The organism is Yersinia sp. 2540 StPb PI, assembly GCF_052217165.1.
In the GTDB taxonomy this organism is placed as follows: Bacteria; Pseudomonadota; Gammaproteobacteria; order Enterobacterales; family Enterobacteriaceae; genus Yersinia; species Yersinia enterocolitica_E.
Genome location: NZ_JAZGQC010000001.1, coordinates 2882941 through 3113626 on the forward strand (window position 1 = coordinate 2882941; position 230686 = coordinate 3113626).

Consider the following 230686-nt stretch of genomic DNA (forward strand, 5'->3'; position numbering starts at 1 on the left):
AAGTTGTCGACTCACCTTTCTTGGAATATGTGAAGAAAACCCCAGGCATTGTGGTACTTAGGGCATTGCCGGTCGGAGATAGTGATTTAGAACCAATGGGTTGAGTTCAGTATGGTGGTATCCGTTATTCCCCCGATTCAACGGGGAATAACGGGTATATTACTGATGGTTTACGGCCTGAATTGCGGATTAATCAGCAAGAATATTGCCGCTAATTGTTCACGATTCTGCAAGTTTATTTCGCTGCTGGCAGAATAACCCTGGTTGTGAATAATCATTTCACCTAAGCCAACCAGCCAATCATAAATATAAAATGCAGTATTATTGGTCGGGGTCAATGCCAATTTGGTTAATCGCTGTGATGCGCCCAACGGCGATACTGATTTAGGTGGTTGGGCAAAAATCTTATGTCCCCGATTAATACGGCTATCAGGGCGCTGGTTTTCCTCTATTTGTAAGAAACCAAGCCAGGCAACAAAATCGCCCAATACCGTCAACGCACGCGATACCTGACGATCGGCTTTGGTTTCACGGTGCAGACCAACTTGCTCACTGTCTGCCAGTATCGTGATTAACTGCCCGGCGATATCCAGTCGGATACTGGCGGTAATCAGTTCTGCAACCAGCAATTCAATCGTGGGTTTGGCAATACCGAGCAGTTCAATCAATGGGCCGTTATCGGGCAGTTGTCGCAGGTGATTTATCCAATAACGCTGCACACTTGCGGCATAGGCTGTTTCATAATCATGGCTTATCGCAGGTGTTACCGTGGTTTGAAATGCCGCGGATACAGGCCTATCACTGAATAAGTCGATATCGATACCGATACTAAAAGGTTCGCTATGGGTCGCTGGGGTGATCAATTCAGCCGCACGGTTTTGCTGTTGTAGATATAAGCCGCGTAACTCATCACGAGAGGGCAGCAGTCGCTCTAATAACTCGCCGTGTAAGCCGGTTCGCGTTTGTAAGGCTTTGAGTAAGGTTTCAGCAATACGTTGTTTCTGTTGCAATTCGCTGTTTGCTGGCTGATACCAGCCTGCAAGCAGGTTATCGGTCAATTCTCGTTGTAACTCATGAAGTTGTTCGGTTATCCGTTCTGTTTTGATATCACGACGGATCTCTTGGGTCAGATAAGTGACCATCCGTTCAACACCACGAGTGTCCAATGCCAGCATGGAGCCCCAGCTATCACCAGGATTACCCACATGACGTTGTACCGCTTCGTCATAATTTTTCGCACCAGCCAACTGTGGGTCTGCGGTAACCCGTTGATCAAAGGGTGTTAATGCCCAGATTAACCCAGGATTGCGACGGGAACGCACCTGCACATTTTCCCCCTGAGTTTGCTTAACCCAATAATCCAGTGCCTTACCGACAGTTTTGACTTCTGAGCGTTTACCCGCCGCATTGCAGACTAATAGCAGGTTTATCTGTTGTTTATCCGTGTAGCGGTCAAGTAAATAGGCATTTTTAGCTTGAGATAGCAAAACGGCCTGTGGATAAGGAGGATGTTCAAGGTATTCTGGTGTATCGAATGGCTCAGTAAAATCAGGGAAATCTAGCAAGTCAATGGATTCAAATACATTTTTACGGGTAGAGGTGGTCAGCGGGATATGTAACTCGGCAGCTAAAAAAGTTAGCTCAGCAAGTGACAACGTCACTAAATCAGTCGTATTGTCATCAACTAAGGGCATAACTTGAATGTGGCTATCCGCGGGTGTGTTCAGAGAATAGAGTGTCGCAACATTCATAACGCCATTGGCGGGCAATAGGGTATCGTCCACTAATACGCTTAGTGGTGACAGTACTTGAGTCGCGCCGCCCAGATGTTGCAAAGTATAGGCGAAATGGCGGTAAGCATCGGTCAATGGATGTAATTCTGTCCACAGTAATGAGAACAAAAGGGCACGATCATCAATGCTCAGATAAGGAGCCAGTTCAATGGCCACCGGCCAGAAATGAGTTTCCAGTTTTCTCTGGCGCGGGGCGTCATGACGAACCAGATAATCCCACAGCCCAATGACATCATCACTGCTGATACCTGCATTGGCGATCGGTTGTCTACGCATAACGAGCTGTTGCAGATGGTCAGTAATATGCTGTTCATCCAGCGAATGCTCTCGTCCATCCTGATGACGGGGGTCTTGAGGGTTATCCAGTAGATAAGCACCCACAACTATTTTAGCAATATCCACTTCACTGAGAAGAGAAAGCCGTACCGGATGGCTTTCGTAATGACTAACGGCTTGCTGGCTAAAACGTGTTGCCAGCCCACAGGCCTGATAGCCCGGTTTTATTTGTTGCCAAAAGTCGAGGGTTTTCCCGCCAAGGGTGGTTTCCAAGCGGCCATTTTCATCCGCCGCCAGCGCTGAAATAAGGTGCTGTTTCCCGGCAGATGACTGACCAAAAAAGCCAATGCTCATGCCGGTTAAGGATGTTTCCGTTAGCTGACGTGCTTTATTGCGATGGCGACGCAGTTTGATGGTGAGAAGATCGGCTTCAATATCCAATCGAATGGCGTGTTGGCGCACATTGTCAATCCAATCAATTGTTTGATCAATACCTTGTGTGACCTGCTCAAGCTGGCTATTGAGCTGTTGGGTGATTAATGATTTCATTTTCTAAATACACTCCCACTATCAATCCAATAATGGGTTGATCCTGAACCGTTGCTGGCTAATGTGTTGAGCTTGAGGCGCAGATGATGGGATGGCACACGGCTCCCATCTTGCAATACGGCATCCGCTATCTCAAAGCGCTCCTGACCATCGTCATTCTGCTTGTCACCCTTTGCTAATCTCAGTCTGACATGCAATATGCTGTCACCCGCGACTTTGCGCGCCAGTTCCTGATCAACAATGGATAAGGTATAAAGCGGCGAGGCAGGCCAACGGTCATTATCGAGCTGGCGAAAGCCAAGGCACAACGACCCTCTAACCTGAAAATGAGCGTCGGATGGCAAGGCAAAATTGCTGCTATCCAGATCGATATCGCGATAGTAGACATTCTCTTCTGTCAGTGCGTCGCTGCTGTCTAACATCCCGAGGTAGCGTATGGTCGAATAAGGTTGGAAATCACCGGCTTTAAAGTAAAAACCGGCCAGCCGTAAGTCCAGTGCCAGTAAACATAGCATTGCCCCCACTGCGGCAGTCGATTTTGGGTTATCGATGCGACCATGCTTGTTAAACGGATACCAATCGCTGGTGTGATATCCATCCAGCGAGAGAATACGATTGTTGGGCAGCGGTTGCAGATGGCGAAATAGTGCCTGAATGCCGGGGAAGCGTGAAGGGCGGCCAGTCAATAACAGCACATCACAAGAATAGAGTGATACCACTTCAGACAGTGAACGCAGGTTTTGCGTAATACTCATTCGGTTAGATAAAAACTCACCGTGCAACTTGCTTAGCTTTAATACTAACGGAACCTGCAAAATATCAAACCCGCCAGCATCTGTTGGCAGTTCACGCTGAACTTCGCTGTTAATGTAATCAAGGACTTTCTGTGTCGGTAATTGGGGTAATAGCTCGCCAAAATTAGCGTCTATTTCTGCACTGGCATCCAGGGGATCAAAGTTTTCGTAGGCTTCCAGAATAGCCCGGCCTGCGGGCATAAATATCTGCAATGTGGCTTGCTGACGCAGGGCTGATTGCCCATCCATGCGGCCATCATTGCCGAATAATTTATCCAGCAAGGCATCAGTATTGGTGACGCCAGCTTTCTTAAGGCGAGCCTGGAGGGCAGGTAGAAGATAGAGCTGAATAACATCCAGCAAAATATCATCACCGGCCACTTTAAACCCTTCACGGAATAACAGGCGCGGGCTGATTTTGACATTATTGCCAATACCATCATCCAGCCAATATTGCGTAATTGCCAGGTCGGTGGTGCCACCGCCAATATCGATAGAGGCGATACGTAAGGTTTTCCCGACAACATCCCCAGCTTCCGGCTGTTTATCGGGTCGTGCCATACTGGCAAAAAAGGCTGCGGTACGGCCACCGAAATTAACTTGAGTTTCGTTATACAGATAAACCATCTGACCGCAGGTCGCTTCATCCCATTCCATCTGTACATCGGGTACTGGAACCTGGCTTTTGGCGCGGCCTTGCGTGGATGCAAAGTTATCATCTGCCGGATGCCAACCCATAGATTTCCAAACTAAGGCAATGGCTTCATTCATCCGGCGGCGGAATATCTCGCGCTCCGGTTTTGGCATGGCGGAAGGCAGCGTTAAGATAATGGCGCGTAATTGCCGTGGCGCATTGGCATGGGTCATTTTCAAACGTTGTGCCGCGCTGTTGATTTGCATCAGCGCTTGCGCCAATAGTTCCGACAACATAAATGTCATCAATGAACTACGGCTATAATGTGGTGAAAATACCGGGAGCCGTTCATCTACTGGCACCGTATAGAGCGGTTGGCCGTCATCATTGACCAGATTGGTCAGCGGCAACGCCGTCGCCAGCGGTTCATGTATCAGTGTGGTTTGGGTCTCGTTGAAGCGCCAGCCCGCAGTATAGGTCTCTTCATCCCACAGATAGCGGCGGGGGCTGGAAATGCCGGTAGACCCGTCGGTGCCCAAACGGTGCTGTGCCATACGGCTGGCTTCACGACCAACACGGGTAATCGCAGGCCAGATAAAGGCATCGTCACGACCACTTTCCACCGAAAAATTCTGTTTGCCGAACTTCGCTTGCGCAAATTCAATCCGGCTTTCAAACAGTTCGTTATACAGATAGTGTGGCTCGCTTAAATCACGAATTTGTAATTCGTAAGTCTGTTTCAGGCCATTACTTTCATCGGCATGGTCTTCCACCAAAATGCCGCAGGTATGCGAGTTGCCGACATCGAGGATCAAATCAACATTAACGGTAGGTTCTTGTAGGGTGCTGGTGTTGATTTTGATTTCTGGCACACCAATCTGGCTGCCAAGTAACTCCAGCAAATTAAGATAGTGCGCCTGATATTCGAATTCGCGCAGCGATACACTGATATGCCTTTCGGTGCGTTCTTCCTGTTCTGATGCCTGTTGAACAAAAACTTCCCGCAACCAACCGTCAACCCAGGTTAAATCAAGGAATTCTGCCAATTCTTCATTGTGGTAGGCCAGGGCGAAACTTAATCCAGTTTTGACATCATTTTCATTAGGTGCCAAATACTCATTAGCATCACCTTCAGGATAGACTTTGGTATCAAATGCCATGGTGACACGTAAAGTATTGCCATCTTGATCTGGCGAATCTAGCACTAAAATCTGTACTCTGGCCCAGTTATCAGGCCCATTAACGAAGGTGCGCGGCGGATTAAAACGCAAGAAGGGCAGCGGCAACCAAATCTTGTTCAGCAGTTTTAGCGATTGTTCCAATGGAATACTAAATTCAGGTTTAACAATCTCTGGGGCTGAGCCGGGTACCATTAGCGAATATTTACCATTATGTGGATGGTAATTCAGGCGTAATAGTGGGCCATTAGCACTTTTGCGGACGAATTTATTTGGCAGCTCAGTATCTAATTGGGGCTTTAAAGCGAAGTCCAGAAACTGAATGCCACTGTCCTGAATAAGCGTAATTTTCTGTTTTAAATCCGTGATCGTTGCCAGCATAATATTATTTAGTCTCACGCTTCATCGTCATTGGAAGGGTCGTATTGGCATCGTAACGGCCTTTGCAATCTGCAATCCCGCTCACGCCTTGTTTGCAGACGATCTCAGGCATTTGATATTTTGAACCATCACTGCACTGCGCCCTATAGCGGCTATTGATTACCAAATTGCCTGACTTCATTACACCAGCAGTGATATTTGCGCGGCAAGTCACGTTATCCCCGTGGGTGATTTTCACCGTACCTTTACCGTTTTTAATTTGATACTTCAGGCTGGGTGCTTTACCGGTTTGGGCGGCTTTAATATCCGGGCTGACACGCCAGTTGCCATTAAGGAATGTAGTCGATCCCACTTTGACGGCATCCGAAGGGAGTATCAGCGCACTTTTGCTCTCAACGGTGGTCGGCAATGCGACGGCGGTCGGTTCCACGATAGCTGACGCAGGCACGACGGTGGCATTATTCAACGGCAGTTGTGATGCAATTGTGGGCTGGATAATTTGAGCAACAGGTGCAGTGGCTACCGGTGCTGACAGGGTTCTATCTTCAGTGGCTGATTTATCTTCAAGGACAGTGGGCTTAACATCCGGGGCGGCAGCGGCATTTTCCGGCATTCCACCACTGAATTGCACTATCAAGGCGATAATTAGCGCCAACACCGGTAACATCCAGCTAAATCGTAGCCAACGTGTTGGTTTTTTTACTGCTTTTGATGGCGGGGTGACCTCTGCGACAGGTTCTGGCAGGGGGGGCAGCAACGTAGTTTCGGCCTGAGGCGCTAACTCAATGACAGCAGCGGCAGGCGGCGTGGGCATTGGGGCCGCAATGGTAGCGATAATAGGTTCAATCGGCTCGTAAGCTTCGCTGGTCTGGCGCAGACAATCGAGTGGGTCAGTGCGTGTTTTTTTATCCGGGCTGACAAATCCCCAAAAGGTCAGTACTGGCTTGCCTGCCACTAAATAAACGTGATTTTGATCGGGGAATTGCATTGTTTTGGCCAACAGTACGCCAAATAACCGCTGTGCGGCGTTATCAGATTTTTGCGCCCGCTGACACAAGTCATTGGCACTTGCCAGACAGGCTGACAACTGCTTAACCGCTGCCTTGCGCTCAACACTGCTGGCTGCCAGCCATGAGGTCACTTTGCCTTCAATGGGGGCATACCAATCTATGCGGTCGCCGCGTTCATTAAGTTGAGGTATGGCCAGACAGTCAGCAATATGTTGCTGTTTTTTAAGGCGTAATGCCTCTCTTATCTGCCGTGCAGAGGCATAAACCGGTTGCCCGTTTTCGCCTAACGCCAGAATGTCGTCCAAACTACCACTGCGTAAAAATGATTTTGCCACGCAAAAGAGACCTTTATAGTGTTGCCCAAGGCAGAAAATAATGTGTTATCTGCGACAACCTATACTTTAGTGTTGGTGAAGGGGAATCAAACGACGGAATAAGTGGCAAAATGTCCTCTTGTTTTCAATGAATGGAGGTTTTTGGTGTAACGCGTGTTTGGATATTTGCTCTGTAACGGCAAAATGTTCATTACAGGGCACATTACGTCGATGGACAGTAAAACCGTGTTTTTTACTATGTTTCTGCGTCGGTTAATTGAGTAAGCTAAGCCCCGCCTTTACGCGTATTGAAAGGAGATATCTTGAATCAATCACAAAATACCATTCACCTATCAGCCAACGAAGCGATTGATAGGCTTGAGACGCTATACGAGTCAGCACTTGCGGCATTGCGTGATGCTATTAGCGCTTTTATTCGCGATGGCGCTCTGCCGGATGTTGGTGAAAGGGCTAAGGGCTTGTTCTCATATCCACAGCTCAGTGTCAGTTGGGACGGAAGATTCCGCGACCACCAGCGTACCCGTGCTTATGGGCGTTTCTCCCGGACCGGGCAATACAGTACCACTGTTACTCGGCCGACATTATTTCGGGACTATCTGACAGAGCAACTCACCTTGCTTGAAAGTGAGTATGGCGCGGTGTTTGAAGTGACACCGTCACAACAAGAAATGCCATATCCTTTTGTGATCGACGGTTCTGACCTCATTCTCGACCGGTCGATGACGGCGGGCCTTGCTCAGCACTTCCCAACCACGGATTTGGCAAAAATCGGTGATGGCATTACTGATGGTATTGATACTGCCACCGCTGATTTTCCCTTATCGCATTTCGATGCCTTGCGGACTGATTTTTCACTGGCGCGGCTAAAACATTACACGGGCACCCCCGCAGAACATATTCAGCCTTATATCCTGTTCACTAACTACAGCCGCTATGTTGATGAGTTTGTCAGTTGGGCTTGTGAGCAGATTCTCGACCCCGCCAGCCCTTATAAAGCCTTATCCTGTGCCGGTGGCAGCTACATAACGGCTGAAAATGCTGATCCTGAAAAGACCACCTCTGATCTGGCATGGAAAAAACATCAGATGCCGGCCTATCACTTAATTGCAGAAGGGGGTCATGGCATTACTTTGGTGAATATTGGCGTCGGCCCATCCAATGCCAAAACTATTTGTGATCATCTGGCGGTACTGCGGCCTCATGCATGGTTGATGATTGGGCACTGTGGTGGATTGCGTGAAAGCCAGGCCATCGGCGATTATGTGCTGGCTCATGCCTATCTGCGTGATGATCATGTGTTGGATGCGGTGTTGCCGCCAGATATCCCGATCCCAAGTATTGCTGAGGTACAGCGGGCATTGTATGACGCAACCAAAGCGGTGAGTGGCATGCCAGGTGTTGAAGTCAAACAGCGATTGCGCACCGGGACGGTAGTCACTTCTGATGATCGTAACTGGGAGCTGCGTTTTTCTGCGTCAGCACTGCGTTTTAGCTTAAGCCGCGCAGTTGCCGTCGATATGGAAAGTGCCACCATTGCAGCTCAAGGTTATCGCTTCCGGGTGCCTTATGGCACATTGCTCTGTGTTTCAGATAAACCGTTACATGGCGAAATCAAGTTGCCGGGGCAGGCGAACCATTTCTATGAAGGTGCTATTTCAGAGCATTTGCAGATTGGTATTCGGGCAATAGATTTATTGCGCGCGGAGGGTGATCAACTGCATTCACGCAAACTGCGTACCTTTAACGAGCCGCCGTTCCGCTAATCTGATCACGCCATAAACCGGCAAAGTATCAATCGATGTTTTGCCGGTTATGCTCGATGACCATCTTAATAAAATTGTCCCGCACCAAATCAGGAATAGCACTATTCCAGGCAATACCCACTTGCCAACTGAGGGTGTCACCGCTGAGCGCAATAATATTCATCGTCGGGGGCGCGATATGCACCACACTCTGCGGCAGTAATGCCACGCCGAGACCGGCAATCACCAGTGCGAGTATGGTCTGGATATCCTCAACTTCTTGCATCGCTGGCGCGTAGAGTTGATTTGACTGTAAGAACAGGTCAATTTGTGCATTTAGCCCGCGCCCACGCTCGCTATATAAACGCAGTAACGGCAGATGTTTTAACCATTCGTCGAGTGTTAGTGCCTTATCTTGCGGGGTTACCAGCACCAGACGATCGTCAAATAAGGGATAATAATGTAACGGTGCCTTGGGCGGCACTCGAACAAATCCTATTTGCAGTTCACCGTGGGTTAATAATGCATATTGCTGTGCCGAGGGGATATCCTCCAACGTAATGGCAACGCCAGGGAACTGCTCTCTGAATTTGGCGACACAGTGCGGAGCAGTATAGAAAGTCGACAATCCAAAACCTATCGATATAAACCCTTCAATGCCCTTGGCCACTCTGGTGGCATGTTGTAGAAAAAAATCAGACTGATTAATCACTTTCTCCGCCTCTGCCAGCAACTGTTGGCCGCCAGGGGTCAGTAGCGCACCATGACGCCCGCGTGAGAACAGATGAAGATTTAGCATCGATTCCAATAAGTTAATCTGCTTGGACAGGGCCGGTTGCGTGATACAAAGCGCCTGTGCAGCTTCATTGTAATTGCCTTTCTGTGCCAGCATAACAAAGGCTTTTAGCAACTTAATATTCACTATTTCATTCCAATTGGTAATCGATAAAGGAAAATCATTCATTATAAAGTTATCAATACGGCTGCTGTAATGCCAATGATAAAAATCAGCGGTAGATGCCCTAGGAGGATAATGTGACTGAATCACCATTGATAACAGCAGCAACCGTGCAGTTCCAGCATCAGGCCAATAACAAACAATATAATCTGTTGGTTATTGAGAAGTTTATCGAGCAGGCAGCCCTGCAAAACATCAAAATATTAGCGTTTCCAGAGATGTGTATCACTGGATACTGGCATGTCCCTAAGTTGACTGCGGTGCAAGTCAATGCATTGGCGGAATCGATAGAAAACAGCCCATCAATCGCCTTGGTTCGTGCGTTAGCAGTTAAATATCAAATGCTTATTGGTGTGGGCCTGATTGAGCGGGCAGATGACGGGCGACTCTATAACGCCTATGTTGCTTGCATGCCTGATGGTACCTTGCACACTCATCGAAAATTGCATGCTTTTGAGCATCCAACCATTAGCAGCGGCGATTCTTACACCGTGTTTGACACCCCTTGGGGGGTCAAAGTGGGCATCCTTATCTGCTGGGATAACAATTTGGTGGAGAATGTTCGCGCTACCACCTTACTGGGCGCGGATATATTATTGGCACCACATCAAACCGGTGGAACTCACTCCCGTAGCCCTTATGGCATGAAGCCCATTCCACTCGAACTGTGGCAACAACGTGTTGAACGAAAAGAAGAAATAACCGCGGCAATTCGTGGCACCAATGGCCGGGAATGGCTGATGCGCTGGTTACCAGCCCGGGCACATGATAATGGTTTATTTATTCTGTTCAGTAATGGTATTGGGGCCGATGATGATGAAGTGCGCACCGGTAATGCGATGATACTGGACCCGTATGGCCGCATCATCAATGAAACCTGGGAGGCCGCCGACATGATGGTGTGCGCTGAGCTGGATCTCTCCTTGATCCCACTCAGTACTGGACGGCGCTGGATCTATGGTCGTCGCCCAGAGTTATATACCATTTTGACTGAGCGGCAAGGTTATGAACGGGATGCTATTTCAGCACGTTTTTCCGCTGATGCTCCAGTCCTGAAAAACAGATAGCTGACCGCCAATTTTACAGTCAATATCGGTGAGGCAGGGACTGAAAACACCTGCCTGTATTACCGGCGAATGCCGGTGCCAATGCTGATACTCGATACTCCGCCCGAACCCCCACTCACGCCGACATGACCGGTATTTGCACAGGCAATCAGCAATAGTGTAATCATCACCATGATTAACTTTTTCATTCGGTTTCCTTAGGTTCGCTAGCACGCTACGCGCGCAGAGACAGGAAGGGTAGCTTGCCTGTCTCGGATACTGCCCGATAAGTTATATCAAATAGTATATAGCTAAAGCGGGTTGTCTATGGTTTTCATCTGACAACTGAATAGGTCGCAGAGAGAGTCATATACAGCGTAAATGTATGGCAGTGATAGCTGATTCAACCTGATTGGTAACAGTATCTGTTTAATAATCAGATCAACACTTTTGCAACACTCAATCAAGAGACTCGCCTATGCACTTTACTCAAGCCATTGCCAGACTGCCGGCGGCTACCTGTGGTAGCGGCCAGACCACGTCCCAATTGGGCACCCCAGATATTGCTGTGACGGGTCACCAATTTTTGGCCTACGTGGATACCTTGCTCCGTCTTGGCCTGAAAGTGACTATTTTACCGGCAGCACCGGCATTCCCTGATGCGCACTTTGTTGAGGATACTGCCGTCGTCATGCCGGAACTGGCGGTGATAACCCACCCTGGGGCACCCAGCCGCCAAGGCGAAGTGGCGACTATCGAGCCGCTATTTACCGACCGCCCGGTTGTTCGAATGAGTGAGCAAGGCCATCTTGATGGGGGTGATGTGCTGTTGGTGGATAAACAATTTTTTATCGGCCTGACTTCACGCACTGATGAAGTAGGGATCAGCGAATTTACCGCCGCGGTCGCGCGCTATGGCTATCGGGTAACGCCAATAGCAGTGAGTGCGGGGTTACACCTGAAGTCGATTGTTAACTATGTCGGGCGTAACACCTTGTTGCTGACCGAGGATTATCAGCACCATCCTGCGTTTTCTCGGTTTAATACCCTTGTTATTCCTGAAGATGAGTCTTACGCCGGTAATACTTTGTGGATCAATGATACGTTGATTACCCCGCAAGGGTATCCTTATACGTTGGCGCAAATTGAAAAGCTGGGAATGCCAATTATTCAACTTGATACCAGTGAATTTAAAAAAATGGATGGCGGCTTGACCTGCCTCTCGCTTCGTTTCTAATCCTTGCGGTTTCTATTACTTGCCAACATTGGGATCTTAACCATGAAAAAGACATTAGCTGCAATATTGACCGGCCTGATACTTTCCGCGCCCGTGGCGGCTCAGACCATTGACACTATTAGCTTTGGTGTCGACGGGGGTTATCCACCTTTTGATGTTCTTTCTCCCAGTGGCGAGATCACCGGCTTTGATATCGATATCGCGAATGCCTTGTGTGAAAACCTGCATGCGAAGTGTGTATTCGTTAAACAACCGTTTGAAAGTATGATCGCGGCACTTAATGCCCGTAAGTTCGATGCAATTATTGCGTCGCTGACCATTACTGAAGAGCGCAAAAAAGAAGTGGATTTCACTGATCGCTACTATCGCAGTGCCGCACAATTGGTGGCACGCAAAGGCAGCCCGCTGTTACCGGATACCGCCAGTCTGAAAGGCAAAACCGTGGGGGTGCAAACCGGCTCAATCCATGAGACCTATGCGAAAAAGCATTGGGGTGGGCAAGGGGTGAAAATCGTCTCTTATGCCAATCAGGACAATGTCTATCTGGATCTGCTGTCCGGGCGCATCAACGCCTCGCTACAAGATAACATTCAGGCTGCCAGTAGCTTTATTGATACCCCGCGTGGGCAGAAGTTTGCTTTTGCCGGGCCGGTTATCCAAGACGAAACTATCTCATCTGATGTGGGGATCGCCGTCGGTAAAGATAATCCAGCGTTACGCGATGCATTGAATGGGGCAATTAAGGCGATCCGTGCTGATGGTACTTATGACGCCATTCAGAAAAAATATTTCAGCTTCGATATTTACGGCAACTGAGTGCGCCACCATTTTTTGTGATGTAAACCCGCCGGGCCGATAACTGACGCGCCGGCACCGGTTTTTCAGCGACAGGGGCCAATAATGGTAGCCGAATATTTGCCTTTACTGGCACAGGGGGCGGGGTTGTCACTGTGCGTGATGCTGCTGTCACTCGCGGTGGCACTGGTACTTGGGTTGATCAATGCCGTTATCAAACTGTTTGGCCCGCGCTGGTTGCGCTGGATATCAACCGGATACACCACGCTGGTGCGAGGGATTCCTGAACTGGTGATTATGTTGCTGTTATTTTTCGGTGGCGAAATGCTGGTGAATGGGTTCCTCAGTTTATTGGGCGTGGGGCCCGTTCGCTTCAACACGTTTATCTCTGGCGTGTTGGCCATTGGTATTGTGTTCGGCGCTTACTACACTGAAACGTTCCGGGGCGCATTTCAAACCGTTGATCGTGGTCAGTTGGAGGCCGCAATAGCTTACGGTATGAGTCCTGCTCAGGTATTCCGGCGCATTATGTTGCCACAGATGCTCAGTTTTGCTATTCCGGGGATCAATAACAACTGGCTTGGTTTAATGAAAGCGTCAGCGTTGATATCCATTCTGGGGTTGGAAGATATGGTGTGGCTGGCTGAACAGGCAGGGCGTGCGACACAAAAACCGTTCTTGTTTTACTTCCTGGTGGCGATGATTTACATGGTCATCACCGCGCTTTCTAGTTGGGGATTCAGTCGGCTTTCACGGCGCTATGCGCTGTCAACCTCTAGTGCAGCGAGGCAAGGATGAATCTGCAAACCATGCTGGAGGCTGCACCGACATTTTTGTATAGCGACGGGTCGGATGTTACCGGGTTGGCCATGACCGCTAAGCTGTTTTTACTGTCCGTGGTGCCGGGTTTATTGTTGGCACTACTGATGGCAGTTGGGCAAGCTTTTGGCCCACGGCCGCTCTCTTGGTTCATCCGCAGCGTAACTTATTTTTTCCGTAGCACGCCGCTCTATCTGCAATTAATGCTGATCTACTACGGTTTGTCACAGTTTGACATCGTGCAGTTGGGTTGGCAGGACGACCAACCATTCTGGCTGCTGTTCCGCGATGCTACTTTTTGTGCCACGCTCGCGCTGGTGCTGAATACCAGTGCTTATGTGGCAGAATTATTGGCGGGAATGATGGTGACGTTTCCACGTCAGGAGTGGGTGGCTGGCGAAGCTTTTGGCATGAGTCAGTGGCAGATTATTCGCCGGTTGGTTCTGCCCGCAACATTGCGGCGCGGTATCCCAGCGCTGAATAACGAGATGGTATTCCTGCTACACGCCACCTCACTTGCCAGTACCGTAACGCTATTGGATATTACCGGCGTGGCGCGCTCGTTCTATGCGGCAACCTATTCACCGTTTATCCCGTTCCTGATGGCGGCGGCGCTCTATCTGTTATGCACTTTTATGCTGATTTACCTATTTTCACGTGCAGAACGGCGCTGGCTGGCTTTTGCCCGTCACGATTAAGTATCCGGTGCGGGCACTGCAGATTTAAGTGCGTTTGATGGTTTGTAATTCCGTCAGGGTGACAATTTTATCGACCCGGAATTTTTTACTGGTCAGCCAACTATCAGCCAGTAACCGGTAGTGTTCCATGTTACGACAGCCAATGCGCACCAGGAAGTCGAAGCTGCCACCGACCAACCAACAGTCCAGCACCTCCGGCGTTTTGCCTACTTCCTGTTCAAATGCCGCCTGCGAGTGCCCATGGTCGGCCAGTGCAATTTGTGCTTGTATAACAAAAGCATGCGCAGGTTCCGGTAACTCAATAATAGCGCTGTAACCGCGGATAATACCGGCGCGTTCCAGTAGCCGCACGCGCTCCAGACAAGGGCGAGCGGTTAGGTTTACCTGTTCAGAGAGCTTTTGATAAGAGATGCGACCATCCTGGCTCAGTATTTCAAGGATTTTTTTGTCAATTCGGTCAAGCCGGGCTTTCTTTTCCACAGATAGGACGTCCAATGAAAATCAATAATCATAAGTTACCTGAACATGCCCTGGGTGGGCAGCGTCAATTAACCAGTTTCCATTTCGGCCAGCAAGGTTTTGGTGAGAAAATCTATCTACAAGCTGGCCTGCATGCTGATGAGCTGCCTGGCATGCTGGTATTACATTATCTTAAAAGATTACTGAGTCAGGCGGAACGGCGCGGTGAAATTCAGAGTGAAATAATTATTGTACCGCTTGCCAACCCGGTAGGTATTGCGCAAGTGCTCCTTAATAGTGGTATCGGTCGTTTTGACCTGGGCAGTGGCCGCAATTTCAACCGTGATTTTCCTGATCTGGCGCAAGGGGTACAAACGCGGCTAGCATCGCGGCCGCTCACTGATAGTGTTGGTATACAGCAACAAGTGCGAGTTGCCATGGTTGAGGCATTGCAGGATTTGCCTGCCAGCAGTGAAGTTGCAGCGCTGCGCCAACATTTGTTGCGACTGGCCTGTGATGCTGACCTGGTGCTGGATCTGCATTGTGATGATCACGCTATTTTGCATATGTATGCAGATCCTGCCTGGCGCGAACCGGCAGAGACACTGGCACGTTTTTTAGATATTGGTACCGTATTACTGTCACAAGACAGTGGTGGTGGATCCTTTGATGAGGCTTGCGGCTTGCCATGGCATCGGTTGGCGGCACATTATCCGGCGTTAAAGCTTGAACCGGGTTGCATGGCGGTGACGCTAGAATTACGGGGTCAACAGGATGTTAGCCACGCGTTGGCCAGTGCTGATGCCGAGCGTCTTTATCACTATTTGCAGTACCGTGGCGCAGTCAAAGGGCAACCTTTGGCTATTCCGCAGCGGGAAGTCACCCTGTTGCCGTTTACGGCAGGTGAGATAGTGACGGCACCTGCCAGTGGTATTTTGCTGTTATTACGCCAGCCGGGTGAATGGGTTGGGAAAGATGAAGTGGTGGCTGAAATTATTGATCCGCTCACCGATACGGTAAAAGCGGTTCGTGCTCAGACCGGCGGCATTATCTACGCCAGCCGGCGGGCACCTTTTGTCACCTTGGGGGCTGAAGTGATGAAAATTGCAGGCAAAACCCCCTACGCAGGTGGCGGGGGGTTAGCGTTGTGATGTTATAGCGCAGCACGATTAATGCTACACACTCAGTTCACGTAACAGGGGGAAAGCCTGTTGGGTCTGTTGTTCGCTGACGACGAACGCGCGTAATTGCTGTGAGTTATCAGTACCACGCGCCACTATCCCCTGCGCTGTCAGGCATATTTCCCAGTGGAGATCCTCGCGGTTGGTTTCGCCAGCGAAATAGAGCGGTAGATCAGGTGTTTTGACTTTAACTAACATCGGCGGCAGGGTGAGACACGCGGCTCCCCCTAGAATATTTTTTGCCAGTGTCATGGCTCCCACTAATATGGGCTGCAAAAATGGCAGTACTTTCCCCTCGACCTCGGCACAATCACCCACGGCAAAGATATCTGGATCAACCGTTTGCAACTGATTATTGACCTTAATACCACGCCCAATATCGAGACCTGCGGCAGCGGCGAGGGCAGTTTCCGGCTTTAAACCAATCGCGGCAATAACAGCATCAACGGTATACGTTTGACCCGCGCGAAGTTCTACTCGCAACCCGTTGGTGACTTTTGTCACACTGAGCAATTCATTATTAAATACCAAAGTAACACCACTCTGGCTGAGGCGTTGTTGTAAGCGGCTACTGATCTCCACCGGTATCACAGCGGCCAGCAAACTGTGTGCCTTATCCACCAACATCACCTGTTTACCGGAACGCTGTAGGTCCATCGCCAATTCCGTCCCGATTAATCCGCCGCCCAACACTAAAACACGCTGTGCCTTTTGCAACCTATCTTGGTGTTGCCGATATTCATTTTGGCTATTGAAGGTAACGATCATCTCGCTACCGGGCACGGCAGGGACTAGCGCTGCCGCCCCGGTAGCCAGCACCAATTTATGATAATTAAATGCCCGATCACCACAAAAAACGCGTTTAGTGTGTCGCTCAATGGCAGTGACCAACATCGCTGTATGTAAAGTAACATTATTTTCTGCTGCAAACTGCTCGGCCGACAGCCGTGTTAGATCGTCAGCGCTCTGCTGACGACTAAATACATGACTTAAATCAGGTTTATTATAGTCCACACCACTGTCAGCAGCGATCATGTGGATTGGCACTTGCGGGTCAAGTTTGCGGATATTTTTAACCACCTGGCGGGCGGCAAAACCTGAACCCACAATAATAATGTTATCTGTCATAACATGCTCCATTACAGTGGATCGAAAACAGATTTGCCCAAGCCACACTCTGGGCAGAGGAAGAAGTCGGGGACATTTTCCCAACAGGTTCCCGGCTTAACCTCTTGAAGAGGTTCACCCAGCGCCGGGTCATATATCCACTGGCAAACACTGCATTGCATTGAAATACCAAGAGAAGGTTGTGAGGGGCTATTCTCACTGTGAGCCTTTTCTTGGGTGAGGGCGATGGCGTCAACCTCAGATGAGCGCAGGGTATCCAATGGGTGAAGTGCCCATTCACGGGCAATTTTACGCCCATGCTCACGACACTCTTCTAAAGCATCAGTATCAGGTCGCCATTTCATTTTTAAGGAGAGCGAGATATCAAACCCGGCATCCATCAGGCGAGTTTGAATGCGGTCAACCGCACCGCCAGTCCAGCCAAAGCTGCCAAATGCCGCAGCTTTTTTGTTACGGAAACGTAATCCAGCCAACTCTTCGAGCATCCCCGCGATTTTTGGCATCATGACGTTATTCATGGTGGAAGAACCCACCAAAACGCCTTTAGAACGGAAGACCTGGGTGAGGATTTCATTTTTGTCATGGCGGGCAATGTTGTAGATCTTCACCGCCACACCGGGGTCGGTATCGTGAATACCCTGAGCAATAGCATCGGCCATCATTCGGGTATTATTTGACATGGTGTCATAGAAAATGGTTATCCGGTCTTCCTGATAATCTGCCGCCCAAGCCAGATATTGCGTGACAATTTGGGTTGGATTATCGCGCCATACCACGCCATGGGAGGTGGCAATCATTGATACTGGCAGATTGAAACCAAGAATTTCATTGATTTTTGGTGTTACCAAGCGGCTGAATGGGGTCAAAATGTTGGCATAATAGCGAGCGCATTGTTCATAAAGCTCGGTCTGATCGACCTCGTCATTAAACAGATGCTCATCACAGTAGTGCTGACCGAAAGCATCATTACTGAACAACACGGCATCACCCGTGATGTAAGTCATCATGCTGTCAGGCCAGTGCAGCATCGGCGTTTCAACAAAGATCAATTGCTTACCGTTGCCGATATCTAAGGTATCGCCGGTTTTAACGGTAATGAAATTCCATTCAGGATGATGATGATGTCCGTTAATTGAGTCGATAGCATTGGCGGTGCAATAAATCGGGGTGTTGGGGATACGCGCCATTAACTCGGTCAATGCACCGGCATGGTCTTCTTCTGCATGGTTGATAACAATATAGTCGAGCGTATTTAAGTCGATCTCTTGTGCTAAATTGGCAACAAAATCTCGATCAAATTTCTGATCAACAGTATCGATCAGAATGTTTTTTTCTTCGCAGATTAAATAGCTGTTGTAACTGGTCCCTTTCAGGGTTTTGTACTCAGTACCATGGAAATCACGCACTTCCCAATCACGTTGCCCAACCCATTTGATATTATTCTTAACTTGAATCGCCATGAACCGTTCCTCAACGAAAATAAATGATTTACCTCACCTTAGAAAGCAAATGGCGTGCCATGATTTATGGTATTGATTTTAATCAGATAAAATTAAAGTTAGTCATTATGACATTGATGTGTCATTGTCATAATGACTAACACTATGTCGGAATGACAAAATATGAGTTTATCCATTCAGTCACTGGCCAAAATTGCCATTGAGCTACAGGGCGGCTTATCAGGGCAAGATCGTTTTCAGACGTTAGTTAGTAGCTTGCGGCAATTACTGCAATGCGATGCCTCGGCACTTTTACGTTATGAACATCAATTGTTCCGACCCTTGGCCATTGATGGTTTATCACCGGATGTGTTGGGGCGGCGTTTTTCGTTGTCATCCCATCCGCGATTAGAGGCTATTGCCCGGGCAGGGAATGTGGTCCGTTTCCCGACTGACAGCCATCTGCCTGATCCCTATGACGGCCTGATCCCGGGCCATGATGAGCTAAAAGTCCATGCCTGTATTGGTCTGCCCTTGTTTGCTGATCAAACACTTATTGGTGCATTAACTTTCGACAGTATGAACCCGCTGCAATTTGATGGGTTCAGTGATGAAGAGCTTAAACTGATTGGCGTATTAGCGGCCTCGGCGCTGAATAATGCACTTTTAGTCGATGTGTTGGAGAAGCAAGCGCTCCCTACGGTTAGTTCATTAAGCATCCAAAAACAAGCCACACCAAGCTCGGAAGACGAGATGATTGGCCTGTCACCGTTGATACTGCAACTAAAACATGAGATAGGGGTGGTAGCAGGTTCAGAACTGAATGTGCTAATCACCGGAGAGACGGGGGTCGGTAAAGAGTTGGTTGCTCAGGCAATTCATCATTTATCACCCAGAGCTGCGAAGGCATTAATCTATTTAAACTGTGCCGCCTTGCCCGAGAATGTGGCGGAGAGCGAATTATTTGGCCATGTGAAGGGGGCTTTCACCGGTGCAATACATGACCGAACCGGTAAGTTCGAAATTGCCGACAATGGCACACTATTTCTTGATGAGATAGGCGAACTTTCATTGGTACTTCAGGCCAAATTACTCCGTGTTATTCAGTACGGCGACTTACAGCGCGTCGGTGACGACAGTACCAAGCGGGTGAATGTGCGTATTATTGCTGCTACCAATTGTGATCTTAAACAAGCAGTTATCGAAGGACACTTTCGCGTTGATCTGTTTCACCGTTTGAGTGTATTCCCGTTACATGTTCCACCGTTACGGGAACGGAAAGGGGACATTGTTCTGTTAGCGGGATTTTTTGTGGAGCGGATAAGAAAGAAACTGGGGCTTCAGCAGTTGGGCATCCCGGCCGCCACACTTACTCTGCTAGAGAATTACAGTTGGCCCGGAAACGTGCGTGAATTGGAACATGCTATTTATCGTGCTGCGGTATTAGCGCGCGCCTCACAACCGGCGACAGAATCTGCGCAACTGCATGCTGACTTATTTAATATTACAGTCACCACTATACCGGGTATTTCACCGATATCAGTCAGTGAGGATCAAGGTACCGCGCCTGTAGACCTGCAAGCGGCGACCCGTGATTTTCAGCGGCAGGTTATCATGCAGGTTCTTCAGGAGCATGGGATGAATTGGTCGGCATCTGCTCGCGCGCTAAACCTTGACGCAGGCAACCTCCATCGTCTTGCCAAACGGCTCGGCATAAAACGATAGGAGGCCGCCGTCACCAACAGTCCATTTTATCCAACGGTTGGTGACGTGCCTGGGTAAATGAGCATTAACCGGATAAGGAATCAGGATTTTCGGCAATGAAACGTTCGGCATCCTCAACCATCGAATAGGTGCCGACAAAGAAGGGGACTCGTTGATGTAATTGCTCTGGTGGAATATCCAGAATACGATTTAAACCATCACTGGCTTTCCCCCCGGCTTGTTCTGCCAGCACAGCCATTGGATTGCATTCATACAATAAATGGAGTTTGCCGCTCGGATAACTGGCCGTGCTTGGGTAAAGGTATATACCACCTTTCAGCAGGTTACGATGAAAATCCGCCACGAGTGAACCGATGTAACGGGAAACATAAGGGCGGTGGGTTGCCGCATCCTGCTCCTGACAATATTTAATGTATTTCTTCACCCCGGTTGGAAATTTAATGTAATTCCCCTGGTTGATGGAATACATGCTGCCAATTTCTGGATAACGCACTTTTTCATGTGATAAGCAAAAAACGCCGAGGGATGGGTCATAGGTAAATGCATGAACGCCATAACCGGTGGTATAAACCAACATTGTTGATGAGCCGTAAACGACATAACCCGCAGCCACCTGCTGGCTGCCAGATTGCAGAAAGTCCGCCTCGATAGCCGGTTGACCGACCGGGCTAAGCCGCCGGTAAATAGAGAAAATAGTACCAACGGAAACATTAACATCAATATTTGATGCACCATCAAGCGGAGCGATTAAAACGACATATTTCCCCTTTTGTGATTGTGCATCTTCAAATATGACAATTCCCTCTTCCTCAGAAGCGATACCTGCCACTTCCCCACGTGCTTTCAAGGCGGCTTTAAGCTTTTCATTGGCGAATAAGTCCAGTTTCATCTGCACTTCGCTTTCAATGGCGGGCATCCCTGCGGTACCCAGAATATCAAGAAGACCGGCTTTATTGATATCTCGGTGAATAATCTTGGCACCCAATTTAATTGAAGAAAGTAATGCAGTGAGTTCGCCGGTAGCGTGCGAGAATTCTTGCTGCTTTTCGACAATAAATTCGTCTAACGTTTTCATGATACGGTCCCTGAATCTACAGTAGCCATCAGTCCTCTGATGTCAGTTCGGTCAATTTTTCTGTCGGTTTCTTTTGACCAAGCGGGTTATTACCCCAACATTGTTCATATTTCCAACCCGTCAGTTCTTCAATCGTTGCGCGGGGGCCAGTAGCAATGTCAGCTATCGCACCACCGGCCTTAATCCGGGCAATTTCTGCCAACAGAACCATATGACTCTTTCTGTCGAGTTTCATCTGTGTGGTATAAAAAATTGCCACTAATGCCAGCGCGGTTACACCGATGGCAAAGACGCCAACAATCGCCTGAACCGCGGTTTCTGGCTGCACCGACTGACCGGAGACAAAGCCAAATCTGCTGAGTGTCCAGCCCATCGCAAACACAATAACCGAACGAACCATCTTGCCAGCAAATGTCATTGCACCCGCATATAGACCCTCACGCCGACGCCCTGTGAGCACTTCATCTACATCAGCGAGGAAGGTATAAACGGTCCAGGGAATATAGTAAATACCGCCGGTACTCAGACCAAAAACCACGGTGATCGCGAATAATACAATGACAGTGGTCGTGTCAGACCAACCGGTAAAATAGAGCGCGGCATAGGCAAAAACACTGACAATCACCACCTGTAATGCAATACGGAAAGGACGGGCAAAGCCCATTTTCACACAGATACCGATAAAGAATGCGGTCGAGATCAGTTGCATAATCGAACTGAAGCTATTGAGTTGCGACACCAGAACAGCACTTTGGCGTAAACCGAAAATGATAAAGTAGGTGAATGAGGAAGCGAATAACCACTCGGCACCAAATCCAAATAGATACATCCCTAAATGTTTACGGAAAATACGGAGCCGAAATGTTGACGCCATATCAATACACATTTTTTTCAGCGCCTGAAACAAACTACTGGTGGTCTCTTTAACCACTTCACTGGCCGGGCGCTCCCAAGAAGAAACGTACAGGAAGATCATGGCACAACACATGATAGCCCCATATGCGATGCCGGTATAAAGGAAGGGGGCCGGAGAATCCTTGCCATAGAGCGCAATAAATTGCCCTGGAATAAAGGCCGCCATAAAGTTGGCAACTTTTCCGAATATCGCTTTTGATCCCGTCAACTTGGAGCGCTTAGCAAAATCGGTCGTCATCTCTGTGGCTAGCGTTTCGTATGGCACCATGATCGAGGTGTAGATCAATTCAAACATGGCATAGGTTATCAAGTAGTACCAAAAGCCAAAACCACTCACCCAAAGTAGGGGATAGAACAAGACCAGCGGAATACCGATGAGGATAAAGAAGCGACGACGACCAAACATGCGGCCAAGGCGGGTGTTATAAAAGTTATCGGTGATGTAGCCCATGATAGGGTTACTGATGGCATCAAGAATGCTGGCCAGAGAGAATATGGCGGCAGCCTCAACGACAGAAAGCCCACAAAACGTGGTATAGAAATACATAAGCCACGCGCCACTGATCGCCAATGCACCACTGCCCAACAGGTTTGCACTGCCGTATGCAACCGTGTGCCTGACAGTTATTTTCTTTTCCATTTGCATCCCTTCATTTAAATGAAACAATGTTTCATATTTATCGATCTTGCGTTTCTTTATAATCCTCTTGCTGTGTTTAAAATGAGATCACGATCACGATCTGGTGGGTTGTATGAAAAAAAACGCATTTTTTATGAATAAATATCTATATCTGAATCTCGCTAGAAGAGTTTCTGTGGCTGGCGGGCGGGGAAGGTGTCGCTCAATAATCATGAGCATTATGCAGAGTTACTATTTTTGTGACTCATATCACAAAAATATTGAAATGCTGTTTTAAAAAAGTAAGCTTTATTTAGTGATGCAGATCACACAAATAAATCTCAACGCTCTCAGAGGAACAGCCAATGAAACACTTAAATAACATCAGTAAATTGTTTGAAAAACTGGGCGATGCTTACGATGATTTCTGCCAGCGTATTGGCTCTATTGTTTCTCCATTTTGATGGGGTGCAGTAGCTGCAGTCACTCGAGTTAGAAAAAGGCGTAAACCGAGTTTATCGCCTTTTTCTAGTCGAATTGACTTTATCGCTTATGAGCTATAAGTGATCGAAATCTGATGCGTCGTGGCGCTCAGGCAACTGCTCATTTGGTTCTCCCCAGGTCCGATTGACGATACGCCCACGTTGCACGGCTGGTCGTTTCGCAATATTCTCCGTCCAACGTATTAAGTGGGTATAGGATTTCACATCCAGGAACTCCCCGGCTTCATATTGCAAACCTAAAACCAAATTGCCATACCACGGCCAGATGGCGATATCGGCAATCGAATATTCATCCCCTGCGATATACTCATGTGTTTTGAGCTGAGTATTGAGCAAATCAAGCTGGCGTTTAGCTTCCATGGTAAAACGGTCAATCGCGTATTCGATTTTTACCGGTGCGTAATGATAAAAATGACCAAAACCCCCGCCTAAATAAGGTGCCGCGCCCTGTAGCCAGAATAACCAGTTCAGTGCTTCCGTTCTCTGTGCGTGATCTTTTGGCAGGAAATGGCCGAACTTATCCGCCAGATAAAGCAAAATAGCACCGGACTCAAAAACTCTCACCGGAGTCGGCGTTGAGTGATCCATCAGCGCGGGGATTTTTGAATTAGGATTCACTGCGACAAAACCACTTGAGAACTGGTCGCCTTCACTTATTCGAATCAAGTGGGCATCGTACTCTGCGCCTTTCTCGCCCAGCGCCAATAACTCCTCCAGCAGAATAGTGACCTTCTGACCGTTGGGTGTCGCCATGGAGTAAAGCTGTAACGGATGTTTGCCAACAGGCAGGGCCGCTTCATGACGTGCGCCTGCTGTTGGGCGGTTGATTTTGGACCATACACCGCCACTCTCGTTATTTTCCGTCCAGACCTTTGGCGGCTGGTATTCGTTATCTTTCATCATTGATTACCTTATTTCAGAATGAATACGAACTTAATAATACGCATAGTGATTATGCATCAATAATAAAAGATAACAGGGATAATATTTGTTGTTAAGCGCAGGCATGGACCGGGCACCGTTGGCAGTAGGCCAAAAGAGCATCACCAGTCAAATTTCATACAGTACCTTTGATGCTTCTTCAACTTGCCGCTCCAGCAGTTTGAGCGTTTTGGATAATACGTTTTCTTGTTCTTTGAACCAGTTATCTTTATCGGACAAAGAGGTGACAAGCTGCCAAGAGTCTTCATCCTCTAATGCTTCCAGTTCACGCAACATCACGTCAATTTGATCTCTGACCTGCTTAATTTTTCTGCGTAGCCGTTCAAGATCGTCAATACAGTCACTTGCCATTAGCGGTTCAAACCCACGTTTTAAACTCTCGAGTAACGCGTTAATTGCGGGGAAATCTCCCCGTTGCCGGGCTTGATTGAGCTGGACCATCAGTTGATGTGCTTTCTCTTTAAACTCATCGGCGACTAAATCTGGATGGCAGAGTCGACTGGCTTGCCGCCACAGGCGTTTTAGTTCTTGGCGCTGATCAGCTGACAGTTTTTGCTCATTACTATGCCGCTGTTCGGCATCTTTTTGCTGCTCCTGATAGCTCTCGTACTTCTCTTTCGCTTCTTCCCGAGCTTTACGGGTTGACTCAGTATTGCGGGTACAAAAACCCTTTTCCAGCTCTTTAATTTCCGCCAGCAGTGCGGCGATTAAATCCGTTTGTTGCTGAATCTGTTGTCGTATCTCAATGGTTTCACTCGACATAGCAGAGAGCGCTAACCAGCGCTGTTTTAACGCGGCAAGTTCATCAATGGCTTGAGATATATACTGCTGGCAGTTGCGATAATCGCGTTCCCTGCGCCGGGCTTCGGCCTCCGCTTTACGCAGAGTACATTCCGCCAACTGTTTACGTAACTGGAGGATTTTATTCATCAATGGGCCAAGGCGCACCAGATAGAGATCATTAAAGTCATCCAGCAACTGAACCCGCTCGTTACGTTTATCGATTAACTCGCGTAACTGTTCTTCCAGTGCTTTTAGCTCCATTTTACAGGCGGCCAATTCAAGGTCTTGCCACTGGGTGACAGCTTGTTTACTCGCCAGCCAGGCTGCAATTGCGTCTAGCGCATGCGTAAATTTCCCTTGTTCAATTTCCATGGCAATAAAAGCCAGCACCGCGTCCTGGGATTCGCTTTTAAGATAAGGCAGTTGTTGTCGGATAATATCCTCATCTTCAAGCTCAATAGCACTTTTAATGATCTCCAGCCGTTTAATGAGTTTTTTCATAAATATTGGATTTGCTGATAGCGTAGACAGGATAGCGACATACTAAACAACAGGTGCAAATTGTTCCAGATTAATAAGAATTTTCTCATTAGAATGGCCCGTTTCATGCCACAAAAGTGACTTTCTTATCATCCAGACCCAATGAGCGGCCAGGGGACATGACTGTCAACACAGAAATTGTAATCGGTGACGATGAAAACAGATATGGTAAATCGAATATATAATTGACTTTAACGCCAAGACTTCTAAGATAATCTCAGTATTCAGTCTTGGAGATTCCATGATTACACTCACGCCATTGCAGCTTTTCAAAAATCTGTCCGACGAAACACGTCTGAATATCATCCTGCTGTTGCGAGAGTCGGGCGAGCTATGTGTTTGCGAGCTTTGTGACACATTGGATGAGTCTCAACCCAAGATCTCCAGACACTTAGCAATGCTGAGAGAATCTGGACTTTTACTCGATCGCCGTGCAGGGAAGTGGATTCACTATCGCCTGTCACCACATATCCCAGCTTGGGCGGCCACGGTGATTGAGCAGGCCTATCTTAGCCAACGAGATAAAATCGTGTTGCTGGCGAGCGGTAATGTAGCCTCGGGCGGTAAGGTAATTTGCCGCTAATACAGTAAAAATTTGCCTAATCATATGTGAATTTTCATATTTGATTGGAAGAGAAAGCAGATAGTAGGAAGGATGGTCTGGCTCATCTGGCCGCTGATGTTTAATCCATTAAAATTTACCGGGCAGGAGAGAACTCTTGCCTTTCGGGGGCGGTATGTTGTTGGCAGGTGCTATTTTTGTCCTGACTATTGTGCTGGTTATCTGGCAACCCAGAGGGTTGGGAATTGGCTGGAGTGCGATGCTCGGTGCGGGACTGGCGTTACTGACCGGTGTGGTTCACATGGGTGATATTCCTGTGGTGTGGCAGATTGTCTGGAATGCGACCGCGACTTTTATTGCCGTGATCATCATCAGTCTGCTGTTGGATGAATCCGGTTTCTTTGAATGGGCCGCACTGCATGTGGCTCGCTGGGGCAATGGCCGTGGCCGTTTGCTGTTTACTTACATCATCTTATTAGGTGCAGCAGTGGCGGCACTGTTCGCTAACGATGGTGCCGCGTTGATCCTGACACCGATTGTGATTGCGATGCTATTGGCGCTGGGCTTCAGCCGTGGTGCTACGTTGGCTTTTGTGATGGCAGCCGGATTCATTGCCGATACAGCCAGCTTGCCACTTATTGTCTCGAATCTGGTCAATATTGTCTCGGCTGATTTCTTTAATCTTGGATTCACTGAATACGCGGCAGTGATGGTGCCGGTTAACCTGGCCGCCATTGCGGCGACGCTGGTCATGCTGCATCTGTTTTTCCGCCAAGATATTCCTGCCGTTTACGACCTGTCGCTGTTGAAGGCACCAAAAGAGGCCATCCGCGATATCAACACCTTTAAAACCGGGTGGTTGGTGCTGGTGCTGCTGTTGGTGGGTTTCTTTGGCCTGGAGCCACTTGGTGTGCCTGTCAGTTTGGTCGCCGCCGTGGGGGCGCTGATATTGTTTGCCGTAGCGAAGAAAGGACATGCCATCAACACCGGCAAGGTGCTACGTGGTGCGCCATGGCAAATCGTTATCTTCTCACTGGGTATGTACCTGGTAGTCTATGGCCTGCGCAATGCGGGACTGACTGATTACCTGTCCGCCTTGTTGAATCAACTAGGGGAGCAGGGATTATGGGTGGCTACGCTCGGTACCGGGTTCCTGACGGCGTTCCTGTCTTCCATCATGAATAATATGCCGACCGTGTTAGTGGGGGCGCTATCGATTGATGGCAGCTCTGCCACCGGCGTAATCAAGGAAGCGATGATTTATGCCAACGTCATCGGCAGTGATCTGGGGCCGAAAATCACCCCGATAGGTAGTCTGGCGACCTTATTGTGGCTGCATGTACTGTCACAAAAGAATATGACCATTACCTGGGGCTATTATTTCCGAGTCGGCATTGTCATGACGATCCCGGTGCTGTTGGTTACGCTGGCAGCATTGGCGCTGCGATTATCAATGATGCAATAACTATTGTTTACCCCCCAGAAGGCAATGCCGGCTGGGGTTTCAATGAGAGATTACCCAAATGAGCAATGTGACTATTTACCATAATCCGGCCTGCGGCACATCGCGTAACACGCTGGAGTTAATTCGTAACAGTGGCACTGAGCCCACGGTTATTCTGTATCTGGAAACACCGCCAAGTCGTGAGGTGTTGGTAAAATTGATCGCGGATATGGGGATCACGGTTCGGGCGTTATTACGTAAAAACGTCGAGCCTTATGAGCAATTAGGTCTGGCAGAAAAGACCTTCAGCGATGACCAACTGGTTGATTTTATGTTGCAGCATCCCATCCTGATCAACCGCCCGATTGTGGTCACGCCACTGGGTACCCGGTTGTGTCGACCTTCTGAGGTGGTGTTGGAGATTTTGCCTGATGCGCAACGTGGTTCATTCACCAAGGAAGATGGTGAACGGGTGGTCGATGAACAGGGCAGACGTGTAGATAAATAATCAGACATTCAGCGGGCATTCTCTATTAAATGACGCTGGGTTTCTCAGCAATCGCGTTAATTGCGTCTGAACTGTCAATTTGCTCGATTACGTATGCCAATATAATCGAGCAAATTAGCCTGCTACTTCACATATTCAATAAGCTGTTTATCTTGGGATTCTGTGCAACAAACAGAGCTTCTAAATAGCTTATATAGAATATTCCGATTGTTTTGCAATATCTAATATTGATCGAAGTAATGTCCTGAATCCTGGTTTGTCTGTCCAATTTGGCGCTCCAGAACGCATGTATTCGATAGAGATAATATCGGTAACACTAACGCCGGAGAGCTGTTTTAATGAGTGGTAACCCATACTCTCTAACTTCGCGAGAATGAAATCACTCCCTCCGCTAATCCCGTGTAATCTCTTACGTAACTTAATACTTTCTTCTTTAGAAAACATGATTTTCTTTACGCTATAAGTAAACAATAAGGATCTTCAGATGAAGAAGTAAACGACAAAATATCACGGAACTTTAAATGATAATGCCACTACGATATTTAACATTTTAAATATAAATGAAAGTTAAACGGTTGGTATATTTATTAATTTGAGGATTTACTGCGCCTGAAAGTACCGTTTAGAAAAGTGTTTATAGGTCACTGCTGATTAGAAAGAAAAGCATCGACGATTAACCTGCTCGATGCTTTAAATTCCGCCTGACTATCTGTTATTGCATCAATTATATAAGGTTGAAATGTTCAGCATTCGCTATTTAAACGGGCATTCTATATTCAATGACGCCGGGTTTCTCAGCAATCCAGTTATACAGTTTTTGAGCTGTCAAATTACTCTCCTGAGTATGCCAGTATAATCGAGCACATTGGCGCTCCTGTGCCTGTTGGTTTACATATTCAATGAGCTGTTTACCAACATGTTTACCTCGGGATTCTGGGGTAACAAACAGGTCTTCTAAGTAACAGAAATCATTGATGGCCCAGCTTGAACCGTGAAAAACATAATGAACGAAGCCAAGAATTTTTTGGCCTTCTCGCGCTACTGCACAATACATCGGGATCTCTGCTGCAAAGAACCGTTTCCATGTTACTAGCGTTGCCTGTTCCGATAACTGAACGTTATAAAATTTCTGGTAGTCCAGCCAATAGGGCAGCCATTTAGCGTAATCATCTACTTGTACTGGGCTCACTGAAATAGTATTGGTATTATCAATCATATCAACCTCTTGCATTCATAAATAGAAATATAAACCTTTAGAGATTGAATCATAGTTTTTATAGTGGTCTTACATAAGGTACACTTTCTTCATTTTTCATGGATCCACTTTACAATGAAAAAGAACGATGCCAACTTCCCCAGTTTATTGCTTAAGAAAGGCGTAATTAAAGAGCAGTTTCATCATGCGCTAAAAGAATTGATCCTCAATGGGCAATTAAGGTCGGGAACTAAACTACCTTCCAGCAGAACGCTTTCTGAAATGATGTCAATTTCCAGGAATTCGGTTATTTCGGGTTTCGAACGCTTGATTGATGAAGGCTATCTAATTACCAAGAAGGGCGCGGGTACTTATGTTTCATCCATTATTCCTGATGAAATGATTCATATACAAGCTACTTCCCAATACCAATGTGCTGATGATAAAAATATCGAACTCAATATTAATCCGCAGATGAAAGTAATGTCTTCAATTTGGGATAAATCCTCACCTTATACCGGACAAAATCGAATATTTAGTATTGGAATAGGGTGTACAGATTTATTTCCTCATGAACTTTGGGGGCGGTTATTAGGGCGAGCGTGGCGGCAGTTTCGCCAGCAGATTGGGCAATTAAATGAACCTTTAGGATTTCAGCCATTAAGGATGGCAATATCTGATTATGTTCGAACCACACGTGGTTTAAATTGTAATGAAGACCAAATACTCATTGTTAATGGGACTCAACAGGCAATGAATTTGGCGGCACAAGTTCTGTTGCAAAGGGGCGATGAAGTTTGGCTGGATGAACCAGGATATGATGGTGCTTTAGGTGCATTTACTTCTATGGGTGCCAAAATTTGCCCTGTAATCAGTGATAAAGACGGTATGGATATTTCCTATGGCATCAGGCGCTGGCCAAATGCCAAAATGATTTTCACTTCTCCTTCACATCAATTTCCCCTGGGCGGAACATTGAGTTTATCGAGGAGGATGGCTTTACTTGACTGGGCGGCTGAAAATAAAACGTGGATTTTTGAAGATGACTATAATAGTGAATTCCGCTATACCGCTCCGCCGATACAAGCTCTTCAGGGGTTAGATAAACAACAACGAGTAATATATGCCGGAACCTTTTCAAAAATGATGTTCCCCGAATTTCGCTTAGGTTTCCTGGTGATACCGAATAATCTTATTGAGTCATTTAAGCTCGCTAAATACTATGCAGATACGCGTACATCTTATTTAGAACAAGCCACACTGGCCACTTTTATTTCTGATGGTCATTACGCCCGCCACGTGAGACGGGTCAGAAAAGCCTGCTACGAACGTAAAAAAGCAATAATAGACGCCATACAACGATATCTGCCAAATAGTTTTAAGATTGAACCTGCTGATTCAGGTATTCATATTGTCTGCTGGTTATTAGACAATATGAAAGAGCAATATATTATCGATAAATGTCGTAAAATTGGGCTAGGGGCACAACCACTTTCTCGTTATTGCCAAACAAATTCGCCAGAACAGGCTATATTATTAGGTTTTGCCGCTCATTCACCTGCGGAAATCGTAGCAGGGATACAGCGGCTGGGCCAAATAATTGCCTAAATAGTTTAGTTAACCACCCCAGCGGCTTAGAAGGTAACTGACTGCTTCTTGGGTCTGTGGTTGGTTGAGGTTATTCTCTCTAAACAGAATCGTTCCGGTGATTTGTGGTACTGACTCGTTCCAATCGAGCTGCTTTTTCAGCTCTGGCACGCCCCCATTATTCGACCATTCAGGCTCATTTTTTGAAGGTTCGCCCACTTTGTACAGAGCAATACCAATATAGAGCCGTGTTTTTGTGGGTTTCACCACGCTAACCCACCATTTGGCTAGCACATCATAACGGGCCACTTGGCGTGAGAAGGGCCAATAAAGCTGCGGAGCAATGTAATCCAGTAATCCCAGTTGTACCCAGAGGCGGGTATCTGCATAAGCTTCATCATATGCTGCCGCTCCTCGCGTGTCGGAACCTGCTGGGTCGTGTGAACGGTTACGCCAGACACCAGAAGGGCTGACGCCGAATTCAACGTTGGGTTTCAATTGCTTGATAGTGCGTGAAACTTGTTGAATAAGTTGCAAAGTGTTGTGCCGTCTCCAGTCCGCTTTTGATTCAAATAATTGACCATACTCTTTGAATGTCTGGCTGTCGTTCAGGGCTGAATCTGCTGACTCGGCATAAAAATAATCATCAAATTGCACACCGTCAATAGGATACTGTGCAACGACTTCGGCCACGATACTGGTGATCCAGTCCCGTACCTCAGGGATACCCGGGTCGAGGACAAAGCGCTCGTTTGCGGTGCGGACCCAGTCGCGATGTAGCACAAATACGCTGGCCGGATGTAGCGACAATGTACGGTTCAGTTCTGTCACAGTAGCCGGCTTGGTATTGACAGATACCCGATAGGGATTGAACCAGGCATGGACTTTCATGCCACGTTTGTGCGCTTCATCCAGCATAAACTGCAGGGGATCGTATCCAGGATCCTCACCAATATTGCCCGTCAGCATATCTGACCATGGCAAAATTTTTGATGCCCACAGTGCAGTTCCATCAGGCTTAATCTGGAAGAACACGGTGTTGATACCGAGAGTTTTTAGCTTATCTAACTTATCGGTCAGTGCTTGCTGCTGCTGGCTGATGCGGATAGCAGAACTGCTGGCATTGACTGACGCTACCGGTGGCCAGTCGAGGCGGGAAACAGTCGCCAGCCAGACACCGCGCACCGGCTCCTGACTCTGCTGAACTTTAGTCACCGAAGGTAGCGGGGTGACTAGCGACCTCGGCGGTTCGGAGGAGCAACTGGCAAGTAAAAGAGTACAAGCGAGAAGTGCACCCCGCGGTGTAACTTTAGTTACAGAGTGAAAGCGATGAGAACAGGCGATAATACTCTCCAGTTTTTGGTAATTGCCTGGCAAAGAAACCGACTATCCTCTGCTAAAGTGCAAGCAGCGGCTATGGTCATCAGTGGCAAAAATAGACAATACGGACATTTTGTCCTCTAGTTTGTTTAATTTTTCAATTGTTTTATTTAATTCTTCTATTGATAACTTCTTCTTTATCTTACTGTTAATGGTGTTAAAAGGCATAAACCGGAGCTAAACAGGCCAGTTGAGCCTTAACTAACGCCAGCAGGGATTGTACTTAATATCTGAGTCAGTATTCAATGGTGCCTTATTTATTATTCCTTCGAGCAGAATTATATTCAAATCATCCGATTCTTGTATCCAAATACATGAAATTTGATTTTACTCATTGCTGTGGATACTCGCACATCCTTCCCATAGTCACGTAGACTTGCGCGGATCTTCAGCTAACGAATAGAGGAATTATTTTATATGACGGAAAATATATTTACTAACTTCCCAGACGCCGCGAGACAGGCGGCATCAGAAACTTTCGAAGAGTTGATATCTCAACCAAATGTCCGTATTGAACGCATAATATCAACCGGGCAATCGAGTTCGCCAGATTTCTGGTATTGTCAGCCGCAAAGTGAGTGGGTGATGGTTGTACAGGGATCAGCATGTTTGCATTTTGCAGATGAACCGGGCGTTCGTGAACTACACGCCGGGGATTTTGTTAATATTCCAGCCCAGTGCCGGCATCGGGTAGCATGGACCGATCCGAATGGTCCGACTATCTGGTTAGCGGTGCATTATGGCGAGTTAGTTGATAAATAATAATCTTGGGATAATGGCATAAATAATTTTAGGTTCGCAAACTTCTGCGCTATTTGCCATACATAAGGAAGTGAAATGAAGTATTCATGGTTATCAGCCTTTTTTCTCTGCCATTGCGTTTTTGCATATTGCCCTGATGAGGATTTGCAGGTTACTTTCCAGGGGAAGTTGATTGAATATATCTATCCTGGCCCGCCAAACTGGGAAAGCATTAAAGATGGTGATGAGGCGGTAAAGAATGATTTCCTGCAACTTGAGTTTCCTTTTGGGTGCGACATAGTGACCGATGGGGAAAATATTTCGAACGTACAGCTTATCTTTCTCCGTGAGTCCAAAACCTCATCGAAAGAAGCCAAACACTGGCTGAACAAAAACGTAATAGTAACAGGAAAAACAATGTACGCGCAGACGGGCTGGCATTATACGACAGTTCTGCTGTTGGTCGACGAAGTGAAGGAAATTCTGACGACGTTAACCCCAGTGCAGAAAAAAGATATGTTGGTTCAGTTTTTACAATTCCAGCAGGCGTTGCAAGAGAAGAAGGGGACCGAACTGAAGCCTTATTTTATATTTCCTTTAACAGGTGATACATGGGGGCTATTACCAGATGTTGAGCCGGAACAGCCGGAAACACTCACCGACACGGTATTTGAGCGGTATGCGGTAAAAATCATCGAGAACCTCCAACCGCTGAGTAAGATAATAGTCAATCCGGATGACATGACAATAAACCAATACAGGGTTAATGCATTATCTGCAAAAGAACAAAAGCGCCACTATTTCTCTGATGATAGAGATGGCGTTTTTTATTACAAAGAGAACGGCCAGCGTTATTGGGTTGAAGGTGCTTGCGATACTGTTGCGGGTGGTGAATTCGATGATGACAGTTTAACGTTTTATCAGGGAACTGAGGCTAACAAACAAATACCGGGATTTTCAGAAAACTGTGATGGCGCATCATCATTTACATTTAAGTTAATTGACGGGAAATTGCGTCTGGTGAGTTCATTTACCGCAGGTTAACAGATTAGATTAATACGTGTTGGCGACAGTGCCTAACGATAATGTCGACAGAGGCTGGGGAGTGAATATATGAGAAATCACTCCTGACAACATAACGAACATTCATCAAAATCTGCAATGAACAACAATGAAGATCACAACAAAATAGCGAGGGGCATCATCAAAGGTAACTGACGGATTTGTGATGGTGGCACAGATAACCATGAAGTTATGGGTCGCGCCAATCAATTTAACATAATATACATTATGCGCACCAAGGTGCTGTTAGGTAGAATCTGAGGGTTTAGGCTTTATCATGTATGTGGTTGTTCATTATTTAAATCCCTTCGTTGGTACGCCAGTTCAGGGGAAACTTGCCTGCCCAGGTTGTATATTCAAGCTTCAATCCAGTGTGCTTGCCAAGCTCCTGGCAGTTGTTCCGTACTCACGAACATCTTGTACCATTGCGCTGGCGTAGTTCACGCTTCATATTTTACGGTCCGTCATTAATTACTCAACTATCTTTGGCTGGGCCTTTTGAGTTATCTACGTTCTACTAAAAACAGCACTGGAATCGTCTTCCAGTGCTGTGGTTGGATCATTGTTCAAATACGATATTAAGGCACTTCACTTTGCTAACGCGACTTCCAATGCAGAAATATCATCAGAGCTGAGTATGGGAATTAACCGGGCTAATTCGTCTTCAGATTTGTCGTAAATACTTAAATTTAGAATGCGTGTTACGACATCTTGTGTAAAACGAAATTTAATAACGCGTGCCGGATTGCCACCAACAACAGCGTATGGCGGAATGTCTTTTGTAACAACACTCCCAGCTGCGATAACGGCACCCTCACCGACCGTAATTCCAGGCATAATCATGCAACGCATACCGAGCCAACAACCATCGTTCAGCACGGTGTCCCCCCGGGGCTGATATGAGTTTTTTATCATACTCATAAATGGATAAAGGCTAATAAAATCAGTACAATGATTGTTATTGCCCCCCATCAAGATAACTGTTTCAGCTGCAATACAGACATAATCTCCGATGATAAGCCGATCTGTATGCCCAAGCGGCTCCCATTCCTGACTGATGGTATCCCCATGCAGGTATCGAACGACTGATCTTTCAAATCCCTGATCCCAGCTATCGCTGTAGTAGCTATGTTGGCCTTTGATTTCAATATTTGGATTTTTAACAGTGAGATGGAGATATTCCACTCTCGACCAATGTTTCTCTTTCATGACTTTTCCCTTTCAAAAAGAAAGCCACGGAACATTTTAATTTCGTGGCAGTGACTACATGCTCAAATAATCACTGCATTCAGTTATTCGGGGATGGAACAACAGTGGACAGAGGTAAAAATTCATATTCATCACGATCTCCTTTTTATCTATTTTAAGCAAATTATCTTATATGTTCAATCTGGTGATAATCCTCGCCCGAATGTGCAAAAATCCTAAAAGCAGCTGATCCACTGGATAAAACCCGCAATGAGAACAATACTTACCTTTCCACTGGAATAAGGCTTCACATAACCGTAAATATTATTGATGAGAGGATACTATGAAATTATTTAAAGCAATGACAACATTAGTTCTTTTAGGGGCATTCTCTTCCGGTGCCATCGCCGCCGAATTGTTAACTAAAGACGAACTGAGTAAAAGCCCAGGTCAATACGAAAAAATCGGCAATATTGTTACTGCTGGCGAGTTAGCGCCAAGTGATGCTAAGGAAGAATTGTCTAAAAAGGCTGATGAGCTTGGTGGGGATTACTTTGTTGTAACATCAGCAAATACCAACACAAAAATTCATGCTACTGCTGATGTTTATAAGAAAAAATAACCATGATAGTTTGCTCGGTAATATCAGAATGGGCTGTGAAGTGACAGCCCATTTTATTAGAGGGCAAATCTTCCTGATTGCCTGTTTTTTTGTTACACCGTCACCAATACCCCCCCTTTTTAATCCTATCTAGGTCCGGTATGCTCGAAATATGTCAGAAAATCTTGTGGATCTGAAACGTGATTCCAGTAGTCAACTTAAATTATCTATTTCAATATAAATCAGTAAATTACCACAACTCATACTGGTGCGAATAATGAGCCAATCGATAGTGCGCAATTCCGCTCTGCCATTATTGGTTGCTGGCGCTTTCTTTATGGAAAATCTCGATGGGACAGTTATTGTCACCGCCATGCCGCAGATGGCGACGGCATTTGCAGTACATCCCATTGATATGAATATTGGTATTTCTGCTTACATTCTGACACTGACGGTTTTTATTCCTGCCAGTGGTTGGATTGCCAATCGCTGTGGCGCTCGTAATATCTTTGCCGCCGCAATGATTATTTTCACATTAGCATCAGTGCTGTGTGCATTAAGCACTGATCTGATGACATTTACTGCCGCAAGAATTTTGCAGGGTTTTGGCGGTGCGATGATGGTCCCGGTCGGTAGGCTAATTGTATTACGTAATACGGCCAAACCTGATCTGATCAAAGCCATCGCCACCATTACCTGGCCCGGATTGGTGGCCCCGATACTCGGGCCTCCTGTCGGGGGCTTTATTACTACCTATGCTTCTTGGCACTGGATATTTATATTAAATGTTCCATTGGGGATCATTGGGTTATGGCTTGCATGGCGGTTAATACCGCAGGAGTCGCCACAGAAAGAAACGCCTTTTGATACCCTTGGTTTTCTGTTAACCGGCGCTGCTTGTTTTAGCCTGATGTTTGGTCTGGAATTATTTAATCATCAAAACTTGTCACGTTTAATCCCACTATTCTGTATTGCAGGCAGCCTGATACTAGGTTCACTGGCGGTGTATCATGCAAAACATCAGGTATTCCCATTGGTTGATTTGTGGGCTTTGCAAATAAAAAGTTACAGTGTCACTATCTGGGGTGGAGGTTTATTCCGAATGGCTATTGGTGCCGTTCCCTTCTTGCTGCCGTTGCTATTTCAGATAGGTTTTGGCCTGAGCGCTTTTAATGCCGGTTTGTTAGTGTTGGCGGTGTTTGCTGGTAACCTGGTAATGAAACCTTTTACCTCTGCTATCCTCTATCGCTTTCATTTCCGCCCTACACTATTGGTTAATGGTTTACTCAATGCCGCGACTATCTTTGCCTGTGCGTTTATCACGCCAGAAACACCAACAACGCTGATTATTGTGTTGCTGTTTATCAGCGGATTGACCCGTTCAATGCAGTTTACTGCGTTCAATACGCTGGCTTTTTCTGAAGTACCTGGTCCGAAAATGGCCGGTGCCAATACGCTATCTAATATGGCGCAACAGATGGCAATTGGCCTCGGCATTGCCATCGGAGCCTTAGCGCTGCGGATAGCTGAGTGGTTTCACCCCCATCGCGCAGGCGTGATCCCATTGGAGAATTTCCAGATAGCATTTGTGGTTATCGCGCTGGTCGCATTACTATCGTTAGTAGATACATTAACCCTTAGCGGTGATGCGGGCGATGAAGTACGTAAGAAGCCATCACGACGCTAAAATGTGTAGTGGACTATGCCGGAATAGCTTCCTTCTGTAGTTAAGAGTATGTTAATCATATCAATTATATTATTAGCAACGAAAAATAAGGAATGTGTATGATCGTTTTCGTCACTGGTGCAACCTCAGGGTTTGGTGAGGCAATCGCTCGAAAGTTTATTAGCCACGGTCATCAGGTTATCGCGACAGGTCGTCGTCAGGAGCGTTTGGAAGAATTGAAGGACGAATTGGGTGAGCAGTTACATATCGTACGTTTAGATGTACGGAATCGAGCGGCTATTCAGCAAGTTATCGATGAGCTACCTACCGAACTAAAAGATATCGATCTGTTAGTTAACAATGCCGGTTTGGCATTGGGGTTGGAACCTGCACATAAAGCCAATGTTGAAGACTGGGATACGATGATTGACACCAACACCAAAGGTTTGGTGAATATGACTCGTGCATTATTGCCCGCAATGGTGGCACGTAATGTGGGTCACGTGATTAACATCGGCTCTACTGCCGCCAACTGGCCGTATGCCGGTGGTAATGTTTACGGAGCCACGAAAGCGTTTGTGAAACAATTTAGTCTGGGTCTGCGTGCTGACTTGCACGGTACACATATTCGTGTGACGGATATTGAGCCTGGTATGGTCGGTGGCACTGAATTCTCCGCAGTTCGTTTCAAAGGCGATGGCGACAAAGTCAATAAAACCTACGATGGTGCTAATCCACTGATACCTGAGGATATCGCTGAAGCCGTCTATTGGGTTGCTACGCTGCCAGCACGGGTCAATATTAACTCACTGGAGATGATGCCAGTCAGTCAATCTTTTGCTGGGTTGAGTATTCATCGCGAAGGTTAATATCAGGCGTTATCGGGTAAAATTGGGCTGGGGCTATCACCGCCCCACCCTTAATTTATCCGCCAGTCGCAACAATAATCAGCATGCTTGGCGTCGGGTGTTTTTAATATAAAATTAACTTTGATTTTGAACATTGGGTCTTACAAACTTAGGGGGGATATATAAATCAAAACCTAAGCTCCCACAATACTCTCTAAACATATTTATAGAACCAACGCCGCATTTTTCGTACATTATAGCTAATCTATTTTCTATTGTTCTGTGTGATAAAGAAAGCCTTTTCGCTACCATTTTAGTAGTCATAGGTTGTAATATGAAAAAGATTATCTCAAGTTCTTTTTCGCTAAACAGATCTGTTGGCGGGGTAAGTGTTAATACTGAAGGTGTACGGCGGTCTATATATTGAGAAAGAGAAATAAAATTTAATTTGCTGGCATTTGTTAATGTTCCAATACATTCACCGATTTTATTGTAAATAGGAAACCTGGGTAAATAGTAGGGTTCTAGTATTCTATCTCGGCCATAAAAATTGGTTGAAATAATAGCCACGCGTTTTCCACTCTTTTCCGCTTTTCTATCATTTGCTTGATATTGTTCAGCAAATTCCGCCCAATCAGCCGGACATTCGTTATCTAACCGTCCCTCGATATCAAAACCAGCAGGTAAATTTAAAAAATCCAGACCGGCTTGATTTACGTACACGTAACGCGATTGGCAATCTCTTACAACCCACGGTTCATGGCTGTGTTCCATAATGGAAATCAGCGGAAGTGAATTCAAGGATTTTACGACTAAATTTTTTGAATCCGATGGCTTATTTTTTTCATCCATGATTAGCTCAGCCTCTCAAGTTATTTTTAATAAAAAAAGAATGTGACCATTGAGTGCAACCCTTTAAAGTATACTCAACAGAATCTGCGATATCAAGATGGTCTCGAAGGCGCTTTAGTTATCTATTATTTATTAATCTTAAGTTAATTACCCTCCCTGCCTTAACATTATTTTGGAAAATAATCATAAACAAACCCATTATAATAAATTTAAATATTCATTACTGCATGAAGCTTAATGGATGCTATCATATTGAAGTGGTGGTTTTAACAAAATTATTGTAATAAAAATTTTTGTGTTTAGGCATTTTATCCATATGCATACCAAAAGACAAATCAACTAAAAATATAGTCGAAACTTTATTATATATAATATCAATGACTGCGTATTAGTTTTAATTAATATCATCATAATCACATTGAGTACAATAAAGAAAACGAGGGGGCCATCACTGCCCCGCCCTTAATTTACTCGCCAGCCCGCGACAATAATCAGCATCCCAGTCAGAGCGACCCCCGCACCGACCCAATCGAACAGTGAAAGTTTCACGCCATCCACTACCCGTAACCAAATTAGCGCTGTCGCGACATAAACCCCACCGTATGCCGCATAAACACGCCCACTGGCAGCGGGATGCAGTGTCAATAACCAGACAAACATTGCCAGACTGGCCGCCGCGGGCAGTAATAACCAGAGAGGGCCTCCTTTACGTAACCACAAATAGGGCAAGAAACAGCCAATTATCTCAGCCAGTGCGGTAACAAAAAACAGTAACGACGTCTTTAACATGTTCAGATCTCTTGATATTGCCAGCAAGGCAAATGTTTAAAATTAACATTAGGTTACTCTACATATTCCCGACAAACCTGTCGCTGACTGGTTTATATACCGAAAGCAATGATATAATTTTTTATCCGCTGATAGCGTGCCAGTAAACCACATGATGATTTAACATCACCGACTAATAAAGGACTTAAGACGATGAAAATAACTAGCCTGCCACGCCTGACTCGTGCGTTTCTACCGCTAGCTTTGGTTATGCTTGCCTGGCAAACACCGGCCTTGGCACAGGCGACCAATTGCACCCAAGGCAGCACTTGTGTTTCTGTTGGTGGTAGTAATGATTCGATGTCCAAAGAACAGGCTCGCCAAAGCCAACAGCAATGGGATGATACTCATCGCCTGCGCAATAAAGTTAACACCCGGGTTGAAAAGAACTTTGATAAGTTTGATCGGGCTGAAGATGCGAAAGACAACTGCGACCGCAGTGAAAATTTGAACGCTTATTGGGAGCCTAACACGCAGCGCTGCCTGGATCGGCTATCAGGTCGCCAGATTAATCCGTAATGGGTGGCTATGGCTTGAGGTTATGAGAATCTGGACTATCCTTTAGGCACGGCTTAAGAATCAATATGTTAGGCAAGCTATTCATCCACATAAGGATTTTATGATGAAAAAAACGCTTATTATCAGTACATTGTTGTTATCGCTGGCCCCTTTGGCTGCTCTGGCATCTTGTGAAAGTGTGAAAGCAGATATCACGCAGAAGATTATCAATAATGGGGTGCCTGAATCCGGCTTTAAACTGGATATCGTTCCTAATGATCAAGCTCAGCAAACTGGCGGTCAGGTGGTTGGACATTGCGAAAATGACAGCCAGAAAATTGTTTATACCCGCATAACCGACAGCGAGTAATTTCGCCGTCACCGGTCTGGGTGTGCCTTTCGGTGCACCCTTTTGTTTTATCGATAATTTATTTCTGCATTTCTCAATTTTTACTGGTCATTCATTTGATGGCAAGTAACAATCGATGACAAGTAACACACTCTCCGTCAACTTACCTATCAATCACCAAAGTATGGGGTTTACCTCACTATGTCAGTCAGTAGCGTTGCATGAAACGGCCTGCCCACCTGTATTACTATCGCGCCATGCTGCGTCGACTACTGATTTCGATCATGCTGGGTATGATGGCAGCCTTGATTGTTTGGTTATTCCATCAAGCAATGTTGGGCTTGGAGTGGCTGTTATTTGCCCGAACTGATGGCAGTCTGGTAGCCGCTGCCTCTTCTATTACTGGCTGGCGACGCGCATTAACCCCCGCATTAGGTGGTTTGGCCGCCGGTGCTCTTTTATGGGGATACCAGCGTTACCAAAAACAAAAGCCCAGTGCGCCAACTGATTATATGGAGGCCATCGAGATTGGTGATGGCCGGTTAGATGTTTCCGCCAGTCTGGTTAAGTCCCTCGCTTCATTACTCGTGGTTTCCAGTGGCAGTGCGATTGGTCGCGAAGGGGCAATGGTGCTGTTGGCCGCTTTGTTTGCGTCCGTTTTTGCTCAGCGCTATGCCAAACCTAACGAATGGAAGCTTTGGGTTGCCTGTGGTGCCGCCGCCGGGATGGCCAGCGCCTATCATGCGCCGCTGGCGGGCAGTCTATTTATTGCAGAAATTCTGTTTGGTACGTTGATGCTGGCCTCACTTGGGCCAGTAGTGATCGCAGCCGTCAGTGCATTGCTCACTACCAACCTGCTGCACGGTGGCCAGGAAACCCTTTATCAAGTGCAAGCGCTACCATCACCGTGGCCAATACAATATTTACTGATGGCACTATTAGGCTTGCTGGCTGGCTTCTGTGGCCCCTTGTTTTTAAAAGGTATGGCCGCCAGTGGAGATGCTTTCCGCTCGCTGAATCTTTCTCCCCCATTACAGCTTGCGCTGGGGGGGATAATTGTCGGGCTATTATCGCTGATTTTCCCTGAGGTCTGGGGCAATGGCTACAGTGTGGTGCAGTCACTGTTGACAGCTCCGCCAGGGGTTTTATTGATTGCCGGTATATTGATATGCAAATTGTTGGCCGTATTAGCCAGTAGCGGTTCAGGTGCTCCGGGCGGGGTATTCACCCCGACCCTGTTTGTTGGGGCCGCGTTGGGCATGTTGTGTGGGCAGATGTTTGCCTGGTGGCCAGCTCTTGGTGACAATATTGCGTTGTTGATGGCACTAACCGGTATGGCGACGCTATTGGCTGCGACCACTCATGCCCCTATCATGGCGGCATTAATGGTTTGCGAAATGACGGGCGAATACACCCTACTCCCAGGATTACTATTATCCTGTGTTATTTCAACAACAATAGCCCGATGGTTGCGTCCGATTTCGGTATATCATTCACGCTAAAATAGGCAACTAATGCAATAGCGGATAGCCACTATTAATTTAATCAGCCCAAAGGGATAAATAGATGATCAGCCGATCGCCGTCAAATCTAAATATTTCGCCAGCGGCTTCTCTTCTGGATGAGGAAGATAAGGTAATTGCCCTAATTGTGGCGCAGGTAACCGTTCGCGTAGCATAGCAATTGTTTCGGCGTAATGAGCTAATCCGGGATTAATTCGATTTGCGACCCATCCCAATAAGGGTAATCCATCGTTGATAATGGCTTGTGCTGTTAATAATGCATGATTGATGCAACCTAATTTAATTCCGACGACTAAAATAACCGGCAATTGTTCCTGTATCACCCAATCAGAATAGAAACGCTGGTCATTCATCATAACTTTCCAGCCACCACAACCTTCGACCACAACCGTATCGGCTTTGGCGGATAAACGTTGTAATCCTTCGGTCATTGCACCGTAATTAATCAGCGTATCCGTGCAGGCATGGATAACATCCCCTTGCAGCGGGAATGGATTAACTTCCTGATAATCCAGCTTTATAGAGGATGAAGCCTGCAAAATAAGTGCATCCTGATTACGCAACCCTTCAGGTGTCTCTTTACTTTCTGTCGCTACCGGCTTATAGCCTACCGCTGTTCTGCCATTTTGGCTTAAGGCCTGAAGTAAGGCCCGTGACACCACGGTTTTACCGACAGCAGTGTCGGTACCCGTCACAAATACACGCGTTAACATAACAATACTCCGCAATCTGGCCACTTAGACTCAAGTCTTTCCGCCTAACATTAGCGAAATTGGCAACATGGATAAAAGTCTAGGCGATGCCGACAACAGACAGCTTGCGTTAGCGCAAGGTTTTGCCGAACTGAGAGAGGTTTTTAACGGATAACGCCAAATAATAGGAGGAATACATCGTACATACCCACTAATAATTAACCCATAATTATTAGTGTTAATACCTTACCCTTGCAGCAACTTCACCAATAATGAACCGTTATATAACGCTTCTTTTACTAATGCAGCTCCTGGCATTGTGCCCTGATTAAAAAATGCTGTTGGTTCAACCAGAATATTCTCACTGTAAGCAGGTAGTGCTTGTTGACGAATACATGACGCAATTGCCGGATGTAGAATAGATGCGGCTTTATTTAATGGGGAACCGACCAGAATTTTTTCCGGGTTAAATAAATTGACCATAATGGCAATAATTCGGCCAACACTGTGGCCAACGCCCAGAATAATATCTTTAGCTAACTGATCGCCCGCCAGCGCCGCATCACATAAAGATTCAACATTCAGTGGAGAACTGTGTAATAGCGAACTCATTGAACCATTTAATCGTTGCTGGGCAATTTCCAGCATATTCTCGATACTGGCAACTGTCTCAAGGCAGCCATGATTACCGCAATAACAGCGCTTGCCGTAGGGATCCACCTGAGTATGACCAATCTCCACTACGCTACGACTACCTGCGTGCAATACCCTTCCGGCAGTGATAACACCAGCACCGACGTTATGATCAATCACCACCTGGATGACATTCTGACAGCCACGTGAAGCACCATACAGTGCTTCGGCCATCGTCCAGGCGCAAATATCGTGTTGTAGATAGACAGGTAATCCCGTGCGCTGTTCCAGTGCTGGGCCAAGCAGCATCTCATCAACATCATAAAACGGCATTTTATGCACAATACCCGCCGGGGCATCAATGATGCCAGGCATAGTAATCGCAATCGCAGTTAACCGCTCAAGCTTGTCTTGATGCCGAATAAAGAATTGATCAACTTCATTGAGAATACGATAAAGTAGTGGTTCAGGATGACTATCCGGTAACGGAATTTGATCCTCAACTACCAGTTTACTGCTGAGGTCACGCAAGGCGAGAGTAATAGAACCGCGACTGATACGCCCAGAGACATAATGCCAAGCTTCGGTATCAAGAACTAAACCAATAGCAGGGCGTCCACGGCTGCCAATATCTTGATATTCGGTCTCTTTTACCAGATGAGCCTCAACCAGTTCCCGCACAATCTTCGTGATACTGGCCGGGGCCAGTTGCGCCCGTTTAGACAGCTCAATACGGGATATTGGGCCGAACAAATCAATCAGCCGATAAACGGCTCCTGCATTGGTCTGCTTGATTTGATCAATGTGCCCAGGCTGTCCATCCGTTATCACTGAACCGGCTCCTTCTCTGCCAACCGAGTATTTTTCGCGCTTCTAAATAAAGATTATCGGCTATGTTGGGGCTTTTAGTATATGGCGTCAACTATTTGATTAGTTATGTGATTTACTGCACATAATCACCGGTTTTCTACGGGTTACTGCTGGTTATTTATACCGAGTCAGTTGGCGGGCGTCGCTTGAGTATCCTTAACCATCAAGCGAATCAACGCTTCTGCTGGGGCGGTTACTGGCCGATGTTTATGATTAACCAACCACACTTCGGTGGTGGCATCAGGTTCAGCCAAAGGTAAATATTTCACCCCATCCACTTTTACTCGGGTAAATGAGGCAGGCAGTATCGACACGCCCAAACCAGAGGACACCAAACCGACGATGGTCATCGCCTCTCCTACTTCTTGCGTAATATAAGGCGTGATACCCGCGCGGGTTAATAGTGCGAGGATTTCATCATACAGGGCGGTACCCACTTCACGCGAAAAGAAAACAAAGGGTTGTTCTGCCAGTGAGCTAAATTTAACACTCCCCGCAGGTAAAGCCGCTAAGGGGCTTTTTTCGTGGACAACGGCAACCAAAGGTTCACGTAACAACAGACGATATTGCAGTGCCTCCGGCAATCGTGTATTGCGCATTACGCCAAGATCAAGCCGCCCATCCAGTAAAGGTTCAATTTGCTGTCTACTGTTAACTTCCCGCATTTTGATATGCACTTGAGGATGCAGTTGCCGGAATGCCTGTAAACTTTTAGATACCGTGCTAATAAAAGGTGCCGATGAAGTAAAACCGATAGTCAGTTCGCCGGATTCTCCGCGATGTAAACGCCCCGCTTTTTCCGCTGCCGAATGCACTTGGGCTAAAATTTGGTAAGACTCCTTTAAAAACAAGGTGCCGGCTTGGGTCAGGCTGACATTACGGTTGTTACGTGCCAAGAGTCGGGCACCAATTTGCTCTTCCAAACTTTGAATTTGCTGGCTGAGTGGTGGCTGAGAAATGCGCAAGCGCTCTGCCGCCCTACCAAAGTGCAATTCTTCTGCTACGGCAATGAAATAACGTAAATGTCTGAGTTCAATACTCATTGCGCCCCATTGATATGTTTAAAGTCTCATTTCTAATAATTAATATATTAGACAAAAAACTCAGCTATTTCTATGCTCTTCTCATTAAGTGGCTAAATCGAAACAGACAGTCTTTAATTGGGTTATTGATAAGGAAATACCGTGACCACCTCTTTGCGCACTACGACCACCGTAGCGCCGACATCCGCAGCACATGATGATGCAACTTCGTTAGTTCCGCTTCCCGAGGTTACACGTTTAACTAAACGACCATATATTCAACGTGGTACACCAGAATTTATCCGTGTGACACTGGCTTTCTTTTCAGCAGGATTAGCTACATTCGCCCTGCTCTATTGTGTACAACCCATCCTGCCACTGTTATCTCAAGACTTTAATATCTCACCTGCGGGCAGCAGCTTATCGCTTTCAGCTGCCACCGGCATGTTAGCGTTTGGCCTGATGTTTACCGGCCCACTTTCCGATGCCATTGGACGTAAGTCGGTCATGGTCGTTGCGCTAATGCTGGCGGCTATCTGTACTTTAATTTGTGCCTTTATGACCAGCTGGCAAGGGATTTTGTTGATGCGGGCATTGATTGGTCTGTCCTTAAGCGGCGTTGCTGCTGTGGCCATGACCTACCTCAGTGAGGAGATTCATCCAAGTTTTGTCGCACTCTCCATGGGCTTGTATATCAGCGGCAACTCCATCGGAGGGATGAGTGGCCGCCTGGTGACCGGGGTGTTGAGTGACTTCTTTTCCTGGCGTATTGCACTGGCGGTTATTGGGTTGTTTGCTTTAGCCGCCGCTTGCATGTTTTGGCGAATTCTCCCGCCGTCTAAACATTTCCGCCCAACGTCGTTACGCCCTAGAACATTGGTTATCAATTTCAAGCTGCACTGGCGTGACCCAGGCTTACCACTGCTGTTTGCCGAAGGTTTTTTGATCATGGGCAGCTTTGTCACCTTATTTAATTACATTGGATACCGCTTATTGGCTCAGCCTTATTATATGAGTCAAGCCGTGGTGGGATTATTATCGATAGTGTATCTGACGGGTTCTTATAGTTCACCGAAAGCAGGTTCGCTCACCAGCCGATATGGTCGTGGGCCGGTATTATTAGCCGCAATAGGTATGATGCTGGCCGGTGTTATTATTACCAGTTTCCCCCCTGTGATTACGATTCTTTTCGGCATGATGATATTTACAGCCGGTTTCTTTGCTGCTCACTCGGTTGCCAGTAGTTGGATTGGGCGCCGCGCTCGTCGTGCTAAAGCTCAAGCCTCATCACTCTACTTATTTTGCTATTATGCCGGTTCTAGCGTAGCGGGAACATTGGGGGGCATCTTCTGGCTTAATTTAGGCTGGACTGGGGTGGTGGGGTTTATTGCGACGCTGCTACTGCTAGCACTGTATGTCGGGCAGCGATTACGTAAATTGCCAGAAGCCGCACGAATTTAATCTTTAATTATCGAGATAAGATCTATTGGACGCCAAACTATAATTTGACGTCCTGTCGCCTATGTATCTATTATTAATATGAAACTTAATACAAGATTACTGCTAGTTAGCGTGTAAATTAAGTATCTAACGTATTTAGGGATTTTACGAAAAATATTTCCTTAATTTATTTTTTCAGGAGAACATATGGCAAGTCACTTTCTTACGCTTTGGGACATACTGGTAACAACGTTTTCAATTTTCTTCTTTATTGCTTACTTACTGATTCTATTTCAAGTCATTTCTGACCTCTTCCGTGATCATGAGTTAGGCGGTTTTTATAAAGCAATCTGGATTGTATTTCTGCTTTTCATCCCGCTCCTCACGTCTCTTTTGTATCTCATTACCCGAGGGAAAGGCATGGCGCAGCGTTATCGCGCTACGGTACAGAAATCGGTATCTGATACCAATGATTATATCCGCCAGGTTGCGGGGAAATCACCAGCAGAACAGATTTCTGATGCCAAGAAATTATTGGATGAAGGCACGATAACTGAAAGCGAATACCAGCAATTGAAAGCTAAAGCATTGGCTTAATATTTGAGCTACCTGCACCCAACAAGGCTATATGTCACTTTGAACGACATTTAGCCTTGTTTATTGCGACCTGCGGCATTGTTTAAATTTGTTCCCTTCCCCTATTTGATATAACTTACTGTAAACTGCCTGATGAAAATTCTTAACAATTGCCTATCTGCGCCATGTGTTTAGAGGCAAATTTTTCTTCCCACTTGCGAGATTCAGGAATGAAACATTCACCGTTGCGGCGTTCGCTATTATTAGCCGGTCTCACCGTGCCATTGCTCAATTTTACACTACCATCCTGGGCGGCTGGGGCGAAAATGTCATTAGATAATCAACTCGCTGAACTTGAAAAATCGTCAAATGGCCGTTTAGGGCTGGCGTTAATCAATACCGACAAAGGCACCAAAGTTCACTATCGTGGCGGCCAGCGCTTTCCATTCTGTAGTACCTTCAAATTAATGTTGGCCGCCGCAGTGTTGGGTCATAGTCAATCTCAGCCAAATCTACTCAGTAAACACATTATTTATCGTGAAAGTGACTTACTCGATTATGCACCGATTACGCGCAAACATTTAGCACAAGGTATGACAGTTGCAGACCTGTGTGCAGCGGCCATTCAGTATAGTGATAACACCGCAGCCAATTTGTTAATCAAACAGCTGGGTGGACTCGAGGCGGTTAACCAGTTTGCCCGTAGTATTGGTGATCAGACATTCAGGCTGGATCGTTGGGAACCTGAGTTAAATACTGCCTTGCCAAATGATCCTCGAGATACCACAACACCTGCGGCTATGGCAGCCAGTGTAAACAAACTGGTATTAGGTGATGCGCTTGCAACCCCACAGCGGGAACAACTCACACAATGGCTTAAGGGCAATACTACCGGTGGGGCCAGTATTCGTGCGGGCGTCCCTACCGATTGGATTGTCGGGGACAAAACCGGCAGTGGTGATTATGGTACGACAAATGACGTCGCGGTGTTATGGCCCGCGAAAGGTGCGCCACTGGTATTAGTGGTTTACTTTACGCAGCTTAAGAAAGATGCCGAATCACGGCGGGATGTATTAGCATCGGCCACTAAAATTGTCTTGGCGCACCTAACCTGACTATCGGTGTGGGGTATTATATTAATGCCCCACTCTCTAGCTAAGATCTGATATTGATTTTTTAAAAAACACCACGCGTTCCGTTTCTTGGAAACCTAAAGACTGATGCATTTTCTGTGAAGCAATATTATCAATAGCAGTATCGGACGCTAATTCGCAGCAACCGTTTACTCGGCCCCAAGTTTGTACAGCAGTAACTAATTGTGCAGCAATTCCCTTTCTTCGATATGTCTCAGTAACGAATATTCCTTCAAGAAAAACTACCGGTGTATTATCGCAGCCATTAACATAATCATGCCGCAGTGAAGCATCGGCAAATCCGACTATATGCCCGGAATCAGCGATAGCAACAAATGAAATTAGCTTATCGGAACAAAAAATTATGTTTTCACCATCGCGATGGTGCGCGTCACTACCATGATTGGGCCAGAGCTGGGTACGCAGTTTTATCCACCCGGATAGTGTGGTCTGATCTATCTTTTTAATTAACATGATCATCTGCTTTAAAGTGGCGTAAAATTGACACTCAAGATAATAGGTATTAACCCAGCAGTAAATCCACCCTGAAAAATCGCGCTATTGAATCTTTTACCATTACGTATAGATACCCCCTTTATTAATGTTAACAACAGACTTTCATGGTGTTGTTTTTACTGATATAAAATAATGTATGTTGTAACTAAAACTGGCTTAATTGGAAAAGATAATGGCCAAGTATGATTTGATTGAACGAATGAATGGCAGTTTTGCTGCACTGGAAATTGCATTAGATTATCTCCACCAGCAACTTAATGCGCTTCCCCTACTCGCAGCCCGTGTATTTTCGCTGCCTGAAATTGAAAAAGGTACCGAACATCAACCTATTGAGAAAATCAGCGTTACCGCAAAAGTCGGTAATGAAGCAAAAGAACTGGGGTTACAACATTACCAGCGGTTGTTTATTCATCATCAGGGGCAAAATGCGAGCAGTAAAGCTGCCCTGCGCTTACCCGGGGTACTGTGTTTCACCGTGAGTGATAAGCAACTGGGGGAATGTGAAAATACTATTGCTCAGATTAATCAGTTGAAAAGTGAGTTGGAACATATCATTACCGTCGAATCTGGCTTACCGAGTGAGCAACGTTTCGAATTTGTACATACCCATTTGCATGGTCTGATTACCTTAAATACTTACCGCACCATTACTCCACTTATCAATCCTAGTTCTGTGCGTTTCGGCTGGGCCAACAAACATATAATTAAGAATGTCACCCGTGAAGAGATCTTGGTTCAACTGAATAAAAGCCTTAATGCCGGGCGCGCGGTGCCGCCTTTTAGCCGCGAACAGTGGATGGAATTAATTAGCTTGGAAATTAATGATGTAAAACGGTTACCTGAAAATACCCGTCTGAAGATTAAGCGGCCAGTAAAAGTGCAGCCTATCGCGCGAGTTTGGTATCAGGAACAACAAAAGCAAGTGCAACACCCCTGCCCTATGCCGTTAATTGCTTTTTGCCAGGCACAATCAGCGGCGGAATTGCCTAAGTTAGGTGAGTTAATAGACTACGATATCAACCAAATTAAGCATAAATATAAGCCGGATGCCAAACCTCTGCGGTTACTGGTGCCAAGGTTGCATCTGTATATCGACGTTGAATAAATAATGCGTTGCCAAGAACAATTCCGGTGCGGGCAATAACCATAACGAATTCATATACATTATTTAAGATAGATATCTGGACGGTTTATCTGCCATACAAAGTCGTGACGATTGATCGCCTGAAAACCAGTCTTTTTATAAAGGAAAGCGGCAGTGTCCGTAACGAGCATAATCCGTCTAAGGCTGGTTGTAACCGGATGAGCCTTACTGCATTCGACCAGCCACTTTGCTAGACCTAATCCCTGGTACTCTTCAAGCACATACACATCACATAAATAGCCAAAAAAACGGAGAGCTGAGTTTGACGGTTGATAACACCGGGTTTTTATCCGTAAAAAACGCCAGTCATAAGGACCGGCGTTAATTGTTTGCTTGGCCGGTGGTTACTTCATACTACCAACCATATCCTCCGGTTTGACCCATTCATCAAACTGCTCCCCGGTCAGATAGCCTAATTTCAAGGCGGCAGCTTTGAGTGTAAGCCCTTCTTTATGGGCCTTTTTCGCAATCTCGGCAGCTTTGTCATAACCAATATGGGTATTCAACGCGGTAACTAACATCAAAGACTCATTCAGTAACTGCGTTATACGGTCACGATTTGGCTCAATACCCACCGCGCAATGTTCATTAAAACCGCGCATACCATCGGCCAGCAAACGAATTGATTGCAGGAAGTTATGAATCACCAACGGGCGGAAGACGTTCAATTCAAAATTACCGGATGCTCCACCAATATTGATGGCCACGTCGTTACCCATAACCTGTGCGCATAACATCGTCATGGCTTCACACTGTGTCGGATTCACTTTGCCAGGCATGATTGAACTGCCCGGTTCATTCTCAGGAATCGCGATTTCACCAATGCCGCAGCGAGGGCCGGAGGACAACCAGCGCACATCGTTGGCAATTTTCATCAATGAAGCCGCAAGTCCTTTTAAAGCCCCATGACCATGAACTAATGCATCACAAGCCGCTAATGACTCAAACTTATTAGGCGCAGTGATAAATGGTTGATGGGTAAGCGCCGCAATCTCTTTGGCTACTCGCACGGCATATTCTGGATGCGTATTCAGCCCGGTTCCTACCGCCGTCCCCCCTAACGCCAACTCACACAGATGAGGAATGGTCGCTTCAATATGCTGCACGCTGTGAGATAGCATCGCCACCCAGCCCGAGATCTCCTGCCCTAAGGTCAATGGCGTAGCATCTTGCAAATGCGTCCTGCCAATCTTCACAATATCGCGAAAGGCGTACGCTTTGTGTGCCAGTGTCTCCTGCAATGTTTTGAGTTCCGGTAACAGATGTTGCCGCAACCCGATAACCGCAGCAACATGCATCGCCGTTGGGAAGACATCATTTGAACTTTGGCTTTTATTCACATCATCATTAGGATGCACTAACCGATTGTTTCCGCGCTCGCCGCCTAACAGCTCACTGGCACGGTTCGCCAAAACCTCATTCATATTCATGTTGGTCTGGGTACCAGACCCGGTTTGCCAGATAGACAGTGGAAACTCACTCGGATGACACTCTTCCAGAACTTCATCTGCGGCACGCATGATGGCCTTTGCCCGTTCGGCTGGTAGTAGCCCTAAATCCATGTTGACCTGCGCCGCTGCCCGTTTGGTCAGTGCCAGAGCATGGATCAGTGCCGTCGGCATTTTTTCTTGCGAGATACGGAAATGTTCCAGTGAACGCTGGGTTTGTGCGCCCCATAATTGATTTGCTGGTACATCGATAGGCCCCATAGAGTCTTTTTCACTGCGGGTGGTCGCCATCACGGTCTCCTTAGCATGTAGAACTGAACGGTTGAGGTATGTCATACCAGTCTCACTGGCGACATGACACTATCATGGCACATTTGCTGTTACCTTTATGCGATTGATTCGCATTTATATCATTTTGTGATCAATATTCTCATAACGAGCCTGCGGCTAAAACACACTGCTAATTAGCGCACTCATCCTTGTGACCACTCAGTTCAACCATCAAATCTCGGATCCAACCATGGCCAGCATGACTATGACTGCGCTCATGCCAAACTAAGCTGACATCAAATTGCTCCGCAAGCCAGCCAACCTCAACCATCGTGAATCGATCCGATTGCCCCTGCACTTGCCACAATCGTCGTGGAATTAAAGCCACAAGGTCGCTAGTGGCGACTATCTCAGGAACAAAAAGGAATGACGCTGCCGACATAACAACATTACGTTGAAATCCGAATGCCGCCAGAGCATCGTCTATTGGTGTGGTGAAGCTGCCCCCGGAAGGTGAAACAATGACATGCTCTAGTTGGGTAAAATCTTCCATTGTTAACTTGTCTCTAAGCCCCGGGTGGTCTTTCCGCCCGATGAGTACATAAGTTTCATCGAACAAATGGCGTGCTCTTAGACGCGCATGATAGGCACCTTGTGTAATAACCGCTATATCAACTTCGCCACTGGCCAACTGTTGTTCCAACTGGCTCGGATTATAGTGACGAACGGCAATACGGACCCCCGGTGATCTTTGCCGTAAGGCCAAAACCAGCGGCATGACGACCGCAGCCTGTATGTAGTCAGTACCCGCAATGGTGACCGTCAGTTGAGCCCGCTCGGGATAAAAATCCTTGTGCGATTGCAGCGTGCGGCGCAGTTGGTCTAAAGACGCACGCAGCGGAGTAAGTAACTCCAGCGCTTTTGCAGTCGGCGTCATCCCCCGTCGCGCAGGAACCAGCAAAGGGTCGTCAAATACCTCTCTCAAGCGATTCAGTTGCGCACTAACTGCGGGCTGGCTGAGATTAAGTCGCGCTGCGGCCTTGGTTACATTCTGTTCAGCAAGCAAAGCTTCCAGGGTGACCAACAGGTTTAGATCTATCCGTGTGGTATCCATTTGGTGGATTCCTTAATATAAAACAATCGATTTCTCTTATCCCTCAGCCGTCATCATAATGCAAGTTCATGTTGTAGGGATTATCAGGAGACAGTTGATGTTATCGAATAGCAAACCACTCATCACAGTTGTGGGAGCATTGAGTAAACAAGGGCGTAGTGTGGTGCGCACGCTACTAGAGAGTCAGCGCTACCGAGTACGCGCGCTAACGCGGCGGGTAGATTCCCCAGAAGCGCAAGAGCTGGCGCTTCAGGGGGCAGAACTCATGGCAGTACCGCTAGAATTGGGCCATAAAGAGACGTTTGTTCAAGCATTTAAAGGGGCATATGGCGCGTTTCTAATGACGCCCGCTATCACGCCGCAGGCGAGCCACGCGGAAACACACGAAACAGCGTTAGGTAAACAAATAGCAGATGCCGCCGTCGAAGCGGGGGTAAAACATATTGTATTCTCTAGTCTGGAAAACGTAGAAAAGATTACCGAAGGGAAAAAGTGGGTGCCACACTTTACTGATAAGAGCCGGGTTGAGAGCTACATTCGTACACTGCCCGTCACCAGTTCATTTATCTACATGGCGTTTTTTTACACTAATCTGCTTGAGTTCTATCAGCCACGAATGGAAGGAGATACTTTAGTCTTTCCTCTCTATCTACCTGAAGATTTTTGCGCACCTTTTGTCGACCCATTGACAGCGACCGGCCCAGCGGTGTTAGCGATTTTTGATGATAAGGACCTGTACGCGGGCCAATCTTTGCCTGTTATCGGGGAGATCATTTCACCCAAAGAGATGGTTGAAACATTTAGCCGTGTGACGGGGAAAAAAGCCCGCTACAGCTCGGCGTTTACACGTGAGGAGCTGTGTCAACACTTCCCCACATTTTCCAGCATTGGGGGATTAGTGGATGAAGTAATCGGTATGGCTGAGTATACGGTAGAGTACGGTTACTTCCGTAAAGAGCGAGATCTGCTTTGGAGCCGACAAGTAAATCCGGCCAGTTTAACCTGGGAACAATTCCTGCGTACCACTGGATGGCAAGGGCAAGCGCTATCTTTTGCCCGGTGATTTTCGCCGTATTTACCTTATCGGTTTTCTCACTTTCCTAAATAAGGGCGTCGATGTTACGCCCTCTTCGCGACATTAAACGGCGGTAGTGCCCGTTTTCGCTCAATTGGCCCCCCACCCTCCGATTACTACTTGCAACCCCCGTAGCGCCATTGTTTACTAAGGGACAATTTTATTGGGCGGCAGGGTCAGGCGCGATTAGTCATATAAAATAGCTGATTTGTGTGTAACCCTTAATTTGGCCCTTAACAAACGGCAGAACGTAAACATGCAAAAGATGAAGAATGCAGTGCAAAACTACGCTTGGGGCAGTACCGACGCCCTCACTCAGCTTTATGGCATAGCAAATCCACAGGGGAAACCAATGGCTGAACTGTGGATGGGCGCGCATCCGAAGAGCAGCTCACAGGTGGCAGATGCTAACGGCCAGTGGCATTCATTGCGTGATGTGATCGAACAAGATCCCGATGCTAATCTGGGCCATGATGTTTTCAACCGTTTTGGTGAGCTACCATTCCTGTTCAAAGTACTTTGTGCGGCACAACCGTTATCGATTCAGGTTCATCCCAGTAAAACCGCCGCCGAAATTGGTTTTGCCAAAGAGAATCAGGCGGGTATCCCACTGGATGCTGCCGAAAGAAATTATAAAGATGCCAACCATAAGCCGGAACTGGTCTATGCGCTAACACCCTTTCAGGCTATGAATGGTTTCCGTACACTGGAAGATATTCAGGCATTACTCCACCCCTTAGCGGCAGCGCATCCCGATATCGCCGCATTCCTGCGCGAACCGGATACTGAACACTTAGCGGCCCTGTTTGCCAGTTTACTGAGTTTGGCTGGCGACCCAAAAACGCTCGCGCTGGGAATTTTGAAAGCAGCCTTAAATAACCAGTTAGGTGAACCTTGGGATACCATCCGCAGTATCTCGCGTTTTTACCCTGATGACAGCGGCTTGTTCTCCCCCTTATTGCTAAATGTCGTGACCCTGCAACCGGGTGAAGCCATGTTCCTGTATGCTGAAACACCGCACGCCTACCTCAACGGCGTGGCACTAGAGGTGATGGCAAACTCCGATAACGTATTACGCGCGGGCCTGACGCCTAAGTTTATCGATATTCCCGAACTGATGGCCAATCTGCAATTTATCCCCAAACCGGCTGATACTCTGCTGACCACGCCAAAACAGCAAGGCAACGAACTGGCCTTCCCTATCCCAGTTGAGGATTTTGCTTTTTCACTGCATACAGTAACGGCCGAGACTCAAGTGTTGGCACAACCTAGCGCGGCAATTGTGTTTTGTATTCAGGGTCAGGCTATATTGAAAAAACAGCAGCAGGAAATCACCCTACAACCAGGCGAATCCTGTTTTATCCCGGCGAATGAATCACCGGTTACAGTGCAAGGAATTGGCTCTATTGCGCGTGTTTACAACGCAGACTGAACGAAGTCACTCATTTTGTTGTCAATAACTGGCTTTTTGCTGTCGTGATAGATAGATTCCATAGTCGCAATGGCGGAGTTTTGTTATTACACAGAACTCACGCTTGCCGTTTCAGGATAGTTATCGTCGCAATAATATTTGTGTCCGGTTAATCTATGCCTATATTAATTTGGTGAATACTGTTTTTCAGGCATTCTCTTGGGTGGTTTTTCACCAGCAACTCATTACCGCGTTCAACATAGTGAATTTGGTGTATTAGAAAAGGATGAACAGAACAATGAAAAAATCGTTAGTGGCTGTCAGCGTCATTGTCGTACTTGGCGCAGCATGGACTGGAGCCTCATGGTATACCGGCAAACTGATTGAACAACGGATGGGTGAACTGGTTAACACCGCAAACGGGCAGATCAGAACATTGCTGCCTAAAGCTGGTGTCAAACTCGCCTATACAGATTACCAACGTGGTTTGTTCCGTAGCCAGGTTCGCTATGTGCTGCAAGCAGATAGCAGTGTCGTGGGTGAAAAAGCGTTAAAAGACGGTGATGAAATCGCTTTTATCGAAACTATCGATCACGGCCCATTCCCGTTCGCGCAGTTGAAGAAATTCAATTTGATCCCGAGCATGGCATCGGTACATACCGAACTTGCCAATACCCCTGCATTGAAAAAGCTATTTGATGTTACCAAAGGCCAATCACCGTTTACTGCGGATTCACGCATTTCATACAGCGGTGATACCTCTTCCGCCATTACCTTTATTCCTATCGATTATCAGCAAAATACCACCAGCATGAAATTCTCTGGTGCTACCATTGATGCCGATGTTTCGCGCGATATGCGTAATGTGAAGATGAGCGGTAGCAGCGAGAATATCGTCTTCACCAGCAAAAATCAGTGGGACCAACTGGAACAATTCAGCGTGCAGGGCCTGACGCTGAAAAGTGACAGCAAAATGGGTAAATTTGATCTCAGCATTGGTGATCAGCAAGTCGCTATCAAGCAAATTGGTTTCAGTCTTGATGGCAAAGAGATGGCAACACTGGTTGGCTTTAACCTTAATACCCAATTGGGTGAAACGGATAAAGACCTGAACGGCAAACTGAGCTACACCCTCGATGCATTAAAAACTCAGGGTAATGATTTCGGTTCCGGTAAATTAGCCTTTGCCTTTGACAAGCTTGATGGCCAAAACCTGAAGCAGTTCACCAGCGCGTATAATCAACAAGTGCTGAAAGCCGTTCAGGCGGGTGAAAACCTCGATCCTGTTGCCTATCAAGAGCAAATGACTGAGATGTTAATTGCCAATCTTCCAGGGCTGTTAAAAGGCAATCCAACCGTGAGCATTGCGCCACTGAGCTGGAAAAACGCTAAAGGGGAAAGTACCTTTACCCTGAATGTCGACTTGGTTGATCCGGCGCAGACTAAAGCAAGTGCTGAACCCCTGTTAGCGCAGTCAGTGAAGAAAGTTGACGCAACCCTGACTATCCCGATGGCAATGGCAACTGAGTTGACGACCCAGGCCGCACGCCTGCAAGGCTACAGCCCGGAAGAAGCTCAGAAGCTGGCACAACAACAGGTTCAAGGCATTGCCGCTATGGGCCAGATGTTTAAACTGACCACCACCAAAGATGATGTTATCAGCAGCAGCTTCCATTTTGCTGATAATCAGGTCAATTTGAATGGTCAGAAAATGTCACTGCAAGAGTTTGTTGGCCTGTTTGGTATGTTTGGCGGGGCACCTGCTGAAGAAGACACCGACAGCGCACCAGAAGATATGCCAGCAACCCCAGCAGAACCTGCGGTTCCGGCACAATAGTTGGTGCAATAAGTCGCAGTAATAACACATAGAACGGAGCCTGATGGCTCCGTTTTTTTATCTCTGGGTCCACGCAGTACGCAGGAAGTTGCAATGACAGATAAACTTATGACCGGCCCCAACCCCGACTGCAAGCACCCCATGGTAGGCTTTGCGCAGGTTTGCTTTATCAAAAATACAACGAACAACCCGAATATTATTATCGGGGATTATACCTATTACGACGATCCACAAGATTCGGAAAACTTCGAGCGCAACGTGCTCTATCACTACCCGTTTATTGGTGACAAACTGATTATTGGCAAATTCTGCGCGCTGGCACGCGGGGTTCAATTCATCATGAATGGCGCCAATCATAAAATTTCAGGTATTTCGACTTATCCTTTCAATATTTTTGGCAATGGTTGGGAGCGCGTCACGCCATCAATGGATGAACTGCCCTATAAAGGCGATACCTGCGTTGGAAATGATGTTTGGATTGGTTATGACGTACTTATCATGCCAGGTGTGACCATCGGCAATGGTGCCATCATTTCATCACGAGCGGTAGTGACGCGTGATGTACCGGCTTATAGCATTGTGGGTGGCAACCCGGCAACCGTGATTAAGAGCCGCTTCCCACCAGCAACGATAGCTAAACTCGAGGCTATTGCTTGGTGGGACTGGCCGATAGAAGATATCAGCCGCAACCTGCATCTGATTACCGCGGGCGATGTCGATGCTTTGGCGTTAATGAATAACCCCCAAGATCAGGCATGATCAAGCAGACCCTCGGCGGATCAATATCGGCGGTAATATGACATTTTGCAGTTGCAGGTCAACACCGGCAATTCGCTGGAGTAACCGCTGCCCGGCACTGTAACCAATTTCTCTGGCGGAACTGGTGATAAAGGTGAGTGGTGGTTCGGTTAATTCGGCTGCCGGCACGTCACCAAAACCAATCAGTGCCACTTGTTGATCCAGATAGGTGTCTACACCAGCACTACCAATAGTCCGACCGGTGCGTAAGATACCAAAGTAAGCCCCCAATGCCACTGATGCCTGATGACAAATGATGGCACTGACATTGGGATGATAACGTAGCAGCTCTTCTGCCGCATCTGCCGCCGCCTGCTGTTGCCCGTCACATTCAACCACCCATTCAGAACGGAATGGCAGGCCATATTGAACCAACGTGGCGCAGAAGCCTCCCAAGCGCTCTGCCCGCGTCAATGAATGCGAGTGCCCGCCAAGGTAGGCAATTTGCCGGTGACCACGGCCAATCAAAAACTCAGTGGCCATTTTAGCCGCCTGCATATTATCAGGGCGCACGACATCCACACCTTCCAACACATTCGACCGTGCCGCGCAAATCAATGGGATATCATGCTCTGCCGCCTTCTCCTGCAATCCCATCTCACGTTTGGCTCCCCCGCCGAGGACCAAGCCGTCAACACCCTGAGCGATAAGTGTATCGAAGCAACGCAATAGACCTTTGCCCTCCCGACCACTTTGCGTCAGAAACAGCAATTTGCCCTCTGCCTCAATCGCCTCACTCAAACCCGCCGTCATTGCGGCATAAAATGGATCGCCGATATCGCGCACAATCAAGCCAATCACCCCGGACTCGCCACCGCGTAATTGTGCCGCCTGGCGGTTTCGCACATAACCTAACTGTTCGATTGCCTGATTGACCCGGTCAGCGGTTGCCCCAGAGATACGCCCTTTGCCACTTATAGCTAATGAAACTGTCGCCACTGAGACGCCGGCAAACTTAGCCACATCGGTAATTGTGATTTTTTTAATGGTCATACCCGCTGATAAACAAGCCAAGTTAAACGTTTAATCTGATGATTTACTCTAATACAGAAGTAGCATCAGTAATTGTGACATATCACTCATATTATCTGGGTTAAACGTTTTATCTTGTTTAACCTCCAGACAGGGAGGCGAAATAGTCGCCATTTAGCGATAAACACACCGTATTAAGAACCGCGGTGGTTAGAGCAGACATTTTTAACATCAGGCGTTTTGAAAAACAGGAGTCACTATGTCAGCGGTAAAAAAACAAAAAATTACGCTGTGGGAGTTTTTCCAGAGTTTAGGGAAAACCTTCATGCTGCCGGTCGCCTTGCTCTCCTTCTGTGGGATCATGCTGGGTATCGGCAGTTCACTCAGCAGTAAAGATGTCATCACCCTATTACCGGTAATTGGTCATCCTGCCTTCCAGCTACTATTTACCTGGATGAGCAAGGTGGGTTCATTTGCCTTTAGTTTCCTGCCCGTAATGTTTGCCATTGCTATCCCGCTGGGTATGGCGCGCGAAAATAAGGGCGTAGCCGCCTTCTCTGGTTTCGTCGGCTTTGCCGTGCTGAATCTGGCGACCAACTTTTACCTCACCACCAGCGGTGTGTTGCCAACCACCGATCCATTAGTCCTGAAAACCCATAACATTCAAAATATTCTAGGTATTCAGTCGATCGACACCGGGATTCTGGGGGCGGTAATTGTCGGGGTCATTGTTTATTTACTGCATGAACGCTTCAACACCATTCGTTTACCTGATGCATTAGCCTTCTTTGGCGGTACTCGCTTTGTGCCGATAGTGACGACGGTAGTGCTCGGGCTGGTGGGGTTGTTGATCCCGCTGATCTGGCCATTTTTCGCCGCCGGTATCACCGGTCTGGGTCGCCTGATTAACGGTGCTGGCATGTTCGGGCCGATGATTTTCGGCAGTGGCGAACGTCTATTGCTGCCGTTCGGCCTGCACCATATTTTGGTGGCATTGATCCGCTTTACTGAAGCGGGCGGAACCATGGATGTTTGTGGTCACAGCGTGAGTGGTGCACTGACAATATTCCAGGCTCAGTTATCTTGTCCAACCACCACCGGCTTCTCAGAAAGTGCGACTCGCTTCCTGTCTCAAGGCAAAATGCCCGCCTTCCTCGGTGGCCTGCCGGGTGCGGCGCTAGCCATGTATCACTGTGCCAAGCCTGAAAACCGACATAAAATTAAAGGGTTGTTGATTTCCGGTGTTGTGGCTTGTGTGATTGGCGGTACCACCGAACCGATTGAGTTCCTGTTCCTGTTTGTAGCACCGTTCCTGTATTTGATCCATGCGATCCTGACCGGTTTGGGCTTTACTGTGATGGCGTTGCTGGGTGTAACCATTGGTAATACCGACGGTAATATCATTGATTTCGTGGTATTTGGTATTCTGCATGGCACTGCGACTAAATGGTATTGGGTGCCAGTGGTTGCCGGGATCTGGTTCGTGGCGTACTACATGATTTTCCGTTTTGCTATTCAGTACTTCAATATCAAAACACCCGGCCGTGAAAGCGAAACCACCGCTAGCAGCAATGCAGAAAAAGCCACTTATGGCGCTGCAACCGGTAAATCCGGTTATAACTCCCCTGCTATTCTTCATGCGCTGGGTGGTGCAGATAACATTGTCTCGTTGGATAACTGTATTACTCGCTTGCGGATGTCGGTTAAAGATATGAATTTGGTGGATAAAGAGGCGTTAAAAGCCAACCGCGCCATTGGCGTTATTCAACTGAATGACCATAATCTGCAAGTTGTTATTGGTCCACAAGTGCAATCGGTGAAAGATGAATTAGACTCACTGATAAGCAGTACTCAGTTTGCGACGCCTTAGGACGGTAATTCGCTAAGCGCCGTTACCTAAATACCAGTTACATGAAAAATTATACCCAAGGTTATTGGCGTTGCAGGTAGGCCACAGCACATGAAAAATCGGTCGGGAATCGATTTGAGCGTGATTTGCAGCGGCCTCGCCTGAGGCCCAGGGATGGGCCGAGTAACAGGTGCCGAAACTCGCCGCAACTTCAAGGACCAAGGGTATATTTGATAAGCGAGATGCTGATGTTTGATTTCTCCACGCCTGTCGATCGTCACGGCACTTGGTGTACCCAATGGGATTATATTGCAGACCGTTTTGGTGCTGCTGACCTGTTGCCTTTTACCATTTCTGATATGGACTTCCCTACCGCACCGGTGATTCTGCAAGCGCTGAATCAGCGGATAGCCCACGGTGTGTTGGGCTATAGCCGCTGGCAGCATGAAGATTTCCTTGGTGCAATTCGTCATTGGTATCTGCAACGGTTTCATTGTCATATCGATACCTCAATGGCGGTCTACGGCCCGTCAGTTATCTATATGGTCGCTCAGCTAATCCGCTGTTGGTCTGCTCCCGGTGATTTCGTCGTTACCCACACCCCTGCCTATGACGCCTTCTATAAAGTCATTCTCGCTAATCAGCGCCAGCTACTTAGCTGCCCGCTGCACAAAGTAGATAACCAGTGGCAATGTGATATGGCACATCTGGAGGCACTGTTGGCGCGGCCACAGACGAAAGTGCTGCTGTTGTGTAGTCCGCATAATCCAACAGGGAAAGTCTGGACACCACAAGAGCTGGCGCAAATGGCCGAACTGTGTGAACGCCATCAGGTCCGCGTTATCAGCGATGAGATCCATATGGATATGACCTGGGGCAATCAGGTACATACCCCTTGGAGTGAGGTAGGTCAGACCCCATGGGCGCTGCTGACCTCGGGTTCCAAAACATTCAATATCCCCGCCTTAACGGGTGCATACGGTTTTATCAGTGACAGTGAAACCCGTGATATCTACACTCAAATGTTGAAAGGCCGTGATGGACTATCCTCTCCGGCGGTACTGGCCATTGTGGCGCACATTGCGGCTTACCAGCAGGCGCAACCATGGTTGGATGAGCTACGCAGTTATTTGCAAGCCAATCTGGTTTATGTGGCACAGCGCCTTAATGTGGCGTTCCCGGCATTAAACTGGCAGCCACCGCAAGCAACCTATCTGGCATGGATAGACCTACGCCCCTTGAACATTGATGACCATCAGTTGCAAGAGGTGCTAATTGAGAAAGAGAAAGTCGCCATTATGCCCGGTTTTACCTATGGCGAAGAGGGTCGTGGCTTTTTACGTCTGAATGTAGGCTGTTCCCGCAGCAAGGTCGAAGCCGGTATGGATAAGCTGATTAACGGTATTCGTTTTTTGCAGGACAATAGCGACAGTTAAGTAAAACAGTATCGTGTATTACGCCACTTGATGCCTTGAGTGGCGTTTCTCCCCCTCCCCATCTCATCTTTCCCGCTGCCGATAACGTCAATAATCGATATACTACTATCACGCGGCTAGGTTTATCTGTGCTGGACAACCAAATGAAAAAGAAAGAATTTATTGCTCAGGACTTGCTGAGTAAAATGTATCAGTCTGGCGAGAAATTACCTGAGAAATTGCCGCCGGAACGCCAGTTAGCAGAGGAATATGGCGTGTCACGTTTTACCATACGTAAAGCGTTAGAGAAGCTGGCAGCCATTGGTGCCGTGCATATGGTGCAAGGTGCCGGGATCTTCATTAATCCCGGCGTGGGTAATAATCCGCTGGTATACAATTCAATTACCGAAAAGAAATTTAACCAAATCAGTTTTCGTTTAATTAATCTGCATAAACGCCGCCCTGATAATGAAGAACAACAGATCTTCAACCTTAGCGCGGATGATTTTATCTGGGCATTCTCACGTTTGCGTTACATTGATAATCGTAAGGTTCAAATCGAAAATTCGCGCATGCCAGTCGCCGCTTTCCCTGATTTGAACCAAAAAGTCATTGAAAGCTCGATACAGCAATATATTCTCAGCAAAGGCTATCGCCTGTCCCATGCATTAACCCATTATCAGGCGATTAATATCAATAAAGAACAAGCTGAACTGCTTGGATGCAAAAAAGGCATTGCCGCCATGCATATCCTGAACCGAGGCATTTTGCAGGATGGCCGCGTATACACATTCAGTGATATCGTGGATATCGACTATTCCTGCACCTATATTATTCCGTTTAATCAGGATAACCTAAAGTTCCGCCAGAGCTGAATCCGCTCAGACCCACTATGGTGTATGAATTGTTCCGTTCGGCAAACGGCTTTGTGTCCATTCATGAGGCCGATAAACAACCGGGAATTCATCGGCTAAACGAGCATCAAAATCAACACCTATCCCCGCCTGTTCAATTGGGTACAAATAGCCTTCTGTCGGCTGAACGGCGCCCGGAAATACACTCAGGGTATTGGCCGGATAGGCCACGAACTCCTGAATTGCTGCATTGTGCAAATAGATATTTAAATGGGTGTTAACCGCAGCACCAATCGGTGTCATATCTGGCGGGCAATGCCATGCCAGGCGAACCCCAAAACTCTGGCAGAAGCTCCCAAGTTTTAATGCCGGGGTAATTCCGCCAATCTGTGATACATGACAACGCAGGAAGTCAATCCGGCGATTGATTATCAAGTCTTTCCACTCTGCCGGATTGTTAAATAATTCACCCGTAGCAAGTGGTACCGCCGTTTGATTACGGATCTGTTCCAGCCATTCGTTCTGATTCGGCGGCAAAATATCTTCAATATAATAAGGGCGATAAGCTTCTAACTGCCTGGCAAATTGAACCGCTTGTTGTGGGAATAAGCGCTCATGCACATCATGTAAAATATGGAATTGATTGCCGTATTTTTCGCGTAGCGCTTTAAACATCACCAACGTGTTATCCATATATTGGTCTTGATCGTAGTATGCGCCGATTGTTGGCTGTCGGGTCGCGTGCAGATCCTGAGCATTCCCCCCATAGAACCCCAACTGGCAGCGGATATGCCGATAACCTTGCGCCAGCAAGTTATCCACCTCAACATACAACCCATCCAGTGAGTCACTGGCGGCATGACTATAGGTGGCAATAGCATCTTTAGATTTGCCACCAAACAGTTGGTAGAGCGGCATATCCGCCAGCTTGCCTTTAATATCCCATAATGCCATATCAATCCCGGCAATCGCGTTATTGATCACCGGCCCATTTCGCCAATAGGCATTGACCATCATCATCTGCCACAAGTCTTCAATATTATTCGCGTCACGCCCCAGTAATAGTGGCCGGAGATATTCATCCACCATCACTTTAACGGCAAGGGGACGCTGCTGAAATGTGGCACAACCCAGGCCAACAATCCCTTTATTAGTTTCAATCTTAACCACAACTAAATTATGGCGATCAGGCCGGGTTATCTGACATTCAATGCCAGTTATCAACGTGGGTTGCATGCAATGCTCCTTTACAACACTCAGATTGCGACTCTTCAACGTGGCAACCAATGATGCATGAATTAATAAATTCGTATGACGTATTCGCTAATTTCACCTTATTTACACTGACCTTGTAAACCTAAAATTTAAATGTTTTTTTTGGTTCGTGAATCACGAAAATTACCGCAAAAAACCATACCAATTAATAGAAAAAGCACCGAAGAACACCCTAACCATCGAATAATGTGATGTAACCCATGCTTTATTGGTTTGTTTTTAACTTTCAGTAAACTTATTATCATTCACAGTGAATAAAAATAATGGCTCAGGTGCGAGGGTTTTATGGGAAGGACTGAGGTATGTCAGTTAATAATTAAACTGGTCGGTGGTCAGGATAATATAAATAAAGTCTGGCATTGTATGACACGGCTGCGTTTTGATTTAATTGATGATAGTAAAGTCGAATGGCAGAAAATCAAACAATTGCCAGGTGTATTAGGTGCGCAAAATCAAAGTGATCAAGTACAGATCATTATCGGCCCACAGGTAAATGCCTGGTATCAAGATATTGTTGATAATATGTCACCTGATGAGAATGTTCCCTCAAGCGCGACTACGGCAATAGCACCTAAAGCACGGAAAAGTCTGGTTTCACTGTTTATGGATACCGTTTCTGGGGTATTCGGCCCTATCGTTCCGGCGATTGCCGGGGCGGGGATGATTAAAGGCTTACTGGCAGGGTTGATCGCCTTAAAAATCATCTCAGCCCAAAGCGACACCGTGATGATTATCGATTTAATTGCCAGCGGGGTATTCTATTTCCTGCCGTTCTTCCTTGCTGTTTCTGCGGCTAAGATATTTAAAACTAATGAATATCTGGCGGCAGCGGTGGCAGCCTGCCTGATGTATCCCACACTCATTGATGCCGCCAAAGCGCTGGCCACTCATACCCCGGGCGCGGTGAGTGTCATCTATTTTATGGATATCGTGCCGGTATCGGTATTTAACTATTCTGCCAGTGTTATTCCCGTTATTTTCTCAATTCTGGCGCTGAGTTATATTCACCGTTGGGTCGATAAAATTATGCCCGATGTGCTGAAAACAGTATTTACCCCAACGCTAACCCTTTTTATCACCGCATTGGTTTCATTGACGTTTATCGGCCCAGCCGGCATTTATTTAGGCAAACTACTGGCATTCGGTATTCAGGGATTATTTGATATCTCATCGGTATTTGCTGGTTTTATCGTCGGTGCCATTCGCCCGATTGCTATTCTTACCGGAATGCATCACGCCATGACCCCCATTGCATTGCAAAACTTTACCGACAAAGGTTTTGATATGTTAATGCCAATGATGTTTATGGCAAACATGGCCATTGCGGGTTCAACATTTGCTATCTATTTCCATGTCAAAACCCGGCAAGAAAAAACCGTGGTGCTGTCTGCCGCCGTTTCTGGCTTATTGGGCATTACAGAGCCCGCACTGTTTGGTGTGTTAACTAAATACAAAAAAGCCTTTATTGCCACGACGATAAGCAGCTCGATTGCCTCTGCATTTATCGCCTTTTTCGGCGTAAGGCTGTACGGCTATATTTTATCAAGCATATTCAGCCTACCGGCCTATATTGGCCCTTACTTTATCTACATCCTATTGGGTGTCACCTTGTCACTCGGCCTGTCATTTATCCTCACTTATCTGCTGGTAGTACGAACTGAAAAAAGATTGGTCGCAGTTGAATCGCAATAAATAGTTGAAATTAAAGCCGGCATCATGGGCGGGCGATATTGTCCGCCCATATCAATTCGTGATTTATGTCACTTTTTTATGCAACGCAGTGGATATTTTCATTCATTTGTTTTTATAATGTTCTGCACTTTACCTACAAGAATCTACTTCTGATAAAAAGTGAGTGCACAGCATGATTGATCCCCGCCTCCCCCTGACCGACATTCACCGCCACCTTGATGGCAATATCCGTGCGCAAACTATTTTGGACCTGGGTCGCCAATTTAATCTGGCCCTACCGGCTGATGAGCTAGCCGAACTGCGCCCGCATGTGCAAATCACTAAAACTGAGCCAGATCTAGTCAGCTTCCTGCAAAAGCTGGATTGGGGGGTTGCGGTTTTGGCCTCACTTGATGCTTGCCGCCGTGTGGCCTACGAAAATGTCGAAGATGCCGCTAATGCCGGTTTGCATTATGCCGAACTGCGCTTTTCACCCTTCTATATGGCAATGAAACACCAATTGCCGGTTGCCGGTGTGGTCGAGGCCGTCATTGATGGGGTGCAGTCCGGTTGTCGTGATTTTGATATTGATATCCGCCTGATAGGGATCCTCAGCCGCACTTTTGGTGAACAAGCTTGTTTGCAAGAACTTGATGGTTTACTGGCACATCGCGAGGGGATTACTGCGTTGGATCTGGCCGGTGACGAACTGGGCTTCCCTGGCGGTTTGTTCCGCAGTCACTTTAATCGCGCGCGCGATGCGGGCCTGCGTATTACCGTCCATGCCGGTGAAGCCGCTGGCCCGGAAAGTATCTGGCAAGCTATCCGCGAGTTAGGTGCTGAACGTATTGGTCATGGTGTGAAAGCCATTGAAGATATCAAATTGATGGATTATTTGGCTGAACACAACATTGGGATCGAATCCTGTCTGACCTCTAATATTCAGACCAGCACCGTCTCTTCGTTAGCCACTCACCCGCTGGCAACCTTCCTGCGCCATGGCGTGATGGCATCGATCAATACCGATGACCCAGCGGTACAGGGGATTGAAATTGCTAATGAATATCACAATGCCGCACCTGCTGCTGGCCTAACAGCACAAGAAATCCGCCAGGCACAACAAAATGGCCTGACGATGGCATTTATCACCGAACAGGAAAAACAGGCACTGCGCGATAAAATCCGTGGCTAAATCGGTCAGGAATTAGCTAAAAACGCCGGTATTTCATAGAAGTACCGGCGTTTTTTATTGCAGATCGCAACCGGCTACTTGGTTTCTGCCCGCGCCGCCGACGCCAAAGATTCAGTCGCCTCGGCATGCTCTCTGGCGACGCGTTTCGCGTAACGCTGTGCCAGGACGGCACATACCATCAATTGAACCTGATGGAATATCATCAAGGGTAATACCATCACACCGACTACTGAGGCGGGAAACAACACGTTAGCCATCGGGATACCATTGGCGAGGCTCTTCTTCGATCCGCAGAACACAATGGTGATTTCATCGGCAGTATTGAAGCCCAGCCAGCGGGCTGCCATGGTGTTAATGACTAATACCAGTGTCAATAGCACCATCGAACAGACCAGAATTGCCAGCAGTGACCAACCATCGATTTGATGCCAAATCCCCTGAACCACGGCTTCACTGAACGCGACATACACCACTAATAGAATGGATGACCGGTCAGTGATATTAACCCGTTTTTTATGGCGCTCAACCCATTTAGCTATCAGTGGGCGCGATAAATGCCCAACAATGAATGGCACCATCAGTTGCATGATAATAGAACCTATCGCATGCAACGTGTCGGTATCACCCCCTTGGGTGTGCATCAACATGCCCACCAGCAGCGGTGACAGGAAAACCCCCAAAATACTGGATGCCGAGGCGCTACAAATTGCCGCCGCCACGTTACCTCCCGCCACAGAGGTATAGGCAATAGCTGACTGAACCGTGGCAGGTAACGCGCACAAATAGAGGAAACCCAGATACAGCGTTGGTGTTAACACGCCGGGTACCAACACATTCATTCCCAATCCTAACAGCGGGAATAAGGCAAACGTGCTGAGAAACACCACCAGATGCAGTTTCCAATGCCCCATGCCTGAAACTATGGCGGCGCGGGATAACTTGGCACCGTGCATAAAGAATAATAATGCAATGGCCGCAGTCGTCAGATGTTCGAACCACACCTTAACTTCCCCTTCACAGGGGAAAATAGAAGCAATAATAACGACCAGAATCAGCACTAATAAAAATTTATCTATCCGTAAGCGTTGTAACCATGACATGCCACTGTATTCCTTCAATATAACCTTGGTTCTTGACGTTGCAGAGGGGGTAGCTGTTTGCGTTGTGCCGCCCATCCTTAGGCCTTGCCTCGGTGAGGCCGCTGCCAGCAGTGTTCAAATCTGCTGGCAGCCTACCTGCAACGCCAGTGACTTTGGCTATCGTTTCTATCAAATAAGCGTATTTAGCAGCAAAATCAGCTTGCTGGCGATACCGGCAGCGTTTTTTTCTGTTGATCAGAGGCAATGCCCAGTTCAATCAATTCCATTACTTTTATCGCTTCCGAGACGGGTACTGGGTTGGCAGCAGTACCTAAAATGGCATCACGGATCCCCGCATAATAAGCAGGATAATTACCCGGCAACGTCAGTAGTGGTTTTTCAGCGAGGATGCCATCATGTGACAGTGTCACTACTCCATCGCGCATATCGTAGCCCCAATCTGCCTGTGGCAAACGTTCACCCGCTTTCAGCCTGTCCTCTTGTGGGTCCAGACCAAATTTGATGTAACTCCCCTGCATGCCGTGCACGATATAACGCGCAGTTTCTGCTGCGGCTAACACCGTACCGTGTAACACCACTCGTTGCCCCGGATAGCTAAGAACCGCGTGGAAATAATCAACAGATTGCGCACCAGGGCGCAGCATCCCTAAATCAACATTTAGCGTCTGTGGCAAACCAAACAGTTGTAGCGCCTGATCCAACAGATGTGGACCTAAATCGTACCAAATGCCACTGCCCGCACCGGCTTGTTCACGCCAACGCTGGCGGATCTCCGGGCGATAGCGGTCAAAATGAGATTCAAAATAGACAACATTCCCCAGTGAGCCTTCAGCCAGCAGTGTTTTCAGCGTCAGGAAATCACTGTCCCAACGGCGATTATGGAATACTGAAAGCAATAAGTGGGCCTCATCTGCTTGTTTCTTCAATTCATTTGCTTGTGACAGTGTCACGGTAAACGGTTTATCCACCACCACATGTTTACCGGCAGCCAGTGCTTGCTGAGCCAGCGGGAAGTGAGTGTCATTCGGGGTTGGAATCACGATAAGATCGATTGAAGGATCATCAAATAACGTTTTGGGGTCAGAAACCACCGCCATTGTCGGCCAGTCAGCATGTACTTTACTGGCATCACTACTGGAAACCCCTGCCAGCTCTAGCCCCGGAGTGCCCATAATCAGCGGCGCATGGAACGTTTTGCTGGCATAACCATAGCCCAGTAAACCCACTTTGATTTTTTCAGCCATTATATTTCCTCTCGCGCAGCCTATTTGCCAATTGATATCAGTCGATCAATCGATTTGACACCATGATGATTCCCGCGACAAGAGGTAATTTTTGGCTGAATGTCAGTGGCGAGATTAAATTCGCACAATGGCCTCAGCATTATCTCGCCATTCTGGCTGTCGGAGGCTGCGTTGCGGGTAGTTGGTTTCAATGCTACGACGCCTGAAATCACTGGGGCTAACACCAACACGCTTACGAAAAACGCGGGAGAAATAGAGTTGATCGTCGTAACCCACCACGCGACCAATAGTGGCAATCGGCTCTTGCGTGGTTTGCAGTAATAACTTAGCCCGAATAACCCGCTGGTCTTCACGCCAACGCAATATATTGATACCAACTTGCTCACGAAACAGATGTGCCAAACGTGACGGAGACAGGCAAACATGACGTGCAACTTCGTCAATGCGCAGCTCACCGGCTAAATTGCCGGTAATAAACTGGCACGCTTCAATCACTCGAGGGTCCATAATGCGTTGTGGACTAAGAGGATCTTCTTCCATTGCGCGCAGCAGTAAGCGCTCAAGTAGATTCATACCCAACTCTTCGCCAAAACGCCGTCCTGATTTTTGCGTCTGTTCAATATTGGCAAACAGGCGATCAAATTCCAGTAATAAGTTGTTGTTAGGCAAAGATAACCGCCCAACTTCATGCGTTTTGCTATGCCACTCCAACCAGTCCGCCCAGTATGCCCGTGGCCGGAAATAGACCCAACGGTGATACCAACAATCACTGTTCGGTGAGCGACCATAATAGTGCGATGCCTTAGGGGGAAAGAGCAGCAAATCACCTGGATTGCTGTAAAAGGTATTCTCACCATCAAAAATCTTACCTTGTCCCTTAATGGTCAGATTCAGGATATAGCCCTTCATGCCGCCTGGCCTATCGATAAAAAAATCGAGTGGTCCATCGGCCAGAATCGGGGTTAATCCTGCTACCAGATAGGCATTAAAGGTATAGCCGGGTAACAAGGGATTGGGTTGCGGTTCCTGAACCATTCGATGGTACATTTAGCCTCCTTGGAGTCCTGATCTGATTGGCGTGCAAACGCATGTGCTTATTTCAGTTTATCGGGCAGAATTCACGCTGCCCGATAGTGATTACAGAACTGTGAGCCAGATAGGCTTTTTATGGACTTTTCTGTCACCGTGCAACTTATAGCGTCCGTTTAGCCAACTGTTTGTAACGGTCGAAGATAACCGCTGCCAGCAGGATCAAACCACGGACCACATATTGGGAGAACGGAGAAATATTGAGTAGGTTCATGGCATTTTCCACTGTCCCCAGAATCAAGATACCGGCGATAACATAGGAAATCTTACCAATCCCACCTTTCAGTGACACGCCCCCCAGCACACAGGCCGAGATAACAATCAGCTCATAACCAATCGAAGTCATTGGCTGACCACTGGTCATCCGTGATGCCAAAATGATCCCAGCCGCCGCCGATACCAAACCCGATAAGACAAAAATGATGATTTTAGTGCGAACTACCGGCACCCCCGCCAGGCGCGCCGCATCTTCGTTGCCCCCGATAGCCAGGGTATTGCGGCCAAAGGTAGTTTTGTTTAACAAGAAGCCAAACAAGGCCAGACAGGCAATGGTAATCCAGATAGGGGCTGGTAAACCGAGCCAATTGGTGTAACCCAATGCGAAGAAACGCTCATCCTCGATACCCACCGCTTTACCATCAGAGATGATATAGGCCAGGCCGCGAACAATCTGCATCGTCGCCAGCGTGGTGATCAAGGCGTTAATTTTCAATCTGGCAATCACAAAACCATTGATCAGCCCGCATAGCGCGCCCAGTAACAAACCGGCGCCCACCCCCAGCCACATATTTTCGGTCATATTGATAACAACTGCCGTCGTTACCCCCGCACAGGCAATGACTGAAGCGACGGATAAGTCAAAATCGCCGGATGCCAAACAAAACAACATGCCACAGGCCACCATCCCCGACATCGAGATAGCCAACCCCAACCCTTTCATATTGATAAAGGAGCCAAAGTTAGGCACGAATATCACACAACCAATAAATACCACCGCGAAAACTACCAACATCCCATAGCTATCCCAAATACGGGATAGTCCTAGTCCACTTTTAGCGGGTGTATCTTGTGGTGGTTGCGACTGACTATTGTGTGCTCCACCTTTTAACTCGGTTGATGCCGGGTTCTTCTTATCAGAACTCAAAGTAACGCTGGACATGGATAACTCCTTCACAATCAAGCAACCGCAGACGCGGCATCAGTAGCAATATTCGGGGTGCGTAGCATCGCCAGACTTAACGCCTGTTCTTCAGTGGCAGAACCGTGGTCTAACTCACCAGAGATTGCCCCTTCCCGCATCACCACGATTCGGTCAGCCAGCCCAAGAACTTCTGGCAAATCACTGGACGCAAACAGCACCGCAATACCCTGTTTCGCCAGTTGATAAATCACGTTATAGATTTCATGTTTAGCCCCAACGTCGATACCTCGAGTTGGCTCATCCAACAGGATCACTTTCATATCTTCGGATAACCAACGGCCCAAAATGGCTTTCTGCTGGTTGCCGCCGGACAAATTCATAATCAGTTGTTGAGGGCTGGGTGTTTTGATATTCAAAGACTGAATACGCAGTGCCGCATTCTCCTGCTCCCAGCGGTTGTTGATCAAACAACCAGCCGTCAGTGTTTTGCGCCGTGCACTGATATTGATATTGTCCTGTACCGAATGAACCGGAATAATGCCATCGGCTTTACGGTCTTCCGGGCATAACATGATCCCGGCGGTGATGGCATCGATGGGTGAACGAATCGTCAGTGGCTTGCCATCCAGCAAAACCTGACCACTGCTAAGCCTGGTGCCACCAAACAACCCTTTCAGTAATTCACTGCGCCCCGCCCCCACCAAACCAAACAGGCCAACAATCTCCCCTTGATGGACGGTCAGGCTGATTGGCGATTTCACCCCAATCGCCTTCACCTCTTGCAATGTCAGGCGCTCTGGCCCTATTTCACGCGGCTGATAGCCATAAATATCACCCAAATTGCGCCCAACCATGGCTTGTACCAGCGAGTCGTTATTCACCTGGGTCATATCGTCAAACGTGCGCACATACCGGCCATCTTTAAACACCGTAATGGCATCACTCAGTGCAAAGATTTCTTCCATCCGGTGTGATACATACAAAATGACCCGCCCTTCGGCGCGTAATTCTCGGATCACCCGGAACAGTTGTTCTATCTCTCTGGCAGAGAGCGAACTGGTCGGCTCATCAAAAGCAATAATTTTGGCATTACGGGCCAGCGCTTTGGCAATTTCCACCATCTGCCATTGGCCGATGGAGAGATATTTCAGTGGGGTATCGGGGGAGATGTCCAGCCCCAAATGTGAGAGCTGCAAACTGGATTCATAGCGCAATAATTTGCGATCAACCATGCCCATCTTGGTAGGCAATTGGCCCAGATAGATATTTTCTGCCACTGTCATTTCCGGCACCAAATGCAGTTCCTGATAAATGATAGCGACACCGGCATCAAGCGCATCGGTGGTATTGGCAAAATTAGCTACTTTGCCCTTAATGTGAATTTCACCCTGAGTCGGTGAGTAGTTACCGCTGAGAATTTTCAACAAGGTTGATTTCCCCGCGCCATTCTCTCCCATCAGGGCATGGATTTGGCCGGCCTGACAGGTAAAACTGATATCATCCAGCGCTTGAACACCGGGGAAACTTTTTCCAATGCCACAAAAAGCCAGATAAGGTGACTGTTCGGCTTCCAGCTCGGCTTGTAACGCAGAATGGAGTGCTGACATGATGGCTTCCTTATAAAGTTTGGGTCGCACGGTACCACCTGTCTGTGTGGTCCATTGGGGCAAGCCGTAGCCTGCCCCCGTGCGCCATAGCGTGTATACCCTTCGAATTTGACGCGGCCAGAGGGTTAGCCGCCACGCCCATGACGTTGGGTATAGCGGAATTACATCAAGCCTTTCTTCTCTAACTCGACTTTGAAGTTATCCCGGGTGATCAGCACCACATCAGTCACTTCAGTAAATTTCGGAGGTTCAACACCTTTGGTCACCCAGTCATTCAGCATCTGGATACTTTTATAACCATGAATATCCGGGCTTGGTAACAGAGAACCATAGAAACCGGTAGCCTGGCCTTTGGACAGTTCACTGACTGCATCAACGCCATTGATACCAATGCCAATCACATTGGGTGCTTTAAAGCCCTGACCTTCTGTCGCCCGGACACCACCCAACACGGTGTTGTCATTCATGCCGACAATCAGCCAGTTTTTCACTTCAGGATGCTGGACTAACATGGAGTTGGCGGCATCAAATGCCCCAGGGATATCATTGGATTTGGTCGGTACTTTATAGATTTGCTTTTCTGGGAAGCCTGCGGCTTTCAGCGCGTCCATTGACCCACTGGTACGCCGGCGAGCCGTGTCCAGTTCATCAGAGGTGATCGCCATTACCGCCGTTTCACCCGGTTGCCAGCCGCGTTTACTCATCTCTTTCCACAGTTCCTGTCCTTGACGCTCACCAATTTTGGTCGCCGCCATCATGACTAATGGAACACTTTCCATCGGTTTGCCTTTGGCATTCACAAATTGGTCGTCTACTGCGATCACTTTCAGGTTATAACTGCGCGCCTTCGCCTCGATGGCCGGCCCCAGTTTCGGGTCTGGTGTACAGATAACAAAGCCTTTCGCACCACTGGCGGCAAGGCTATCGATAGCATTCAAGGTTTTCTCACCATCGGGCACTGCAATTTTTATCACTTCAAAACCTAAATCTTTCCCTGCTTTATCTGCAAACTTCCATTCGGTCTGGAACCAAGGCTCTTCAGGCTGCTTTACCAGAAAACCCAACTTCATGCTTTCGGCAATAGCTGAATGTGACATAACTGCCGCTAACCCAACCACTGCCAGCGCCTTAGTTAATTTATGCATAGTGTTCTCCGAACTATTTTTGTAGGAAGAGATGATTTTTGTTTATTTAATCGTCAACCACCCAAATCATCTGATTTTTAGTGGAAACGTTATCAATGTTATTTTTCAGTTTTAGTGCGGTTGAATGCTTTATTAAAAGCCACTTAACCTCACCACACCCGGTAAGACGCTGACAGTTTTAACGTTAATTATGCTTTAGAATGTAGAGCGCTATCACATCCAGGGATTACAGTTTATTTATCCATATATTCAGCAAATTTAACCTCTCTCTAACTTTTGACTGACATCACAAAAACACTGTAGGAAGCAGAAAAGTACATACTTCCAGCCATCGGCTCCTCACATCTTGCTGCCACTCACTCCTATGGTTATTGGCAATGAATTCCTGTTTTCTGCAAATGTTAGGAGCAACCACTATGACAACCAGCGTTGTATCGGCGGACCGTCCTTTATCAACCAATAAAGCTATAGCGCTCGGATTAGATTTTGGCAGCGATTCCGTCCGGGTATTGGCGGTAGATTGTCAACATGGCACCGAGATCGATACCGAAGTTGTCTACTACCCTCGCTGGCAGCAGGGCCTTTATTGTCAGGCCGCACAAAACCAGTTTCGCCATCATCCGCTGGACTATATAGAAGCCATGGAACAGGCGATCCGTCAGGTCGTCAGCCGCCTGTCAGAAGAGCAGCGCCTGCAAATCGTCGGGATTGGTGTTGACTCCACGGGCTCAACACCCGCGCCGATTGATGAGCAAGGACAGGTATTGGCACTGCGCCCTGAATTTGCAGATAATCCCAATGCGATGTTTGTGCTGTGGAAAGACCATACGGCTATAGAAGAAGCGGAAGAGATTAATCGCTTATGTCGCAGTGGCGAATTTGCCGACTATTCCCGCTATATTGGCGGTGTCTACTCTTCTGAATGGTTCTGGGCAAAAATCCTGCACGTGACACGCGCCGATGCCGCCGTGCGTGATGCTGCGGTGTCGTGGATTGAGTTGTGTGATTGGGTACCGGCACTGTTATCCGGCACCACCGCCCCACAGGATATTCAACGGGGGCGATGCAGCGCGGGTCATAAAAGCTTATGGCACCCATCATGGGGAGGATTGCCACCGCGTGAATTCCTGGCGGCACTGGATACCCGTCTGGTAGACGACCTTAAATACCCTATGTTTACTGATACCTACACGGCAGAACGGCCGGTGGGTTTAATTACTGCCGCATGGGCTGAGCGTTTGGGGCTACCGACCGGTGTAGTGCTCTCTGGTGGCGCGTTTGATTGCCATATGGGTGCCGTGGGCGCAGGTGCTCTACCTTATACCTTGGTCAAAGTTATTGGTACATCCACCTGCGATATTCTGATTGCCGATGACAAGTTGGTGGGTGAGCGCGCCATTGCCGGTATTTGCGGTCAGGTTGAAGGCAGTGTGGTACCCGGTTGGATTGGTATGGAGGCAGGTCAGTCAGCTTTTGGTGACATGTATGCCTGGTTCAGTCGTTTACTGAGTTGGCCATTACGTCAGGCCGCCTTGGCACAACCCGAATTGCAACCCCAGTTAAAGCAGATTGAATCTACCCTCCTCGCGTCACTCACCGCTGAATGGGCAAAGAACCCTTCACTGGATCACTTGCCAGTGGTATTGGATTGGTTTAATGGCCGCCGTACGCCGAATGCTAATCAACGTTTAAAAGGGGTTATTACCGATCTGAATTTGGGAACCGATGCCCCTACTCTATTTGGTGGTTTTATCGCAGCAACCGCTTTTGGTGCGCGCGCTATCATGGAGTGTTTTGAACAGCAGGATATTCCGGTTGAGAACGTGTTGGCATTGGGCGGTATCGCGCGTAAATCACCGGTTATCATGCAAGTTTGTGCCGATGTGATGAATCGACCGCTGCAAATTGTTGCCTCTGATCAATGTTGCGCGCTGGGAGCGGCAATTTTTGCCGCCGTGGCCGCAGGAATATATCACGATGTCCCTGCTGCGCAGCGTCAGATGGCCTGTAAGATTGAGCGCACTCTGACACCAGACGCCAGCCAGGTTGCTCGCTATCAGCAACTTTATCAGCGCTATCAACAGTGGTGTCTGTCAGCAGAACCACACTATATGCCAGTAACCGATACACCTGCGCCAATGACCGAGACGACACACTGATCTTGGCGATCAAACTGATTTATAAATATATTTTTTATAACAATTTATTAAACGGAGTATCAGATGGACGTATTCAAGCAATCAGAAGTGTGGTTTGTCATTGGTAGCCAGAACCTGTATGGCCCGAAAACCCTGCAACAAGTTATGGATAATGCCCATCAGGTGGTTAACAGCCTGAATAGTGAAGCGGGCTTGCCAATAAAACTGGTACTAAAACCGTTGGTGACCACACCGGATGAGATAACTGCACTGTGCCGTGAGGCGAACTATGATACCGCCTGTATCGGGGTAATGACGTGGTTACACACCTTCTCTCCCGCCAAAATGTGGATTGGCGGTTTGAGTATTCTGAATAAACCTTTATTGCAATTCCACACTCAGTTTAATGCTCAGATCCCGTGGGAAACCATGGATATGGACTTTATGAACCTGAACCAAACCGCCCATGGTGGCCGCGAGTTTGGCTTTATCGGCGCGCGGATGCGCCAACAACACAGCGTGATAACCGGTCATTGGCAGGATAAAGCAGCGCATCAACGTATTGGTCAATGGATGCGAGTAGCGGCAGCCAAACAAGAAAGCCAACAGCTTAAAGTGGCACGTTTTGGCGACAACATGCGTGAAGTGGCAGTAACCGACGGTGATAAAGTGGCTGCTCAAATCCAGTTTGGTTACTCAGTTAATGCCTATGGGATCGGTGATTTAGTCACGGTGGTGGATGCCGTTAGCAAAGGTGATATTGATACCTTGGTTGAAGAGTATGAAGCCACTTACCGCTTCACTGATGCGGTAAAACTGAACGGCAATAAACGTGAAAATTTGCTGGATGCGGCCCGTATTGAATTAGGCATGAAGCGTTTTCTAGAACAAGGCGGTTTTAAAGCCTTTACCACTAACTTTGAAAATCTGTATGGCCTGAAGCAGTTACCGGGGCTGGCAGTGCAACGACTGATGCAACAAGGTTACGGTTTTGGCGGTGAAGGTGACTGGAAGACCGCCGCGTTGCTGCGCATTCTGAAAGTAATGGGCACTGGCCTGAAAGGTGGTACCTCGTTTATGGAGGATTACACCTATAACTTCCAACCAGGCAATGATTTAGTGGTTGGCTCTCATATGCTGGAAGTGTGTCCCTCTATCGCCAAAGAAGATAAACCGTTGCTGGATGTACAACACTTAGGTATCGGTGGTAAAGCCGATCCAGCGCGCTTGATCTTCTCTACACCGGCAGGCCCGGCACTGAATGCCAGTTTAATTGACATGGGGAACCGTTTCCGCTTATTGGTCAACGTCGTCGATACTGTCGAACAGCCACACCCATTACCTAAACTGCCGGTAGCCCGTGCTATCTGGCAAGCTCAGCCATCGCTGGCAACGGCTGCTGAAGCTTGGATTATCGCCGGTGGCGCGCACCACACGGTATTCTCTCAAGCCGTCGGGGTGGATGAATTGCGCCTGTATGCCGAGATGCACGGAATTGAATTCCTGTTGATCGACAATGATACGACGCTTCCTGCATTTAAAAATGAAATCCGCTGGAACGAAGTGTATTACCATCTAAATCGCTAAGTTAAGCCGAATACTATTATTTAATCTGTTGATTTAAATAGACCGGGTAATTTAAATAGATCTGATAATTAAATATAACAATTGATTTAAACACCATACTCAGGGGCTTCGGCCCCTGAATTTTATGACGAAATGCCCGCAATGGTAAAAACAAGCAGATCGTAACAACACCGTCTTCCCTGCGCCAAAATAAGCAGCCATGTAAGCTTGGACCGTGCCATCCCTGCCACGAATGCTATATCTTGTGCCAGCCCTCCCACCCGAGCCGACATCGTCGCGGTTTGTTAGCAGTCTGAGGAGCTTAACGCTCTTTTTATGTTTTCAACATCGCAGTCACTGCCGCTAACGTGCTGCCCATAACCAATGAGGTGTGGCCTCTTGTTGTATAGTTGTCTCACTTAACTGTTTATCCAACAAGATATGGCGACAGTGGGTTTCCTGCTGTAGCGCCGCCACCAGCTCAGCGGCATGGGACACCACAATCACCTGGGTATGTTGTGCCGCCTGCCCAATCAACCGCGCTAATGGCTGTAACAGATCAACATGCAGGCTGATTTCGGGTTCGTTCAGGATCATCATTTCGGGAGGACGTGGCGATAGCAATGCCGCCACCAGCAATAAATAACGTAAGGTACCGTCTGATAGCTCTGCGACCTTGAGTGGCCTTAACAAACCTTGCTGTGACAACAGCAACTCAAAATTGGGTTCAATAGCCAACGTAGTACCGGGAAAAGCATCTGTAATGGTATGCGTGAGTGCATCGGTATCCCCGATCTCTCTGATCGTTTGTAACGCTGCGGCCAAGTCCGCACCATCACTGGCCAGTACCGGTGTATAAGTTCCCACTTGAAGCTGGCGAGCTGGCGCATGACGGTCGGTACGCAGATTGTCATAAAAACGCCAGGCCCGCATCCGTTCGCGCATAAGCAGAATCTCTGGGGCATCACGGGGGTCTGTGCTGTGGGTCATCATACTGTCATAGGCCGCTAACCCGTGATATGCCTCGCGCCAAATTCCGCGCTCATCACGGATGCGGACCCGCGGGCCTCGCCGCTCAGCAAAAAGCGCATTATTGTTCAGGGTATCGCCACACCACAGGCTTTCAATCTTGATTTCAGGATCCAACGCAAAAAATGACCTGCGCGGTGTGGGGAGACCCAGATCGATAGCATAACCATAGTCCGCGCCAGCAAAGCCCAATTTGAGGCTCACGGGATGATGGCGAGTGGTACCTTCAATCGGTTGTTCTCCTGATTTCATCGACTTGGAAAACGACGCGGGTCCCGCCCAGAGGGTTGATTGTAACCCGCCCTCCGCCGCCAATGATTGGATAACCTGCCCCTGACCAATATCTGATAGCAACCGGAGCGCTCGATAAAGACTGGACTTGCCACTGCCATTTACGCCGGTAATGACATTCAATTGCCCCAATTCAAGTACCACATCGCGTAACGAACGGTAGCCAGAGATAGCAAGCCGAGTGATCATCATTCTTCCTTCTTCAACAAAAAATCTTAATTTGCGAAACACTGATTATATACACAGTGGTATTGAATGACCCATCTTGTCTTTACCTCGTTTAGGCACTGTTTACGGTTTTGTGATCGGTGTCTTGCATATCGCTGCCGTTTTATTGCCGTTCAATCACTCAATTTAGTGCCACAGAAACCGGTTACAGAAACCGGTTGCATAAATAACGTTTTCCCTAATACACTGAGGATAGAGATTTTATCAAACACCCTTTTTATCCATTACATGAGAGTGATTTTATGTCTGCTTTCCCGAAAAATTTCCTGTGGGGTGCCGCCAGCGCCGCTTATCAAGTTGAAGGTGCCTATGATACTGATGGTAAAGGCCCTTCTATCTGGGACACCTTTGCACATCTGCCCGGTACCACCTATCAGGGAACCAATGGTGATGTTGCTGTCGACCACTATCATCGTTTCCGCGAAGATGTGGCACTGATGGCGGAGATGGGCATGAAAAGTTATCGTTTTTCAATTTCATGGCCGCGTTTGTTGCCAACAGGCCGTGGGGAGGTGAATGCCGCGGGAGTTAAATTCTACAGTGAATTGATCGATGCATTGCTGGAACACAACATCGAGCCGATGATTACGCTCTATCACTGGGATTTGCCGCAAGCCTTGCAAGATGAAGGGGGTTGGGAAACCCGCAGCACCACCGATGCTTTTGAAGAATATGCACGTTTGTGTTATCAGCACTATGGTGATCGAGTCAAGCTCTGGTCAACGTTCAACGAGACCATCTGTTTTATTGGTTTTGGCTATATTACTGGCGGTCATCCGCCGGGCGTCCAGAACCCTGCCCGTGCTATCCAAGCCTGCCATCACGTTTTTGTCGCTCACGCCAAAGCGGTTGCAGCATTTCGTGCCAGCGGTATCGACGGGACAATAGGTTTTGTGAATGTCCTGCAAACCAACACGCCACTGAGTGATTCCGCCGAAGATATCGCCGCATTTCGCTTAGCTGAAGGGATCTTTACCCATTGGTTATATGATCCAGTGTTAAAAGGCGAGTATCCTGCTGAATTGCTGGCACAGACCCAGGCCATTTGGGGTGTTCCACAATTCGCCCCCGATGATGATGCCCTGTTACGTAACAATATCTGTGACTTTATTGGGTTGAACTACTATAAGCGTGAAACTATTGCTGCCAATAACCAAGAAACGCATCTGACCATGAATACCTCAGGTGAAAAAGGTTCCGGTCATCAACAAGGGAGTGAGTTCGGCTTCAAAGATTTGTTTAAATTTGTCCGCAATCCTAACGGGATTTATACCGACTGGGATTGGGAGATTTACCCACAGGGCCTTACCGAAAGCATCATGAATATCAAGGCGCGCTATGGTGACATCCCTATCTATATCACTGAAAATGGCTTGGGTGCTAAAGACCCAATCATTGAGGGTGAAGTGGTTGATGATGACCGGATTGATTACCTGCGTCAGCATATTGTGGCAATTGAAGATGCCATCAAGCAAGGTGCAGATGTCCGTGGTTACTATCCGTGGTCATTTATCGATCTACTCAGTTGGTTGAATGGCTTCCAGAAGCAATATGGTTTTGTTTATGTTGACCATCAGAAACAACTGGCGCGTCAGCGTAAAAAAAGCTTCTTCTGGTATCAAGGGGTGATTAAAACCAACGGTGACAAGTTGTAATCACGCACTGTATGGCTGGTGATAGCTGGGTGAGAGATTCTCACCCAGCGTTATTTTAAGCGAGATTAATAACCCACAGTCGCGATGCATTACTCAGTTTGTAACCGCCACAACCGTGCATAGGCTCCTTCCTGAGCAAGTAGCGCCTGATGACTGCCTTGTTCCAATACTTGCCCGTTTCCTAATACCAAAATACGATGACATTGGCGCAATGTATTCAATCGATGAGCAATGCAGATGACGGTGCGATTACGGATAATTTCTGGTAACTGGCGCATAATTGCCGCCTCAGATTCATAATCCAGAGCACTGGTGGCTTCATCAAGAATCAGTATTTTAGGATCTGCCATTAGCGCCCTCGCCAGAGCAACTCGCTGCCGCTGCCCGCCAGACAGCATACTCCCTTTTTCCCCCACCTGGGTTTGATAGCCCTGCGGTAGAGCCATAATAAAATCATGCGCCCCCGCCTGCCGGGCAATCGACTCAACCAGGGTATCATCAGCATTAGGCCGGCACTGGCAGATGTTGTCCCGCAGGCTACCAGAGAACAAGATGCTATCTTGCAGTACCACACTCATTTGGCGGCGTAATGCCGTGGCATCGGTAATCGCCAAGTCCTGCCCATCTATCAGAATCTGCCCATGTTGAGGAATATATAACCGCTGTAGTAACTTCGTTAGCGTTGATTTGCCACAGCCGGATGGCCCGGTAATGCCAATAAACTCGCCACCGGCAATATCTAAATTGAGATTTTGTAAAACTTCTGTGGTATCTGATCGATAGCGAAAACGCACCTGTTTAAATGTCAACCGCCCGGAGCACCCATGACTTGATGATAATCCGGTGCAGCCCGGCTCGGTTGGATAATCCAAAATGGTACCAATCCGTTTCAGGGCGACTTGCGTATGGTGGAAATCTTGCCATATCTGAGCCAAACGTAAAATGGGTTGAGTTACGTAACCCGAAAACATTGAAAAAGCAATGAATTGACCTGGGCTTAACCCCCCTGCCAGTACCAATTTAACGCCAAACCACAACACTATAGCTGAGGTGACTTTATTGATAAGTGTAATACCTTGCTCAGCAATATTTGCCATCCTCATGCCAGCAAATGATGCCCGCACATAGCGGGCTAATGATTGCTGCCAGCTACGATTAAACTGGCTTTCGGTGGCAGTGGTTTTTATCGTTTCCAACCCGCTAATCGCTTCAGTTAAAAACGACGTATTATCTGCACTGGCTTCATATTGACGCTCAACCCGCTGACGTAAAACACCGCCAATGGCCCACCAAAACAGGAGGTAACAGATCAGAGAGAACAGAACTATCCATGTCAGTTGGCTGCTATAACAAAACATCACAATTATAAATGTACCAACAAAGATCAGGTCCAATAACATGGTTAATGCAGACCCGGTCAGAAAACTGCGAATCTGCTCCATTTCTTGTACTTTGGCGATAGTTTGCCCTGTCTGCTGTGCGCCAAAATAAGCCAGGGGCAACCCCAGTAAATGACGATAAAGGCGGGTGTTAAGTTCGGCCCCAACTCGGCTGGAGAGATGTGAGAACAGCCAGCCACGCAAGAAGGTGTAACAGGGTTCGGCAATTGCCAATGCTATCATGGCGCAGCCCAATACCATTAAGCTCCCGACGCCGCGGCTCACTAAGACTTTGTCGATCACCGTTTCAAATAGCATTGGCGTCACCAGCAAAATAGCCTGTAATAACAGTGACACTAAAACGATATTACGTAATTGATGGCGATATTTAGTAATAACCGGAATAAACCAACCAAAGCCAAAAGCGGCTTTTTTCGGTCCCTGTAACTCTGCTTTCGCCAATAAAATAGCCTCACCACGCCACAAGCAGGCCAGTGCCTGCTGGCTTATTTGCTGCTGCTGTCCAGTGGCGGCAAAATAAACCACCGCACCCTGTTCATTCAGCGCCAGTAGTACATACCACTGATTCTCATCACTGAATAAAATAGGCAGCGCCAGATGTTTCAAACGGTCATATGACTGACTGACTTTTCTGGCCCGCAAGCCAATCCAACCGGCACCACGACACAGCGCAATGTAATCTATTTTTTCCGGCGCTAATCCGAGTTGGTGCGCCAACTGCGCAGGCTCAACCGCCAGATCAAAACATGCAGCAGCTCGAGCCAGTGCTGCCAATGGCTGGATGACCTGCGTTGATGTTGAATTATTCATCTCAACGCTCCCTCATGGCTTCGGATTGGTATTCTTGTAATGGGCTGAGTAAGTAATCGATAACCCGCCGCCGGCCGGTTTTAATCTCTACACTGACCGCCATACCTGCGGATAAACGCACCGACTTCCCTTCAACGCTCAGCCTGTCGCTGTCCAGACGGATCCGGGCCGGAAACACTAAGCCTTGTTGTTGGTCCTCCATCGCATCACGAGAAATATGCTTTACTTCACCCGACAACGTGCCAAATCGGGTATAAGGGAAGCTATCAACTTTCACCTCCACCGCCTGCCCTGGCAGCACAAAACCCACATCCTTATTGAGGATCATGACATCGAGTTCTAACTGATGACTTTCAGGCACCAATACCATTAACGGTTGAGCCGTGGTGACCACGCCGCCCAGAGTATGAATCGCCAATTGTTGAATCACGCCGGTAACCGGTGCGCGTAAGGTCTGTTGGCGCTGCTTTTCCAGCAATTTGATCTGCTCTTGTCGCAATTGGTTGATAACTTCATGAGCTTGATTTAATCGTTCCTGATAGCTCCGCTTCTTTTCAGCTAAATAGTGCAGTCGGGTTTGTGACAGGTGGTGTGCTTTCGCCTGCAAGATAGCCAGTTCATTGTCCAAACGGCTACTTTCAGCCATGGCATTTAGCCATTCCCGCTCTTGTAGCAATAACTCCACATCGGCAATTGACTTGGATTTAGCGAGTGTTCGTAACGCCTGCAACCGTTGATGAATGTTTTTCATTAACGCTTTCTGGTGCGCAATATTAGTCATACCCGCTTGAATATGGGCCTGGTTAACCGCCTGTTCACTCTCCTGGCGCGATAACTCTGCATTGACCTCGTTTACTTCTTTGCGCAAAAGTGCCCTGGCGGTGATGTTCAAATCATCAGGGCTACTTTCAGGGGGAGTAAACATCGCGGTGGGGTTCACTGTCAGCAGCGCCGCCACACGGGCAGCTTCCAGTAAGCGATGCATTAATTGCTGATTGATATTACCCAACTCGGCATCAATACCGATTGGATTTAACTCAATCAACACCTGACCGGCTTCAACTTTGTCGCCATCGCGCACATTAATTGCGGCCACCACCCCTGGTTCTAGCGGTTGGATCACTTTCGAATGTTCAGAAACAATCACTTTGCCCTTAGCTGATGCGTGAATATCAAGCCTTCCAACAATCGACCATACCAATGCCAGCAGCAGTGTCAGCGCCAGAAACCATGCGGTGCGCCGTGCCAGTGGTGCCACTGGCCGTTCCACAATATCCAGATAGGCAGGCAGGAAATCATATTCATCACGGGTGCGCTGAGGCGAGAAATGGCGTTGCCAACGGTTCTTTATGGCATTGAACCATGCTGTTCTATACCAATATTGCATCAACTTCATTTTGATTCCTCATGGCTGAAGTCAGCCTGTTGCTGCCACAATCGGGCATAAACGCCATTTAGCGCCAGTAGTTGATCATGGTTAGCCAGCTCAGTAATGCGGCCTTGTGTCATGACACCGATGCGATGGCAATGTCGCACCGTCGAGAGGCGATGGGCAATAGTGATGACAGTACGATTGGCAATAATGCGGGCCATATTTTTCTGTACTTCCGCCTGCGACTCGTCATCTAACGCACTGGTTGCTTCATCAAAAATCAAAATACGGGGATTAGCCAGCAATGTGCGGGCAATGGCAATACGCTGACGCTGACCACCAGAAAGCGAGGCTCCGCCCTCTGACAGCACGGTGTCATAACCTAGTGGCAAGGCGAGTATAAAAGCGTTGGCTCCCGCCAGACATGCAGCCTCGACCACCTCATCCAATGATGCCGTGGGCCGTGAATGGGCGATGTTCTCCCGTACCGTACGGTTAAACAGATAACTCTCCTGCATCACAACCCCTATCTGACGCCGCAACACGTCGAGGGAGAAATGTCCAATTGGGATGCCATCAATATTGATTACACCCTGCTCAGCGATATAGAGGCGTTGTAATAGTCGGGCAACGGTACTTTTACCCGAGCCTGATGGCCCCACCAGCCCGATATGTTCGCCAGCACGCAGAGATAAGGAAAAATCCTGTAGTACCGGGTTTAAATCGGCGCGATAACGGAAAATCACCTGTTGCAACGTGATATCTCCTCGAATCGGGTGGTCAAGTGGCACCGCCCTCACCGACTGCTCCGCAGGTAAGCTCAAAATGTCAGAGACAAGCATTAGCCCCACTTGGGCCCGGATGCTCTGTTGCCACAAATCAACCAACTTACTCATTGGCATCAATGCCTGCACCGCCAACATGTTAAAGGCGATCAGTTGCCCGATACTGAGCTGCACCGACATCACTTGATAAGCGCCCACCACAATCACCACTGCACCAGCCAGTTTTTGCAATAACTGAGCCGCCTGACTACTGAGATTTTGCAGGTTTTGTACCTGAAAATTCGCTTCAGCATAATCACGTGTTTGGGTTTCCCAGCGTTGATGCATTTGGGGTTCCAGCGCCAGACTTTTTACCGTCTCCACGCCAGAGACAGTTTCAGTTAAAAATGCCCCATTTTGTGCGGCACAACCGCACAGGACTTCAACTTTCTGTTGTAATGGCCGGGTGGTCAGCGCCGCTAATAACAGATATAACGGCAATGTGCCTAAAATGATGAGCGTCAGTAGTGGTGAAATGCACCACATGACAATAAACAACACCAGGGTAAAAACCACATCGACACATAGCGTCAGTGCGGATCCCGTAATAAATTCTCTAATATTGTCCAGCTCCTTCACTCGAGCGACAATATTGCCCACATGGCGTTGCTTAAAATAACTTAGTGGTAATTTGATTAGGTGGTTAAATAGCTTGCCGCCCAATAAAATATCAACCCGAGTGGTCGTGTGAGTGAAAATATATTCTCGCAGTAATTTTAATACGACTTCATATATTCCTACCACTAATAGCACAATAATTAACACATCAAGTGTTGTGAGTGCATTATGGACCAGCACTTTATCCATAATAACCTGAAAGAAAAGCGGAGAAATCAAGGCCAGAAACTGTAATAACATTGATAATACTAATACCTGAACCAATGATTTACGGTGGCGCAGTAATACGGGAACAAACCAGCGAATATTGAAACGCGAATGACTACAACAAATGATGACACCACTCCAAATCGACGCAAGCTCTTGATAAGTTATTATTTCTGGCTTCCCGCTATCTGCATGTTGCAGTAGCACCTGCTTTTCATTAATACGTGCCAATAAGATAAATTTGCCTTGCATATCGCGAAAAGCAAGTGGCAATTGTTCTGGTTTAATATTATTTAATGACTGTTTTATGATTTTGAAGCGGGCTGCTGTGGTACGTGAAAATTGCGCTAAATAGCGCCGCAATGATGCACGTGTTGCCATGGTCCAACAACCGATGGCATTTTTGTGGCTAAAATCCTCAACAGTGTCTGAATTCAACCCCGCCAGACGGAGTAATCGAGCAGCGCAGACCAATGAGGAATGAACGTGGTTTTCCATAGAGTAGATTACCCAAATTATTAGGAACATATAACGCCGGTATCATAGAATGGTTTTTATATATCGTTCATATAGCGTAAGGATTTATAACTTTTGATAACTCAAAACACCTTAGTTTCGTTTTATTTGTGAATTTTAATTCACAGTGGGGCGATATAAATTAGACATGTTAGGCAGCCAATATTAAGAATATCTACAGTAGGACACTTAACCTCGGTCACTTCACATTTATTGATTTGTATCGTCAATTACTCATCGCTTTATGTGATAATTTTGCGGTGATTTATAGCCATAGTGGTTGGCTGCCGCCGTTTTATCACTGATAACAGGACTTTTTCTCGCCATGACACCGACTATGCCTTCGACTGCCGATGACCTCCCCCCTCATTCAGATTTTATTCGTCACCCAGCAATGTTGCCGATCATGCATATTGCTCAGCAATTAGGTGTTAGCACAGATGATGTCATCCCTTATGGGCATCATATGGCAAAAGTTGATATCCGTGCGATCCAGCCTGGTCGTGCGCAAGGCAAACTGATTTTAGTTTCCAGTATCACCCCAACGCCGTTAGGCGAAGGGAAAACCGTGACAACGATTGGCTTAAGTCAGGGGATCAACCGATTAGGTCACCGTGGTGTCGCCTGTATCCGTCAACCCAGTCTTGGCCCGGTCTTTGGTGTGAAAGGGGGCGCTGCGGGTGGCGGTGCTTCACAGGTGCAACCGATGGAGAAACTGAACCTGCATCTCACAGGTGATATCCATGCCATCAGTGCTGCACATAATCTGGCCGCCGCCGCTTTGGATGCGCGATTGTACCATGAGCAACGCTTGGGGCTGGCGTTTAGTCAACAAACCGGATTACCGTTACTGAATATTGACCCGCAGCGGATCCTCTGGCCACGCGTGGTTGATCACAACGACCGGGCGCTACGCCATATTCGTGTGGGGATCGGCGAGAGTACCCACGGTGTGGAGCGGGCAGACCATGTAGAAATAGCCGCGGCATCTGAATTGATGGCTATCTTGGCCTTATCAGAAAACCTGCAAGATATGCGACAACGCATTGGCCGGATTATTTTGGCTCACTCCACCCACGGCGAAGCGATAACCACAACAGATTTGGGCGTCGCCGGTGCCATGACCGTGCTAATGAAAGAGACTATTCATCCAACATTAATGCAAACCAGTGAACACACCCCGGTACTGATCCATGCAGGCCCTTTTGCCAATATCGCCCACGGCAACTCATCGGTTCTGGCAGACCGGTTGGGCTTACAATTAGCGGATTATGTGGTAACCGAGGCGGGTTTTGGTTCCGATATGGGGATGGAAAAATTCTTTAATATTAAGTATCGCCAATCCGGTATTGCCCCCGCTTGTGTGGTTTTGGTGGCGACACTGCGTAGCCTGAAAGCCAATAGCGGCACGTATGATATTAAACCGGGTCAGCCACTGCCTGCCGAGATCCTCAATACCAATATTCCCTTGCTCAATCAAGGTTGCGCCAATCTGAAATGGCACATCAATAACGCGAAAAGTTACGGTTTGCCGGTGGTGGTTGCGGTTAATCGCTTCCCCGGCGACAGCCCCGAAGAATTGAGATTTTTAGCCGACTATGCTTTATCTGCCGGCGCACTTGCTTGTGAAATCAGTGACGCTTTTGCCCTGGGCGGTGCCGGGACCGCCGCACTGGCTCAACAAGTGATAACTGCCTGCGCTCAGGGCGCTGAGCCGACGTTACCCTACCCAGACAGCGCCACACTGGAGAACAAGTTACAGGTTATGGCACAGCGTTATGGCGCCCACGATGTGACATTTACGCCTCAAGCGCGCCAACAAATTGATGAGATAACCGCAGCAGGTTTCGGCCATTTGCCGCTGTGCATCGCCAAAACCCCCCTGTCTATCAGTGCCGATGCCAGCCTGAAGAACGTCCCACATGATTTTGTGTTGCCTGTAACGGCCTGCGCCGTGTCGGCAGGTGCCGGATTTGTTCGTATCTACACTGGAAATATCATGACCATGCCGGGGTTGGGTACCCAACCGGCGTATTACCATATTGATATAGATGACGAAGGACACATTTGCGGGTTAAGCTAGCATCATACAAAGAAGTGATAGCGACAGAGGGTTATCACTCCTTATTAATAGATTACTAAGGTTCACTATGTCTCAACCGCAGGAATATCAGCGCATTGGCGGCTGGTTATTGGCCCCACTGGCCTATTTGATCGTCACACTGCTCAGCGCCAGCCTGATGCTAGTACTGTATGCCATGGCCATCTTCACCCCAGAGTCACGAGAGTATCTGGTGACCAACTCACAGGCATTTACCCTACAATGGTATTTCTCGGTGATAACAACCTTAGTGATGTGGGCCTATACATTATGGGTCATCTGGTTGTTTTGCAGCCGCTCACGTCGCCTACCGAAATGGTTTATTCTTTGGTTGTTGTTAACCGTGCTACTGGCACTAAAGGCCTTTGCTTTCTCGCCGATCAGTGATGATATTGCCTTACGCACTCTGGGATGGCCCTTGCTGGCCGCCGCTGTTTTTGTGCCTTACATCAAACGTTCTCAACGCGTGAAGCATACTTTTACCGAACTTTAATGGGATTGCGCACCTTTTCCCCCTAAAATAGCCAGTAAATCGTAATAACCCTGCACTTCATCTGTTGTCGTCAGGCCGCCAATTTTGGATAATAGGCGGCTTTTATTTTTTTAGGCTTCGTAATGACTGAATACCTGCTCCTGTTTGTCGGTACTGTATTGGTAAACAACTTTGTGCTGGTCAAATTTCTTGGCCTGTGCCCGTTTATGGGTGTCTCCAAAAAACTGGAGACCGCTATTGGTATGGGGCTGGCAACTACCTTTGTACTAACATTGGCCTCTGTTTGCGCCTGGATGGTAAACAGCTTTATCTTGCTGCCGCTTGGTTTGGTGTATTTACGCACATTGGCTTTTATTTTAGTCATCGCCGTCGTGGTGCAATTTACCGAATTGGTGGTACGCAAAACCAGCCCGGCACTTTATCGTTTGCTGGGGATATTTCTGCCACTGATCACCACTAACTGTGCTGTGTTGGGTGTCGCGTTGCTTAACGTCAATCAATCTCATAATTTTATGCAATCGGCGGTTTATGGCTTCAGTGCCGCAGCCGGTTTCTCTCTGGTAATGGTGTTATTCGCTGCTATTCGCGAGCGGTTGGCGGTGGCTGACGTTCCTGCGCCATTCCGCGGGTCTTCTATCGCCCTGATTACAGCGGGGTTGATGTCATTGGCCTTTATGGGCTTTACCGGGTTGGTGAAGTTCTAATGATGTCGTTATGGATTGCCGTAGGTGCATTAAGTACATTGGCGCTGATATCAGGCGTGGTGCTTGGTTTTGCTGCCCGCCGTTTTCAGGTTGATCAAGACCCCGTGGTTGAGCAAGTAGAAGCAATCTTGCCGCAAAGCCAGTGCGGTCAATGTGGCTACCCTGGCTGTCGGCCCTATGCAGAAGCCGTATCCTCTCAGGGGGAGAAAATCAATAAGTGCGCGCCGGGTGGCGAACAAGTGATGCTTAAGCTGGCTGAACTGCTGGCGGTTGAACCACAACCTCTAGAGGGTGACGAAGCGGCGGCTCATCCACAGCGTAAAGTGGCCTTTATTGATGAAGCCAATTGTATTGGGTGCACAAAATGTATTCAGGCCTGCCCTGTCGATGCCATTGTGGGTGCCACCCGAGCCATGCATACCGTATTGCCAGACCTGTGTACCGGCTGCGACCTTTGTGTTGCCCCTTGCCCGACAGACTGTATTGAAATGATTCCGGTTGCCACCACCACCGCTAACTGGAAGTGGGATCTGAGCACTATTCCGGTCAAAAATCTTCCCAGCCAGTTAGTGGCCTCACAGATGATTCCAGTGAAAATGATAGATGTGGAGCAACATGTTTAAGCTGTTTACTGCCCGCCAACACGACAATATCTGGGATTTTGACGGGGGTATCCATCCACCGGAAATGAAGTTGCAATCCAGCACGGTGCCAATGCGCATCGCATCCTTGCCTGAGCAAATGATCATTCCGTTGCAACAACATCTGGGACCAGAAGGTGAACTGCGCGTCAGAGCCGGTGAACAAGTATTAAAGGGCCAGCCACTGACCGTGGGCCGTGGCCGCACAGTTCCAGTACATGCCCCCACTTCTGGCACTATTACGGCTATTGCCCCGCATACCACTGCACATCCCTCCGGGTTGGCTGAGTTGTGTGTGCATATTACCCCGGATGGTGCAGACCGTTGGCGTGAGCAACAGCCGTGGGCCGACTATTTACAGCGAGATACCGCGGCGTTACTGGATCGTATTCATCAAGCGGGTATCGCCGGTTTGGGCGGCGCAGGCTTTCCGACCGCCAGTAAATTACAAGGTGGCGTGAACAGTGTTACCACCCTGATTATCAATGCGGCTGAATGCGAGCCTTATATCACCGCCGATGATCGGTTAATGCAGGAGCACGCGCAAGAGCTGGTCGCCGGTATTGATATTCTAAGACACTTGCTGCAACCACAGCAGGTGTTGATTGGCATTGAAGATAATAAGCCCGCCGCCATTGCGGCTTTACAACATGCATTACAGGGCCATGACGAGATCCAGTTGCGGGTTGTACCGACTAAATATCCGTCTGGGGGTGCCAAGCAGCTCACCAAAATCCTGACCGGTAAAGAGGTGCCTTTCGGCAAGCACTCCTCATCAATTGGGGTATTGATGCAAAACGTGGGTACAGTGGTCGCCATTAAGCGAGCGATTATCGACGATGAGCCATTAATTGAACGAGTCGTGACACTCACCGGTGATGCATTAGCAAAACCAGGCAATTTCTGGGCCAGAATTGGGACGCCGGTATTACACTTGTTGAAACTGGCCGGATTTCAGCCTCAGCACCAACCGATGGTGATCATGGGTGGCCCGCTGATGGGCTTTACCTTGCCAAGTTTGGATGTACCGATCGTTAAGATCAGTAACTGTATTTTAGCGCCGACCGAAGCCGAAATGGGGCTATCAGAACCGGAACAAGCTTGTATTCGCTGTGGCTTATGTGTTGATGCCTGTCCAGCAGGTTTATTGCCCCAACAGCTCTATTGGTTCAGTCGAGGTGAAGAACACGAGAAAGCGCGCAATCATAACTTATTCGATTGTATTGAATGTGGTGCTTGCGCCTATGTATGCCCGAGCAATATCCCATTAGTACAGTATTACCGTCAGGAAAAAGCAGAAATCCGCGCCCTCGATCAGGAAAATGCCCGAGCAGCGGAAGCCAAAGCACGTTTTGAGGCCAAACAAGCGCGGCTGGAACGAGAAAAGCGTGCGCGTGAACTGCGCCATAAACAAGCCGCGGTCAAGCTGACTGATGCTGACCAGCAAAAGGTTGAAGCCGCAGTCAGTCGATTAGCTCGCCAGGATAAGAATGCCGACGCGGTTATCAGCGTGACCGCAGGGCAAACACCGGATAACAGTGCCGTCATTGCCGCTCGAGAAGCACGTAAAGCACAGGCCAGAGCACGTCAGGCAGAAAAACAGCTGGCTGTCGCCTCCGATGAGTCAACACCGTCGTCGGTTGATCCGCGCCAAGCCGCTGTAGCTGCCGCCATTGCCCGGGTCAAAGCCAAGAAAGCCGCACAAGCACAGCTTGAATCCGCGGTTGCGACGCATAAAAATGAAGAGTCAGAAGAAGATCCACGCCAAGCCGCTGTAGCTGCTGCCATTGCCCGGGTCAAAGCTAAGAAAGCCGCACAAGCACAGCTTGAATCCGCGGTTGCGACGCATAAAAATGAAGAGTCAGAAGAAGATCCGCGCCAAGCCGCTGTAGCTGCCGCCATTGCCCGGGTCAAAGCCAAGAAAGCGGCACAAACTGCTAACCCAGATTAAGACGTAACACACTGAACTGACGCACTGCCACTGCGGCAGTACATCAGTTCGTCAACATCTGATAGTTATAAACCACCGAGATATCACGCATTTTTGATTCGGCGTGACAACTGTCTATCTCAATAACTTCCATTTCGATACCACCACCAAACTCTTCACGCAATTTTGGCAGCACTTCATTAAACAAATAAATTGAGAATTTCACACACTCTTTGGCACTACCTTGGTGGGATATGGAGAGAAACTCCCCCGCCGGAATAGAGATATGATCAACCTCACGCAGCCCCTGGATTTCATGCCGCTTGTCTTTATCAATCGCAGTCGAATAATTCACACTGTTTTGCCCTTGCTGACACTCTTTGGCAGAAAACAGCGAGTACACCCGTTGGCATGAGAAATTAACTTCCTTAAAGAAATCGAGCAAAATTTCATCTTTCATCGCCATACAGGAGGAGTGTTGACCACTACAATGGTTGTGTTCGTCAAAATCCAGCCGCCGTGTAAAGCCCACCAGTTCTCGCGGTGGTAAAGATATCCGTTTGATTTCTGGGGTGTAATTTTCACAAAAACCGAAGCGGGGAATCATCCCTTGCACATCCCAGTGCTCCATTTGACGAAAACTATTTGGGGTAACACCAAAACGCTTCTTAAATGTACGGGTAAAGGTTTGCTGCGAATCGAAACCCAACTCATCAGAGATTTCAATGATAGGACGGCGTGAAATGCGCAATGCAACCGCTGCGCGAGTCAGTACCCGGCCACGTATATAGGAGGCTAATTGTACCCCCACAATACTTTTAAATTTCCGTTGTAGATGCCATTTTGAATATCCAGAAATCTTCGCCACATCGTCCAGTGTGGGCCTCTTTTCTAAATTGATTTCAATCCACTCAATTAATTCTTCTATAAACAATATGTCTTCGTTTATCATCTTATTGTTCTTTAAATATATAATTACAGTGCATACTACATTAATCTATCATTATGCCAACGCTTTTCTCAAATCTAATTTCACAAGTTAATAAATCGTTAACTTACAGTTGATTAGCTACAGATAAAACAAAAACAAACCCATTAAAACAAAGAGTTAAATCTATTTATCTGAGACCAAAGCCTAATACCCTCAAGCCGCGCAAAAACCCGTTCTTGCTATATGTTTGTTACCATCGCGATATAAATTGCAAGTTAAATTTTTAGATTAGCCTGGTTTATTAAATGCTACAGCTTACTTAATATTTCAACGCATTATGGATAATAACCCTATGATTAAGGCGTATTACACTTTGTCTGAATAGGGTAGAATGCGGCACAAATATTATCCCCCTGACGGCTGAGTGTATCGATGCCCGCAAGTATTGACTTGCCAGCGCGATAACTGCGTTTAAGAACTCTGTTAAGCATTCGACATATGGTTGTAATTTCATGAAATTCAGGCCAGCAGCATCGACCCAGAACCAAGGGTTGCAAATAGCCAGTTCCCCTTTTACGCACAATCAACGTAGTACCCGTAGCATCATGCTGCTGGTGATTCTGGCCTGCATTCCGGGCATTATTGCTCAGACCTACTTCTTTGGTTATGGCAACCTGATTCAGGTAGCACTGGCAATGGTTACCGCCATGCTAGCCGAAGGGGCCGTTTTGCAGTTACGCAAACAGCCCGTATTGATGCGGTTACAAGATAACTCCGCCCTGCTCACCGGCCTGCTTCTGGGGATAAGCCTGCCCCCATTGGCCCCTTGGTGGATGATTGTGTTGGGTACGCTGTTTGCTATCGTCATTGCTAAACAACTGTATGGTGGCTTGGGACAAAATCCGTTCAACCCGGCCATGGTGGGTTATGTTGTTCTGCTTATTTCATTCCCGGTACAAATGACCAGTTGGTTACCACCGCTGCCATTACAAGCTACACCGGTGGGGTTTTATGACTCTCTTTTAACTATCTTTACCGGATATACCCACAGTGGCGCTGATATTCATCAACTCCAGATGAGTTATGACGGTGTCAGTCAGGCCACACCGCTTGATAGCTTTAAAACCGCCCTACGCTCACAACCAGTGGCAAAAATTCTGCAACAGCCCATTTTTGCCGCAACGCTGGCGGGGGTCGGCTGGCAATGGATCAATCTCGGTTTTCTGGCGGGCGGCTTATTGCTGCTGTGGCGTAAAGCGATTCATTGGCACATTCCGGTCAGTTTCTTGTTGGCGCTGGCTGGCTGTGCCGCAATCAGTTGGATAGTTGCCCCGCAAAGTTTTGCCCCGCCGATGTTGCACCTGTTTTCCGGTGCCACCATGTTGGGGGCGTTCTTTATTGCCACCGATCCGGTCAGTGCCTCCACCACGCCCCGTGGCCGCCTGATTTTCGGTGCATTAATCGGTATTCTGGTGTGGTTAATTCGGGTGTATGGTGGCTATCCTGACGGGGTTGCCTTTGCCGTACTGCTGGCCAATATTACTGTTCCACTGATTGACCACTATACCCAGCCTCGGGTTTATGGTCACAACCGTGCCGGTAAATAAGGAGCCGTTATGCTAAAAACCATGAAGCGTCACGGCATTACTTTGGCGCTGTTTGCCGCCGGTGCTACCGGATTGACGGCGGTGGTTAACTCACTGACAGAGTCAACCATCGCCCATCAGGCCGCTTTGCAACAAAAAGCGTTGCTGGATCAGGTTGTTCCGGCTGAAAATTATGACAACGATATGCAAGCTGAATGTTACGTTGTCACTGATGCCGCGTTGGGTAACCTGTCACCTCATCGCTTGTATCTGGCCCGGTTGGCGAATAAACCCGTGGCTGCCGCGATTGAAACCACCGCTCCCGATGGTTATTCCGGTGCCATCCAACTGTTAGTCGGTGCAGATTTCCACGGTAATGTGCTGGGCAGTCGGGTGATAGAACATCACGAAACCCCCGGTCTCGGTGATAAAATTGATATTAGAATCTCTGACTGGATTAGCTATTTCAGTGGCCAACATGTAGCAAGTGAACAAGACAAACGCTGGGCCGTAAAAAAAGATGGCGGTACCTTTGATCAATTTACCGGCGCCACCATTACCCCAAGAGCGGTGGTGCGGGCGGTGAAAAGCACCACGCTGTATTTGGAAACCTTGCCAGCAAGGCTTGATAGCCTGCCAGTCTGTGGAGAACGGCAATGAGTGAAGCAAAAAATCTGTTAGCGCAGGGGTTATGGAAGAATAACTCAGCGCTAGTGCAGCTACTGGGGCTATGTCCGTTGTTGGCGGTCTCCTCTACCGCCACCAATGCCCTCGGTTTGGGATTAGCTACCACGCTGGTATTGGTATGTACCAATACCGCGGTATCGGCTTTGCGCCGCTGGGTGCCAAATGAAATTCGTATTCCAATCTATGTGATGATCATTGCTTCCGTGGTCAGTACCGTGCAAATGCTGATTAACGCTTATGCCTTTGGGTTATATCAATCCCTCGGGATATTTATTCCATTGATTGTGACTAACTGCATTGTGATTGGCCGGGCGGAAGCTTACGCGGCCAAGAATCCGGTGGGGTTATCGGCACTCGATGGCCTGGCTATGGGGCTAGGGGCAACCAGCGCGTTATTTGTTCTGGGATCACTGCGTGAAATCCTGGGTAACGGTACGTTGTTTGATGGCGCAGATATGCTGTTAGGCAACTGGGCAAAAGTGCTGCGTATCGAAATTCTGCATCTGGATAGCCCTTTCCTGCTGGCAATGCTGCCACCAGGTGCCTTTATTGGTTTGGGATTACTGCTGGCCGGTAAATATGTCATTGACGAAAAAATAAAAGCGCGCAAAGCACAAGTAGTAGCAACTGCGCCGCAACTTCAGGATGGAGATGCCGGGAAAGCCTTATGAATAAAGAAAAACGTGTCGCGATTCTGACCCGTCTGCGGGACAACAATCCACATCCAACCACTGAACTGGTCTACACCTCACCTTTTGAACTGCTTATTTCGGTGTTGCTCTCGGCACAAGCCACCGATGTCAGCGTCAATAAAGCCACTGCCAAACTTTATCCGGTGGCTAATACCCCGCAAGCCCTGCTTGACCTGGGTGTGGATGGCCTGAAGGCATACATCAAGACCATCGGCCTGTTTAATACCAAAGCTGAAAATGTGATTAAAACCTGCCGTATTTTGCTGGAAAAACATAATGGCGAGGTGCCTGAAGACAGAGCAGCACTCGAAGCGCTGCCCGGTGTGGGGCGTAAAACGGCCAATGTGGTGTTGAACACCGCCTTTGGTTGGCCCACCATCGCGGTAGATACCCATATATTCCGTGTCTGTAATCGCACTGGCTTTGCTCCCGGTAGCAATGTAGATCAGGTTGAAGCCAAGCTACTCAAGGTGGTTCCGGCTGAATTTAAGCTTGATTGCCACCACTGGTTGATCCTGCATGGTCGCTATACCTGTATTGCCCGTAAACCGCGCTGTGGTTCGTGCATTATTGAAGACTTGTGTGAGTTTAAAGAGAAGGTCTACCCCGAGCATTAATCCACTGACCACGCTCAGTAAATACCTGTGGCGGTGAGCACCGGCCGACGATAAGAATGCTGGTACATCGCGCGGCCACTCTATGCAGTGAGCGCGATACACTTCTGGCGCGTCTCACCGCATGTTATCAACCACGATAAATCCCCTCTATGCCGCGATTGCGGTATTCGATTAGACGCCATACCGCCGCGCCACTAAACTTGTGACAAAACAGACTCAAACAGTTAATGATTTTGTTACCTGCTTGAAACAAAAAAGACACCTGCGGCGTATCATTATGAAATTTAAATCAGCAATAAAACCCTATACCGGCGCGGCTGGCGGCTGGGGTTCTCTCGAAGCAACCACCCGCTTTGTCCTGGACAGCAAGCAAGCGTTGAAAAATATTCGCAATTTGTTGCGGGTCAATCAGGTAAAAGGTTTTGACTGCCCCGGTTGTGCCTGGGGCGACGATAATCACAGCACCTTCAGTTTTTGCGAAAATGGCGCTAAAGCGGTCAGTTGGGAAGCGACCCGCAAAGCGGTGGAACCCCAATTCTTTGCCGAACACAGTCTGACCACATTGCGCCAGCAGAGTGACTACTTCCTTGAGTACCAGGGGCGGCTCACCCATCCGATGCGTTATAACCCACAAACTGACCGCTACCAACCCATCAGTTGGGAAGATGCTTTGGCGTTGATCGCTCAGCATATTAATGGATTGGATAACCCCGATCAGTTGGAGCTATATACCTCCGGGCGTGCCAGCAATGAAGCCTCTTACCTTTATCAATTATTTGGCCGCATGTTGGGGACCAATAACTTCCCGGACTGCTCAAACATGTGCCATGAAGCCAGTGGTACCGGATTAAAGCAGAGTATCGGCGTTGGTAAAGGTACCATTCAGATGCAGGACTTCGAACTGGCCGATGCTATTTTTGTTTTCGGACAAAACCCGGGGACTAACCACCCCCGCATGCTACACAGCCTCCGTCATGCCAAAGATCGCGGTGCACGTATTGTTAGCTTCAATACCTTGCGTGAACGCGGTTTGGAGCGTTTCGCCGATCCGCAAAATCCTCTTGAAATGCTGACACCAAAATCCTCCCCTATTAGTTCTGCTTATTTTCAACCTAATTTAGGTGGTGATATGGCGGCGGTGCGCGGCATGGTAAAAGCCTTATTGGAAACCCATCGCCATCAATTGGCGCAAGGGGAATCAGGTTTGTTTGATCAAGCCTTTATTGCGGTACATACACAAGGTATAGCCGCGTATCTGGCGGCCGTTGATAACACCTGTTGGGCGCAGATCACCCAACAGTCGGGCCTGAGTGAAGAGCAAATTCGCTATGCCGCTGATATTTATCAACATGCCGAGCGCGTTATCATCACCTGGGCGATGGGGATCACTCAGCATAAACATTCAGTGATAACGGTGCGGGAACTGGCTAATCTCCAACTGTTGTTTGGTCAGTTAGGCAAGCCCGGCGCGGGGTTATGTCCGGTACGTGGTCACAGTAACGTGCAAGGTAATCGCACGATGGGCATTGATGAAAAACCCGCAAAAGCCATGCTGGATCGTTTGGCCGACCATTTTGGTTTCACCCCACCACAAAGTGCGGGTCATAACACCGTGGAAGCTCTCGAAGCGATGTTGCGCGGTGAAGTAAAAGTGCTGATTGCCCTTGGCGGGAATTTGGCGGCGGCGGCACCGGATACTGAGCGCACCGCACAAGCATTACGCAGTTGCGAGTTGACCGTTCATATCAGTACCAAGCTAAATCGTAGTCACCTGATTACCGGCACTGATGCCTTGATTTTGCCGACACTGGGCCGCACCGAGCGCGATATGCAAGCCAGTGGTTCACAATTCATTACGGTAGAAGATTCTTTCAGTATGGTGCACGCATCTGAAGGGGTCGGGAAGCCGCTGGCGGATACCCAGCACGCCGAAACCGCCATTGTTTGTGGCATCGCCAATGCGGTTTTCGCTAACAAAAAGGTTAATGGTGCAAAGTTGGACTGGCTGGCATTAGCCGCTGACTACAATCTGATCCGTGACCATATTGCCGCCACCGTACAGGGCTTTGATAATTTCAACACGCGTTGTGATCAACCCGGTGGTTTCTATCTGGGTAGCGCCGCCGCTGAAATGCGTTTTGCTACCCCAAGTGGTAAAGCTGAATTTTGCGCCGCACCCCTACCAGAGAGTCTATTCCCGCCGATTGCAGGGGCGGCGGCCCCGTTTGTGTTACAAACATTGCGCTCTCATGATCAATATAACACCACCATTTATGGTCTCGACGATCGCTACCGGGGTGTCTATGGTCAGCGAGAAGTTTTGTTCATTAATCCACAAGATTTGGCCGCGTTGGCTTTAGAAGATGGCGTGCTAGTGGAAATAGAAACCTTATGGAATGATGGGATTACTCGTAAAGTCAGTGGATTCAAGTTAGTGAGCTATGATATCCCGCGCGGTAATCTCGCCGCATACTATCCTGAAACCAACCCACTGGTGCCCTTATCCAGCTTTGGTGATCAAACCCACACCCCAACGTCAAAATCAGTGCCAGTGACCATTCGACGCTGGCAACCACCATTGTCACAGCGCATTGCCTGAGTTTGTTAGCTAAAGCCGGCCCTCTGGCTGTTGCCAGGGCTGGCAATCATGGGCAACGGATATGCCCATACCATTAACAAGGAATTCCCCTCCAACGTGATATGCCGCTTGCCCGATGGGGCTGATTCGCGTAAAACTGTCAGCCGGATTAAACCCACTCACTACACCATTCACTGGACGATATGTTTCAAGATAACCCGCTGCTGGCGCAGCTAAAACAGCAACTTCACACTCAGACCCCGCGCGTTGAAGGCGTGGTTAAAGGTACTGAGAAAGGCTTTGGCTTTCTTGAGGTAGATGGGCAGAAAAGTTATTTTATTCCGCCGCCACAGATGAAGAAAGTCATGCACGGCGATCGGATTATTGCCACCTTGCACACGGATAAAGATCGTGAAATTGCTGAGCCAGAAACATTGGTCGAGCCATTTTTATCCCGCTTTGTCGGTCGCGTCCAACGAAAAGATGATCGTCTGTCTATCGTGCCTGACCACCCGCTGCTGCGTGATGCCATCCAATGTCGTCCAGCCCGTGAGTTAACCCACGACTTCCAGAACGGTGATTGGGCGGTGGCTGAAATGCGCCGTCACCCATTAAAAGGCGATCGTGCTTTTAATGCTGATTTGACGGCATTTATTACTAATGGTGAAGATCATTTCGTGCCTTGGTGGGTAACATTAGCTCGCCATAATCTGGAGCGTGAAGCCCCGGTTATGGTTGAATCTGCCTTGCATGATAGCACCTTAGTACGCGAAGACCTGACGGCGCTCCATTTTGTTACTATCGACAGCAACAGCACCGAAGATATGGATGATGCGCTGTATGTGGAAGACAACGGTGACGGTTCCCTGTTGTTGACCATTGCCATTGCTGATCCAACCGCCTATGTCGATGAAAACAGTGAGTTGGATTTAATCGCCCGTAAACGTGCATTTACTAACTATCTGCCTGGCTTCAACATTCCGATGCTGCCACGCCACTTGTCTGACAACCTCTGCTCATTGCGGCCAAATGAGCGCCGCCCGGTATTGGTGTGCCGTGTGACTATCGCCGCTGATGGCGCGCTGAGTGATGATATTTGTTTCTCTGCCGCCTGGGTCGAGTCCAAAGCCAAACTGGTTTATGACGAGGTTTCTGACTGGCTGGACGGCAACACCGGTTGGCAGCCACCGGATGCGGATATTGCCGAGCAAATCCTATTGCTGAAACGGGTGTGCGAGGCGCGTAGCAACTGGCGTCAAGAACATGCCCTGGTGTTTAAAGACCGTCCAGATTACCGCTTCCTATTGGGTGAAAAAGGCGAGGTGCTGGATATCATTGTTGAGCACCGCCGTATTGCTAACCGTATTGTTGAAGAGTGCATGATTGCCGCCAACGTCTGTGCTGCTATTGCTTTGCGCGATAATTTGGGCTTTGGCATTTATAACGTACATACCGGTTTTGATCCGGCATTGGTTGAACAGGCAGCGACCGTGTTGCAGGCCAATGGTGTCGCGGCTGACCCACAGGCTCTACTGACCCTACCAGGCTTCTGTGAGTTGCGCCGTCATCTTGATGCGTTGCCAACCCAGTTCCTCGACAGCCGTATCCGCCGCTTCCAGACCTTTGCTGAAATCAGTACCGTTCCTGGCCCACACTTTGGTTTGGGGTTAGAGGCCTATGCCACCTGGACTTCACCTATTCGTAAATACGGTGATATGGTCAATCATCGCCTGCTCAAAGCCATTATTACCGGCCAGCAAGCGGAGAAACCACAAGACGAGATAACGATTCAATTGGCTGAGCGCCGTCGTCTGAATCGCATGGCCGAACGCGATGTCGGTGACTGGTTGTATGCCCGTTATCTACAGCCTCAAGCTGGTACTGATACCCGTTTCGCTGCGGAAATTATTGATGTTACCCGTGGTGGTCTGCGTGTTCGTTTGCTGGATAATGGCGCCGTGGCCTTTATCCCTGCACCGTTTATTCATGCAGTACGTGATGAGATGGTATGCAGTCAGGAAACAGGTACCGTGCAAATTAAAGGTGAAACGGTTTATAGCCAAAGCGATAAAATCGAAGTGCGCATTGCCGAGGTTCGCATGGAAACTCGCAATGTGGTGGCCCGCCCGGTGGTTTGATATTTAGAAAAAACACATTAAGCCGTGGTGATACTCCACATCCCACGGCTTTTTCAATTGCCCCCCTTCAATCCCACTTGATGTTCCCTCCAGTTTAGCGCTGTCAGCGTCACAAAATGTAAGCAAATACTACTGAACGTTACGTTAAAATAATTTATTGATCACACTTTTCACTTTCGCACCTTTTCTTTCACATTAAAGCTCCTATGTTAACTAACGGTTTGTATCTTTTTTCCAAAACCGGTGCTGATAACTGTTAAATTTTCCTCATAACAAGGAGTCGTTACCCATGAAGAACGTCAAGACTGTCGTCATATGGCTGACCGTGGCGTTAATTGGTGCATTTGCCTTTGCTATGCTGGCACTCAGCCGCGGTGAGCATGTCAATGCCATCTGGTTGGTGATCGCCTCAGTGGCGTGTTACAGCATCGCTTACCGCTTTTACAGCCTATTTATTGCCAAGAATGTGTTTGAGTTGGATGACCGTCGCCTGACACCTGCTGAGCGGCGCAATGACGGCCTGGATTATGTCCCGACCAATAAATGGGTACTATTCGGTCACCACTTTGCGGCGATTGCCGGTGCCGGGCCATTGGTTGGGCCAATTCTGGCCGCACAGATGGGCTTCTTGCCGGGGACTATCTGGATTTTGGTCGGGGTAATGATGGCCGGTGCGGTACAGGACTTCTTGATCCTGTTTATCTCTACCCGTCGCGATGGTCGCTCTCTGGGGGAGATGGCAAAACAAGAGTTGGGCGCTTTTGCCGGGGTTATCACTATGCTGGGCGCGCTGGGGGTGATGATTATCATCTTGTCCGCGCTAGCATTAGTGGTGGTTAAAGCCTTGGCTGACAGCCCATGGGGCCTGTTCACCATTGCAGCGACTATCCCGATAGCACTGTTTATGGGCGTTTATATGCGCTTTATCCGCCCGGGGAAAATCGCGGAAGTATCCTTAATTGGTTTCGTACTGATGATGTCCGCAATTATTTACGGCGGCAATATCGCGGCTCACCCTTATTGGGGACCATTCTTTACTTTACACGGCACCACCCTGACCTGGGTGCTGGTTATCTATGGTTTTATCGCCTCAGTGCTACCGGTGTGGTTGTTGTTGGCACCACGGGACTATCTGTCGACCTTCCTGAAGATTGGCGTCATTATTGGTTTGGCCGTCGGTATTGTCTTTGCCATGCCTGAAATGAAAATGCCTGCCGTCACACGTTTTATTGATGGCAGCGGCCCGGTATTCTCCGGTAGCCTGTTCCCGTTCCTGTTTATTACCATCGCTTGCGGGGCTATTTCGGGCTTCCACGCCTTGGTTGCCAGTGGCACTACACCAAAACTGATTGAGCGTGAAAGTCACACCCGCTTTATCGGCTATGGCGCGATGCTGATGGAATCCTTTGTCGCCATCATGGCGCTAATTTGTGCCTCGGTTATCGATCCCGGTGTCTATTTCGCCATGAACTCTCCGGCAGCGTTGATTGGCACCACAGTAGAAAGCGCCTCTTTGGCCATTAGCAGTTGGGGATTTGTAGTCACACCTGACACCCTGGCCATGATTGCCAAAGATGTTGGCGAGAACTCCATTTTATCCCGTGCAGGTGGTGCCCCCACTTTCGCCGTTGGGATGGCGCATATTATCAGTGAGATATTTAACAGCCGCAATATGATGGCCTTCTGGTATCACTTTGCCATTCTATTTGAAGCCATGTTTATTCTGACCGCCGTGGATGCTGGTACCCGTGCCTGTCGCTTTATGGTGCAGGATTTGGTGGGTGTCGTAGTGCCGAGCCTGGCAAATAACCGCTCATGGTTGGGTAACTTGTCCGGCACCACAGTGGCGGTCGCCTGCTGGGGCTTCTTTGTTTATCAAGGTGTGGTTGACCCATTAGGGGGGATCAATACCTTGTGGCCACTGTTCGGTATCGGTAACCAGATGCTGGCATCGATGGCGCTGATTTTAGGGACTGTCGTCCTGTTTAAAATGAAGAAGCAACGCTATGCTTGGGTAACCATCCTGCCAACAATTTGGCTGTTTATTACCTCAATGACCGCAGGCTGGCAGAAGATTTTCCATGAAAAACCGAGTATTGGTTTCCTGGCTCAAGCGAAGAAATTCTCTGCCGGTGTTGAGCAAGGCGTTCTGATTGCTCCCGCCAAGAGCATTAAAGACATGGAAACTATTGTGTTCAATAACCAGATCAATGCCGCCTTATGTGCCTTCTTTATGCTGGTGGCAGTGACCATGCTGATTTCATCTTTCTTTGTGGTCCGTCGTGCGCTGAAATCCAGCAAACCGACCACCCATGAGACTGAAATTGTCTTCCGTGAGGAGGTTGCTCGTGGCTAATGCAGGCATACCGTTTCGTACCCGAACAGGGTTAGTAACCACGCCGCGCCAGATTACGCGTTGTATACCGTTGGTTTCTGTGGCGGTCCGCCCGACTCATCTGCGGGCTTGGTTGCGCCTTATCGCACACCGCGTGGCACAAAGCTTTCGACTGATGGTGGGAGTACAGGATTACGGCAATTATGTTAATCATATGCGCCGACATCATCCTGACACCACACCGATGACCGAACGGGAATTCCACCGTTACTGTCTGGATGCCCGCTTCCCCAGTGAGGCCGGTAAACTGGGGAAATGCCCTTGTTAAGCTAGCAAGCTGAATCAAAAAGTGACATTGTCACGCCCTGTTGATGTTTCACAGGGCGTTTTTATTTTCCGTTTGAACAGCAGGCACCACCAACTAGCTCAAGATTGGCGAGCCAAATGCGCCCTGCCAATCTTGTTCAAATTGTTCTACTGCCGCTTTTACCGCAGGCGCGCTGATAAGTTGTTCTGCCACATCCACCGGAATGGTGACTGACTGACAGCCCGCCAACAGGCAATCTACTACCTGACGTGGCGTACGGAAACTGGCCGCCAATACTTTCGCGCCCGGTGCATGTAAGGTTAACAACTGCTGTAACTCACGGACCATCGCAATGCCATCGCCGCCTTGTGCATCCAGTCGGTTAACATAGGGTGCGACATATTCAGCCCCCGCCAATGCAGACAGCAGCCCTTGCCCGGCACCATATACGGCGGTACCTAATGTCGGAATCGACATCCCTTTTAATTGTTTGATAGCCGCCAATCCTTCAGCGGTGGCGGGGATCTTGATAACCAAACCGGGGACGCGCTTTGATAGCATGATTGCCTCTGACACCATCAGTTCACTGTCACTGGCCAGCACTTGTGCGAAAAGTTTACCGGTACCGCCCAGAGCATCGCGCAGCGCAGGTAACACCTCCCAGATAGGCTTGCCCGCTTTTGCCAAAATAGTCGGGTTGGTAGTGACACCTTGTAATGGCAGTACGCGCGCCAGGCGTTTTACTGCAGCTACATCTGCGGTATCAAGATAAAGCTCCATAAGAACCTCCGGTTTGGATTATGTAAGCAGCCAGACTGGTTAAACAAATAAGCCAGTTAAGCAAATGGATTTACCAACAATCATCAGCCGCAATCATAGACCAATCATGAATCGATAACGTGATCTTGATCAAAATACCTTCATTCGAAAGTAAATTAAACTTCAATCAAAAGCAATGTGTTTTACATACTGCAAAAAATGCGATGATAGCGTTGTAAGACAGAGTTGTGGCTTGCCTCACTTTTCCCTTAGTAACACAGGGTGTTATCCACACTATTTAAGGTATTATTTATCATTATGCTGTTGTTGTGAACCGGCGAACTTTTACCACCCGCGTTGGCAGGTTCAATTTTCAGCACACTTTATTATCGGGAATGCCATGAACCCAAGACAGCAAATAATTTTACAGTTGGTAAACGACCGGCAACGTGTCAGTGTCAGTGAATTGGCGCAGGAAACGCAGGTCTCTGAGGTGACAATCCGTCAGGATCTCAATCAGCTAGAGACGAGAGGTTTGCTCAAACGAGTGCATGGTTCAGCCGTCGCTCTTGAGAGTGACGATGTCGATGTTCGCATGATGACTCACTTTGCCATGAAGCAAAAATTGGCCAATCATGCTGCTTCACTGGTCAATGAAGGTGAGACGGTATTTATCGAAAGCGGCAGTAGCAACGCCCTGTTGGCGCATCATTTGGCCCAACGCCCTGGTATCACCTTGGTGACGGTGAGTGGTTATATCGCCAGACAATTGAAAGAGTCTTCCTGTGAAGTGATTCTTCTGGGCGGAATTTATCAGAAAAAAAGTGACAGTATGGTTGGCCCATTGACGCAACTTTGTTTGCGCCATGTGCATTTCAGCAAGGCGTTTATCGGTATCGACGGTTATCAGGCCGATACCGGCTTTACCGGGCGCGATATGTTACGCGCCGATGTGATTAATAGTGTGTTAGCCAAAGGCGCTGAAAATATCATTCTGGCCGATGCATCAAAATTTGGTCAGGTGCATCAGAACTCACTGATGCCATTATCGTCCATCAACCGGGTCATTACCGATAACCGCCTGCCCGCAGGTTATCAGCAGCAATTAATGGCACAAGGCATTCAAGTTGATATCCTCAGCGAATAAGAGCAATAACATTCATAACGGAGTAACAGCAATAATGGCGGACATCACCTTCACGCGTGAACAGACTCAGCGCATGGCACGTAAAATTCAGGATTATCTGGAGCAGAACCTCAGTATCGAGCTGGAAGATTTTGATGCGGAATTTTTACTGGAATTCATCAGTCGTGAGCTGGGCGCGCATTATTACAATCAAGGTATCAATGATGCCATTGCACAGGTCGAAGCAAAAATGCTCGATATCACTGACTCCGTGCTATGGCTGGAGAAACCCGTGCAAGACTGAACACGGGCCATATTGTCGGCTTCTCAACAGGAGGCCCCAACAGCGATTATTGCCCGTAATAGGCATTTTTACCGTGTTTGCGTAAATAGTGTTTATCCAATAATTGCGGTTGCATAGCATCGAGTTGCGGGTTCAATTGGCGTGAGAAAATCCCCATATAAGCCAACTCCTCTAACACAACCGCGTTGTGTACGGCATTATCCGCACTGGTCCCCCAGGCAAACGGCCCGTGTGAATTGACTAAAACGGCAGGCACATCTTCGGGTTTAATGCCCCGTTGATGGAATGTCTCAACGATGACATTGCCGGTTTCCCATTCATAGCGGCCAGCAATCTCTTCTTGCGTCATCAACCGGGTACAGGGAATGGTGCCGTAGAAGTAATCTGCGTGAGTGGTACCCCACGCAGGCAAATCTAGCCCAGCCTGGGCCCAAATGGTTGCATGGCGTGAATGGGTATGAACGATGCCGCCAATTTGCGGGAAATTAAGATAAAGCACCCGGTGAGTATCAGTATCCGATGAGGGCTTCTTACTGCCCTCCACCACTTTGCCGGTTTCCAACTCTACCACCACCATATCGTCCAGTGTCATCACGTCATATTCCACACCGGAAGGCTTAATCACCAGTAAACCATGTTGTCTATCGACAGCACTGACATTGCCCCAAGTGAATGTGACCAAATTGTGGCGAGGTAACGCCAGATTGGCGGCCAGTACCTGTTGCTTCAGTTCGTTGAGCATCGTCGTATCCTGAATGACTGAATTTCTCTCATTTTCAGCGCCACAGGTAAGAACCGGTATGGGATAAATGGCTATAAACTGCGTGCAGATCGGCTGGAAAGTACAGTCTGCGAGGTACACATAGCAGAACGTCATATTTTATTTAGCACTGACAATGGGTTAATCGTGCCTTTAGTCTCAGACAATCCCTCATTCCCCGTCTTATCAGATCAAATTAGGACTATTTACCTATTAAATGATTCACGGATATTTATACTGGTTTCTATTGGTGACAAAACGAGTTTTTAGCATTAATTCTGAATTTAAATCTAAACGACGATTTTTATTCTAAACACTAACAAAATGAGACTTCGGCTAAAATTGCTACAACGCCTATACTTAGTTAGGTAAGTTCAATTTTGCACGGATACATCAGGATAGATAGATTCAAACTATATGACCTGATCTATCCGTACTTAGCCAACGTCAGGAGAATTATGATGATGATAATCAATAAACGATTTGCCACTGCCGCCTTGGCGCTAACGCTGGCCTTGTCCCTGTCTGCTTGTTCTAATATGTCCAAACGTGACCGCAATACCGCAATCGGTGCCGGTGCTGGTGCTGTAGGTGGTGCGGTGTTGACCGGCAGTACGCTGGGGACATTAGGTGGCGCGGCGGTTGGTGGGGTTATCGGGCACCAAGTCAGCAAATAATGTTATCGGTATGACTTGACGTTGCAGGGTGTTAGCTACGCTCACTGACCCGAATCACTTACCTGTGTAAGCTCATCGGGATTCGTTTGCTGGCGGACTACCTGCAACGTCAATTAATTAGGGGAAACTGATAAATGAAACTATAAATTATTCTCAGCCACCTGCCAGTTTGACTTTCATCCCTTTGGCTTCGAGCAGTTGCTTAAGAAGATCGCGTTTATCTCCTTGAATTTCAATAATGCCGTCTTTAATCGAGCCACCGCAACCGCACTTCTTCTTCAATTCTGCTGCCAGTTTATCCAGCACCTCATCACTGCCATCAACACCGGTAATCAGGCACACGCCCTTTCCTTTACGACCACTGGTTTGGCGCTGAATACGAACAATACCATCCCCTTTTGGCCGCGCAGGTTTTAGCTCAGGCTCACTGATACGCCCCGAGTCAGTTGAATACACCAAACGGCTATTATCATTCGTCATTATGCCACCTTGCTCAATGATGCCAGAATCTCACTCAGTGTTTTTTCTGGGTCAGGAGATTGGGTGATCGGACGCCCGATAACCATATAATCCACCCCAGCAGAGACGGCTTGCTCAGGAGTCATGATACGGCGCTGATCACCGGCCTCACTGCCCTGCGGGCGAATACCTGGGGTAACCAGTTTAAAATCAGCACCACAAACCTGCTTGAGGCGCACAGCTTCATGGGCAGAGCACACCACCCCATCTAAACCGCAATCCCATGTCAGTTTCGCTAACCGTTCGGCATGTTCTGCCGGGCTAATGTTAATACCAATATCACGTAAATCTTCGCCATCCATGCTGGTAAGTACCGTAACAGCAATCAATAGGGGTGCCTGGTGCTCATAAGGCAATAAGGCTTCTTTGGCGGCAGTCATCATGCGTGCACCACCACTAGCGTGGACATTGACCATCCACACCCCAAGCTCAGCTGCCGCGCTCACCGCCTTAGCGGTGGTGTTGGGAATGTCATGAAATTTCAGATCAAGGAAAACCTCAAAACCACGCGCATGCAGATCACGGACCAACTGAGGGCCATATAAGGTAAACATCTCCTTGCCCACTTTTAACCGGCAATCTTGCGGATTAACCCGATCAGCAAAGGCTAACGCAGCGTTTCTATTGGCATAATCCAGCGCGACAATGATCGGAGAAGATATCGGGCCACTGTTATTAGTTTTAGTTGCAGACGTCATTTTTAAGCCCTTTTCAGTCAATAAGTAATGATAACGCACATATTCTACAGGCTGCTCTACTGAAATTACAGCTATCGGGCGACACCAATGCTTGCTGTTTATGGGTCGTGATTGCCGCAAAGGGTCAATTTACGTCAAGCAGTGAGATTGTGCTTACCTGCCATTAAGTAAATCAGCTTCAAGAAACGTAAATTCTCAATCAAATATTTTGATTTAGATGCTCAGTTGTTTGTGATTCTCATTCAATATTAATGCTGTATCATTCACTCCATCGCCAGACAGTAATTGTCTACTGAATAAGTAAAAAATATTAATTATTCAATATAATAAACTAGAAACTGGAGTTTCACATGAAAAGCATTAAATTCATCGTCCCGGCATTAATTCTGTCTCTCGCATCATTTGCTAGCGTCGCCGCCACTCAAATACAGACTAATCAATCAGCAAGATTGAATGAAATTGGCGTGATTTCTGCCAGTAATGCAACTACCTTGACCGAGTTAGAAAATGCATTGGCGCAGCAAGCCAAGGCTGCCGGTGCAAAATCTTTCCTGATAACTTCTGCGACCGGCAATAACAAAATGCACGGTACCGCCATTATCTATCGTTAATACCCGTCTCTCCGGTTAACGCTTTATCTCCTTCTAAGAGCGCATTGGCGCTCTTTTTGCAGTGGCCAATGTGAATTTTTTGTGACAGTTGTGTTATCCCCTAGACAGTTTCGCTTCCCTCGCTTAGCTTGGTATTTCCTCCTAAGTTAAAGGTTATATGATGAGCGAAATATCTACCTTAACCATTAAAATCCCTCTGGAATTAAAAGAGAAAATCAAGGCTGCGGCCTTAGAAAAACAGTTTTCCCTGAGTACCGAGGTGTGCGAAAGATTAGAAAAGAGCTTTGAGGTTGATGTTAAAAGTAGTAAAGCCAGCCGCAAAGATGCCAAGTTGCATCAAGGTGAGATTGATAGCCAAGGTGTAGAAGAGATTTCAGAGCAGCCGTTAAGCCAAAAAGAGTTGAAGAAACTGCGACAATTATTGAAAGACGGTGTGAAAGCGCCTCAGAAGAAAAAATAAAGATAACACCACAATACTTCATCAAAAACTATCGGGTGGCTCAGGTCACCCGATGACTGTCGCGCTACCTCTGACAATAGAAACGTTTACTGCCCATCCAATCCCCGGATCGGCTTAACCGAGGCCCAGGCTCGGCATGATGGACAGTGCCAGTACAGAGAGTGCGCGGTAAAACCACATTTATGACAGCGATAACGGGGTTTGGTCCGAATCTGTTCTCCTACCATGTCTCGCAGCAACAGCAAGCTCTCTTTCGCTCGCCCTTCTTCTGCATCTGCCAGGTGATAATCCATTAATCGATAGAAAACACGCATGGTGGGATGGCGTTGTAACTGGCGGTTGATATAGGTTTGTGCCACATCACGGCCTTCATGCTGTTCCAGTATTTCTGCCAGCATCAGTTCAGCCGTAGCACCCGTATTATCTTCAACGCAGCGTTTGAGGAAATTCGCCCACGCCTCGGGCTGTTGTAGATGTTGGTAGCAATCGCTCAACATAGGTAATGCCTCGCTGACCACTTCCTTATCCTGCTCCAGCACACGCTCCAGCGCCTCTACGCCCTTGGCATATTCACCCTTGGCAATATGCACCCGACCTTGCATGATGGAGACACGGGCGCACTGCTTATCCGCAATAGCCGCTTTCTTCAGCAACCCCATTGCTTTCTCTAAATCATCACTCCCCATGGCTTGCAGCGCCAGTTCGCAATAGAAATGCGCTATCTCCAGTCGCTGATTATCTTTGCCCATCTTGACCAGTTTTTCCGCCACTTCAATCGCGTTGTTCCAATCACTGGTGGCCTGATGAATAACCAATAACTGCTGTAGAGCCCCGAGCCGAAAATCTTGCTCTTCAACCAATTGATTGAACATATCCTCTGCCCGATCGTATAACCCCGCGGCCATATAATCACGACCAAGTTGCTGAATTGCCAGCAATCGTTGTTCAAAGGTCAGAGAAGCACTTTCCATCAACGCCTGATGAATGCGGATAGCGCGGTCAACTTCACCACGAGAACGGAACAGATTCCCTAATGTCAGATGCGCTTCAACGGTCGAACTGTCTTCTTTCAACATCTCAAGAAACAGATCAACCGCTTTGTCCTGCTGATTAGAGAGAAGGAAGTTAACCCCTGCCACATATTCACGAGACAGACGGTTAGCATCCTGTTGCTTATCCTGCTGAGCGCTTCTACGCCCCATATACCAGCCATAGGCGGCAGCGACGGGCAACAGCAGAAACAGCATTTCTAACATAGAAAATTATTCCTTGCTGACAGCAGGTGTGGAAACAGCCGCACTGGATTCAATAGGCTGCTCTTGCTGTGACTCAAGACGTTTAATTTTCCGCTCTGCGCGCCCCAGTAAAATTCGAACTCGCAGATAAAAAAGCCCACAAATAACCCACCCAAGTACTAAGCCCGCCGCAAAAAGCGTTGCCAATAACGTAGATACCCGATATTCGCCCTGAGCCAATAAATAGTTAAAGGTAACGACTTGATCGTTATTTGCCCCTAACGTGACTGAAATCACGAAAATCACCAGTACTAACAAAAAAATCAGCAAATATTTCACGTTTTTTCCTAAAGGCCGAATCAACCTGATGAATTATGCCAAAAATGTGGCGCCCTTACTTGATAAATTAGCACTTCCTTACCCAGCAAAGAAACCCTGCACCAAGATAAAGCGCCGATTGGGCACCTAATTGATATTATTTTAAGCGACTGGGCTGAGAATAATAACTAATCACTCAATTTTCCTCATGCTCACGTTTTTCTATCTCGCGCTGTTCCTGTGGCAAAATGGCTAACGAGCCGAACCAACGTTGTACTAAGCTACACACAATGGCGACCAATAACCCGCTGATAAGTGCTGCGGCTACCAGATCCCGTGGCCAATGCATGCCTAATACCAACCGGCTCATCATGACACCTTGCGCCCATATCATTAGCAAAATGACGGTTTTATAATGTCGCCGTGGCCACAATATGCCTACCGCCAACAATGCCCAACTGGCAGCAAAAACCGTGTGACCTGAGGGGAAAGCGAAGCCAGTTTCAAACTGCCAATGACTGCTCAACCACGGCGGAATAATGGTTTGGCTCTGTAGTTGCTGTTTGACCAACTCACTGCGTTCAGCACGGGGAAGCGAATAGAAAAAGCGATTATCAATATGATGTTCTGCCTCAAGCCAGACGACAAATGGACGAGGTTCTTGTACCTGCTCTTTAATCAGTGATTTTATACCCTGACCGACAAGAATTACGCCGCCCATCAGGACCAACAAACCCATCGCGGGTTTAATCCGAAACCGTAGGCACCATAAAAACCAGCAACTGAGCAACGCACTGGTCAAGATTCCCCATGGCGCAGTGACCGTTTCAGTCACCCAGAACACACCTTTCAACCAAACATTATTACTGCCGGGTTGCCACTGCCAACCAGAAAGCCAGATAACAAGGGTGGGTAAGAGTAAGATAAGTGTTCCGACAGTGATTCGTTTCGCTATATTCCACATCTGGGGCCCTTGGTTACACATAATGTCTATATCGTCTTTTCCATGGTGATAGCACAAATTGTACAGCAGCTATAACCACACAGTATAAGTCCCATTAATCATTGATAACATAAACAAAATTATGTTATTACCCCAATATGTTCTCGTCAGACATTTTCTCTTTCCTTTTCGCTGCTTTGTTGAACAGCAGTGAGCCAAAAGTTATGGCAATATAGCTAATAATGATCGCAGAGAAATTTTTTATTTAACCCTATGCCCTAAGATGAAGGGATATAACGGGTTAAAGCGGGTATCCACATCAGGATGCGCGATAACATCCTTAAGGTCTGAAGTTATAATATGAACAGTAAGATGCAGCTTAAACGTGTAGCAGAAGCCAAGTTACCGACGCCTTGGGGTGATTTTTTGATGGTCGGTTTTGAAGAGTTAGCCTCTGGCCATGATCATCTGGCCTTAATATTTGGTGATATCAGTGGTGATAAACCAGTGCTCTCCCGTGTTCATTCTGAGTGCCTGACAGGTGATGCTTTGTTTAGCCTGCGTTGTGACTGTGGTTTTCAGTTAGAAGCCGCATTGGCGCACATTGCCGAAGAGGGGCGCGGTGTGCTGATTTATCATCGTCAGGAAGGCCGTAATATTGGTTTGCTGAATAAGATTCGCGCTTACGCATTACAGGATAAGGGCTTTGATACGGTGGAAGCTAACCATCAACTCGGATTTGCCGCCGATGAACGTGACTTCACCTTATGCTCAGATATATATAAATTACTGGGCGTCAAAGCCGTGCGCTTGCTAACCAATAACCCGAAGAAGGTTGAGATTCTCTCCGAGGCGGGGATCAATATCGTTGAGCGGGTGCCATTGATTGTCGGGCAAAATCCCAAGAATGAACAGTATATGGCCACCAAAGCGGCCAAAATGGGCCATCTGCTGACCAAATAATTAGCCGCGTTCAAGAACAATAAAGGGTGGTTTCTCAACCACCCTTTTTATCGAACCAGTATCGTAGTGACACTGTCACTAATGGTTATACCATGCTAATAACGACAGCATTCTAATAACTACAGCATTTTGCGGATAACGTAATGCAAAATGCCGCCATTTTCGAAATAAACCAATTCATTACCTGTATCTATACGGCAGTGGGTATCTACTATTTGTTGCCGCCCGTCAGCATAGGTTATCGTCACCGCCACCTTTTGCCCTGGGGACAGTTTTTGTAACCCACTGACGCTAATGGATTCATCACCCGTCAGCCCCAAAGTTTTGCGATTAACCCCTGCTGGGAACTCGAGGGGCAAAATACCCATCCCAATCAGATTGGAGCGATGAATACGTTCAAATGACTCAGCAATCACTACCCGCACACCCAGTAGCCTTGGCCCTTTAGCTGCCCAGTCACGACTCGAACCGGATCCATACTCCTTACCGGCAATCACCGCCAATGGCACATTCTCCTGCTGATAGCGCATAGCAGCATCATAGATAGCCATCTCATTTTGTGACGGAATATGACGAGTGACACCCCCTTCAACCCCCGGGACCATCTCATTACGGATACGGATATTGGCAAACGTCCCACGCATCATCACTTCATGATTACCACGACGGGAACCGTAGGAGTTAAACTCTTTAATCTCGACCCCACGATCACGTAAATAGCGGCCCGCAGGGCTATCAAGCTTAATATTACCGGCGGGAGAAATATGGTCGGTGGTGACAGAATCGGCCAAAATCGCCAAAATACGTGCATGGTGAATATCCTCAACCGGATCAGGCAACGCTTTCATATCACTAAAGAAGGGAGGCAAACGGATGTAGGTGGAATCGCTCTGCCAGTCATAGGTTGGTGTGCTATTAACCTGAATCGACTGCCACTCCTCATCGCCATCAAATACGGCGGCATATTCCTTACGGAACATCTCAGTTTTAACCTCTTCGACAGCTTTAGCGATTTCAAATCCGCTAGGCCAGATATCCTTTAGATAAACCGGCTTGCCGTCAGGGTCGTTACCGAGCGCCTCTTGTGCCAAGTTGACATTCAAATTACCGGCCAGAGCATAAGCCACCACCAGCGGCGGCGAAGCCAGCCAGTTGGTTTTGACTAAAGGATGAATGCGCCCTTCAAAGTTTCGGTTACCGGACAGCACCGCACCGACGGTCAAATCCCCGACTTTGATGGCATTTTCTATTGGATCAGGCAATGGGCCAGAGTTACCAATACAGGTGGTACAACCATAACCCACCAGATTGAAGCCCAAATTATCCAGATAAGCGGTTAATCCGGCGGCATTGAGATACTCAGTCACCACTTTAGAGCCTGGTGCCAGCGAGGTTTTCACCCACGGTTTGGTTTTTAGCCCCTTCTCTGCCGCTTTTTTAGCTAACAGACCGGCTGCCATCAGTACACTAGGATTCGAGGTGTTGGTGCAGGAGGTTATCGCGGCAATTACCACCGCGCCGGGCGCCAACTCGTGCGTTTTTCCCTCCAGCGTGAAGCTAACATGGTCAACTTTATCTTTTTTGCTATTGATTTCCAGTTCTTCAAACGCTTTAAAAGCTAAAGGCACTTTGGGTAAAGCGACCCGGTCTTGTGGCCGCTTTGGTCCAGCCATACTGGCTTCCACCGTGCTCAAATCCAATGAGAGCTGGCTGGTGAATATTGGCTCGTCACCAGGATGACGCCACAGCCCCTGTGCTTTACTGTAGCCCTCAACCAAGGCTATCTGTTCATCACTGCGGCCACTTAAGCGCATATACCCCAGCGTTACGTCATCCACCGGGAAGAAACCACAGGTCGCACCAAACTCCGGCGACATATTGGCTATAGTCGCGCGATCTGCCAGTGGCAAATCAGCCAGGCCATCACCATAAAACTCAACGAATTTGCCTACTACCCCGTGTTTTCGCAGCATTTGCGTTACGGTAAGCACCAAGTCCGTGGCAGTGATCCCTTCACGCATCTTACCGGTCATTTTGAAGCCAACTACATCGGGAATCAGCATCGAGACCGGTTGGCCCAGCATCGCGGCTTCCGCTTCAATCCCACCAACCCCCCAACCGAGTATTCCTAAGCCATTGATCATGGTGGTGTGGGAATCGGTCCCCACTAGCGTATCAGGGTAAGCGACCTCCCGCCCCTGCTGCTGTTCATGCCATACCGTCTGCCCCAAATACTCAAGGTTAACCTGATGGCAGATCCCGGTACCCGGCGGCACCACACGGAAACGGCTAAAGGCTTTCTGCCCCCAACGCAAGAAGATATAACGCTCGTGGTTACGTTCCATTTCGAGCCGGACATTCTCGCCAAAGGCGGCTTTATCGCCAAACTCGTCAACAGTGACGGAATGGTCGATAACCAAATCTACCGGTGACAATGGGTTAACCTGTGCCACATCGCCCCCCAGCCGTTTGACTGCTTCACGCATCGCAGCCAAGTCCACTACCGCCGGTACCCCGGTGAAATCCTGCATTAATACCCGCGCGGGCCGATAAGCAATCTCCCGGCTGGCATGCCCGGTGAGCTGCCAATCGACAATGGCTTTTAAATCCTCCTCTTGAACCTGTTCGCCATCCAGATGACGCAGTAGATTCTCCAGCAACACTTTCAGTGATTTCGGCAGTCGGTCAATATCCCCCAGCACTGCCGCCAGTTGCGGCAGGCTGTAGTAGTGATATTCGTGATTAAGAGCGACCAACTTGGCCATACTCGTTTTTCGCAGATCCAACGACATAGCGCCTCCATTGTTTCTTATAAGTGTTCTAAAACAGCATTCATCTCAACAAGGCTATTCCCTTGAAATTATGAGGTCTGAATTAAATATAACACAAAGAAACATTAACATTTTGGCAACAATGGCGATTACTGGTAGCGATAGGTGTAAACGATGGTGATGGCCAATGTGTGTCAATTACTCAAATAACAAATCGCGATAATAATGGTCCCATTCAAGATCATTGTTTGCCGATTGCTCAGATCCATCATTTATTGCTTCAAGACGTTGAGTGAATTTAACCATATTACTTTCTATTTCCGTAAGATTTGCAGCGGACTTTTCTGTATCAATTTCTATTTGTTCACGATCTTTCTTATCTATATCTGTCTTAATAACGTTAGAAAATTTTTCTAGCATTTGTTCAAGTTCGTCATCACTACGCTCACCTAATTCATTGTTTATATATTTAGTTACTACATCAAGCTCTTGAATAATGGATTGCAATAATGGTTTAATATCATCTGCTTGTTCTGCTTGTTCTGCTTGTTCTGCTTGTTCTTCATTCACTCTATTTTCTATTATGCCATCAGCAATGCCAACCTGATTTTTATTTAAAAAACTCACCTCGACATATTCTGTTATATCTACCTCATATTGAGTATTTGCCAACGCAGAACCATTCAAATGGAATAAATTCCTTAACCAATCTAAAAGTGCCTGCATTACCGTTCTGGAGTCCAGAGTCTCTTCTAACGCCTTAGAGCATTGAGGGAAATATTCAATAGAAATTAAAGGGTTTTCATCACGTAATTGACAGTTTTTATCAAACAAAAACTCACCCGTCAATTTAAAATGATTACAGTTATTTTCACTGTGGATCACCTCATAATGCATGTTCACACCAGATTGACCATTCCCCTCAAAGCAGAAAGTTGGGTGATAATCAGCAGGCAGATCACATTTTAGTGCATTGTTGAAACCTATCATCCTTTCTGCCAATGACGTTTCAGCCAAAGAACTCAGTAACTTGTGCAGGTTTGTGTCTTGATAATTGTCCGATGAATTAACCCAGTCATTTTTACATAAATAATCTAATGCCTGATTAATTCCATCATTTTTTCCTAAAGAAAACTGTCCCTCACCAATTTTCATATTAAAATTTTTATTTTCGCCATGGGTATAATCACAACTTAGAACAATATTATCAACCGTTTTATTTTGTAACTGACAAGATGTATAACTCATATACTCCCCTAAAAGTATTTACTGAAAAACACCATTATTTTCATAAATAAATTAACAGGAGAGGTGACTATTGGCTTTTGAATTTTTACTTATTAGTACTATTATGGAAAAGCCATCGCTAAAAAGAGATGGCTTTTATTTCTTTATAAATCACTTCGTCGGCAGTTTTATATCTTTAAACATCGCTTCAATATCTTCATTAGAACGCAAGGCAACCGCTTTATCCACCACATCACGGGTCAGATGTGGGGCGAAACGCAGAATAAAGTCATACATATAACTGCGCAAGAAAGTGCTGCGGCGGAAACCAATTTTCGTGGTGCTGTAGGTAAAGATATCACGGGCATCAACTATCACCAGATCAGGATCTTGGATCGGATCAACTGCCATACTGGCGATAACCCCCACACCCAGCCCTAATCGCACATAGGTTTTAATCACATCGGCATCTGTCGCGGTAAACACAATGCGCGGTGTCAGGCCAGCACGATTAAATGCAGTATCCAGCTCAGAACGACCAGTAAAACCAAAGGTATAAGTCACAATCGGGTATGCTGCCAGCTCTTCAATGCTGACGTGGGTTTTACCTGCTAAAGGATGATCAGGCTTCACTACCACAGCACGGTTCCAGTGATAGCACGGCAACATAATCAGGTCGTCATATAAATGCAGCGCCTCAGTGGCAATAGCGAAATCAGCGCTCCCTTTAGAAACCGCTTCGGCTATTTGGGTCGGCGAGCCTTGATGCATATGAAGCGACACACGCGGGTAGCGCTCGATAAAACCTTTAATCACATTCGGCAATGCATAACGCGCCTGAGTATGGGTAGTGGCTACATACAGCGAACCTTTATCAGGATAGGTATGTTCACCGGCAACGGCTTTGATAGCATCTACTTTGGACAAGACTTCACGGGCAATACGGATGATTTCCAGCCCTGCGGGGGTCACCTGCGTGAGATGTTTGCCACTGCGGGCAAAAATTTGGATACCCAGCTCATCTTCCAGCATGCGGACCTGCTTACTGATCCCCGGCTGCGAGGTATACAGTCCTTCTGCGGTGGACGATACGTTAAGGTTGTGATTGACCACCTCAACAATATAACGGAGCTGCTGCAATTTCATATCGATACCATCCTAGGTTGAACACTGTGGGAACGCCACAGTTTGGTATATCGGTATCACCCGGTATGCCGAGAAGTTATTAACTAAAACCCGTAAACTGCATGGTGCGAAGCTGGTCAGTATTGACCTTATAATAACATTAGGTGATAAGAAAATATTTTATATAACTACTATATCATTTCATCGCTAACTGTATATACCCTTCGGACCTGGTATTACAGTATATCAGCCTAAAAATAATAGTATTTTTTTGATAAATGCAGACAGTAGCCAAAGTGTAATAACTTTAGCGGATTAACTAAGACTATAAAGCACTTGAGTGGATTAGCCCAATAAAAAAACCAGCCATTGAGGCTGGTTTTTTTTGTGCTACCGGAGCACCGCACTATAGGCTTAAGTGTACTCTAGGCTTAAGTGTACTCCGATCGATTTAACCACTTATTTTTTCGCTTCAACCCATTTTCCATCGATATAGAAAGCAGACCAACCCGTGGCTTTGCCATCTTTCTCGGATGAAACATACTGCTGTTTGGTTTTACGGCTAAAACGTACCATGGTTTTATTACCTTCTTTATCCGCCACGGGCGCATCAGCCAGATAACGTAATTTTTCAGGTAAACGATCTTTGAAGCGAACTAACTCTTCGACTAACGGCGCACGGGTTTCGCGCGACTTAGGGAAGGTATTCGCAGCCAGGAACACGCCTGCAGCACCGTCTCGCAACACGAAATAGGCATCTGACTTCTCACAAGGCAGTTCTGGCAACGGTACCGGATCTTCTTTAGGTGGCGCGACTTCACCACTGCGCAAGATTTTACGGGTATTCTTACACTCGTCATTGGTGCAGCCCATGTACTTGCCAAAACGCCCCATTTTCAGATGCATTTCAGAACCACATTTCTCGCACTCAACAATCGGGCCTTCATACCCTTTGATACGGAACTCGCCCTCTTCTATCTCATAACCATCACACGCAGGGTTATTACCGCAAACATGCAATTTACGTTGGTTATCGATGAGATAGCTATCCATTGCCGTACCACATTTCTGGCAACGGCGGCGGGCGCGTAATGCGTTAGTTTCCGCATCATCACCCTCAAGGATATTGAGAATTTCAGCTTCGGGTACCAGATTGATCGTGGTTTTGCAGCGCTCTTTAGGTGGCAATGCATAACCAGAACACCCAAGGAACACACCGGTACTGGCGGTGCGAATCCCCATCTGACGGCCACAGGTTGGGCAGTCGATGCTGGTCATCACCATCTGATTCGGGCGCATACCGCCCTCTTCAGGATCTTTCTCTGCTTTTTCAAGCTGCTCGCTGAATTCGGCAAAGAAACCATCCAGTACAGCTTTCCACTCGGCCTGATCGTTGGCAACCTGATCCAGGCCACTTTCCATGCGCGCGGTAAAATCGTAATTCATCAATTCGCGGAAGTTTTCTTCTAACCGGTCAGTAACGATTTCACCCATTTTCTCAGCATAGAAACGGCGGTTTTCTACCCGCACATAACCACGATCCTGAATGGTCGAAATGATTGATGCATATGTGGATGGACGGCCAATACCCCGTTTTTCCAACTCTTTTACCAGTGATGCTTCGCTGTAACGTGCTGGCGGCTTGGTGAAGTGTTGGCTTGGGATAAGTTTTTGCAAATCCAAATCACTGCCCACTTCAATTACCGGTAAAGTGCGGTCTTCATCACCTTTACGTAGCGCAGGCATCACCTTAGTCCAACCATCAAAGCGCAGAGTACGCCCTTTCGCCCGCAGTTGGAAATCGCCAGCCTGCACGGTCAACGTGGTGGAGTCATACTTAGCTGGTGTCATCTGGCAAGCCACAAACTGACGCCAAATCAGTTGGTACAGCTTCTGGGCGTCGGCTTCCATATCTTTTAACTGCTCAGCAATCACACTCACATCTGAAGGGCGAATAGCTTCATGCGCTTCTTGCGAATTTTCTTTGCTGCTGTACTGATTAGGCGCTGATGGCAGATACTTATCACCGAAATTGTCGCCAATATAATCACGCACCATGGTCAGCGCATCCTGACTTAAATTGGTGGAGTCAGTACGCATATAGGTGATATGACCTGCTTCATACAAGCGCTGCGCCATCATCATGGTTTTTTTCACACCAAAACTCAGACGGGTACTGGCAGCCTGCTGCAAGGTGGAGGTAATAAACGGCGCGCCGGGCTTGCTACTGGTCGGTTTATCTTCACGATCCAGCACCTTATAGCGCGCATTTTCCAGTAATTTCAGTGCAGCATGCGTCTGCTCGCGATTTACCGGTTTAAACGGCTTGTCATGGGCATGGGTGACTTCCATTTGAATCGGAACTTCACCTTTCGCCAGCAAGTCAGCATGCAGCTCCCAGTACTCTTCGGGAACGAATGCTTTGATATCCCGTTCACGCTCAACAACTAAGCGCACTGCCACTGATTGCACTCGACCGGCAGACAGGCCACGAGCAATTTTTTTCCAGAGCAGCGGGGAGACCATATAACCCACAACCCGGTCCATAAAGCGACGAGCTTGCTGGGCATTAACCCGGTTGATATTCAATTCACCCGGTTGATTAAACGCCTGCTGGATGGCGTTTTTGGTGATTTCGTTGAAAACCACACGGCTAAAGCGCTTATCATCACCACCAATCACTTCCCGCAAATGCCAGGCAATTGCCTCTCCTTCGCGGTCAAGGTCGGTTGCGAGATAGATGTGGTCAGCGTTTTCGGCTAATGCTTTCAGCTCGGCAACCACTTTTTCTTTGCCGGGCAAAATTTCGTACTGCGCTTTCCAGCCATGATAAGGATCGACGCCCATACGGTTCACTAACGCAACCTTTTCGTCTTTCTTTACTTTAGTCTTGGGCTTGTCGGTTTTCTTGGCTTTATCTTCAGTTGAGTTAGCGCTCTTCTTACTGGCTGATCCACTGGTCGGCAAATCACGAATGTGACCGACACTGGACTTAACCACGTAGTTATTCCCTAAGTATTTATTAATAGTTTTGGCTTTTGCCGGGGACTCAACTATTACGAGGGCTTTACCCATAATGACCTTTACCTAAATTATTTCTTCTAAAAGAAGGTTTTTATCTTGCCGTACCGCGGCATTCTGAATCTCTTTTTTATATTGCGGTACTTTCTCAGGAGATCAACCTGTTTTTTTTGATCGGAGCCATAAATGCGCCTGCCGAGTCTTACCTGACGACCCCTCGATCCCTCAAAATTTTTGCCTACACCCAGCACTACAGCAGCGAATTCTGCCTCATGGCGTCAACAAAACCTTCCACCTAATAGTATAAAATCCCACACTGTACCTGATAAAAAGCGCTACGCAACCTAATTAGCGAGGAATATGAATTTATCCAATCACGGCGACAAAACAGCCAGAGGCTCGAATAAACCTTAGCCGGTTTGCGAACAAATGCTAACCCGCAGTACAATAGTGAGAGAAATTACATTGTAGTAAGGAGATATAATGCACGGAAACACAGCACCGATTGAGCGTAATAAATTATTGGCAGAGGCTAATGAGATTATTCGCCAGCACGAAGATTATATGCATGGGATGCAGGCAACTGAGGTTGAACAAAAAGGGCCAGTATTGGTATTTCGCGGCGAGTTTTTCCTGGATGCAGACGGTTTACCGACAGCGAAAACAACCGCAGTATTTAATATGTTTAAACATTTGGCTCATGTTTTGTCAGCTAAATACCATTTAATCGATTAATTGCCGGTGACTCCTCCCATTATTACATGGCTAGTTTAGCCATTGAGTCACAAATAACAGGGGGCTAAGCCCCCTGCCTTCCTTCACTAAAAACCCTATGCTCTCAGATTATAAAAGGGGTTTTTCGCCGCGCTGCCACCAGCGTAATAATAGACGGTCAGCACTTTCTGCCGCGCTGCCGGTAAAACGATCCATCAGACGTTTGCGTCGTGAATAACGCACACCAATAACTTCATGATTATCCATTTCGGCAATCAATAAATCATCACTGGTACCAATGGCATCAACCAACCCTTTCTCTTTGGCTTGGGTACCAAACCAGTGTTCACCGGTCGCAACCGCATCGATGTCCAGAGAGGGCCGCTGTTGCTGTACGAACTGTTTGAATAACAGGTGCGTTTCATTCAGATCTTCACGGAATTTCTCGCGCCCTTGTTCAGTATTCTCACCAAATAATGTCAGTGTGCGTTTAAACTCACCAGCAGTATGCAGTTCTACATCAATATCATTCTTTTTTAGCAAGCGGTGGAAGTTCGGGATTTGGGCCACAACACCGATAGAACCAATAATGGCGAATGGTGCACTAATAATACGATCAGCCACACAGGCCATCATATATCCCCCACTGGCAGCTACTTTATCGACCGCCACCGTCAGGCGAATCCCTTTATGGCGCAAGCGCTCCAATTGCGAGGCGGCTAAACCATAACCATGTACTACGCCACCAGGGCTTTCGAGTCGCAGCAGCACTTCATCTTGCGCGCTAGCAACCGCCAGAACCGCAGAAATCTCTTCACGCAACGACGTCACTTCATGTGCATCAATGCTACCTTTAAAATCAATTACATATAGGCAGGGTTTTACCGCTGCCACCGCACCGGCTTTGGCGCGCTGTTTCTTCAGCTTTTGATCCGCTTTTTGCTGCTTCTTAAACTCTTTGCTCCAGTTTTTTTGTTCTGCATGACTCATGCGCGCCAGCCGCATTTCCCGCTGAATTTCCTTATATTGCTCACCCAGATCAACCAGATTCAATTCACCCCGTTGCCCTTGTTTTCTCATCCCTTGGCTGACAACCAGTAACACTACCGCACCAATGGCGACCACAATCGTCACTACTTTGGCTAGAAACAGTCCGTACAGAGAAATTAACTCCACAAATACCGCCTTTATTCATCTGCTATTAGAGAGATACCTGCATTCTAGCGAACCCGTAAGCTGCCGTCTTGCGCAAATGAAAAATTGCATTGGTTTCGCTTAAATATAAGAATGTAAGAGATATCGCGGCATGCCTGAATAAAATATTCGCCGCCAGTAAGAGGAATAATTATGCATTATCAACCTAAAGACGATCTGCTCAATAACCGCACTATACTGGTGACGGGAGCAGGCGATGGTATTGGTCGCGAAGCGGCACTGACCTATGCCCGTTTTGGTGCTCGCCTGGTGTTAGTTGGCCGGACTGAAAGTAAATTAATAGCGGTACAGCAACAGATAGCTGAGGCTCAAGGGTTGCCCGCTTTAACACTGCCACTTGACCTATTACATGCAACGCAACAAGATTGCCAGCAGCTAGCAGATACCCTAAGTCAGCATGTTTCTCATCTGGATGGTGTGTTGCATAATGCCGGTTTATTAGGTGATATCGTTCCGATGGCAGAGCAAAATATAGCCGTCTGGCAGGATGTGATGCAAGTGAATGTAAATGCGACATTTATGCTTACCCAGGCACTTTTACCGCTACTATTGAAATCCCACAGCGCCTCGCTGGTATTCACCAGTTCTAGTGTGGGTCGCCAGGGTCGTTCCGGCTGGGGCGCTTATGCCGTATCCAAATTCGCCACCGAAGGCATGATGCAAGTGCTTGCAGAAGAATATAAACACAGCAATTTGCGGGTGAATTGTATTAACCCGGGCGGCACCCGAACTCAGATGCGGGCATCCGCCTTCCCTGACGAAGATACAACTAAATTAAAAACACCTGCTGATATTATGCCGCTATATCTTTATCTCATGAGCGATGATAGCCGCAGAAAAACCGGCATCAGTTTCGATGCACAACCCGGCCGTAAAGCCGGCCCCGCAGAATAAAGGAACATGTTATGTCTGAAGAACGCCACCAGCAGCGCCAACAAAAAATAAAAGAAAAGGTTGAATCACGGGTTGCGGCAGCACAAGAAACACGCGGTATCATGATTGTTTTTACCGGTAACGGTAAAGGCAAGACCACCGCAGCATTTGGCACTGTGACCCGTGCGGTCGGGCATGGTCTGAAAGCAGGGGTGATTCAGTTTATTAAAGGTGAATGGCCTAACGGTGAGAAAAACCTGCTGCAACAGCATGGGGTCGAATTTCAGGTTATGGCGACTGGTTTTACCTGGAATACTCAGAATAGAGAAACTGACACTGCCGCCTGCCAAGGTGTTTGGCAGCACGGTTTGCGCATGTTGGCAGACCCAAGCCTGGATTTAGTGGTGCTGGATGAACTGACTTATATGGTCGCCTATGACTATCTGCCACTTGATGAGGTTATCACCGCCCTCAAACAGCGCCCTGCCCATCAAACCGTGATTATTACTGGCCGTGGCTGCCACCGCGACTTGCTGGAAATGGCCGATACCGTCAGTGAATTACGCCCGGTCAAACATGCTTTTGATGCCGGAATTAAAGCACAACAAGGTATTGACTGGTAATTCGCAGTATTCATGCAAACCAAAGAAATGCCGCAGAGGCAATATCTGCGGCATTTTTCGCTATATATAATGAGATCTAAACTTACGGTCCCTATTGGCAAACTCAGTTTTCCAAATTACTTCTCTAGAGGGATCATGGGTATTTTTTACGGGATCAATGTCCCAATGGCGGGAGTTAGTGTTGCCATCCCAGGGACCACTTGGCTTGACGACTGCGCTTTGTGTTGTGTGCTGCCAAAATAGCAGATTGTTTTCAATGGTTCAGGGAGCGAGCCACAGGTGTTTTCGCAATTGTCGCCATAGTGAGAGTGAGGCCCAGCACAAGCATAAGTTACAGATGAAAATCCGGTGCCGACGACAAATAAAATAGCCGCGCTGGTAGTTAACAGAGACTTTTTCATATTAATGCTCCTGAGATTTTAAATCCGAGGGGTATTCCCCAAGAGCAATATAGTCACGCCGAATATTTAGCGACTAGCGGTATCTCATCCTGGTTGATGATATGTATATGCTGTAAAACCATTTATTATAGAAATATAATACTACCCAATAGATGGGTGATGATTTTTTATACTTTAGGAAGCAACTCAATAGCAGAGGAAGGGATGTGAATGCTTAACATCAATGATGGGGAGAAAATGATCCCTCCCCATTAGACAAATTACCCGCGCTTGTTAGATCCGCGTCGAGCCGTCGTTGCTGCTGGCGCTGCATTACCCGTATTTTGACGAGTAGAACTTTTACGAGCAGAACCTTGACGACCCGCGACCTGACGGCCAGCAACTTCAGTATGGCGTTTAACCGCACGACGGATTTGATTGGCTTTAACCCGGCGTCGGTCTTTCTCAACCGGCAGTTTACTGACAGTTTCAGAATCCAATTCGACCAACTCACGCAAGTAGTTGGTTGCCTTCAGATCCAATTCGGTCCAGCCACCCCGTGGCAGGCCCTTCGGCAAATTAATATCACCATAACGCACACGAATCAGACGGCTAACCTGCACGCCAACAGCTTCCCACAAGCGGCGAACTTCACGGTTGCGCCCTTCGGTCAACGTAACGTTATACCACTGGTTAATCCCCTCTCCGCCTTGGAAGCTAATGGTGCGGAAAGCCGCTGGACCATCTTCCAACTGCACGCCACGGCTAAGTTGTTTGATTTTTTCGTCATCGATTTGACCAAACACCCGCACGGCATATTCGCGTTCAACTTCACGGCTTGGGTGCATCAGACGGTTGGCAAGTTCACCGTCAGTAGTGAACAATAATAAACCTGACGTATTAACGTCCAGACGGCCTACCGCCACCCAGCGCGAACCGCGCAGTTTAGGTAAACGATCGAATACTGTTGGGCGACCTTCGGGATCATTACGGGTACAGAGTTCACCTTCCGGCTTGTAATACGCCAGAACACGGCAAACAGCCTCTTCAGATTCTTTAATAGAAAGAAGATGACCATCGAGGCGAATTTTGGTGGCCTGAGTGACTTCAACACGATCACCCAGCGTTGATATTTTACCATCAACGCTGACACGGCCTTGTTGGATAATGGTTTCGATTTCCCGACGCGAGCCATGACCGGCGCGTGCCAAGATTTTCTGTAATTTTTCACCCACAATTTTATCGCCCTGCGGTTTAGGGCTTTGTGGCTTTGAGTTTGGTAATTTTTGGTTTTCTGACTTCTCGCTCATTGAGCAACCTCTAATGTCGCCTTCACAGGCGTCGAGTTATATATTGTAATCAATAAGTTAAGCTCACAATCAAGCAAAACTCACTGATTGTAATACATTTTAGAACACAGCATGGCGCACTAAAAAGGGTGCAGGCGGACTCACACGCTGGTTCGTGACCCGACATATTACACTAATTTCACACTCAAGGATTCAAAAAGTGTCTGCCCTCCCTTTTACTTGCTCAGAGATCTACAGTGCCATGGCCAAAATGGATAAAAATCGTGCAACACAAGAATAATCCTACACCGATCGGATGCTTGTCTGATTATTTTGTGATCTAAATCAATTTAAACTGTACTCCATCAACTGCCATCTGCAGTGTTAATTCCAACTCGATAAGGCGAGTTTAAACCCGATTAAAAACCAAGCCTTTCTTTTCTCAATTTCTCGTCTCTTATTTCTATTTCGTTTTCTTATTTCGATTTTATCTTTCTTGTAATCATTATTATCACCAGGATGTATTCATCTATATGAAACCTATTACAATCCAAAAATTAAATATTATTACCCGCTGCCTGATGGCAACGTTAATGACCGGTGCGGCCTCTAGTGCTTATGCTATTGAGTGTAACGACCCCGCCAGAACATCGACTGATAGTGCCTGTACGGTCACTACAGCCTCAAGTACTGATATTATTGGCGCATTGGCGGAGGGTTCAGAGAGTACCGATGCCTCCGGGTATACTGTTACTGTCGATACGCCCGCATCCGCCACATTGCAATCTATTCTTGGCGGGTCTGCTGATGCTGTCGCATCAACGTCTAACGTAAGTAATACTAACGCGGTTATAAGCCGTGCTGATGCTAATGGGGCAAGTAATAATAATACCGTTATCGTTAATAATGGTTTATTTAATGGCGATATTTATGGCGGTTATGCCAGTGCCGATGCCAATAGCGATGCCATGGTAAGCGCTATGGCGATAAATCGCATTGCCGAAAGTGATGTCTATGCAAACGCCAGCAGTAATATGAATACGATTATTATTAACAATGGTGTGTTCAAGAGTGATATTTACGGCGGTTATTCTGTTACCAATGGCAATGCTTTTGCAAACGCCTACGGTACTGACAGTATCGCCAGAAGTTTGGTTGATGCACGCGCAACCAGTGATACCAACAACATTACAATTAATGGCGGTTCGTTTAATGGCCCTGTCCATGGTGGATATGCCTATACCAATGTGTTTGCTTTTGCCTATGGCACTAACAGCGTAGATAAAACTCAGGCAAACGCCAGCGCCTCAAGCAGTGGCAATACCATTGTTATTAATGATGGTTCATTTATCGGTTCCATTTATGGTGGCTACGCAGAAGCCATCACCATGATTGACCAAATAACCCCAGGGGAAAGTAGCAGTATCAGGGTAAAAAGTAATACCAACACTCTTACGCTGAATGGCGGTGTATTCAGTGGCCTTATTTATGGCGGCTATGCATCAAGCTTTGGTGGCGCGCCAACACCTGAGAATGCCACGGCAATCAATAACACCATTACGCTGTCAGGCACTCCGGTGTTTAACGCCAATAGCAGTGAAATATGGGGGGGGTATGCGGATATGTTCGACGGTATCGCAACCTCATATGGTGATGCTTTCAGCGGCAATACCTTTAACTTTGCTGCTAACCCTATCACTCTGAATAAGATGGGTAATTTTGCCTTTTATAATTTTTATCTCAACAACAATATTAAAAATAATGATGTTTTGATTGCGTTGACTAACGCGGCCAATATCGACAATGCGGCTATTGCAGTGACCGGTATCAGTAAGGACAGCGGCCTGGTCAAGGGTGATGCTATTACGCTTATCTCAAATGCCACTGGGGGTGAAGCGACGTTAAATAACACGCAAAAAGTCACGATGGGTACGGCAAAACTGGCTGATATCAGAGTGTATCGGGAAAATGATGCAGTAAAAGCGTCGTTAGATGGCGTAACCCAATTAAGCCGGGAAAGCAGCCCGACTACCGGTTTTGACGTAAATCCACAGACTAAAGCCTATTTGGAAGGCCGCCTGCCAGGCATGCTGTTGATCAACCAAGGCAGCGACCTGCTTGCCGGGTTAGATACCGCACAGCTCAAGCGTGATGACAATGAGGTGGCGCTATTTGGTCTGACCTCCGGCAGCAAGAGCCGTTACAACACCGGTTCCCACATTGATATGGATAGCTTTGCTTTGACCACCGGCATCACTAAGAATCTGGGGCAACTCACCCTCGGTGGCCTGTTTGAAGCCGGCTGGGGTAGCTATGACGCCTATAATGATTTTAGCGGATTGGCCAGTGTAAAAAGTAACGGAAATGTCGACTATAAAGGTGCTGGTATTATTGCCAACTATGCATTCACTAACGCTATTTACCTCAACAGTTCTCTGCGTGCAGGCCGCGTATCCAGCGATTTCTCTTCTGCTGATTTCGGTGTGAATGGCGGGGTTGCGAGCCATTATGACAGCGCGTCACCTTATGTCAGCGGGCAGCTGAAAACCGGCTATCGCTATGCCATGACACCGGCGGTGAAACTAGACACCCATGCCAGTATTCTGTCGACTCGAGTAGGTAGTGACAGCGTCACTAATTCCCAGGGTGAGAAGCTGACGTTTTCGGCGTTGAACTCACAGCGTGTTAATACCGGCGTTACTGTCACCTATCATGCCACACCGAAACTGGATGTTATCAGCGGGGTTGCCTATGAATATGAATTTGATGGTAAAGCCAAGGGGACTATCGATGGGGACAATATCGATTCTGCTGGCGTTAAAGGGAGCACGGGCATTGCTGAAGTGGGCATTCGCATTACGCCGACTAAAGAAAAGAATCTGTCTATGGACCTGAAACTGTCAGGTTACAGCGGAAAACGCGAAGGTGTAGCTGGCGGGCTTAGTGTGAAATATGCCTTCTAACACCCGTGATTGAGCATGTCATCTGGGTTGGATAGCGGTACCTTTCGGTTATGCCGTATCCAACACCCCAGATATAAAGATATTTAGCGGAACGGTGTGGCGTCCCCCGCGCCTTCACGAATAACTTCAGGAGAGGAATCAGTCAGGTCAATAACTGTAGTGGGTTGCTGCCCTAATGAACCGCCATGGATGATTAAATCCACTTGCTTACCGAGATGGTCTTTGATCTCTTCCGGGTCGGATTCAGCAAAGTCATTACCCGGTAGCATCAATGTCGTCGACATCAAAGGCTCGCCTAATACATCCAGCAACGCCAGCGCAATAGGGTTAGAAGGCACACGTAAACCAATAGTTTTACGTTTGTCATTCATCAAACGCCGAGGGACTTCTTTCGTCGCCTTCAATATAAAGGTGTAATTACCCGGGGTATTATTTTTGATCAGTCGAAACGCTGAATTATCAACATATGCATAAGTCGATAACTCCGACAAATCACGGCACACCAGTGTGAAGTTATGATTACCATCTAATTGGCGGATTCGGCAAATACGTTCCATTGCCGCTTTATCTTCTAAACGGCAGCCAAGGGCATAACCAGAATCTGTCGGGTAAACCACCACCCCGCCCTTGCGTAACACATCAACACTTTGGTTGATCAGTCGCGGCTGAGGGTTTTCCGGGTGTATATAAAAAAATTGACTCATGACACTACCTCATCATTCAACGTTCGCGTTAGCTGGCTCTACAGGCCAATCACGCCATACTGGTTCCACCCCTGCGGGCAGCCACAATTTGCGGCCCAATTCAATCCAGGCGCAAGGCTGATGGAAATCAGATCCCTGGGATGCCAGTAAATTATAGTCGCGCGCATACTGTGCAAGCTGCGCTCGTTCATGGGGGGCTTGTTGGCACTGGGCAACTTCCATGGCATCACCGCCATGTTCGGCAAAATGGGCTAATAAACGTTTCAACCATTTGGCGGTTAAATCGTAACGACCCGGATGCGCCAGTACCGCTTGCCCACCAGATTGCTTAATTGCTTCAATAGCTTGTTCTATTGTACACCATTGTGCGGGGACATAACCGGTCTTGCCTTTGGCTAAATACTTTTTAAAAACCTGCCCAACGTTACTCGCTAACCCCAATTCCACCAGATAGCGGGCAAAATGCCCACGGGTTACCTGTCCGCCCCCCGCCAAGCGGTTAGCTCCGTCCCAGGCACCGGGAATCCGCGCTTTTTCCAGTCGCGCGCTTATTTCCTGCGCCCGAATATAGCGATAGTTGGACTGCTCACTCAATAATTTGCCAATACTGGCATGCTGGGTATCAATACCTAATCCCACAATATGGATCTCGTGATTTTCCCATAATGTAGAAATTTCCACCCCAGGGATAAGCCGTAGTGCCAATTGTTGCTGGGCAATGGTGGCGGCGGCTTCAGCCAACCCTGCGGTGGTATCGTGATCGGTAATAGCCAAAACACCTACCCGCATCTGTGCTGCTCTTATTACCAGTGCCGAAGGGGTTAACAAGCCGTCCGACGCAGTGGTATGGCTATGCAAATCATAAAGTGTAAAGGCCGTTGATGTGGCGGCATCGGCCCTATCAGATAAGGTGGTGTTATCAGTCAAAACAGGTTTATTTATCAAAATGGTCTTATTAACCAAAACAAAAATCCGAAAAAGCGTGGCGGGCTATCATACCTGTTAATAACACACTAACGTTAATCAAACTTAGTCGTGCTCTGCCACCGTAGCGAAATTAAAGTGAAATAGATAACCGCACAGACTTTGTTAGAAAACAATCAATCAAGGGTTGACATTTACCTCGTGAACCAGTTAACTAGTACACAAGTTCACGGAGTACTTAACCGTATGAGTTAACAGCAAGTGAATGTAGCTAACCCCCTGCGGCTTCAAGGGCAAGGGGAATAAACTGAATGCAATCATAGAGAGTAGTGACTGATAATGAAAACTTCCCTGATTTCCTTACTGCGTTGGTGGCACATCTCCCTCTCTCGGGCGATGTAATCACGCATATCAGTCACCAGACAATGCAGATTGCTTCAGCCCGCTAATAGCGGGCTTTTTTATGGTCAGATTTCGGCGTAATCACTTTTCAGGAAAGATAAATGATGCAAACTTCGCGCCCCACATTACAGTTACTGAGCACCCCGGCGTGTTACCGCGATGACCCAACCGCGCTGTTTCACCAGCTCTGCGGCGCACGACCAGCCACTCTGCTGCTTGAATCCGCAGAAGTGACCAGTAAACAGAACTTAAAAAGCCTGCTGATTATTGATAGTGCTTTACGTATTACCGCCCTTGAGCAGAAAGTCACGATTGAAGCACTCAGTCGCAATGGCGCGTCGTTATTACCGCTGTTAGATGCTGCGTTACCGCCACAAGTAGAGATTCAAGTGCGCCCGAATGGCCGTGAATTAACCTTCCCTATCATTAACGAAGTGCAAGATGAAGACTCTCGTTTACAGTCATTGTCGGTTTTTGATGCGCTACGTTTGCTACTAAAACTGGTCGATGCACCCATAGCTGAGCGGGAAGCCGTATTCATTGGTGGTCTATTCGCTTACGATTTGGTGGCGGGTTTTGAAAATTTACCCCCGCTGCGCCAGGACCAACGTTGCCCGGATTTCTGCTTCTATTTAGCCGAAACCTTGTTGATATTGGATCATCAGCATCGCTCGACGCAGTTGCAAGCCAGTCTGTTTACCGCCGACGCTAGCGAGCATTTGCGTCTGACCCAGCGGTTAGAACAAGTTAGCCACCAGCTACAGCAAGCACCACAACCGATCCCGGCCCAGTCAGTGCCTGAGATGGCGTTACAGTGTAACCAATCAGACGCCGAGTACGGTGCAGTGGTGGCCCAATTACAGATAGCAATCCGAGAAGGCGAAATTTTCCAGGTTGTTCCTTCACGCCGTTTCTCACTGCCTTGCCCCTCACCACTGGCGGCATACCAAACATTGAAAGACCATAATCCCAGCCCGTATATGTTCTTTATGCAGGATAACGAATTCTCCCTGTTTGGTGCTTCACCGGAAAGTGCGCTGAAATATGACGCCACCAACCGCCAGATTGAGATTTACCCGATTGCCGGTACCCGCCCGCGTGGCCGCCGTGCCAATGGTGAATTGGATCGCGATTTAGACAGCCGTATTGAGCTGGAGATGCGCACTGACCATAAAGAATTGGCTGAACATCTGATGCTGGTGGATTTAGCCCGTAATGATTTAGCCCGCATCTGCGAGCCGGGTAGCCGCTATGTGGCCGATTTAACTAAAGTTGACCGCTATTCCTTTGTGATGCATTTGGTCTCGCGCGTAGTGGGCACGCTGCGTCAGGATCTGGATGTACTGCATGCTTATCAAGCCTGTATGAATATGGGCACCCTGAGCGGCGCACCGAAAGTTCGCGCTATGCAATTGATTGCTGGCAGTGAGGGCGCACGTCGGGGCAGTTACGGTGGCGCGGTGGGTTACTTTACCGCACACGGCGATTTGGATACCTGCATTGTTATCCGCTCAGCTTATGTCGAAGACGGTATCGCCACGGTCCAAGCGGGGGCCGGTGTGGTGATTGACTCCATTCCACAGGCCGAAGCCGATGAAACTCGCAATAAAGCACGTGCGGTTCTGCGGGCAATTGCTAGCGCACACCATGCCAGGGAGATCTTCTAATGGCTGATATCTTGCTGCTCGATAATATTGACTCCTTTACTTACAACCTGGTGGACCAATTACGTTCCAGTGGCCATCGGGTGGTGATTTACCGTAACCAAATCGCCGCCGATACCATTATCGCCCGCTTGCAACAACTCGAACAACCGGTGTTGATGCTCTCGCCCGGTCCTGGCACACCGGCACAGGCGGGGTGTATGCCCGAATTATTGCAACGTTTACGCGGCCAGTTGCCAATTATCGGTATTTGCCTTGGCCATCAGGCCATTGTCGAAGCTTATGGCGGCCATGTAGGACAGGCCGGAGAGATACTGCACGGCAAAGCCTCGGCCATTGAACACGATGGACAAGCTATGTTTGCAGGCATGCCGAATCCGCTGCCAGTAGCCCGCTACCACTCATTAGTGGGCAGCAATATCCCAACAGAATTAACTGTTAACGCCCGTTTTGGTGAGATGGTTATGGCGGTGCGCCATGACGCACATCGGGTGTGTGGCTACCAATTTCACCCGGAATCTATTTTAACCACCCATGGTGCCCGTTTGCTTGAGCAGACGCTGGACTGGGCATTATGTCCTCCACACATGAAGCTGTAGCGGTGTTAGCTACATTCGTTACTCGCATGCTGTCACCTGTAACACCATGTTCTTTGGGTAGGGTGTAATTAAGGACTATAAGATGCAAAACTTATTATTATCAAAAGAATTATTATTGGAAAAACTGTTTCAGGCTAAATCCCTGACCCAAGCGGAAAGCCAAATCCTGTTTAGCTCTATCGTGCGAGGTGAACTGGAAGCGAGCCAATTGGCGGCGGCGTTAATCAGTATGAAAGTACGCGGTGAAACACCTGCCGAAATAGCGGGTGCCGCGCAAGCCTTATTGGCGGATGCACAGCCCTTCCCGCGCCCGGATTACCTGTTCGCCGATATCGTTGGTACCGGGGGTGACGGCACTAACAGTATCAATATCTCTACTGCCAGCGCCTTTGTTGCCGCCAGTTGCGGCGTAAAAGTGGCCAAGCATGGCAATCGCAGTGTTTCCAGCCGTTCCGGTTCATCAGACTTGCTGGCCGCATTTGGTATTCGCCTGGACATGAGCGCGGAACAATCCAGATTAGCCTTGGATGAGTTAGGAGTTTGTTTCCTGTTTGCCCCGCAGTATCACACTGGCTTTCGCCACGCGATGCCGGTTCGCCAGCAGTTGAAGACCCGCACCCTGTTTAATGTGTTGGGGCCATTAATCAATCCGGCTCGCCCGCCGTTGGCGCTGATTGGTGTTTACAGCCCTGATTTGGTATTACCCATCGCGCAAACCCTACAAGTGTTGGGTTACCAGCGTGCTGCGGTGGTACATGGTGGGGGAATGGATGAAGTGGCGATTCATGCACCGACTCAGGTGGCAGAGCTGAATAACGGCAACATCGAAAGCTATGAGTTAGCACCGGAAGATTTTGGTCTGAACCGTTATTCACTGGGCGCATTACAAGGCGGCGCACCGGAAGAAAACCGTGACATTTTAGCACGGTTGTTACAAGGTAAAGGTGAACCGGCACACGCCGCAGCCGTTGCGGCTAACGTGGCGTTATTGCTGAAGTTGCACGGTCAGGAAAACCTGCGCCATAACGCACAGCAGGCATTGGAAATGATTCACAGCGGTCAGGCTTTTGACTGTGTTACCGCTCTGGCGGCGAGAGGATAAATCATGCAGGAAACTGGGCTTAATAAAACCGTGCTCCACCACATTGTGCACGATAAGGAAATCTGGGTTGCCGCTCGGAAATTGCAACAGCCTCTGGCTAGTTTTCAAAACGATATTACCCTGAGCCAGCGCGACTTTTATCACGCGCTGCAAGGCAGTAAGACCGTTTTTATTCTGGAATGTAAGAAGGCATCCCCGTCCAAGGGGGTTATCCGCGAAAACTTTAATCCGGCAGACATTGCAGCAGTTTATAAAAATTATGCATCGGCCATCTCGGTATTAACCGATGAAAAGTACTTCCAAGGCAACTTTGATTTCTTACCACTCGTCAGTGCTGCCGTCACTCAGCCGGTGCTGTGTAAAGACTTTATTATCGACGCCTATCAGATTCAATTGGCGCGTTTTTATCAGGCTGACGCCATTTTACTGATGCTATCGGTGCTCGATGATGACAGCTATCGCCAACTGGCCGCCGTAGCACACAGCCTGAATATGGGGGTGTTGACCGAGGCCAGTAATGCTGAAGAACTGGATCGGGCGATTGCATTAGGTGCCAAAGTGGTCGGTATTAATAACCGGGATCTGCGTGACTTGTCGATAAGCCTTGATCGCACCCGCGAACTGGCCCCACGGCTGCCAAAAGGTGTCACGGTTATTAGCGAATCAGGTATTAATAATTACCAACAGGTGCGCGAACTGAGTCACTTTGCCAACGGGTTCCTGATTGGCAGCGCGTTGATGTCTGAACCCGATCTCAATGCTGCGGTGCGCCGTGTGTTACTCGGTGAAAATAAAGTCTGCGGCCTGACCCGCGCTCAAGATGCCGCCGCAGCTTATCAAGCAGGTGCCGTCTATGGTGGTTTAATCTTTGTTGGTAGTTCGCCGCGTTATGTGGATATCGCCAAAGCACGGACTGTGATTAGCGGCGCACCATTGAAGTATGTTGGCGTCTTCCGTGATGCCAAAATTGGAACTGTGCAGCAAACAGCCGAGCGCCTGTCGCTGGTGGCAGTGCAGTTGCACGGGCAAGAAGATCAGAGCTATATCAATCAACTGCGCGCGATACTGCCTGGCAGTTGCCAAATTTGGCAGGCGTTGCGTGTTGACGATAGTGTACCGCAACGCAACTCACAACATGTCGAGCGTTATGTTCTGGACCACGGCAACGGTGGCACCGGTCAACGCTTTGACTGGTCATTACTGGCCGGTCAACCGCTGGATAATGTGCTGCTGGCGGGTGGGCTAAGCGCTGATAACTGTTGTGCAGCAGCCCAACTGGGTTGTGCCGGTCTTGATTTCAATTCCGGTGTAGAAAGTGCCCCCGGCATCAAAGACTCACAACTGATCGCCGCTGTTTTCCAGACGTTACGCGCTTACTGATGGATAATTTTTGGCTAACTTTATTCATGATTCATGGACACACTTTAGTCACCCCATAGGACAGAAAAATGACCACACTTAATCCTTATTTTGGCGAGTTCGGTGGCATGTATGTGCCGCAGATTTTGATGCCAGCATTGAAGCAACTGGAAGAGGCTTTTGTCAGTGCTCAACAGGACCCTGAGTTCCAGGCAGCATTTCAGGATCTGTTAAAGAACTATGCTGGTCGCCCGACCGCGCTAACCCTGTGTCAGAATTTGACCGCCGGGACAAAAACCAAGTTATACCTGAAACGTGAAGACCTGCTGCACGGCGGCGCGCACAAAACCAATCAGGTTTTGGGTCAGGCCTTATTGGCCAAACGCATGGGTAAAACCGAAATCATTGCGGAAACCGGCGCAGGTCAACATGGGGTAGCGTCAGCACTGGCTTGCGCCCTGCTCGGCTTGAAATGCCGTATTTACATGGGTGCCAAAGATATTGAGCGCCAGTCACCCAACGTGTTCCGTATGCGCCTGATGGGGGCTGAAGTGATCCCAGTGCACAGCGGTTCTTCCACCTTGAAAGATGCCTGTAATGAAGCACTGCGCGATTGGTCTGGCAGTTACGAAACCGCCCACTATATGTTGGGAACCGCAGCAGGCCCACACCCTTACCCGACTATCGTGCGTGAATTCCAACGGATGATTGGCGAAGAAACCAAAGCGCAGATGTTAGCCCGGGAAGGCCGTCTGCCGGATGTGGTGCTGGCATGCGTCGGTGGCGGCTCGAATGCGATTGGTATGTTTGCTGATTTTATCGATGAGCCAGGTGTTGCTCTGATTGGTGTTGAGCCAGCAGGGTTGGGTATTGAAACCGGCCAGCACGGTGCACCACTCAAACACGGTAAAGTAGGCATCTATTTCGGCATGAAATCGCCGATGATGCAGACCAGTGACGGCCAAATCGAAGAATCTTACTCAATTTCTGCGGGATTAGACTTCCCATCCGTAGGGCCACAGCATGCTTATTTAAATAGCATTGGTCGTGCTGATTATGTTTCCGTTACCGATGACGAAGCACTGGATGCCTTTAAAGCGCTGTCATGCAAAGAGGGGATTATTCCAGCACTGGAATCCTCCCATGCCTTGGCCCATGCCTTAAAAATGATTAAAGCGTCGCCGGAAAAAGAACAGATATTGGTAGTGAATCTGTCCGGGCGCGGTGATAAAGACATTTTCACCGTTCACGATATTCTGAAAGCACGGGGAGAGATTTAATGGAGCGTTATCAGCAACTTTTCAATCAGTTGGCAGCCAAAAAAGAAGGTGCATTTGTTCCTTTCGTACAGCTAGGGGATCCAACACCGGCTCTATCTTTAGAGATTATTGATACATTAATTGCGGCAGGTGCCGATGCGTTGGAGCTGGGTATACCATTCTCTGATCCACTTGCAGATGGCCCAACCATTCAAAATGCAGCATTGCGTGCTTTTGCCGCTGGCGTGACACCCGGTATCTGCTTTGAAATGCTGGCGGAAATCCGTAAAAAACACCCCGCTATTCCCATCGGCCTGCTGATGTATGCAAATCTGGTATTCCACAATGGAATTGATAGTTTCTACCAGCGTTGTGCTGCTGTCGGTGTCGATTCAGTGCTCATTGCGGACGTACCTTTTGAAGAGTCAGCCCTGTTCCGCGCAGCGGCACTGCGCCATGGGATTGCGCCTATCTTTATCTGCCCACCCAATGCGGACGATGATTTACTGCGCGAGATAGCTTCTCATGGCCGTGGTTACACCTATCTATTGTCACGTGCGGGTGTCACCGGTGCTGAGAATCACGGTCAGCTTGCGCTAAATCATCTGATTGATAAACTGCGTGAATATAATGCCGCCCCAGCACTACAAGGTTTTGGTATTTCACAGCCAGCACAAGTGAAGACCAGTCTGGCAGCCGGTGCGGCCGGCGCGATTTCAGGCTCCGCGATTGTAAAAATCATTGAAAATAATGTCTCACAGCCCGTGGAGATGTTAGCCCAGTTGTCGCGTTTTGTGACTGAAATGAAAGCGGCAACTCGCGGCTAATCTCACCACCAGCGCCTGATTGTCGGTTCAGATCAGGCGCTATATTCGCTCGAACTTCTCGCCTGCCACGCTATATATCTGCTGCAAATTTGAATTAACACTATTCATAACCAATAATTATGTAACGCCCTAAGCATTTCTTTACATTTTGGATGCGATGAGTGATCAGTAGCACGACGTCAATATGTGTTTATAACGCTTTCAACAAGTTATTTTTTTCGTAATGTCCTGTTAAATTTTTGGCAAACATGGAGAGTAATTTATGAAGCTTTTTAAGACCCTTTCAGCTTTATGTATTGTAGTAATCATGGCAATGGCAGTAGCAGCCTGTGCACCAACACCTAAATCTGAAGGCACAGGTGGATACCTGGATGATACTGTGGTGACCACCAAGGTAAAATCGGCGTTACTGGGTGAGAAGAATCTTAAATCTACTGAAATCAGTGTTGAGACCTTTAAAGGACGGGTCCAGTTAAGCGGCTTTGTTAGTTCGCGTCAGGATGCAAACCGTGCAGTACAGATCACCCGTACCGTACCTGGGGTGAAATCTGTTAGTGATAGAATGCAAATCAAATAATCCCCTGTTCGGAGGCGCCCTTCGCGCCTCCTTTGTCACCGATGAGTGAACTCAGCCCCTCTGTAGCGGCAAGGACGAAGGGTATTGCCCAAAGTTATTGCCGTTGCAGGTAGGCAGCCAGCAAACGCATCCCGATGAGCTGACTCAGGTCAGTGATTCGGGTAAGTGAGTGCAGCCAACACCCCTGCAACGTCAAGAACAAAGGGTAATTAGAAACGATAGCCCGCGCCAAACATAAACACCCATGGATCAAGACGGGTATGAATACTTTGCTCTTCACCCCCGGCTTTGAATTTCACGTCAGTTTCGATATTCATCCACCAGACCGACATATTCAGCATCCAGTTTTCACTGACCATGTAGTCCATACCCGCTTGCCCAGCAATACCCCACGAATCTTTAACACTTAAATCCGTCAAACCGGCACCTTGCCCTGTGTTATTAAATTTCTCATCAAAGAAGGTGGTGTAGTTCAGGCCGATACCCAGATACGGGCGCAGTTTGTCTTGCTTATCGCGGAAATAGTATTGCGCCATTAAGGTTGGCGGCAATTGCTTAACTTCAGCAATGGTACCGGTTGCCTCCAGCCCAATTTTATGGCGGAACGGCGTGGCAGCCAGCAATTCTACACCGATGTTATCAGTAATCAGATAGCTGAAGGTCAGCCCTAACTGAGTATTGTTATCCGCTTTGAAGGAACCGTAACCTAATACATCATCAGACCCGGCATTTGGTCTGACAGTTGCTGTCCCTGCCCGGAAAATATAATCGCCTGCTTGATGCGCGCTTGCCGCAGTGGGAGCCAGAGCGGCTACAGCTAACAATGCCAAAGTGACTTTTTTCATTATCCATTCCATTTGTAGGTATATTCGCGAGCAAAATATACCCATAAATGAGTATTCATGATCCAATCGAGATCACATCTTTGGTAACAAATTAAATAAATCCTATTTTATGTAAGGTTATTTAATTCCTTAATAATATTGAAATTGATCTGGATCATAAAAACCATTTAGCCGCAAATTGTGCTAACAGCCATTGATGAAAAATGGAACCGTTGTCATGCTGCTATGCTTGGATGTTGTATGTGTGAAATCGCGATCGGTTGGCTGTTTACTTTGTAAGGAGCAGTAGATTCAAGATGAACGCTGAAATTAATCCGTGTCAAAACTGTGGTGCGTGTTGCGCCTATTTTAGAGTGTCGTTCTATTGGGCTGAAGCCAAAGAGGGAGGCGGTACAGTGCCCAACGCCATGACCGAGCAAGTCACACCTTTTATAAGCTGTATGTCCGGTACTAACTGTAAATCCCCCCGTTGCAGTGCACTTCAAGGTGAAGTCGGTCACGCTGTTTCCTGTACAATTTATGGCGACCGCCCACCGCCCTGTTATGAATTTGAACGCTCAGGGGATGCCGGAATTCATAATCCGCACTGTGACCGCGCCCGTGCGCACTATGGGTTACCACCGTTAGCTATTGATAACGTCGAGGTAATCAGATTAGAAGAAATCACTGCTAGATTAATGACAGGATCCCACAGCGCCTCATAACAAGGTATAATCATCGGCTAGCGCTATTTTTTCGATCCCAAGGAGCTTTCATGCCTATCACGGCTAACAGTTTATACCGTGACAGTTTTAACTTTTTACGTAATCAACTGCCGGCAATCCTGCTGCTGGCTTTACTGACTGCGTTCATTACCGTCATGCTGAATCAGGCATTTATCCCTGATGCTGAACAACTGGGTATTTTAAGTGCTGCGGACGGTGATATTGCGTCATCAGCAAGTGTCAGTATCAGTGAGATAGTATCGCAGATGACACCGGAGCAGCAGATGGTGCTGCTTAAAGTCTCTGCGGCGGCGACCTTTTCTGCCTTAGTCGGTAACGTGTTATTAGTCGGTGGAATGCTAACCCTGATTTCTATGGTATCGATGGGCCGTCGGGTCAGTGCATTGCAAGCTATTGGTATTTCAGTACCGATCTTGCCTCGCTTGCTGCTGCTGATGTTTATCGGTACTTTGTTGATTCAGTTAGGATTAACAATATTTATCGTGCCTGGTGTGGTCATTGCTGTCGCGTTATCACTCTCACCGATTATCGTGACCACAGAGAAAATGGGGGTTTTCTCGGCCATAAGAGTCAGTATTAAATTGGCATTTGCCAATGTGCGGTTAATCATCCCTGCGATGATGCTGTGGATAGCGGCCAAATTGATTCTGTTGTATCTGGTAAGCCACCTGACTATTTTGCCAACACCGATTGCGACTATTATTTTAAGTGCGCTTAGCAATCTGGTTTCTGCATTATTGCTGGTGTATTTGTTCCGTTTATATATGTTGTTGCGCCCTGCCACTCCAGCGGAGTAAGTACCCCGCCAAGTAAAAGCAAAAAGGGCCATTACGGCCCTTTTTGTTCATCAATGATTGATACCTATGCACTAACTTCAGGCTCGGCACCTATCTCTGGTTCTTGTTTCTCTGCCACCCGCTGCTTACTTTGAATCAGTTTTAGTGCCAGATAGAGATCCGGTACCAGAATTAGGTCATTATCCTGACTTTTCAATTGATTAACTCTAAACCAGCGTGTTAGTTCGGTACGTCTTCCCGCCAGTATCAACTTAATATTGCGTTGCTTCAGGTCACGTTTAAGCTCATCAATCGCCGATAGAACACTGATATCGGCATAGGTAAAACTGGCGACCGCATCAATAACCACCCAATCTGCCTGATGGGGTGTGCTGTCAACCAAATTCAAAATCCGCCGCTTAAAGTACGCCACGTTAAAATAGGTCAGAGGTGAATTAAAACGATAAATCATCACGCCGGGTACAGGTTTGATCCCATTGCCGCTACGCATTGAATGGATCATACCATCAGCATTAACCCCTAATAACTGTTCTGTTGGGCGGAATACCGTGCGCAGGAACTGCAATAGCCCCAACAGTACCGCCAATCCGATACCACTAATCACGCCGACCAATACTACGCTGACAAAAGTAAATATCGCTAAATAGAAAGCCTGAGTATTACGTTTACGTAATTGCCATAAACTCCTGAATCCCAGTAGTGACCAGGCAGCATAAATCAGCACCACGCCCAGCGCTGCGATTGGGATAAATTGCAACGGCCGGGTTAAAAACAGCAACACCATCGCAATCATCAACGCAGCAATAATAGAAACCAACTGGCTTTTGCCATTATTGGCGTCATTTACGGCTGTACGGGTACTGGCCCCACTGATAGCAAAACCTTGTGATAGCGCTGAAACAATGTTGGTAATACCCAAGGCGCGCAGTTCTACATCGGCATCCACCTCATAACCATTTTTGGCGGCAAAACTACGCGCGGTCAGCATCATGCTAACAAAACTGACCACGGCCAGGTTAAGTGCCGGGATAACCATATCGCGCAGCAGGCCGGGTTGGAAATCAGGCCAATGCACCATTGGCAAGCCACCATCGAACCCGCCGACCACCGCCACGCCAAATTGCTGCATATTGGCAGCCCAGGAAACAAAGGTCGCCATGACGATCGCCAACAGCGGTGCAGGCCAGTTTGGCCGTAACCACTTAACACCATACAGCACCACAAAAGTCAGTAGTGAAATGGCGACAGTGGGCAAATGGCTATTAATCAAATTATGGGGTAATGCCAGTACCCGCTCAATCAGTTGTGGGGGGCGGGTCATAAAACCAAAAACCTTACCGAGCTGATCGACAATAATGGTAATTGCCACCCCATTAAGTAACCCGGTCAATATTGGCCGTGATAATAGATCAGCCAAAGCCCCCAGCTTGAAACGACTGGCCACCAGACACCATGTGCCCATCATCAATGTCATCATGATGGTAAGCTGCCAATGCACCTCACTGCTCCCCGCAGCCAGCGGCGCGACCACCGCGGCAATCACCGCACAAGTTGCCGCATCAGGTCCGACGATTAATTGTCGCGATGAACCAAAGAAAGCGTAGGCAATCATCGGCAAAATACATGAGTACAAACCAACAGCGGCACTAACCCCCGTCAATTCAGCATAAGCAATAGCAATAGGTAATGCGACTGCGGCCACGGATAGACCCGCCCTGACATCGGGTTTGAGCCATTCACGTTCATACGCCATCAATTGGGTCAAACCCGGCATCCAGTACCGAAGTGATCTTCTCTGCATATTTACTCCACAACACCTAACCCAATAATTATTACTCATCATGCTGGGTTAACGCACTACTGGCAATATGCTGACAAAATCTGTTACTTGTTTATCGTAAGTTTCTGCAAATTCCACTGGCAGAGCGCGCATTCCGACGGATAATTAAGGATAATAGTATTTTACCGCTGGTACCCTCACACCACTGAATCCGGTATAGTCGGGCTGTGTACAAATGATGGATTGATTCATGAAGCAACTTTTAGATTTTCTCCCACTGGTCGTATTTTTCGTTTTCTACAAGATGTATGACATTTTTGTCGCCTCAGGGGCGCTGATTGTCGCGACACTACTCGCGTTAGCCTTTACCTGGGTTAAGTACCGTAAAGTAGAAAAGATGACATTAGTTACCGCTGTTATGGTGCTGGTATTCGGGACCTTGACGCTCACATTCCACAGCGACTTATTCATTAAATGGAAAGTGACGGTGTTATATGCACTGTTCGCTGTTGCTTTGTTAATAAGCCAATGGGTTATGAAAAAACCATTGATTCAGCGCATGCTGGGTAAAGAGCTAACGCTACCAGATGCGGTATGGTCAACACTGAATATGTCATGGGCGCTGTTCTTCCTGGCTTGTGGCCTGCTGAACATTTATGTCGCATTCTGGTTACCGCAAGATATTTGGGTAAACTTTAAAGTCTTTGGTTTAACCGCACTCACCCTGATATTCACATTGATCAGTGGCGTTTATATTTACCGACATATGCCGGAAGAACAGAAAAAGTCATAATCTTAAATAATAGCTCCCAACGTCATTGAGACTGCAAACAGGCATCGCCCTGCGGCCTCAATGACGTTGGTATATTTGCGCTTATTGAAATTTCAGTGAGCCATTCCAGGTGAATAGATTTACTTTTAGAAGTAGGCAGAGATGACTCAGGAACAATTATCACCTCGCGGTGAGCAATCATTACCTAATGGTGAATTGGTACTTCGTACCCTTGCAATGCCCGCAGACACTAATGCTAATGGTGATATATTTGGCGGTTGGTTAATGTCACAAATGGATATTGGCGGAGCCATTCAGGCCAAAGAGATAGCTCAAGGGCGAGTTGTCACTGTTCGGGTGGATGGGATGACCTTCCTCAAGCCAGTCGCTGTGGGCGATGTGGTTTGTTGCTATGCCCGCTGTATTAAAACCGGCCGTAGCTCAATTACCATCAATATTGAAGTGTGGGTGAAAAAGGTCTCTTCTGAGCCAATCGGGCAGCGCTATCGTGCCACTGAAGCGGTATTTACCTATGTAGCGGTGGATGATGCCGGTAAAGCCCGTGCGCTACCTAACGGCAGAGGGAATTTCGAGGTTGGCGCAACGCAATAATCGTTGGCCGAGCTTGTCCTGACGCAAAAAAAAGGGTCGCCCTGTATAACAGCGACCCTTTTCTTATTATGATATTTGCTGATTACTCAATAGCAGACTGAGTAACACCATAATAACCTTAGTTCATTTCCATATTGCCGCCGATCTTGAACACAATGGTGGTGACATAATCTTTAGCCGCAACCGCTTCAAATCGCCATTTACGCATCACTTGCTTCACCTCACGCTCAAAGGTATTACGCGGCGTCGCTTCCAAAACGCGCACATTAGTGACACGACCATTTTCGTCAATATCGTATTGGACCTTAACCTGCCCTTCGACCCCCAAAGCCAGTGCCCTTGCCGGATAAGTTGGCTTCGCCTTACTCAAGGCTCTTGGCCCAGCAGTGGTTGATGCCCCCGGAACTGACGCTTTCGGCGCGGCTTTTACCGGCGCATTATTGGCAACCAGTGCTGGCTCATCAGATTTGAACGGCTTGTCATCCGGTGGTGCTTCGGTCTTTTTCACTACCGGCTTTTTAACTTCTTTTTTCACCGGTTTAGGCTTGGGCTTTGGTTTCGGCTTCACCGGTTCAGGAATCGGTACAGGAACAGGTTCTGGCAACACCTCAGGCTCTGGCGGTGTTTCTTCAACGGGTTCCGGTTCGGCCTGTGGCTCCGCCGCCGCTGGTTGTGGTGCGGCAAAGGTGGCTATATTGACCATCGTAACGGCCAGCGGTGCATCCTCTATTTCAGGTTGTACCTTCATTTGCTCGACAGAAACGTACAGTAATGCCGCAACTACGCTGCCATGTAAACCAACTGAAAATACGATTGGCCATGTAAGCCGTCGACCCAGGAAAAATTTATTTAGCTGCATAATAATTCAATGTCCTCTAATGCAGCTAAGTGTAAATGCAAATAGCAATCATATTCAATAAGCAAGCGCAAACAATCTTCCTCAACAGCCTTAAATGATGCTTTAAACGGCAATATCAACCAAATAATACTTTCTCATTACGCTTAGTTATCATTTTATTTCATTATTAACTACCGGTGTATTCATCTGAGAATTTTAGATGTCGCCCTTTCTGCACCTTATTGAATTTATGGATAGAACATGGTGTTATGGCGCAACGAATACAAATCATCATATTGAGGTATATACCCTACATAATTCGAGTTGCAGGAAGGCTGCCAACGCAGATGCAGCTTGCAGTATGAGGGGTATGATAATTTTAAAGGTGAAACATGCTTTATATAATCTTTGCAACGGATGTTCCTGATTCACTTGATAAACGCTTATCCGTTCGCCCTGCACATCTGGCCCGCCTGCAAGTATTGCAGGATCAAGGCCGCCTACTGACAGCAGGCCCGAACCCAGCCATTGATAGCGCAGACCCTGGTGCTGCCGGATTTACTGGATCGACTGTTATCGCCGAATTTGCCTCGCAACAAGAGGCTGAACACTGGGCGGAACAAGACCCTTATAGCGCGGCTGGTGTGTATCAGTCGGTTATTGTAAAACCCTATAAACGGGTATTCTGAATCACTACAGATGTCTGACATCTATCCAACCATAGACAAAATCGGTTGCATGTAGCCATCTCGTCCGGCGATTACATGTATTTAATTATCTTTACTTATAATTACTGAGAATCATTGTCTAATCAGATATCGATTTTTCTATCGTGACGTTGAGTCATTTTGTTAAATGCGGAGATGAAGACTATGCAGTGTCCAGTATGCAAAGATACCCAACTGGTGATGTCTGAACGTAAGAGCATTGAGATCGATTATTGCCCTAACTGCCGTGGTGTATGGCTGGATCGCGGAGAACTGGATAAAATCATTGAAAAATCGGCTGAAAGCACACCGACATCAACATCAGCGCCATACTCTGACACCAGAGAACGTGAACGCGATAATCACGGATATGCAAAACCTAAACACTACAAAAAGAAAAGTTTCCTCTCAGAGTTATTTGATTAACCACGCAGATTGTTTTGCGCTGTGGTGGTAAACAATAGTCAACTTAATCATACGCCTGAATACAGGCGTATTTGATTTTATACTACCAGCCAGAACAAAGACGTTAACGCCGCCTTAAGCTTTGTAGTGCTTCAGCCAATGCTCTTCGCATGCCTCAACGGCTTTATCCAGCATATGCGCCGGTGCTTTTAAAATCATATGGTCTTTTCTTACCCAAACCGGATAAGTGTGTTTGCCAGCAGCAATGACTTGCTCAGAATAAATAGCAGCATGGTATACCAGCTCAGATTCTTCACAATAAATCTCGTACTTATAAAGTGCGGTGCTAACTTTTAAATCCCCGAAGAATACTGTTTTAGCTAATTTATATTGAGACATGAACTATAGCCTTTACCGAAATAGGGACTCTATCATCCACTCATCAGCCAGATATAACTGTGATATCCACTACAAAAAGTACCCTAAGTTGATGTCCTATCGGAAAAATTTAGCTTTATTCTAGCGACAACTTCTCCACCTCAATCAACGGAAATGAACTAAATAGATAACCTTGCATGGCATCCACCCCGAGGTCAGATAACTGAGTAAGCTGTTGATGAGTTTCTACCCCCTCAACTATCACGCACTGGCAGTGCTCACGAAGTCGTGTCAGCAGGTTATCGAACGTGGCACTTCCCCCCCATTGCCAGTAAAAGTGCTTATCAATTTTGACACATTCAAAGAACCCACTGGCAACGGCCGCCAGGTGAGCATTACCGCTACCAAAATCGTCCAACCATAATGAATATCGTTCAGCCAGCTTACTTAATAGTGTGTTCTTCGGCCCATCACTGAGATTGGGAAAACTCTCCATTATTTCTAGCCGGATAAAGGGCATCATAGCTAATAATGATATGACGTCTTCGTCATACAGCACCGTTTGAGCCATATCAAAATCTATATTAATTGAGAGTATTATTTGTTGGTCAATAAACCATTTCTGCTGTGATTTTACCGCACATAATTGGTCAAACAGCAGCTTAGCCTTCATTTGAGCATTAAGTTGATGAAGGAAGCGCTCAGTATAAATAGGCGATTTAAAAGAAGCCGTTGTGAACCGACTCAATAACTCCACAGCAAATAACTTACCATTCTGCCAGTAAACTGGTTCACAGATAAAAGTGCAATCAACTGCAATGTTTAGCCTGCTATCCACAGTAAAACCCTTTTATTTGATTAGAACAGCAGTATTGATCAATTGATAAAATTGATCAATTTTTTATTATTGATCACTAAAAACGATATAAGAGATTGCCAAAAGTAGCAACCACTCTGATCAACCCATTGATAGATAAGAAAGTATTATTTAATCGTGATGATTATCAATGTTATTATTTCATAATCATTTATTTCATAGGAGAATGGTCGCTTCGAACAACCAAACAGTAACACCCCTGAAACTGAATGATTAGAACGAAGCGACCTAATATATAGGGTAGCGCGATGTCATTCTGATGTGAAATAAACTTATAAATGACTATTCTGCACCTTTTATTATTAGTAGTAACATCAGAATTATCGCATTTTGATAATTTAGGATAGGAGTGATTTTTCTGCGAAGAAAAACACTATTTAAAGTAGAAAATATCATTCCAGAATTTAACGCCAGCAACAAATTATTGACAAATTCATCTGCAACAGCCCAGTTCCGGCCAGTATAATATGAGATATTTTGTGGTGAGAAGTTAATAAAAGCTCAGTGTTTACTATGATTAAAACAAAAACAGCCTCATAAAGAGACTGTTTTTATTACTACCACAGCGGACTACCATTCATAAGCCACAGTGAACAATAGCGCCCGACGATGCTGATGCTCGTGGAGCTGCCTGACACAATAGATATGGCGATAGCGCCGTGATTGACCTTCAAGCCAGCGATTTCTTCGGCGCTGATTTTGCCGCAGCATACGCCAACGGCCCACTTCATTCTTACTCCGTCTCATGAAACAATTCTTCCAAAGCTGAGAACTGGGCTATTATAAACCTTTCATCTTGTGAGCCAAGCCGCTGCACGGCGAAATCGCGGGTTTAGTCCAAATAGCTTATTTAGCTCAGCGTGGAAAAATCAAAAAAATCCCGTTAAATATTTAATTACCCGTTGCAAGTCCTTTAGCTTAAAAGATTTTATCCAGTAATATATCTGATTAAAGGTTTCGCCTTTGCAATACTGTGCGTACACTCTTTAGTGACCGTTTGTGAACAGGACTTCCGCCCTTATGACAACATTTTATACCGTAATCAGTTGGCTCTCGGTTTTTGGCTATTGGTTGCTTATTGCCGGGGTAACATTGCGTATTCTGATGAAACGCAGAGCCGTTCCTTCGGCGATGGCATGGCTGCTGGTTATTTATATTCTGCCGTTAGTTGGGATAATTGCGTATCTCTCATTTGGTGAACTTCATCTCGGCAAACGCCGTGCTGAGCGAGCAAAAGCGATGTGGCCATCCACTGCTCGCTGGTTAAGTGAACTGAAAGACTGCCAACACATTTTTGCCACTTCAAATAGCGAAGTCGCTACCCCATTATTCCAGTTATGTGAACGCCGCCAAGGCATCAGCGGCGTTAAAGGTAATCAATTACAGTTATTGACCACCACCGATGACACATTAAAAGCACTGGTACGTGACATTGAACTGGCCCGTCACAATATCGAGATGGTGTTCTATATCTGGCAGCCTGGTGGCTTGGTTGATCAAGTTGCCGAATCGTTAATGGCGGCAGCGCGCCGAGGTGTTCATTGCCGATTAATGCTGGACTCCGCCGGTAGCCAACAATTCTTTCGCACCCCCTATCCGGCGATGATGCGCAATGCTGGGATTGAGGTGGTCGAAGCACTCAAAGTCAATGTGTTCCGGGTCTTTCTGCGCCGAATGGATTTGCGTCAACACCGTAAAATTGTGTTGATTGATAATTATGTTGCTTATACCGGTAGCATGAATATGGTTGATCCTCGGTTTTTCAAGCAAGATGCTGGCGTAGGTCAATGGATCGATATGATGGCACGGATGGAAGGCCCGGTGGCCACCACCATAGGTATCGTATATGCCTGCGACTGGGAGATTGAAACCGGCAAACGTATTCTGCCCCCGCCGCCTGATACTAATATCATGCCATTTGAAGAAGAGAGCGGTCATACCATTCAGGTTATCGCCTCTGGCCCTGGATTCCCTGAGGAGATGATTCATCAGGCATTATTAATGGCGGTGTATGCAGCCCGTGAGCAGTTAATCATGACGACGCCGTATTTCGTGCCTAGCGATGACCTGCTGCATGCCATCTGTACCGCAGCACAACGTGGTGTTGATGTCAGCATTATTGTTCCTCGAGACAACGACTCGATGATGGTCCGTTGGGCTAGCCGGGCATTCTTCTCTGAATTGTTGGAAGCGGGCGTTAAAGTTTATCAGTTTGAAGGTGGCCTATTGCACAGCAAAAGTGTGCTGGTCGACGGTCAACTAAGTTTGGTTGGCACGGTCAATCTGGATATGCGCAGCTTATGGTTGAACTTTGAAATCACGCTGGTCATTGATGATGATGGTTTTGGTGCAGATTTGGCGCAAGTTCAGGACGACTACATTGCCCGCTCGGTACTGTTAGATGGTGAATTGTGGAATAAACGCCCTCTCTGGCATCGCGTTACTGAACGATTATTCTACTTTTTCAGCCCGTTACTGTAATAACTGAGGCGGCTGGTGGTAAACCTATTGTAGATTCTCTGAGTTATTGACTTCAGATAGCATAATAATTGTAAAAGCGGCATAGAGAATGTTTTAATGAGCGCAATCTGCAAATAACAAATGGGAATCGGCAAATGGACCAGAATAGACAAGAGCCAAGCTTAATGGATCTCAATAACCGCCTGACTGAAGATGAAACACTGGAGCAGGCTTACGATATCTTTCTGGAGCTGGCGGGGGACAATCTCGATCCGGCAGATATTTTATTGTTTAACCTTCAGTTTGAAGAGCGTGGCGGTGCGGAGTTATTTGATCCAGCCGAAGATTGGCAAGAACATGTCGATTTTGATTTAAACCCTGATTTTTTCGCCGAAGTTGTTATTGGCCTTGCTGATAGTGATGGTGAAGAGATTAATGATGTATTTGCGCGAGTTCTTCTGTGCCGCGAAAAAGACCATAAACTTTGCCATATTTTGTGGAAAGAGTGATCGTTACACGTCCCTTCCCCCATGGCTGCTAATACCGTAATCATAACAACCCCCGTCATTTCTCTGACGGGGGTTTTGCTTTTGGACAATCACTATCAGAATGTTATAGCGGATCGACTTTCAGACAAGATACCGCGTGGCGGAAGCTGCCCTCTAACAGTGGGCGGGTTTTCGCACACTCCGGCCCGGCAATCGGACAACGAGTGCGAAATACACAGCCTGATGGCGGATTAATCGGTGAGGGCAGTTCCCCCTCCAGTAGCTGAATTACTTTCGCCCTTTCTTTGTCAGGATCAGGGATAGGTACCGCCGACATGAGCGCCTTGGTATAGGGATGTTGTGGATTATGATAAACCTCATCGTAGGTCCCAAGCTCCACTGCGTGGCCTAAATACATCACCAGCACCCGATCAGAAATATGCTTCACCACAGCTAAATCATGGGCGATGAATATTAGTGACAAGCCCATTTCGCGCTGTAATTGCTGCAACAGGTTCACCACTTGCGCCTGAATTGACACATCAAGAGCAGAGACCGGTTCATCACAGATAACCAGCTTCGGTTCAAGAATCAATGCACGAGCAATACCAATACGTTGACACTGCCCCCCCGAAAATTCATGGGGATATCGGTTGATTAAGTTAGGCAACAAGCCGACCTTAAGCATCATTGCTTTAACTTTATCTTTGATTTCTTGACGCGACATTTTGGGATGATAAGTTCGCAGCGGCTCAGCGATGATTTCACCGATGGTCATACGCGGGTTTAATGAAGCCAGTGGATCCTGGAATATCATCTGAATATCACTACGGGTCGCGCGCCATTGTGCATCACTCAGGCTCAGCAAATCTTTACCTAACCATGAAACACTGCCACTGGTCGCTTTCACCAAACCAATAATGGCACGGGCGAATGTTGATTTGCCACAGCCAGATTCGCCAACCACACCTAAGGTTTCGCCTTCATACAAGCGCAATGTTACGCCATCAACGGCTTTTAGTGTTTTTGATGGCTGCCAGAACCATTGTTTGCCATCCTGAATATCAAAATGGACTTTTAGATCAGCCACTTCTAGCAATACTTTCTTCTCAGTCATGGCATTCATACTAGTTCCCCTACTGGCTTATAACAGGCACGTAAACGGCCATCACCAAAATGCTCCAATGGCGGGGCCACGCCACAGCGATCCATGGCATATTGGCAACGCGGTTGGAATGGGCAACCTTTCGGCAAGCGCAATAAATTCGGCGGATTACCCGGTATCGTCATGAGAGATTCGCCTTCAGCATCAAGACGAGGAACCGCATTCAGTAGACCAATAGAATAAGGGTGACTTGGGTGATAAAACACATCGCGGGCCTGACCATACTCCATCGTCCGCCCTGCATACATCACCAGAACTTTATTGCAGATTCCGGCAACGACGCCAAGGTCATGGGTGATCATGATAATCGCGGTATTGAATTCATGCTTTAGCTCATTCAGCAACGTCATGATTTGTGCTTGAACGGTGACATCAAGTGCCGTTGTTGGCTCATCGGCAATCAACAATTTAGGGCGGCACAACAGCGCCATTGCAATCATTACCCGCTGACGCATACCACCAGAGAACTCATGGGGATACATGCGCATGCGCTTACGTGCTTCTGGCATTTTTACCGCATCAAGCATGCGAATTGACTCTTCAAATGCTTCGCTTTTACTCATCTTTTTATGCAGTTGCAGCACTTCCATTAGCTGCTCACCAACACGCATATAAGGATTCAACGAGGTCATTGGGTCTTGGAATATCATCGAGATTTCCTCAGCCCGCAAACGGTTTAACTGTTTTTCCGGCAGATTTAAGATTTCGCGGCCATTAAACTTTGCTGACCCCCCTATCCGGCCATTACTGGCCAGCAACCCCATCAAAGCAAAAGCTGTTTGCGATTTCCCTGAGCCAGACTCACCTACAATGCCTAATGTTTCACCCGCACGCAGATCAAAATTAAGGGCGTTAACTGCCGTTACATCACCATCTGGCGTACCAAAAGTCACGGTTAAATCTTTTACATCCAGCAGGATATTTTGTTCCAACTGTCTATTTTGTTCCAACAATCTATTTTTTTCCAACAATGCCGATTGCTGAACAGCAGACCGATTATCAATAGTCGTCATAGTGCTACTCCTCAGCGATCTTTCGGATCGAGGGCATCACGCAAGCCATCGCCGATAAAGTTGAAACAGAACAAGGTCACTACCAGAAAACCGGCAGGGAACATCAGCAACCATGGCGACACTTCCATGGAGTTGGCGCCATCACTTAGCAATGCGCCCCAACTACTCAAGGGTTCTTGAGTGCCTAAGCCAAGGAAACTCAGGAAAGATTCAAACAAAATCATACTGGGAACCAGTAAAGAAGCGTACACCACCACCACACCCAACACGTTCGGAACGATATGGCGCAATACGATATTACGTGTGGAAACACCGCCCACCAATGCGGCCTCAATAAACTCTTTCCGTTTCAAACTTAATGTTTGTCCACGGACAATACGCGCCATATCCAGCCAGGACACCATGCCAATCGCCACAAATATCAATAGAATATTCTGGCCAAAGAAGGTCACTAACAGAATAACGAAGAACATGAAGGGGAATGAGTTAAGAATCTCCAACAGGCGCATCATCAGTGAATCGACTTTCCCGCCGAGATAGCCCGATAAAGAGCCATACAAGGTGCCGACAACCACAGCAACCAACGCCGCAGCCACCCCCACCATCAATGAGATCCGACCACCAATAGCAACACGAACCAACAGATCCCGACCAGAAGAGTCAGTACCAAAGTAGTGCCCGGACTCAATATTCGGGGCGGCTGACATCATGCCCCAGTCCGTGTCCGAATAAGTAAACTGCGCTAACATCGGCGCCAAAATAACAAATAGGGTAATTAACATTAGGATCACCAAACTGGTGATCGCCGCGCGGTTATGAACAAAACGACGGCGGGCATCCTGCCAAAGGCTGCGCCCTTCAACTTCCAGTTTTTCACTGAAAACTTCCAGAGCTTCGCTATTTTTATTGCTCAACATAATTGGCGTGCTCCAGTGCTAGTAACGGATTTTAGGATCGATAACGGCATACAGCACGTCAACAATCGCATTGAATAAAATAGTCAAAGCGCCGACTAAAATGGTCAAACTCAGCACCAAAGAGTAATCGCGGTTTAACGCTCCGTTGACAAACAACTGACCAATGCCCGGCAAACCAAAGATGGTTTCAATAACCATCGAACCGGTGATAATCCCTACAAACGCAGGCCCCATATAGGATAAAACAGGCAACAACGCCGGTTTTAATGCATGGCGTAATACGATGGTCCGCAGTGGTAATCCCTTCGCCCGCGCCGTACGGATAAAGTTAGAGTGAAGAACCTCAATCATTGAGCCTCGGGTAATACGCGCAATGCTGGCGATATAAGCCAACGACAGCGCGACCATCGGCAAAATGATAAACTTCGGCGCTCCGCCATTCCAACCACCACCCGGTAACCATTTCAATATAATGGCAAAAACCAACACCAATAAGGGGGCGACCACAAAACTCGGGATGACCACCCCAGTCATGGCAAAGCCCATTACCGTATAATCCCATTTGGTATTTTGATTAAGTGCCGCAATGACCCCAGCACTAACCCCTAATACTACTGCGAGTAAAAATGCTGCAAAACCAAGCTTCGCAGAGACGGGAAACGATGCAGACACCAGATCGTTCACAGTGTAATCTTTATATTTAAACGAAGGCCCAAGATCGCCATGTGCAAGTTGACCCAAATAGTTGAAATACTGTTTATAAACTGGGTCGTTGAGGTGATATTTTGCCTCAATATTGGCCATGACTTCAGGAGGAAGATTACGCTCGCCAGTAAACGGACTCCCCGGGGCGAGACGCATCATAAAAAATGAAATGGTTATCAAAATAAAAAGTGTCGGAATCGCTTCCAGACAGCGGCGTAGAATAAATTTTAACATTGCCTGTACCTTTAGCCTCTTACTGCGACTTTATATTATCAACGCAATAAGGGCAGCACGCTAATTCAGCGGCTGCCCTTAATATATTAGTGCTTGATAATATAAAGATCTTTAACGTGCATATTATCCAGTGGGTCTTTACCGGTATATCCACCGACATAAGGTTTCACTAAGCGGGCATTCACATAGTAGAACAACGGCACAATAGCAGAATCTTTATCCAGCAATACCTCAGCTTGTTGATACAAACCGGCACGCTCTTTTTCAGATTTTACTTTCAGCGTATCTTGGATCAACTTATCAAAGGCTGGGCTCTTATAATGCACCGTGTTATTGCTGCTGTCAGATAGCATCATGTTCAGGAATGACGACGGTTCGTTATAGTCAGCACACCAACCAGCACGCGCGACATCGAAAGTGCCTTGATGGCGGGTATCAAGGAAGGTTTTCCATTCCTGATTTTCCAGCTTAACGTCAACCCCCAGATTTTTCTTCCAAATAGATGCTGCCGCAATAGCCAATTTCTTGTGTAGATCAGAGGTGTTATACAACAGGTTAAATTTCAGTGGTTTATCTTGTGTGTAGCCAGCTTCAGCCAGCAACTTCTTAGCCACTTCATTACGTTTTTCCTGGGTCCAGCCAAACCATTCTGGTGGGGTCAATTCTGCACCGCTGGTGTACGGAGGCGTAAAGCCATAGGCAGGTAAATCACCTTGGTTTTTCACTTTGTTCACGATGATATCGCGATCCATACCCAGTTTCAGTGCTTCACGAACGCGTGCATCGGTGAATGGCGCTTTTTGGTTATTGATTTCGTAATAATAGGTACACAGATACGGGTCAACATGAACTTCTTGTGGGATCTCTTTTTTCAGTTTCTGGAATAATTCAATCGGCATGTTGTTATAGGTCATGTCGATCTCGCCGCTGCGGTAGCGGTTAACATCAGTCACTTCAGAAGAGATTGGCAGGTAAGTAACCTGATTGATAACTGTTTTCGCATTATCCCAATAGGTTGGGCTGCGTTCTAACACAATACGTTCGTTAACGGTCCAATCTTTTAACTTATAGGCACCATTACCGACAAAATTCTGTGGCTGAGTCCACTTCTCACCAAACTTCTCAACCACAGTTTTATTAACTGGGGACATGGATGGATGAGCTAACAGTTTATCTAAATAAGGAACAGGTTCGGTCAACGTGACTTCCAAAGTATGGTCATCTAACGCTTTTACACCCAAGGTATCAGGTGATTTTTTGCCGGTAATAATATCGTCGATATTCGCGATATGGGCATATTGTACATAACTCGCATACGGAGAAACTGTTTTAGGGTCCGCCAGACGTTGCCAGCTATAAACGAAATCATGTGCTGTTACAGGGTCACCATTTGACCATTTAGCATCTTTACGCAGATGGAAAGTCCAAACTTTAAAGTCTTTGTTATCCCAACTTTCAGCGACACCAGGCAGAATCTTGCCGTTTGGATCGTTAATAACCAACCCTTCCAATAAATCGCGCGAAATATTGGATTCAGGCACACCTTCAATTTTATGCGGATCCAGTGACTGAGGTTCGGAACCATTATTGCGAACTAAAACCTGTTTCTCGGCCAGTTGTACACCTGCCGGCACATTGGCGGCAAAGGCAGTTCCCACAGCCATCATACCCATAGCAGCAGCGATACCTGCGGCCAGGAAAGTTTTCTTTGTGATGTTGGTCATGCTGATATCTACTCCAGATTTTATTATTGCGTCGCTCAGAGACTGAGCAAGCTTCACCTTTAAAAGGTATCTTTAAATCACATTGCGCGGGGAACGAACCCGGCCATGTAATGCCCTATATGTATTAGCATCAGACTAAAATCGGTACTGTGCTATACATCCCTATTACCTTGTCTGTCTCTTATTTGCTGTCATGCCACCACGATTTTCGCTTGTGAACAATTGACATATAAGTCTGTTTTGCTGCGATAAACTTTTATTACTTAATTTTTACTACAACTTACGCATATAAAGATTTTTTAAATCGACTAAATCTTGTGGGTCTTTACCGGTAAATCCGCCGACAGTCGGCCGAATAAGTCGAACACTGACTCGATAATAGACCGGCACCATTGCAGAATCTTTATCCAATAAGTTCTCTGCCTGTTGATATAAAGCAGCGCGCGCCTCGACACTCGAGGTCGTTAGCGTTTTAGCCAACAGCGCATCGAATGCTGGATTTTTATAGAAGAAAGTATTATTGCTGCTATCCGATAGCAGCATATTCAGAAAAGCGGTCGGCTCATTGTAGTCACCACACCATGTCGCCCTGGCAACATCAAATTGCCCTTGATGGCGACTTTCTAGAGAGGTTTTCCATTCTTGATTCTGCAAGGTAACGGTGGCACCCAGGTTTTTCTGCCACATAGAGGCAGCGGCAATCGCCTGCTGCTTATTTTGATCTGAGGTGTTATAAAGCAACGTAAACTTTAATGGATTTTGGGCATTGAAACCGGCCTCGGCAAGCACTCTTTTCGCCTCTGCATTGCGTTGTTCTTGAGTCCAGTTGGCCCATTCTGGCAATGCGAAATTCCCCCCCGCCGTAAATGTCGGGGTAAAGCCATAGGCAGGGATCTGCCCTTGCCCCATAATTTTAGTCGCAATAATGTCGCGATCCAGCGTTAATTTAATTGCCGTTCTCACTCTGACGTCAGTGAATGGTGCTTTTTTATTATTAATTTCGTAATAGAAAGTACAGAGGTATGGGCTGATATGAACCTGCGATGGCAGATCCTTTTTCATTTTGGCAAATAAATTTGGGGGAATGGCACTGTTAGTCATATCGATTTCACCGCTGCGATAGCGATTAATATCACTGACTTCTGACGTTATCGGTAAAAAAGTGGCCTTATTGATGACCGTTTCGTTGTTATTCCAGTAAGTCGGGCTACGCGCCAGCACAATCCGCTCATTAACCACCCATTCTTTTAACTGAAAAGCGCCATTACCGATAAAATTTTGTGGTAGAGTCCATTTATCACCATACTTTTCAACAGCCTCACGCTTAACCGGCTTCATCGAGGTGTGAGATAACATGCTGATAAAATAAGGAACCGGCTCCGTTAGCGTCACTTGCAAGGTTTTGCTATCTAATGCCTTAACACCTAATTCATCCGGTTTTTTGGTCCCTTTCAATACCTCGTCAACATTCTCAATTTGGGCATACTGCAAATAACTGGCATAAGGTGAACCCACTTTAGGGCTAGCCAAACGCTGCCAACTATAGACAAAATCCTGAGCAGTGACCGGAGTTCCATCACTCCACACCGCGTTATCTCGCAAATGGAAGGTCCAGACTTTATAACCGTCATTATCCCAGCGCGTGGCAACTGCCGGAATTATATGCCCATTAGCATCATTGCTCACCAGACCTTCTAATAAATTCAGAATAATATTGGTTTCAGGAATGCCTTCAACCTTATGTGGATCTAATGAGGCAACCTCGGAACCATTATTAATGGTAATACTCTGATCTATCGCTAATGCCACACTGGCCGGAACTACCGCCGCCATTGATACCGCCGAAAATGACAAACCCAGAATAGCGCCAATTATTGCCAGTGGTGGTTGCTTAAACTTTATTTGCATTTCAAACCGCCCTTTTACGAGATTGTGTGATGTTTTTCTCAAGGTTTACGTCAATCTGCTGCCCACAACGACTAGCAATAACTATTCCAAAAATCAAAATTCGGTTTAGTTTCATTAAAAAACAAGAAATCTCTTGTCGGGAAGTTGTCCGAAAACTAACAGAACCCGAAATCTGACGCCAATAAATTTTACAGAAATGTTAAGCAATTCTCTTTTCTATAGAGTAACTAACGATATTACCTATCTTAATTAGCCGCCTAATAAATTATCATCTCTATGATTTAACTCAAAAAAAATCATTTAAAATTTAAATTCACGGCAAAAAAATGTCAAAAAAGCCGTTCTAGAAACATAAAGTTAACATTAGCACTAATGCCAGAATAAACACCTACTGATTACAGCGTAATCACTAATAACACCTAGATAAATTCCGCACAAGCCCTACAGAATGATGTGAGCATTTTAACAACAAATAGCGTATTTAGTTTACTCTGAGGGTCACTGAATGATTTATTAAAGATGAGTAAATAAGCCTTAAGCCAAATTATCTTTATAGAGATAGCATTATTGCAGCATTTAAGTGCAATAGATTAAATTACATACATATTCTGCACTAAATTAATGCTTAGATATTTAAATATCAGGCTGAAAAACAGCAAAGGTCACCCGTAATAATACCGGTGACCTACATACCGTGGGATATGGGGATAGATTAAAGTAATCCGGGGAAAATCGCTTTGATACCAGTGACAATAAACTCGATGCCTAATGCCATCAGCAATAACCCCATAATACGCGTTATAACGTTTATACCGGTTTGCCCTAACAGCCGAACCAGCAGCGGAGCCGCCCGGAATAGCAACCAGCAACAGAACGCAAACAAGGCCACAGCCACCGTCAAGCCTAACAAATTCTGCCAGCTGTGATAGCGGGAACTCCAAACAATGGTTGAACTGATGGCACCTGGCCCTGCCATCAGTGGCAATGCGAGTGGCACAACACCGATACTTTCACGGACCGCCGTTTCGGTTTTTTCCTGCTTGTTCTGCTTATCCTCACCGAGTTTGCCGCTGATCATCGACATCGCAATGCTAACGACCAGAATCCCACCGGCAATACGGAATGAGTCGATGGAAATACCAAAAATTTTCAGAATGGCATCCCCCAAGAACAAGGATATCCACAAGATAATCGCCACTGACAGGTTAGCTGTCAGGTTAGTTTTATCCCGCCCAGCCGCTGCCTGATAGCTGGTCATACTGATAAATACCGGCAATATACCTACCGGGTTTACCAGTGCAAATAAGCCAACAAAAAACTTGATGTAACCTGAAAGGTCCAACAATGATTGACTCACACATCACTCCGCGCAATAGCTGATAAAAACGTCACAGATAACAGGCCATTATAATTTAATGCCCCAAGACAACACACCTTATGGCCCGTGCCTGGAAAATTCGCGACAAAAATAATGTCGCTACCATGCAGAATGGCACCTGCATTATTCAAGCCTCTGACCACAGTTCTTTTCACTAAAAATCACCCTTAGGGCGCTCTTCTACAGATGTGCGCGCTAATGTAATGGAATTAGTCATAGGAATCTATGTAATAAAACAGCATTTATACAAGGTAAATTTTTACCGTCTAAAATGATAACTCTTGTTAATGCCCTGTGGTGTTAATGAAGCTTTAACGTCATGAATTATCAATTTATTCATGTTAATGATAATTACTCTCAACAAATAATTGCTGAATGGTGTCAGCTTGCCGATTTTGTGATTTAAATCACGAAAAACATACCTAAGAATAGTTAAGCTCTGAGCAGTGGTAGAGAGTAAGTTCACTAAGAAACAGAGTATAAAGGTTGAAAATGATATTTTCCCCCTCATCTTATTCTTAGTGGAACAAAAGCTCTTTCAGTAAATCAGCGGTAAAAAATGGCAAAGTAAGCTATAAAACTAGCTCTATTTGACCTTACGGCATACTAGAGCCTGACTATACTAGTTGCTTCAACAGCTCATTTACTAAAAGAGTTTAACATTATCAGGAGAGCATTATGGCTGTAACGAATGTCGCTGAACTTAACGAGCTAGTAGCACGCGTCAAGAAAGCCCAGCGCGAGTATGCCAACTTTACTCAAGAGCAGGTTGATAAAATCTTCCGTGCCGCAGCTCTGGCTGCAGCGGATGCCCGTATTCCCCTGGCCAAACTGGCGGTAGAGGAATCAGGTATGGGTATTGTTGAAGATAAAGTGATCAAGAATCACTTTGCTTCTGAATACATCTACAATGCCTACAAAGATGAAAAAACTTGTGGCATTTTAGAAGAAGATAAAACCTTCGGTACAATTACTATCGCTGAACCTATTGGTTTAATCTGCGGTATCGTACCAACAACTAACCCGACTTCTACCGCTATCTTCAAGGCATTAATTAGCCTTAAAACGCGTAACGGTATCGTATTCTCTCCACATCCACGTGCTAAAGACGCAACCAATAAAGCTGCAGATATCGTGCTTCAAGCCGCTATTGCCGCAGGTGCGCCAGCAGATATTATTGGCTGGATTGATGCGCCGACAGTTGAGCTGTCTAACCAACTGATGCACCACCCTGACATTAACCTGATTCTGGCAACCGGTGGCCCAGGCATGGTTAAAGCAGCTTACAGCTCAGGTAAACCGGCTATCGGTGTTGGTGCGGGTAACACTCCTGTTGTGGTTGACGAAACCGCTGATATTAAACGTGTTGTTGCATCTATCTTGATGTCAAAAACCTTTGATAATGGTGTGATTTGTGCCTCTGAACAATCTATCATCGTGGTTGATTCAGCTTACGACGCAGTTCGCGAGCGCTTCTATTCCCATGGTGGCTACCTGTTACAAGGTAAAGAGCTGAAAGCAGTTCAGGATATCATCCTGAAAAATGGCGGTTTGAACGCCGCTATCGTTGGTCAGCCAGCAACTAAAATTGCTGAAATGGCTGGCATTAAAGTTCCTAGCAACACCAAAATTCTTATCGGTGAAGTTAAGGTTGTTGACGAGTCAGAACCATTTGCTCACGAAAAACTGTCGCCTACTTTAGCGATGTATCGTGCGAAGAGTTTTGAAGACGCAGTTGATAAAGCGGAAAAACTGGTAGAAATGGGGGGTATCGGCCATACATCTTGCCTGTATACCGACCAGGATAACCAACCTGCACGCGTTAAGTATTTCGGCGATAAAATGAAAACCGCCCGAATTCTAATCAACACCCCTGCCTCTCATGGTGGTATCGGTGACCTGTACAACTTCAAAGTGGCGCCATCTCTGACGCTAGGTTGTGGTTCATGGGGTGGTAACTCCATCTCTGAAAACGTTGGGCCGAAACACTTGATCAACAAGAAAACTGTGGCTAAGCGAGCAGAAAACATGTTGTGGCATAAACTACCGAAATCTATTTACTTCCGTCGTGGCTCTCTGCCTATCGCGCTGGAAGAAGTGGCAACTGACGGTGCAAAACGTGCCTTCATCGTGACTGACCGCTATCTGTTCAACAACGGTTATGCCGATCAAATCACCAGCGTGCTGAAATCTCACGGTATCGAGACTGAAGTCTTCTTCGAAGTAGAAGCGGACCCTACCCTGAGCATCGTGCGCAAAGGTGCCGAGCAGATGAACTCCTTCAAACCAGACGTGATCATTGCGCTGGGTGGTGGTTCACCGATGGATGCTGCCAAAATTATGTGGGTCATGTACGAGCACCCTGAAACCCACTTCGAAGAATTGGCATTACGCTTTATGGATATCCGTAAACGTATTTACAAGTTCCCGAAAATGGGTGTGAAAGCGAAAATGATCGCGGTAACCACCACATCAGGTACCGGTTCAGAAGTGACGCCATTTGCGGTAGTTACCGACGATGCCACAGGCCAGAAATATCCATTGGCTGACTACGCATTGACTCCAGACATGGCAATCGTTGATGCCAACCTGGTTATGAATATGCCTAAGTCTTTATGTGCCTTCGGTGGTCTGGACGCAGTAACTCATGCTCTGGAAGCTTATGTTTCTGTATTGGCGAATGAATATTCTGACGGCCAGGCTCTGCAAGCGCTGAAACTGCTGAAAGAATTCCTGCCAGCCAGCTACAATGAAGGTGCTAAAAACCCAGTGGCTCGTGAGCGTGTGCATAATGCCGCAACCATCGCGGGTATCGCTTTTGCTAACGCCTTCTTGGGTGTCTGCCACTCAATGGCCCATAAACTGGGTTCTGAGTTCCATATCCCGCATGGCTTAGCCAACGCCATGTTGATTTCTAACGTTATTCGCTATAACGCGAATGACAACCCAACTAAGCAGACTGCTTTCAGCCAATATGACCGCCCACAAGCGCGCCGTCGTTATGCTGAAGTTGCAGATCATCTGGGTCTGAGTGCTCCGGGCGACCGTACTGCACAGAAAATTCAGAAACTGCTGACTTGGTTAGATGAAATCAAAGCAGAGTTGGGTATCCCAGCATCAATTCGTGAAGCTGGCGTTCAAGAAGCTGATTTCTTAGCTAAAGTAGACAAACTGTCTGAAGATGCATTTGATGACCAGTGTACCGGTGCTAACCCACGTTACCCGCTGATCTCTGAGTTGAAACAGATTTTGATGGATACTTATTACGGCCGCGAATTTAGCGAAGAACTTGACCGTGAAGAAGTTGCTGTTACAGCAGCTCCGGCACCAAAAGCTGAAAAGAAAGCCAAGAAATAATAGTAATCTTAATGTGTAACCCCCATTTATAGCTGGGGGTTACACAACAGAAGATATAGCCCCCAATTGCCATTGCTGTTGGGGGTTTCTTTTTATAAGCACACTTAAAAACATTTGGTATATAACCGCTCAAATCGCCATAGTCCGTTCCTACGGACCACGCATCTAATCCCCTGACTAATCTCAATACGGCTTGCCACATCGCCACCAACCCCTGCTATACCCAAGCTAATGCGTTATAACGTCATCCCCCGAATCGACTATGGATTAAGGAGACATTAGGATCAACATCGTGTCTTTTATTAATTTTGTAAGATTGTAGAAAATGTGGCGATAAAACTAAAATAATGACCCAGTCCAGGATATAGCGTTAAACCAAGGCTTTTCACCCCGCATAAATACGATGGATAAAGCTGTATGGCTTCATATGACGTAAACTCAGCAAAAGGTTAGTTACCCCACAGCTTCAATAAGAAATCCCGTGAGGCATCCTTGGTGGACAATGAGTATCTAGGAAGGATTTTGGAGAGAAGCCGCTTTAATCGCCTCTTTATAATGGCGGCGACAAACAGAAACGTAGCTTTCGTTGCCACCAATAACGACTTGTTCGCCGTCATGCACAGCTCTGCCCTGTTCGTCTAACCGCAGCACCATGTTTGCTTTGCGGCCACAATGACAAATTGTTTTCAGTTCAACCAATTTGTCAGCCCACGACAACAAGTATTTGCTACCGGGAAATAGTTCACCGAGAAAATCGGTACGCAAACCGTAACACAATACCGGGATATGCAGTTCATCCACCACCTGACACAATTGCTGAACTTGCTCTTTGGTCAAAAATTGGCATTCATCTAGCAAAATACAATGAACGGGCTTTTCCTGATGCTCAGTGGCAATAATGGATAATAGTGAAGTTCCACTATTATAAAGCAGTGCCTGCGAGGACAGGCCAATACGCGAACTGACAGTCCCGACACCAAAGCGATTATCTATCTCTGCTGTAAACACCAAGGTACGCATGCCCCGCTCTTGGTAGTTATAAGAAGACTGCAACAGCGCGGTGGATTTCCCTGCATTCATCGCAGAGTAATAAAAATAAAGTTGAGCCATGGGCCCGTAACTCCAGTGGTATAATAAATGGTCACAATGACAACGAGTACCAAGTTTATCATAAATTCAGACTTTACGAGGAGCAGACTACTTCTCTATATTACTGTTTTCTATATTAAGTAATGGTAGCGTTAATGTAGCTGCCGACACTTTCATTTGAAGCACCTTGCTATTATTAGGTACATTACATGACCAATCTCACAATATTGATACAGCGAACGTATACTGCTTGAACATTAACCAGATTAGGTGCGTGGGATAGCAATAGGGTTGGATAGGATGTACCGCGATTGGTTCATTAATGATACAAGTAATGTATTACCATGGTTAATTGGTAAAATAGTGATAACAAATATTGTGAGAACCTGATAAATCCAATACAGCATGCTTTTTTTACCTTACTCAACCTTTCATCGCAGCTATATCAATATCGCACTTTTTGCATGATCAGTTATTGCACACGCTAGCACGATAAGTCGTCTATTTTTGCTTTATTGATATAAAGCAAACTTATAACTTAGTGAGAAAATCATGTTTTCGCGTAGGGTCATTAGCGAGCAAAATGAACTTTTACGTTAAAAACACTACGGAGAATAACAAACCGCCATCGCTTATTAGTAGCAAGCAGCAACTTTTCGCTAATAAAATACGTAAATTCGAGGATGCTAATCAAATTGGCTATTGCAGAAATTAAAATAGCACTCTATTATTATCCAGACGCCCCCCCACCAATTATAATTTGAGACCAGGACAATGAGCGAAGCGTTAAAGATTCTTAACAACATCCGTACTCTGCGTGCACAAGCGCGTGAATGCACTCTTGAAACTTTAGAAGAAATGCTGGAGAAGCTTGAAGTGGTCGTTAACGAACGCCGCGAAGAAGATTCTCAAGTACAAGCTGAAATTGAAGAACGCACACGTAAATTGAGCCAATACCGTGAAATGCTTATTGCAGACGGTATTGATCCAAATGAACTGCTGCAAACTATGAGTGCAACTAAAGCTACAACTAAAGCTAAGCGTGCTGCACGCCCAGCTAAATATAAGTATGTAGACGAGAATGGCGAAACTAAAACCTGGACAGGCCAAGGCCGTACTCCAGCAGTGATTAAGAAAGCCATTGAAGACGAAGGTAAATCACTGGATGATTTCCTGCTGTAATAGTATTAGTTAATTTACTATTATGATAAAAGTACCCTCCTATTATACGGGGGGTATTTTTTTACCTCCTCCTTGCCCTGCAATCATAGTTGAAATCCTTATCAATGCGACTGTTGAATTAACATACAATTGCCGAGAAGCACCTAACCTAAACATATCGCATTCGATAAATACCCCTTAGTTATCACTGTGCTTGTAAAGCTATAAGAATGCTCTGCTAATTTATAACAATACAATAATCGATATAACTGACTAAATTTCCCATCATATTGTGATATATGAGAATCTTGGAGTGAGAGAGTTGTGTCACCCCCGCCCTACGGCATGAAGATTGAGCACAAAACAGAAACTAATTAAGTTTTGTACCCAACACATAAAATCATCTTTAGTACTTATTACGCTCGATTAATCGATGTACCCCGACCAATCCCATAATAGGTAAAACCTCGACTATTTAACCGTTCTGGATCGTACAAATTACGCCCATCAAAGATAACCGGCTGTTTTAATCGGAGCTTGATCATATCAAAATCAGGTGCTCTAAAATTCTGCCACTCAGTACAAATAATCAGAGCATCCGCCCCTTGTAGCGCTGATTCTTTTGTCCCCATTAACTTTAGGTCATCCCTTGCACCATAAATGCGCTGAGCTTCATCCATTGCCTCTGGATCATAAGCTTGAATAATAGCGCCAGCACGCCATAAAGCCTCCATCAAAATCCGACTGGGGGCCTCTCGCATATCATCTGTATTGGGTTTGAATGCTAATCCCCAGAGTGCAAATGTTTTCCCTGCAAGCTGCGAATCAAAATGGTATTGAATAAATTCAGTTAACTTACACTTTTGTTCGTTATTGATTCTCTCCACTGCACGCAACAGTTGAGGCTGATAGCCACAATTTTCTGCGGTACGAATTAATGCCTGGATATCTTTGGGAAAACAGGAACCACCATAACCACAACCAGAATAAATAAAATGGTAGCCAATGCGTGAATCTGAGCCAATACCTTGGCGTACTTTTTCGATATCTGCACCGAGCCGCTCTGCAATATTAGCGATTTCATTCATGAAACTGATTTTTGTCGCCAACATACCGTTTGCTGCATATTTGGTCAGTTCTGCACTGCGGACATCCATAATTAACATGCGGTCATGATTTCTGTTGAATGGCTCGTATAGTTCGCTAATTAAATCAATCACACCATTATCATCAGTATCAATTCCGATAACGATACGCTCAGGCCGCTTACAGTCAGCAACAGCAGCGCCTTCTTTTAAGAATTCAGGGTTCGATACCACATTGAAAGCTATATCTTGTCCGCGTTGCTGTAAAATCGCTTTAATCCTTTGCTGCACTTGATCCGCGGTACCCACTGGCACAGTTGATTTATCGATAATAACTTTAGGCGCATCCATATATTTCGCAATAGTGCTGGCAACGTCTAACACATATTTAAGGTCAGCCGCACCATCCTCATCAGGAGGAGTACCAACCGCAATAAACTGAATCGTACTATGAGCAACACCGGCTTCGGCATCTGTTGAAAATCGAAGCCGGCCCTCGTCATAGTTTTCTTTTACCAATGGCGCTAATCCTGGTTCAAAAATAGCGACACGGCCTTTTTGCAGGTCGGAAACTTTGTTTGCATCGATATCGATACACAGGACATCATGACCAACTTCGGCAAGTACTGCTGCCTGAACCAGTCCTACATAACCGATACCAAAAACCGTCACTTTCATTCAATCAATCCTCAAGTTGGAATTCGATAAGAGACACACTGCCGACCATTATCAGGACCTAACCTTAATTTAGCCTGAGGTAGCCAACCTTATTGCCAGCGAATAATAAAAGTTGACTGAAAATTTTCAGCCACAAGTAAGGAGGAAAGTATATCAACCGATATTTCTTACATCTCGGGCATACTCATTGATTGAAACAAATGAGGTTTATTTCGTAGATTCGTTATAGAACCATTGAGACTTGGCGGGCCATAGCAGTGAATAAGTGAGCAAGATACATAAATTACGTGAACTATTTATTGAGTAATACTTTCAAAATATAAACTATTCATCGGCTGAAAGCATCAACCTCAATCGACTCCCTCCTCCCCATACCTGGCATTGCCATGCTTCACAACGCTGACTAATTTGATTTAAATGTGCTGTTTTTAACGTACCTAAAGGCACACCATTACTAAGTTGAATCTGATTTTTACCCGCACTAACATTCGCGTGAAGACCTGCCGAAACCAGAATTAAATTTTTATATTCCACATGATAATAACCAACGAGCAAAGGAAACTGCCCATCCAAATGAGTACGTCTTAGTAGCTGGTTAACTTGTTTAAGTAACGTTGACATCTGCGGCAAACGCTGTTGTTGGTGTGCCAAATGTTCTTGAAGAATCCCGTTAAATAACACGCGTAATAATAGTGCGGCTAAAATTCCGTTATCCCCGGCGCGGGTGACATCCAGACAATAAAATGCCAGGTCCTTATCTGACAATGCAGCGATATCAAGGACTAATCCCGGTTTCTCAACCATCGTTAACTGCCGGTAATTTACCCGACAGTGTGCAATGGTTTGCTGTGCCGGTGGTTGCAATTGCTTAAGTAACTGCGCTGCATCATGAGGATTCTTACGTAATGCATCCCAATCCTGGATAAGTTCTGTCTCTTCAATTGCATGAGAGGTAAACAGTATGGGATAAAGGCATGCCAGCACCGCTTCACGTAGCCGATTTAAATCCACGATCGGTTTCAACAGTACGTCTTTCACGCCCATACGCATGACTTTAGCAATGTCAGCCATCTTATCAGTAGCCGATATAACTAAAATAGGGATCTTTACTCCTTGTATGAGTAAACGCTCAACAAACTCGATCCCTCCCATCTTAGGCATAGCGAGATCGCAGAGTATCAGGTCAGGTGATTGGACCTTAATCTGCTCTAACGCCTCCAGGCCATTTTCTGCCTGCTGGACTGCCGCGCCGAGTGCCCTTAGAAACTCAGTGATTACCGTACGGAAGACCGTTTCGTCCTCGACGACTAAAATATTTTTACCTGCTAATGGTTTTTCCATGCACTGCTTCTCTTGCTAACCTTAAACGTAATAGTGGCCCAAAATGACTGTTTGTGCTTGTCTGAAATTGTTACGTACTGCTTTACTCACACACATTTGTTACTCATCAGCCCCTTACCAAAGGACGTAACTGCTCTATATTTTTCTCCACAGCCAATTGTCCAGCGGCAATCGCTTCATCCGCCCGATGGAAATCCAGCATTGATATTTGTGGGCAGTAGGGCTGGATCAACACATCGGGAGGATCTCCTGCCATACGATTACGTTTTAATCTGTTCTCCAATACCTGTATTGAGGTAGACATTATTTCCATGGCGCTGGGAACGGCCATCGTTGGATTACCTGACATATTGGTTATTCGTGCTTTTAAGCGCAGATGCCAACTTGCTGGCATCTGCGGGGGGTTACCTTCAGGAGATGATTGTGAGGAAAATAGATCTTGCCGAATCAGATGTGCATCATGTTGCAAATCAACGGCAATCACGATGTCAGCGCCCATTGCTCTTGCCAAAGAAATAGGAACAGGATTGACTACTGCACCATCAACCAACCAATAGCTAACGAAGCGGACAGGAGAAAGCAATCCAGGCATGCTGCATGAAGCCCTAATTGCCTGTTTAATATCCCCCTCAGTAAGCCATAACTCACGGCCCGTCGTTAAGTTGGTTACAACAGACCCAAAGGGCAATTTACATTCAGCAATGTCCTGCACTTCAATTATTTGGTTTACAGCATTAAAAACCCGCTCACCCCGCAGTAATCCGCCACGACGCCAGGAGAAATCCATCAGTCGAATAACATCCCAATATTTAAACGAGCGAACCCAGCGCTCCATCACATTCATGTGATCACTGGCATACGCTGCACCAACCAAGGCACCAACCGAACAACCGGCAACAATATCAACTTTGACGCCCATTCTCTCTAGCGCATTAATGACCCCGATATGTGCCCATCCCTTCGCGGCACCCGCGCCAAGTGCCAGTCCAATCTTAATTTTTCTCATTTTTATTTCGTCCATTTTCGATCAATTTGGCACTTTACCGCTCAACTAAATAAATCAGACTCTGGTTTTTGTTATCGACACTGCCGCTTGACTCTTAACGCTAGCAGGCTACAACTTAGCGTTCACTCAGAGGAAAAATCCATATTTACTCGCCAGTGCTATAACCCTACTGATTGAACTATAGTTAACATTTATCCTTCTGGTAAATTGATACAAATAGTTTACATTTCATTACTAAGATATAGGCTATAAGTTGAAGGATATACTGTGAATATTGAAATATGCCAAACCGATCTATTTAATCCAGATCTTATTGCATTAATTGCTCAATTAGATGCGTATCAAGAAGCACTCTATCCGGCTGAAAGCAATCATACAGAGTCGATTGCGAGTATGGCTCAGAAAAAAACATTCGTTTATATTGCAACACGACAAGGTCGCGCTGTGGGATGCGCCATTCTTTTCCAACCTGAAAGTACCTATCCTGAGATTAAGCGCGTTTTTGTCATCCCTGACTGCCGAGGTCATGGCATTGCGTCAATGCTAGTTACAGCACTGCTCGAAAAATCTATCTCTTTGAATTTAAAATATGTTTATTTGGAGACAGGGATTCATCAACCTGAAGCAGTAAAACTGTACCAGCGATTAGGCTTTGAATTTACGTCTGAATTTGGTTGTTATCAATACGACCCACTTAGCTTCTATATGGTAAAAACAGTGGCTAGTTGTCACTCAGTAAAAGATAAAACAGAGAGGTAGCATTCAGTTCATTCAGGAACCGTTGCTATTTTGACTTTATTGCTTTGACACTCGACATAACACAGCAAAATAGCCACTATAGTAGTGGCTATTCAGAGTAAATATTCGGAGTTAAGACAAATTAAAAGATTTAATATTATCTAGTAATATAAGATTCACTAAATAGATAATCGCATTACATGCTGTCATTTCACCGTTAGCTCTCGTGGGCTTTAGTGTTATTAACTATAACTCGACCTTTCTCAGAATATTATGAATTCTTACGGATTATTTAGGAAATAATTAACCGTTAATAGTACCAAATGAGACACTCATTTTTTCGAACATAGCGATAACTTTATTGATCAGTTTCATGGGTTGCTCCTGTAAACATCATTATTTTTATGTGATACACATCACAGTTATTAAGTTACTCCATAATGAAACGCCGGTCAACTATTTTTGTGAGCAACATCACAAAACTTAAGTTCGCCCCCTATCCTGCGCAAAATTATCAACTTTGAACCTCATCACGTGATTAGGTAAGATAAGGCCCTATTTGCCCCTATTTGATTGCCCGCCCTCTTCTGTTGCTGACCATTCATTCGCAGATAAGATGGCATTATTGGTTTTTCGGAGAAATTTTGTCAGAACAGTGCCCATGTGGCAGCAGCTTTGAATATCAACGATGCTGTGCGCCTTATATCCTTAACACGCAAGTTGCGGCCAAACCTGTAATACTGATGCGCTCACGCTACAGCGCCTATGTAAAAAAGGATGCGGACTATCTGATTAAAACCTGGCATCCAGACTGCAAGGCACAAGAATGGCGAGATGGAATAATTCAAAGCTTCACCAATACTGTATGGCACGGATTAACAGTTATTGCAGAAACTACTGGCAGTCATGATGACGAAGCCTTTGTTGAGTTCATTGCCCGCTTTACTGATCCAAATAATATGCAGATAAGCACAATGCATGAACGTTCCCGCTTCCTTCGAATAAAAGAACACTGGTACTATATCGACGGAGTCCGGCCGTCGGTGGGTAGAAATGATATCTGTCCTTGCGGTTCAGGGAAAAAATATAAGAAATGTTGCGGGCATTAACAGTAAAATCGTTTCATTACTGACCGTAGCATCAAACATTTACATAACATCAAGTACTGTTAAGACAGGATTTACCACCTTATGCCACACCAGAATGTACAAAAGAAAGTGTTACGCACTATATGCCCTGACGCTAAAGGCTTAATCGCAAAAATTACCAATATTTGTTACAAGCACCAGTTGAATATCGTGCAGAATAATGAATTTGTTGATCATCTGACTGGCCGCTTTTTCATGCGTACAGAGCTTGAAGGTATTTTTAACGATACTACCCTGCTGGCAGACTTAGATGATGCTTTACCCGAAGGCACCAATCGCGAATTACATACCGCAGGGCGTCGCCGTATTGTTATTATGGTCACCAAAGAAGCACATTGCCTCGGCGACTTATTAATGAAGAGTGCCTATGGTGGTTTGGATGTTGAAATTGCGGCGGTGATTGGCAATCATGATGCACTACAGAATCTGGTGGAGCGCTTTGATATCCCTTTCCATCTTATCAGCCACGAAGGTTTGACTCGTGATCAACATGATCAACGTCTGATTGAGCAAATTGAACAATACCAACCAGACTACGTGGTTCTGGCCAAATATATGCGCGTGCTAACACCAGCCTTTGTTCAACGCTTCCCTTACCAGATTATTAATATCCACCACTCATTCTTGCCTGCATTTATCGGTGCTCGCCCCTATCACCAGGCTTATGAGCGGGGGGTGAAAATTATTGGTGCCACGGCTCACTATGTAAACGATAGCCTGGATGAAGGCCCAATCATCATGCAAGATGTTATTCACGTCGATCATTCGTACACGGCAGAAGATATGATGCGAGCCGGGCGAGATGTGGAAAAAAACGTTCTGAGCCGTGCTCTGTATCGTGTTTTAGCACAACGTGTTTTTGTTTACGGTAACCGCACCGTTATCCTGTAAGCGCGCAATAAACAGATGTTTTTTGCCCAGATAAACATCGTCAAGAACAAAAAAGCACCGAACAACTTATTTTTTTCATTTCAAGTCTTTACAGGGGCGCTTCATTTGATATGATGCGCCCCGCTTACCAAGACAGTATTGATAAGCAGTTAGGCCAGTGGTGGGGTTCCCGAGCGGCCAAAGGGAGCAGACTGTAAATCTGCCGTCATCGACTTCGAAGGTTCGAATCCTTCCCCCACCACCATTTTTACCCTGAACTTTAAACTTATTTGCAGATTAATAAATCGAGATAAGCACTAAGGGGAAGGTAAGAACCTTCGACAAGGTTCGCGCCGAGCGTAGCGAGACAACGACGCACAGCGGCGGCCCGAAGGGTGAGGAACGAAGTGACGAATAATCCTTCCCCCACCACCATTTTTACCCTGAACTTTAAACTTATTCGCCGATTAATAAATCGAGATAAGCACTAAGGGGAAGGTAAGAACCTTCGACAAGGTTGCATCACAGATACGGCCAAGTATCTTAGTAATAAAAACCACAAATTCAGTGGTGGGGTTCCCGAGCGGCCAAAGGGAGCAGACTGTAAATCTGCCGTCATCGACTTCGAAGGTTCGAATCCTTCCCCCACCACCATCTCCTAGAGTTATTCCAACCCAATAAAAACAATAAAAATCAAAGATATTGCCATCGGGGAAGGTAAGAACCTTCGACAAGGTTCGCGCCGAGCGTAGCGAGACAACGACGCGCAGCGGCGGCCCGAAGGGTGAGGAACGCAGTGACGAATAATCCTTCCCCCACCACCATCTCCTAGAGTTATTCCAACCCAATAAAAACAATAAAAATCAAAGATATTGCCATCGGGGAAGGTAAGAACCTTCAACAAGGTTCGCGCCGAGCGTAGCGAGACAACGACGCGCAGCGGCGGCCCGAAGGGTGAGGAACGCAGTGACGAATAATCCTTCCCCCACCACCATCTCCTAGAGTTATTCCAATTCAATAAAAACAATAAAAATCAAAGATATTGCCATCGGGGAAGGTAAGAACCTTCGACAAGGTTCGCGCCGAGCATAGCGAGACAACGACGCGCAGCGGCGGCCCGAAGGGTGAGGAACGCAGTGACGAATAATCCTTCCCCCACCACCATCTCCTGGAGTTATTCCAACCCAATAAAAACAATAAAAATCAGAGATATTGCCATCGGGAAGGTAAGAACCTTCGACAAGGTTCGCGCCGAGCGTAGCGAGACAACCGGCTAATAGTCTAGATAGTTTTATACCATCGTATGAATGTACTCAATAAGTCTATTTAATACACTTGAATGTGAGCGTGATTTATAAAAATATAATTTATTCTCACTTTAAAAATTGGCTAAATTTATAAAATCCAGTTTAGAATCACCATTAAAATCATCCATTATTGAATCTGTAATACATATATAGCGACCAGAGTAAATAAAGTTTAGGCAACAAGCCAGATTATCCACCTGCCTAACACTAACCTTATCATGTTGTTTTTTAACTGATTCTTCGAGATTCTTAACAAAGTCACTTCTATATAGTGTCGGGTTGCACAACCAAACATTTTTGTGGAGAATATTTATAATATCTTGACTTTCATTTATTATATCTTTGCGTCCATAGATACCGAAACCACTGTCTGGCACTTCATTTAACAACGTAAATCTTTCGCTAGAGATTTTTTCTGATGACAGGATAAGTGAATTTCCATCATAGTCTCCAATTTCATCAATATTTTCATAGTAAAATTTAATTATATTAGCTTGAATGTTATTCTTCTCTGCCTCCCGATAGAGTTTCGTCAAGTTCTCACTTTTCCCCCAGTCGTAGTAAATATTGATGACATTCGATACGTGTCCAGTAAGGTGTTTTTTTGTGATTTCTTTTTCTTGCTGATATAAATCTTTTAGATCATTATATAAAATCTCACCATCCCTTGTTAAACTCATACCAAATTTCTCTCTTTTAAAAAGCTTTTTCCCTATTATATTTTCAAAGTCTTTGATCGACTTTGCTACCGGAGGTGTAGTCCTGTTCATCACCCTTGCGGCCTTACTCAGCGAGCCATTTTCGACTACGGCCATAAAAGCCTCTAGCTTTCGAGATAGAAACATAATTCACTAATCCTTTGCGTAAAAATTTATCAGAAAAAATGACAGGCATGTCAACATGCACAAGGCTAGCTGTAGATAACATTCAACATTAAATAAGTTTATTATATAAATTGCATTTAAAATAATTGAAAGGTAAATTATAAAAATTTATTACTGCGTAGAAATTAATACTTTGATGTCGTTTTTTTACGAAAAAACTGTAAGACTCTGTCTATTAGCACCTCAACATTACACATATTTCTAACAGACAACCATTCGTAGTTCTATGATATTTAATAACTATTTTTATCCACCCCGTTACAAAATCAGTTAACATACGTAGCTGGAATGGGATGGCTCTGGTAGCTAAAATTAATAACTCCATTACAAAGAATAAAAAAACGATATTTTCACCCTTTAACTTTCAAGGTGGTTACCCCCTAATAACCCTGCGCTACATTCACAAAAAATATATAATTTGAATTTATAATTGATATTTATAAATACAAAAACACCGTTCGCGTTATATTTTAATAGTGGCCACCTCCAGATGATTAATTTAAAGAATAAATAGACATCTGAATGGCGACTTAAATTTTAATAACTATAAATGGCAAATAGAATTACTAGCCAAATTCATTGGTATTATTTTATTTCACTTTCGTTATCAACCGATATTATCTAATTTCTTTATTCTTTACCCGTGCGTTACATTTTTATTCAGTATCTGCTAATATCTGAAATCATTTTTATCGAATAAACGGTGCTAACCATGAAGTTTGTCTCTTTTAATATCAATGGCCTACGTGCTCGACCACATCAACTAGCGGCGATAATCGAGCAACATCAACCAGAGGTTATCGGCCTTCAGGAAACGAAAGTACATGATGATATGTTTCCCCTTGAGGAGGTCAGTCAGCATGGTTACCACGTTTTTTATCATGGGCAAAAAGGTCATTATGGTGTGGCGCTGTTAACCAAAAATGAACCATTGGCTGTTCGTCGTGGCTTCCCTACTGATGAAGAAGATGCTCAACGTCGTATTATAATGGCTGATATTGCAACGCCAAATGGTCCTCTCACTGTTATTAATGGCTATTTCCCCCAAGGGGAAAGCCGTGATCACCCCATAAAATTCCCAGCAAAAGAGCGTTTTTACGCTGACTTACAACAATATCTGGAACAACAACTTTCAGCAGATGCTCAGGTACTGATTATGGGGGATTTAAATATTAGTCCAACTGACCTGGATATTGGTATTGGCGAAGAGAGCCGTAAACGTTGGCTGCGCACAGGTAAGTGTTCATTTCTGCCTGAAGAGCGTGCCTGGCTGGAGCGTTTACAAAACTGGGGGCTGGTTGATACATTCCGTGCAGCTAATCCTGAGTGTAACAATCAATTTTCGTGGTTTGATTATCGCTCCCGTGGTTTTGATGAGAATAGAGGCCTACGTATAGATTTATTGTTGGCAAGTCAGCCACTGGCTGCCCGCTGCGTTGCGACAGGAATTGATTATGCGATTCGCGGCATGGAAAAGCCCTCAGACCACGCACCAGTATGGTCTGAATTCGAACTCTGATAACGTCAGTGGTAGTCCTGGCAACACAGGCCTACCACTGGCAAATACGCGACCAAAGCTGGATAAACAAAAAATGATTGATGTTGTCGCCGCCATTATTGAACAAAATGGTAAGATTCTGCTGGCTCAGCGGGACTCATGCCGTGATCAGGCCGGTTTGTGGGAGTTTCCTGGAGGGAAAGTCGAGGCGGGAGAGAACCAACCTCAGGCGCTGATACGTGAACTGACCGAAGAGTTGAATATTGAGGCATCAGTGACCCGATATATCGCCACCAATCAATGGGATTCAGATAAACAGACCATCAGATTGCATGCCTGGCTCGTTGAGAGTTTCAGCGGCAAGCTAGCATTGCATTGTCATTCCGCAGTGGTCTGGCTAGCACCAGAGGAGGCTTACCGTTACCCCCTGGCACCCGCCGATGTTCCGCTTTTAGATGCGTTTATTGCCCAGAAACGTTAGCCTGTTACCTGGTCAACCGCTTCCAAATCAATGGATTGGTACCGATCACACTGCTATCACGCACACACTGCAAGACCTCACCTTCAACGCGCAATACAGCACCTTCAGAATAATTCTGATTTTGATAGACACAACAGCGAGTGCACGGATTATTATTCGTGTTGCGATTTGATGAGTTATTCCATATTTCAGGTGGCAAAGGAACAACAACATCGACATTGTTACGATTAGCCATCGCCGCAGTAGAAATAAGCGAGGCAAAACCAATACAACCTAGCAATAACAATATTCTCATGACTTATTATCCTTGGTTTTGGACGGTGCTTTTTTACGTTTCTTTATCGCCCCAGACGGTGCGGCTGGCAACCCACGAAATACCTGAGGTGAGCGATTTTGTTTTGCCTGACTGATTAAATCTTGCAATGTTGCCACCAGTGGCTGCATGAAGTCCTGATAGCGGCAATTTTTCTCACTGATTTGTGTCAGTGTCGATTCCCAATGGGCCGTCATATCGGGCCGTGCAGCAATATCAGGCAGCGCATGAATCAATGCTCTTCCCGCAGGGCTTGCATGAATATAACGCCCTTTTTTGAATAAAAAAGTACGTTTGAAAAGTAGCTCAATAATCCCAGCTCGTGTTGCCTCAGTACCCAACCCATCCGTTGCGCGTAACACTTTTTTCAGCTCTTTATCCTGCACAAACCGCGCGATTCCGGTCATCGCTGATAATAAACTGGCATCGGTAAATGGTCGTGGCGGCTGAGTTTGCCGTTCAACAACCTCACCCCGTTCACACAATAATTCAGCACCTTTCTCCACCACCGGCAACGGCGAGCCTTCATTTTCTTCATCACGCTCTTTGCTACCAAGCAAGGTACGCCAACCCGCCTCCGCCAGAAAACGGGCCTTAGCGACAAACTTGCCGCCAGCAATATCGAGCTCAATGACACATTTACGAAATTGTGCATCTGGGCAAAATTGCATCAGATACTGCTGTGCTACCAATCGGTAAACTTTGCCTTCATCAGTGGTTAGATTCACCTTACTGGCCCGTGCTGTTGGGATAATGGCGTGGTGGGCATCGACTTTTTTGTCATCCCAGCAGCGATTACGCCGATCACTGTCCATTACCTCTAACGGCAATAAGTCAGCCTGATGAATGCTGATGGCATTCAATACCGAATGACGCCCAGCGAAATGCTCTTCTGGTAGGTATCGGCAATCTGAACGCGGATACGTAATCAATTTGTGCGTTTCATATAAACGCTGACAAATATCCAGAACTTGCTGAGCGCTCAAACCGAAGCGTTTAGCGGCTTCAATCTGCAATGTCGAAAGGGAAAAGGGTAACGGTGCGGTTTCTGATTCCCGTTTATCATTATAGGAGGTTACAAATGCAGGCTGACCCGTGATGCGATTAACCACATGTTCAGCCAGTGGCCGATGCAACAAGCGCCCTTCTTCATCCTGATATGACTCGCAAGAATCACTCGGCTGCCATAGGGCAATAAAACGCTCATCCGCAGGCGTGACAATATGGGCTTTAACTTCGAAAAAGTCTTTGGGAATAAAATCTTCAATTTCTTCGTCACGGCGGACAACCAAGCCTAATACCGGCGTTTGTACCCGCCCTACTGACAAAACACCATCATAACCTGCATTGCGCCCAAGAATAGTATAGGCACGGGTCATATTGATGCCATATAGCCAATCGGCTCTGGCGCGGGCCAATGCCGAAACACATAACGGGATAAACTCGCGGTTATAACGCAAACGCTCCACCGCACGCTCCACTGCCTGCGGGTTGAGATCGTTAATCAGGCAACGGCGGACATTTTGCCGCTTCTCTGCCACCAAATCGAGGTAATCCAATACTTCATCAACCAACAGTTGCCCTTCGCGGTCCGGGTCACCGGCATGCACCACTTCGTCGGCCTGTTGCAAAAGTTGTTTGATAACATTCAATTGCTTACTGACCGAGGGCCGAGGCTGTAGTTGCCATTTTTCAGGAATAATAGGTAAATCAGCTAACGACCAACGTGCATAGCGGCTGTCATAAGCATCAGGTTGGGCCTGTTCCAGCAAGTGACCCACACACCAGGTCACCATTTGATCACTGCCACAGGCAATAAATCCATCGCCTCGACGATGCGGCTTTGGCAAAATATCGGCAATCGCCCGCGCCAAACTGGGTTTTTCAGCAATAAAAAGTCGCATCATTCACCGCAAAAATGCATCAAAGAAAAGGTCATTCTGTAATCTCAATCAACGCCCGGCGGTTATCCACAGCGCTCAACTCGCCAATAGAACTGAGCGTCATACCGTGCTGAGCCGCAATAGCCTGCACCTGAGCCTCCGCTTCAGGCAATACGGCTAACAACAAACCACCGGAAGTCTGTGGGTCACACAATAACGTTTTCTGTAACTCGGTCATCTCGCCGATCAGGTGGCCATAACTGTCAAAATTACGCCCAGTTCCCCCCGGCACACAACCCGCAGCAATATACTCTTCAACCGCCGGTAAGCGCGGTATAGCCGAGAAATGTAATTTGGCCTGAACACCAGATCCTTGACAAATTTCGCTTAAATGCCCTAACAGGCCGAACCCGGTAACATCGGTCATGGCAGTGACACCGGCAATACTGGCAAAGTCCGCCCCTGATTTATTCAACTGACACATGGTTTCTGTTGCTACCCCTTGATGTTCAGGTCGCAACTTACTTTTCTTTTCTGCCGTCGTCAGAATACCAATACCCAGCGGTTTGGTCAGAAACAGCTTACAACCAGCCTGCGCGGCACTGTTTTTCTTAACCTGCTCAGTGCTGACGATTCCGGTGACCGCCAGACCGAAAATCGGCTCAGGTGCATCAATGGAATGCCCCCCTGCCAGAGAAATACCGGCCTGCTGGCAAACATAGCGCCCGCCCTCGATAACCTGTTGGGCAACTTCAGGTGCCAGTTTATCTATCGGCCAGCCCAGGATGGCAATCGCCATAATGGGTTTACCGCCCATCGCATAGATATCACTGATAGCATTGGTGGCTGCAATTCGGCCAAAATCAAAGGGATCGTCAACGATCGGCATAAAAAAGTCGGTCGTGCTGATGATGCCAACACCGCCGCCAATATCATAAACTGCTGCATCATCACGCGTTTCATTCCCCACCAACAGCCGAGGGTCAAGAAGCTTCTGCTGATCGGTATGCAATATCTTATCCAAAACTTTGGGCGAAATTTTGCAACCGCAGCCCGCTCCGTGGCTGTATTGGGTAAGACGTATCGCTGGCGGTGTCATAACACTCTCCCGTGTGATGGTCAGTAATAAGCAGTTTATTGAGGAATTATGCTCGTAGGACTAGTATCCAGACTGCCTATGGTAGCGCCTATGGCGTGGCTTGGTAAGTAGAGGCCGCTGTCGGGCAGATAGGTTGGTCACAAAGCAGACGAAAACACAGCTTAGTTCCTATAAAAGTGCATAAGCTGTGATGTTCAAGACGGCCCCAAGCGATTTGCTTCTTCGCTGCCGCCTTGAAACCTATCGATTATAGACCATATAACTATCAGAAATAGCTCACAAAAGTGGTGTGATCCAGTGGAGTCACTTTCGTCGCTGACTTCAGTTGTGGTGTGCCGAGATAAAGGAAGCCGACGATTTCATCTTGTTCACGGCAGGCAAACCCCTGACGAACCACGGGATGATGGGTCCAGGAACCGGTACGCCAGATACCATTAAAACCTTGAGCCAGCGCAGCCATTTGCATTGCTTGTACCGCGCAACCGGCGGAAACCACTTGTTCCCAATTGGGCACTTTGGGGTTTTCAGTGACATGGGCAATAACGGTAATAATTAGCGGCGCACGAAACGGTGCTTGTTTCGCTTTTTCCAATACCGCGTCATCAGCCCCATCATGTTGTACTGCCTGTTGTAACAATTGACTAAAACGTTCCAGCCCCTCATTTTCAATCAAAATAAAGCGCCATGGCTGCAATGTGCCATGGTCAGGTGCCCGCATGCCCGCATGGATAATATGATCCAATGCCTCACCCGTTGGCGCTGGGGTGGTCAAACGGGACGCCGAACGGCGGTTAAGTAACAGTTCTAACGCATCCATCATTCTCTCCTGATAACGATTTTCATTTTCAGCACGGTAGCATAAGTTGTCGTTTTGTTGCCAGTGTTGACCTTTCGGCTAGGCTTAACAGTGATTTAAAGCTGACATTTGTTCGTCAGGTCATTAGGATAACCGTACTTGCCCGGTTTTGTTGGAGATAACATGCGCACTTTGTGGCGAATTATTGCTGGCTTTTTCAAGTGGACCTGGCGTCTGCTTAATTTCGTCAGGGAATTTATTCTTAATCTGTTCTTAATACTGTTAATTTTAGTCGGTGTGGGTATTTACCTTCAGTTCCAAAGTAAACCAGCAGAACCGGTTAAAGGCGCGCTGCTGGTAAATTTAAGTGGCGTGGTGGTTGATCAGCCCGCAGTAAACAATAAATTACGTCAACTGGGGCGTGAGTTCTTAGGGGCATCCAGTAATCGCCTACAGGAAAACTCGCTGTTTGATATTGTCGAAACTATTCGTCTGGCAAAAACCGATAACAATATTACCGGTTTGGTGCTGTCACTGAGTGATTTTACCGGTGCCGACCAACCTTCATTGCAATATATAGGTAAAGCGCTGCGGGAATTCCGTGACAGCGGTAAGCCAATTTATGCAATTGGCGATAGCTATAATCAAACCCAATACTATTTAGCCAGCTTTGCTAATAAAATCTATCTATCGCCACAAGGGGCGGTCGATCTGCATGGTTTCGCCAGTAATAACCTCTATTACAAATCGTTGCTGGAAAAACTTAAAGTCACCACGAATATCTTCCGGGTTGGCACCTATAAGTCCGCGGTTGAACCGATGATTCGTGATGATATGTCACCGGCTGCACGTGAAGCAGACAGCCGCTGGATTGGTGGATTATGGCAAAATTATCTTACTGCGGTTGCTGCCAACCGGCAGTTAACGCCAGAGCAGCTGTTCCCAGGTGCCGCGGGTGTTATCAGTGGGTTGCAAGCCGCTGGCGGTTCTCCGGCAAAATATGCGCTGGACAATAAACTGGTGGATACATTAGCGTCACGCCCTGAGGTAGAAACCGAGTTGGTTAAAACCTTTGGTTGGGATAAAAAGAATAACGACTTTAATTACGTCAGTATTTATGACTATCAACCGGTACCTACACCACAGCAGGGCGAGCAGATAGCGGTTATTTTTGCTAACGGCGCCATCATTGATGGTCCGCAAACTCCGGGCAACGTGGGTGGCGACTCGCTGGCAGCACAGATTCGCCAGGCGCGTTTAGATCCAAAAATTAAAGCCGTAATTCTGCGAGTAAATAGCCCTGGGGGCAGTGTCAGCGCCTCTGAGTTGATTCGTTCAGAATTAGCGGCGTTACGCGCAGCCAATAAACCCTTGGTGGTATCGATGGGGGGAATGGCGGCATCGGGTGGATATTGGATCTCCACACCCGCTAACTATATCGTTGCCAGCCCGAGCACCCTTACCGGCTCGATTGGTATTTTCGGCGTGATTAATACCTTCCAAAATTCACTGGAAAGTATTGGTGTTCATACTGACGGCGTAGCCACGTCGCCATTAGCCGATATTTCGATTACTAAAAACTTGCCGCCTGAGTTTTCGCAGATGATGCAAATCAATATCGAAAATGGCTACAAGACCTTTATTGACCTGGTCGCAACTTCACGCCATAAAACCCCTGAACAAGTGGATCAAATCGCACAGGGCCATGTGTGGCTTGGGATTGATGCTAAAAGTAACGGTCTGGTGGATCAGTTAGGTGACTTTGATGACGCGGTGAAGAAGGTCGCGGAGCTGGCGCAACTGAAAACCTGGCAGTTGAATTGGTTTGTTGATGAGCCGAGTCTTAGTGACTTGATTTTCGGCCAAATGAGCGCATCGGTACAAGCTATGTTACCAGCCGCCATTCAGGCTTGGATACCTGCCCCGCTATCTGCCATGGCGCAAGCCGTGCAAGAGCAGCCAAGTTTACTCAGTACATTGAATGACCCGCAGAATCGCTATGCGTTATGCCTAACCTGTGGTGATGTCCGCTAGAAAATTAATCAAAATACTCCGCCCGGCACCCGCCGGGCTTTTTTTCCTCGTCAGTCTCCCTATAATTCACCCATCTTATTCAGTACTACTTTTCAGGCCCTCATGCTCATGCAGAAGAAATCTATTTATGTTGCCTATACTGGCGGTACCATCGGTATGCAGCGCTCGGAACATGGATACATCCCCGTATCCGGCCATCTGCAACGCCAACTTGCGCTGATGCCTGAGTTCCATCGCCCCGAAATGCCTGATTTCACTATCCATGAATATGCGCCATTAATTGACTCCTCAGATATGACACCCGAGGACTGGCAGCATATTGCCAACGATATTGAGCAAAACTACGGCTTATACGACGGCTTTGTTATTTTACATGGCACAGACACCATGGCATTTACAGCCTCGGCCCTGTCATTCATGTTAGAAAATCTGGCCAAGCCGGTGATTGTTACCGGCTCTCAGATCCCGTTGGCAGAGTTGCGCTCTGATGGGCAAACCAACTTGCTTAACGCCCTCTATCTGGCCGCGAACCACCCAGTGAATGAAGTCAGTCTGTTCTTTAACAACAAATTATTCCGTGGCAATCGCACCACTAAAGCCCATGCTGATGGTTTTGATGCTTTTGCCTCGCCGAATCTGTCGGTACTGCTTGAGGCAGGTATTCATATTCGGCGTATGGCGTCGGTCGAGTCACCAGCCAATAATGGGCCATTGATTGTTCATAACATCACCCCTCAACCGATTGGTGTGGTGACTATTTATCCTGGGATATCAGGCGCGGTGGTGCGCAACTTCCTGTTGCAGCCCGTTAAAGCCCTGATTTTACGTTCTTATGGTGTGGGAAACGCACCACAAAAAGCCGAGTTACTGGATGAGTTAAAAAATGCCAGCGAGCGAGGTATTGTGGTAGTGAATTTGACACAATGTATTTCCGGTAGAGTCAATATGGAAGGCTATGCAACCGGTAATGCACTGGCCCACGCCGGTGTTATCAGTGGCTTTGATATGACGGTCGAGGCCGCACTGACAAAACTACATTATTTATTGAGTCAATCTTTAACCCCTGAAGACATTCGCCGGTTAATGCAACAAAACCTGCGTGGTGAACTCACTGACACTAACTGATCCGGTGGAATATCAATGAATGCGGCACTGCTTTTAATTGATTTACAAAATGACTTTTGTCCGGGAGGGGCGCTGGCTGTTGCTGAGGGTGACCAGGTTATTGCCATTGCCAATCAAGCTATTGATGCCTGCCTTAGCAAAAAGATACCTATTATTGCCAGCCAGGATTGGCACCCTGCCGGACACCGCAGCTTTGCCATCAATTCAAATGCGGAATCGGGTACCGTAGGTGAGCTGGATGGGTTACCACAAGTTTGGTGGCCAGTGCATTGTGTGCAAAATGAGCCCGGGGCCGCCTTACATCCGCAATTGAAACAACACGCAATTGATGCCACGTTCCGTAAAGGCCAAGATCCTGATATCGATAGCTACAGCGCTTTTTTTGACAATGGTCAGCGAGCCAAAACCCCTTTGGATGAGTGGTTACGGCAGCAAGGGATCGATCGTTTGTTCATTATGGGGCTGGCAACTGATTATTGTGTGAAATATAGCGTCTTGGATGCATTAGCTCTGGGTTATCAAACAACGGTCATCAGTGACGGTTGTCGCGGGGTCAACCTACAACCGCATGACAGTCAACACGCCCTAAATACGATGCATAAAGCAGGGGCAAGCTTACAAACACTGGCACAGTGGCTGGCTGAAATGGATTCAGCAAGCAAATAACCGGCAATAAAAATAGCACCAACGGAGCCTCACTCGGCTCCGTTGATTTTGATAAATCTTGTGGGTAACAGCCCTATTCTGGCTTCAGTTTTACCAATGTTGGCTGGCTGAATTGCTGTTTCAATTCTTGCTTGGTTTTCATCACAATTTGGCCATCAGTGCCAATGCTCATATGCTGAGCATCCTCATTGTGACGGGCTTGCCATAGCATTACCATTTGCAGACTATTTTCTTTCTGCTCAGGTGTCAGTGCCACACCATCCGGCCATTTACCCAGCTCAACCGCTTGCATCAAACGTTGGTAAATTTCAGGTGTCATCACTGAAATCAGGTCTTCAAGCTCCATCAAAGTATCCTTAACAAAACGAATAATAAGCTGAATCGATTTTTCAACATGCATAATCGTTGAGTATCAACCGGCAATCTGCTCGCCATTCTGGTCATCAACAAAATTCAATGACGCCGAGTTCACGCAATAGCGCTCGCCCGTAGGCTGCGGCCCATCGGGGAAAACATGGCCTAAGTGAGCATCACAATTACCACAACGAATTTCAACTCGAACCATATTATGTGAATTATCATCAATATAGCGAATAGAGTCATCTTTGATAGGTTGGTAAAAACTCGGCCAACCACAGCCTGAGTCAAATTTCGACTCTGAGATAAACAAAGGTTGATGACAACACAGGCACTCATAGATGCCATCGCGTTTGTTATGTAGCAATTTGCCACTAAACGGGGCTTCTGTCCCGCGCTGTTGGGTGACATGACGCTGAATATCGGACAGTTTTTCAATATCTGGTGTAGAGTTCAGTTCTTTAGCCATTTGTGCGGTTCTCTGGCAGGGAATAAAGTCAACGAAAACAATGCCTAATAATAACAAAAAATTAACAACAAAGCAGTTAAAATTGTCCTAAACTGTATGCCATCAAAGTGACAACCGCATATACCCTTTATACTTGACGCTGCAGGGTTGTTAGCTACACTCATTCACCCGAATCACTTACTCATGTAAGCTCATCGGGATTCGTTCGCTAGCTGCCTACCTGCAACGCCAATCATTTTGGGTATAAATGTGATAAAAATCGTAAATATTACCGATTCTCACTTTAAACTGAATAATTCGCCCCAATATAAAAATGAGGCTAATCGTATCTGGAAACGCGTGATTAATGTTCGATCTAACGTCGTTGGTTTGATTTGTAGCAATAATTGACACGATTCCGCTTGACGCTCGGCAAGGTTTTTGTAATTTTACAACCAACCTTTTATTCACTAACAAATAGCTGGTGGAATATATGACTATCAAAGTAGGTATCAACGGTTTTGGCCGTATCGGTCGCATTGTTTTCCGTGCTGCTCAGGAACGTTCTGACATCGAAATCGTTGCAATCAACGACCTGTTGGACGCTGAATACATGGCGTACATGCTGAAATACGACTCTACCCACGGTCGTTTCGACGGTACTGTAGAAGTAAAAGACGGCCACCTGGTTGTTAACGGTAAAACCATCCGTGTTACCGCAGAGAGAGATCCGGCTAACCTGAAGTGGAACGAAGTTAACGTTGACGTTGTTGCTGAAGCAACTGGCCTGTTCCTGACCGACGAAACAGCACGTAAGCACATCGCTGCTGGTGCTAAGAAAGTGGTTCTGACTGGTCCTTCTAAAGATGACACCCCTATGTTTGTTATGGGCGTCAACCACAAAGAATACGCGGGTCAGGAAATCGTTTCTAACGCTTCTTGCACCACTAACTGCCTGGCTCCACTGGCTAAAGTTATCAACGACAAGTTCGGTATCGTTGAAGCGTTGATGACCACTGTGCATGCAACTACTGCAACGCAGAAAACTGTTGATGGCCCGTCTCATAAAGACTGGCGCGGCGGTCGTGGCGCATCCCAGAACATCATCCCTTCTTCTACTGGTGCCGCTAAAGCAGTTGGTAAAGTTATCCCAGCACTGAACGGCAAACTGACAGGTATGGCGTTCCGCGTTCCTACTCCTAACGTTTCAGTTGTTGACCTGACTGCACGTCTGGAAAAACCAGCTTCTTACAAAGAAATCTGTGCTGCTATCAAAGCGGCTTCAGAAGGCGAGCTGAAAGGCGTTCTGGGCTACACCGAAGACGACGTTGTTTCTACCGATTTCAACGGCGAAAAACTGACTTCAGTATTCGATGCTAAAGCCGGTATCGCGCTGAACGACAACTTTGTGAAACTGGTTTCTTGGTACGATAACGAAACTGGCTACTCAAACAAAGTTCTGGACCTGATCTCTCACATCTCCAAGTAATAATGGATTGATGTAGATTTCTGCCAAAAGCCACCTTCGGGTGGCTTTTTTATTTGTAGCTATAATAAATTGCGCAATATCAATGATTCACCACTACGGTGTCGTCCATTTGCTACAAGATTTACAGCCTGTGATATTATCGAGAGTCTGAAGTTCAAAGGATCCCTGCTCCCTTTCCCATAAGGCCAAACGAATGAACGAGAAAGTATTCACCCTACCTGTTGTTGAACAAATTTCGCCTTACATCAGCCAACGCCAACTGGATGAATTGCCGGTAGTGGTGGTTTCTCATCCGAAGGTGCGTGCCGCAGTAAGCCTACAAGGCGCTCATTTGCTGGCCTATCAACCTAGCGGTGAGCAACCTATCATTTGGCTGAGCAATAACACGCCGTTTAAAGATGGCGTCGCTATTCGTGGTGGCGTGCCAATTTGTTGGCCTTGGTTTGGTCCATCAGCACAACCTTCTCATGGTTTTGCCCGTCTACTGCCATGGACTCTCAGTGCCCATGATGAAAACGAGAATGGGGTTATCCTAACCTTCACACTGGAAGACAGTGATGAATCCCGTAAATACTGGCCGCATGCCTTCACATTGATTGCCCGCTTCAAGCTGGGTGATGAGTGCGAAATGGAGCTGGAATCACACGGTGATTACCAGGTAGTAGCCGCGCTACATACTTACTTCCAGATTGGCGACATCGACCAGATTAAAGTCAGTGGCCTGGGTGAGAAATACTTCGATAAAGTGCTAAAAATTGCCGATGCCACACAACAAGGCGATTTAGTGTTTAACGGCCAGACTGACCGTATCTACACACAACCCGAAGCCTATAGCTTGATCAAAGATGCGGCGCTCAAACGCACCATTGAAGTACATCATCATCACCAAAGTGATGTAGTGGCATGGAATCCAGGTGCAGAGTTGTCTAGTAGCATGGTTGATATGCCAAATGAGGGTTATAAAACCATGGTTTGCGTGGAAACAGCGCGAGTGAATAAGCCGTTGGTGGCAACACTTGACGCCCCGGCGCGTCTTGCCATGACCATCCGTAGCCGTAAAAATAGCTAACGTTCCAGATGTCGTTAGGCACAAAAATGGGGCGCGATGCCCCATTTTTTATGGCTCAACATTACCGCGTCATTAATTAGCGGAAAGTATAGGTCACGCCAGTCCACAACACGCCGCTGTATGATGCATCAACCATTGGGCTATTTTTCACTTCACTGGCCAGGCGCACATAGCGGCCGGTAAAGAACGCATTCCAATTCGGATTGATGTTGTAGTTCACCGACAACTCAAGATATGGCGACCAGCTATCACTTGGGTTGTATTGCGCCAAACCACTACGGGCAGATTCAGCACCGCTCACGCCATAGTAATAACTGTTTTGATCACCACTGTTCCAGTTAAAACCTACCCCCGGCGTCAGCGTCCAGCTATCGACGTTAAAGCGGTACAGGTAAGCCAAATCGCCGATAAAACCACCGCTATTATCCAGCACATCGCCAGAGAACATAGCGCGCAACGTCCCCCAATCCTCAATATGAGAATATGACATCCCCGCCATCATGGTACTGCGGCGTTTATCCAACTGCTTCATCTGCTGATCATCACTGTCACCTGGCGTAAAGTGCAGCGGTAAGTAATAAGCATCGATTGATAAGCGATTATTGTCATCTTTCCACAAGTAATAACCCGCAGCTAAGGTACGGAAGTAGAAATTATCGCTTTCATAAGAAATGATAGGTACCGGATAGACACGGTCGTTCTTACCCCGGTAAGGGTCTGGGCTGACTAACGCAGAAGCCCCCAAAGACCAGGTTCCTGCCATTGCCGTCGGCATGCAAACGGCCGTAGCGACGGCTAAGGCAGCCAGTGTTTTTATTTGCTTGGCTTTTAAAGAATGTTTTTTCACGGATTAAATCCCATTGGTAACAAAATAATTAGTTAACTTAGTGTAAATCAATTGGTTGCCCGTGGCGAAATCTTTACACATGTCAGCCAGATATCGATATTGCTTGTATAACTTATCGCCGATAACGAAGAGGCTGACAACCTAAAAATTTACGTAGATTTGATTACAATAAAATATCGAGATATTCAAATAGATAAGCTCCAGTAATCATATATAAAACACTACTAATCGAATAATAAATAGATTTAATTACCAAATAATGGTTATTTATTGTTTGAGGGGTGGCAAATCTGTGGTCTGGCTTAACTTGACCTTTGGAGGAGACACGGCCATAACAATAAGGTAGTAGTTTCAAAATTTTAACCCAATAAAGCGCTACTACTATTTTATGTTCCCAACCATTCAAACAGGACGGGCATCGCTATGAACATATTTGATCACTATCGCCAGCGCTATGAGGCGGCCAAGGACGAAGAGTTCACACTCCAGGAGTTCCTCACAATCTGCCAGCAAGATCGCAGCGCGTATGCTAATGCGGCTGAGCGTCTGCTGATGGCTATTGGTGAGCCAGTCATGGTCGATACCGCGCTTGAGTCCCGCATGTCTCGACTGTTCTCTAATCGGGTTATCGCTCGCTACCCTGCTTTTGAAGAGTTTTATGGCATGGAGGAAGCCATAGAGCAGATCGTTTCCTATCTCAAACACGCCGCCCAAGGGCTGGAAGAGAAGAAACAGATCCTGTATTTGCTGGGTCCCGTGGGTGGTGGTAAGTCATCATTGGCTGAACGACTGAAAGCCCTGATGCAACGGGTGCCTATCTATATTTTAAGTGCTAACGGTGAACGTAGCCCGGTCAATGACCACCCGTTATGTCTGTTCAATCCGCAGGAAGATGCGGCGATTCTGGCCAAAGAATACAGTATCCCAAGCCGCTATCTCGGTACGATTATGTCGCCATGGGCGGCAAAACGCCTGCACGATTTTGGCGGTGATATTACCAAGTTCAAAGTTATCAAGGTCTGGCCTTCTATCCTTGAACAAATTGCGATAGCGAAAACCGAACCCGGTGATGAAAACAACCAGGATATCTCGGCACTGGTCGGTAAAGTTGATATCCGTAAACTTGAAAATCACGCCCAAAACGATCCAGATGCTTATGGTTATTCCGGTGCTTTATGCCGTGCTAACCAGGGGATCATGGAATTCGTCGAGATGTTCAAAGCCCCAATTAAGGTGCTGCACCCACTACTGACCGCAACACAAGAAGGGAACTATAACGGGACCGAGGGGATATCCGCCCTGCCATTCAGCGGTATAATTCTCGCGCACTCTAACGAATCCGAGTGGGTAACATTCCGTAATAACAAGAATAATGAGGCATTCCTTGACCGTGTTTATATTGTCAAAGTGCCTTATTGCCTGCGGGTATCAGAAGAGATCAAGATTTACGACAAACTGTTAAATCACAGTGAGTTGACCCATGCGCCTTGTGCACCTGGCACGCTGGAAACGCTGGCACGCTTCTCGATTCTCTCAAGGATGAAAGAGCCAGAAAACTCCAGTATTTACTCCAAGATGCGGGTGTATGACGGTGAGAGCCTGAAAGATACCGATCCTAAAGCCAAGTCTTATCAGGAATATCGCGACTACGCTGGAGTTGATGAAGGTATGAACGGCCTTTCTACCCGTTTTGCCTTTAAAATCCTCTCCAGAGTATTTAACTTCGACCACGCTGAGGTGGCTGCTAACCCGGTGCACCTGTTCTACGTACTGGAACAGCAGATCGAACGCGAACAATTCCAACAAGATGTTGCGGAGAAATATCTCGAACACCTGAAAGGCTATTTAATCCCGAAATATGCTGAATTTATTGGTAAAGAGATTCAAACCGCCTATCTGGAGTCTTACTCTGAGTATGGTCAGAATATTTTTGACCGTTATGTTATCTACGCCGATTTCTGGATTCAGGATCAAGAGTATCGTGATCCTGATACCGGGCAACTGTTTGACCGTGAATCACTGAATGCTGAACTGGAGAAAATTGAAAAGCCAGCGGGTATCAGCAACCCGAAAGATTTCCGTAATGAAATCGTCAATTTTGTGTTGCGCGCCAGAGCCAATAACAATGGCCGTAATCCAAACTGGACCAGTTACGAGAAGCTGCGCACGGTTATCGAGAAGAAAATGTTCTCTAACACCGAAGAGTTACTGCCGGTTATCTCCTTTAATGCCAAGACCTCAACGGATGAGCAGAAAAAACATGATGACTTTGTCGATCGGATGATGGAGAAAGGCTATACCCGTAAGCAAGTTCGTTTGCTGTGTGAATGGTATCTGCGGGTGAGAAAATCGTCATAAGCCATTTACCGATTCACTACGGCATCGTAGGTATAGACCCAATAGATTTCGCGTTGTAGCAAGGCGGCAACTGAACGAAGCCCCAGGAGCTTAGTCCACTAAGTGACTGGGGTAAGTGATGGCAGCCAACACAGCTACAGCGTGAAAGATGCAGGGAGAGTGACAAAGTCGTTTGGGGGATATATGGGCTACTTTATTGACAGACGACTTAACGGCAAGAATAAGAGCATGGTCAATCGCCAGCGCTTTTTGCGCCGCTATAAGTCGCAAATTAAACAGTCGATTGCCGATGCCATCAATAAAAGATCAGTTACTGATATTGATAGCGGCGAGTCAGTTTCGATACCTATTGATGATATCAATGAGCCGATGTTCCATCAGGGCCGTGGTGGGTTACGTCACCGGGTACATCCTGGCAATGACCATTTTGTCACCAATGATCGGGTGGAGCGCCCTCAAGGTGGCGGTGGAGGCGGCGGCAGTGGTCAGGGTAATGCCGGTCAGGACGGTGAAGGCGAGGATGAGTTTGTCTTTCAGATTTCCAAAGATGAATACCTCGACTTACTGTTTGAAGACCTGGCGCTGCCTAATCTGAAGAAAAATCAGTATAAGCAGTTGACCGAATTCAAAACCCATCGTGCGGGTTATACCTCGAATGGCGTGCCCGCCAATATCAGCGTGGTGCGCTCACTGCAAAACTCACTGGCGCGTCGTACCGCCATGACAGCCAGTAAGCGCCGTGAGTTACGCGAATTGGAAGAAACGCTGAACGTACTGGAAAACACGGAACCAGCACAATTGCTGGAAGAAGAACGTGTACGTAAAGCCATTGCTGAATTAAAGCAAAAAATCGCGCGGGTTCCGTTTATCGATACCTTCGATTTACGTTATAAGAACTATGAACGGCGTCCTGAGCCATCCAGCCAGGCGGTGATGTTCTGCCTGATGGATGTGTCAGGTTCGATGGATCAGGCCACCAAGGACATGGCAAAGCGCTTCTACATCCTGCTTTATCTGTTCCTGAGCCGTACCTATAAAAACGTTGATGTCGTGTATATCCGCCACCATACTCAAGCGAAAGAAGTCGATGAGCAAGAATTCTTCTATTCGCAGGAAACCGGCGGAACAATTGTCTCCAGTGCCCTGAAATTGATGGAAGAAGTGGTTCAGGAACGTTACGACCCAACGCAGTGGAATATCTATGCAGCCCAAGCCTCAGACGGCGATAACTGGGCCGATGATTCACCACTGTGTCATGAGTTACTGGCCCAAAAGCTCCTGCCAATGGTGCGTTACTATAGCTACATCGAGATAACCCGGCGCGCACACCAGACTCTGTGGCGGGAATATGAAGACTTACAGGCAAAATTTGACAACTTTGCCATGCAACATATCCGAGAACCTGAAGATATCTACCCGGTATTCCGTGAGTTGTTCCACAAACAAACCGTTGATAATTAATACTAAAATTAGCCGGTCAACTTTTTCCATGACAGGAATGGTTTCCCGGCTTTTTCATGGGCTAAAATTGCCACTACGACCTTATTTTCAGAGTTGAATCGATGAAATGGCATGATGGATTACGACAGCCCGGTGTATTAGCCGCATTAAGTGCTGCGGTGCTGTTTGGTGCCGGAACCCCGCTGGCAAAACAGTTACTCAATACAGTCAGTCCATGGCTACTGGCGGGCCTGCTCTATTTTGGCTCAGGTGCCGGCCTGGCGCTCTACCGTCTGCTCACCCGAGCAACAGCCGTGAGCCTGCCTCGCAACGAACGGCGGTGGTTTATTGGTGCCATTACGGCTGGGGGGATTGTTGCCCCGGTTCTGCTGATGATAGGGTTAACGGGTATGCCTGCATCTGGCGCATCATTATTGCTTAATGCCGAAGGGGTATTTACCGCCCTACTGGCCTGGTTCGCGTTCAAAGAGAATTTTGACCGTCGCATCGCCCTTGGCATGATAGTGATTGTGGCCGGTGCAGCTATTTTAAGTTGGCCGGGTGAAGCGCGTTTTGCCGGATGGTGGCCAACACTGGCAATTCTGGGTGCTTGCTTTGCCTGGGGGATTGATAACAATCTGACCCGTAAGGTTTCATTGACGGATGCCACCTGGATTGCGTCAGTCAAAGGACTGGTTGCCGGTATCGTCAATCTCGGGCTGGCTTTTGTCCTCGGCGCAACATTGCCACCACTGACAAATCTGGCAGCGGCCCTTTTGGTGGGATTTTTTGCCTATGGCGTGAGTTTGGCACTCTTTGTTATCGGCCTGCGCCATCTTGGTACTGCTCGCACTGGTGCTTATTTCTCTATTGCCCCATTTTTAGGGGCTGTATTGGCCGTTATTATGGGTGACACTGTCACTATACCACTCATCGTCGCGGGTCTCCTGATGGCTGTAGGGATCGCATTGCATCTCACTGAACAGCATGCCCATCAGCATATCCATGATGAATTGCTGCATGAACATGAACATCACCATGACGCACATCATCAACATACACATGATTTTCCTGTGACAGTCGGTGTGGCGCATAAGCATCGCCATCAACATCAGCCACTGGCACACTCCCACCCGCATTACCCGGATTCACATCACCGCCACAAGCATTGAGTCGGTACAACTTGCCGCGTTACCCGCGGCTCAGCTATGCAAAGGCCTGGCTATTGGTCTTCAAGTTGGCTAAACCGCAACGCCAAATGATCAAGCACACTGCGAACAGACGGCAGTAATCCCCGCCGTGATGGATATACCGCATGAATAATCTCATGGCGTAATACCCAATCCGGTAATAAGCGAATCAGCGTTCCGGCCATCAGTTGATCTGCCACCATCATAACCGGGAGCTGTACTGCCCCGACACCACTCAGTGCTGCGCTACGAAGCGTTGTCATGTCGGCCGTCACCAATCTGGGCTGGTGATAAATCGCAGCATGCGCGCCCTCTGGCCCGGCTAAATGCCAGATAAATTCTTGGGGCGCGCGGCCCAAGCCCAGACTTGGCCAGCCAGTCAGATCTGCCGGAACATTGACGATACCTTGTCGTGCCACCAAATCCGGGCTGGCCACCAGACACTGACAACGGTTACCCAACACCTTCAACACCAAATCACTGTCTTGCAACGGCGGTGGCCGAACCCGAATGGCAATATCAATGGCTTCAGCAATCGGGTCCACTTGTCGATTGGTCGATTCAAGATAAATCGTCACCAAAGGACAACTGACCATGAAATCCGCCAGCATGGTGCTAACCGTGGCCTGTAATAGCGCCACTGGGCAGGTGATGCGCACCACACCACGGGGTTCTGCCCGTGTTAAGTCAATTGATTCCTGAGCGGCGTTGGCCTCTTCCAGCATCGCTTTACAGTGCTCGTAGTAGGTACGCCCCACGTCGGTAACCGCAAAACGGCGGGTTGAACGCTGAATTAAACGCACGCCCAATCGCTCTTCCAACAATGCCAGCCGTCGGCTCAGTTTTGATTTTGGCAAACCCAATACCCGCGCGGCAGCACTGAATCCACCGTGTTCCACCACTTCTGCGTAATAGTAGAGATCATTAAGATCTTGCATAACCTGCCTCTGTATTACTTGCCAGAGATAACTTCATCATTGTTCTGATAATAGAACAGTGATAACTAATTTTGCTATCTACTGCTTAAATTATCCTAATTATATACTTTATCCAACATGAAGCCCGGCCAGAGGTTGTGCCGGGCTGCAAGACCTCATTGATGATGTTTGTAAGGAGTTTACGATGAAAAAAGTTCAAGGTATTTATCGCGCACCGCGCCAGCATTGGGTGGGAGATGGTTTCCCGGTTCGCTCACTGTTTTCATATCAAAGCCATGGTAAACAGCTCAGCCCGTTCCTGCTGCTGGACTATGCCGGGCCGATGGATTTTACCCCGACCAAACATCGCCGGGGTGTCGGGCAACACCCGCATCGTGGTTTTGAAACTGTCACCATCGTTTATCACGGCGAAGTTGAACATCGTGACTCCACCGGCAAAGGCGGCGTTATTGGCCCTGGTGACGTGCAGTGGATGACGGCAGGTGGCGGGATTCTGCATGAAGAGTTTCATTCAGATATGTTCGCACAACGTGGCGGTGCCTTTGAAATGGTGCAATTGTGGGTCAATCTGCCCGCAAAAAATAAAATGGCAGATCCTGGTTATCAGGCCATTCGCAGTGAAACTATTCCTCAGGTAGTGCTAGCTGAAGATGCTGGCAGCCTGCGGGTAATAGCGGGTGAGTATGCGGGTAAAAATGGCCCTGCTCAGACATTCTCACCACTAAACGTCTGGGATATACGGCTGAATCAGGGTAAAAGTACGGAGTTTTCACTGCCCATTGGCTGGAACACGGCATTAATTGTGTTGCGTGGTACCGTATTGGTCAATGGCGATGCCGTTGCCCGCGATGCCGAAATGGTATTACTGGATGCGGCTGGCAGCAATGTAACTATTGAGGCCAATAATGATGCGGTGCTGTTGCTACTGAGTGGTGAGCCGATTGATGAACCTATTATCGGTCACGGGCCATTTGTGATGAACACTCAGCAGCAGATAATCGAGGCCATCGCTGATTTTAACGGCGGTCGTTTTGGCTCAATGGATACCCACTCATAACCCTTTATCTATCCGCCATTGCCTGACGAGGTTTTTGTCAGGTAATGGCCGGTTACCTTCCAGCAAAGCATCCCACCGTTTTAAAATAGACCTTAGTCGGAAATAGATTGATTGCTGTCACGTGCCAGCAATTAATCCCACATTTAGCTATCTGGATATCGACTAAACTTAATATTACTTATTCCTCCATTTAGCACTGGCTGATTAACACAATGATGTTCATGGTGTGGACACAGAGCGATGTATTGAAATACCACCAGCGTAAATAAGACGGCCGTATTTTTTTAATCTTGATGCTATTAATACGTATTGGAATATTTGTCATTTATCCTATTTTATTTATTTAAGAATAGTGCTATTTCAATGGTTAGAGCGGTAATTCATTTACGTAACACGACTGCCAAGCGCTTCTTTTACATAGGAATTTATCATGAAGCCCAAAAAAACAGCAGCATCGCAGGATGCCACGCAGTCTGAATACGACGAAAGTAGTGCGTTATTAAGTGCATTGGACCGCTCATTAGCCATCATTGAGTTTGATCTCAACAGTCGCATAATTGCGGTTAATCAAAACTACCTTGATTATTTTGGCTATCAACGTGATGAAGTCATTGGTCAACATCATCTTATGTTTTGCCATCCACAATATGCCAGTAGCGACGAGTATCAGACACTGAAGAAATCTTTACTGGCGGGGAAATCCGTTGAGGGCCGTTTTGAGCGATTGCACAAAGACGGATCCACGGTCTGGCTGGCCGCCATCTATCAACCGGTACCAGGCCCAGAAGGTAGCGTTACCCGGATGGTGAAAATCGCTAAGGATATTACTTTTTTAATTGAGCAACAAAAAGCCACTCAAGAGTGGGTAGAACTTTTAACCCAATTAACTGATCGCAGCGACAGCGCAATGTTTATTGCCGCTAATAGTGATCACGGGCAACAAGCAGTTTATATTAATCAAGGATTTACTAAGTTATTCGGTTATACACCCGAACAGGCTCTGGGCCAGAGCATGGTCGATTTACTCCAGAGTGCACATCCTGAACAACTGGGGTTAATTGATTCCACTTCGCCAAATTCACATCAGCAATTACTGCCCAAAGAGTTGTTCTACAGTAAAGACAAACAACCGCATTGGTGTTCCGCCATTATCAACTCGCTGGTTGATGAGCAGGGTAAACCGAGTTATAGCATTGGCGTGTTGACTGATATCACGCTGACCAAAATGTATGAAGTGTTGCAATATAAGGTACTGGAAGCACTGGTTAAAGAGCGGCCACTGGAAGAAGTGATGTCTTTGCTGTGCCACGAGGTTGAGCGGATTGCCCCCGAGGTGACCGCCAGTATTTTGCAAGCCAGCGGGCCCCACTACCTCAGCCATCTCGCGGCGCCCAACCTCCCCCTGATTTATACTGCGGCGCTGGCCTGTGTGCCTATTGGCCCGGGATCTGGCTCATGTGGCACCGCCGCATTTCGTAAAGAACCGGTTGAAGTCCATGATGTTGCCACTGACCCATTATGGGAGAACTATCGGCACCTAATTCTACCCCATGGTTTGTTAGCTTGTTGGTCGACGCCTATTCTGTCGAGCCAGGGGGATGTTCTGGGCACATTTGCCTTTTACTACAAAGAAGCGCGAGGCCCCAGCGAGTTCCACCATCAGTTGGTCAAATTAATCGCAAATTTGTGCTCGTTGGCGATGGAACGGGAGCAATCACGTCAGCAAATTCAGCATTTGGCTTTTTATGATTCCCTGACTGGCTTGCCTAACCGCACTCAGTTTCTGGTTTATGCCAAACAAGCTATCGCCCTTGCCGCTGAAATGGATTACACGCTGGCAGTATTAATCATTAATCTGGATCGTTTTAAACAAGTTAATGATTCACTCGGCCTGGCCGCCGGTGATGAATTACTTGCCTTGATTGCCCAACGGTTGCGCAACGACATGCCCAAAAGTGACATTATCGGCCGCTTATCGGGCGACGAGTTTATTATCATTTTAGCCCCCTGCACCATGCAGCAGGCTACCGTGAAGGTTGAGAAAATGCTCAGTCTGCTGTCTCAGCCCTGTCAGATAGCCAACGTCAATATTATTCCTTCGGCCAGTGTCGGGATCAGTTTGTATCCTGAAAATGGTTTAGAAATGGATGCGCTGATGAATCACGCCGACATTGCCATGCATAAAGCCAAGAATATGGGACATGGTCATTTCAATTTCTTCAGTGCAGAGATGAATAATCTCAATCAACAGCGCCAGGATATGGAAGATGCTCTGCGTCATGCATTTCATATCGGGTCTCTTGAGTTATTTTATCAACCACAAGTGATGTTAAAAGATGGGCACCTATATGGTGTGGAAGCCCTTAGTCGCTGGGTTCACCCCATACTGGGGAACATTCCCCCACAGCGTTTTATTCCTATTGCTGAAGAGTGCGGGCTGATCAACGAACTGGCTCTGTGGGCGATTGAGACGGCTTGTCAACAGTTGGCGGACTGGCGTTTACGGGGTATTGATGTGCCCTCGGTTTCAGTGAACTTATCGCCAACCAATTTCCATAATCCAGGCTTGCCGGACATGATTTTGCATATCTTGCAGCATTACCACTTGCCGCCGCAGGATCTCACGCTGGAAATCACCGAAGACATATTAATTGCAAATAATCCGGCGATTTTTGCCACGATAGAAAAAATTCATCGACTGGGTGTGCGTTTATCAATGGATGACTTTGGTACCGGCTATTCCAGTCTGAGTTATCTGCGCCATTTGGATCTTGATGAAATCAAACTGGATAAAAGTTTTGTCCATGATCTTGAGCATGACGAAACCAGCCGAACATTAAGTGAGGCGGTGATCCGTATTGGTGAAAGTTTGCAACTATCAGTGATTGTCGAAGGGGTAGAAAACGAGGCACAACGTACATTATTGAGCCGCCAAGGTTATCAAATAGGCCAAGGTTTTCTTTTTTCCGAGGCATTACCTGCCGTGAAACTAGAACAGTGGTTAGAGCATCGCACTACCAGTAGCTAATCAATAACAAGAGATTAATTATTAGTTGTAGTACCCTATTAGTCGATTTAGAACACCAATAGGTGACATTGTCACTATCGTTTGGTTGGCGATGGCTAACCTTTTCATTCGTCGATAAATTCTTTATTCTTGTCGCCTTTGCAATCTGGATGTTGTTTTTTTGTTATGCAAAAATTTCTTTTTCTGCTGTTAAGCCTGATTCTGCTCGGCCCATTGGGCATCGACCTCTACTTACCCACGATTCCCGCGATAGCCAAGGGGCTAAACAGTAGCGAGTCGCTGATTCAATCCACTATTGCCTTGTTTATTCTGGTGCTGGGTATTGGTCAGCTGATTGCTGGGCCATTAGTCGATAAGTATGGGCGTAAACCCATAGCCATCATCGGTATTATTCTCTACATGCTGGGGGCCGCGATGGCTGCACTGGCAGTCAGCCCGCTGATGTTTGTCAGTTCTCGCCTGTTACAAGGTGTCGCTGTTTGCTGTACTGCGGTAGTGGCATTCAGTGGGGTGCGTGACCGCCTCAACGGTAATGAGGCCGCGCGCGCTTTTGGTTTCCTTAATGGGACGTTAAATATCGTACCCGCATTGGCTCCCTTGCTCGGTGGTTTGTTGGCGGAAGCCTTTGGCTGGCGCGCCCCATTCTGGTTCCTGGCGTTATATGGCTTGCTGGTATTAATTCTGATAATTATCTTCCTGCCAGAAACACGGCCAGCGGGTACCCAAGCCGTTAAGGGCTTGCCGATAAAGAACTATCTGCGCATCTTACGTGATGACCGTTTTCTGATTTTCGCACTGGTGAACGCGGGCGCTATGGGCATGGCCTTAACCTATGTCTCGCTGGCACCCAACGTATTGATGGTGGGCGCAGGACTCAGCCCATTACAGTTCTCACTGGTGTTCGGCGCCAATGGTTTTTGGATCATGGCGGTCAGTTTCATTGCTAACCGTATTATCCAAAAAATCGGCCGCCCTACCTGCCTGATGACTGGCAGCCTGTTGATGGCGCTGGGGTGTCTGGGGTTATTATTTGGTCTGACGCAACTGTCGGCAGAAATACAGCAACACTGGCTGGTGTATATGTTACCCGTTGCCAGTGCCTGTGCCGGTTTAGCCTTTATGATGGGGCCAGCCACCAGTTATGCATTAGAGCCGTATGCCAATGAAGCCGGTGTCGCCTCCGCGCTGGTGGGTTTTGTGCAAATGGCCGGGGGAGCTGGATTAGGCTTGCTGGCAATGTCCTTACCAATCGAGCCTAAATTATCACTCGCCATCGTAATGCTGGCAGGGTGTCTACTGGCTTGGCAGGCACGCCGTGCCAGTAAGCATGTCCGTGGTAACTTGCAGAAAATAAACTAGAAACAACCTAAGTGCGCTCGGTGATGACGCTAACGCGACTCGCCAGTGCACACATCAACTCATACCCCACGGTGCCTGCCGCCGCCGCCACATCATCGATTGGCAGATTATTCCCCCAGATCTCAACTTTACTCCCCATTTGCGCCTGCGGACAGGGTGTCAAATCTACGGTTAGCATATCCATTGAAATCGACCCCACCGTATGAGTCAGTATGCCATCCACCCTGATGGGCGTGCCGCTGGGAGCGAGCCGTGGGTAACCATCGGCATAACCGCAAGCGACGACACCGATGCGCTGTGTGCCTGTGGCACTGTAGCGGCTGCCATAGCCAACACTGTGCCCTGCTGAGAGCGTCTGTATGGCGATAATTTCGCTGTGCAGCTCCATTACCGGGCGCAATCCAATGCCAGCGATATCGTTTACATCGCCACTGGGTGACGCGCCATAGAGGATAATACCAGGCCGCACCCAATCAAAGTGGGTTTCAGGATTGCGCAATATTGCCGCCGAGTTGGCAAAGCTGCGCGCAGCCACCAGATGCCCACTGGCCTGCTGAATCAGCGTGAATTGCTCGCTGGCACCAATAGGGTTATCTGCATTGGCAAAGTGGCTCATTAGCGTCACCTTGCCGATGTTATTTATACTGTTAGCCCATTGCCAGATAGCCTCTGCCTGCCCGATGGGAAAACCTAAGCGATTCATGCCGCTATTAAGTTTTAAATAAATATCGAGTGGTGTGCTCAGCCGCGCCGCTTTGATGGCGTCAAGCTGCCAGTCACTGTGTACTACGGTGGTTAACCGGTAATGGTCGAGAAGGACTATATCTTGCGCACGAAAGAACCCCTCAAGCAGCAAAATAGGCCCTTGCCAGCCCTGTTCACGCAACATTATCGCTTCATTTAAATCCAATAACGCAAAGCCATCGGTTGCGTCCAGCCCTTGCCAAATGCGGGCCAGACCATGGCCGTAGGCATTGGCTTTCACCACTGACCAAATTTTAGCGGCACCGGCCAGACGACGAACAATACTGAGGTTATGGCGCAAAGCAGATAAATGAAGCGTAGCGGATATCGGGCGAGGCATGCTTTTTCCTTCTTGGGCGGTATTCAATTATTTACAGCCCGGCAGTGGGCTGTAATGATCAATCGGCGCCTTTTAGCGCACAGGGTGAATGTCGTGTAAGGGCGTGATATTCAGTGGCCGAAAGCCCGCGCTATAACGCGCGACCGATAAATCATCCGCCAGAATCGCTGGGCGACGCCCATACATAATATCAGCCAATAATTGACCCGACCCACAGGCCATGGTCCAGCCCAAGGTGCCATGGCCGGTATTCAAATAGAGATTTTTCAGTGAGGTTCGCCCGACAATCGGCGTACCATCAGGTGTCATCGGGCGCAGCCCGGTCCAGAACGTGGCCTGACTGATATTGCCCCCATGAGGGTACAAATCACCCACCACCATTTCCAGCGTCTCACGACGTGCTGGTGCCAATTGAGTATTAAATCCAACGATTTCCGCCATCCCCCCAACCCGAATCCTGTCATCAAAGCGCGTAATGGCAATCTTGTAGGTCTCATCCAGCACGGTGGAGAAAGGTGCCGAGGCCGGATCTGTAATAGGAATAGTGAGTGAATAACCTTTTAGTGGATAAACAGGAATCGAGACCAGCCCGGCTAACAGCGCCGTAGAGTAAGCGCCGAAGGCTACTACATAGGCATCTGCGTTAATAATATCGTCGCCACACAGCACACCGGCGATTTGGTCACCGTCCACCAGCAATTTATCCACCGAGCGATTGAACACAAACTTAACCCCAGCCTGCTCGGCCATTTGGGCTAAGCGTTCAGTAAACAGTTTACAGTCGCCGGTTTCATCATTAGGTAAACGTAAACCACCGGTCAGTTTATGTGCAACTTTCGCCAATGCCGGTTCCACTGTTGCCAGTTGATCAGCCGTTAGCAGTGAATATGGCACCCCCGCATCATCTAACACCGCAATATCCTTGGCGGCGTTATCAAATTGCTGTTCGGTACGGAACAGTTGCAGTGTTCCCCCCTGACGGCCTTCATACTGAATACCAGTGTCTTCACGCAGCTCTTTTAAACAGTCGCGACTGTATTCTGCCAGACGCACCATACGGCTTTTGTTGAGTCTGTAGTGGGAAGTGTCGCAGTTTCTCAGCATCTGCCACATCCAGCGTAGCTGGAAGCTGCTGCCGTCAAGGTGGATTGCTAACGGCGCATGGCGTTGGAACATCCATTTAATGGCCTTCAGAGGTACCCCAGGCGCGGCCCAAGGTGCCGCATATCCCGGCGATATCTGACCTGCGTTACCGGCACTGGTTTCCTGCGCGGGCCCCTGCTGACGGTCAATCACCGTAACATCATGCCCGTCTTTGGCTAAGTACCAGGCACTGGCTACCCCCACCACACCGCTTCCTAAAATGACAATGCGCATACCATCCTCCCCCCAAACAACACCTAAAGCACAATATTCTGTTGACAGAAAATTAACTCAGCAGAAAAATCTAGCCAACACATTAATGTCAGGTCGTGACTTAATTCACAATTAATTTACAATGCAATTACTTTTCAGTTCAATAGCGTTAGGAAAATAGCGATAAGATGCTATTTTTGCCCAATTAAACGTCGGAAAGGAGAGAAAGCGCCATAATACCCACAATTAGCAGCATGAATAATTGGCATGTTGTGCAAGACTCTTTTACTAGTTTTATATTCCATAAATAAGCCAATAAATCAGAATAATAATCTATAAAATCCAATTAATCGTACAGACTGATACGACAGCAATGATTCTGGCGCGAACCGGCAGTCAACCTACCTGTTGTTTGAAAGATGGCGGATATTCATTGACATAAGGTCTTGCCATGCCTCAACTTGTTAATCTTGAGCTAGGATTATTGAAGTGACCAGTATTTTGCAGGGTTATAAAACCGTGAGGATGCGCTAATGACAACTTCAACACCGAAACAAACCGCGCAAGATAAGCGCCTGACTGACGGCCCAGACTGGACATTTGAATTGTTGCAGGTTTATCTGGACCAAATAGACCGGGTGGCAAAACATTACCGGCTAGATACTTACCCCCACCAGATAGAGGTTATTACCTCCGAACAGATGATGGATGCCTATTCAAGTATCGGTATGCCTATCAACTATACCCATTGGTCTTTTGGTAAGAAATTTATCGAAACCGAGCAAAAATATAAGCACGGTCAGCAAGGATTAGCCTACGAGATTGTGATTAACTCCAATCCCTGCATCGCTTATTTAATGGAAGAAAATACCATTACCATGCAAGCCTTAGTGATGGCTCACGCCTGCTATGGACATAACTCTTTCTTTAAGAATAATTACTTATTTCGAGCCTGGACCGATGCCAGTTCGATAGTGGATTATTTGTTGTTTGCTCGTCATTACATCAGTGAATGCGAGGAACGCTATGGGGTGGAAGAAGTAGAGCGGCTACTCGACTCCTGTCATGCCCTGATGAATTATGGGGTGGACCGCTATAAACGCCCGCAAAAGATCTCTTTAGTGGAGGAAACCGCCCGGCAGAAAAGCCGCGAGGAGTATCTGCAAAGTCAGGTCAACTCGTTGTGGAAAACCCTACCGCGCAAGGATCGAGGGGAAGTCCAAGCCCAGGCTCAACGCTACCCCAGTGAACCGCAGGAGAACCTGCTCTATTTCATGGAGAAAAATGCTCCGCTGCTGGAGTCATGGCAACGAGAAGTGCTGCGAATAGTCCGCAAAGTCAGCCAATATTTTTATCCACAAAAACAGACACAAGTGATGAATGAAGGTTGGGCCACCTTCTGGCATTACACCATTCTTAACCATCTGTACGATGAGGGTAAGGTCACTGACCGCTTTATGATGGAGTTCTTGCACAGCCACACCAACGTTGTGTATCAACCGCCGTATAACAGCCCTTATTACAACGGTATTAACCCGTATGCCCTTGGCTTTGCCATGTTCCAAGATATCAAGCGTATTTGCCAATCACCGACGGAGGAGGACTATTATTGGTTCCCGGATATCGCCGGTAAAGATTGGTTGGATACGTTGCATTTTGCCATGCGCGACTTTAAGGATGAAAGCTTCATCAGCCAGTTCTTATCACCGAAAGTAATGCGTGACTTCCGGCTATTCACCGTGCTGGATGATGATAAGCATAACTATCTGGAGATTTCAGCCATTCATAATGAAGAAGGTTATCGGGCTATACGTAATGAATTGTCTGCTCAATATAACTTGAGTAATCACGAACCAAACATTCAGGTATGGAACGTTGATCTGCGCGGAGACCGCTCCCTGACCCTGCGCTATATTCCTCATGATCGGGCACCACTGGATAAAAGCCGTCAGCAAGTGATGAAACATATTCACCGGCTATGGGGGTTTGATATTCATATGGAACAACTGAATGACGATGGCTCGATTGAGCTACTCGACAGCGTGCCGCCAAGAGCCAATAAGCTCTAGCACAGGGCAGACGAGGTGGATAACCGCGCGAGCTATTGCGCTACATCTTGCCATGAAAAAGGGGCATTTAATGCCCCTTTTGCGTTGCAATTTTACGCGATATTCGCCTAACGGCGTGCTTCGGCCAAATCACTTGGCATCGTGCCCTGCATGCTGTGCCAAATAGCACCACTCTCTTTACCGTATGCTCTCAGACACTCTGACACCTGATCATGGGCTTTTTCATCACACAGCGCTGACAGTTTGCTGTAGAAAGTCAGTGCCAGTTTACGGGCTTCAGGATTCGAGAAATAGTAACGCCCAACCCGGGTATAAAGCCCTTTCATCCCATTTAGGATCAACCCATAAATAGGGTTACCCGAAGCAAAAGCCAAACCACGGAAAATACCGTAATCCAGTGCGGTGAAAGCCTCGGCGTGATCATCAACCGTTTGAGCTTGTGCCAGGATTTCTTGTGCTTTTTCTGGATGATTACGGATTGCCGTGCGAACGAAGATGGTAGCGATATTTGTTCTGACTGCCAGTAAGTTGTCTATCAATTGTGGCACGCTGTCGTGGTCAAGCCGCGCCAGTGTTTCCAGAATATTAAGACCAGACGTTTCCCAAAAATTGTTTACTTTCGTCGGTTTACCATGCTGAATAGTGAGCCAGCCATCGCGGGCTAAGCGTTGTAACACTTCACGCAATGTAGTGCGAGTTACTCCAATCAGCTCTGAAAGTTCACGCTCCGCGGGCAAAATAGTGCCTGGAGGGAAGCGATTATTCCAAATACTTTCAATAATATACTCTTCCGCGAAACCGGCAGGACTTTGCGCCTTTATAACCATATTTTTGACGTTCCGTAGCGATACATATCAGCAATTTAGTGTGCTCATCATACCAGACGACGCTATCGTGACATAGCATCAGGATCGAACAAATGGTGAAAGTAGTCATAAAGTTGCAAAAATTGCGCAGATGGAATGATGTACAGATTATACCAATTGCTTTTAGAGCAATGACGTAACGTAAAATGTAACTTTAGGCAGTAATTGCACCATAATAATTTTAATAAGGAGACTGTAACTCACAATGGATATGACCATTAGACAAGCTGTACTCAAGAATTTTCTCGGGAATTCACCTGATTGGTACAAGCTGGCAATTATCGGGTTTCTCATTATTAACCCACTGGTATTCTTTTTTGTCAGCCCATTTATTGCAGGCTGGATGTTGGTGGTCGAATTTATCTTTACACTGGCTATGGCGCTAAAATGTTACCCACTGCAACCAGGGGGTTTATTGGCCATTCAAGCCGTCGCCATCGGTATGACCCGCCCGCATCAGGTGGCAGAAGAAATTGCTAATAATCTGGAAGTGCTGCTGTTGTTGGTGTTTATGGTGGCAGGTATCTATTTCATGAAGCAGTTATTACTGTTTGTATTTACCAAACTGCTGCTGAACATTCGCTCAAAAATCGTTCTTTCATTAGCCTTCTGTGTCGCCTCTGCCTTCCTTTCGGCATTCCTTGATGCCTTAACTGTAATTGCCGTGGTTATCAGTGTTTCTGTTGGTTTTTATACTATCTATCATCATGTTGCATCAAACCATAGCGATAAAGATATCACCGACGACAGTTGGATCGATAATCAGGAAAACCGTAAAACCTTGGAGCAATTCCGCGCTTTCCTGCGTAGCCTAATGATGCATGCGGGTGTGGGTACTGCGCTGGGTGGCGTAATGACCATGGTTGGCGAGCCGCAGAACCTGATTATCGCTAAGAGTGCCGGTTGGAACTTTACCGACTTCTTTATTCGCATGCTGCCTGTGACGTTACCCGTCTTGTGTTGCGGATTATTGGTTTGTCTGCTGGTAGAACGTTTTAAACTGTTTGGTTATGGTGCACAGCTTCCCGAGCGCGTTCGTCAGGTTTTGACTGACTATGATCAACAAGCCAGTGCGAAACGGAGCAAGCAAGAGAAAGTGAAGCTTCTAATTCAGGCCCTGATCGGTGTTTGGTTGGTGCTCGCATTGGCGCTGCATTTAGCCGAGGTAGGCTTAGTCGGATTATCGGTGATTATTCTCGCCACCTCCCTCTGCGGAATTACCAATGAACATGCACTGGGTAAGGCATTTCAGGAGGCATTGCCTTTTACTGCCCTACTCACGGTGTTTTTTGCCGTGGTTGCCGTCATTATTGAGCAGAGCCTCTTCTCACCGATTATTCAGTTTGTTTTACAATCTTCACCATCAGCACAGTTATCACTGTTTTATCTGTTTAATGGCTTACTCTCTTCGGTATCCGACAATGTCTTTGTCGGCACCGTATACATTAATGAGGCGCGGAAAGCATTTGAATTGGGCATTATCTCGCTGCAACAGTTCGAGTTGTTGGCCGTCGCCATCAATACCGGGACCAACCTGCCCTCGGTGGCAACACCGAATGGTCAGGCCGCGTTTCTGTTCTTGCTGACCTCAGCGCTGGCCCCACTGATTCGCCTGTCCTATGGCCGAATGGTATACATGGCCCTGCCTTATACCATAGTGATGACAAGTGTCGGCCTGCTCGGCGTGGAGTATTTATTAGTTCCGGTGACGGAGTGGATGATGCAAAGTGGCTGGATAAGTTTGCCTCATCTGGCAGCCGGGGCTAGCATCACACATTGATCGCTTGCATTATAGTATCTGCCAGCCCTACACTTTTGGTCGCCGCTGGGGCTGTTATTAGCTTCGAGGGATTATGGGCTGGCAAAACAAACCAAATATCTCACCCAAAGTAAAATTCAGGCTTGTGATAACTTGTCACGCGCGAGAAAGAGCTGATTTTTGCCTAATTTTACCTTTGGGTGGCTGGCAGCAAAGATGAATTGGTTTACACTGCCGGTACAATTGCTTACTGCATGGAAAATAAAGATATGTTGCAATTCCTTAACCGCTGCTCTAAAGGGCGTGGTGCTTGGCTGTTAATGGCCCTGACTGCACTTGTACTAGAATTGATTGCACTCTATTTTCAACACGTGATGTTGTTACAGCCTTGTGTAATGTGTATTTACGAACGTGCTGCGTTATTCGGTATTCTCGGTGCGTCGTTGCTGGGTGCCATTGCACCTAAATCGCCCTTGCGCTACCTGGCAATCTTTATCTGGATCTACAGCGCATGGCGCGGTGTTCAGCTCGCCTGGGAACATACCATGCTGCAACTCCATCCTTCACCGTTCACCACCTGTGATTTCTTTGTCAGTTTCCCATCATGGTTGCCGCTAGATAAATGGTTCCCAGCTGTCTTCGTTGCCAGCGGTGATTGTGCAGTAAAACAGTGGGAATTCCTGTCGTTGGAAATGCCGCAGTGGTTGGTGGGTATCTTTGCTGCATACTTATTGATTGGCGTATTGGTGCTGATCAGCCAATTCGTTAAACCGAAAAGACGTGACCTGTTTAGTCGATAATTTTCATGCCTGTCGGTATAAATGGATCCCATTTTGCCAGGCCTTGATTGTTCCGGCATTGACGAGTAGTTACAGCGTTGTTTCGCATCCCCAGATAGAAGGTTATTTCAGCGTTGAGAACAGCCTCAACGCTGATTTTCTTCAGTAAGCTAACGAACAGGTTGGGGCCCTCAGGAGTTTTGAGATTTTGACCTGTTCGTTAGCCAGGGTCTATAACTGTTTTGCGTCCATAGATTGACCTTCATTTGATGCTGAATTGAACATGTCAAAATCAGTCAATGACACAAATTTAGGTATAGGGTTTTATTTATGGTCCCAGATTTAATTAGTTTTTATCGCACCTGGCAGATATACATACTCTTTAAATGTATTCCATTCTACCGGCTTATTTTCGTTAACCAACTCGGCGCCGATCACTGTCTTTTTGCCTTTATGGTTAATCGTTACACCATCTTTCCCGAAAATACCTGATGCTTCAGTGACGCCTTGTTTATCGGTACTGGTGCTGCTACCAGAGCCACCAAGCTCAACCATTTCATCTCCAACGAGATCAGTCGACCCCATATAGGATAGGTTGAACTTAAGACTATTTTTATCGATCTGTTCAAACTCTTTGACACTTTGAATGTTCAGATCGCCACCGGCATCAAGCTGCACCATATCGCTTGTTATTCTTGCTCCTTTCAGTTGCATATCTTTTTTGCTTTCCAATACAACACTTTTGCCAGTTATTTGGCTATTTTGGTGTTTAATAATCCATTGCTTATCTTTATCATTGTTAATATTAAAGCTACCTCCTGTTAGTTTATGTTCTGCGCTACTACCTGTATTTGAGGCCGATGTTTTTGAGCCACTGGCACTGGCTGAAATAAAGAAGTCTATATTGTCTTTCGGGGCTTGGCTTTGTGCAGATTCTAACAATACACCACCATTAACTGCATTCATATTAAGCTTCCAGGTATTAAGCTGTAACCCCTGAGCATAAATGGCCTCGTTATCGTCACTCTTCGCTCTCATAGCAACCTCTCCGTTGCTGTAAATAGCAGCTCCCTGACTAAATAAAGTCGACTCATTAACCCTCTTTTTCAGAGCTGTGAAGCCGAAAGCGCCGCCTGTTGTAGTACTATCAGCAGAGCTGGAGCGACTTATGCCAAGCACCGCACTACCACCGGCTTTATCTTCGCGAGTTGCACTGTCAGAAACTGATGCTAACAGACGGATCTGTCCCCCTGCGTTCAATTCAACATCGTCTACAGGCGCATCCTGTTTGCCTAGTTGAGTACCGACCAGGATCAAATCGCCATTGTCCGCGGATAAATTCACATTCCCCCGAGTGTTAATGCTGCCTTTGATAGCATTGTTATAAAAACTCGTTCCTTGCTGTTGGTGACCAGCACCTTCAGCATCCACCCCCGTAGAATCCGCCTTCAAACCGATTTTTAAGCCACCTTTGCCATAGACTTCTGAGATGTTTTTATCACCACTACTTGTGGCGTGATCGAAGTAAAGTTTATTACCAGCAGTAGCCACCACGTCTCCTGTGCCCCCGTCTATCTGTGTTGCTTGCAAGTAGCCATTATTAGCGGTCTGAATATTAACCCCTGACATAGACTGCAACACACTTGGTAGTGATTCCTGAGTGTAAAAATCGCTGATGCTAACCCCGCCTTCACCCTTTACAGAGATTTTTATATCTTTACCGGTGCTGGTTGCCACTCTCACGCCCCCCTGTGCGCTCTCTTTTTTCTCATCACCTTTGTCACTATTTACGGCTGATTTATTAAAGTAATCTGTAGCCGTAATATTTATTGATTCGCCACTCTTATATTGAGTACCTTCGTCAATGACGGTGTCGCCTGTGACTTTAATCTTCCCCTTTGCATAAATTGAAGTCACAAATGCTACAACACTTTCTGCGGATTTCTTGATTTTATGACCTTTTCCATTGATATCTACGCCTAAATTGGGTGCTTTCAAGTTGGGTAGAACTAGGCCATTTTCATCGACATTATTCTCGATTGCTTTTTTAAACGGTCGGATTATCCCGCTGTAGTCAATATTAAAACCAACACCACCAGAGGCATGTTTTTGTGTCGTACGTCCAATTGAACTATTGTTACTGGCAAGCTGATTTATATTGTTTCCTTTCGCAGAATATTCGCCCCCAGCCACATGTTGACTGCCTTGTTGAGTAATATCTCCCAAAGCATATAAGGATATATTACCCGCACTATTCAAACGAGAAACTATGCCAGTATCCGTAGCAAGATGGCTTTTTTCGTCATCATGGTTAAAACTCACTCCATTTCCGGCTTTATTTACACCACCGGTGTAATAAGCACCACCACTGGAAACCGTTTTTGTTTTATCAGAAATAGCGCTGTTTCTGGCCGCAAACACACCGATATCGTGGAGACTTCTCAGAGATATATCACCTTTGGTAGAGTTTAAGGTTGTACCATATAATTCTAAATTACCATCTCCTGACTCAATAGTGATCCACTCGGCGTTTATTGTGGCCACATTACGTTCTTTTTTTAAACTGACTTCAGTTTCTTTAGCATGCTTAATCATAAAACCAGCATTGTACTGTCCCTTACTTATCTCCTTTGTATAAAAATCAAAACTAAGGCGTGTTTTTTCCTCATCAATTTTCTGTTGTTGCATGGCCGCAGTAATGCTAACGCCAGCCCTGCTTTTAATATTAAAATTATCTTCAATATTAAATAGGCTACCATCAATAACAACACTACCTGCATTTATCTTAAATATACCTTTTGCATCAACTTTACTATCAATAAATCTTTCATAGTGATTATTTTTTTTACTCGAATCAATATCAATACCAAAGATTGCGGTACTTGCTTTCTTATCATATAAATTTATTTCATTCAAAGTACCGCTAAATACCACCCTATCTCCTGATATATCCATTTGACCTCTAGAGTTTATTTCGCTGGAGTTGATAGCAACATTGCCCTGGCCAGCAATATTAACCTCCCCTCCAGAAACCTTGCTTTTATGAATCATATCATAATCAGCTATAACTCTATTTTCCTCAGCTCCGCCAAACCCCAACCCTTGTTGATAGTGTTTATTAATTATTTTTTCATGTTTTGTTTTCTGCGCACTAATATCGATATTATTCTTTGCTTGTATAGATAACTCTTTGTAAGCCTCTACTTCGGTTCCCGAGAGAATAATATCCCGACCTGATTTAATATTAATATCACCATCAGATAGTAATTGGGTTGTTTCTAGATCTGTATGTTTAGTATATGAATAATCATGACCACTTTTCAAATCTGTATCATATCCATCGTAGTCTATCTTATTCACAGAAATAATAGCTTCTTCTTTACCACTCATTTTTATATCTTTTGCTGATTTAAGCGTTAATTTTTCAAGCGCCTTAACCTTTATCGCATTTATCGACAGGTCACCTGAATCGGCCTCAAGTGAAATATTTTTTCCTTGCAAGTATGTGTTATAAACGTTCACTGTTGTTTCTGTTGCACCCCCTGTTCTTTTTTTGTCGTCATAATCAGTTACATTTCTCTTTTTTTCATAGTTAGTTGAATTAATTGCTACCGCCCCACCTTTAATGAACAAATCGCCGTAAGCATCGCGACTACTGACATTGGTAAGATTAATATCGCCATCCGCCTCTATTTTTATTTTTGGACTTGCTAACGTAACCCCTTCATAACCTACTGACTTATTACCAGCTATCATATTAACAGTTGATGCCTTTATATTCAGCTCACCAGAACTCACTAATTCCTCGGCAGCTACATTTAATTCTCCTGTAGAGTTTATGTTCAAAGAAGTTCCAGCCACTATATTTTTTGATAGGGTTAATTTTCTTTGGTTTTTATTATCAAAAATTTTAATTCGATTGGCACTCATGCCACCTAGTAAAACCCCATCAATTGCATATCCGTTGCTGTGGTGTTTAGCGTCGCCAATGATATCACCATTAATATCAACTGCATTCGACCCAAGAATGATACTAATATCATTTTCAGCAACCAAATCACTATCAATTTTTATTTCTGGGGTAATAAGGTATAAAGACTTAGCTATTTTATCTTTATCATTAATATTTTTTATTACTATTTTTTTATGAGAAGTAGTCATTAGGCTCCCATATTTTCCGTCATCAACCATTATTACATTACCGGCCCCCAAGGTAACTTTATTGAAGTTAGGGTCAAAGCTACAACCATCACAGGTAACTCCATTGGGATTTGCCAGGATATAATCCGCGTCAGCGCCTACCAAATGTTGACGGCCAAGCAGAATGGAAGGATTATCACCAACAACTTCATTTAAAATCACTTCAGCTCCACGCCCTCCCGTAGTCAGGTTTGGATTAGCAGCAATGCTTTCCTTATCGTAATTTGTATTTTGTATTGAGTTATTAAATACCGCTCCTGGCTTATCTACGTTAAAGTCTTGATATTGGTTGTGAGATAACCCCGATTCAGACGGTGGGGCGATATTTATTAGCACAGCACCATTGTCCAAATGACTAATTTCAGGGCGATTAGCCTTCTCTCCTGCTGCTTCTATTCCTGCAGCATAACTTATTGATACCGGGGTGAGAATCATCGATATCAAGACAGCCAGTTTACCACCCGATGAGAGTGTGAATTGTTTTGTTTTCATTTAAATATCCTAATTTAGTGGTTTATATATACCCTAAATAATTTGAATTGCAGGAAGGCGGCAACTGAGCGGCTCCCCAGAAACTTACATCAATAAATGACTGAGCTAAATCAAGGCAGCCAACGCACATGCAACTTCAAGTTGAATAGGTATAGTGAGATAAAACTAAAACGTATAACTCGACTTTAATAAATACTGGACAGGCTCACTTCTTTTATTATTATCTGATAACCAAAAACCACGACTGGCTTCCAAATCAAATTGTATACTTTTATAATACAATGCCAGGCCCGCACTCAGGCCAACATTACTTTGCCAACCTTGCGTACTGCCATGTGATAAAACACGGCCACTATCAACACCCACTCTTGGTATTACTGTCGTTTCTCCCAGCCAAAAATAACGCGACAACGTATTCTTTAGATACCAACCACTATCACCAGACAGCACTCCACGGCTAAATCCACGTAAGGCATTACGATCAGTTAGACTTAACCGTTCTGAAGCCATCAGTGGTTTTCGACTATATTCTCCAACTAATGAACTATTGATCTGATAAGGTGAGTCAAATAGATGAAAACGTCTATTTAAGTTAATTATCATTTTACTCTTGGTAAAATCACGGTTCTGAGCATGTTTATTTTTAGAAAAACCCAACCACGGCAACCCTTTATCGACCGAGAAATTAAAACTCATCGTACCATTAGGTATAATACGAAAGTGATTAACCCCCAACTCTAGTGATGTATACTGATAACCATTAACATTCACTTCACTATCATTGACAAAAAAATTTCCTTTTTTATATTCTAAATTTGAAGTTAACGTATTAATTTGCTGATTATTTCTATAAAACATAAAATCAGTTTTAACACTGTATCTTTTCGCTCCCCCATCAAACTTTATAATTCTTGTCGTTGGTTTATCATAACGCCTATGTTGCATATCACTGGCTTCTGCGCTAAAGGTGAAATTCCCATAAGGCACTGAATAAAATAATGAATACTCTTGTTTATAGCGTTTTTTAGCGTTTTCCAATGTGCGACTAACATTAAAATTAACGAAATCAGACCAGCCTAATGGGCTATCCCAAGACAAGGAAGTATTTGCTTTCCATTCATCCACTTTTTTATAACCATAATTATTAACTGACGCGGTTACACTCCAGGGTTTAACATCAGTGTTATTAATCCGAATAATAGACATTCCTTCTACACTACCCGGCAACACATCTAACTTCACTTTATTTGAGCGTAATCGGTTAGCTTGATCGATCGCTTGTTCTATATTAGAGAGTTTTAGTGGTTTACCCTCTACATTGGGGAAAAGAAATTTATGATTAACCCTTCTATCTCCCCCCTCTATACGCTCGACTACCCCTTCATTTATATTTAACCCCAATTCACCTTTGCTATTCCGTGGTAAGAAACTGACACGAGCAGCAACATAACCTTTAGTCAAATAGGTATTGGTTATATTTCTTGCCAACTGGTTAGCATCATATATAGTTATACATCTGTCTGGCAAATACTCAGGAGTTTCAAATTGATCATCGATAAACAGCGTATTTCCACGGAAATAAAAACCAGTAATGTTTAGACATTTATCTTCCACTACTAATGTATTTTCAGATGCATGGTTTTGGTGAAAATTATTGCTATTTGTTGATGATTCATTTAACTCATTAGCATATAGGCCGTGGCTAAATATAAAAATATAAATAGAAAAATATTTCCACATAATTGTGAACCTCACTAATAATATTATTCAAGCTAAGGCGCCCCAGCCATTAAAATGCCACCTGTCAAACAAACATGATCTGTTTAAAGTAAAAAACTCTAAGGTGAACTACTTAGATTCAAAATACACAACAGGCATGTACGGGAAACAATACGATAAGCATTTTAAATGTAGACTAATGATTATTAATCAAATGATGTATTATTCTATTTTTTATTTATATAAATACAGTTATATTATTTGTTTTTTATATATCGAAACGAACCATCAAGGTAAAATGATCGGATAATAATCGTGATTGATTTGATCATTGGTCTAATGATTATCTATTTGATTTATCTGTCAGACGATTTTTCAAGAAGAATATGGCAATGCACAATTGAGTGGTGCCAATAAAAAATTAGACAACAATTTCAAATGGTTAATAAGATTTTTGTGCGGGAGCAACCACAGAATTGGCAATAGCAACAGTAAATGATCGCTTTCTGCCTAAAATGCAGAAAAAACCTCACTGCTTCTTTATCTATCAATGGCACCGATGTGGTGCCATTTTTCATGGACTTAGTGCTGAAATCGAGCCATGCGTAGTTAACGGATAATCCCACGCGCTGAGCGAGAGAAAAAAGATTTATAAGGCTGAAGTATTTGCCATTCTCTGGCCAAGACCTCAATGTCCTGACTGACATCCGCCACCAACTTACCGGTATGATAAATAAGCTGATAGGCGTTTTGAACCGCCTGGCAATCATCACTATTCAACCAGTCGCCCCCCATTCCTGCTGCTCGGATACCCACCGGTACGGCGCGATTACCGCCCGCAATCACATAAGGGGGGATATCCTGCACCACGCAGGCACTTTCATTGACCAAGGCATGGGTGCCAATAACACAAAACTGGTGCACAGCACTGGCCGCGCAGATAATGGCAAAATTATCGACCTCTACATGTCCGGCTAATCCCACATTCGACGCCAATAAGCAGTGGTTACCGATAATGCAGTCATGGCCAATATGCACATGATTCATCAGACTATTGTCATTACCGATACGTGTTATACCCTGTCCTTGAACCGTGCCACGGTGTATCGTGACATTTTGCTGAATCAAATTGCGGTCGCCAATGATAACCTGGGTAGGCTCACCCTGGTACTTAAGATCCTGATTAACCTCTCCAATAGAGGAAAATTGTCCAATATTATTGTCACATCCAAGCTCGGTAATACCATTAATTACAATATGCGATTTAAGCACCGTGCCGGAACCAATAGTGACTTGAGAACCAATGTAACAAAAGTGACCAATCTGTACATTCGCACCAATCACCGCACCCTTCTCAATAATTGCAGAAGCCGAAACTATCGCGGTGTTATCAATCAAGCTATTTAACTCTCCAGATGGAGGACTCACATTACTACTTTGTGGGTAACTTCAGCGTCGACTAAGGACTAATCCATCCAGTGGTTTAATCAAATTTACAGCCATAAATGGTCATACAACGAAAAAAGGCCACCATAAGGCAGCCTCATTTTAATTCGATTATAAACTAGTTAAGCTGTGGTATGGGTACAAATGTACTGATTAGCCTGCTCACCATCAACCACCGCCAAACGGATTGGCAGCGCGGAAATATTGAGAGAAGCAATAACTTGTTCCTGGCTGTTGGCATTTTGGAATATTAACGCCTCGCCCTGACCTTCTGGATTAACTTTTACAAACTGGAACACTGATTTATCAATGGTCAATTGCTGATTCGGGCCGTCTAACACTGCGGTCAGGCTGCCTCCCTCTTTCAATTTACAATCAAGATTTATCAATGAGGCCCCAGCGGCCTGAACCTGGTGCGAAATGCTACCTAAAGTAGCAGATATGCCGATGATAACAGCGGCCAACGTTGAATATTTCATTTTATTAAGTTTCTTGGTTAAATTTCGGCGTTAGTATGCCATATCTGGCGTCTGAATAGGCATCTGTTGTCTGACAGGCTTCAATATAAATTACATATATATCAATGGTTATCTGGCCCACTGCGGTTTATTCAAAATGTGGTCTTGCCAGTCGATAACCTCGCTCTCACGTACGGCAATATGGCGTACCGAGATCCGCTCACCGTGCATCGCAGATTTTGAACCGGCTAACAGTGGATGCCAACTCGCCAGGCCACGCCCCTCGCCCACCATCCGATAAGCACAGGTGGGTGGCAACCACTCAAACGTTACCAAATTCTCTCGGGTTAACTTGATGCAGTCTTCTTCTAATTCAAAGCGGCGCTCATAATTACGGCACTGGCAGGTTTTGAGATTGAGCTGATCACAGGCCACATTGGTGAAATAGATTTCATCCGTGTCCTCATCAATCAGTTTATTCAAGCAACATTGGCCGCATCCGTCGCACAGTGATTCCCATTCACTATCTGACATTTCAGCGAGTGTTTTTTGTTGCCAAAAAGGAAGTTGTGACATATCGGTATCCGGTGTGAATAAATGAGCGGGTCGTTATAGACGCTTTGGCGGTCAGATGCAAGTGTTGCCGCCCAGCCTAATGGCATAAGCGGCAGCGATGCTCTTAGATTATGCGGGTACTCAGCGTTTTACCATTTAGCATAACTTTCAGCATATCGCCTGATTTCATCGGCCCGACGCCCTGTGGAGTGCCCGTCAGAATGATATCGCCAGCACGCAAAGTAAAGAAACGGCTGATGTAACTGATTAGCGGAATAATGGGGGTGATCATATCACGCGTGTTGCCTTGCTGACGGACCTCATCGTTAATGATAAGCGATAAGTCAGCCTGTTGCGCATCACCAAACTCCGCCACCGGTATAAAACCGGAGATCGGGCAAGAACCGTCAAATGCTTTCGATTTCTCCCACGGCTGACCGGCCTTTTTCAAGCCAGATTGCAGCTCACGCAGTGTCAAATCCAATGCTACACCGTAACCGGCGATTGCGCGTGCCACTCGGTCTTCACTGGCTTGTTTTAACGGAGTACCGATCAAAACGGCCAATTCTACTTCATGGTGTACCTCACCGAACTCTTTCGGGATCGATACCGGCTGGCGAATATCGCATAGCGCTGTTTCAGGTTTAATAAACAGCACCGGTTCAGCTGACACAGTACTCCCCATCTCTTTAATATGTTCGGCATAGTTACTGCCAACGCAAACCACTTTACTCACTGGAAAATCCAGCAAAGCCCCTTGCCAGTCTCTATGTTGATACATACTGCCTCTCCTGAATTAACATCCTGTCTGAATTTACATCTTGATTGGCTCTGGCCGCAGCGACACAACCAAGGCATACCACGATTAGGTGTTCGCAGACATTATTGACTTACGCTATCTGCCATCATACCAATACTGATAGCGAAATAGTAAGAACGGTTCCAGTGCATAATGGTACGAAAATTATCATAAACCAGAAACGCCCGTCCTTGCACATCATCAGGTACGATGACCCAAGCCCGTAGATCTGAGTTGGCAAAGTTAGCGCCGGGTATCGCCATTACCCCGAGTTGCTGCCATTGGGCGACGCTTTTGGCTTGGCTGTCTTTTAAGCCCGCCAGCTTAATATCAAATCCTTCAGGCAGCGTCGCTTCCTGGCCCCAATCAACACCCGGTTTCCAACCTTCAGTAGACAGATAGTTAGCTGTAGAAGCAAAGACATCATCGATATTATTCCAAATATCAATTTTCCCATCGCCATCCCCGTCAGCGCCATAGGTCAGGAAAGAGCTAGGCATAAATTGACTCTGCCCCATCGCACCAGCCCATGATCCTTTCAACTCGGGGTCATCAACTTTGCCTTGCTGAATGATTTGCAATGCAGCTATCAGCTCTTTAGTGAAGAATGCCTCACGCCGTCCTTCAAATGCCATGGTTGATAAGGCAGAGATGACATCCTCTTTACCTTGAAACTTGCCAAACCCACTTTCCATGCCCCACAGCGCCACGATGTAACGCTCAGGCACACCATAGCGCGCAGTAACTTGTGATAACTGAGGCTGATAGCGCTGATAAATCTCTTTACCTTGCGCGACTTTCGCCTCAGTCAGAACTCTGGTCAGGTAGTCATCCAGTGTGACTTTCTTTTCTAACTGATTGCGGTCTGACTGGATGACTCGGTCAACAAAATGAATATTGGCAAACGCTTTATCAAGCGTAGCCTCGCGGATCCCCTTTGCACGAGCTTGGGCCTTTAATTGTTCGACATAAGCAGGAAACTGCGCCGGATCGCGCCCTTGCTGAGATAATGTCATTTTAGTACTGCTCTTGGCCGCAGCCGGTGGTGAATTCAGCATAGTTTGTGGCGCGGTTGCTGGTGTTGGGGCCGCAATCGGGGCCGCAGCATTTTTATTGGCACATCCCACTGAGATGAGCGTCACCAGAGCAACTGCAATCATTGACAATTTCATCGACGCATTCCTGTGTAAAACAACAACCAGAGAGGAAGCTGGAAATATAAAATCAACCGGGGCTGATACATGGACATCCACCTTAGTGGTTGTGATGGATGCCATCACGCTAGGCAGTTTTGATGAAAATCAACGTTATACGTTAGTATCGCCCAAGTGCATTTTCAACAAACTTTCGAGTGGCGGTGGGACTTGCAGATAAAAACCCTGCTCAATGAGTGCACTTTTTACCTTCTCGACATCCGCTGTCGCCAACGTTTTGCGTTCATTTAATGAAAGCAGCATCGCAAATTGCGGCTTGCCAAAACTGGTAAGTAATTCAGCCGGCACCCTGGAAAAATCATCTTTCTTTTCAATATATAGGTAGGTTTGATCCCGTTTCGGGCTTCTATAGATAGCACACAGCATGTTCTGGACTCTATTTGATGAATTCAATAATGAGACTGTATATACCCTAAATAATTCGAATTACAAGAAGGCGGCCAACGCACATGCAGCTTGAAGTATGACGGGTATAGTTAGCATAGTATTATAACACGCTAGCCTGGCTCAGATGCCTGGGATATCAATAGATATTGATGCCTATACTGCTAGCACAGGGATCAGATACCGCATATTGACGTTTATCATTTTCGGCGCGCCGAGGTGGGTAATGTTCTTGCTGTTGGCATTTAGCCTGCTTGTCGTTTTCCCGTTTTGCCGCTTCGGCATCTATCCGCGCTTTCTCCTCATCCAATTGCTTTTGCCATGACTCAGCACTTGGCGCCACCGATCCAAGCGCCTTACGTTTTTCAAGATAATCGGTGGGAACCTTACTGTCTTTTGGGATTTCGGCGTGATAGCCAAAGTCAGCCCATGTAGTAAATGCAACAGGTAAAGCCATAACACAGATAAATGATAGTGGGATGAAATTCCTTTTCATCGTTGATGTCCCTCAGATGGATTGATGCAGAAACCGCAAAATATCACAAAATGATTATCATTCTCAACATAGAATCATTAAAAATAGCACTGATTAGTGCCATTTATCACTCAGCTTTAATTATCCATGCCAGCGGCAATGTAGTGATACACAGATTACTGGGTGAGATTTCTCTGAAATAATAGTGTGAGGTATTTCACTAAGTCGATAATAACCACACTCAATATCTCTATTTCATCATCTTGAAAGTGATAATAATGGTGAGTCATTACTCTATTTTATAAAAAACAACTTCATCTGATAAAAAAATGACCCATCTCTGATTAAAAATGGCCACTTTTATGGGCGACGTCAAACCCGCCATCAGCATGTTTGTTTGTTGAAAAAATACACAATTTAACGGTGGGAGTGATAACCACCAAATATAGGCAGGTCAGGGCTAGCGAATAAGCGGAAGTTATGCTGTAATTTCTTGTCAGATTGAAGACATTATGACCTTAAGATTTCAATATATTGATACGGATAGATTTATCTTTATATTACCTATAACATGCTTGGGAACATCAGAATATTGTACCCCGAGTGGTATTTTGGGGATTAAACGTAGCTGAAACTGAGTCAGGATAGATGTCACAATCGCCAATTGAGTTAAAAGGCAGTAGTTTTACCCTATCGGTCGTTCATTTACACGATTCACGACCGGAGGTAATCCGTCAGGCATTGCAGGAAAAGGTGGATCAAGCCCCCGCTTTCCTGAAAAACGCCCCTGTTGTGATTAACGTTGCAACGTTACCAAACGGTGCTAACTGGAAAGATCTCCAACAGGCTGTCACTTCAGCAGGTCTGCGTATTGTTGGCATCAGTGGTTGTCAGGATGAGCGTCAAAAACGGGCGATAGCACGTGCAGGTTTGCCGTTATTAAGTGAGGGTAAAGGCCAGAAAATGGCACCCGAGCCGGTTATCAGCCCGCCGGAAAACGCCCCGACCAAGACACGTATCATCAACACACCTGTCCGTTCCGGCCAACAGATTTATGCCCGTAATTGCGATTTGATTGTTATCAGCAGTGTCAGTGCCGGTGCTGAATTAATTGCCGACGGCAATATTCATATCTATGGAATGATGCGAGGCCGTGCGCTAGCAGGTGCATCCGGGGATGCCCAATGCCAGATTTTTTGCACACATTTAGGCGCTGAGCTCGTCTCTATCGCGGGGCAGTACTGGTTAAGTGACCAGATCCCGCGTGAGTATTTTGGTCAGGCCGCACGTCTGCATCTGCTGGATAACGCATTAACTATACAACCTTTAAATTAAGCCCTTTTGACAAGGAATCCATTTCATGGCACGCATTATTGTTGTTACATCGGGTAAAGGGGGCGTTGGCAAGACCACATCAAGCGCGGCTATCGCAACCGGCTTGGCCCAAAAAGGTAAAAAAACCGTCGTTATCGATTTCGATATCGGCCTACGGAATCTAGACTTGATCATGGGATGTGAGCGCCGGGTAGTTTATGATTTTGTTAATGTGATTCAAGGTGATGCCACGTTGAACCAAGCATTAATAAAAGATAAGCGTACAGATAATCTGTATATCCTGCCTGCTTCTCAGACGCGCGACAAAGACGCCCTGACCAAAGAGGGTGTTGAAAAGATTTTAAACGATCTTGGCGATATGAATTTCGAGTTTGTGGTATGCGACTCCCCTGCGGGTATCGAAAGCGGTGCTTTGATGGCGCTCTATTTTGCTGACGAAGCCGTTATTACCACTAACCCTGAAGTCTCCTCGGTTCGTGACTCTGACCGCATCCTCGGGATACTGTCCTCCAAGTCGCGTCGCGCAGAGAATGGCCAGGATCCAATTAAAGAACATCTGCTGTTGACCCGCTACAATCCTGGGCGTGTTAATCGCGGCGATATGCTTAGCATGGAAGATGTCCTCGACATTCTGAGGATCCCACTGGTTGGCGTTATTCCAGAAGATCAATCTGTATTGCGCGCCTCGAACCAAGGCGAGCCAGTGATTCTGGACAAAGAGTCAGATGCCGGTAAAGCTTATGACGATACCGTTGACCGTTTGCTAGGAGAAGAACGCCCCTTCCGCTTCATCGAAGAAGAGAAGAAGGGCTTCCTGAAACGCCTTTTTGGGGGATAAACCATGGCTTTGTTAGACTTTTTTCTGTCCCGCAAAAAACCGACAGCCAATATAGCCAAGGAACGGCTGCAAATTATCGTCGCTGAGCGTCGTCGTGGGGACAGTGAGCCCCATTATTTGCCTGACTTGAAACGCGATATTTTGGCGGTTATTTGTAAATATATACAGATCGATCCTGAAATGCTGCATGTGCAATTCGAGCAGAAAGGGGATGATATTTCGGTACTTGAACTTAACGTGACATTACCGGAAACGGAAGAAACGCCTAAATGATTTCTTCGCAATAACTACCCCCTGTATTTATTTACAGGGGGTACTTTCATTTAGTTAACTGTATATATATCCAGCCCATTGTGCTATTCGATATATCTATCACTGAAACAAGAAAAATCTTAATATCTATTTCAATTAGTCATAAAGTACTTATGAATTAAAATTGAAACACCCAGAGTGAAGCCCACCCCACTCTGAATATCGATTAATACTGTTGCAAAATCTCAGCCAATTCCGTAGACAACAAATCGCCCCGCCAGCCACTTAATAATTCAGGCTGAGTGTCAGTTGATTTTAGTTTCCAATGCCAACTGAGTAATTGGTTTATTTGACGACGTGACGCCAGTAACTCACTACTCAGTCCACTACGTTCACTGACTGACTGGATCAACGCTTTAATATCTTTAAAGACTTTCTTGTAGCCGGGTTGGTCGATCAGATTAGCTACCGGTTGCGGGAGCTGCTCTTCCGGTACAGCATTCCCCTCAGCCACCAGCGCCAACAAGGTACGCCCGTGATAGCGAATCTCCTGTCCACTCAGGCCAAGGGAATCTAACTCACCCAGCGAGGTTGGCTGATAACGGGCGACTTGCCACAGATTCTCTTCACGCACGACAAAGTTAACCGCCAGATCACGCTCACGCGCCTGACGCAAGCGCCATGCCGCCAGCTTCTGCAAACATGCCAACTGATGGCCACGTAACTGCCAGGCATTGGTTATCTCACGGTAGGCCAGCTCAGGGTCAAGTGTTTCACTGCGACGGCGACACAGCAGTTGGCATTCATCTATCGCTGCATCCATTCGCCCAGCAGCCTCGGTGGCTTCCACTAATTTAGCTGCCAAAGGTAACAGATAGAAAACATCAGCGGCGGCATAATCACACTGTTTTTCACTGAGTGGACGGGCAATCCAGTCGGTACGTGATTCACTTTTATCTAGCTCAACACCTTCAAACTCATTTACCAGCATGGCAAAACCGCAAGACAGGGTTCGGCCAGAAAATGCCGCCAATACCTGAGTATCAATCATCGGCGTTGGCATCCGGCTAAAGGCATTTAAGAACACCTCGAGATCTTCGCTACCAGCATGCAGATATTTCACCACATTCAAATCTTGCAGTAGCTCACTGAAAGGTTGCCATTCAGTGATGGGCAAGGGGTCTATGAGTGAAAGTTGTTCACCGTCATACAGTTGAATCAGGCCCAACTGAGGATAGTAGGTGCGCGTTCTGACAAATTCCGTATCCAGCGCGACATGAGCATGTGTCCGGGCTTGTTCGCAGACCTGCTGCAACGCACTATTGGTCGTGATCAACTGATAATTCAAAACGTGATTCTCTTGGTCGTTAGTCTATGACAAACACAACAACGCCGGCGATGACCGGCGTTGTTGATGATGATTGAGTGACGCCGTTAAGTTAGGCTGCGTCTTGGTTGCTACCTTTAGCCTTAACTTGTTCGTCACGCAGTTCCCTACGTAAAATTTTGCCGACATTGGATTTCGGCAACTCGTCGCGGAACTCTACTATTTTCGGTACTTTATACCCTGTAAGGTAGCGGCGGCAATGGGTTAGCAGCTCTTCAGGTGTCAGTGAGGCATCTTTTTTCACGACAAACAGTTTTACCGTCTCGCCAGAGACCTCATTAGGCACGCCAACCGCAGCAGATTCCAGCACTTTCGGATGTAACGCTACCACATCTTCAATCTCATTGGGGTAGACGTTGAAACCAGAGACCAAAATCATATCTTTTTTACGATCAACGATACGTAAAAAACCTTGTTCATCAAGGGTTGCGATATCGCCAGTTGCCAGCCAACCGTCTTTCAGTACTTCATCCGTCGCTTCTGGCCGCTGCCAGTAGCCTAACATAACTTGTGGACCACGCACCCATAGTTCACCCGGTTCGCCCAATCCAACGTCTTTACCCTCATCATCCACCAGCCGAACATCGGTAGAAGGGACAGGCAGACCAATGCTGCCACTGTAGTGTTTCAAATCATAAGGATTACCCGTCACTAACGGCGAGCACTCGGTCAAACCATAACCTTCCAGCAGATGTTTCCCGGTCAGTTTTTCCCATCGTTCAGCAACCGCTTTCTGCACTGGCATACCGCCCCCCACAGAAAGGCGCAGTGTGGAGAAATCTAACTTGGTGAACTCTTCATTATTCAACAAAGCATTAAATAACGTATTTACACCCGTCATGGCGGTGAATGGATAACGACTTAGCTCTTTTACCATTCCCGAAATATCACGCGGATTGGTTATCAATAAACTGCGCCCACCTAACTCAATAAACAGCAGGCAGTTCATGGTTAAAGCAAATATGTGATAGAGGGGGAGTGCCGTGACCACCAGCTCGTGGCCGGGTTGCAGCAAAGGTGCATAAGCCGCTTTCGCCTGCTCCAGGTTCGACTGCATATTGCGGTGTGTCAGCATTGCGCCTTTCGCCACCCCCGTCGTACCTCCGGTATATTGCAAAAATGCCAGGTCAGTATTGATAATATCCGGCTTAACATATTGCAGACGGCGACCTTTTTGCAGCGCAGTGCGAAACGAGATAGCATCGGGTAGATAATATTTCGGTACCAGTCGCTTGATGTATTTCACCACGAAATTAACCAGCGTCCCTTTGGCCGTCGACAACTGATCACCCATGCGGGTTAAGATGACATGTTTAACCTGGGTTTTAAAAACGATCTTTTCCAGCGTGTGAGCAAAGTTGGAGACAATAACGATTGCCACAGCTCCGCTGTCATTCAGTTGATGCTCTAACTCGCGCGGGGTATACAGCGGGTTAACATTCACTACCACCATACCCGCACGCAAAATACCAAACAAAGCTATGGGATATTGCAGCAGGTTGGGCATCATCAAGGCCACACGGTCACCTTTTTGTAACCCTAAACCTTGCTGTAGATAGGCGGCGAAAGCACGGCTACGCTCTTCCAACTTACGGAAGGTCATCACCTCCCCCATATTGATGAACGCAGGTTGGTCCGCATAACGCAGTGCGGCGTTCTCAAACATTTCCACCAAAGAAGAATAGCGATCCGGGTCAATCTCTGCGGGGACATCTGCCGGATAACGCTTTAGCCATACTTTTTCCAAGGTAGCACTCCTGAAATTATTATTGATCGCCAGAGTAAGACGCAAATTCACATCAGAACTTTAACAATATTTTAACTCAGCTTACCAGTTTGCTTTCAAACAATTTTGAGGTTGGGATATACGTCACTATTTTCTGGCGCCGGGATCTCAAAAATAACTAAGGCAGCCAATGCCGCCCATTAAAATTCAATAAAATCAAAATATTACAGGCGATCTCTAGCATTTAAAACCATAACCCTTTGATTATAGAATCTTTTATGTTTTATCGACGTGAAAAAGGCGCTGAATTCAGCGCCCTTCATGCCATTACACCCTAACATCTGGCAGCAATTGAAACCGGTCAGACTACCTACTCCGTAACAATAGTTTGAATCTGTGCTGGTCCCGGGTTGTACCAACCACCCCATCCCGGCCCCCACATCCCAGGGTTGTGATAACCCCACGGGCCCATTGCCGGTGGCATCATAACTTGTTGTGCAAGATTCCAACGTTTGTAACCTGTGGCATTTATCACCACAAAGTCATACGGCGTCATCCCAATTTTACCGGCTTCAACACCGGTAATCGGCCCAACCACGGTCACCAGGTGACCACGAAAATCAACTGGCTCAAGGAAACCATTAACATAGGCTATCACTCGCCCTTGTGACGGCTCACCCAAAATAGGTCTGGCACCCGAGTCTAAGGGTACGCTGGCAATTTCAAGCCGGGTGCGATGCGCTTCATTGGCCACATTGATGACAGTCCCACCAAAACGCGCCTCCTGGCCTACAAAGACCTTCGGATCGGTTCGAACCAAATTAAGATTTTGCTGCGGCGTCGCAGTGGTACCCTGAATAGCTGGCGGGACAGTAACACAGCCGGACAGAAACAAAACGCCCAATCCTAGCCAGCCACACGTCCATTTACGGCTTCTATTCTTTATAGATTGAGTTGTTGACGTATTTATCGCCATCGTGTGCTGCTCCTTATCATATCTATAGCTATCTGAATATTTTAGACTCAAAACAGGATGACAAGTTGCTATATCGTTAATTTTTCACATTTCCGTGGCGCAGGTCAGTTCTAACGGCCTGGCAGTTTTTTCCAGGTCACTTCATTTCTTAGATACACTGGCTCGGCATTTTCCACACTCACCATCCGCCCGTTCGCCCATGATGATAATGCCAGTGGCAACATATCCTCTGCCTGCGGCAGTAGCATCTGCCCGTCAGTCAGCACCACATTATCGCGGCTAACCAGATCAGGATACGTCTGCCAGCCAGTGCCTACTGTGGCCCAATGGCCGCTCAGTGATGGCACGTGTGCCAAGACTTGTGCCGGCGTCATTACTGCCTCAGTCTGTTCACCGAGCCAATCGCCTTGTGTGTCACGCTCAAACTCACCCCAATAGACTTCCCCCATACGAGCATCAATCGCTGCCAATACGCGAGACGCACCTGTCAGACGGAATGCCCCCTGAGCCATGGTCTGTAAGGTGGAAATACCTATCATTGGTAAGTCGGCGCCCAAGGCCAATCCCTGACCAATACCGATACCAATACGAACACCGGTAAAGCTACCAGGGCCACGGCCAAAGGCCAATGCATCGAGTTGCGTCAGTGATAAACCCGATTCAGCCAGTACTTGCTGCACCATCGGTAAGATTCGTTGGGTGTGTTCCCGTGGACAAAGCTCAAACAACGCCTGAACTTCGCCGTTATTCCACAATGCAACAGAACATGCTTCTGTTGCGGTATCGATCGCTAAAATTCGCGTGGACATGCCAACCTCGGCAGGAAAAGAGTATGAATTCAATACAGGGCGCGCATGATAGCACACCCCTCCTCGCTTTTCCCTTAATCGCGTTGCTTGAGAAAAGCGATGGCTTTCGCCAAATCACGGGTGCGGGGTGCTGGCGGGAGGCTATTAAGGAACATCGCGCCATAAGGGCGCATCACCAGGCGATTATCACAGATAACCAGCACGCCGCGATCGTCGATGTCACGAATCAAACGCCCCACACCTTGTTTCAAGGTAATAACGGCATCAGGCAATTGCACATCATTAAACGGGTCACCACCACGTAGACGGCAATCTTCGATGCGGGCTTTCAACAAAGGGTCATCCGGTGAGGTAAACGGCAGTTTGTCGATGATGACACAAGATAACGCGTCGCCCCGCACATCCACCCCTTCCCAGAAACTGCTGGTCGCCACCAGCAGTGCATTGCCTGCTGCTACAAACTGTGCCAGCAACTGCCCCTTGCTGGTTTCGCCTTGCACCAAAACGGGTAGCGTCATACTGGCGCGGAACTCTTCGGCTAAACCACGCATCATCTGGTGTGAGGTACACAAAAAGAAGCAACGCCCTTTATTGGCATCAATCAGTGGCTTTAGCATCACCGCCAGCTTACGGGCAGCCCCAGGTTCATTCGCCGAAGGCAAATTGCGTGGCACACAGAGTAATGCCTGATTGGCGTAATCAAACGGACTGGGCAGGAGTAGCGTTTTGGCGTTCGTTAGCCCCAACCTTGAGGTGAAATGTGATAACTGATCATTAACCGACAGTGTGGCAGAGGTAAAAATCCAGCTTCCCGGTTTTTCTTCTATCAGCTCACGAAAACGATCAGAAACCGACAGCGGTGTCAACGCCAGTACGAAATGGCGTGAATTACACTCATACCAATAGCTGTAGCCGGGTGTAGTGACATCTTTTAAACGCTTAAGGCGGTTGCGATACACCGTTGCACGTTCAAAAGCGGCATCCAGCATAGCTGAGCGGCCAAGGGAAAGCTTCATCACGTCATAACACAGCTCCAACGCATCATCGAGCAACAGCAACGCCCGCTGAATCGCCGGTTGTTCCAGTACATCACGTAAATTGCCGCGATACCCCGGGTCGCCGAGCACCAGACGGAAATCTTGCGTGCTTTGCGTCAGACGGTCGGCGCTTTTTTGCAATTGGGCGGAGTCGCGCACTTCGGTGCGATAGGCAATAATAATATCTTTTGCCAAATCCATTAGTTGTCTACTGGTCAGTTGCTGACCAAAGTATTGGCTGGCAATATCGGGGATCTGGTGGGCTTCATCGAAAATCATCACATCTGCGGTGGGGATCAGTTCGGCAAAACCGCTCTCTTTCACCACCATATCCGCCAAGAACAGATGGTGGTTCACCACCACTATATCTGCATCCATCGCCTTACGGCGGGCTTTCACCACAAAACAATCTTTATACAGCGGGCAATCACTGCCCAGACAGTTATCATTGGTACTGGTGACCAACGGCCAGACAAAGCTATCCTCAGCCACCTGGCCACAGGTACTGATATCACCATCGATGGTTTCGGCTGACCAGCCACGCAAACGAACCAAATCAACCAATGTCTCACTGGCTAATTCACCCCCGGCCAATGATTGCTGTTCAAGCCGTTCCAGACAAAGATAGTTTGAGCGCCCCTTTAATAAGGCCAGCTTCCCTTTGTATTTGAGAGCAGTCGCTACCGTGGGTAAGTCACGCGAATAGAGCTGATCTTGTAACGCTTTCGAACCTGTGGAGATAATCACTTTGCAATCAGCACGCAGTGCGGGCGCCAAATAGGCAAATGTTTTACCGGTACCGGTACCTGCCTCTACCACCAATTGTTGTTTGGCATCAATAGATTCACTGATGGCCGCCGCCATTCGGCGCTGAGACTCTCGGGGGTTAAAACCTGTAATGGCCTGCGCTAATGCGCCGTCTGTTGCAAAATCGTCTGTCACGCGTTCTCTTCCGGGCGAAATCAGCGGTGATTATGCCAAGCCTATCGCCCCGCGACCACACATTCTCATCACAAGCTATGCTACCCTACTACTGATAACTGACATTGACATTCACACAAGGGAGTGAAAATGAGTATTGAACGAATTAATCCAGAAAAACGTTGGTCAGATGCTGTGGTATTTAACAACACTATCTATTACACCAGCGTACCGGAAAATCTGGATGCAGACGCCACGGCGCAAACTGCCAACACACTGGCAGCAATAGATATGATATTGAATCAGCTCGGTTCAGATAAAGGCCGTATTTTGGATGCCACCATTTTTCTGGCAGACAGTGCGGACTTCGCGGCGATGAATGCGGCGTGGGATGCCTGGGTGGTTGATGGCAATGCGCCAGTGCGTTGTACCGTCGAAGCCAAATTGATGAATCCGAAGTACAAAGTTGAAATCAAAATTATTGCGGCTATTTGATTTTGCGATCTGCGGGGCGACTGCACTGATGGGCACTCTGACGGCTCGCGCCCCTTGTATTTTAAACAAATAAGGACCCATTCA

General features: G+C 46.9%; 195 protein-coding genes, 2 tRNA genes, 4 other RNA genes, 3 pseudogenes and 1 other annotated feature (1 of these 205 cut by a window edge). Of the genes and pseudogenes, 107 read left to right on the forward strand and 97 right to left on the reverse strand.

The genetic code is table 11. The features are described from left to right. Positions 1–104, forward strand: partial view of a DUF1460 domain-containing protein gene (locus V1956_RS13175; protein WP_442825206.1) — the final stretch only. It extends 724 nt beyond the left edge of the window; only the last 104 of its 828 coding nucleotides appear in the window; its start codon lies off the left edge, out of view; its stop codon occupies positions 102–104. A gap of 66 nt (positions 105–170) precedes the next feature. Here V1956_RS13175 and V1956_RS13180 read toward each other — a convergent pair whose 3' ends face one another. Genes V1956_RS13180 through V1956_RS13190 form a run of 3 tightly spaced genes read right to left on the reverse strand, consistent with a single transcriptional unit; the run spans position 171 to position 6950 of the window. After that, entirely contained in the window at positions 171–2618 is a 2448-nt protein-coding gene (locus tag V1956_RS13180) for a putative virulence factor (RefSeq protein ID WP_442825207.1), read from the reverse strand. Next, the gene (locus tag V1956_RS13185) at positions 2615–5605 is read right to left on the reverse strand and encodes a virulence factor SrfB (protein WP_442825809.1); all 2991 of its coding nucleotides are present in this window, start codon (positions 5603–5605) and stop codon (positions 2615–2617) included. Before V1956_RS13185 ends, V1956_RS13180 begins: the two co-directional genes overlap by 4 nt. 4 nt (positions 5606–5609) lie before the next feature. Continuing rightward, positions 5610–6950 carry an SrfA family protein gene (locus tag V1956_RS13190; protein ID WP_372559048.1) on the reverse strand — a complete coding sequence of 447 codons (1341 nt, stop codon included), beginning with the start codon at positions 6948–6950 and terminating at the stop codon, positions 5610–5612. A gap of 302 nt (positions 6951–7252) precedes the next feature. On the opposite strand from V1956_RS13190, the gene V1956_RS13195 reads away from it, so the two are divergent. Beyond that, positions 7253–8713 carry an AMP nucleosidase gene (locus tag V1956_RS13195; RefSeq protein ID WP_372559047.1) on the forward strand — a complete coding sequence of 487 codons (1461 nt, stop codon included), beginning with the start codon at positions 7253–7255 and terminating at the stop codon, positions 8711–8713. 28 nt (positions 8714–8741) lie between these two features. Here the strand turns inward: V1956_RS13195 and V1956_RS13200 are convergent, their stop codons facing one another. Then, a complete protein-coding gene (locus V1956_RS13200; RefSeq protein WP_442825208.1) occupies positions 8742–9614 on the reverse strand; it encodes a LysR family transcriptional regulator in 873 nt (290 codons plus the stop codon). Positions 9615–9727: 113 nt separating this feature from the next. Here V1956_RS13200 and V1956_RS13205 point away from each other — a divergent pair, with 113 nt between their 5' ends. Next, positions 9728–10717, forward strand: coding sequence for a nitrilase family protein (locus V1956_RS13205; protein WP_372559045.1), 990 nt, complete (start codon positions 9728–9730; stop codon positions 10715–10717). 59 nt (positions 10718–10776) lie between these two features. Here V1956_RS13205 and V1956_RS13210 read toward each other — a convergent pair whose 3' ends face one another. Next, positions 10777–10905, reverse strand: coding sequence for a hypothetical protein (locus V1956_RS13210; protein ID WP_265331623.1), 129 nt, complete (start codon positions 10903–10905; stop codon positions 10777–10779). Between the two features lie 269 nt (positions 10906–11174). Here V1956_RS13210 and V1956_RS13215 point away from each other — a divergent pair, with 269 nt between their 5' ends. The 4 genes from V1956_RS13215 (at position 11175) to V1956_RS13230 (ending at position 14245) form a co-directional block, all read left to right on the forward strand. Continuing rightward, a complete protein-coding gene (locus V1956_RS13215) occupies positions 11175–11933 on the forward strand; it encodes a dimethylarginine dimethylaminohydrolase family protein (protein WP_442825209.1) in 759 nt (252 codons plus the stop codon). Between the two features lie 42 nt (positions 11934–11975). After that, a complete protein-coding gene (locus V1956_RS13220) occupies positions 11976–12749 on the forward strand; it encodes an ABC transporter substrate-binding protein (RefSeq protein WP_083158824.1) in 774 nt (257 codons plus the stop codon). An 84-nt stretch (positions 12750–12833) separates the two neighbouring features. Next, positions 12834–13526: an ABC transporter permease gene (locus V1956_RS13225; protein WP_372559043.1), complete on the forward strand. Its 693-nt coding sequence runs from the start codon at positions 12834–12836 to the stop codon at positions 13524–13526. After that, a complete protein-coding gene (locus V1956_RS13230) occupies positions 13523–14245 on the forward strand; it encodes an ABC transporter permease (RefSeq protein WP_083158825.1) in 723 nt (240 codons plus the stop codon). The genes V1956_RS13225 and V1956_RS13230 overlap by 4 nt, the downstream gene beginning before the upstream one ends. A 24-nt stretch (positions 14246–14269) precedes the next feature. On the opposite strand, the gene V1956_RS13235 is transcribed toward V1956_RS13230, so the two are convergent. Continuing rightward, a complete protein-coding gene (locus tag V1956_RS13235) occupies positions 14270–14725 on the reverse strand; it encodes an Lrp/AsnC family transcriptional regulator (RefSeq protein ID WP_420074504.1) in 456 nt (151 codons plus the stop codon). 14 nt (positions 14726–14739) lie between these two features. On the opposite strand from V1956_RS13235, the gene V1956_RS13240 reads away from it, so the two are divergent. Beyond that, entirely contained in the window at positions 14740–15855 is a 1116-nt protein-coding gene (locus tag V1956_RS13240; RefSeq protein WP_442825210.1) for a succinylglutamate desuccinylase/aspartoacylase family protein, read from the forward strand. A 24-nt stretch (positions 15856–15879) separates the two neighbouring features. On the opposite strand, the gene norW is transcribed toward V1956_RS13240, so the two are convergent. Beyond that, on the reverse strand, positions 15880–17013 hold the full coding sequence (gene norW, locus V1956_RS13245; protein ID WP_372559040.1) for an NADH:flavorubredoxin reductase NorW: 1134 nt from the start codon (positions 17011–17013) through the stop codon (positions 15880–15882). Positions 17014–17024: 11 nt separating this feature from the next. Beyond that, positions 17025–18473, reverse strand: coding sequence for an anaerobic nitric oxide reductase flavorubredoxin (gene norV / locus V1956_RS13250; protein WP_420074501.1), 1449 nt, complete (start codon positions 18471–18473; stop codon positions 17025–17027). Positions 18474–18635: 162 nt separating this feature from the next. On the opposite strand from norV, the gene norR reads away from it, so the two are divergent. Continuing rightward, complete coding sequence (gene norR, locus V1956_RS13255) at positions 18636–20177, forward strand: nitric oxide reductase transcriptional regulator NorR (RefSeq protein WP_420074500.1); 1542 nt, start codon at positions 18636–18638, stop codon at positions 20175–20177. A 64-nt stretch (positions 20178–20241) separates the two neighbouring features. Here the strand turns inward: norR and fbp are convergent, their stop codons facing one another. The 4 genes from fbp to V1956_RS13275 all read right to left on the reverse strand — a co-directional run bounded on the left by fbp (position 20242) and on the right by V1956_RS13275 (position 25515). Then, positions 20242–21252 (reverse strand): class 1 fructose-bisphosphatase, encoded by a 1011-nt coding sequence (gene fbp / locus V1956_RS13260; RefSeq protein ID WP_420074499.1) that lies wholly within the window; start codon positions 21250–21252, stop codon positions 20242–20244. Between the two features lie 28 nt (positions 21253–21280). Further along, positions 21281–22807, reverse strand: a complete 1527-nt coding sequence (locus tag V1956_RS13265; protein ID WP_442825211.1) for an MFS transporter — start codon at positions 22805–22807, stop codon at positions 21281–21283. 536 nt (positions 22808–23343) lie between these two features. Beyond that, on the reverse strand, positions 23344–24189 hold the full coding sequence (gene yghU / locus V1956_RS13270) for a glutathione-dependent disulfide-bond oxidoreductase (RefSeq protein ID WP_372559904.1): 846 nt from the start codon (positions 24187–24189) through the stop codon (positions 23344–23346). Between the two features lie 150 nt (positions 24190–24339). Continuing rightward, positions 24340–25515 (reverse strand): DNA repair protein, encoded by a 1176-nt coding sequence (locus tag V1956_RS13275; protein WP_420071043.1) that lies wholly within the window; start codon positions 25513–25515, stop codon positions 24340–24342. 280 nt (positions 25516–25795) lie between these two features. Here V1956_RS13275 and V1956_RS13280 point away from each other — a divergent pair, with 280 nt between their 5' ends. From V1956_RS13280 to arsC, 3 genes are all read left to right on the forward strand, one after another. Further along, positions 25796–26137, forward strand: coding sequence for a metalloregulator ArsR/SmtB family transcription factor (locus V1956_RS13280; protein WP_420074497.1), 342 nt, complete (start codon positions 25796–25798; stop codon positions 26135–26137). Between the two features lie 154 nt (positions 26138–26291). Then, on the forward strand, positions 26292–27581 hold the full coding sequence (locus V1956_RS13285) for an arsenic transporter (protein ID WP_372559903.1): 1290 nt from the start codon (positions 26292–26294) through the stop codon (positions 27579–27581). A 58-nt stretch (positions 27582–27639) separates the two neighbouring features. Further along, a complete protein-coding gene (arsC, locus tag V1956_RS13290) occupies positions 27640–28068 on the forward strand; it encodes a glutaredoxin-dependent arsenate reductase (RefSeq protein WP_372559034.1) in 429 nt (142 codons plus the stop codon). Between the two features lie 757 nt (positions 28069–28825). On the opposite strand, the gene V1956_RS13295 is transcribed toward arsC, so the two are convergent. Then, positions 28826–29284, reverse strand: a complete 459-nt coding sequence (locus V1956_RS13295; protein WP_420071044.1) for a GNAT family N-acetyltransferase — start codon at positions 29282–29284, stop codon at positions 28826–28828. 114 nt (positions 29285–29398) lie between these two features. Here V1956_RS13295 and pdxR point away from each other — a divergent pair, with 114 nt between their 5' ends. After that, the gene (pdxR, locus tag V1956_RS13300) at positions 29399–30871 is read left to right on the forward strand and encodes a MocR-like pyridoxine biosynthesis transcription factor PdxR (RefSeq protein ID WP_442825212.1); all 1473 of its coding nucleotides are present in this window, start codon (positions 29399–29401) and stop codon (positions 30869–30871) included. A 9-nt stretch (positions 30872–30880) separates the two neighbouring features. Here pdxR and V1956_RS13305 read toward each other — a convergent pair whose 3' ends face one another. Then, on the reverse strand, positions 30881–32194 hold the full coding sequence (locus V1956_RS13305; RefSeq protein ID WP_442825810.1) for a glycoside hydrolase family 10 protein: 1314 nt from the start codon (positions 32192–32194) through the stop codon (positions 30881–30883). A 453-nt stretch (positions 32195–32647) separates the two neighbouring features. On the opposite strand from V1956_RS13305, the gene V1956_RS13310 reads away from it, so the two are divergent. Both V1956_RS13310 and V1956_RS13315 read left to right on the forward strand, forming a co-directional pair. After that, positions 32648–32992, forward strand: a complete 345-nt coding sequence (locus V1956_RS13310) for a cupin domain-containing protein (protein WP_372559031.1) — start codon at positions 32648–32650, stop codon at positions 32990–32992. A 75-nt stretch (positions 32993–33067) separates the two neighbouring features. Further along, the gene (locus V1956_RS13315) at positions 33068–34015 is read left to right on the forward strand and encodes a DUF4431 domain-containing protein (protein WP_372559030.1); all 948 of its coding nucleotides are present in this window, start codon (positions 33068–33070) and stop codon (positions 34013–34015) included. Between the two features lie 606 nt (positions 34016–34621). Here V1956_RS13315 and V1956_RS13320 read toward each other — a convergent pair. Then, positions 34622–35242 carry a CatB-related O-acetyltransferase gene (locus V1956_RS13320; RefSeq protein WP_372559029.1) on the reverse strand — a complete coding sequence of 207 codons (621 nt, stop codon included), beginning with the start codon at positions 35240–35242 and terminating at the stop codon, positions 34622–34624. A 322-nt stretch (positions 35243–35564) separates the two neighbouring features. On the opposite strand from V1956_RS13320, the gene yahO reads away from it, so the two are divergent. The 3 genes from yahO to ydfG all read left to right on the forward strand — a co-directional run bounded on the left by yahO (position 35565) and on the right by ydfG (position 38357). Further along, positions 35565–35843, forward strand: coding sequence for a DUF1471 family periplasmic protein YahO (yahO, locus tag V1956_RS13325; RefSeq protein WP_083158840.1), 279 nt, complete (start codon positions 35565–35567; stop codon positions 35841–35843). Positions 35844–36099: 256 nt separating this feature from the next. Beyond that, positions 36100–37509: an MFS transporter gene (locus V1956_RS13330; protein ID WP_442825213.1), complete on the forward strand. Its 1410-nt coding sequence runs from the start codon at positions 36100–36102 to the stop codon at positions 37507–37509. A gap of 98 nt (positions 37510–37607) precedes the next feature. Next, the gene (ydfG, locus tag V1956_RS13335) at positions 37608–38357 is read left to right on the forward strand and encodes a bifunctional NADP-dependent 3-hydroxy acid dehydrogenase/3-hydroxypropionate dehydrogenase YdfG (RefSeq protein WP_050085366.1); all 750 of its coding nucleotides are present in this window, start codon (positions 37608–37610) and stop codon (positions 38355–38357) included. Positions 38358–38471: 114 nt separating this feature from the next. On the opposite strand, the gene V1956_RS13340 is transcribed toward ydfG, so the two are convergent. After that, positions 38472–39188, reverse strand: a complete 717-nt coding sequence (locus V1956_RS13340) for a helix-turn-helix transcriptional regulator (RefSeq protein WP_372559026.1) — start codon at positions 39186–39188, stop codon at positions 38472–38474. A gap of 462 nt (positions 39189–39650) precedes the next feature. Then, positions 39651–39977, reverse strand: a complete 327-nt coding sequence (locus tag V1956_RS13345; protein WP_372559025.1) for a YnfA family protein — start codon at positions 39975–39977, stop codon at positions 39651–39653. A 192-nt stretch (positions 39978–40169) separates the two neighbouring features. On the opposite strand from V1956_RS13345, the gene V1956_RS13350 reads away from it, so the two are divergent. The 3 genes from V1956_RS13350 to clcB all read left to right on the forward strand — a co-directional run bounded on the left by V1956_RS13350 (position 40170) and on the right by clcB (position 42365). Beyond that, a complete protein-coding gene (locus tag V1956_RS13350; RefSeq protein WP_083158844.1) occupies positions 40170–40535 on the forward strand; it encodes a DUF1283 family protein in 366 nt (121 codons plus the stop codon). Positions 40536–40638: 103 nt separating this feature from the next. Beyond that, positions 40639–40884 carry a DUF1161 domain-containing protein gene (locus V1956_RS13355; RefSeq protein WP_372559024.1) on the forward strand — a complete coding sequence of 82 codons (246 nt, stop codon included), beginning with the start codon at positions 40639–40641 and terminating at the stop codon, positions 40882–40884. Between the two features lie 200 nt (positions 40885–41084). Then, positions 41085–42365 (forward strand): voltage-gated ClC-type chloride channel ClcB, encoded by a 1281-nt coding sequence (gene clcB, locus V1956_RS13360; RefSeq protein WP_372559023.1) that lies wholly within the window; start codon positions 41085–41087, stop codon positions 42363–42365. 68 nt (positions 42366–42433) lie between these two features. On the opposite strand, the gene bioD is transcribed toward clcB, so the two are convergent. From bioD to V1956_RS13375, 3 genes are all read right to left on the reverse strand, one after another. Continuing rightward, positions 42434–43099: a dethiobiotin synthase gene (gene bioD / locus V1956_RS13365; protein WP_372559022.1), complete on the reverse strand. Its 666-nt coding sequence runs from the start codon at positions 43097–43099 to the stop codon at positions 42434–42436. Between the two features lie 225 nt (positions 43100–43324). Beyond that, the gene (gene mlc / locus V1956_RS13370; RefSeq protein ID WP_442825214.1) at positions 43325–44542 is read right to left on the reverse strand and encodes a sugar metabolism global transcriptional regulator Mlc; all 1218 of its coding nucleotides are present in this window, start codon (positions 44540–44542) and stop codon (positions 43325–43327) included. A 167-nt stretch (positions 44543–44709) separates the two neighbouring features. Further along, complete coding sequence (locus V1956_RS13375; RefSeq protein ID WP_442825215.1) at positions 44710–45624, reverse strand: LysR substrate-binding domain-containing protein; 915 nt, start codon at positions 45622–45624, stop codon at positions 44710–44712. Between the two features lie 141 nt (positions 45625–45765). On the opposite strand from V1956_RS13375, the gene V1956_RS13380 reads away from it, so the two are divergent. The 3 genes from V1956_RS13380 (at position 45766) to bla (ending at position 48734) form a co-directional block, all read left to right on the forward strand. After that, a complete protein-coding gene (locus V1956_RS13380) occupies positions 45766–47064 on the forward strand; it encodes an MFS transporter (protein WP_372559020.1) in 1299 nt (432 codons plus the stop codon). A 186-nt stretch (positions 47065–47250) separates the two neighbouring features. Further along, complete coding sequence (locus V1956_RS13385) at positions 47251–47640, forward strand: SHOCT domain-containing protein (protein WP_083158851.1); 390 nt, start codon at positions 47251–47253, stop codon at positions 47638–47640. Positions 47641–47849: 209 nt separating this feature from the next. Then, entirely contained in the window at positions 47850–48734 is an 885-nt protein-coding gene (bla, locus tag V1956_RS13390) for a class A beta-lactamase (protein ID WP_442825216.1), read from the forward strand. Between the two features lie 36 nt (positions 48735–48770). On the opposite strand, the gene aac(6') is transcribed toward bla, so the two are convergent. Next, positions 48771–49226 carry an aminoglycoside 6'-N-acetyltransferase gene (gene aac(6'), locus V1956_RS13395; RefSeq protein ID WP_420074329.1) on the reverse strand — a complete coding sequence of 152 codons (456 nt, stop codon included), beginning with the start codon at positions 49224–49226 and terminating at the stop codon, positions 48771–48773. A 214-nt stretch (positions 49227–49440) separates the two neighbouring features. On the opposite strand from aac(6'), the gene tus reads away from it, so the two are divergent. Further along, positions 49441–50373, forward strand: a complete 933-nt coding sequence (gene tus / locus V1956_RS13400) for a DNA replication terminus site-binding protein (RefSeq protein WP_372559017.1) — start codon at positions 49441–49443, stop codon at positions 50371–50373. A 59-nt stretch (positions 50374–50432) separates the two neighbouring features. Here tus and V1956_RS13405 read toward each other — a convergent pair. The 3 genes and pseudogenes from V1956_RS13405 to V1956_RS13415 form a co-directional block, all read right to left on the reverse strand. Next, a pseudogene (locus V1956_RS13405) lies at positions 50433–50657 on the reverse strand (GNAT family N-acetyltransferase); the annotation flags it as partial. 99 nt (positions 50658–50756) lie between these two features. Then, positions 50757–52151: a class II fumarate hydratase gene (fumC, locus tag V1956_RS13410; RefSeq protein ID WP_420074330.1), complete on the reverse strand. Its 1395-nt coding sequence runs from the start codon at positions 52149–52151 to the stop codon at positions 50757–50759. Positions 52152–52320: 169 nt separating this feature from the next. Further along, positions 52321–53244: a LysR family transcriptional regulator gene (locus V1956_RS13415; RefSeq protein ID WP_372559015.1), complete on the reverse strand. Its 924-nt coding sequence runs from the start codon at positions 53242–53244 to the stop codon at positions 52321–52323. Between the two features lie 97 nt (positions 53245–53341). Here V1956_RS13415 and V1956_RS13420 point away from each other — a divergent pair, with 97 nt between their 5' ends. The 4 genes from V1956_RS13420 (at position 53342) to vat(F) (ending at position 58326) form a co-directional block, all read left to right on the forward strand. After that, on the forward strand, positions 53342–54307 hold the full coding sequence (locus V1956_RS13420) for an NmrA/HSCARG family protein (protein WP_083158858.1): 966 nt from the start codon (positions 53342–53344) through the stop codon (positions 54305–54307). Between the two features lie 268 nt (positions 54308–54575). Next, complete coding sequence (gene manA, locus V1956_RS13425) at positions 54576–55751, forward strand: mannose-6-phosphate isomerase (protein ID WP_372559013.1); 1176 nt, start codon at positions 54576–54578, stop codon at positions 55749–55751. A 277-nt stretch (positions 55752–56028) separates the two neighbouring features. Then, complete coding sequence (locus tag V1956_RS13430) at positions 56029–57567, forward strand: YdgA family protein (protein WP_442825217.1); 1539 nt, start codon at positions 56029–56031, stop codon at positions 57565–57567. A 93-nt stretch (positions 57568–57660) separates the two neighbouring features. Continuing rightward, positions 57661–58326 carry a streptogramin A O-acetyltransferase Vat(F) gene (gene vat(F) / locus V1956_RS13435; protein WP_420071105.1) on the forward strand — a complete coding sequence of 222 codons (666 nt, stop codon included), beginning with the start codon at positions 57661–57663 and terminating at the stop codon, positions 58324–58326. On the opposite strand, the gene malI is transcribed toward vat(F), so the two are convergent. Continuing rightward, the gene (gene malI / locus V1956_RS13440) at positions 58327–59358 is read right to left on the reverse strand and encodes a Mal regulon transcriptional regulator MalI (protein ID WP_442825218.1); all 1032 of its coding nucleotides are present in this window, start codon (positions 59356–59358) and stop codon (positions 58327–58329) included. It abuts the gene before it with no gap. A 238-nt stretch (positions 59359–59596) separates the two neighbouring features. On the opposite strand from malI, the gene malX reads away from it, so the two are divergent. The 3 genes from malX (at position 59597) to V1956_RS13455 (ending at position 63476) form a co-directional block, all read left to right on the forward strand. Then, positions 59597–61207, forward strand: a complete 1611-nt coding sequence (malX, locus tag V1956_RS13445; RefSeq protein WP_442825219.1) for a maltose/glucose-specific PTS transporter subunit IIBC — start codon at positions 59597–59599, stop codon at positions 61205–61207. 227 nt (positions 61208–61434) lie between these two features. Then, on the forward strand, positions 61435–62622 hold the full coding sequence (locus V1956_RS13450; RefSeq protein WP_372559010.1) for a MalY/PatB family protein: 1188 nt from the start codon (positions 61435–61437) through the stop codon (positions 62620–62622). Between the two features lie 143 nt (positions 62623–62765). Next, on the forward strand, positions 62766–63476 hold the full coding sequence (locus V1956_RS13455; RefSeq protein WP_372559009.1) for a GntR family transcriptional regulator: 711 nt from the start codon (positions 62766–62768) through the stop codon (positions 63474–63476). 15 nt (positions 63477–63491) lie between these two features. Here V1956_RS13455 and V1956_RS13460 read toward each other — a convergent pair whose 3' ends face one another. Beyond that, on the reverse strand, positions 63492–64691 hold the full coding sequence (locus V1956_RS13460) for an enolase C-terminal domain-like protein (protein ID WP_442825220.1): 1200 nt from the start codon (positions 64689–64691) through the stop codon (positions 63492–63494). A gap of 324 nt (positions 64692–65015) precedes the next feature. Here V1956_RS13460 and V1956_RS13465 point away from each other — a divergent pair, with 324 nt between their 5' ends. Next, entirely contained in the window at positions 65016–66422 is a 1407-nt protein-coding gene (locus tag V1956_RS13465; protein ID WP_420071109.1) for a PTS transporter subunit EIIC, read from the forward strand. Positions 66423–66594: 172 nt separating this feature from the next. Further along, positions 66595–67593 (forward strand): adenosine deaminase, encoded by a 999-nt coding sequence (gene add, locus V1956_RS13470; RefSeq protein WP_420071110.1) that lies wholly within the window; start codon positions 66595–66597, stop codon positions 67591–67593. Positions 67594–67667: 74 nt separating this feature from the next. Here the strand turns inward: add and V1956_RS13475 are convergent, their stop codons facing one another. The 6 genes from V1956_RS13475 to V1956_RS13500 all read right to left on the reverse strand — a co-directional run bounded on the left by V1956_RS13475 (position 67668) and on the right by V1956_RS13500 (position 74919). Next, positions 67668–68693 (reverse strand): bile acid:sodium symporter family protein, encoded by a 1026-nt coding sequence (locus V1956_RS13475; protein WP_420074333.1) that lies wholly within the window; start codon positions 68691–68693, stop codon positions 67668–67670. A gap of 194 nt (positions 68694–68887) precedes the next feature. After that, complete coding sequence (locus tag V1956_RS13480; RefSeq protein ID WP_372559004.1) at positions 68888–69937, reverse strand: oxidoreductase; 1050 nt, start codon at positions 69935–69937, stop codon at positions 68888–68890. Positions 69938–70051: 114 nt separating this feature from the next. Beyond that, complete coding sequence (gene araC, locus V1956_RS13485) at positions 70052–70984, reverse strand: arabinose operon transcriptional regulator AraC (protein ID WP_083158871.1); 933 nt, start codon at positions 70982–70984, stop codon at positions 70052–70054. A 145-nt stretch (positions 70985–71129) separates the two neighbouring features. Next, complete coding sequence (gene araH / locus V1956_RS13490) at positions 71130–72185, reverse strand: L-arabinose ABC transporter permease AraH (protein ID WP_372559003.1); 1056 nt, start codon at positions 72183–72185, stop codon at positions 71130–71132. Positions 72186–72202: 17 nt separating this feature from the next. Continuing rightward, positions 72203–73774, reverse strand: coding sequence for an L-arabinose ABC transporter ATP-binding protein AraG (gene araG / locus V1956_RS13495; protein WP_442825221.1), 1572 nt, complete (start codon positions 73772–73774; stop codon positions 72203–72205). A 161-nt stretch (positions 73775–73935) separates the two neighbouring features. Next, positions 73936–74919: an arabinose ABC transporter substrate-binding protein gene (locus V1956_RS13500; protein WP_083158872.1), complete on the reverse strand. Its 984-nt coding sequence runs from the start codon at positions 74917–74919 to the stop codon at positions 73936–73938. A gap of 416 nt (positions 74920–75335) precedes the next feature. Between V1956_RS13500 and V1956_RS13505 the strand changes: the two genes are divergently transcribed. Together V1956_RS13505 and araA are read left to right on the forward strand one after the other, a co-directional pair. Beyond that, positions 75336–77078 carry a ribulokinase gene (locus V1956_RS13505; protein WP_442825222.1) on the forward strand — a complete coding sequence of 581 codons (1743 nt, stop codon included), beginning with the start codon at positions 75336–75338 and terminating at the stop codon, positions 77076–77078. Between the two features lie 63 nt (positions 77079–77141). Continuing rightward, positions 77142–78644, forward strand: coding sequence for an L-arabinose isomerase (araA, locus tag V1956_RS13510; RefSeq protein WP_420071750.1), 1503 nt, complete (start codon positions 77142–77144; stop codon positions 78642–78644). Positions 78645–78986: 342 nt separating this feature from the next. Here the strand turns inward: araA and V1956_RS13515 are convergent, their stop codons facing one another. Beyond that, positions 78987–80132, reverse strand: a complete 1146-nt coding sequence (locus V1956_RS13515; RefSeq protein ID WP_420074914.1) for an AAA family ATPase — start codon at positions 80130–80132, stop codon at positions 78987–78989. 281 nt (positions 80133–80413) lie between these two features. On the opposite strand from V1956_RS13515, the gene V1956_RS13520 reads away from it, so the two are divergent. Further along, positions 80414–81826, forward strand: a complete 1413-nt coding sequence (locus tag V1956_RS13520; protein ID WP_420071748.1) for a GH1 family beta-glucosidase — start codon at positions 80414–80416, stop codon at positions 81824–81826. An 89-nt stretch (positions 81827–81915) separates the two neighbouring features. Here V1956_RS13520 and V1956_RS13525 read toward each other — a convergent pair whose 3' ends face one another. The 3 genes from V1956_RS13525 to V1956_RS13535 are packed head-to-tail and all read right to left on the reverse strand — an operon-like array spanning position 81916 to position 87555. Beyond that, complete coding sequence (locus V1956_RS13525) at positions 81916–84036, reverse strand: type I secretion system permease/ATPase (RefSeq protein WP_372558999.1); 2121 nt, start codon at positions 84034–84036, stop codon at positions 81916–81918. A 1-nt stretch (position 84037) separates the two neighbouring features. After that, on the reverse strand, positions 84038–85432 hold the full coding sequence (locus V1956_RS13530) for an HlyD family type I secretion periplasmic adaptor subunit (RefSeq protein ID WP_420074911.1): 1395 nt from the start codon (positions 85430–85432) through the stop codon (positions 84038–84040). Continuing rightward, positions 85429–87555 carry a peptidase domain-containing ABC transporter gene (locus tag V1956_RS13535; protein ID WP_442825223.1) on the reverse strand — a complete coding sequence of 709 codons (2127 nt, stop codon included), beginning with the start codon at positions 87553–87555 and terminating at the stop codon, positions 85429–85431. Before V1956_RS13535 ends, V1956_RS13530 begins: the two co-directional genes overlap by 4 nt. A gap of 343 nt (positions 87556–87898) precedes the next feature. On the opposite strand from V1956_RS13535, the gene V1956_RS13540 reads away from it, so the two are divergent. The 5 genes from V1956_RS13540 (at position 87899) to rsxC (ending at position 93463) form a co-directional block, all read left to right on the forward strand. Then, entirely contained in the window at positions 87899–89656 is a 1758-nt protein-coding gene (locus V1956_RS13540) for a formate--tetrahydrofolate ligase (RefSeq protein WP_420074909.1), read from the forward strand. 67 nt (positions 89657–89723) lie between these two features. Further along, positions 89724–90167, forward strand: a complete 444-nt coding sequence (locus V1956_RS13545; RefSeq protein ID WP_372558995.1) for a DUF2569 domain-containing protein — start codon at positions 89724–89726, stop codon at positions 90165–90167. Positions 90168–90289: 122 nt separating this feature from the next. Next, positions 90290–90871, forward strand: coding sequence for an electron transport complex subunit RsxA (gene rsxA / locus V1956_RS13550; RefSeq protein ID WP_013649928.1), 582 nt, complete (start codon positions 90290–90292; stop codon positions 90869–90871). Further along, the gene (gene rsxB, locus V1956_RS13555) at positions 90871–91494 is read left to right on the forward strand and encodes an electron transport complex subunit RsxB (RefSeq protein ID WP_083158881.1); all 624 of its coding nucleotides are present in this window, start codon (positions 90871–90873) and stop codon (positions 91492–91494) included. The genes rsxA and rsxB overlap by 1 nt, the downstream gene beginning before the upstream one ends. Continuing rightward, positions 91487–93463, forward strand: a complete 1977-nt coding sequence (gene rsxC, locus V1956_RS13560) for an electron transport complex subunit RsxC (RefSeq protein WP_442825224.1) — start codon at positions 91487–91489, stop codon at positions 93461–93463. Before rsxB ends, rsxC begins: the two co-directional genes overlap by 8 nt. Before the next feature lie 43 nt (positions 93464–93506). Here rsxC and V1956_RS13565 read toward each other — a convergent pair whose 3' ends face one another. Next, positions 93507–94394, reverse strand: coding sequence for a helix-turn-helix domain-containing protein (locus V1956_RS13565; protein ID WP_083158883.1), 888 nt, complete (start codon positions 94392–94394; stop codon positions 93507–93509). A gap of 491 nt (positions 94395–94885) precedes the next feature. Here V1956_RS13565 and rsxD point away from each other — a divergent pair, with 491 nt between their 5' ends. The 8 genes from rsxD to V1956_RS13605 all read left to right on the forward strand — a co-directional run bounded on the left by rsxD (position 94886) and on the right by V1956_RS13605 (position 105334). After that, entirely contained in the window at positions 94886–95980 is a 1095-nt protein-coding gene (rsxD, locus tag V1956_RS13570; RefSeq protein ID WP_372558993.1) for an electron transport complex subunit RsxD, read from the forward strand. 9 nt (positions 95981–95989) lie between these two features. Next, complete coding sequence (gene rsxG, locus V1956_RS13575) at positions 95990–96619, forward strand: electron transport complex subunit RsxG (RefSeq protein WP_372558992.1); 630 nt, start codon at positions 95990–95992, stop codon at positions 96617–96619. Then, positions 96616–97317, forward strand: coding sequence for an electron transport complex subunit E (locus V1956_RS13580; protein ID WP_083158885.1), 702 nt, complete (start codon positions 96616–96618; stop codon positions 97315–97317). The genes rsxG and V1956_RS13580 overlap by 4 nt, the downstream gene beginning before the upstream one ends. Continuing rightward, positions 97314–97955, forward strand: coding sequence for an endonuclease III (nth, locus tag V1956_RS13585; RefSeq protein ID WP_372558991.1), 642 nt, complete (start codon positions 97314–97316; stop codon positions 97953–97955). Before V1956_RS13580 ends, nth begins: the two co-directional genes overlap by 4 nt. A 277-nt stretch (positions 97956–98232) precedes the next feature. Next, positions 98233–100554, forward strand: coding sequence for an FdhF/YdeP family oxidoreductase (locus V1956_RS13590; protein ID WP_442825225.1), 2322 nt, complete (start codon positions 98233–98235; stop codon positions 100552–100554). Positions 100555–100736: 182 nt separating this feature from the next. Beyond that, entirely contained in the window at positions 100737–102671 is a 1935-nt protein-coding gene (locus V1956_RS13595) for an exoribonuclease II (RefSeq protein WP_442825226.1), read from the forward strand. Positions 102672–102960: 289 nt separating this feature from the next. Next, entirely contained in the window at positions 102961–105027 is a 2067-nt protein-coding gene (locus V1956_RS13600; RefSeq protein ID WP_372558988.1) for a carbon starvation CstA family protein, read from the forward strand. After that, positions 105020–105334 carry a CstA-like transporter-associated (seleno)protein gene (locus V1956_RS13605; RefSeq protein ID WP_372558987.1) on the forward strand — a complete coding sequence of 105 codons (315 nt, stop codon included), beginning with the start codon at positions 105020–105022 and terminating at the stop codon, positions 105332–105334. The genes V1956_RS13600 and V1956_RS13605 overlap by 8 nt, the downstream gene beginning before the upstream one ends. A 93-nt stretch (positions 105335–105427) precedes the next feature. On the opposite strand, the gene fsa is transcribed toward V1956_RS13605, so the two are convergent. Beyond that, the gene (gene fsa / locus V1956_RS13610; RefSeq protein WP_083158891.1) at positions 105428–106093 is read right to left on the reverse strand and encodes a fructose-6-phosphate aldolase; all 666 of its coding nucleotides are present in this window, start codon (positions 106091–106093) and stop codon (positions 105428–105430) included. A gap of 379 nt (positions 106094–106472) precedes the next feature. On the opposite strand from fsa, the gene V1956_RS13615 reads away from it, so the two are divergent. Then, a complete protein-coding gene (locus V1956_RS13615; protein ID WP_372558986.1) occupies positions 106473–107219 on the forward strand; it encodes a DeoR family transcriptional regulator in 747 nt (248 codons plus the stop codon). A gap of 34 nt (positions 107220–107253) precedes the next feature. Further along, positions 107254–107502, forward strand: coding sequence for a DUF2164 domain-containing protein (locus V1956_RS13620; protein WP_005191610.1), 249 nt, complete (start codon positions 107254–107256; stop codon positions 107500–107502). Between the two features lie 46 nt (positions 107503–107548). Here the strand turns inward: V1956_RS13620 and araD are convergent, their stop codons facing one another. After that, positions 107549–108244, reverse strand: a complete 696-nt coding sequence (gene araD, locus V1956_RS13625) for an L-ribulose-5-phosphate 4-epimerase (protein WP_420074906.1) — start codon at positions 108242–108244, stop codon at positions 107549–107551. 479 nt (positions 108245–108723) lie between these two features. Here araD and osmB point away from each other — a divergent pair, with 479 nt between their 5' ends. Beyond that, positions 108724–108939 carry an osmotically-inducible lipoprotein OsmB gene (gene osmB, locus V1956_RS13630; RefSeq protein WP_083158894.1) on the forward strand — a complete coding sequence of 72 codons (216 nt, stop codon included), beginning with the start codon at positions 108724–108726 and terminating at the stop codon, positions 108937–108939. 153 nt (positions 108940–109092) lie between these two features. On the opposite strand, the gene yciH is transcribed toward osmB, so the two are convergent. Together yciH and pyrF are read right to left on the reverse strand one after the other, a co-directional pair. Then, entirely contained in the window at positions 109093–109419 is a 327-nt protein-coding gene (gene yciH, locus V1956_RS13635) for a stress response translation initiation inhibitor YciH (protein WP_372558984.1), read from the reverse strand. Continuing rightward, a complete protein-coding gene (gene pyrF / locus V1956_RS13640) occupies positions 109419–110156 on the reverse strand; it encodes an orotidine-5'-phosphate decarboxylase (protein WP_420074907.1) in 738 nt (245 codons plus the stop codon). The genes yciH and pyrF overlap by 1 nt, the downstream gene beginning before the upstream one ends. Positions 110157–110506: 350 nt before the next feature. Between pyrF and bhsA the strand changes: the two genes are divergently transcribed. Both bhsA and V1956_RS13650 read left to right on the forward strand, forming a co-directional pair. Next, positions 110507–110767, forward strand: a complete 261-nt coding sequence (bhsA, locus tag V1956_RS13645; RefSeq protein WP_442825227.1) for a multiple stress resistance protein BhsA — start codon at positions 110507–110509, stop codon at positions 110765–110767. Positions 110768–110927: 160 nt separating this feature from the next. After that, positions 110928–111227, forward strand: a complete 300-nt coding sequence (locus V1956_RS13650; RefSeq protein ID WP_193784662.1) for a hypothetical protein — start codon at positions 110928–110930, stop codon at positions 111225–111227. A gap of 86 nt (positions 111228–111313) precedes the next feature. Here the strand turns inward: V1956_RS13650 and lapB are convergent, their stop codons facing one another. From lapB to pgpB, 3 genes are all read right to left on the reverse strand, one after another. After that, positions 111314–112483: a lipopolysaccharide assembly protein LapB gene (gene lapB, locus V1956_RS13655; protein WP_083158899.1), complete on the reverse strand. Its 1170-nt coding sequence runs from the start codon at positions 112481–112483 to the stop codon at positions 111314–111316. A 6-nt stretch (positions 112484–112489) separates the two neighbouring features. Then, positions 112490–112801, reverse strand: a complete 312-nt coding sequence (locus tag V1956_RS13660) for a LapA family protein (RefSeq protein ID WP_005191595.1) — start codon at positions 112799–112801, stop codon at positions 112490–112492. A 175-nt stretch (positions 112802–112976) separates the two neighbouring features. Continuing rightward, positions 112977–113744 (reverse strand): phosphatidylglycerophosphatase B, encoded by a 768-nt coding sequence (pgpB, locus tag V1956_RS13665; RefSeq protein WP_442825228.1) that lies wholly within the window; start codon positions 113742–113744, stop codon positions 112977–112979. Positions 113745–114095: 351 nt separating this feature from the next. Between pgpB and ribA the strand changes: the two genes are divergently transcribed. Then, the gene (ribA, locus tag V1956_RS13670; RefSeq protein WP_083163652.1) at positions 114096–114686 is read left to right on the forward strand and encodes a GTP cyclohydrolase II; all 591 of its coding nucleotides are present in this window, start codon (positions 114096–114098) and stop codon (positions 114684–114686) included. Positions 114687–114805: 119 nt separating this feature from the next. Here the strand turns inward: ribA and acnA are convergent, their stop codons facing one another. From acnA to topA, 4 genes are all read right to left on the reverse strand, one after another. Further along, the gene (acnA, locus tag V1956_RS13675; protein ID WP_372558980.1) at positions 114806–117478 is read right to left on the reverse strand and encodes an aconitate hydratase AcnA; all 2673 of its coding nucleotides are present in this window, start codon (positions 117476–117478) and stop codon (positions 114806–114808) included. Positions 117479–117655: 177 nt separating this feature from the next. Beyond that, entirely contained in the window at positions 117656–118705 is a 1050-nt protein-coding gene (locus tag V1956_RS13680; protein WP_442825229.1) for a hypothetical protein, read from the reverse strand. A gap of 150 nt (positions 118706–118855) precedes the next feature. Continuing rightward, the gene (gene cysB / locus V1956_RS13685; RefSeq protein ID WP_372558978.1) at positions 118856–119830 is read right to left on the reverse strand and encodes an HTH-type transcriptional regulator CysB; all 975 of its coding nucleotides are present in this window, start codon (positions 119828–119830) and stop codon (positions 118856–118858) included. A 438-nt stretch (positions 119831–120268) separates the two neighbouring features. Next, positions 120269–122884 carry a type I DNA topoisomerase gene (gene topA, locus V1956_RS13690; protein ID WP_083158916.1) on the reverse strand — a complete coding sequence of 872 codons (2616 nt, stop codon included), beginning with the start codon at positions 122882–122884 and terminating at the stop codon, positions 120269–120271. A 429-nt stretch (positions 122885–123313) separates the two neighbouring features. Here topA and V1956_RS13695 point away from each other — a divergent pair, with 429 nt between their 5' ends. After that, positions 123314–123565 (forward strand): YciN family protein, encoded by a 252-nt coding sequence (locus tag V1956_RS13695; protein WP_083158917.1) that lies wholly within the window; start codon positions 123314–123316, stop codon positions 123563–123565. Between the two features lie 108 nt (positions 123566–123673). Here V1956_RS13695 and sohB read toward each other — a convergent pair whose 3' ends face one another. Continuing rightward, complete coding sequence (gene sohB / locus V1956_RS13700) at positions 123674–124720, reverse strand: protease SohB (RefSeq protein ID WP_083158918.1); 1047 nt, start codon at positions 124718–124720, stop codon at positions 123674–123676. A gap of 171 nt (positions 124721–124891) precedes the next feature. Between sohB and V1956_RS13705 the strand changes: the two genes are divergently transcribed. Both V1956_RS13705 and cobO read left to right on the forward strand, forming a co-directional pair. Beyond that, positions 124892–125653 carry a YciK family oxidoreductase gene (locus V1956_RS13705; RefSeq protein WP_420071550.1) on the forward strand — a complete coding sequence of 254 codons (762 nt, stop codon included), beginning with the start codon at positions 124892–124894 and terminating at the stop codon, positions 125651–125653. Positions 125654–125664: 11 nt separating this feature from the next. Continuing rightward, a complete protein-coding gene (gene cobO / locus V1956_RS13710) occupies positions 125665–126255 on the forward strand; it encodes a cob(I)yrinic acid a,c-diamide adenosyltransferase (protein WP_145606056.1) in 591 nt (196 codons plus the stop codon). A gap of 146 nt (positions 126256–126401) precedes the next feature. Here the strand turns inward: cobO and V1956_RS13715 are convergent, their stop codons facing one another. Both V1956_RS13715 and rluB read right to left on the reverse strand, forming a co-directional pair. Further along, positions 126402–126656, reverse strand: coding sequence for a hypothetical protein (locus V1956_RS13715; RefSeq protein ID WP_442825230.1), 255 nt, complete (start codon positions 126654–126656; stop codon positions 126402–126404). Between the two features lie 260 nt (positions 126657–126916). Then, positions 126917–127945, reverse strand: coding sequence for a 23S rRNA pseudouridine(2605) synthase RluB (rluB, locus tag V1956_RS13720; protein ID WP_372558974.1), 1029 nt, complete (start codon positions 127943–127945; stop codon positions 126917–126919). A gap of 512 nt (positions 127946–128457) precedes the next feature. On the opposite strand from rluB, the gene V1956_RS13725 reads away from it, so the two are divergent. Next, positions 128458–130887 (forward strand): autotransporter domain-containing protein, encoded by a 2430-nt coding sequence (locus V1956_RS13725; protein WP_442825231.1) that lies wholly within the window; start codon positions 128458–128460, stop codon positions 130885–130887. 83 nt (positions 130888–130970) lie between these two features. On the opposite strand, the gene V1956_RS13730 is transcribed toward V1956_RS13725, so the two are convergent. Further along, entirely contained in the window at positions 130971–131591 is a 621-nt protein-coding gene (locus V1956_RS13730) for an L-threonylcarbamoyladenylate synthase (protein WP_005191561.1), read from the reverse strand. Positions 131592–131603: 12 nt separating this feature from the next. Further along, positions 131604–132536: an RNase RNM gene (gene rnm / locus V1956_RS13735; RefSeq protein ID WP_442825232.1), complete on the reverse strand. Its 933-nt coding sequence runs from the start codon at positions 132534–132536 to the stop codon at positions 131604–131606. Positions 132537–132854: 318 nt separating this feature from the next. On the opposite strand from rnm, the gene trpL reads away from it, so the two are divergent. From trpL to V1956_RS13775, 8 genes are all read left to right on the forward strand, one after another. Then, on the forward strand, positions 132855–132917 hold the full coding sequence (trpL, locus tag V1956_RS13740; RefSeq protein WP_002227930.1) for a trp operon leader peptide: 63 nt from the start codon (positions 132855–132857) through the stop codon (positions 132915–132917). Further along, positions 132879–132980, forward strand: a sequence feature (Trp leader region). (Overlaps the previous gene by 39 nt.) A 41-nt stretch (positions 132981–133021) precedes the next feature. Beyond that, complete coding sequence (locus V1956_RS13745; protein WP_442825811.1) at positions 133022–134584, forward strand: anthranilate synthase component 1; 1563 nt, start codon at positions 133022–133024, stop codon at positions 134582–134584. Continuing rightward, complete coding sequence (locus V1956_RS13750; protein WP_083158925.1) at positions 134584–135180, forward strand: glutamine amidotransferase-related protein; 597 nt, start codon at positions 134584–134586, stop codon at positions 135178–135180. The genes V1956_RS13745 and V1956_RS13750 overlap by 1 nt, the downstream gene beginning before the upstream one ends. Positions 135181–135262: 82 nt before the next feature. Next, positions 135263–136282, forward strand: coding sequence for an anthranilate phosphoribosyltransferase (trpD, locus tag V1956_RS13755; protein ID WP_442825233.1), 1020 nt, complete (start codon positions 135263–135265; stop codon positions 136280–136282). Between the two features lie 3 nt (positions 136283–136285). Then, entirely contained in the window at positions 136286–137662 is a 1377-nt protein-coding gene (trpCF, locus tag V1956_RS13760) for a bifunctional indole-3-glycerol-phosphate synthase TrpC/phosphoribosylanthranilate isomerase TrpF (RefSeq protein WP_442825234.1), read from the forward strand. Positions 137663–137730: 68 nt separating this feature from the next. Then, positions 137731–138921, forward strand: a complete 1191-nt coding sequence (gene trpB / locus V1956_RS13765) for a tryptophan synthase subunit beta (protein ID WP_372558970.1) — start codon at positions 137731–137733, stop codon at positions 138919–138921. After that, positions 138921–139727 (forward strand): tryptophan synthase subunit alpha, encoded by an 807-nt coding sequence (trpA, locus tag V1956_RS13770; protein ID WP_442825235.1) that lies wholly within the window; start codon positions 138921–138923, stop codon positions 139725–139727. The genes trpB and trpA overlap by 1 nt, the downstream gene beginning before the upstream one ends. Before the next feature lie 262 nt (positions 139728–139989). Beyond that, positions 139990–140304 carry a BON domain-containing protein gene (locus V1956_RS13775; protein ID WP_083158929.1) on the forward strand — a complete coding sequence of 105 codons (315 nt, stop codon included), beginning with the start codon at positions 139990–139992 and terminating at the stop codon, positions 140302–140304. Positions 140305–140513: 209 nt separating this feature from the next. On the opposite strand, the gene ompW is transcribed toward V1956_RS13775, so the two are convergent. Further along, positions 140514–141149 carry an outer membrane protein OmpW gene (ompW, locus tag V1956_RS13780; RefSeq protein ID WP_372558968.1) on the reverse strand — a complete coding sequence of 212 codons (636 nt, stop codon included), beginning with the start codon at positions 141147–141149 and terminating at the stop codon, positions 140514–140516. Positions 141150–141445: 296 nt separating this feature from the next. Here ompW and V1956_RS13785 point away from each other — a divergent pair, with 296 nt between their 5' ends. Both V1956_RS13785 and V1956_RS13790 read left to right on the forward strand, forming a co-directional pair. Beyond that, the gene (locus tag V1956_RS13785) at positions 141446–141853 is read left to right on the forward strand and encodes a YkgJ family cysteine cluster protein (protein WP_372558967.1); all 408 of its coding nucleotides are present in this window, start codon (positions 141446–141448) and stop codon (positions 141851–141853) included. 50 nt (positions 141854–141903) lie between these two features. Then, entirely contained in the window at positions 141904–142671 is a 768-nt protein-coding gene (locus V1956_RS13790) for a YciC family protein (RefSeq protein WP_372558966.1), read from the forward strand. Between the two features lie 64 nt (positions 142672–142735). Here the strand turns inward: V1956_RS13790 and V1956_RS13795 are convergent, their stop codons facing one another. After that, on the reverse strand, positions 142736–144472 hold the full coding sequence (locus V1956_RS13795) for a SulP family inorganic anion transporter (RefSeq protein ID WP_372558965.1): 1737 nt from the start codon (positions 144470–144472) through the stop codon (positions 142736–142738). 229 nt (positions 144473–144701) lie between these two features. Between V1956_RS13795 and V1956_RS13800 the strand changes: the two genes are divergently transcribed. Both V1956_RS13800 and yciA read left to right on the forward strand, forming a co-directional pair. Further along, positions 144702–145244, forward strand: a complete 543-nt coding sequence (locus V1956_RS13800; RefSeq protein ID WP_083158934.1) for a septation protein A — start codon at positions 144702–144704, stop codon at positions 145242–145244. A 141-nt stretch (positions 145245–145385) separates the two neighbouring features. Further along, positions 145386–145835, forward strand: a complete 450-nt coding sequence (gene yciA / locus V1956_RS13805; RefSeq protein ID WP_050110472.1) for an acyl-CoA thioester hydrolase YciA — start codon at positions 145386–145388, stop codon at positions 145833–145835. Positions 145836–145953: 118 nt separating this feature from the next. On the opposite strand, the gene tonB is transcribed toward yciA, so the two are convergent. Further along, a complete protein-coding gene (tonB, locus tag V1956_RS13810; RefSeq protein WP_372569143.1) occupies positions 145954–146694 on the reverse strand; it encodes a TonB system transport protein TonB in 741 nt (246 codons plus the stop codon). Positions 146695–147065: 371 nt separating this feature from the next. On the opposite strand from tonB, the gene V1956_RS13815 reads away from it, so the two are divergent. Both V1956_RS13815 and V1956_RS13820 read left to right on the forward strand, forming a co-directional pair. Further along, entirely contained in the window at positions 147066–147362 is a 297-nt protein-coding gene (locus tag V1956_RS13815; RefSeq protein WP_083158936.1) for a YciI family protein, read from the forward strand. 183 nt (positions 147363–147545) lie between these two features. Beyond that, on the forward strand, positions 147546–147806 hold the full coding sequence (locus tag V1956_RS13820; protein WP_083158937.1) for a TFIIB-type zinc ribbon-containing protein: 261 nt from the start codon (positions 147546–147548) through the stop codon (positions 147804–147806). Between the two features lie 114 nt (positions 147807–147920). On the opposite strand, the gene V1956_RS13825 is transcribed toward V1956_RS13820, so the two are convergent. The 3 genes from V1956_RS13825 to V1956_RS13835 form a co-directional block, all read right to left on the reverse strand. After that, on the reverse strand, positions 147921–148184 hold the full coding sequence (locus V1956_RS13825) for a hypothetical protein (protein ID WP_083158938.1): 264 nt from the start codon (positions 148182–148184) through the stop codon (positions 147921–147923). 115 nt (positions 148185–148299) lie between these two features. Then, positions 148300–149001 carry an EAL domain-containing protein gene (locus V1956_RS13830; protein WP_083158939.1) on the reverse strand — a complete coding sequence of 234 codons (702 nt, stop codon included), beginning with the start codon at positions 148999–149001 and terminating at the stop codon, positions 148300–148302. 609 nt (positions 149002–149610) lie between these two features. Continuing rightward, a complete protein-coding gene (locus V1956_RS13835) occupies positions 149611–149787 on the reverse strand; it encodes a YciY family protein (protein ID WP_071843552.1) in 177 nt (58 codons plus the stop codon). Positions 149788–150060: 273 nt separating this feature from the next. Here V1956_RS13835 and cls point away from each other — a divergent pair, with 273 nt between their 5' ends. Together cls and V1956_RS13845 are read left to right on the forward strand one after the other, a co-directional pair. Continuing rightward, positions 150061–151521 carry a cardiolipin synthase gene (gene cls / locus V1956_RS13840; protein ID WP_083158940.1) on the forward strand — a complete coding sequence of 487 codons (1461 nt, stop codon included), beginning with the start codon at positions 150061–150063 and terminating at the stop codon, positions 151519–151521. 164 nt (positions 151522–151685) lie between these two features. Beyond that, positions 151686–152009 (forward strand): HI1450 family dsDNA-mimic protein, encoded by a 324-nt coding sequence (locus V1956_RS13845; protein WP_032819973.1) that lies wholly within the window; start codon positions 151686–151688, stop codon positions 152007–152009. A gap of 103 nt (positions 152010–152112) precedes the next feature. Here the strand turns inward: V1956_RS13845 and oppF are convergent, their stop codons facing one another. The 7 genes from oppF to V1956_RS13880 form a co-directional block, all read right to left on the reverse strand. Continuing rightward, positions 152113–153114, reverse strand: a complete 1002-nt coding sequence (oppF, locus tag V1956_RS13850; protein ID WP_372558962.1) for a murein tripeptide/oligopeptide ABC transporter ATP binding protein OppF — start codon at positions 153112–153114, stop codon at positions 152113–152115. After that, positions 153111–154166, reverse strand: a complete 1056-nt coding sequence (locus V1956_RS13855; RefSeq protein WP_372558961.1) for an ABC transporter ATP-binding protein — start codon at positions 154164–154166, stop codon at positions 153111–153113. Before V1956_RS13855 ends, oppF begins: the two co-directional genes overlap by 4 nt. 11 nt (positions 154167–154177) lie before the next feature. After that, on the reverse strand, positions 154178–155086 hold the full coding sequence (gene oppC / locus V1956_RS13860) for an oligopeptide ABC transporter permease OppC (protein ID WP_083158943.1): 909 nt from the start codon (positions 155084–155086) through the stop codon (positions 154178–154180). A 15-nt stretch (positions 155087–155101) separates the two neighbouring features. Further along, a complete protein-coding gene (oppB, locus tag V1956_RS13865; protein WP_083158944.1) occupies positions 155102–156022 on the reverse strand; it encodes an oligopeptide ABC transporter permease OppB in 921 nt (306 codons plus the stop codon). A gap of 86 nt (positions 156023–156108) precedes the next feature. Continuing rightward, the gene (gene oppA / locus V1956_RS13870; RefSeq protein WP_372558960.1) at positions 156109–157746 is read right to left on the reverse strand and encodes an oligopeptide ABC transporter substrate-binding protein OppA; all 1638 of its coding nucleotides are present in this window, start codon (positions 157744–157746) and stop codon (positions 156109–156111) included. A gap of 273 nt (positions 157747–158019) precedes the next feature. Next, entirely contained in the window at positions 158020–159654 is a 1635-nt protein-coding gene (locus V1956_RS13875) for an ABC transporter substrate-binding protein (RefSeq protein WP_442825236.1), read from the reverse strand. Between the two features lie 712 nt (positions 159655–160366). Then, positions 160367–161011 (reverse strand): YchE family NAAT transporter, encoded by a 645-nt coding sequence (locus V1956_RS13880; protein WP_050101351.1) that lies wholly within the window; start codon positions 161009–161011, stop codon positions 160367–160369. A gap of 699 nt (positions 161012–161710) precedes the next feature. Here V1956_RS13880 and adhE point away from each other — a divergent pair. Next, a complete protein-coding gene (adhE, locus tag V1956_RS13885) occupies positions 161711–164389 on the forward strand; it encodes a bifunctional acetaldehyde-CoA/alcohol dehydrogenase (RefSeq protein ID WP_442825237.1) in 2679 nt (892 codons plus the stop codon). 510 nt (positions 164390–164899) lie between these two features. Here adhE and V1956_RS13890 read toward each other — a convergent pair. Continuing rightward, positions 164900–165499 (reverse strand): thymidine kinase, encoded by a 600-nt coding sequence (locus V1956_RS13890; protein WP_372558957.1) that lies wholly within the window; start codon positions 165497–165499, stop codon positions 164900–164902. A 753-nt stretch (positions 165500–166252) separates the two neighbouring features. Here V1956_RS13890 and hns point away from each other — a divergent pair. Then, entirely contained in the window at positions 166253–166660 is a 408-nt protein-coding gene (gene hns, locus V1956_RS13895; RefSeq protein ID WP_083158951.1) for a histone-like nucleoid-structuring protein H-NS, read from the forward strand. Between the two features lie 395 nt (positions 166661–167055). On the opposite strand, the gene V1956_RS13900 is transcribed toward hns, so the two are convergent. From V1956_RS13900 to rssA, 3 genes are all read right to left on the reverse strand, one after another. Further along, positions 167056–168402: a UDP-glucose dehydrogenase family protein gene (locus V1956_RS13900; protein ID WP_083158952.1), complete on the reverse strand. Its 1347-nt coding sequence runs from the start codon at positions 168400–168402 to the stop codon at positions 167056–167058. Positions 168403–168726: 324 nt separating this feature from the next. After that, entirely contained in the window at positions 168727–169743 is a 1017-nt protein-coding gene (gene rssB, locus V1956_RS13905; protein WP_372558956.1) for a two-component system response regulator RssB, read from the reverse strand. 106 nt (positions 169744–169849) lie between these two features. Continuing rightward, entirely contained in the window at positions 169850–170749 is a 900-nt protein-coding gene (gene rssA, locus V1956_RS13910; protein WP_442825238.1) for a patatin-like phospholipase RssA, read from the reverse strand. A 267-nt stretch (positions 170750–171016) separates the two neighbouring features. Between rssA and V1956_RS13915 the strand changes: the two genes are divergently transcribed. The 9 genes from V1956_RS13915 to V1956_RS13955 all read left to right on the forward strand — a co-directional run bounded on the left by V1956_RS13915 (position 171017) and on the right by V1956_RS13955 (position 174669). Then, positions 171017–171508 (forward strand): GNAT family N-acetyltransferase, encoded by a 492-nt coding sequence (locus V1956_RS13915; RefSeq protein WP_372558954.1) that lies wholly within the window; start codon positions 171017–171019, stop codon positions 171506–171508. Positions 171509–172131: 623 nt separating this feature from the next. After that, positions 172132–172596, forward strand: a complete 465-nt coding sequence (locus V1956_RS13920) for a YchJ family protein (RefSeq protein ID WP_083158956.1) — start codon at positions 172132–172134, stop codon at positions 172594–172596. An 81-nt stretch (positions 172597–172677) separates the two neighbouring features. Then, on the forward strand, positions 172678–173526 hold the full coding sequence (purU, locus tag V1956_RS13925) for a formyltetrahydrofolate deformylase (RefSeq protein WP_025378136.1): 849 nt from the start codon (positions 172678–172680) through the stop codon (positions 173524–173526). Between the two features lie 159 nt (positions 173527–173685). Next, positions 173686–173770: transfer RNA gene (locus tag V1956_RS13930), tRNA-Tyr, on the forward strand. Positions 173771–173813: 43 nt separating this feature from the next. Beyond that, positions 173814–173940, forward strand: a non-coding RNA gene (locus V1956_RS13935) — RtT sRNA. Positions 173941–174074: 134 nt separating this feature from the next. Continuing rightward, positions 174075–174159: transfer RNA gene (locus tag V1956_RS13940), tRNA-Tyr, on the forward strand. Between the two features lie 43 nt (positions 174160–174202). Continuing rightward, a non-coding RNA gene (locus tag V1956_RS13945) (RtT sRNA) lies at positions 174203–174329 on the forward strand. A gap of 43 nt (positions 174330–174372) precedes the next feature. Then, a non-coding RNA gene (locus V1956_RS13950) (RtT sRNA) lies at positions 174373–174499 on the forward strand. A 43-nt stretch (positions 174500–174542) separates the two neighbouring features. After that, positions 174543–174669, forward strand: a non-coding RNA gene (locus V1956_RS13955) — RtT sRNA. A gap of 127 nt (positions 174670–174796) precedes the next feature. On the opposite strand, the pseudogene V1956_RS13960 reads toward V1956_RS13955, so the two are convergent. Continuing rightward, positions 174797–175657, reverse strand: a pseudogene (locus tag V1956_RS13960) (helix-turn-helix domain-containing protein). A 751-nt stretch (positions 175658–176408) separates the two neighbouring features. On the opposite strand from V1956_RS13960, the gene xthA reads away from it, so the two are divergent. Both xthA and V1956_RS13970 read left to right on the forward strand, forming a co-directional pair. Then, on the forward strand, positions 176409–177215 hold the full coding sequence (gene xthA, locus V1956_RS13965; RefSeq protein WP_420075000.1) for an exodeoxyribonuclease III: 807 nt from the start codon (positions 176409–176411) through the stop codon (positions 177213–177215). Positions 177216–177288: 73 nt separating this feature from the next. Beyond that, the gene (locus V1956_RS13970) at positions 177289–177675 is read left to right on the forward strand and encodes a pyrimidine (deoxy)nucleoside triphosphate diphosphatase (protein WP_372558952.1); all 387 of its coding nucleotides are present in this window, start codon (positions 177289–177291) and stop codon (positions 177673–177675) included. Between the two features lie 4 nt (positions 177676–177679). Here V1956_RS13970 and V1956_RS13975 read toward each other — a convergent pair whose 3' ends face one another. From V1956_RS13975 to V1956_RS13990, 4 genes are all read right to left on the reverse strand, one after another. Further along, complete coding sequence (locus V1956_RS13975) at positions 177680–177970, reverse strand: DUF1496 domain-containing protein (protein WP_372558951.1); 291 nt, start codon at positions 177968–177970, stop codon at positions 177680–177682. Further along, positions 177967–179892, reverse strand: coding sequence for a DNA topoisomerase III (locus V1956_RS13980; RefSeq protein WP_193784666.1), 1926 nt, complete (start codon positions 179890–179892; stop codon positions 177967–177969). The genes V1956_RS13975 and V1956_RS13980 overlap by 4 nt, the downstream gene beginning before the upstream one ends. Positions 179893–179923: 31 nt before the next feature. Continuing rightward, entirely contained in the window at positions 179924–180970 is a 1047-nt protein-coding gene (gene selD, locus V1956_RS13985; protein WP_420075001.1) for a selenide, water dikinase SelD, read from the reverse strand. A gap of 265 nt (positions 180971–181235) precedes the next feature. Then, on the reverse strand, positions 181236–181787 hold the full coding sequence (locus V1956_RS13990; RefSeq protein WP_372559897.1) for an NAD(P)H nitroreductase: 552 nt from the start codon (positions 181785–181787) through the stop codon (positions 181236–181238). A 162-nt stretch (positions 181788–181949) separates the two neighbouring features. On the opposite strand from V1956_RS13990, the gene sppA reads away from it, so the two are divergent. The 3 genes from sppA to pncA all read left to right on the forward strand — a co-directional run bounded on the left by sppA (position 181950) and on the right by pncA (position 185591). Next, positions 181950–183800 carry a signal peptide peptidase SppA gene (gene sppA / locus V1956_RS13995; protein ID WP_372558950.1) on the forward strand — a complete coding sequence of 617 codons (1851 nt, stop codon included), beginning with the start codon at positions 181950–181952 and terminating at the stop codon, positions 183798–183800. 108 nt (positions 183801–183908) lie between these two features. Continuing rightward, positions 183909–184925 (forward strand): asparaginase, encoded by a 1017-nt coding sequence (ansA, locus tag V1956_RS14000; RefSeq protein WP_420071922.1) that lies wholly within the window; start codon positions 183909–183911, stop codon positions 184923–184925. Between the two features lie 15 nt (positions 184926–184940). After that, complete coding sequence (gene pncA, locus V1956_RS14005; RefSeq protein WP_442825239.1) at positions 184941–185591, forward strand: bifunctional nicotinamidase/pyrazinamidase; 651 nt, start codon at positions 184941–184943, stop codon at positions 185589–185591. A 73-nt stretch (positions 185592–185664) separates the two neighbouring features. Here the strand turns inward: pncA and V1956_RS14010 are convergent, their stop codons facing one another. Together V1956_RS14010 and msrB are read right to left on the reverse strand one after the other, a co-directional pair. After that, a complete protein-coding gene (locus tag V1956_RS14010) occupies positions 185665–185937 on the reverse strand; it encodes a YeaC family protein (protein ID WP_083163662.1) in 273 nt (90 codons plus the stop codon). Positions 185938–186003: 66 nt separating this feature from the next. Then, the gene (gene msrB / locus V1956_RS14015; RefSeq protein ID WP_372558947.1) at positions 186004–186417 is read right to left on the reverse strand and encodes a peptide-methionine (R)-S-oxide reductase MsrB; all 414 of its coding nucleotides are present in this window, start codon (positions 186415–186417) and stop codon (positions 186004–186006) included. Between the two features lie 472 nt (positions 186418–186889). Here msrB and gapA point away from each other — a divergent pair, with 472 nt between their 5' ends. Next, the gene (gene gapA / locus V1956_RS14020; protein WP_032819960.1) at positions 186890–187885 is read left to right on the forward strand and encodes a glyceraldehyde-3-phosphate dehydrogenase; all 996 of its coding nucleotides are present in this window, start codon (positions 186890–186892) and stop codon (positions 187883–187885) included. A gap of 193 nt (positions 187886–188078) precedes the next feature. Continuing rightward, the gene (locus V1956_RS14025) at positions 188079–188954 is read left to right on the forward strand and encodes a D-hexose-6-phosphate mutarotase (RefSeq protein ID WP_420075002.1); all 876 of its coding nucleotides are present in this window, start codon (positions 188079–188081) and stop codon (positions 188952–188954) included. A 76-nt stretch (positions 188955–189030) separates the two neighbouring features. On the opposite strand, the gene V1956_RS14030 is transcribed toward V1956_RS14025, so the two are convergent. After that, positions 189031–189801, reverse strand: coding sequence for a MipA/OmpV family protein (locus tag V1956_RS14030; protein WP_372558945.1), 771 nt, complete (start codon positions 189799–189801; stop codon positions 189031–189033). 423 nt (positions 189802–190224) lie between these two features. Here V1956_RS14030 and yeaG point away from each other — a divergent pair, with 423 nt between their 5' ends. From yeaG to V1956_RS14045, 3 genes are all read left to right on the forward strand, one after another. Beyond that, entirely contained in the window at positions 190225–192159 is a 1935-nt protein-coding gene (yeaG, locus tag V1956_RS14035; RefSeq protein ID WP_083158970.1) for a protein kinase YeaG, read from the forward strand. A gap of 183 nt (positions 192160–192342) precedes the next feature. After that, on the forward strand, positions 192343–193620 hold the full coding sequence (locus tag V1956_RS14040; RefSeq protein ID WP_372559896.1) for a YeaH/YhbH family protein: 1278 nt from the start codon (positions 192343–192345) through the stop codon (positions 193618–193620). Positions 193621–193721: 101 nt separating this feature from the next. After that, complete coding sequence (locus V1956_RS14045) at positions 193722–194771, forward strand: DMT family transporter (protein ID WP_372558944.1); 1050 nt, start codon at positions 193722–193724, stop codon at positions 194769–194771. A 50-nt stretch (positions 194772–194821) separates the two neighbouring features. Here the strand turns inward: V1956_RS14045 and V1956_RS14050 are convergent, their stop codons facing one another. Further along, positions 194822–195727: a LysR family transcriptional regulator gene (locus V1956_RS14050; protein ID WP_372558943.1), complete on the reverse strand. Its 906-nt coding sequence runs from the start codon at positions 195725–195727 to the stop codon at positions 194822–194824. Between the two features lie 184 nt (positions 195728–195911). On the opposite strand from V1956_RS14050, the gene V1956_RS14055 reads away from it, so the two are divergent. From V1956_RS14055 to V1956_RS14065, 3 genes are all read left to right on the forward strand, one after another. Further along, entirely contained in the window at positions 195912–196784 is an 873-nt protein-coding gene (locus V1956_RS14055; RefSeq protein WP_083158973.1) for a pirin family protein, read from the forward strand. Between the two features lie 430 nt (positions 196785–197214). Then, entirely contained in the window at positions 197215–199812 is a 2598-nt protein-coding gene (locus V1956_RS14060) for a bifunctional diguanylate cyclase/phosphodiesterase (protein WP_372558941.1), read from the forward strand. A gap of 165 nt (positions 199813–199977) precedes the next feature. Further along, complete coding sequence (locus V1956_RS14065; protein WP_083158975.1) at positions 199978–201171, forward strand: Bcr/CflA family efflux MFS transporter; 1194 nt, start codon at positions 199978–199980, stop codon at positions 201169–201171. 7 nt (positions 201172–201178) lie between these two features. On the opposite strand, the gene dadX is transcribed toward V1956_RS14065, so the two are convergent. Both dadX and V1956_RS14075 read right to left on the reverse strand, forming a co-directional pair. Continuing rightward, positions 201179–202255: a catabolic alanine racemase DadX gene (gene dadX / locus V1956_RS14070; RefSeq protein WP_372558940.1), complete on the reverse strand. Its 1077-nt coding sequence runs from the start codon at positions 202253–202255 to the stop codon at positions 201179–201181. A 72-nt stretch (positions 202256–202327) separates the two neighbouring features. Next, positions 202328–203632: a D-amino acid dehydrogenase gene (locus tag V1956_RS14075; protein WP_372558939.1), complete on the reverse strand. Its 1305-nt coding sequence runs from the start codon at positions 203630–203632 to the stop codon at positions 202328–202330. Between the two features lie 512 nt (positions 203633–204144). On the opposite strand from V1956_RS14075, the gene V1956_RS14080 reads away from it, so the two are divergent. Further along, the gene (locus V1956_RS14080) at positions 204145–205680 is read left to right on the forward strand and encodes a SpoVR family protein (protein WP_083158978.1); all 1536 of its coding nucleotides are present in this window, start codon (positions 204145–204147) and stop codon (positions 205678–205680) included. Between the two features lie 107 nt (positions 205681–205787). Here the strand turns inward: V1956_RS14080 and fadR are convergent, their stop codons facing one another. After that, positions 205788–206507 (reverse strand): fatty acid metabolism transcriptional regulator FadR, encoded by a 720-nt coding sequence (gene fadR / locus V1956_RS14085; RefSeq protein WP_372558938.1) that lies wholly within the window; start codon positions 206505–206507, stop codon positions 205788–205790. Positions 206508–206751: 244 nt separating this feature from the next. On the opposite strand from fadR, the gene nhaB reads away from it, so the two are divergent. Next, positions 206752–208326 carry a sodium/proton antiporter NhaB gene (gene nhaB / locus V1956_RS14090; protein ID WP_442825240.1) on the forward strand — a complete coding sequence of 525 codons (1575 nt, stop codon included), beginning with the start codon at positions 206752–206754 and terminating at the stop codon, positions 208324–208326. A gap of 248 nt (positions 208327–208574) precedes the next feature. Continuing rightward, positions 208575–209105, forward strand: coding sequence for a disulfide bond formation protein DsbB (dsbB, locus tag V1956_RS14095; protein ID WP_420074717.1), 531 nt, complete (start codon positions 208575–208577; stop codon positions 209103–209105). Between the two features lie 76 nt (positions 209106–209181). Here dsbB and V1956_RS14100 read toward each other — a convergent pair. From V1956_RS14100 to V1956_RS14145, 10 genes and pseudogenes are all read right to left on the reverse strand, one after another. Further along, a pseudogene (locus V1956_RS14100) lies at positions 209182–209312 on the reverse strand (IS256 family transposase); the annotation flags it as partial. 114 nt (positions 209313–209426) lie between these two features. Then, entirely contained in the window at positions 209427–213776 is a 4350-nt protein-coding gene (locus V1956_RS14105) for a hemagglutinin repeat-containing protein (protein ID WP_442825241.1), read from the reverse strand. 165 nt (positions 213777–213941) lie between these two features. After that, positions 213942–215516, reverse strand: a complete 1575-nt coding sequence (locus tag V1956_RS14110) for a ShlB/FhaC/HecB family hemolysin secretion/activation protein (RefSeq protein ID WP_442825242.1) — start codon at positions 215514–215516, stop codon at positions 213942–213944. 588 nt (positions 215517–216104) lie between these two features. Beyond that, positions 216105–216893, reverse strand: coding sequence for an acyl-ACP--UDP-N-acetylglucosamine O-acyltransferase (gene lpxA / locus V1956_RS14115; RefSeq protein WP_372559894.1), 789 nt, complete (start codon positions 216891–216893; stop codon positions 216105–216107). 170 nt (positions 216894–217063) lie between these two features. Further along, on the reverse strand, positions 217064–217420 hold the full coding sequence (locus V1956_RS14120; RefSeq protein ID WP_083158982.1) for a hypothetical protein: 357 nt from the start codon (positions 217418–217420) through the stop codon (positions 217064–217066). Between the two features lie 108 nt (positions 217421–217528). Then, the gene (locus V1956_RS14125) at positions 217529–217975 is read right to left on the reverse strand and encodes a YcgN family cysteine cluster protein (RefSeq protein ID WP_005190942.1); all 447 of its coding nucleotides are present in this window, start codon (positions 217973–217975) and stop codon (positions 217529–217531) included. Between the two features lie 103 nt (positions 217976–218078). Continuing rightward, a complete protein-coding gene (locus tag V1956_RS14130; protein WP_372558934.1) occupies positions 218079–218735 on the reverse strand; it encodes a fumarylacetoacetate hydrolase family protein in 657 nt (218 codons plus the stop codon). Between the two features lie 101 nt (positions 218736–218836). After that, the gene (locus V1956_RS14135; protein ID WP_420075381.1) at positions 218837–219925 is read right to left on the reverse strand and encodes a lytic murein transglycosylase; all 1089 of its coding nucleotides are present in this window, start codon (positions 219923–219925) and stop codon (positions 218837–218839) included. Between the two features lie 135 nt (positions 219926–220060). After that, positions 220061–220333: a YcgL domain-containing protein gene (locus V1956_RS14140; protein WP_372558932.1), complete on the reverse strand. Its 273-nt coding sequence runs from the start codon at positions 220331–220333 to the stop codon at positions 220061–220063. A gap of 157 nt (positions 220334–220490) precedes the next feature. Further along, the gene (locus tag V1956_RS14145; protein WP_372558931.1) at positions 220491–220847 is read right to left on the reverse strand and encodes a hypothetical protein; all 357 of its coding nucleotides are present in this window, start codon (positions 220845–220847) and stop codon (positions 220491–220493) included. 627 nt (positions 220848–221474) lie between these two features. Between V1956_RS14145 and minC the strand changes: the two genes are divergently transcribed. Genes minC through minE form a run of 3 tightly spaced genes read left to right on the forward strand, consistent with a single transcriptional unit; the run spans position 221475 to position 223272 of the window. Further along, positions 221475–222161, forward strand: a complete 687-nt coding sequence (gene minC / locus V1956_RS14150) for a septum site-determining protein MinC (RefSeq protein ID WP_083158986.1) — start codon at positions 221475–221477, stop codon at positions 222159–222161. A gap of 25 nt (positions 222162–222186) precedes the next feature. Then, positions 222187–222999, forward strand: coding sequence for a septum site-determining protein MinD (gene minD / locus V1956_RS14155; RefSeq protein ID WP_005190923.1), 813 nt, complete (start codon positions 222187–222189; stop codon positions 222997–222999). 3 nt (positions 223000–223002) lie between these two features. Continuing rightward, positions 223003–223272, forward strand: coding sequence for a cell division topological specificity factor MinE (gene minE, locus V1956_RS14160; RefSeq protein WP_002211180.1), 270 nt, complete (start codon positions 223003–223005; stop codon positions 223270–223272). 205 nt (positions 223273–223477) lie between these two features. On the opposite strand, the gene rnd is transcribed toward minE, so the two are convergent. The 5 genes from rnd to V1956_RS14185 all read right to left on the reverse strand — a co-directional run bounded on the left by rnd (position 223478) and on the right by V1956_RS14185 (position 230128). Continuing rightward, positions 223478–224599 (reverse strand): ribonuclease D, encoded by a 1122-nt coding sequence (gene rnd / locus V1956_RS14165; RefSeq protein WP_372558930.1) that lies wholly within the window; start codon positions 224597–224599, stop codon positions 223478–223480. A gap of 91 nt (positions 224600–224690) precedes the next feature. Continuing rightward, positions 224691–226385 (reverse strand): long-chain-fatty-acid--CoA ligase FadD, encoded by a 1695-nt coding sequence (fadD, locus tag V1956_RS14170; RefSeq protein ID WP_372558929.1) that lies wholly within the window; start codon positions 226383–226385, stop codon positions 224691–224693. Positions 226386–226734: 349 nt separating this feature from the next. Beyond that, positions 226735–227340 carry a Slp family lipoprotein gene (locus V1956_RS14175; RefSeq protein WP_442825243.1) on the reverse strand — a complete coding sequence of 202 codons (606 nt, stop codon included), beginning with the start codon at positions 227338–227340 and terminating at the stop codon, positions 226735–226737. A gap of 110 nt (positions 227341–227450) precedes the next feature. Continuing rightward, complete coding sequence (gene tsaB, locus V1956_RS14180; protein WP_372558927.1) at positions 227451–228149, reverse strand: tRNA (adenosine(37)-N6)-threonylcarbamoyltransferase complex dimerization subunit type 1 TsaB; 699 nt, start codon at positions 228147–228149, stop codon at positions 227451–227453. A 74-nt stretch (positions 228150–228223) separates the two neighbouring features. After that, on the reverse strand, positions 228224–230128 hold the full coding sequence (locus V1956_RS14185; RefSeq protein WP_102970416.1) for an ATP-dependent DNA helicase: 1905 nt from the start codon (positions 230126–230128) through the stop codon (positions 228224–228226). 129 nt (positions 230129–230257) lie between these two features. Here V1956_RS14185 and V1956_RS14190 point away from each other — a divergent pair, with 129 nt between their 5' ends. Continuing rightward, complete coding sequence (locus V1956_RS14190) at positions 230258–230602, forward strand: RidA family protein (RefSeq protein ID WP_372558926.1); 345 nt, start codon at positions 230258–230260, stop codon at positions 230600–230602. Positions 230603–230686 lie beyond the last annotated feature (84 nt).

Coding starts and splice junctions, on each gene's coding strand:
- V1956_RS13180 (WP_442825207.1), bottom strand. CDS start 2,618: ATGAAATCATTAATCACCCAACAGCTCAATAGCCAGCTTGAGCAGGTC.
- V1956_RS13185 (WP_442825809.1), bottom strand. CDS start 5,605: ATGCTGGCAACGATCACGGATTTAAAACAGAAAATTACGCTTATTCAG.
- V1956_RS13210 (WP_265331623.1), bottom strand. CDS start 10,905: ATGAAAAAGTTAATCATGGTGATGATTACACTATTGCTGATTGCCTGT.
- V1956_RS13215 (WP_442825209.1), top strand. CDS start 11,175: ATGCACTTTACTCAAGCCATTGCCAGACTGCCGGCGGCTACCTGTGGT.
- V1956_RS13220 (WP_083158824.1), top strand. CDS start 11,976: ATGAAAAAGACATTAGCTGCAATATTGACCGGCCTGATACTTTCCGCG.
- V1956_RS13225 (WP_372559043.1), top strand. CDS start 12,834: ATGGTAGCCGAATATTTGCCTTTACTGGCACAGGGGGCGGGGTTGTCA.
- V1956_RS13230 (WP_083158825.1), top strand. CDS start 13,523: ATGAATCTGCAAACCATGCTGGAGGCTGCACCGACATTTTTGTATAGC.
- V1956_RS13240 (WP_442825210.1), top strand. CDS start 14,740: ATGAAAATCAATAATCATAAGTTACCTGAACATGCCCTGGGTGGGCAG.
- norW (WP_372559040.1), bottom strand. CDS start 17,013: ATGACAGATAACATTATTATTGTGGGTTCAGGTTTTGCCGCCCGCCAG.
- norV (WP_420074501.1), bottom strand. CDS start 18,473: ATGGCGATTCAAGTTAAGAATAATATCAAATGGGTTGGGCAACGTGAT.
- norR (WP_420074500.1), top strand. CDS start 18,636: ATGAGTTTATCCATTCAGTCACTGGCCAAAATTGCCATTGAGCTACAG.
- fbp (WP_420074499.1), bottom strand. CDS start 21,252: ATGAAAACGTTAGACGAATTTATTGTCGAAAAGCAGCAAGAATTCTCG.
- V1956_RS13265 (WP_442825211.1), bottom strand. CDS start 22,807: ATGGAAAAGAAAATAACTGTCAGGCACACGGTTGCATACGGCAGTGCA.
- yghU (WP_372559904.1), bottom strand. CDS start 24,189: ATGAAAGATAACGAATACCAGCCGCCAAAGGTCTGGACGGAAAATAAC.
- V1956_RS13275 (WP_420071043.1), bottom strand. CDS start 25,515: ATGAAAAAACTCATTAAACGGCTGGAGATCATTAAAAGTGCTATTGAG.
- V1956_RS13280 (WP_420074497.1), top strand. CDS start 25,796: ATGATTACACTCACGCCATTGCAGCTTTTCAAAAATCTGTCCGACGAA.
- V1956_RS13285 (WP_372559903.1), top strand. CDS start 26,292: ATGTTGTTGGCAGGTGCTATTTTTGTCCTGACTATTGTGCTGGTTATC.
- arsC (WP_372559034.1), top strand. CDS start 27,640: ATGAGCAATGTGACTATTTACCATAATCCGGCCTGCGGCACATCGCGT.
- V1956_RS13295 (WP_420071044.1), bottom strand. CDS start 29,284: ATGATTGATAATACCAATACTATTTCAGTGAGCCCAGTACAAGTAGAT.
- pdxR (WP_442825212.1), top strand. CDS start 29,399: ATGAAAAAGAACGATGCCAACTTCCCCAGTTTATTGCTTAAGAAAGGC.
- V1956_RS13310 (WP_372559031.1), top strand. CDS start 32,648: ATGACGGAAAATATATTTACTAACTTCCCAGACGCCGCGAGACAGGCG.
- V1956_RS13315 (WP_372559030.1), top strand. CDS start 33,068: ATGAAGTATTCATGGTTATCAGCCTTTTTTCTCTGCCATTGCGTTTTT.
- V1956_RS13320 (WP_372559029.1), bottom strand. CDS start 35,242: ATGAAAGAGAAACATTGGTCGAGAGTGGAATATCTCCATCTCACTGTT.
- yahO (WP_083158840.1), top strand. CDS start 35,565: ATGAAATTATTTAAAGCAATGACAACATTAGTTCTTTTAGGGGCATTC.
- V1956_RS13330 (WP_442825213.1), top strand. CDS start 36,100: ATGAGCCAATCGATAGTGCGCAATTCCGCTCTGCCATTATTGGTTGCT.
- ydfG (WP_050085366.1), top strand. CDS start 37,608: ATGATCGTTTTCGTCACTGGTGCAACCTCAGGGTTTGGTGAGGCAATC.
- V1956_RS13340 (WP_372559026.1), bottom strand. CDS start 39,188: ATGGATGAAAAAAATAAGCCATCGGATTCAAAAAATTTAGTCGTAAAA.
- V1956_RS13345 (WP_372559025.1), bottom strand. CDS start 39,977: ATGTTAAAGACGTCGTTACTGTTTTTTGTTACCGCACTGGCTGAGATA.
- V1956_RS13350 (WP_083158844.1), top strand. CDS start 40,170: ATGAAAATAACTAGCCTGCCACGCCTGACTCGTGCGTTTCTACCGCTA.
- V1956_RS13355 (WP_372559024.1), top strand. CDS start 40,639: ATGAAAAAAACGCTTATTATCAGTACATTGTTGTTATCGCTGGCCCCT.
- clcB (WP_372559023.1), top strand. CDS start 41,085: ATGAAACGGCCTGCCCACCTGTATTACTATCGCGCCATGCTGCGTCGA.
- bioD (WP_372559022.1), bottom strand. CDS start 43,099: ATGTTAACGCGTGTATTTGTGACGGGTACCGACACTGCTGTCGGTAAA.
- V1956_RS13375 (WP_442825215.1), bottom strand. CDS start 45,624: ATGAGTATTGAACTCAGACATTTACGTTATTTCATTGCCGTAGCAGAA.
- V1956_RS13385 (WP_083158851.1), top strand. CDS start 47,251: ATGGCAAGTCACTTTCTTACGCTTTGGGACATACTGGTAACAACGTTT.
- bla (WP_442825216.1), top strand. CDS start 47,850: ATGAAACATTCACCGTTGCGGCGTTCGCTATTATTAGCCGGTCTCACC.
- tus (WP_372559017.1), top strand. CDS start 49,441: ATGGCCAAGTATGATTTGATTGAACGAATGAATGGCAGTTTTGCTGCA.
- fumC (WP_420074330.1), bottom strand. CDS start 52,151: ATGGCGACCACCCGCAGTGAAAAAGACTCTATGGGGCCTATCGATGTA.
- V1956_RS13415 (WP_372559015.1), bottom strand. CDS start 53,244: ATGGATACCACACGGATAGATCTAAACCTGTTGGTCACCCTGGAAGCT.
- V1956_RS13420 (WP_083158858.1), top strand. CDS start 53,342: ATGTTATCGAATAGCAAACCACTCATCACAGTTGTGGGAGCATTGAGT.
- manA (WP_372559013.1), top strand. CDS start 54,576: ATGCAAAAGATGAAGAATGCAGTGCAAAACTACGCTTGGGGCAGTACC.
- V1956_RS13430 (WP_442825217.1), top strand. CDS start 56,029: ATGAAAAAATCGTTAGTGGCTGTCAGCGTCATTGTCGTACTTGGCGCA.
- malI (WP_442825218.1), bottom strand. CDS start 59,358: ATGACCATTAAAAAAATCACAATTACCGATGTGGCTAAGTTTGCCGGC.
- malX (WP_442825219.1), top strand. CDS start 59,597: ATGTCAGCGGTAAAAAAACAAAAAATTACGCTGTGGGAGTTTTTCCAG.
- V1956_RS13450 (WP_372559010.1), top strand. CDS start 61,435: ATGTTTGATTTCTCCACGCCTGTCGATCGTCACGGCACTTGGTGTACC.
- V1956_RS13455 (WP_372559009.1), top strand. CDS start 62,766: ATGAAAAAGAAAGAATTTATTGCTCAGGACTTGCTGAGTAAAATGTAT.
- V1956_RS13460 (WP_442825220.1), bottom strand. CDS start 64,691: ATGCAACCCACGTTGATAACTGGCATTGAATGTCAGATAACCCGGCCT.
- V1956_RS13465 (WP_420071109.1), top strand. CDS start 65,016: ATGGGAAGGACTGAGGTATGTCAGTTAATAATTAAACTGGTCGGTGGT.
- add (WP_420071110.1), top strand. CDS start 66,595: ATGATTGATCCCCGCCTCCCCCTGACCGACATTCACCGCCACCTTGAT.
- V1956_RS13475 (WP_420074333.1), bottom strand. CDS start 68,693: ATGTCATGGTTACAACGCTTACGGATAGATAAATTTTTATTAGTGCTG.
- V1956_RS13480 (WP_372559004.1), bottom strand. CDS start 69,937: ATGGCTGAAAAAATCAAAGTGGGTTTACTGGGCTATGGTTATGCCAGC.
- araC (WP_083158871.1), bottom strand. CDS start 70,984: ATGTACCATCGAATGGTTCAGGAACCGCAACCCAATCCCTTGTTACCC.
- araH (WP_372559003.1), bottom strand. CDS start 72,185: ATGTCCAGCGTTACTTTGAGTTCTGATAAGAAGAACCCGGCATCAACC.
- araG (WP_442825221.1), bottom strand. CDS start 73,774: ATGTCAGCACTCCATTCTGCGTTACAAGCCGAGCTGGAAGCCGAACAG.
- V1956_RS13500 (WP_083158872.1), bottom strand. CDS start 74,919: ATGCATAAATTAACTAAGGCGCTGGCAGTGGTTGGGTTAGCGGCAGTT.
- V1956_RS13505 (WP_442825222.1), top strand. CDS start 75,336: ATGACAACCAGCGTTGTATCGGCGGACCGTCCTTTATCAACCAATAAA.
- araA (WP_420071750.1), top strand. CDS start 77,142: ATGGACGTATTCAAGCAATCAGAAGTGTGGTTTGTCATTGGTAGCCAG.
- V1956_RS13515 (WP_420074914.1), bottom strand. CDS start 80,132: ATGATCACTCGGCTTGCTATCTCTGGCTACCGTTCGTTACGCGATGTG.
- V1956_RS13520 (WP_420071748.1), top strand. CDS start 80,414: ATGTCTGCTTTCCCGAAAAATTTCCTGTGGGGTGCCGCCAGCGCCGCT.
- V1956_RS13525 (WP_372558999.1), bottom strand. CDS start 84,036: ATGAATAATTCAACATCAACGCAGGTCATCCAGCCATTGGCAGCACTG.
- V1956_RS13530 (WP_420074911.1), bottom strand. CDS start 85,432: ATGAAGTTGATGCAATATTGGTATAGAACAGCATGGTTCAATGCCATA.
- V1956_RS13535 (WP_442825223.1), bottom strand. CDS start 87,555: ATGGAAAACCACGTTCATTCCTCATTGGTCTGCGCTGCTCGATTACTC.
- V1956_RS13540 (WP_420074909.1), top strand. CDS start 87,899: ATGACACCGACTATGCCTTCGACTGCCGATGACCTCCCCCCTCATTCA.
- V1956_RS13545 (WP_372558995.1), top strand. CDS start 89,724: ATGTCTCAACCGCAGGAATATCAGCGCATTGGCGGCTGGTTATTGGCC.
- rsxA (WP_013649928.1), top strand. CDS start 90,290: ATGACTGAATACCTGCTCCTGTTTGTCGGTACTGTATTGGTAAACAAC.
- rsxB (WP_083158881.1), top strand. CDS start 90,871: ATGATGTCGTTATGGATTGCCGTAGGTGCATTAAGTACATTGGCGCTG.
- rsxC (WP_442825224.1), top strand. CDS start 91,487: ATGTTTAAGCTGTTTACTGCCCGCCAACACGACAATATCTGGGATTTT.
- V1956_RS13565 (WP_083158883.1), bottom strand. CDS start 94,394: ATGATAAACGAAGACATATTGTTTATAGAAGAATTAATTGAGTGGATT.
- rsxD (WP_372558993.1), top strand. CDS start 94,886: ATGAAATTCAGGCCAGCAGCATCGACCCAGAACCAAGGGTTGCAAATA.
- rsxG (WP_372558992.1), top strand. CDS start 95,990: ATGCTAAAAACCATGAAGCGTCACGGCATTACTTTGGCGCTGTTTGCC.
- V1956_RS13580 (WP_083158885.1), top strand. CDS start 96,616: ATGAGTGAAGCAAAAAATCTGTTAGCGCAGGGGTTATGGAAGAATAAC.
- nth (WP_372558991.1), top strand. CDS start 97,314: ATGAATAAAGAAAAACGTGTCGCGATTCTGACCCGTCTGCGGGACAAC.
- V1956_RS13590 (WP_442825225.1), top strand. CDS start 98,233: ATGAAATTTAAATCAGCAATAAAACCCTATACCGGCGCGGCTGGCGGC.
- V1956_RS13595 (WP_442825226.1), top strand. CDS start 100,737: ATGTTTCAAGATAACCCGCTGCTGGCGCAGCTAAAACAGCAACTTCAC.
- V1956_RS13600 (WP_372558988.1), top strand. CDS start 102,961: ATGAAGAACGTCAAGACTGTCGTCATATGGCTGACCGTGGCGTTAATT.
- fsa (WP_083158891.1), bottom strand. CDS start 106,093: ATGGAGCTTTATCTTGATACCGCAGATGTAGCTGCAGTAAAACGCCTG.
- V1956_RS13615 (WP_372558986.1), top strand. CDS start 106,473: ATGAACCCAAGACAGCAAATAATTTTACAGTTGGTAAACGACCGGCAA.
- V1956_RS13620 (WP_005191610.1), top strand. CDS start 107,254: ATGGCGGACATCACCTTCACGCGTGAACAGACTCAGCGCATGGCACGT.
- araD (WP_420074906.1), bottom strand. CDS start 108,244: ATGCTCAACGAACTGAAGCAACAGGTACTGGCCGCCAATCTGGCGTTA.
- osmB (WP_083158894.1), top strand. CDS start 108,724: ATGATGATAATCAATAAACGATTTGCCACTGCCGCCTTGGCGCTAACG.
- yciH (WP_372558984.1), bottom strand. CDS start 109,419: ATGACGAATGATAATAGCCGTTTGGTGTATTCAACTGACTCGGGGCGT.
- pyrF (WP_420074907.1), bottom strand. CDS start 110,156: ATGACGTCTGCAACTAAAACTAATAACAGTGGCCCGATATCTTCTCCG.
- bhsA (WP_442825227.1), top strand. CDS start 110,507: ATGAAAAGCATTAAATTCATCGTCCCGGCATTAATTCTGTCTCTCGCA.
- V1956_RS13650 (WP_193784662.1), top strand. CDS start 110,928: ATGAGCGAAATATCTACCTTAACCATTAAAATCCCTCTGGAATTAAAA.
- lapB (WP_083158899.1), bottom strand. CDS start 112,483: ATGTTAGAAATGCTGTTTCTGCTGTTGCCCGTCGCTGCCGCCTATGGC.
- pgpB (WP_442825228.1), bottom strand. CDS start 113,744: ATGTGGAATATAGCGAAACGAATCACTGTCGGAACACTTATCTTACTC.
- ribA (WP_083163652.1), top strand. CDS start 114,096: ATGCAGCTTAAACGTGTAGCAGAAGCCAAGTTACCGACGCCTTGGGGT.
- acnA (WP_372558980.1), bottom strand. CDS start 117,478: ATGTCGTTGGATCTGCGAAAAACGAGTATGGCCAAGTTGGTCGCTCTT.
- V1956_RS13680 (WP_442825229.1), bottom strand. CDS start 118,705: ATGAGTTATACATCTTGTCAGTTACAAAATAAAACGGTTGATAATATT.
- cysB (WP_372558978.1), bottom strand. CDS start 119,830: ATGAAATTGCAGCAGCTCCGTTATATTGTTGAGGTGGTCAATCACAAC.
- topA (WP_083158916.1), bottom strand. CDS start 122,884: ATGGGTAAAGCCCTCGTAATAGTTGAGTCCCCGGCAAAAGCCAAAACT.
- V1956_RS13695 (WP_083158917.1), top strand. CDS start 123,314: ATGCACGGAAACACAGCACCGATTGAGCGTAATAAATTATTGGCAGAG.
- V1956_RS13705 (WP_420071550.1), top strand. CDS start 124,892: ATGCATTATCAACCTAAAGACGATCTGCTCAATAACCGCACTATACTG.
- cobO (WP_145606056.1), top strand. CDS start 125,665: ATGTCTGAAGAACGCCACCAGCAGCGCCAACAAAAAATAAAAGAAAAG.
- V1956_RS13715 (WP_442825230.1), bottom strand. CDS start 126,656: ATGAAAAAGTCTCTGTTAACTACCAGCGCGGCTATTTTATTTGTCGTC.
- rluB (WP_372558974.1), bottom strand. CDS start 127,945: ATGAGCGAGAAGTCAGAAAACCAAAAATTACCAAACTCAAAGCCACAA.
- V1956_RS13725 (WP_442825231.1), top strand. CDS start 128,458: ATGAAACCTATTACAATCCAAAAATTAAATATTATTACCCGCTGCCTG.
- V1956_RS13730 (WP_005191561.1), bottom strand. CDS start 131,591: ATGAGTCAATTTTTTTATATACACCCGGAAAACCCTCAGCCGCGACTG.
- V1956_RS13745 (WP_442825811.1), top strand. CDS start 133,022: ATGCAAACTTCGCGCCCCACATTACAGTTACTGAGCACCCCGGCGTGT.
- V1956_RS13750 (WP_083158925.1), top strand. CDS start 134,584: ATGGCTGATATCTTGCTGCTCGATAATATTGACTCCTTTACTTACAAC.
- trpD (WP_442825233.1), top strand. CDS start 135,263: ATGCAAAACTTATTATTATCAAAAGAATTATTATTGGAAAAACTGTTT.
- trpCF (WP_442825234.1), top strand. CDS start 136,286: ATGCAGGAAACTGGGCTTAATAAAACCGTGCTCCACCACATTGTGCAC.
- trpB (WP_372558970.1), top strand. CDS start 137,731: ATGACCACACTTAATCCTTATTTTGGCGAGTTCGGTGGCATGTATGTG.
- trpA (WP_442825235.1), top strand. CDS start 138,921: ATGGAGCGTTATCAGCAACTTTTCAATCAGTTGGCAGCCAAAAAAGAA.
- V1956_RS13775 (WP_083158929.1), top strand. CDS start 139,990: ATGAAGCTTTTTAAGACCCTTTCAGCTTTATGTATTGTAGTAATCATG.
- ompW (WP_372558968.1), bottom strand. CDS start 141,149: ATGAAAAAAGTCACTTTGGCATTGTTAGCTGTAGCCGCTCTGGCTCCC.
- V1956_RS13785 (WP_372558967.1), top strand. CDS start 141,446: ATGAACGCTGAAATTAATCCGTGTCAAAACTGTGGTGCGTGTTGCGCC.
- V1956_RS13790 (WP_372558966.1), top strand. CDS start 141,904: ATGCCTATCACGGCTAACAGTTTATACCGTGACAGTTTTAACTTTTTA.
- V1956_RS13795 (WP_372558965.1), bottom strand. CDS start 144,472: ATGCAGAGAAGATCACTTCGGTACTGGATGCCGGGTTTGACCCAATTG.
- V1956_RS13800 (WP_083158934.1), top strand. CDS start 144,702: ATGAAGCAACTTTTAGATTTTCTCCCACTGGTCGTATTTTTCGTTTTC.
- yciA (WP_050110472.1), top strand. CDS start 145,386: ATGACTCAGGAACAATTATCACCTCGCGGTGAGCAATCATTACCTAAT.
- tonB (WP_372569143.1), bottom strand. CDS start 146,694: ATGCAGCTAAATAAATTTTTCCTGGGTCGACGGCTTACATGGCCAATC.
- V1956_RS13815 (WP_083158936.1), top strand. CDS start 147,066: ATGCTTTATATAATCTTTGCAACGGATGTTCCTGATTCACTTGATAAA.
- V1956_RS13820 (WP_083158937.1), top strand. CDS start 147,546: ATGCAGTGTCCAGTATGCAAAGATACCCAACTGGTGATGTCTGAACGT.
- V1956_RS13825 (WP_083158938.1), bottom strand. CDS start 148,184: ATGTCTCAATATAAATTAGCTAAAACAGTATTCTTCGGGGATTTAAAA.
- V1956_RS13835 (WP_071843552.1), bottom strand. CDS start 149,787: ATGAGACGGAGTAAGAATGAAGTGGGCCGTTGGCGTATGCTGCGGCAA.
- cls (WP_083158940.1), top strand. CDS start 150,061: ATGACAACATTTTATACCGTAATCAGTTGGCTCTCGGTTTTTGGCTAT.
- V1956_RS13845 (WP_032819973.1), top strand. CDS start 151,686: ATGGATCTCAATAACCGCCTGACTGAAGATGAAACACTGGAGCAGGCT.
- oppF (WP_372558962.1), bottom strand. CDS start 153,114: ATGAATGCCATGACTGAGAAGAAAGTATTGCTAGAAGTGGCTGATCTA.
- V1956_RS13855 (WP_372558961.1), bottom strand. CDS start 154,166: ATGACGACTATTGATAATCGGTCTGCTGTTCAGCAATCGGCATTGTTG.
- oppB (WP_083158944.1), bottom strand. CDS start 156,022: ATGTTAAAATTTATTCTACGCCGCTGTCTGGAAGCGATTCCGACACTT.
- oppA (WP_372558960.1), bottom strand. CDS start 157,746: ATGACCAACATCACAAAGAAAACTTTCCTGGCCGCAGGTATCGCTGCT.
- V1956_RS13875 (WP_442825236.1), bottom strand. CDS start 159,654: ATGCAAATAAAGTTTAAGCAACCACCACTGGCAATAATTGGCGCTATT.
- adhE (WP_442825237.1), top strand. CDS start 161,711: ATGGCTGTAACGAATGTCGCTGAACTTAACGAGCTAGTAGCACGCGTC.
- V1956_RS13890 (WP_372558957.1), bottom strand. CDS start 165,499: ATGGCTCAACTTTATTTTTATTACTCTGCGATGAATGCAGGGAAATCC.
- hns (WP_083158951.1), top strand. CDS start 166,253: ATGAGCGAAGCGTTAAAGATTCTTAACAACATCCGTACTCTGCGTGCA.
- V1956_RS13900 (WP_083158952.1), bottom strand. CDS start 168,402: ATGAAAGTGACGGTTTTTGGTATCGGTTATGTAGGACTGGTTCAGGCA.
- rssB (WP_372558956.1), bottom strand. CDS start 169,743: ATGGAAAAACCATTAGCAGGTAAAAATATTTTAGTCGTCGAGGACGAA.
- rssA (WP_442825238.1), bottom strand. CDS start 170,749: ATGAGAAAAATTAAGATTGGACTGGCACTTGGCGCGGGTGCCGCGAAG.
- purU (WP_025378136.1), top strand. CDS start 172,678: ATGCCACACCAGAATGTACAAAAGAAAGTGTTACGCACTATATGCCCT.
- xthA (WP_420075000.1), top strand. CDS start 176,409: ATGAAGTTTGTCTCTTTTAATATCAATGGCCTACGTGCTCGACCACAT.
- V1956_RS13970 (WP_372558952.1), top strand. CDS start 177,289: ATGATTGATGTTGTCGCCGCCATTATTGAACAAAATGGTAAGATTCTG.
- V1956_RS13975 (WP_372558951.1), bottom strand. CDS start 177,970: ATGAGAATATTGTTATTGCTAGGTTGTATTGGTTTTGCCTCGCTTATT.
- V1956_RS13980 (WP_193784666.1), bottom strand. CDS start 179,892: ATGCGACTTTTTATTGCTGAAAAACCCAGTTTGGCGCGGGCGATTGCC.
- selD (WP_420075001.1), bottom strand. CDS start 180,970: ATGACACCGCCAGCGATACGTCTTACCCAATACAGCCACGGAGCGGGC.
- V1956_RS13990 (WP_372559897.1), bottom strand. CDS start 181,787: ATGGATGCGTTAGAACTGTTACTTAACCGCCGTTCGGCGTCCCGTTTG.
- sppA (WP_372558950.1), top strand. CDS start 181,950: ATGCGCACTTTGTGGCGAATTATTGCTGGCTTTTTCAAGTGGACCTGG.
- ansA (WP_420071922.1), top strand. CDS start 183,909: ATGCAGAAGAAATCTATTTATGTTGCCTATACTGGCGGTACCATCGGT.
- pncA (WP_442825239.1), top strand. CDS start 184,941: ATGAATGCGGCACTGCTTTTAATTGATTTACAAAATGACTTTTGTCCG.
- V1956_RS14010 (WP_083163662.1), bottom strand. CDS start 185,937: ATGGAGCTTGAAGACCTGATTTCAGTGATGACACCTGAAATTTACCAA.
- msrB (WP_372558947.1), bottom strand. CDS start 186,417: ATGGCTAAAGAACTGAACTCTACACCAGATATTGAAAAACTGTCCGAT.
- gapA (WP_032819960.1), top strand. CDS start 186,890: ATGACTATCAAAGTAGGTATCAACGGTTTTGGCCGTATCGGTCGCATT.
- V1956_RS14025 (WP_420075002.1), top strand. CDS start 188,079: ATGAACGAGAAAGTATTCACCCTACCTGTTGTTGAACAAATTTCGCCT.
- yeaG (WP_083158970.1), top strand. CDS start 190,225: ATGAACATATTTGATCACTATCGCCAGCGCTATGAGGCGGCCAAGGAC.
- V1956_RS14040 (WP_372559896.1), top strand. CDS start 192,343: ATGGGCTACTTTATTGACAGACGACTTAACGGCAAGAATAAGAGCATG.
- V1956_RS14045 (WP_372558944.1), top strand. CDS start 193,722: ATGAAATGGCATGATGGATTACGACAGCCCGGTGTATTAGCCGCATTA.
- V1956_RS14050 (WP_372558943.1), bottom strand. CDS start 195,727: ATGCAAGATCTTAATGATCTCTACTATTACGCAGAAGTGGTGGAACAC.
- V1956_RS14055 (WP_083158973.1), top strand. CDS start 195,912: ATGAAAAAAGTTCAAGGTATTTATCGCGCACCGCGCCAGCATTGGGTG.
- V1956_RS14060 (WP_372558941.1), top strand. CDS start 197,215: ATGAAGCCCAAAAAAACAGCAGCATCGCAGGATGCCACGCAGTCTGAA.
- V1956_RS14065 (WP_083158975.1), top strand. CDS start 199,978: ATGCAAAAATTTCTTTTTCTGCTGTTAAGCCTGATTCTGCTCGGCCCA.
- dadX (WP_372558940.1), bottom strand. CDS start 202,255: ATGCCTCGCCCGATATCCGCTACGCTTCATTTATCTGCTTTGCGCCAT.
- V1956_RS14075 (WP_372558939.1), bottom strand. CDS start 203,632: ATGCGCATTGTCATTTTAGGAAGCGGTGTGGTGGGGGTAGCCAGTGCC.
- V1956_RS14080 (WP_083158978.1), top strand. CDS start 204,145: ATGACAACTTCAACACCGAAACAAACCGCGCAAGATAAGCGCCTGACT.
- fadR (WP_372558938.1), bottom strand. CDS start 206,507: ATGGTTATAAAGGCGCAAAGTCCTGCCGGTTTCGCGGAAGAGTATATT.
- nhaB (WP_442825240.1), top strand. CDS start 206,752: ATGGATATGACCATTAGACAAGCTGTACTCAAGAATTTTCTCGGGAAT.
- dsbB (WP_420074717.1), top strand. CDS start 208,575: ATGTTGCAATTCCTTAACCGCTGCTCTAAAGGGCGTGGTGCTTGGCTG.
- V1956_RS14105 (WP_442825241.1), bottom strand. CDS start 213,776: ATGAAAACAAAACAATTCACACTCTCATCGGGTGGTAAACTGGCTGTC.
- V1956_RS14110 (WP_442825242.1), bottom strand. CDS start 215,516: ATGTGGAAATATTTTTCTATTTATATTTTTATATTTAGCCACGGCCTA.
- V1956_RS14120 (WP_083158982.1), bottom strand. CDS start 217,420: ATGAAATATTCAACGTTGGCCGCTGTTATCATCGGCATATCTGCTACT.
- V1956_RS14125 (WP_005190942.1), bottom strand. CDS start 217,975: ATGTCACAACTTCCTTTTTGGCAACAAAAAACACTCGCTGAAATGTCA.
- V1956_RS14130 (WP_372558934.1), bottom strand. CDS start 218,735: ATGTATCAACATAGAGACTGGCAAGGGGCTTTGCTGGATTTTCCAGTG.
- V1956_RS14135 (WP_420075381.1), bottom strand. CDS start 219,925: ATGAAATTGTCAATGATTGCAGTTGCTCTGGTGACGCTCATCTCAGTG.
- V1956_RS14140 (WP_372558932.1), bottom strand. CDS start 220,333: ATGCTGTGTGCTATCTATAGAAGCCCGAAACGGGATCAAACCTACCTA.
- V1956_RS14145 (WP_372558931.1), bottom strand. CDS start 220,847: ATGAAAAGGAATTTCATCCCACTATCATTTATCTGTGTTATGGCTTTA.
- minC (WP_083158986.1), top strand. CDS start 221,475: ATGTCACAATCGCCAATTGAGTTAAAAGGCAGTAGTTTTACCCTATCG.
- minD (WP_005190923.1), top strand. CDS start 222,187: ATGGCACGCATTATTGTTGTTACATCGGGTAAAGGGGGCGTTGGCAAG.
- minE (WP_002211180.1), top strand. CDS start 223,003: ATGGCTTTGTTAGACTTTTTTCTGTCCCGCAAAAAACCGACAGCCAAT.
- V1956_RS14175 (WP_442825243.1), bottom strand. CDS start 227,340: ATGGCGATAAATACGTCAACAACTCAATCTATAAAGAATAGAAGCCGT.
- tsaB (WP_372558927.1), bottom strand. CDS start 228,149: ATGTCCACGCGAATTTTAGCGATCGATACCGCAACAGAAGCATGTTCT.
- V1956_RS14190 (WP_372558926.1), top strand. CDS start 230,258: ATGAGTATTGAACGAATTAATCCAGAAAAACGTTGGTCAGATGCTGTG.